Genomic DNA, 208,266 nt, shown 5'->3' on the forward strand with positions numbered 1-208,266 from the left:
AGTCCGCTCAGCCCTTCCGCTGGACCAAGACCGCCGACCAGATCCTCGACCGCATCTGCCGCTACTGCACGCGCATCTCAGAACCAGATCACTAGGCGTCGATGTCCGCCACCAACTGGCGGAACCGGCGCTGGAATTCGGCCGCCCGCTCCGGAAGGACCCGCCAGTCGCTGAACATGACGACGGGCCGCCGCGCGTCGTCCGCCGCGTCGATGTCGACCCGGCCGCTGCGCAGCGCGTTCTCGAACTCCTGCAGGAAGGTCTCCGCAGCAGCCCCCACCAGATTGACCGCCGCATCCAGCGCCACGGCCTCGACCTCGTCCTGGAACTCGCCTTCATCGGCTCCGGACAGGAGACCACGGCCGAGCTGGAGACGGCGCTGGGCCGCCACATAGCGCTGCTCGACGATGCCGGAGACCAGCCGGGTCTCGGCAACGGCGATCAGCCCGGCCTCCTCCAGGTGCTTGAGATGTCGGTAGAGCTTGGTCTGCGGCTCGCCCAGCTCCTTGGCCAGTTCCTTCGCCGTCCAGGCCCGCGGCTCGGCCCCGCTGTCCGTCATCAGCCAGAGCGGCATGGGTGGTGCACCGAGAGAGTGCCCCGAGGCCGCATCAGGCTCGCGGCCGGGCGGCCCTTGCCTATCCGCCCGCCCGCGTGGGTACTTCACCCGTAAAGGTCGAGCCGGGGCGGTGGGCGGATGATCGGCGATCTGTGGGTGCTGGTGACGCGGCTGGAGGACCCTCGCCGGCACGGCGTCCCTGTCACCGAGCCGCCACTGCTCACCCTGACCGCCCCCGTCAACATGGACACCGAGGCCGACACGACTGCGAGTGACCGAGCAGCCGGGAGTGATCCAGGGGCGCCCCAGGTCGACGGTCCGATCCCGATCGACCGGGTCGAATGGGACGCCTGGCGTGCCGCCGCAGACCGCTATCTCACCGCTGTGCACGAAGCCTCCGCCACGCTCGCCACGGCCGAGCGGCGGGCGGGTCGGGCAGCAGCCCGGCTGCTTCCGGGCGCGCGTCGCCGGGCCACCGTCGCCGCCGAGGCCGCCTGTGCACTCGCCGCAGCGGACTACGCGGCGAGGGTCCGGGCAGCCACGACCGCCTACTGGCCGATCCACTGCGAGATCGGCCGCCGGTTGGAGTCACAGACCGCAGCACGCCGCTGGCTGGCCATCCGCGGCCGGTTCGCCGGCGACGGCACCGAGCCGGTCTGGGGCTGGTCCCTGCGCGAGTTGGATCCCTCCGAGAGCCCGGGGCTGGTCGAGCTGACGGTGTTCCACTGGGACAGCCGTCCCGAAACCCCGTCCTCCGCCGCCGACTTCGTCTCCCCCGACCGGTTCGGCGCCCGGGACCTGGACCGGGAACTGCTGCGCCTGCGCGCCGCCTGGACCGTCCGGCGGATCGTGTGGGACGAGGCCGCACGCCGCCGGGTGGAGCAGGACACGGACGGCATCCCCTTCGCCCTGTGGTGGCGCGCGGTGACCACGCGGGTGGACGCCGACGAGAAGGTCGTTCCGCCGCGTTCAGCAGAGGCTTTCGCCGCGCCGCCCGCCCCCAGAACGGCCCGCCGCATCGAGGTGCTCCAGCTTCCGGAGCAGATTCCGGACCAACTTCCGGAGCAGGGCGACGAGTTGTGAACCGATTCCCGACCGCCCTGCTCTCTGCTCCCTGCTCCGTGGTCCCCTCCCCGCTCAGCGGACCACCGAGGCGCTCTCCTCCTCGCCGACGAAGGCGCGCCACAGGCGGGCGTAGGCGCCGTCCAGTTCGAGCAGTTCGGCATGGCTGCCGTCCTCCACGATCCGGCCGTGGTCCAGCACGATGACACGGTCCGCCCGAGCCGCCGTGCTGAGTCGGTGCGCGATCACCACCGTGGTGCGACGCTTGCCTCCGTGCCGGGCCAGCCGGTCGGCGGCACGGTTGACGGCGGCCTCGGTGGCCAGGTCAAGCGCGGCGGTCGCCTCGTCGAGCAGCAACAGGTCGGGGTCGACCAGCTCGGCCCGGGCCAGGGCGATCAGCTGTCGCTGACCGGCCGACAGGTTCCGGCCGCGCTCGGTCACCTGGTAGAGGTAGCCGCCCTGTAGGCGCGCGATCATCTCGTGCGCGCCCACCGCGCGGGCCGCCGCCTCGACCTCGGCGTCGGTCGCCTCCGGGCGGCCGTACGCGATGGCGTCCCGGATGGTCCCCGCGAACAGATAGGCCTCCTGCGGGACGACACCCAACCGATGCCGGTAGCCGGCCAGGTCGAGCTCCCGCACGTCCCGCCCGTCGACACGCACGGCACCACCGGTGACGTCGTAGAACCGGGCCAACAGCTTGACCAGCGTCGACTTGCCCGCTCCGGTCTCGCCGACCAGCGCCACCGTCTCCCCGGCCGGGATCCGCAGCTCCACGCCGGTGATCGCCTCGGGCTTGCGCGGACGCGCCGGCCCCGCCGATGACGCTGCCTGTGCCTGCGCCTGTCCTGGTGCCTGAGTGGTCGCCAGGGAGCCGGTGGCCCCCGGCTCCGGATCGGGCATCGGCGCGAGGGCGTTGTAGGCGAAGTGGACGTCGTCGAAGTGGATCTCCCCGCGCAGTCGCCCGGCCTCGGCCGGGTGCTCGGCCTGCGGCGTGGACGTCGGCGTGCGGAGCAGTTCACGGATGCGAGTCAGGCCGACGGCAGCCTGCTGGTAACCGTCGAAGACCTGCGAGAGCTGCTGGACCGGGGAGAAGAACAGGTCGATGTAGAGCAGATAGGCGACCAGTGCACCGGTCGTCAGCGTCCCCGCGGTGACCCGATGCGCGCCGACGATGAGCACCAGCGCCGCGGCGACGCTCGACAGCATCTGGACAAAGGGGAAGTAGATCGATATGTAGAGCTGCGCCCGGACTCGGGTGCGGCGGTAGGCATCGCTGCGCTCGGCGAACCGGTCCCGGTTGTGCTCCTCGCGCAGGTAGGCCTGGACGATACGCATCCCGGCCACGTTCTCCTGCAGGTCGGCGTTGACCGTACTGACCCGCTCACGGCTCAGCTGGTAGATCTTGGACGACTTGGCCCGAAACAGCACGGTCGCGGCTATCAGCACCGGCAGCACTGCGAAGACGTAGAGCGCCAGCCCCGCGTCGAGCACGAGCAGGACCACGAAGATGCCGAGGAAGGTCATCACGCTGACCACCGCGGTGACCACGCCGGTCTGCAGGAACGAGCTCAGGGCGTCCACATCGGTGGTCATCCGGGTCATGATCCGGCCACCGAGCTCGCGCTCGTAGTAGTCAAGACCGAGCCGCTGCAGATGCGCGAAGATCTTCACCCGCAGGCTGTAGAGCACCCGCTCACCGGTGCGCCCGCTGACCTGCATCTCGGCCATCTGCACCAGCCAGTCGCCGAGGACGATCAGCAGCGCGACCACCGAAGCGCCCATGACCGCGCCGGTAGCCGCCTTCGAGACGCCGTCGTCGATGCCGTGGCGGATCAGGATCGGCAGGGCCAGCGAGGCCAGGGCGTCCAGCCCGACCAGCAACAGCGCGAGCAGCAGCGGCCGCTTGAACGGCGCCAGCATGACACGCAGGTTGAAGCCCGGATCCGGGCGTCGGGCCTGGTCCAGCGGGATCGCCGGGCTCTCGTCCGCGGGCGGCAGCGCCGCGACCTTGGCGAGCAGCTCCGGTGTGGCCGGCAGGCTGCCCATCGCGGCCTGCATGCCGCCACCGCCGCGGCCTCCGCCGCCACCGCCTCCGCGCGGAGCCGCGTTCCCCGCGGCGTTCTGCCCCGCTGTGACGGGCGCGTCGGGGTCCTGCACCGGGTAACGCTCGCGGTCCCAGAGTTCCGGCGTGACGCCGCCGGCGGCGACCGGCGCCTCCGTGGCGTCGCCGAACTCAAGGTCATCGAGCTCGTCGAGTTCGTCCAGCTCGGCGGCGAGCTCGGAGTCGCTCATCAGCTCCGCCACCGGATCGGCCTCGCGCACGTCGCCGGCCATGGCGTCCGGGTCGGTCAGCAGTGCCCGGTAGAGCGGGCAGCGCTCCTCCAACTCCTCGTGCGTGCCGATGTCCACCAGCCTGCCGTGATCCAGCACGCCGATACGGTCGGCAAGTTGCAGGGTCGAACGCCGGTGGGCGATCAGCAGTGTGGTGCGCCCTGCCATCACGGCTCGCAGCGCCTCGTGGATCTCGGCCTCGACCCGGGCGTCGACGGCGGATGTCGCGTCGTCCAGCAGCAGGATGTGCGGATCCGCGAGGATCGCACGGGCCAGCGCCACCCGCTGGCGCTGGCCGCCGGAGAGCGTCAGTCCCTGCTCGCCGACGACGGTGTCGTAGCCGCCGGGCAGTTCCGCGATGAAGCCGTCCGCCTGTGCCGCGCGGGCTGCGGCGATCACCTCCTCCTCGGAGGCGTCGGGGCGGCCGTAGGCGATGTTGGTGCGCACGGACTCGGAGAAGAGGAAGCTGTCCTCGGGCACGATGCCGATGGCAGCCCGCAGTGACCGCAGGGTCAGATCCCGCACGTCGTGACCGTAGACCCGGACCGTGCCGGCGGTCGCATCGTAGAAGCGCGGGACCATCATGCCGACAGTGGACTTGCCGGAGCCGGAGGCGCCGACCAGGGCGACGGTCTCCCCCGCGCTGAGACTCAGGTTGAGCCCGCTCAGCACCGGCGGGCTGGACGTGCTGTAGGCGAAGTCGACGTTCTCGAAGGAGACGGCAGGCACGGCCTGCTTCCGGTCGGCGGATCCCCGAGCCACCGCGTCGTGGCCGTCCAGGGAGATCTGGTCACGGGTGGCCAGGTCATGGGAGGCCTGGACATGCGAGACGCGGCCGTCGGAAACCGCCACCGGGCCCTGGACCTCTTCGCCCTGGACCTCGTGGGCCATTACACCCTCTATACCCGTGCGGCCGTCCTCGTCCTCGTACTCGGACAGGCGCAGGTCGATCGCGGAGGCGTGCTCCTTGATCACCGGCCGTTCGTCGATCAGCTGGAGGACTCGCTCCACGCTGGCACGCGCCTGCTGCCCCACGGTGAGCAGGGTGGTGAGCATCCGGACCGGCCCGGTCATCTGCGCGAGGTAGGTCGAGAAGGCGACGAAGGTCCCCAGCGACACCTGGCCGCGAACCGCCAGCCAGCCGCCGAGGGCAAGGACAGCGACCTGACCCAGGGACGGTATCGCCTGCATGGCCGGGCTGTACCGGGCGCTGAGACGGACGCCGCGCAGGCGCTTGGCGTAGAGCCGTCGGCTCGTCGCCTCCAGCCGGCCGAGCTCCTGCTCCTCCTGGCCGAAGCCCTTGACCACGCGTACGCCGGATACCGCGCCGTCCACCACACCGGCCACCCGACCGGCCTCCTGCTGCGCCGACCAAGTCGCCGGGAACAGCCTCTTCCGGCTGAGCAGCGCGAACCACCACAGGGCCGGGGCCATCGCGACGGCGATCAGCGTCAGCATGGGCGACAGGAAGAACATCACCACGAGGGAGAGCAGGAACATCAGGACGTTGCCGGTCATCACCGGCAGCATCGAGAGCAGACCGACGATCATCTGCAGGTCGGAGGTGGCGCGGCCGACCACCTGGCCGGTGTCGAGACTGTCCTGCTTGGCACCGTCAAGACGGGTCAGCGAGTCGAAGAGGTCCTGTCGCATGTCGTGCTGAACGTCCATGGCCAGCTTGCCGCCCCAGAAGCGGCGGGCGAGCGTGAACACGAATACCAGCACGGCCGCCAGCACCAGGGCAATCGCCCACGGCGCCAACGGTCGCCGGTGCGTGGTGATGACGTCGTCGATGATCAGTCGCGGAATCAGCGGTACCAGTGCGGTGATCGTCATGCCGAGCAGGGACGCACCGAACGACAGCAACACATTGCGCCGGTAGCGCCAGGCGTAGCCGCTCAGCCGGCGCACCCACCTGGAGCTGCCTGCTGAGCCGCTCGCAGTGGAGGGGGCAACGGCTTCCCCCGGAGACTTATGAGCCAGAGACATATTTAGCGATACTAATCTTCTCGTCGGTCAGCTGTCCATGCCACTTTCGGCACTTACATCGGCACCCGCAGTGCACAGTGATGCACGCGCGAGCTCGGGGCCCGAACGGTCACCAGCCGGCGGCGCCGTAGTAGCGATCCACATCGATGCGCACCACCACCCGCCGCTCGGCCACCATCGCGGCCCGGTACTCGTCCCAGTTCGGATGTTCACCGGCGATCCGTCGGTAGACGTCGACCAGTTCCTCCACGGTCGCGTCGTCCGGCGCGGCGGACACCTCGCTCACCGCCGCCGTGCCTTCGGCCACCGCGTAGACGCGGAAGTCCGGGCCGGTGACATAGACGCTCACCCGCGGGTCGCGGCGCAGGTTGGCCACCTTTGCACTGCCCGCCTTCGTCGAGAACCGCAGCAGCCCCTGGCCACCCCGGTCGGGATCGAAGGCATAGACGACATTGGAGAGCTGCGGTCTGCCGTCACGCTTGAGGGCGACGATCGCACCTCTGCGGGAACTCGCGACAAGGTCCCGGAGATCCTGGTCCGCCATGGTGCGTCCTCCGTTCACCGGTTCCGATCGGCGCTACCGAACGGCGCCTCCGAACGACCGCGATCAACCGTCGGTCGGGCCGTCGGTCGGGCAATCTGGTCAGCACCAGAATCGCCCCACCTGTTCCCTCCGCGCACCGGGCGCTGGTCGCACGTCCGGTCACCCGTGGGTCGTAGGACCGAGGGCCGAGTCCTCCGGGCAATCGAGAGGCGGGCGGCAGGCAGCAAGCAGCAGGCAGCGAAAAGAGGTCAGGCCTCGGACGCTGCGGCGGCCGCCAGCGCTCCGAGCGCCAGGCGGTGCAGCAACGCCGCCATAGCCTCGCGGCCGTCGGGGTGGCCGAGCCCGGGCGCCGCACTGTGCGGAGTCGAGTTGAGCAGGCCGAACACCGCGTGGACCGCCGGGCGGGCCTCCTCCCCCAACCCGGGGAAGACCTGGCCGGCGACGCCGACCCAGAGCTCCACGTACTGGCGCTGCAGGCTGCGCACCCGGCGCCGATCAGGGTCAGGAAGGTTGAGCAGCTCCCGGTCGTGCAGGGTGATCAGCGCGCTCTCGTCCAGGGCGAAGGCGATGTGCCCCTGGAGCAGCGACTCCAACGCCCCCCGAGGGCCACCCGCCGCGTCCACCCGGCTGCGGCCCTGGTCCAGCAACCGCTCACTGATCCCGATCAGCAGGTCGGCCAGCATGGCGTCCTTGCCGGGGAAGTGCCGATAGAGGCCGGGGCCACTGATCCCCACCGCTCGGCCGATCTCGTCGACGCCCACCCCGAGGAAACCACGCTCGGCGAAGAGCCGGGCCGCCTCGCGGCGGATCTGGGCGCGGCGGGGGTTTTCGACCGGGGGGCTCGTCGGCTTTGCCATCTGGCCATCGTAGACAGACCTGTTAGGGAGCGTTAACCTGAGTCCCATAAGTTAACGCGCGTTCACAGGAGCAAAGGAGCTCGTGGCGATGGCAGCTGCGCCACCCCCCACCGGTTTTGCGCCGGGTCCGCAGGCCCTTGCTGCGGCGCCGCGTCTGGAGAGCACGGCCGATCCGAACTCGTCCGGCTTCCGGGCCAACGCGGAAGCGCACCGGACACTGGTCGACGAACTGCGCGGCAAGCTGGCCGCAGCCGCGCTCGGCGGCGGCCCGCGAGCGCGCGAGCGGCACACCGCGCGCGGAAAGCTGCTGCCACGCGACCGGGTGGACACCCTCCTGGACGCGGGCTCGCCGTTCCTCGAGATCTCGCCCCTGGCGGCGGACGGCCTCTACAACGGGGACGCGCCGGCCGCCGGCGTGATCGCGGGAATCGGCCGGGTGGCCGGTCGCGAGGTCGTGGTCGTCGCCAACGACGCGACGGTCAAGGGCGGCACCTACTACCCGCTCACCGTCAAGAAGCACCTGCGGGCCCAGGAGATCGCCCTGGACAACCGCCTGCCCTGCATCTATCTGGTCGACTCCGGCGGGGCGTTCCTGCCGATGCAGGACGAGGTCTTCCCGGACCGGGACCACTTCGGGCGGATCTTCTACAACCAGGCCCGCCTCTCCGCGGCCGGCATCCCGCAGTTGGCCGCTGTGATGGGCTCCTGCACCGCCGGTGGGGCCTACGTCCCGGCCATGAGCGACCAGGCTGTGATCGTCCGCAACCAGGGGACGATCTTCCTCGGCGGGCCGCCGCTGGTGAAGGCCGCCACCGGCGAGGTGGTCACCGCCGAGGAGCTCGGCGGTGGGGAGCTGCACTCCCGCACCTCCGGGGTCACCGACCACCTGGCCGAGAACGACACCCACGCCCTGGCCATTCTGCGTACTGCCGTGGCCGGCCTCGGCCCGCGCACGCCGATGCCGTGGAGCGTGGAGCCGGTCGAGGAGCCGACCGTCGACCCCGCCGGGCTCTACGGCGCGGTCCCGGTGGACCCGCGTACCCCCTACGACGTGCGCGAGGTGATCGCCCGGATCGTGGACGGCAGCCGGTTCGCCGAGTTCAAGGCCGAGTACGGCCCGACCCTGGTCACCGGCTTCGCCCGGATCCATGGACACCCGGTGGGGATCGTCGCCAACAACGGCATCCTCTTCGCGGAGTCCGCCCTCAAGGGCGCGCACTTCATCGAGCTCTGCGACCAGCGCGGCATTCCGCTGCTCTTCCTGCAGAACATCTCCGGCTTCATGGTCGGGCAGAAGTACGAGGCGGGCGGTATCGCCAAGCACGGCGCCAAGATGGTGACCGCCGTGGCGACCACCCGGGTGCCCAAGCTGACCGTGGTGGTCGGCGGCTCGTACGGCGCGGGCAACTACTCGATGTGCGGGCGGGCCTACTCCCCTCGGTTCCTGTGGATGTGGCCGGGCTCCAAGATCTCCGTGATGGGCGGCGAGCAGGCCGCCTCGGTGCTGGCGACCGTGCGTCGTGACCAGTACGACGCCCGTGGCGAGGAGTGGTCGACCGAGGCGGAGGAGGAGTTCCGCCGCCCGGTGCGCGAGCAGTACGAGCGCCAGGGCAACGCCTACTACGCCACGGCCCGCCTCTGGGACGACGGCGTGATCGACCCGATGGACACCCGCACCGTGCTCGGCCTGGCGCTGAGCGCGTGCGCGAACGCCCCCCTGCCCGAGCCGCGCCCGTACGGCGTCTTCCGCATGTGACATGACGAGAGGTCACCTCCTGTGCCTATGTTCGAAAGTGTTCTGGTGGCCAACCGCGGCGAGATCGCGGTCCGGGTCATCCGCACGCTGCGACGGCTGGGCGTGCGGTCCGTCGCCGTGCACAGCGCCGCCGACGCCGGGGCGCCGCACGTCCTGGCCGCCGACAGCGCGGTTCTGATCGACAGTTACCTCGACGGCGCCGAACTGGTCGCCGCCGCCCGCCGCGCCGGCTCCGAGGCCGTGCACCCCGGCTACGGGTTCCTCGCCGAGAACGCCGGGTTCGCCCGTGCCTGCGCCGAGGCGGGACTGGTCTTCATCGGCCCGCCCGCCGAGGCGATCGAGCTGATGGGCGACAAGATCCACGCCAAGGAGGCCGTCAAGGCCGCGGGCGTGCCGGTCGTCCCCGGCAGCGACGGCGACAAGCTGGACGACGAGGCCCTGATCGCCGCGGCGACCGGGATCGGGATGCCGGTGCTGCTCAAGCCCTCCGCCGGTGGCGGTGGCAAGGGCATGCGGCTGGTCCACGACGCCGACCGGCTGCCCGAGGAGATCGCCGCCGCGAGGCGTGAGGCCCGCGTCTCGTTCGGCGACGACACCCTGCTGGTGGAGCGGTGGATCGACCGCCCCCGTCATATCGAGATCCAGATCCTGGCCGACGCGCACGGCAACGTCGTCCACCTGGGCGAGCGCGAGTGCAGCCTCCAGCGGCGCCACCAGAAGCTGATCGAGGAAGCCCCTTCCGTGCTCCTCGACGAGGCGACGCGCGCCCAGATGGGTGCGGCGGCCGTGCGTGCGGCTCAGTCCTGCGGCTACACGGGCGCAGGCACCGTCGAGTTCATCGTCCCCAGCGGCGATCCCTCCTCCCACTACTTCATGGAGATGAACACCAGGCTCCAGGTGGAGCACCCGGTGACCGAACTCGTCACCGGCCTGGACCTGGTGGAGTGGCAGCTCCGCGTTGCCGCGGGCGAACTGCTCCCGTTCGCCCAGCACGACGTCACCCTCACCGGACACGCGATCGAGGCGCGCATCTGCGCCGAGGACCCCAGCCGCGGGTTCCTCCCCTCCGGGGGGAAGGTCCTGCTGCTTCAGGAGCCCGAGGGGGAAGGGGTCCGGGTGGATTCCGGACTGGCCCCCGGCCTCGTCGTCGGCAGCAGCTACGACCCGATGGTGTCCAAGGTCATCTCCTACGGCCCCGACCGGGCTACCGCGCTGCGCAGGCTGCGCGCCGCACTGGCGGACACGGTCGTCCTCGGGGTCGTCACCAACGCCGGCTACCTGCGCCGGCTGCTCTCTCATCCCGACGTCGTCGCGGGGCGCCTCGACACAGGACTGGTCGAGCGCCACCCGGAGCTGACGCTAGTCCCGTCCCCGGAGAGTGGGCAAGGAGACCCCACTCAGCCTGTGGATAACCTGCCGCTCCTCGCAGCCGCGCTGGTCAGGCAGGTGCTGCTGGATCCGGTCCGCCTTGCCGGTGGTTCGGACGGGACGGGCGCGGCCGGGTCCGGATGGGCCGATCCGTTCGCGCAGCCGAGCGGTTGGCGTATCGGCGGCGTCCCTGCCTGGACCCGTCATCAGCTGCGCCTCCCCGGAGGCGACCCGGTCCTCGTCGAGGTGCGTCCCGACCGCGGCGGATCCGCCAACGCCTTCGAGGCTCGCATCAGCGCCACGGCCGGCAGGGTCGGCACGGCCGAGGTGGCCGTTGTCGACGGCAGCGCAGGCGGCGGTAACACGAGCGGCAGCAGCGGCACTGGTGCCGTCCTCCGCGTCGAGGTACGGGCCGATCTGGTCAACGGCCAGGGACTGACCGGCGGAACCGGCCTGGTCGGCCGGGTCGCGGTGACCCTCGACGGGATCACCCGCCCGTTCGCGGCAGCGGTCGAGGAGTCCTCCGACGGCAGCGGCTCGGTCTGGTTGGGCCGCGACGGCGACAGCTGGCTCTGCCAGGTCCACGATCCGCTGGCGGAGCTGGCGTTCGGCGGCACGGGGGCGCACGGCGGCTCGCTGACCGCCCCCATGCCCGGCACGGTCACCCTCGTCAAGGCCTCGGTCGGAGACCGGGTGTCCAGGGGTCAGGCGGTGCTGGTGCTGGAGGCGATGAAGATGGAGCACGTCATCACCGCGCCCCACGACGGGATCGTGGAGCAGCTCAAGGTCGTGCCGGGCGCCACGGTCGCCATGGACGACCTGCTCGCCGTCATCGCCCCGGCGGAGACGTCCGACGGCGCCGCGCCCACCGGCGCATCCGACGGCACGGCGACCGCTGCCGCATCCACGACCGAGGAATCCTGAGGAGTGGTGATGACCAATCACGAACCCACGGTGCTCGAACTGGGACTCCCCGACCCGGTGCGCGCCGACGGACTGCCCGCGCGGGTCCGGATCCACGAGGTCGGCCCGCGTGACGGCCTGCAGAACGAGTCCACGGCGCTCCCGGTGGACGTCAAGGCCGAGTTCATCGCACGGCTCGCGACGGCGGGTCTGCGCACGGTCGAGGCCACCAGCTTCGTCCACCCCAAGTGGGTGCCCCAACTCGCCGACGCAGAGGAGTTGTTCCCCCGTGTCTCGGGTCTCCCCGCCGAGTATCCGGGACTGCGCCTGCCGGTGCTGGTGCCGAACGAGCGCGGACTCGACCGGGCGCTGACCCTGGGCGCCAAGGACATCGCGGTCTTCGCGAGCGCCACCGAGACCTTCGCCCAGCGGAACCTCAACCGCACGGTGGCGCAGTCACTGGAGATGTTCGCCCCGGTGGTGCAGCGCGCCACGTCGGCCGGTGTGGCCGTCCGCGGGTACCTGTCGATGTGCTTCGGCGACCCGTGGGAGGGCCCCGTCGCACTCGACCAGGTGGTCGCCGTCGGACGGGAGCTGTTGGCCTTCGGCTGCACGGAGTTGAGCCTCGGCGACACCATCGGCACCGGCACGCCGGGCCAGGTCGAGGCGCTTCTCGCAGCCTTCTCGGCGGCGGGTGTCGGCCCGGAGCGGCTGGCCGTGCACTTCCACGACACCTACGGCCAGGCGCTGGCCAACACGCTCGCCGCACTGCGCTGCGGCGTGAGCGTCGTGGACTCCTCGGCCGGTGGTCTGGGCGGCTGCCCCTACGCGAAGAGCGCCACAGGCAATCTGGCCACCGAGGACCTGGTCTGGATGCTGAACGGGCTCGGCATCGAGACCGGCGTGGATCTGGCCGCGCTCGCCTCCACCAGCGCCTGGCTGGCCGGGCACATGGGCCGCCCCAGTCCGTCCCGCGCGGTCCGAGCCCTGACCGGGGCCGGCTGACCGCCGGACTGCTCCCCTTCTGCCACCACCCTTCCCTCACCGCCACGTCTGTCACCCCGCGCTTCTGTCCTCCGCTCTTCTGTCACCACCGCACCACGCACCACCCGCTTCCGTGGGCCGTCGGCCGTCGGCGGCCCACAAGGCCCGTCGAGGCCCGCGGCCCTGGGGCCGGGCGGGGCGAGCGTCAATCCGGCGCTTCGACCCACCGGCTCCCGCCTCCGCGAACGCCTCCCATCCTCAGGAGACCGTCATCATGCTGGACCACCGCCTCGACCCCGAGCACGAGGAACTGCGGCGCACCGTCCGCGAGTTCGCACAGGACGTGGTCGCCCCCAAGATCGGCGACCACTACGAGCACAACGAGTTCCCTTACGAGATCGTCCGGGAGATGGGCCGGATGGGCCTGTTCGGGCTGCCCTTCCCCGAGGAGTACGGGGGCATGGGCGGCGACTACTTCGCCCTCTGCCTGGCCCTGGAGGAGCTGGCCCGGGTCGACTCCTCCGTGGCGATCACCCTGGAGGCAGCCGTCTCCCTGGGCGCCATGCCGATCTACCGCTTCGGCACGGAGGAGCAGAAGCGCGAGTGGCTGCCGAAGCTCTGCTCCGGCGAGATGCTGGGCGCCTTCGGCCTGACCGAGCCGGAGGGAGGCTCGGACGCCGGGGCGACCCGCACCACGGCCGTCTACGACAAGACCACCAACGAGTGGGTGATCAACGGCACCAAGTGCTTCATCACCAACGCGGGCACCGACATCACCGGTCTGGTGACCGTCGCTGCGCTCACTCGTTCGAGCGAAGATGCCGCGGAGACCTCGCCGAGCCGGTCGATCTCCACCATCATCGTGCCGACGGGAACTCCGGGGTTCACCGTCTCGAAGAAGTACTCGAAGGTGGGCTGGAACGCTTCCGATACCCGGGAGCTCTCCTTCTCCGACTGCCGGGTGCCTGCGGCCAACCTGGTGGGCGAGCTGGGGCGCGGTTACGCGCAGTTCCTGCGCATCCTCGACGAGGGCCGGATCGCCATCGCCGCGCTGGCCACCGGGCTCTCCCAGGGCTGCGTCGACGAGTCGGTGCGCTACGCGGGCGAGCGGAAGGCCTTCGGCCGCCCGATCGGGGCCAACCAGGCCATCCAGTTCAAGATCGCCGACATGGAGACCCGGGCGCTCACCTCGCGCCTTGCCTGGTACCACGCGGCCAGCCGGATGCTGGCGGGTGAGCCGTTCAAGAAGGAGGCGGCCATCGCAAAGCTGTACTCCTCGGAGGCGGCCGTGACCAACGCCCGCGAGGCCACCCAGGTCCACGGCGGCTACGGATTCATGAACGAGTTCCCGGTGGCGCGCTTCTGGCGCGACAGCAAGATCCTGGAGATCGGCGAGGGCACATCGGAGGTCCAGCGGATGCTCATCGCCCGCGAGCTGGGCATGCAGTACTGAGCCGACTCCAGGCCGGATGACAGGCCTGTCGAACGCAGGTGGTGGGCAGCCGAGCGGCTGCCCACCCCGCCGTTCCCGTCAGGGAATGACCACGACCGGGCGGTTGGCGCGCCGGGCCAGCCGGGCGGCCACCGAACCGAAGAGGCGGCCCAGCAGGCCGTGCGTACCACCGACGACGATGGCGTCCGCGGCGTACTCCCGCGCGACCTCTTCGAGTTCGTGACAGATGTCCCCGCCACGCTCGACGAGCACCCACGGCACGTCGCTGAGGAAGTCCGCACAGGCGAGCTCGAGACCGAGCACCTCGGTGCGGTGGTCCGGCACGTCCACGAAGACCGGCGGCTCACAACCGGCCCAGACGGTGGCCGGCAGCCGGTTGGCCACGTGCACGATCACCAGGCCCGATCCGGAACGTCTGGCCATCCCCACGGCGTACGCCAGCGCACGCTCGCTGGACACCGAACCGTCGAAGCCCACCACGACCCCGTGGAGGAACGCCGGGTCGCACGGGCGTACCTGTTGTGATTGGACTTCAAAACTTGGCATCGGCAGCTCGGGTCCCGTCGTCTGTTTGCGTTCGCGGGGCTCTGGATGCTCGTAACCGGCCATGGCTGTGAACGTTTCGCGAGGTGGGATACGAGGGCGTGGTGCGGGATGAACTCGGAGAACGTGATGCAGAGGGTTGTGCGAGGTCGGCTGGAAAGGCGGCCGGTTTTCCTCTTCCTCCCAGGGTACGGCGACAATCTGTTCACGCCCAGATGCGGAGCGCACAGGCGGCGCAGTTCCCGCTAAAGGGGGATGCGTGCGCCCGGGGCGTGGATGGAGCATGCCTGAGCTCCGGCGCATACGCAACGGTGCAGGCACGCACAGGCCTTCGTCGAGTCGCACTGATTTTCGGACAAAGCCCCCGATCAGCGGGGTGCATATGCCAGAAGGCTGGAACGATGCGGTTCATGCCGCCTCTGCTGCTCTTCGATCTGGACAACACCCTCGTGGATCGGAATCAGGCCTTCCGCGGGTGGGCACGTCGCTTCCTCGATTCCTGGGCACTTCCGGGCGAGGATCTTTACTGGCTCTCCACACTCGACTGCGGCGGCTATTTCCCGCGCGAGGCACTGATGCGGGCGACCGCCGCCCGTTACGGCCTCAGGGTGTCCCTGGAATTGCTCTTGCGCGACTACGCGGACACGATGACCGAGCTCATCCAGCTGCCGGAGACCCACCGGGAGGCCCTGCACCAGGCCCGTGCCGCCGGCTGGACGCTCGGGATCGTGAGCAACGGTGCGACCGAGCAGCAGCTGGCCAAGATCGAGAGAACCGGCTTGGCCCGACTGGTCGACGGCTGGGTGATCTCGGAGGAGGCCGCCTGCGAGAAGCCCGACCCGCGCATCTTCCACCTGGCCGCCGAGCGGTGCGGCCTGCGCCCGCGGCACGACGACGCGTCGTCGTGGACCTCCTCCACGTGGATGGTGGGTGACCACGCCCCTGCCGACATCGCGGGTGCACAGGTCGCGGGACTGCGCAGCGTCTGGCTGCACCACGGCCGCCCCTGGCCCGAACTCGGCTACCACCCGACACTGACCGCCAAGGGGCTCCCGGAGGCCGTCACGGGCGTGCTGAGCGCTCCCCGCTACGCTCCGGCCGCCTGACGCGTCAGGGCCACGGATCCTCGGCGTGGCGCTTGATCGGCGCCACGCGCCTCGGCGCCACGCGTCCTCCGCACCATGCACCGCTGACGCGACGCGACACCTGAGACACCTGATACAGCTGATTCAGCGGCGCAGTGCAGCCGGGGTCGACGGGTACCGCCACCAGCGGGCGACCGCGCGTTCCGTGAAGCCCAGTCGGCGATAGAGGGGTTCACCGAGCAGAGTGGCCGTCAAGGTCGCCGGACGGTCCGGGTGGGCAGCCAGAGCGGTGCGCAGTACGGCTCCTGCGGCCCCGCGCGAGCGGAGCTCGGGAAGCGTGGCCATCCAGTAGACGCCGACGGCTGCTCCGTCGTCCATGGTGATGCAGGCAGCCGCCGGTTCGCCGCCGACCCGGGCCAGCCAACTGCGACGGCCCGGCAGCTGCGCATACCCCGCGGGGAACTGGCCGCCGCGCCGCCAGGGCAGTAGATGGGGAACGGGGAACCCCTCGACCACGACCCGTTCGACGGCCGCGAGATCGGCCGCGTCGACCGCCTCCCATGCCTCCGGCGTCTCCGGCGTCCCTGCCGGCTCCGGCGCCTGCGAAGCCGCCGTCTCTCCCATTCCCGGGTGTGGCAAGCGGGTTGACGGTGCGACAGGTGCCGGGTTGCGGACCATCACGGGCATGGTCAGTGCGGACTCGCAGCCGTACGGGCCGAGGTCGAGCGCGAGATAGGGGTCCTCGAGGGTCAGCTGCCGGGTGTCCCAGTCGCGGAAGAGACCCAGCAGTTCACGGGTGAGCGCCTCGGGGTCGTCCGGGCGGGCGGTCACCAGCACCCGGTGGCCGTCGGTCGCACGGACCGCCGTCCAGCCGGGCCGGACCTCGGTCTCCCAGCCGCGCGCCTCAGCCATGGCCAGCCAATGAGCGACGGCGTTCGCCACCGCAAGATCAAGACCCATGCGCACCACCCTAGGGCCCGGAGGTGGCGTACCCAGGTGCGCCGTATGCGCCCCCACGCACTCCCAAGCGCCGCTTTTCGGTCAACTTGCGGACACGTGTGCCTCATTGACCGTACCCGCAGCCCAGGCGGGTGGGCCGAGCCGCTGTGGAGTCGCCAACTGCGCTGTGCCCGCCCCACAACCGGGTGTCCCCTGGTACGCCCCCTTCCCTGACGGGTCGATGGGTGCCAGTCTTCGAGATCGAATGCTTCACGCCAAATTGCCATGTCGATATAGCGTCTGATGGTGAACTGGTCGCACCGGACTCGCCGGAACCAGTAGATTCGATCTTGAGGAGAGCAAGCGAGCAGGGGGACTCGACAGGCGCCGACACACGCACATCTGGTGTTCATCGCACCGCGAGCACGGGACGGACCGGGACGACCATGACAGCGAGGGGGGCCGGAGCGCCTTGAGCAGGGTCAGCAGGAATACCGCCACCGGGGACGAGGTGGCTGTCGCCCCCCCGGTCGGCGCCGCGGGTTCCGCGGGCCCGGCCGCCCTTCCGCGCAAGCTGTCGGGACGTCGCCGTCCGGAGATCGTCGCCGTGCTGCTCTTCAGCGGCGGGCCGATCTTCGAGAGCTCGATCCCGCTCTCGGTCTTCGGCGTGGACCGTCAGGACACCAGCCTTCCCCACTACCGACTCCTGGTGTGCGCGGGCGAGCCCGGACCCCTGGCGACGACCGGCGGTCTGACCATGACCGCCCCGCACGGCATCGAGGGCCTGGCCCGGGCCGGCACGGTCGTCGTCCCCGCCTGGCGGGCCGCGGCGCAGACGCCTCCCCCCGAGGCCCTCGCCGCACTGCGCAAGGCGCACGCCGAGGGCGCCCGCATCATCGGGCTCTGCACCGGCGCGTTCGTCCTCGCCGCCGCCGGCCTGCTGGACGGTCGCCCGGCGACCACGCACTGGATGTACGCACCGACCCTCGCCAAGCGCTACCCGCAGATCCAGGTCGATCCCCGCGAGCTCTACATCGACGAGGGCGATGTCCTCACCAGCGCCGGGACGGCAGCCGGGATAGACCTCTGCCTCCACGTGGTGCGCACCGACCACGGCGCGGACGCGGCGGCGGCGCTGGCACGTCGTCTGGTCGTTCCGGTGCGGCGGACCGGAGGTCAGGCCCCGTACGTCGACCGGTCTTTACCCGAGGAGATCGGGAACGACCCGCTCGCCGAGGTCGTCACCTGGGCGCTGGAGAACCTCTCCAAGCAGTTCGACGTCGAGGTCCTCGCCGCCCGTGCCTACATGAGCCGGCGGACCTTCGACCGCCGCTTCCGGTCGCTGACCGGGAGCGCTCCCCTGCAGTGGCTCATCTCGCAACGCGTCCTGCAGGCCCAACGGCTGCTGGAGACCACCGAACTGTCCGTGGACGAGGTCGCCCGACGCTGCGGCTTCCGCTCGCCGGTGGCCCTGCGCGGCCACTTCCGGCGCCAACTCGGCGTCTCTCCCGCCGTCTACCGGAGCACGTTCCGTGCGCGGCGACCAGAGACGCCGACCGGAAGCACCTCCGGAGGGACGGGACTGGCCGTGGCCGGCATCACGCCGTCGACGTCCGCAGCGCACCTGGCGGGCCTTGCCGCGGGTCCGCTGGGCGGTCTGCCGAACGTCGACGGGGTCGGCTCCGGCGGGCCGACCGTGCCTCCGCAGGGCGGCCCTGGCGGGCACGCCACACGTTCGAACGGCCGGGCCCGGCAGGGAGCCCGTCCGGCACCGGATGACCACTCCTCCCCCGCGGAGGACGGCCGACCGGGCCCGTCCCAGGGACTGAGTCATCCGGACGGTGCGAACGCCGCACTGCGGCGCCGCGCTGCCGAACGTCCCTGAGTCCGATCGAGGTGCGTCGGATCGAGGTGTGGCTGTGGCCACGGCCCCTGCCGTGGCCGCAGCCACATCGGCGTTCCGACACAGTCTCGCGGCTGCGGTGCCTCGCGTGCCCGACGGGATTCGATCGCCGTGTCGACTTGCGCCCTTCCGGCGGAATGATCGACCATGACGGGTCGGCTGGTCGCCCACCCGGGTAGGGGAGTGGCTCCCGGTTGACGCCGAGCAGCGCACGCGTACGAGCCCCGGGACGGTGAGCCGGATGAACGACCGCATGGTCTGGATCGACTGCGAGATGACGGGCCTCGACCTGGAGAGGGACGCCCTGGTGGAGGTCGCCGCACTGGTGACCGACTCCGAGCTCAACATCCTCGGCGAAGGCGTCGACATCGTGGTGCGTCCGCCGGCTGAGGCGCTGGAGCACATGCCGGAGATCGTGCGGGAGATGCACACCTCCTCCGGACTGCTCGACGAGCTGGCCGACGGAACCACGCTGGCCGAGGCCGAGGCCCAGGTGCTGGCCTACGTCCGCGCGCACGTGCCCGAGGCGGGCAAGGCCCCGCTCTGCGGCAACTCCGTGGCGACCGACCGCGGCTTCCTCTCCCGGGACATGCCCGCCCTGGAATCGCACCTGCACTACCGCATCGTCGACGTCTCCTCGGTCAAGGAGTTGGCCCGGCGCTGGTACCCGCGGGCCTACTACAACAGCCCGAAGAAGCAGGGGAACCACCGGGCGTTGGCCGACATCCGGGAGAGCATCGCGGAGTTGAAGTACTACCGGGAGGCCGTGTTCGTACCCGCGCCGGGTCCGGACACCGACGCGGCCCGGACCATCGCCGCCCGCTACGAGCTGCCCCCGGCCTGACCTGCCGGAAACGTGGTCGTGAGCACCCCGCACGATCCTGTAGAGTTATCTCCGTCAGCGCGCGAGAGCGCAGCGGACAGATGGTGGGTGTAGCTCAGCTGGTAGAGCACTGGGTTGTGATCCCAGGTGTCGCGGGTTCGAGCCCCGTCACTCACCCCATCTGATCAGGGCCCAGCCGGTTTCAACGGCCGGGCCCTGATGTGTTTCTGAGACCAGGTCACGTCCCGGTCCGTGAGCAACCCCGTCAGGCAGCGCCCTCCGGCTTCTCCTGACCGCCCTCATCGGCGCGGTCGCCCTCGTTGTGGTCGCTCTCGTCCTCGAGGGTCAGGTGCGGCTCCTCCAGGCTCGGCAACTCCTCGATCTCGGGGAGGGTCAGACCGCTCGCCTCCAGCTCCGCGTCCGCCTCGGCCTCCAACTCCGCCACCTCGGGGACGCTCGCCACGGCCGGGGGCGGGGTCGGCTTGTCGGGCGCGGCCGGCGCCTGCGGCTTGGGCGTCATGCCGTCGAGAAAGCGCAACAACTCGACCGGGAACGGGAGGACCAGCGTCGAGTTCTTCTCGGCTGCCACCTCGACCACGGTCTGCAGCAATCGGAGCTGCAGCGCGGCCGGGGTGTCGCTCATGACCGTCGCAGCCTCGGACAGCTTGCGGGAGGCCTGGAACTCGCCGTCAGCGGTGATGATGCGCGCCCGGCGCTCTCGCTCCGCCTCGGCCTGCCGGGACATGGACCGCTTCATCGACTCCGGCAGGGCGACGTCCTTGATCTCCACCCGGTCGATGTGGATGCCCCAGCCGACCGCGGGGCTGTCCAGCATCAGCTCGAGGCCCTGGTTCAGCGGCTCGCGATTGGTGAGCAGGTCGTCCAGCTCGCTCTTGCCGATGATCGACCGCAGGGAGGTCTGGGCGACCTGGGACATCGCGAAGGTGTAGTTCTGCACGTTCACCGTGGCGAGGACCGGGTCCTCGACCCGGAAGTAGACGACCGCGTCGACGCGGACCGTCACGTTGTCCCGGGTGATGCCCTCCTGCGCGGGCACCGGCATGGTGATGATCTGTACGTTCACCTTGCGCAGGCGGTCGGCGACCGGCAGCAACAGGGTCAGCCCGGGTTCCTTGATCTCGCGGCGCACCCGGCCGAACCGGAACACGACACCGCGCTCGAACTGCTGAACGACGCGCACTCCCGTCGCCAGCCAGACCGCTCCGGCGCCGAGAACCCCCAGGACGACATCCACAACCAGCATCGTCATCACCCCGACTCTGCCCCGAGGACGCGAAATCGGCCCCGTGATTGTCCACGCTACTCGCGCCACCGGCTTGCGAGGAACGGTCGTGCGCGCGTCACGGATCATCGGTGCATGATCATGGCGCGCATAGGTGCTGTACCACGACCGGAGGAGTAACGCTGGGTAGAACCCGCTCGTTGTACAGAACGTGCACCTGTTCGTCACAGTGTTCACCGCTGCCGCCATCGCCGCACCCACACCGGTGCCCGCGTCGGTCCCGAACCAGGACGCACCTCACCATGTCGACACGATGGCCTGGCTGGTGCCCGTCCTGCTGGGGCTGCTGCTCACCGCCATCGCCTGCTACAAGCACCGGGGCCTCCCCAGCGGCCACTGACCCCCGCTCCCCCGCACGCCCAGGGGCGTCAGTCGCGGAAGGCCGTCTCCGGCGGCTGCGGGGAGGCCTCGGCGTCGACGTCACGCATCGCCAGGGCACCCGCCTGGAAGTCGACGAGGTCGGGTCCCTGCTCGATCCGGGCCATGACCGGGTCTCCGGCCATGGCGCTCCCCAGCTCCACCAAGGGGAGCGGTGTCAGGGCGGCCAGCAGGATCAGGTTTCCGAAGCGCTTGCCGCGCAGCACCGCCGGATCGGCAACCAGCGCCACCTCGGGGAAGACCGCCCGCAACGTCGCCACCTGCCGACGGGCGAACGGCAGTCGTCCCCCGTCGGCGATGTTCACGGCGTAGCGCCCTCCCGGGGCCAGCGCCCGGACCACGGACTCCGCAAACTCGACGGTCGCGCAGTGGGCGGGGACGCGCGCGCCGCTGAAGACGTCCGCGATGACCAGGTCGGCCCAGCCCTCGGGGGTCCGGCCCAGCACTTCGCGAGCGTCGGCGCCGCGCACGCGGATCTGCCAGGCGCGGTCCAACGGCAGCTCACGGCGGACCAGTTCGGTCAGGGCCGTGTCGATCTCCGCCACCTGCTGCCGTGACCGGGGCCGGGTCGCGGCGACGTAGCGCGGCAGCGTCAGCCCGCCACCACCGAGATGCAGAGCGTTGACAGGCCTTCCGGGCGGCCCGGCCAGGTCCGCGATCCGGCCGAGACGACGCTGGTACTCGAAGGTCAGCCGACGCGGATCGGCGAGGTCGACGTGCGACTGCGGAGCGCCGTCGAGCAGCAGGGTCCAGGCGTCGGCACGGTCCCGGTCTGGCACCAGCTCCGCCAGGCCTGAGCCGACCGGCTCGGCCAGGCGCTGGGACGCGGAGCCGCCGGCGGTTCCGGAGCCGGACCGTCCACGCGCGGTGCCCTCGTCGTCGCCCTGTCCCGTGCTCTGCTTCGCTCTGTGCTTCCTTGCCACCCGCCCAGTATCCGGCGTCGGCCGTCAGCACCACATCCGGGGTTCGACCAGGTCAGCAGAGCTCCCGGGCGGACACGCTCCGGACCGCACAGCGCGAGGACCGGAGAGCGCGAGGACCGGAGAGCGCGAGGACCGGAGAGCGGAGAGCTTTCAACTTCGGCACCCGTCGCAGACAGCGAGCGTGCGCGCGGCCTCGCCGAGGGCCTCGCTCAACTGGCCCGGATCGGTGAGCGCGGCACGGCCGAGGCCGTCGCCGGGCGGCAACAGCCAGTCGTACTCCGGACCGGGCACGCGGACGTGCCGACAGGAGCTTCCCGGCAGCTGCCAGGCCTCGGCCGTGCCGAACGGGACCAGGAACGAGAGCGTCGAGCCCGCAGCACCGGTGCCGATGCCCGCACCAGCACCGACGCCGACGCCGGTAGCGGCACCCGGCACCGCCCGCTCCCCACTCAGCAGCGGCAGTGGCAGCGCGGGGGTGTCGTGCAGCACCCCGCCGCAGCCGCCGCGCAGGCGCAGGATGTCGACCGCCTCCAGCCCCTGACGCTCAGGGACCGTCACCACGTCGACCATGCCACGCGCCCTGTCCTCCCATCCGTCGACCCGGTCAACCCGGTCGCACTGGTCGGCGGCCTCGACCAGCCTGCGCGCACGGCACTCGGCCGCCGCCTGACGTCCCGTATCCACCTGCACAGGTGCCTCCTTGGCCGTGCCGGGTCGCACCCGGGCCTCCCTGATCCGGCAGGATCACGCAATCACGCCTGGTCGAACGCGGTCCTGCCGCGCCGCGAACGACCCTGCGGTACCAGGTACAACGCGACAGCCGATCACGGGCCACGGGTGTAGGCAGGGCAGGCCGTGGCATTTCATAGCAGATCGAAGCGAGCACGTCCGATTTGTCACAGAACCCTGCGTGTTCGAATTTTTGCGGAGAGTAACCTCACCACTGCTGTTCCGTACCAGGGGGTGCCGCATGGCTCACGACTCTCTCCGTTCGCAACCCTCTCCCAACCTGCGGATGCGCGATCTCCGCGGGGATCTCTCGCCGCGCGAGTTCGCCGCCTCGGTGCGCCGCGCGGCGCGCGAGATCGGGGAGCACGTCTCCTGCGACGCGCGCTACGTCGGCCGGGTGGAGTCGGGCGAGATCCGGTGCCCCAACTACGCCTACGAGCGGGTGTTCCGGCACATGTTCCCGGGCGCCGGACTGGCCGAGCTGGGCTTCACACCCCGCGAGGAGGCCCGGTGCAGACCCGCCTCCGCGGCACCACTCGATGAGGAGAAAGACGACGTGCAGCGACGCACGTTCCTGACCGGCGGCCCACTGGCCGTGGCCACCGCTCTGAGCTGGGACGTCCCGACTCAGGCCGCGGCCGCCGGGGCGGCGGGAGGCACCGCCGCCCCGGCCGAGCCGGTCGTGGGCACCAAGGTCGGCGCCCGAGAAGTCCGCGAGGTCGAGTCGGCGGTCCGTCAGATCCGACTGCTGGACGACGTCCACGGCGCGGACACCCTGTTCGAGCGGGCCGGTGACACCCTGCGCTCGGCCTACCAACTGCTCAACTGTGGCTCCTACACGGCCAAGGTCGAGCAGCAACTCCAAGCCTGGGCGGGCGAGCTGGCGATCTCGGTCGGCTGGCTCGCCCACGACTCGGGCCGGCTCGGCGAGGCCCGCTCGCTCTACGCCGAGGCCCTCGCCACCGCGCGGATGGCCGGCGACCCCGCTCTGGAGGCGCACGCATTCTGCAACGCCGCCTTCCTCGCGCGTGATGCGGGACGCCCCCGCGAGTCGGTCCGGGCCGCGCAGGCCGCGCGCACGGCAGCGGCCGAGCTCGGTTCGCCGCGCCTGCTGGCACTGCTCTCGCTGCGCGAGGCGGGCGGCTGGGCACTGCTGCGCGATCGCGGAGCCTGCGCCCGCGCCCTGGGCGAGGCCCGAGGCCACTTCGAAGCCGGCACCTCGGAGGCGGATCCCGAGTGGATGTCCTTCTTCAACGAGGGCGAGTTGGCGGGGTTGACCGCCCAATGCTGGGCCGCCCTGGGCGAGTTCGACTCGGCCGCGCGCTGGGCCGAACAGGCCATAACGCTGCAGCCCACCCACTTCGTACGCAACCGCGCCTTGTACACCGCCGAGTTGGCGCACGACGAGCTCGGCCGCGGCTCGGTCGTCGAGGCAGCCTGCACCGGTTCCGACGCGGTCGCCCTGCTCACCTCGGTGCGCTCGACGCGGATCAGGGGCATGGTCTCCGCGACTGCGGAGCGGATGCGCAGCCGCGGGCTCAGCCGCGTCCCCGAGGTGGCTGAGTTCCTGGAGCGGTACCAGCTGGCGCTGGCAAGCTGAGCCGCCGACCGAGGGCGGGGCCCCGCGCCTCGGGCCTCTTGGCTGCGGTCCGACGCCTGAGGGCCGTCGGCTACGGCCCCGCGCCTGAGGGCCCTTGGCCGCGGCCCCGTCCGACTGGGCGTGCCTCAGCCGAACACGCGCGTCAGCACCAACCCGGCGGCGCCCAGGGCCACGGCATCCCGCCCAGCCGGGGCGACGGCGAGGGAGACACGCTGCCAGGACGGGTCGGGGAGCCTGGCGTCGAGGACCTCCCGCACCGCCGCGAGGTAGGCCTCGGGGGCGTCGGCCACCTCACGACCGCCGAGGACGACCTCGTCCAGGTCCAGCAGCCGGACCAGGTTGGCGACACCCTCGCCGAGAAGCCGTGCCGCCTGCTCCGGCGTGGCTGCCGCCTGCCAGAGCGCTTCCAGACAGCCGCGGTTGCCGCAACGGCAGCGCGGGCCCGCGGGGTCGAGGACCTGATGCCCGAACTCTCCGGCATTGGTGCGCGCTCCACGTTGGACCGCACCACCGAGGACGAGACCAGCGCCGAGACCGTGGTCGAGGTGGATGAACGCCCGGTTCGGGGAACCCAGGACGCTGAGCACTCCGGCCGTGCTGTCCTTCTCGATCTCGGTGGGCAGCCCGAGGCGGTCCGCGACGGCATCGCGCAGCGCCATTCGGTTCCAGGCAGGAGCTCCGGTGACCTCGTGCAGCACGCCGGCCTGCTGGTCCAGCGGCCCCGGCGAGGCAACGCCCACCCCGAGGACCCGTTCGCGCTCGACGGCGGTCAGTTGCCGGTCCACCTCCTCGGCCAGCAGGTCGAGCACCGGGCCGGGCCCCCACTCCGCCAGGTCGATGGGCAGGTGACGGGTGTCCGCGACCCGTCCGGCGAGGTCGGCCCGGAGGACCGTGAGGGCGTCGCGCCCCAACTGAACGCCGAGCGCCCAACGCGCCTCGGGAACAAGGGCCAGCAGGGTCCGAGGCTTCCCGCCGGTCGAGGCCCCGCGCCCGGACTCCCCGACGAGGCCGTCCTCCAGCAGCCTCTGGACGATCTTGCTGATCGCCTGGGCAGTCAGCCCAGAGCCCCGCGCCAGCTCGACGCGACTGACCCCGCCCGCCCCGGCGGCACGGACCAGGCTCAGCACGGCCGCCGCATTGTGGTCGCGCAGCGCGGTGAGATTCGCACCCGCCCGGGCGGTCGACGCGCTCGCGGCACCGGCGGAACCCGTGGAACCAGTGGAATCGGCGAGGTCAGCGGGTTCAGTGGAACGGGACGAGAGGGAGGCCACGAATTGATTATGCGGCTTGCTTGCCACTTAATCCACACTGTTGTTTAACTGGGGGGCATGGCTGCGAACCGCACAGAGAACAACGCCGCCCCGCTGCGCGTAGGCCTGATCGGCTACGGCGTCGCGGGTGCGGTCTTCCACGCACCGCTGATCGCGAACACCCCGGGACTGCACCTGGACGCGGTCGTCACCTCGAACCCGGAGCGCAGGGACCAGGCCGCCGCCCGGTACCCGGAAGCCCGACTCCTGGCCGACGCCGCCGAACTCTGGCCGCTCGGGCTGGACCTGGTCGTGGTGGCCTCCCCCAACCGGACCCACGTCGCGCTCGCGACCGCCGCACTGGAGGCCGGGGTCCCGGTCGTCGTCGACAAGCCCCTGGCCGCAACCGCCGCCGAGGGCCGGGCCCTCGCCGAGCTCGCGGAGGCGCGTGGCGTGTTGCTGAGTGTGTTTCAGAACCGGCGCTGGGACGGCGACTTCCGTACAGTGAGCGAGCTGATCCGCTCGGGTCGGCTCGGCACGGTGCACCACTTCGAGTCGCGCTTCGAACGCTGGCGCCCCAACCTCAAGGGCGGCTGGCGCGAGTTGGGCGACCCGGCCGAGGCCGGCGGCGTCCTGTACGACCTGGGCAGCCACCTGGTCGACCAGGCGCTCACCCTCTTCGGACCCGCCGTCCGCGTCTACGCGGAGCTGGATGTCCGTCGACGCGGCGCGCAGGCCGACGACGACTCCTTCGTGGCGCTGACCCACGCCGACGGCACCCGCTCCCACCTGTGGATGAGCGCGGTGGCCGCCGATCTCGGCCCGCGCTTCCGGGTGTTGGGCAGCGAGGCCTCCTACGTCGGCTACGGGCTGGACGGCCAGGAGGATGCGCTGCGCGCCGGACGCACCCCCGCCGACGAGGGCTGGGGCGAGACTCCCCCGGAGCGCTATGGACGGCTCGGCACCGTCGACGACTCGGTCGCCCACCCGACCCTCCCCGGCGCGTACCAGGACTTCTACGCCCGGCTCGTGGAGGCTCTCCACGGGCGCGCGCCCGCGCCGGTCGCCGCGCGCGACGCGATCAACACGCTGACCGTGCTGGAGGCCGCGCGTCTCTCCTCCGCCGAGGGCCGGACGGTGGCACTGTGACGACGACCGCCGAACTGGTCGAGCAGGAGCGGCGGTTGCAGTTCTCCCGCTTCACCAACGAGGACGCCTGGCGTCTGGGCTGTCTGCTCGCCGAGCTGGCCGGGGAGCGCGGGCTGCCGATCACCGTCGACATCCGCCGCGGCGAACAGCAGTTGTTCCACTACGCCCTCCCCGGTACCTGCGCGGACAACGACGCATGGATCGAGCGGAAGATCCGTGTGGTGCGACGCTACGGTGCCAGTTCCTACCTGGTCGGGCAGCGCTTCCGCGAGAAGGGCAGCAGCTTCGAGGAGAAGTCGCGGCTCTGCCCGGACCGCTATGCGGCGCACGGCGGCGCGTTCCCGGTGGCCGTCACCGATGTCGGCCTGGTCGGAACGGTCGCCGTGTCGGGGCTGGCGCAGGTGGACGACCACAAGCTGGTGGTCGAGGCGCTGGAGCGGTTCCTGGAGGGCTGATCCCAGCGTGATCCCGACCTGATCCGGAAGACAGCCCTACGCCAGATGCGCGGCGTCGTTCCAACGTTCGACGGCACGGGCGCCGTACTCCCAGGTCAGCACTGACAGCGTGGCCGGGCCGAGCTTGAAGCGCTGCGCCTGTTCCGGCGGCAGGCCCAGCCAGCGCGCGGTGAGGATGCGGAGCAGGTGCCCGTGGGCGAAGACCACGAGGTCGCGGTCGGCGCTGTGCATCACCGTGGTGTCCGGGTCCGGCACGCCCGCACGGGCGTCGATGTCGGCGAGGAACGCGTCCACCCGCGCACTGACCTCGCCGATCTTCTCGCCCGCGGGGACGCCGTCGCGCCAGATCAGCCAGCCCGGCTGCGCCCCGGCGCGGATCTCGGGGCCGGTCAGGCCCTCGTAGCTGCCGTAGTCCCATTCGAGCAGCCGGTCGTCGAGGGCCAGGCGCTCACCGAAGCCCGCCAGTTCGGCGGTCTCCCTGGCGCGGGAGAGCGGGCTGCTCAGGATCTCCGCGTCCACCAGGCCGTGCCATGGCGCGGCGGCGAACCGCTCACCCAGGCGACGGCCCATCGTGCGGCCCTCGTCGGTGAGGGGGATGTCCGTCCGCCCGGTGTGGCGACCGGTCGCCGACCAGTCGGTCTCACCGTGCCGAACCAGCAGCAGCCGCGCGGGCATGAACGTTCCTCCAGGGGCGTGCGGGGCGCGCAAGGCGCGCAGGACATCTCCCATGATCCCCCGACTGCCGACCCGAACGACGCCGACCCGGCCCGGCCTCACATCCCGCCCCGCCTCACCCCACCCGGATCGCGACCCGGATCCGGATCGCACCCCGCCCCGACCCGAGCCGGTCAGCCACGATCCCGGCTGGTCAGGCCTGCGACGCGGGTGCCTCGGCCGCCTGCCGGGCACGCTCGCGGATGCCGCAGAGGATCAGGTCCAGCCCGTAGGCGTACTGGCCCGCGCCGTCGCCCGCACAGGCGAGCATCTCGGGCGCGAGATCGGCCAGGTTCGGAAAGCGGTCCTGCGGAAGCGCTGCCAGGCGGCTGCGGAAGCGTTCGACTGCCTCCGGGCGGGCGCAGACACGGATCTCGCGGAGCGCGGAGCCGATGGTGAAGCGTGAGAGCGTGCCATAGGCGCGCGTCACGTCCTCGCGCCCCAGTCCCGCCTCGCGCAACAGCATGAGCATCCGCTCCATCGCCGACGTGGCCGCGTCGAGGAAGTCGTCGTGGCCGGTGGACTCGGCGAGCAGGCGCAGCACGGCCGGACGGCCGGTGAAGAGGTCGTGCACCGCGATGCAGGCGGCCCGCAGCTGCTGGTCCCAACTGCCCTCGGTGCTGGGCGGGACGTAGGTGTCGAGCACCCGGTCCCTGGCCGCACGGAACAGCTCGTCCTTGCCGCGGAAGTAGGTGTACAGGGCCATCGTGCCGACGCCCAGGTCCTCGGCCAGGGCGCGCATCGAGAAGGCGTCCAGGCCCTTGTCGTCCAGCAGGCGGAGGGCCCGCTCGATGATCAGCTCGGCGCTCAACGATCCCCGCGGCGCACGCGACCGCCGCGTCGGCCTGGGCCTGGCAACGGTGCCGGCGGACTGCTCGGAGGGCATGCCAGGAGCGTACACAGGTGAGGTAACGGCCGGTAAAAGGCACCACAACGGGTGTGTTCGACCGGGTTCGCGGGCCACTCGCACCGAGACCGGGGGCGGTTGCGACAATACCTGGCGTACGGCGTACGGTACTGCGTACGGTTTCCATGCCGAATCGTCCCGTCGCGCCCGGAGCCCGCCATGTCATCGACCGCCACCACACCGGGGCACAGGAACGTCGCACCACACGACGCACTCGGCGCATCGGTGCGGGAGCTGTTGCTCGTCGTGGTGATCTACCTCGCCTACGACGGGAGCAGCCTCCTGGTCCGCGGCGGCATCAACAGCACCCACCGCGGCGCGACCCGTCTGCTCGACCTCGGCATACCTGCCGACTTCGCCTACGCGACGCTGCACTACCTGGCCACCCCGGCCGTGCTGATCTGGCTGTGGCGACGGCACCGCCACGCCTACCGTCGCGCCCGGACCTGGCTCGGGATCACCACCGTGCTCGCTCTGACCGGCTTCGCCTGCCTCCCCGCTGCGCCACCCCGCGCGCTGCCCGCCATGCCGAGTCTCCATGTGGGCTGGGCGCTCTGGTGCGGCGTGATGCTGGTCCGGTTCGCGCGGGACCGGACGGTCCGGACGCTGGGGCTGCTCTACCCGGTGATCATCGCGTTGGTGGTGACGGGGACCGGCAGCCACTACCTGTTCGACATCCTGGCAGGCGCCGCCGTGGTCGTCCTCGGCGGCCTCCTGGCCGGCCCGGTCCAGCGAGCGAACCCGAGAGCCCTCAGCCGACGCCCGACGTCCATGTCTCCCCCGTGACGCACGTCTGACGCACGTCCCCGAAGGACATCCCGAATTGTCAGTGGAAGGTGCCACACTGGCGGGCACCATGAACCACTCGACGCACATGCGGGTCGACCCGCCGCTCACCCCGCTCGAATCGCGGCTCGCCGCGCTCCGCGGTCGTGCCGCCGCGCGGAGCATGGACGCGCGGACACTGGCCGCGCTCGCCGCCAATCCGGGGTGCGGACGACGGGCTGTGCTGGACGCCGCCGGGGTCGACAAGGCCGCGCTGGCCGAACGGCTCGGCGCTCCGGGGGCGATGGGCCAGTCACCGTTCGCGATAACGCGCGGCCTGGTCTTCGAGCGACGGCTGCGCGCCGATGGCTGCGCCGAGTTGGTCGCCCTGCTGCGTCGGACGCTGCTGCCCGAGGGCGACGAGCAGACTCCGGTCGAGGTGCCGGACCTGCTGGTCAAGGACGGTGCCGCGGTCCGGGCCGCGCGTACCCGGTCGGTGCTGGCCGAGGCTTCGGCGCGGCCCGGCGTGTGGACGGTGCTGGACCATCCGCTACTGCGGCTCGAGGTCGCCGGGTCCACGGTCTCGCTGGAGCCCGATGCCGTCGTCGTCCGGCCGGACGGGCGCTGGACGGTGCTGGAGATCAAGTCCTTCCCGATCCTGGACGGAGCCGCCGATCCGGCCAAGGTGGGCGCGGCAGCCCGCCAGGCCGCCGTCTACGTGCTGGCGCTGCGTGCGACCGCTGCTGCGCTGGAGGGCACGACGCTGCCCGCCTCCCCATACGCCGAGCCGGAGGGTCTGGCCGCGGCTCCGAGCACGACGGGCCTGCTGGTCTGCCCGCGCGACTTCAGCAACGCGCCTACCGCCGCGTCGGTGGACCTGCGCAAGCAGATCGCCGTGACCAGGCGTCAGCTCGCCCGGCTCACCCGGGTGGAACAGCTGCTCGACGTGCTCCCGCCCAGGGCAAGCCTGGAGGACGCGCCGCACTCCGTCGACGCGCTCCCCCATGCCTACGCACCTGACTGCCTGGCCGCCTGCGAGTTGGCGTTCCACTGCAGGTCACAGGCGCGCGCCGCCGGGTCGGTGGAGACGCTCGGTCGTGGCGTCCGTGGCGAACTCGGCAGCCTGACCACGGTCGACGAGGCCCTCGCCGCCACCACACCCGGCGGCGCACTGGCACGAGCGGCCGAGCTCCGCCGCGAGGCGCTGGCCACGGCCACTGCCACGCCCGCTGCGGCAGCGACAGCAACGGCGACAGCGACAGCGACAGCGACGATGTCCGCACGCGACATGGCGGTCGTGCGGTGAGCCTGCTGTCCACCCTGGCCCGACTGGAGGCGGTACGGTCGGGCCGAGCCCAACCGCTGGCCACGGTCCGCCACCGGCATCTGGCCGAACGGCCTTTCGTCCTGGTGCCGTTGACCGCTGCCGGCGAGACGGGCGCGCCACTCGCGGCCCTGCTCGGGTGCGACCGCGAGCGGCCGGTACTGCTCACCGTGCCACAGCCGCTCGACCGCGACCTGCGGTTCGCCTTCCTGGCCCGGTTGGCCGACGAGTTGCTGCCGTATCTGGAGGGTTTCGGCGAGTCCGTCGAACTCATCGAACGCACCGGCAAGGACGCCGACTCGGGCGAGCGCACCACAGAGGTCCGCGAACTCTGCACCGACGCACCACAGTTGATCGTTCCCAACCAGGGCGGCGTCGAGCTGCTCGGCTTGCTCGGCCGGTCGATGCGGTTCCGGCGCACGGCCGAGGACGCCGACCCGGGTCCGTTCCCGGCTCCGCCCCGGGTGCCGCTGTTGGGGCGCTGGCTCACCCACCTCGCCGAGCGCGCACAGGTGCCGGGCTCGTCCCTGCTGCTGCCGCTGACGGGGGTGCTGGCGCGCCACTGGGCGACGGGGCAGAGCTCACTGGAGGACGCGCATCTGGGCGCGTTGCTCGGCTGGATCGCCCCACCCGAGGGCGAACGCGGCGAGCGGGCGGCGCTGCGGGCCGAGAACGAACGGGACGTGCAGGGCCAACTCCTCTGCCCTCCGGCCGGTCCGGCCACCGACCCCGATTTCGACCGTGCCGTGCTTGGTCCCGCGATCACCCGCCACGACGCCGCTCGCGACGCCGCTCGGGATGCCGCCCGCGCCACCGCGGACCGAACCGTCACCGAAGCGGCAGACGGTGGAGTCGGCGACGACGAGCAGGCCGCGCACGTGGTCGCGGCACGCGCGGCCGAGATCGACGCGCTGCTGGAGGCAGTGCTGCTCCCGGTCTGGCAGCAGGTGTGGCAGGGCATCGACCTGCTGCGCACGCTGCCGCCCGGCGCGCATGTGGCCGAGCGGTGGGAGGGCGACCGCTGGTCGTACACCGGCCACCGCGACCGACTGGCCGCGGGCGAGCCGCCGCAGCCGGTGCGTGACGACGCCGTGACCGCCGCGCGCAAACTCGCCCAGCGCGAACGCGAACTGACCCGCCTCGACCTGCAGGAGGCGCTGGACGACCCGCTGGCCATGGCCGAGCACCGGCTTGCCGGACAGGCCTTCGCCGGCGAGGTCGTGTCCGTCGAACCCGCCTACGACACCAGCGGCCGCAGCCCGAAGCCGCGCCCGCTGGTGACCGTCCGCACCGCCGACCGCCCCCACGTCGAGGCCGGTTCGGAGCTGCACCGGGCCAACGGTCCGTCCGCCCAGAAGGCCGAGCTGACCGGGATCGACGAGGCGGCCGGGTTGCTGACGGTACGTCTGCTGAGCGGCATGGGCCGCAAGAAGGAGCCGGAGCAGGGCAGCGTCCCCGAGCCCGGCGAACAGGTCTGCTTCACCCTGTTCGAACTGTCGGCACGTCAGTCCGCGCCATTGCCGGAGCCCGAGGACACCCCCTGGACCCACGGAGGCCCGCCGCAGTGAGCAGCACCACCGACCCGTACGGGGCATCCGAGGCGTCGGGGACGTCCGCCGCCCCGCCGTCCCCGGGCGAGCAGGCCGACGCCGCGGTCGCGGCGATCCTGCGGGCCGCGGTGCACGGCAGCGAGCGCGGCACCGTCGTGGACTCGCCTCCGGGCGCAGGCAAGTCGACGCTCGTGGTCCGGGCCGCCCGCGAGCTCGCGGGTGCGGGCGAGCGGCTGATGATCGTCGCGCAGACCAACAGCCAGGTGGACGACCTGGTCGACCGGCTCGCCGAGAAGGACCCCGGGCTGGCCATCGGCCGTCTCCACGGCAGCGACGCGACCCCGGCCGGGCACGCCCTGCGCCACCCGGGTGTCGTAGCCTCGACCAAGGTCTCCGACCTGCGCGAACTGCCGGTCGTGGTGGCCACGGCGGCGAAGTGGCAGTGGGTGAAGGACGTCGATCCGTGGCGTCACGCGATCGTCGACGAGGCGTACCAGATGCGCTCGGACGCGCTGCTCGCCGTGGCGCGGCTGTTCGAGCGGGCGCTTTTCGTCGGCGATCCGGGCCAGTTGGACCCGTTCAGCATCGTCGATGCGGACGCCTGGGCGGGGCTCAGCTACGACCCCTCGCAGAGTGCGGTCGTCACGCTGCTCGCGCACAACCCCGGCATCGTTCCGCACCGGCTTCCCGTCTCCTGGCGCTTGCCGGCCTCCGCCGCGCCGCTGATCTCCGACGCGTTCTACCCGTTCACCCCGTTCCGCGCCGGGACCGGACCCGGCGACCGCCGACTGCTGCTGGGCGCACCCGCGCCCCTGACCACTCCCACGCTCCCGGGCACTCTCACACGGCGCCTGGCGGCCGCGGCGGACGAGGTCCTCGACGTGGCCGCGGCCTCCGGCTGGGGTCTGCTGGAGCTTCCGCCTCGGCACACCGTCCGCACCGATCCGGAGGCGGTCGCCGCGGTCGCGGCCGTGGTCGCCCGACTGCTGGCCCGCGGCGGGAGCACGCTCTCGGAGCGGGGCGAGGAGCAACTCACCGCCGACCGGGTCGCTGTCGGCACCGCCCATCGCGACCAGGCCTCGGCGGTTCGCGCGGCACTTGCGGCGCTCGGCGTCGGCGGTGTGACCGTCGACACGGCCAACCGCTTGCAGGGGCGCGAGTACGACGTCACCGTGGTGCTCCACCCGCTGTCCGGGCGTCCGGACGCCACCGCGTTCCATCTGGAGACCGGCCGCCTCTGCGTGCTGACGTCCCGTCACCGCCACGCGTGCGTCGTGGTCGCCAGGGCGGGGATCCCGGAGCTGCTCGACGAACACCCCTCGGCCGAACCGGTCCAGCTGGGCGTGACGTTGAAGTTCCCGGACGGTTGGGAGGCCAACCAGGCCGTGCTGGAGCACCTCGGCCCCCACCGGGTCCGCTGCCGGCCCTGAGCCGGCGCCTGTGGTTCCACTCGCGGCCCGCAGACCGCCCACAGACAGCCCGCAGGCGCGGTGAAGCGCGGGAAAACAGGCCGAATCCCGCTGCGCCGTCACGGGAATAACCAGGTGGAGAGGCCCTGTTCCTCACCCGGCAGCTTCGGACCGACAATGGACTGCCGGCAGCTCGTCCGCACGCATCAGGAGGTGTCCGATGTCCGACTCCACGCCCGATCGCTCGTCGCAGAGGAGGCTCCGCCCTGCCCCGCTGCTCTTCGAGCCCGGATTGGCGGAGCCGGAGACCGAGCACTTCTTCGACCTGGAGTCGATCGAGGACCCGCGCGAGCTGCTCGGCCGCGCAACCGAGCTGACGCTCGCGTTCCGCGCGGCTGCGGAGCGCGCCTCCGAGTTCCAGGCGATAGCGGCGGCCCAACTCGCCGACCCGCGCCGGTTCGACAACCTCACTCTCGAGGAGATCGCGGCCCGCGCCGACTGGACTCCGGACTATGCCGCCAAGATGGTCGAGCACGGGCGTGGCCTGATGAGAAGCCGGCCGCTTGCGTAGGGACCGGCCCCGCACCGCCGTTCCTACCCCCCTGGCATATGCCAAAGGCAGCAGATGTTACTCCGATTCACCCCTACGTGTCCGGCTTTCCCAGGTTCCGGTGCGGCCGTCTTCCGCGTCCCGATACAGCTTGGACCGTGGACATGTGGACCTACGACTCCGTCGAGTACGTGACCGTCGCCGGCGAGGCCTGGCTGGCCTCCGCGAGCGAGTACCCGCGCAGCATGCGTGCGCTCTGGGAGACGCGCCCGTGGGCCGCCACGGTCCTGCCCTGCGGCCGCGTCTTCGATGTGATCAACCTGCCCGGACTCTTCGGCCGCAGGGTGCTCGACGAGCTCTGGGCGAGCGGGCCGGGTTGCGGGCCGGTGGCCACCCTCCGCGGCCGGATCCTGATCTTCGCCGAGCCCGGCACCGCCGCGCGCCTCCGCCCGCTGCTGGTCTGGGAGGAGTGGGCACGCGACGTCCCGCCCCTGCTCTGCCACGGCCAGGGCGACGCGATCACCGTTCCGCCGCTGCAGCGACCCCTGGACGCGCCGGAGGCCCAGGGGCGCTGGATCGTCGCGCCCGACGGCCCCGAGCCCTGGCTCCCCGGCGCTTCCACCCTGTTGTGGGCCTGTGTCCGCGCCTCCCGCGACCTGCCCGGCGGTGCGGCCCGCGCGGAGGCCGCCAAGCTGGCGGCGGCTACGTCCGGTGCGCCCTCCCCCGCACCGGACGTGGCCCCGCCCGATTTCGTCCCGGCGGGCTGAGGTTCCGCGCCTGAGGGCTGCAAGGTCACGCCGAAGGACTGACGGGCTGACGGGCTGACGGCCGTGCCGAAACCGGAACGGCGCGGGACTCAGCCGATGGGCACCGCCGTGCCGGAGACCCGCACCCGCTCGTCGTCCGGCGAGGCGGCGACGACCAGGGTGCTCGGGCGGCCCATGTCCTCGCCCTGGCGGATGGTGAAGGCGCCCGACGCCGGGAGTGCGCCCAGGTCGCGCAGGTAACCTCCGAACGCCGCAGCAGCCGCGCCGGTGGCCGGGTCCTCGACCACGCCGCCGATCGGGAACGGGTCGCGCGCGTGGTAGAGCTCCGGGCTCTCGCGCCACACCAGCTGCAGCGTCGTCCAACCTTGACGGCCCATCAGTTCGGCCAGTCCGTCGAAGTCGTAGTCCAGCGCCGCCAGCCGCGCACGGGAGCGAACAGCGAGCACCAGGTGCTCCACCCCGCCGAACGCGACGCGCGGCGGCAGTTCGCCGTCCAGATCCTCCGGGGCCCAGCGCAGTGCAGTCAGCGCCTCGGCGAGCACCGCGGCGTCCACGGACCGCGAGTGGGTCGGCACGCTGGTCAGCGTGGCGCGGATCACACCGCCCTCGCCCTTGGCGGCCTCCAGGGCGATCTCGCCCGCCCCCGTGTCGAAGAGCAACGAGCCCTCCCCCAGCCGCTCGGCCAGGGCCACCGCGGTGGCGACCGTGGCGTGCCCGCAGAAGGCGACCTCGACCAGCGGGCTGAAGTAGCGCACCCGGAAGCGTCGGCGTTCCTCGTCGCGTTCGGTGACGAAGGCGCTCTCGGAGTACCCCACCTGAGCCGCTACCGCGAGCATGTCGGCGTCCGGGACGCCGCGGGCATCCAGCACGACGCCGGCGGGGTTGCCGCCCGCGGGATCGGTCGAGAACGCCGTGTAGCGCAGGACATCACTGGGGAGACGCACGGGTCCGGGCATGCGTCCAAGATCCCACGCGGGTCCGACAAGATCAACGAACGATTCGAGGAGGCAGAACGGCAGCAGGGCGATCCGGGGACGAGGCATTTGCCGGTCGGCGGCCAGGTGGTGGCCGGGCGGAACGGATTCGGCATTCGGTCGCCGTTCATGTAAAGTCTTCCACGTCAGCAGGCGCCGCTAGCTCAGTTGGTTAGAGCAGCTGACTCTTAATCAGCGGGTCCGGGGTTCGAGTCCCTGGCGGCGCACAGACAGCGAAGGGCCTCCTTGTTATCGCAAGGAGGCCCTTCGGCGTTGGCGCGGCAGACGTCCGGCCGAGGACAGGTGGAGCCATGAAGGCACAGGAGCTGGTCGACGCCGCCGCCGAGCTGGTCCCCGCGCCGGGCGGGCGCGCGCTCCTCGGGATCGCGGGCGCTCCGGGTGCGGGCAAGTCCACGCTGGCCCGCCGCCTGGTGACGGAGCTCTGCGACCGGCTCGGCCCGGACGCCGCGGCCTACGTCCCGATGGACGGCTTCCACCTCTCCAACATCCAGCTCGCCCGCCTCGGCCTGACCGACCGGAAGGGCTCGGCGCCCAGCTTCGACGTCTGGGGCTACCTCGCGCTGCTGCGGCGACTGCGCAGCCTCCCGGGGGCGGAGCCGGTGTACGTGCCGGACTACGACCGGACCCTGCACGAGCCGATCGCCGCCCGCCACCTGGTCCGGCCCGCGACCCGGCTGGTCGTTACCGAGGGCAACTACCTCGCCGCAGGTGACGCGGCCGGCCCCGGCTGGTCGGAGGTGCACGCGGCGCTTGACGTCGTCTGGTTCCTGGCCACCGCCGACGAGGTTCGCGACGCCCGGCTGATCGCCCGACAGCACGCAGGCGGCCGTGACGCCCACGCGGCCCGCGCCTGGGTCGACACCAACGACCGCCCCAACGGTGACCTGGTCGACGCCCACCGCGCCCCGGGCGTCCGGGTGATCACCGTCGAGCCGTGATCTTCATTCGGCAGTCGTAACCCTCCGTCACCTTCACCCTCGTCAGCTCCGTCACCGCGGCTCTCGCCCGCCGGGGCCGGACCGGCGCCCAGGCCAGTGCCCAGGCCGGCGCCCGCGCCCGTCGGACGCTCAAGATCAGCGTGCCGAAGGCCGTTTGAGCTCCGCTCCCGTGCCGTTCAGGGAGCCGACGCGGCCCGCGACCGCGCCACCTGCCGCGCCGTCGGGGCCGTAACCCGTCCTGCCTACTCGAACAGGCGGCTCCGGTTCCGCCTACCTAGCGTGAGAGACCTGGCGACCAGACATGACCGCCGTCATCACGGGGGCATCGACGGCACCGTCGTTCCCGTGCCCGATGCGCGCCATCGCGCGCGCCCCGGCAGGAGGTAGATCCGCGTGGGTATACCAGCGCCGCCCGAGTCCGTCTCCGAGAACCCCGCCGAGGAGCCTGAGAGCCCTGGCAGCCCGTCCTCGGCGCACAAGCACAAGCGGTTCCGACGAATACGCCGACTGCTCGGCCTGCGCACCACACGCGTCGTGCTCGCCCTGATCGCAGTGGTGTTCGTCTGGCTCTGCTGGTCCGTGGGCCAGGCGCTGACCGCGCCGGGCGACGACAGCGTGGCCGCCCGGATCGCCGAGTGGGGGCGCGACCACCACCTCGGCCCGCTGGTCACCTTCCTCGAGGACCAGCAGTACAAGGCGCATCCGCCCAAGGTCGGCGGCACGCCGACGATGGCACTCACGCCGGACGGAGCCCCGGTGCAGAACAGCGGCACCTCCTCGATGAAACCGATCGTCCCGACCCGGCTGGTCTCCCCCGCCGGACCGCCGCTCCCCGGCGAAGGGACCTGGCAGACGCTCGGCAGCGTCCACGGCACCCCTGCCGTTCTCGGCGCCTTCCTTCGGCCGGACAACCAGCACACCTCCTACGTCGCGGCGGTCGTGTCGATGGACCAGCGGTTGCTCCGCTTTCAGCTCCACCCCGGCGAGTCCGACCCGGGCACCGCCGACTGGGGTGTCCCGCCCTCCGTTCCGCCCGGTCAGCGCACCGGACTGCTGGCGACGTTCAACGGCGGCTTCAAGGTCAACGACTCCGAGGCCGGGGGCGGCTTCTTCCTCAACGGCATCACCCGCGGCACCCTGACCGACGGCTCCGCCTCCCTGGTCTTCACCAAGGACGGCAAGGTGACGGTCGCCCAGTGGGGCCGTGACGCGACGATGACGCCGAACGTCACCGGCGTCCGCCAGAACCTCAAGCTGATCGTCGATCACGGCGCGGTGCCGGCCAGCGTCGACCAGAACGTCGAGTACGGCTGGGGCCTCACCATCGCCGGCAAGTACTTCGTCTGGCGCTCCGGCCTGGGCGTCACCTCGGACGGACGGCTCGTCTTCGCCTACGGCCCGGCCCTGTCCGTGCGGACCCTGGCCGACCTGCTCGCGAGCGCGGGCTGCGTGCGGGCCATGCAGCTCGACATCAACCCGGCGTGGATGTCGTTCATGTACTACCAGCCGAAGTCGAACCCGGCCGACCCGACACCGGTCAAGCTGCTTCCCGACCAGGAGCGTCCCGCCGACCGCTACTACGAGTCGACGAGCCGTGACTTCACGGCGGTGTACGCGCGATGACCACCCCTCAGCCGGTGCGACCCGCGCAGCCGCCGACCCCGGCGACCCCCTTCGTCGACGGCCGCCGCGCCGGGTGGGCCCGCTGGCCCTCGGCCGTACTGCGCACCGCGCGTCCGCGGCAGTGGGTGAAGAACCTGCTGGTCTTCGCGGCGCCGCTGACCGGGTCCGAACTGACCGCGCGCCACTTCGAGGCGCGGGGCGGCAGCGCGCTGGGCGGTGCCGCGGTGGCCTTCGTGGTCTTCACCCTGGCGTCCTGCGCGGTCTACTTCGTCAACGACACGGTGGACGCGGAACGGGACCGGCAGCATCCGCGCAAGTGCCTGCGCCCGATCGCCTCCGGCGAGCTGAGCGAGGGCACGGCGATGGTCGTCGCCGGGCTGCTGCTGGCCGCCGCACTGTCGCTCAGCCTGACCGCGCCCGGCTACGGGCTGACCATGGCGGTCAGCGCGTACCTGGTGTCCTCGTTCCTCTACAGCCTCGGACTCAAGCATCTCGCGGTGCTTGAACTCACCCTGGTGGCTTCGGGGTTCGTGCTGCGCGCGCTGGGCGGCGCGGCCTCCTCGCAGGTGCCGCCGTCGGGCTGGTTCGTGCTGGTCTGCAGCCTCGGCGCGCTGCTCGTGGCAACCGCCAAACGGCACACCGAGCTGGCCGGTCTCGGCGCACCGGCGGCAGCGCACCGGCCGTCGCTGCGGCACTACACGACCGGCGGTCTCCGGGTCGCCCAGCGGGTGATCGCGTTGGCCATGGTGGCCGCCTACCTGGCCTGGGCGCTGATGGAGCCCGACCATGCGGTCCGCTCGTGGCATGTGGCGACGGTGGTGCCGCTGGTCGGCGCGCTGGTCAGGTTCGACCGGCTGACCTCGCGCGGGACGACCAGCCATATCGAGGACCTGCTCATCAAGGACACCTTGATGATCTTCATGGAGCTGAGCTGGCTGCTCCTCTTCGCCCTCGGATTCGCCGCTCCGGAGATGTGAGGCAGGGACCGCGCGTCCAGTGACGTCCGGCAAGTCCGGTGGGTCAGGTGAATCACGTGACGGCCCGGCAGGCAGCGGCCTGTCGGGCCGTCACCGTCCTCCGGGCGTCGCGTCAGGGTCGGGCCCGGCGGCTGCCTCCGCCTCGCTGTAGAGGTCGGGTTCGAGGTAGATGACCCGCGCGATGGGCTCCGCCGCCCGGATCCGGGCCTCCGCGGCGTTGATCGTCGCCGTGATCTCCGCCGCACCGGCGTCCGGGCGTACGGCGATCTTCGCGGCGACCAACAGCTCGTCCGGGCCGAGGTGGAGGGTGCGCATATGGATGACCCGCTCCACGTCGGGGCCGGCCAGCAGCGCGTCCCGGACGCGGGCCGCGGCCGCCGGGCTCGCACCCTCTCCGAGCAGCAGCGACTTCGTCTCCGCGGCCAGGACCAACGCGATCCCGACAAGCAGCGCACCGATGCACAGCGTGCCGACGCCGTCCCAGACACCGTCGCCGGTCAGCACCGCGAGCCCGACGCCGGCGAGCGCCAACGCGAGACCGATCAGCGCGCCGAAGTCCTCCAGCAGCACGACGGGTAGCTCAGGGGCCTTCGCCGTGCGGATGAACCGGGCCCAGGACTGCGCCCCCTTGAGCGGCCGGGCCTCCGCCACCGCGGTGCGGAAGGAGAAACCCTCGGCCACGATCGCGAAGAGCAGCACGCCCACCGGCCAGTACCAGTGGTCGACGGCGTGCGGGTGACGGACCTTCTCCCAGCCCTCGTAGAGCGCGAAGACGCCGCCGATGGTGAAGAGCACGACGGAGACCAGGAAGCCGTAGACGTACCGCTCCCGCCCGTAGCCGAACGGGTGCGACTCGTCCGCCGCGCGCCGGGCCTTGCGCCCGCCGATCAGCAGCAACACCTGGTTGCCGGAGTCGGCCATCGAGTGCACGCCCTCGGCGAGCATGGAGGACGAGCCGCTGAAGGCGAAGGCGACGAACTTGGCGGCGGCGATGGCAAGGTTGGCGCCCAGCGCCGCGACCACCGCCCGGGTACCCCCGGAGGCGCTCATGCCCGCTCACCCCGCACTCCGCACTCGCCTTCTCGCGTTCCCCGCCTGCTCGCGTTTCCCGTGGTTACGTTTCCCGTGGTTACGGAACGACCGTGACCGGCCAGCGGCCGGACTTCACCAGGCGGACGCCGACCGAGCCGACCAGCCGGTGCCCGGCCTTCTGCGACGCGCCGATGACCACCCCGTCCGCCTTGAGCTGGTCGGCGAGATCGACCAGGCCCTGGTACGGGTCGCCGGGCGAGGTGTAGAACTCCCAGCGCAGATGCTGTCGTTCGGGCATACGCTCGGCCGCCTGGCGGATCTCAGCCAGCAACGCGTCGGCGACCTCCTGCTCCGCCTGCATCACCGCCGCGCCGACGTCGGCGCCACCCATCGCGCTGATCGGCTGCACGTAGACGAGCGCCAGCTTGGCCCCCTGTCGCCGCGCCAGCCCCGCGGCGTAGGCGGCCGCCCGCATCGAGGAGTCGGATCCGTCGATACCGACCACCAGCACCGACGGACCGTCGGTGCCCAACTCGAAGGCGTGCGCGGAGTACGCGGCAGACTGCGGGGTGCCTGCGGCCTCCGCGTCACCAGCGTTGCGCGCGCGCTCGGCGTTGCCCGTGCTTCCCGGCTCGTCCTCGTTGGCCATCGTCCTCTTCCCCTCCGGTTCCCCGACGTTGTTGACGTCGTCCTGACCCTACGCCCCACCAGGCGTCCCTCCCGGGCGGCACAGCGGGAGGGTCAGGCGGCGGCGCCGAACTTCGCGTCGAGGAAGTCCAGCAGCAGGCGGGTGGTCTGGTCGGGGCGCTCCATGGTGGGCAGGTGCCCGGCCCAGGGCAGTCCGACCCGGCGTGCGTCGGGAAGCTCGGCGGCGAGCCGTGCGGCAGAGTCGCGGAAGTCCTGGAAGTCGTGCGCTCCCGAGACGACCAGGGTCGGCACCTCGATCTTCGACAGGTCCCGCTCGACCGGGGCGGCGGCGAAGTCCTCGGTCAATCCGGACTGCACCTCGAACGCGCGGCGCTGCATGGTCCGCAGGGACGCCTTCGCGGCGTCGTCGGCCTCGGGGCCGAGCCAGGTGACCACGTTGAGCTCCGTCGCCGCGTCCAGGTCGCCCGCGTCGAGCAGCGCGTCCTCGCGCTCGCCGAAAGCGAGCAGCTCGGGCTGCCACTGCTGGCCCGGGACGGGAGCGCAGAACAGCGCCAGCCCGCCGACCCGGTCCGGCCGGTCCAGGGCCACGTCCTGGGCGACCCTGCCGCCGTTCGACGAGCCGACCAGAACCGCACGCTCGATCCCGAGCCCGTCCATCAGGGCGAGGACGTCGTCAGCCTCCCGGTACGGGCCGTCCGCAGGCGGCGTCGTGCCGAAGCCGCGGAAGTCGCAGCGCACCACCCGGCGACCGGTGCGGACCAGCGCCGCCCACTGCGGATCCCACATCCGGCTGTCACCGACACCGGCGTGCAACAGCACCAACGGGAGCGCGTCACCACCGGCAGCGGCCCCACGCGTCCCGGCCTTCTGGACCGGCCCCGTCACCTCATGAGAGATCGTCATTCCCCCGACCCTGACCCGGTCTTCGTCAGGGGTCAAGCGGATTCCTCCGACACGGCGGTCAGGAACCGGCGATCTGCTCGTGGTGGCGGATGACCTCGGCGATGATGAAGTTGAGGAACTTCTCGGCGAACGCCGGGTCCAGACGGGCGTCGCTCGCGAGCTCGCGCAGCCGGGCGATCTGCTCACGCTCCCGGGACTGGTCGGCGGGCGGCAGCCGGTACTGCGCCTTGAGGCGGCCCACCTCCTGCGTGCACTTGAACCGCTCGGCCAACATGTGCACGATCGCGGCGTCGATGTTGTCGATGCTGCCGCGGAGGCGGTCCAGCTCCGCCTTCGCGTGCGGGTCGACTTCGGCGTGGCTCTCGGACATGCGCTCCCCTGGTGTCTGTGGCGTGGCTGCGGCGCACCGGCTGCCCGGTCGACGCCACGGCCCTCGTCGAGGGGCCAGGATACCGATTCGGCATTTGCTGCCCAGGTCATGTAATGTCTTCCCCGTCAGCAGGCGCCGCTAGCTCAGTTGGTTAGAGCAGCTGACTCTTAATCAGCGGGTCCGGGGTTCGAGTCCCTGGCGGCGCACAGACAGCGAAGGGCCTCCTTGTTACGGCAGGGAGGCCCTTCGGCATTCGCTGCGATAGGGTCGGGACGACCGTCGTCATGACCGGTCATGACCGGCGCCGACCGAGGAGGTGAGACCCATCAACGCTCGTGCCGCGTGGATGCTCCCCTCGAACGGCCGCCGCTGACGAGTCCGCCAAGGACCGTCACTGGGCCGAGCCGGACCGGGGAGTCCCGTTCAGCCTCCCGAAAGGCCCGTTGGACCAGATGTCTCCGACTCCTCCCCCTCTTTCTCCCGCCAGCTCCCCCGCTTCACCCGCTTCCCCCGCTTCCCCTGGCGCCCGCGACGCCGTCGTGGCCCGGCTGCGCGCCGCCGGATGCGTCTTCGCTGAGGACGAGGCCGACCTGCTGGTCGCCCAGGCGAGCAGTCCGGCGGAACTCGAGGCCATGACCACCCGACGCGTGGACGGCCTGCCGCTGGAGCACGTGCTCGGCTGGGCCGAGTTCTGCGGTCTGCGTGTTCACGTGGACCACGGTGTCTTCGTCCCCCGCCCTCGCACCGAGTTCCTGGTCCAGCAGGCCCTGCTGACCGAGGCGGCCACCCGCCAGGACCTGAAGGACCTGGTCGTGGTGGACCTCTGCTGCGGCTCGGGGGCGCTCGGGGCCGCCGTGTCCGACCGGTTGCGCACCTCGGGCCGCTCGGTCTCGCTGCACGCGGCCGACATCGACCCGGCTGCGGTCGAGTGCGCCCGGCGCAACATCGCTCCCTACGGCGGCCACGCCTACGCCGGCGACCTCTTCGACGCCCTGCCGGCTGCGTTGCGCGGCCGGATCGACGTGCTGCTGGCCAACGTCCCCTACGTACCGACCGAGGACGTGGCCCTGCTGCCGGCCGAGGCGCGTGACTACGAGGCCCTGGTCGCCCTGGACGGCGGCGCGGACGGCCTCGCCGTCCTGCGCAGGGCCGTCGCCGGGGCCGCGCACTGGCTGGCCCCGGGCGGCGTCGTGCTCGTCGAGACCAGCGAGCGGCAGGAGGACGCGGCCATGTCCGCTTTCGCGGCCTCCCGGCTCACCGCCCGGGTGGCGACCTCCGAGGAGTACTGGGCCACGGTCGTGATCGGCGAGCGTCCGGCGGCGTAGACCCTGCCCGTCCGGGCCTGGGCCCTGCCCGTCCGGGCCTGGGCCCTGCCCGTCGGGGTGTGGGCCCTGACCGTCGGAATGACCGTGCTGCTCAGGCGCGGACCGGCTCCGGCCGCCGGGAGCCGGTGATCTGGCGCGAGGCGGCAGGGGCCGCGGGGGTCAGCTGGTTACGCAGCGCGACCAGCGCGATCAGGCCGAGGCCCGCGCCGACGGCCGGGACCAGGAAACCCGCATGAGCGCCGTGGGAGTCGATCAACCGGCCCGCCGCAGTCGAGCCGAGAGCCAACCCGAGGCCGATCGCACCGGTCAGCCAGGTGAACGCCTCGGTCTTGGCGCCCGTCTCGACCAGGGTCTCGACCAGGGTGTAGGCGGAGATCAGTGTCGGCGCGATGGCCAGACCGCAGCAGAAGGCGGCGATGCCCAACGCGAACAGGTTGGGCATCGCCCACAGCGTCGAGCAGCCGATCACCAGCGCGGAGTAGGTCACCAGCAGGCGGAACCGTGGCGAACGCTTCCACTGGACCGCGCCGAACGCCGTACCGGCGATCACGCTGCCACCGGCGAAGAGTCCGTACACCAGGCCGCTCAGTCCGGCCTGGCCCGCCGCCTCGCTGGCAGCGGTGACGGAGACCTGCATCGCGCCGAAGACCGTGCCGACGCCCAGCAGGGCGACGACCAGCAGCCGGACGCCCGGCTTGCCCAGGGCGGAGCCGCCGGTCCGCCCCACCGTCGTGCGGACCGGCGGGGCGGTGCGGCGCTGCGCCGCGAAGGCCAGTCCGCCGACCACCGTCAGGGCCACCTCGGCGACCAGTCCGGCGGCCGGGGCCACCGTGGTGCAGAGGGTGGTCGCCAGGACCGGGCCGAGTACGAAGGTCAACTCGTCCGTCACGGACTCGAACGCGAACGCCGAGGACAGCGCCTCGGGACGCCCGTCCAGGGCGTGCAGCCAACGGGCCCGGACCAGCGCGCCGATCTGCGGCAACGACGCCCCGGCCAGCCCGGCGGCGAGGAACAGGCTCCAGATCGGCGCACCGGCCAGGGCCAGCACGACCAGGGCCACGACCGAGCCGGCATGCACGGTCAGGCAGGGCAGGAGCACCACGGCCTGACCGCGACGGTCGGCGAGTCGGCCGGTCAGGGGAGCGCCGACGACCTGGGTGATCGAGGCGACAGCCGCGACCGCGCCGGCGGTGGTGTAGGAGTGGGTGGTGTCGAACACCAGGAGTACGGTGCCCAGCCCGAGCATCGCGTAGGGCATGCGCGCGACGAATGCGGGGAGCAGGAAGGTCCAGGCGCCGGGGGTACGCAGCAGCGCACCGTAGCCGAACGAGCGGGCCATCGGGGAGGCTCTCTCTGCTGCCTGGTAGCGCTGGGAGCTATGGGTGTGCCCCGCGCGCCGAGGGTCGTCCTCTGTGCGTCGACCGGGGTAGATACCGCAGGTTCCGCCGGATAGGCGCGTCCTGCAGCCGCCGAGCGGTCTAGCCGACTCTGCATCAGGCAGATGTAGCTGGTCTCGGTAGATCTACGGTCATCTTATCCGGTGAGCGCTCACAGCCGGACCGTCCCGGACGTGAGTCCGCCCACCATTCGCCCGACCTTAACCTCGGTTCACTCCCGTTCATTCCGCCGCACCACTCGCGGGGCGCCCGTCACCGTACGGACGCGTGCGGTTGCGGTGCGTGCGGCACGGGGCAATCGTGGCTCTCGACCCGACCCACGCGGGCTCTCACCGACCCGTGTCACTCAGCCCCCGGAGGGCCAGATGCCCGACCGCAGCTCCTACCCCGACGGCGCGCCTTGCTGGGCCGACCTGAACGCTCCCGACCTGGAGTCCGCACGCCGCTTCTACGGCGCCGCCCTCGGCTGGGAATTCCAGGACGAAGGCCCCGAGTACGGCCACTACACGATGTGCCTGTGGAAGGGGAAGCCGGTCGCCGGACTGATGCCGCCTCCCCCGAGCGCGGACTCCCTGGCCCCGGCCTGGAACGTGTACCTCAGCACCGGCGACATCGAGCGGACCCTGGCCGCCGTCGAGGCCGGTGGCGGGAAGATCGCCATGGGGCCGCACGACATCCCGGACTCGGGACGGCTGGCGTTCGCCTTCGACCCGCAGGGTGCCTCCTTCGGGCTGTGGCAGCCGGGCGTCCACGCGGGCGCCGGCCTCTACGGCGAGCCCGGCGCGATGGCCTGGAACGAGATCTACACGACCGCCGGCGGCGCGGCGGACGCCTTCTACGCGGGGCTCTTCCCCTATCGGCAGCGCCAGATCGGCGACGAGGTCAACTTCGACTACACCACCTGGACCCCCGAGGGCGCCGACCGCGAGGTCTGCGGTCGGCTGCGCGTCACCGATCCGGCACACGACCTGGCCGCCGGTGGCGGCTCGCCGTTCTGGTCGGTCTACTTCGCCGTCGCCGACGTGGACGAGACGGCCAAGCAGGTGGCCGCGCTGGGCGGCTCCGTCCTGCAGAGCCCGTTCGACTCACCGTACGGTCGGCTCTGTGTGGTGAAGGACCCCTCCGGTGCGGCCTTCACCGTCATCACCCTGGCGTCCTGACCTGGCCAGGCCGCACTTCGGCCCACCCCTGACGTGACTCACCTCTGACCTGAGTGACGCCTGACCTGAGTGACGACGAGTCACTCCTTGTCCCCACTTTGGAGGCCCGACGTGGCAACCACCCGTATCGCGCGCACGAACTGGCAGGGCAGCCTGCTCGACGGCAAGGGCGTCGTCGCCATGGAGTCGTCCGGCATCGGCGAGTTCCCGGTGACCTGGGCCTCGCGGTCCGAGCAGCCCAACGGCAGGACCAGCCCCGAGGAGCTGATCGCCGCCGCGCACAGCAGCTGCTTCTCGATGGCGCTCTCGCACGGGCTGGCGGGTGCAGGCACGCCGCCCACCTCACTGGAGACCACCGCAGAGGTGACCTTCCAGCCGGGGACCGGCATCACCGGCATCCACCTGACCGTGGTGGGCACCGTTCCCGGCCTCGACGAACCCGGTTTCGTCAAGGCTGCGGAGGACGCCAAGGCGAACTGCCCAGTCAGCCAGGCACTGACCGGAACGACGATCACGCTGAGTGCCTCTCTGGCGTAAGGTACCGCCGCCTCGCGAGCGGTCCAGCGAATCCGGACTCACGTCACGGAAATGAGTGAACGGGGGCGCACGCTGCATGCGCGCGACCCCCACGACGGAGTGAATCAGCCCCGGAATGCTTGGCAGGCCTCCGGGGCCTGCACCTAGGATCCTTACCGTGCGTAGCGGCCCTCCCGGTCACCCCGGCTCCTCCGAGGACATCGACGTCCTCGGCGCTCTCCGCGAGCCCGGAGCGATGACCGTCACGGCCGACGCCGAGTCAATGAGCGCAGTGGATGCAGTGAGTGCCGTGAGTGCAGTGAGCACAGCGAGTGCGGTGAGTCCGGCGGATCGGCGCAGCCTTGAGGACGCGCTGCGGGCCAGCGAGAACCGTTTCCGGGCCGCGTTCGTCGATGCCGGCATCGGTATGGCGTTGATCGACCGGAGCGACCGGATCATCGAGGCGAATCCGGCGCTGGCCGAGATGCTGGGGCGAACCGTCCCGGAGTTGATGCGACTGCACATCCACGCGGTGATGGACATCGAGGAGAGTTCGCGGCAGGTCTACCGCGAGCTGGTCCGCGGTGAACGGGACCGGATCCGCCTGGAGAAACGGCTGAAACACCGTCAGGGACATGCGGTGTGGACCAACATCACCATCTCCCTGATCCGCGACTCCAACGGCGAGCCGCTCTACACGCTGGCGATGGTGGAGGACGTCTCCGAGGCGAGGCGACTCGGAGACCGGCTCCACTACCAGGCCATGCACGATCCGCTCACCCAGCTGCCGAACCGCTCCCTCTTCTTCGAGCGGCTGGCCGGCGCCTTCGCCGAGGCGGATCAGCGGATCGGCCTGTGCTACCTGGATCTGGACGGATTCCAGGCGGTCAACGACACACTCGGCCACCACATCGGCGACGAGCTGCTCGTCGCGGTTGCCCGCCGGCTGGAGCAGCGGTTCACGGCGCGGGGGCATCTGGTGGCCCGGATGGGCGGCGACGAGTTCGCCGTGCTGGTGCCGCGCAGCGCGGGCGCGGAGGAACTGACCGCGTTGGCAGCCGAGGTGGTGGAGGTGGTCGGCGCCCCCTACGACCTGAGCGGTCAGCGGGTCGCCGCCACCGCGAGCGTCGGCGTGGTCGAACGGCCCGTGCCCGGCACCACGCCGACCGAGCTGGTCCGAGACGCGGACGCGACGCTGTGCTGGGCGAAGACGGACGGGCGGTCCCGCTGGGCGCTCTACGACCCGGAGCGGATCGCGTACCAGACGACGCGTCAGGTGCTCGCCACGACCATGCGGCCCGCACTGGAGCGGGGCGAGTTCCTGCTCGAGTACCAGCCGCTGGTCGACCTCAGCGGCGGTCGGCTGTGCGGCGTGGAGGCGCTGGTCCGCTGGCGGCATCCGGACTTCGGCCGCCTCGCGCCGGATCGTTTCATTCAGATCGCCGAGGAGACCGGGGCGATCGTCCCGCTGGGCCACTGGGTGCTGGAGACCGCCTGCGCCCAGGCGCGCAGCTGGCTGGACCGCTTCCCCGAGGCGCAGCTCTTCGTCAGCGTCAATCTCGCAGCACGTCAGTTCTCTGACTCGGACATGGTTGCGGATGTGGCCGAGATCCTTGGTTCGACCAAGCTGCCCGCGCGGCTGCTCCAGTTGGAGCTGACCGAGAGCGCGGTGCTGGGCCCGGTCGGTCGACCGGTCGAGGCGCTGCACGCGCTGTCCGCGATGGGAGTGCGGATCGCCATCGACGACTTCGGCACGGGCTACTCGAACCTGTCCTACCTGAGTCGGCTGCCGGTCCACGTCCTCAAGCTGGACGGCTCGTTCGTCGAGGGCTTCCGGGAGCCCCGCGAGAACCGTGTGAACGGCGAGAGCGGCGAGAACGGCCAGAACCGCCCGCACGGCGCGAACGGCTCGGTCGCGCGGGGCGCGGCGGACGAGAAGATCGTCGCCGCCCTGGTCCGGCTCTCGCACGTGCTCGGGCTGACCGTCACGGCCGAGGGCGTCGAGAGCGCGACCCAGGCCGACCGGCTCCGGGCGACGGGCTGCGACACCGCCCAGGGCTGGCACTTCGGCCGGGCCGTGCCGGCTACGGAGATCGACCACCTGCTTGGCGCGCGCCGCCGTGCCGCCACTCGCTGAGCCGCCCCGCCGCAAGTCCCCCGAAGGGGTGAGGAGTGTCCACCCTGCCGCGCGCCCTGCATCCTGACGGTTCATCAGTCCATACGCTCGGCCGTATGCCACAGCGTCGCCTGCTCACAGTCCTGGCTCTCGCCGTGGGCGCGCTGCTGCTCGTCTTCGCGGCCGGGGCCGATCTGCTCGCGCCCAAGAACCCGCACCAGTTCGGCCCGCTCCAGGCGCAGAGCGGGGACGCCCTGCTCGCAGACGGGCAGCCGTGGCAGGACAACACCGTGCTGCCTGCCCACACGGTCCCGTTCGGGGCCTTCCTCGGGTCGGACTTCGCCGACTCGGCGCAGAGCCAGATGTCCGTCTGGCTGCACAACGCGGACCTGCAGGTCGGCCACACCTACCTCCCCGGCGAGAACTGGTCTGACATCGAAGGGAGCCCGGGGCTGCTGGCGCCCTGGGCGCAGTGGCGGCTGTCCCGTCCCGACCGGATCTTCGTCCTGGCAGTGCCGATGCAGGCGCAGAACGAGGACAACCTGAGCGACGACGAGGTCGCATCCCTGCTGCAGCAGGCGGCAACAGGCGCGAACGACGGTCACTTCCTGACACTGGCCCGACGGCTGGTCGCGCTGGGCATCCCGGACACGATGATCACGCTGGGCTGGGAGATGAACGGCATCACCTACACCAGCCGCTGCGGCCCGGACCCGACGGACTGGAAGACCTACTGGCGGCGCATCGTCCACGTCATGCGCAGCGTCCCCGGCCAGAGGTTCCGGTTCGACTTCACCCCGAACCGGGGGCCGGACGACCACCCGTGGACGGACTGCTACCCGGGCGACGACGTCACGGACGTCATCGGCATGGACAACTACGACCAGGGGCCCGGCGAGACCTTCGCCGACTACGTGACCGAGCAGTACGGGCTGCTGGACCAGGTGCGCTTCGCCGCTGCACACCACAAGCCGGTCTCCTACCCGGAGTGGGGCATGTTCCGCCACGGCGACGACCCGACCTTCATGCGGGACATGATCGACTGGATGGAGACCCACGACACGCTCTACCAGACCATCACCGACTACTGTCCGCACGGCGTGCTGAACTGCGACGAGAACCCCCAGTCGAGCGCGGTCTACCAGCAGATGATGTCCGATCAGCCACCGCCGCTCCCCAGCCCGTCGCCGACGCCGTCTCCCACGCCGACGCGGAGCACCGGGCCGAGCCCGACGTCCAGCGCGACGCCGACGCCCTCCGCGCAGCCGTCGCCGAGTCCGAGTCCGACGCCCACCGCCACGCCGACACCGACGATGCCGCCCACCACGGGCTCGACCACGCCGCCCGCGGTCCCGCTGCCGAGCCCGACCTGCCACCGCCGACGGGACTCCGGCCCCTGCCCGAGCCCGGCCGGACAGCCGCTCCCGTCCCCGGTGGCGTCGAGCCCGACGCCACTCCCGGACAGCACGCACATCAAGCTGCCCGGCCGCTCCTGAGGAGCACCACCCTTCTGCCGGGAACCTTCTGCGGAGCACCTTCTGAGCACCGCGCCTCAAAGCTCCACGCCTCAGAGTTCCACGCCTCCGAACAGCGGTAGGGCAGCGGCTTTCCGCAACCGGCCCTATCGGTTGCGGCATCGGTCCGGGCATCGGTCTCGGCATCGGCATTGACTTCTCCGGCGCGCGGTCCGACCCTCTCCCTCACCCGGACAGCACCCGGGCCACCGGTACGACTGTCATCCCGCCGAGCCCGCACCGCCGGCGAGGACCTCTGCGCGGGACCGCACCGCCCGACGCGTCTCCACCACCCTTCACCGCCGCGCGTCGGCGTTCGGCCGGACGGCCGCGACCTCACGTCGCCCCTGCCCGCACGCCCCGAAGCCGCGCACGGCCGCGCTCCCCACCCACCGAGCGACGTGCGAGCGACCGACCGGCACCCCCGCGCACAGGACGGCGGAGGCGCTGCGCTCGCGCGCCGCTCGCAGAGCCGACCGGAGGACAGTCATGGATCAGCACGACCGCGCACGCCTGTCGAGACGCGCCTTCCTGGGCGCGACCGCGGCCGGTGCCGCGCTCGGGGTAGCCCAGTGGACGCCCGCCTTCAGGGTGTCCGCAGCCGAGGCGGCCACCTCGGCACCGCCGAACTTCCCCAGCACCATCTCCGTCTACCAGCAGGCGTTCACCAACTGGTCCGGCGAGATCAAACTCAACCCGACCTGGACCTGCGCCCCGAGCAGCCCGAACGACGTGGTCACCCTCGCCAACTGGGCCTACGCCAACGGCTGGAAGCTGCGTCCGAAGGGCATGGGCCACGGCTGGTCGCCGTTCCTGGAGCCGAGCGGGGCCTCGGGCAACATCCTGTTGGTCGACACCACCGTCAACCTCACCGCCGTCACGGTCAACTCCGGCTCCCCCGCCTCGGTCACCGCGCAGACCGGGGTCACCATGCTCAACCTGCTGACCTCACTGGAGAACGCGGGCTACGGCCTCACCAACACCCCGGCTCCCGGCGACCTGACGCTCGGCGGCGTGCTGGCCATCGACGGCCACGGCACCTCCGTCCCGGCCGGCGGCGAGTCGCTCGTCGCCGGACACACCTACGGCTCCGTCAGCAACCTGGTCACCTCGCTGACCGCGGTGGTCTGGGACTCCGGCAGCAGCGCCTACGTGCTGAAGACCTTCCAGCGCAGCGACCCCGACATCGGCGCCTTCCTGGTGAACCTGGGCCGCGCCTTCGTCACCGAGGCGACCTTGCGCGTCGGGGCCAACCAGCGGCTGCGCTGCGAAAGCACCTACACGACCCAGGTCACCGACTTGTTCGCGCCGCCCGCGTCGGCCGGGTCCAGTTCGTTCGCGTCGCTGGTGAACAAGTACGGGCGGGTGGAGAGCATCTGGTTCCCGTTCACCACCGTGCCCTGGCTCAAGGTGTGGTCGGTGACGCCAAGCAAGCCGTGGCTGTCGAAGGAGGTGGACAGCCCGTTCAACTACTCGTTCTCGGACTCGATCACCACGCAGGAGTCCGGCTACGTCGCCGACATCCTCTCCGGCGACGTCGGGATCACACCGACCTTCGAGAACCTGGAGATGAGCATCGTCGGCTCCGGGCTGATCACCACCGGCACCTGGGACATCTGGGGCTGGGCCAAGAACCTCCTGCTCTACGTGCGCCCGACCACGCTGCAGGTGACCGCCAACGGCTACGCCATCCTCTGCGCACGCAGCGACATCCAGCAGGTGGTCAGCGACTTCTACACGTACCTGCAAGGGCAGTTGACCACCTACCAGAACGCGGGCCAGTACCCGATGAACGGCCCGTGGGAGGTCCGGGTCACCGGCCTGGACAACCCCGCCGACTGCGGCGTCCCCGGCGCGGTCCAGCCGTTGCTCAGCGCGGTCCGGCCCCGGCCCGACCAGCCGCAGTGGGACACCGCGGTCTGGATGGACCTGCTGACGGTCCCCGGCACTCAGCAGTCCGAGCAGCTCTACCGCCAGACCGAGCAGTGGGCGCTGTCCCACTACACGGGCAGCTACGCGGCGGTGCGGGCCGAGTGGTCCAAGGGCTGGGCCTACTCCGGCACCGCGGCCTGGGCGGACCCGACCGTGCTCGGCACCACCATCCCCAACTCCTTCCGCACCGGCCAACCGACGGACGCCAACTGGGACACCGCGCTGGCCACGCTCGACAAGTACGACCCCGGACGCATCTACTCCACCGCGTTCACGGATACGCTGCTGCCCTGACCTTGTCCTCTTGCTCGTCTTGTCACGGCAGTAGTGGTGGTGGCCCAGGTGACCGACGTACCCACAGCGCATGGCGTTCCTGCGGTGCGGATCGAACGCGACGGGCCGGTGTGGACGGTCGTCCTCGCTCGCCCCGGGCGCCGCAACTCCGTCGACGGACCCACGGCGAACGCGCTGTTCCGCGCGTTCGCCGAGTTCGACGCGGACGAGACGGCGTCGGTGGCCGTGCTGTGGGGCGAGGGCGGCACGTTCTGCGCCGGGGCCGATCTCAAGGAGGCCGACGGCCCCAACGGCAACGTGCTCACCACCGACGGTCCCGGGCCGATGGGCCCCAGCCGGATGCGCCTGTCCAAACCCGTCATCGCCGCCGTCGCAGGCCACGCGGTGGCGGGCGGGCTGGAGTTGGCGATCTGGTGCGACCTGCGCGTCGCTGCGGAGGACGCTGTCTTCGGCGTCTTCTGCCGCCGCTGGGGCGTTCCGCTGATCGACGGCGGAACGGTCCGCCTGCCGCGTCTGATCGGCGCGGGCCGCGCAATGGACCTGATCCTGACGGGTCGTGAGGTTCTTGCCCCCGAGGCGCTGGCCATCGGTCTCGCCGACCGCGTCGTCCCCGTCGGGACCGAGCGCACCGCCGCGGAGGCGCTGGCACGCCGGATCGCGGGCTTCCCACAGACCTGCATGCGCGAGGACCGCCTCTCGGCGCGGGAGGCGGAGGGCCTGACGGAGGAGGCCGCGCTGGCCAACGAGTTCCAGCACGGCCTCGCCACCCTCAAGGCCGAGGGCCTCGCGGGCGCGGAGAAGTTCCGCGCGCGGGAGCGGTAGTCGCGTCGCCTGCGGCCCGAGCAGGGCACTGCGCGGGCGGCAGACGCCGCAGGCCGACGCTCACGTCAGCGGCTTCGCCATGACCCGCTCGTGCCCGCTGCCGTCGGGGAGGGCGTCGCCCACCTCGCCCGTGTCGACGAAGCCGTGCCGGGCGTAGAGGGCGGTGGCGTTGGTGTTGTCCGGTCGGACGGAGAGACGCAGGGTACGGGCGCCTCGGACGACCGCCCAGCGGGCGATCGCGTCGATCAGGCCGTCCGCGACGCCGTGGCCCCGCGCAGCCGGACCGACCCACAGCGAGATCAACTCGACGGTCGAGGCGTCGCCCTCGACCGGGACACCACTGCCCATTCCGACCGGGCGGCCGTCCAGGACCGCGACCAGGTCGTGCGCGCCCGGGATGGACAGACGACCGCGCCAACGGTCCTCGCGGTCGCCGTCGCCCTGCCACTCGGCCAGGGTCGAGCCGAAGGCGTAGGGCGCCTCGGCCAGGGCCGCCAGGCGGAGTTCGCGCCAGAGCGGCCAGTCGTGCGAGGTGAGCGTGCGTAGTTCGAGCATGTCCCGACCCTGCCTTCGGCTCGCCACCGGAGGCAACCGAATTCCGTCGGCCGTGTCGGCACCGCACCCGCTACGCGGGCCGCAGCGCGGCGAGTTGCTCGGCGAACGGGACCACGTCGGCGAACGGGTCGCTGCGCCGTGCGGCCGCCGGGCGGCCCCGCAGGACGGACGCCAACTCGTCGGCGGCGCGGTCGATCCGCTGCCGCAGACCATTCTCGTCGGCGCTGCCCCAGTCCTCCGATGCGGCGAAGACCGCGGTCGGCTGCACCACCGCGCGCAGATAGGCGAAGAGGGGGCGCATGGCGTGGTCGAGGGCCAGCGAGTGGCGCGCGGTGCCGCCGGTCGCGCCCAGCAGGGTGGGCTTTCCGGCCAGCGCGCCCTGCTCCAGGACGTCGAAGAAGGACTTGAACAGGCCGCTGTAGGACGCGGAGAAGATCGGCGTCACCGCGATCAACGCGTCCGCCTCGGTGACGCTGTCGATCGCGTGACGCAGCGCCTCGCCCGGGAAGCCGGTCACCAGGTTGTCGGCGATCGGGTGGGCGAGCTCACGGAGTTCGACGTGGTCGACCACGACCTCGCGTCCGTCCGCGGCAAGCCGGCTGCGGACCGCCTCGGTCAGCCGGTCGGCCAGCAGCCGGGTCGAGGAGGGCTGGCTCAGCCCGGCCGAGACGACGGTCAGCGTGATGGGGTCCATCGGTGGGGTACTCCTTCTCTCCGTCAGTGGCTTCGGTTCCTGCAGTTCCTTCAGTTGCAGTCGCGTCAGTTGCGCCCTGCCGTCTCCGGCTGCGGCTCCGTCTGCTGTGCCTCCTCCGCCGCCGCGCGGAGCGAGGCGTGGGTCGGGGCGGCCGGGACCCCGGCCGAGCGGCGCTTGGCGAACTCCTCGCGCAGCACCGGGACGACCTCCTCACCGAGCAGGTCGATCTGCTCCAGCACCGTCTTCAGCGGCAGGCCCGCGTGGTCGACCAGGAACAGCTGGCGCTGGTAGTCGCCCGCGTAGTCGCGGAAGGACAGGGTCTTCTCGATGACCTGCTCCGGCGAGCCGACGGTCAGCGGCGTCTCGGTGCTGAAGTCCTCAAGCGACGGGCCGTGCCCGTAGACCGGAGCGTTGTCGAAGTACGGGCGGAACTCGCGCACCGCGTCCTGGGAGTTGCGGCGCATGAAGACCTGCCCGCCCAGACCGACGATCGCCTGCTCAGGCGTGCCGTGGCCGTAATGGGCGTAGCGCTCGCGGTAGAGCTCCACCATCCGCCGGGTGTGCTCCTTGGGCCAGAAGATGTTGTTGTGGAAGAACCCGTCGCCGTAGAAGGCAGCCTGCTCAGCGATCTCGGGCGAGCGGATCGAACCGTGCCAGACGAACGGCGCGACGCCGTCGAGCGGGCGCGGGGTCGAGGTGAAGGACTGCAGCGGGGTGCGGAAACGGCCCTCCCAGTCCACCGCTTCCTCGCGCCAGAGCTGGTGCAGCAGTGCGTAGTTCTCGATGGCGAGCTGGATGCCCTGGCGGATGTCCTTGCCGAACCAGGGGTAGACCGGGCCGGTGTTGCCGCGTCCCATCATCACGTCGACCCGGCCGTTGGCGATGTGCTGGAGCATCGCGAAGTCCTCGGCGATCTTCACCGGGTCGTTGGTGGTGATCAGCGTGGTCGAGGTCGAGAGGATGATCCGCTCGGTGCGCGCCGCGATCCAGCCGAGCATGGTCGTCGGCGAGGACGGGACGAACGGCGGGTTGTGGTGCTCACCGGTCGCGAAGACGTCGAGGCCGACCTCCTCGGTCTTCTCCGCGATGGCGAGCATGGCCTTGATCCGCTCGTGCTCGCTGGGGGTACGCCCGGTGGTCGGATCCGGAGTCACGTCGCCCACGCTGAAGATGCCGAACTGCATACCGGCGTCGGGCGCGGTCCCCGCGATGGAGTGCGCGGGGGTGACGGGGCGCGTCGCGGGCGTCGTCATGGGGCTCACCTGTCTCTCACTTCGAGATTTCGTTGAACATTCAACCATGTGTCCAACCACTCGGCCAGCCGGTGCATTCCTCGCGTCCTTTGTCAGTGGTGGCCGCTAACGTCGCGTGCATGGTGATGGGGGCACTGAACGTGGTGCGCGGAGATGCGACCGCGCCGCAGGGCAAGGGGCCTAAGGTGATCGCCCACGTCTGCAACGACATGGGCGGCTGGGGCAAGGGGTTCGTGGTCGCGCTCTCCAAGCGCTGGCCGGAGCCGGAGGCGGCCTACCAGCGCTGGCATCGCGAGCGGGCGAAGAACGACTTCGGCCTGGGCGCGGTGCAACTCGTCCGGGTCGGGCTGGGAGCAGATCGCGCGGCCGAACCGGAGCGTGATCAGGGACGAGAACGAGAGCAGGGCAGCGGCGGCCGTCCGGGCGTCGCGCCGGGGCTCTGGGTGGCGAACATGATCGGCCAGCACGGCACGCGCCGGGGTGGCCGCGGGCTACCGCCGGTTCGGTACGAGGCGATAGGGACCGCGCTGTCCGCCCTGGCCCCGCTGGTGCTGGAGCGGGGCGCGTCGGTCCATATGCCGCGGATCGGCTGCGGGCTCGCGGGCGGGCGCTGGGAGCGGGTCGAGCCGCTGGTCCGGGACGTGCTGGTGAGCCGGGGCGTATCGGTCACGGTCTACGACCACGGCTGACCGGACGAGGCCGGTCAGCCGAGGTCGTCGCCTCAGGGCCGCGGGCCGTCGCCCCCGGCATCGGCATCGGCATCGGCATCGGCAGACGGAGGAGACGCGGGCGACACGGCGGACAGGGCGCGGACGACTGCGAAGAGTCGGCCGCTCTTCCAGGCGGTGCCGATCGACCCCTCGCAGAACCGCTCACCGCGCACGATGGCGGTCGCCGCGCGGACGGCGTCGCCCGGCGTGAAGGTACCGCCCGGGGCCAGATCCGGCTCGGTGAAGGATGTCCAGGCGTAGGCGGGGGTCACCGCGCCCACCGCCACCAGCGCCTGGGTGAGGCCGTCGACCCGGGATCCGTAGGTCGCGCAGCCTCCGGTCCACTCGACGTCGCCGGGTTCGACGGCCCAGCCCGCGGCGTACTCGGCGAGCGCACGCCAGGCCTGGCGCGCCGGCTCCGACTCGCGGTCGAGGCCGGCCAGCAGGGTCGCGTCGTCCGGGTCGCCGTCCGCGCCCGTGCCGAGGGCGGGACGCCGGTCGGAGTCGGGGTGGATCAGGCGCCGGGTCAGGTCGTACTTGGCCGTGAGCCGGGCCCGGAGGGCCGCGTCGGGAAGCAGTGCCAGCCGATCGGGTGCCGAGTTGGACGACAGGTCCGCGTCCTTGACCGTCACCGCGCCCGGGGTGGCGAGGATGCGCGCCGCGTAGTCCTGGAGCGGCTCGCCGGTGCGCTTGGTCATCGCGACCACGATGTCCTTGGTCCGCTGCGGCAGGGCGGCGGAGGCCAGCCAGTTGAGCGTGAGCGCGTCGTCCTCGATGGCGTCGTGCAGCCAACCCGCTGCCACCTGTGCGTCATCACCGCCGTAGGACGCGGTGCGACTGGCCACGGCCTCCAGATGCTCGACGTACGGGCGGCCCGCCTTGTCCACCTGCTGAGCGTGCGCGTTCCGGGCGATCGCTTCCACCTCGGCCAGGGAGAGCCACGGCCCTGCCTCACCCGCCTCACCCGCCTCGTGCGGCTTCTCGGTCACCTGAGTCTCCCTCGTTCGTCGTCTTCGGACCGGTCCCGGACGCCGGTGCCTCGCCCACCGCCAGGACCGTGCCGCACCTCCATCATGCGCAGGCGGTCCCGGTGTGTCGCCAGGCTCCGCCGGGCCGACACGCCGTCCAGGGATATGGACCGGCGTCGCGCCCGACGGTCATTCCATCGCACAATCTGCATCCATGAGCTCTTCCGTCCCGCTCGGACCCGCTGATCCCCTGCCCCCTCACGCCTCCTCCACCTCTGCCGCACGGCTGTTCCCCGTGGCCGACGGCGTCCATGTCTGGCGTCCCACGCCGGGGCACGGCTGGGGGCTGGCCAACTGCGGTCTGGTGACCGGTTCCTCCGCCGCCGCCTGGATCGACTCCCCCTACGACCGCACGCTGGCCGACGAGTTCCGTGACCGGTGCGCACCGGTGCTCCCCGCCGGCGCCGAGTTGGAGTGGCTCTTCGTGACCCACGGCAACGGCGACCATCTCTGGGGCTGGGAGGCGGTCCCGCAAGCGCGCATCGTCTACACCCGGGAGACGGCCGGGCACATCGCGCACGAGCCCGACCCGTGCGACCTGCACGGCCTGGTCCACCACGGCGACCGGGAGACGCTCGTCGGCTGGTACCTGCACCGCCACTTCGGTCGCTACCTGTGGCCGCAGACAACGTTGCCCACACCGACGTTGACGTTCAGCGGCGTGCTGGAGGCGATGGTCGGCGACACGCCGGTCCGGATGATCCAGATCCCGTCGGCACACACCCGCGGCGACGCGATCGCCTACCTGCCGCGCCAGCAGGTCTGCTTCGCCGGTGACGTCCTCTTCACCGCGAGCGAGGACGAGCCAGGGGACCATCCGGTGCACTGGGCCGGACCGCTGGAGAACGTCATCGCCGGCTGCGACGAAGTGCTGGCCACCGGCGCGACCGTCGTCGTCCCGGGTCACGGCCCGGTGGTGGACCGCGCCGGGGTCCACACCCACCGGGACTACCTCTGCTGGCTGCGGGACGGCGTCCACCGGCTGCACGGGCTCGGAGTCCCCGCGGCGGAGGCCGCGCGGCGGCTGCTCCAGGAGAACCGCGACCCCGCGCTGCATCTCCCGGAGCGCCTGGCGATCACGGTCCCGATGCAGTACCGGCACCTCGACGGCACGCCCGAGGTGCCGATGCTGGAGCAGGTGCGCGGACTGGCCCAACTCGCCTGGGAGCTGGAGCATCCCGACACGCCGTTCCCCGGCCCGCGTACACCTGCGTCCGACGCCGCTCCGGCGTCCGACCTGGCCGAGGTCCGCTGACGGAGCGGGGGTCGGAACGGCAGTCGGAGCGGCGGTCGGTTCGCCGTGCAGAAACGGCGGACGATCCCGAGCGACAGAGCGACAGAGCGGCCCGAGCGACAGGTGGCGGTCAGGCGAGGCGCAGCGCGCCGAGCAGGTCGGCGCTCCGGAGGAGGGTGGGAACGCCCTCCACCCCGGCAGCCCAGTCCTGCGGCAGCGCGGACAGCCCGTGGGCCGCACCGAGCAGGTTGCCGCAGACCGCGCCGGTCGAGTCGCTGTCCCCGGAGTGGGTGACGGACAGCGTCAGCGCCCGGCGCGGATCGGCCGGGGCGGCGAGCACGCAGTGGACCGCGATGGCCAGGCACTCCTCGGCGATCCAGCCTAGGCCGACGCGCTCGACGGTGTCGAAACCGGCGTTGCCCTCGGCCGCCAGCCGAACGGCGCGCTCCAGCGCCTCGACGGTCTCCGTGCCCGCGCCGAGCGGCGCGGACGCCGCCTGCTGGATGGTCTCGGCCACCGCGGCCGACGGCTCCTCGCCACTCACCAGGCGGTCGACCAGGGCCGCGAAGGCCCCGGCCGCGACGTAACCGGTGGGGTGGCCGTGGGTGAGCTGCGCCGCCTCGGCGGAGAGGCGGAACGCCTCCTCCGGCCCCACCCCGACCAGCCCGAACGGCGCCGAACGCATCACCGTGCCACAGCCCTTGGAGTTCGAGTTGACCACCCCCACCCGCCCGAACGGAGCCACCTCCGGCAGCTCCGGATGGTCCCGCAGGCCGGACATGCAGGCGTTGCCCGGCGCCCGTGAGGCGTAGAGCCAGGGCTCGCCGAGGAGGCCGACGTTCTGCTCGCCCTCCGGGCCGGACAACCGCTGGGTTCGCAGCCATCGCTGGTAGGCGGCGTGCGCAGCGGCGCGGACCTCGCTGCGTCGGCCGCCGGTCCACAGCAACGCCTCCGCCGTGAAGAGGGTCATCTGGGTGTCGTCGGTGACCTCGGCGAGCCGGTCGCTGCCGGCCCTGCCGGCACGGCGGGGCAGTTCGGTCACGCCGTCCTGGCCGTGGGCGGCGAGGATCGCCTCGAGGCCCTGGAACTCCACCGGCCAGCCGAGCGCGTCCCCGGTCGCGCCGCCCACCAGGCAGCCACGAACCCGCTCCGACCTCGCCAGATAGGCTGCCATGGTGGTGTTCTGATCCATCTGATCAATCGTCATGCGCGTTCCCCTGTTGTTTCCGTTCCCCGGCCCCGGCCGACAGCGTCCCCTCCGCGAGCAGGTCGCCGAGCTCCGTGCGCCGGTACACGACGCGTCGGCCGACGCGTGTGCCCACCACCAGCTCTGCTTCGCGCAGCACGGCCAGGTGTCCGCCGATGGTACCCAGCGACTGATCCAGCTGAGCGGCGAGTTCGCTGCTGGTCGCGGGGTGCTCCAACTCCCGCAGGATCGCCGCGCGTCCGGCGCCGATCAGGCGCGCGAGCGCGCCAACCACCCGCCGGGACGCCGGAGTCGGGTCCGCTCCGCCCGCAGCCCCGCTGCCGCGTGCCGGATAGACGAGGGCGTACGGTGCGTCAGGTGCCTCACAGAGCCAGCTACTGCTCGGCTTCACGATCGGGACGAAGAGCATGCCGTCCGGCCCGACCACCCGGTCCGGTCCCGCACGGTCGCTGAAGCGGATGGCGTCGACGCCCACCCACGCGCTGCGCCTGCTCATCTGGTCCAGAGCGCTCGGCCACCCGTAGGCGGCGAGCAGCCCTGCCCGGTAGGTCACGTCACGCTCCAGCACCAGGCGTTGCCTCGGCCAGTCGGCGGCGAGCCGCTCGGCCCACACCTCGCGGACGAAGGCCGCCGTCCGGGCCGCCCAGGAGTGACCCGTGAGCCAGGACAGGTCGCGGTCCTCCCAGCTGTGCGCCAGCGTGCGCTCCAGGCTGCGGCGGACCTGGTCGTCGGGCACCTTGGCGACCTCCGCGAGCTCGGAGTCGAGCGTGGTGCCCATGCCGCCCCTCGGGGGCAGGGTGACGTGGTCCGGGAGGTACTTGGTCGAGCTGACCAGCATCACCAGCCCACGCGCGAACGGGTCGGCGTCGAGCCGGGCCCGGAAGGCGGTGTGATGGCGCCCGTGCCAGTCGGCGAGCCAAGGGTGCACGCACGGGCGGCACAGCAGCATCATCGACGCCAGCGCCTGCGCGAAGGGCGAGAGCGCGAAGCGGGAGCGGGACAGGGCCAGCGAGTCCAGCCGTAGCAGCACCATCGACGTCGCCCTCTCCTCGTCCCGCCGCTCCTCAGCCCCCGGCCCTCGGCCCACCGCCCGAAGTAAGGGCACAGCGGCGGATCCGAACTTTCGCCTGGTGCCGAAAGAATAGTGCCCGCCACCGACCGGTCGCAGACTCGACCGGTGCTCCCACCTCTCCTCCTGCGGCGATCAGGTTTCCGCTGGTTCTTCTCCGGCCAACTCGTCTCCCTTCTCGGCAGCTCGATGGCGCCGGTCGCCCTGGCCTTCGCCGTGCTGAACGCGTCCGGCCGCCCGGACGACCTCGGCGTCGTGCTGGCCGCGCACATGGTGCCGCTGCTCGCGTTCCTGCTGATCGGCGGCGCGACCGCGGACCGGCTCCCACGCCGGACCGTGCTCGTCGCGGCCAACCTCGGCTCCGGGCTGACCCAGGGCGCGGTGGCGGTGCTGCTGCTCACCGGCAACTACTCCCTGCCCGCCGTCGCCACACTGGAGTTCTTCAACGGCCTGCTCGCCGCGTTCACCACACCGGCGCTGCGCGGGCTGCTGCCGGAGCTGGTGGCCACCGAGGAGCTCCAGCGGGCCAACTCGCTGCTCTCGTCGGTCAAGAACGGCACCCGGGTGTTCGGGCCCAGCGTCTCGGGTCTGCTGGTCGTCGCGGTCGGCGGCGGACCCGCGATCGCCTGCGACGCGCTGAGCTACCTCGTCGCCGCCGCCTGCCTGACCCGGCTCCCCCCGCCCGCGACCCCGCCGACCTCGACCACGCGCGCCGCCACCGCGCGCGGAACGCTTCGTCGCGATCTGCGCGAGGGGTGGACCGTGTTCCGCGGGACGCCGTGGGTCTGGACGGTCACCACGGCGTTCTGCGTGACCAACCTGGTGCAGACCGGCACCTGGCAGATCCTCGGGCCCCAACTCACCAAGCAGCTCAGCTCCGAGGCGACCTGGGGGTTCCTGCTCAGTGCGCGCGCCGTCGGGATGCTGCTGATGAGCGCGCTGATGTACCGGCTCGTGCTGCGCCACCTGCTGCGGTTCGGCCAACTGGCCTGCTTGCTGGGTGCGTTGCCGCTGCTGGCCATCGGCGCGGAGCTGCGGACGCCGTGGCTGATCACGGCGGCGTTCGTCGGCGGCCTCGGCTCGTCGCTTGCCGGAACCGCCTGGGACACCTCGCTGCAGGAGCACATCCCGGCGCAGGTGCTGTCCCGCGTCGCCGCCTACGACGACCTGCTCTCCTACATCGCCATCCCGATCGGCCAACTCGCGGTCGGGCCGCTGGCGCAGCGATTCGGCGGCTTCCACGTGATGACGGCCGCCGGGCTCTGCTACGCCGCCGTGGTGCTGCTCCCGCTTGCCTCACCCGCCGTCCGCGCGCTGCCGCACGTCCCTGCCGGCCCGCCCGGTCAGTTGCTCGGCGGGGTCGAGCCGACCCAGCTGTACTCGTAGTGCGTCTGCCCCGGCGCGAACGACGTGTACGGCGCGGGGTTGACGTCCATGCAGTCGCTGGTGTCGCTCGCCGCGTTCTGGGAGACCGCCGTGGTCGGCAGCGCCCCGGCGGAGGGAAGCGGGTTGGCGGCAAGGTAGTCGGCGCCGGCGGTCCAGTCGGTCCCGATGACCAGCTTGAGGCCGGTTCCAGATCCGGAACCGGAACCGGAGGCCGAGCCGGACGCCGTCAGCGCCTTGGTCGGCAGGCCGAGCGCGGACGCGACCGCTTCCGCCTGGGCCTTCTCGGCGCTCGGGTAGGTGAGCGTGGTGGCCGATGCCTGACCCGAGTTGGTGTCCAGCGTGGCCTGGGAGAAGCCGTGGGCGGCGAGGTAGTCGGTCATCATCCGGCCCCGGCCCGTCTGCTGGCTGTCGTTCTGGACGGTCACCGACACCGTCGCCTTGTCGACGGGCTGGGTCGGCGCGGGGGTGGGGGTCGACTGGGTGCCGGTGGTCGACGGACCGTTCTTGTCCAACGGGATGTCGTTCACGAGCATGTTGAAGATGGTGAAGGCATCCTGAGTGGGTATCAGATGCGCGGTGGGATCCGCCGGGTCAGGCGCCCAGGGCATGGTCAGCGTGGTGATCCGGTTGGTGGCCACCTTGTTGAGCTCCAGCGCCAGGTCGGCCAGCGCGTTGACGCTGCCCAGACCGGTGTCCACGGAAAGCGACTTGGTGGCGGCGACCGCCAACTTGTTGACCGTGAGCGGGTCGAGCAGGGTGTTCAGCGACTTCATGGAGCGGACCATGGAGTTGAGGTAGAGGTGCTGCGCCTTGGTCCGGCCGATGTCGGAGCCGTCACCCCAGGCGTGCCGGGTGCGCAACCACTCCAACGCCTGGTCGCCGGTGATGACATGGGTGCCCGCGGACAGCTCCAGGTGGGAGCCGATGTCGTGCTGCACACCCGAGGAGTCGGTGTAGACCTCGGTGTCGCGGACGTTCTCCTTGGTGCAGACCGAGACCCCGCCGATGGCGTCCGCCATCTGCACCACACCCGAGAAGTCGATCATCATGTAGTGGTCGATGTGGATGTGGGTCAGGTCTTCCCAGGTGTCGACCGTGCAGCCGGGGCCGTAGTTGAGGCTGTCCGTGATGATGTCGCGGTGGGCGGGGTGCAGGACGCCGCTGGAGTCCGTGCAGGCGGAGATCTGCACAGCGGTGTCGCGCGGGATCGACAGCACGGACGCGTTGGTGCGGTCCGCGGACAGGTGGACCAGCATCTCCACGTCGGCATGCGGCAGGCTGTTGTCGCAGGCGCCGCCGAGACCGCAGTCCGAGGCGCTGTTCCGCCCGTCGGACCCGATCAGCAGGATGTTCAACGGTGTGCGCCCGAACCGGTCCGGCTTCGGAGGCGCAGCGTGGACCACGGCGCCGTTGTTCAGGGCGCCTTTCTGGATGTTGCCGTTGAGTTTCTGGACATAGAAGTACAGACCGCCCGCAGCCACCAGAATCAGGAACGCCAGAGTTCCGGACGTCCACAGGAGTATTCGCTTCCAGCGGCCCTTCTTTGAACGGGAAGCGCGACGCGCGGCACGGCGCGAGGCCCGGTGCGAGTGCGCCGCAACATGCTCCCCGGACGCCCCGGCCCCCTGGCCGTCACTCAACTCCCCGCCGGAGGACGGCTTCTGCTGCACCACGTGGACTCCCCTTCACGCGGTCGGCACGGTCAGCGGAAGACCGGGCGACGACACCCGCGCGCAACCTGCTCGCGACTGTCGCGCGACAATACCCTCACAAGACCCTCACGCGGAACCTTCCTCAGCTCTGAAGGATCGCTGACAAACCATCTGTAGCCGAGCCGCCACAATGCGCCACCGAACTGCGGCTTCCAAGCCTCCGAGCAGCGCAATTATGGGCGCGGACACGTCATATTCGTGTGGGGTGTCGCCCCCCTCAGCCGGCAGTCGCATAGGCGCCGAGCACGACCTGGTGGCCGATGACCGAGAGATCGATGCCGGTCGGCGTCGCAGTCGCGGCACTGAAGGTCGCATTGACCGGCAGTTGGACTCCCCAGACGTAGGTGCCGGGGCCGGTGGTCTCCGTACTGGAACTGGAGCCCGAGCTGGATCCGCCGCTCGATCCGACGCCGGGGACCGAGATGTCGATCTCCGCACCCTGCGCCAGCAGGCTTCCGATGGTGTCCACTTGCCGGCCGCCCCAGGTGCCCGTCACCCGGAACCGCGCCTGCTGCCCGTCGGAGCCGGGCGCGGGACCGACGGTGAGCTGACCGCCGTTGCTCATGAGACGGGTGATCACGCCCGAAAGGGCCTGGTAGGTGAGCGTCAGATCACCGGTGACCAGATCGACCTGGGCGCTCCGGGCGGTCAACGACGTCACCGTCACGCCGTGCAGGTCCAGGTCCAGCTTCTGCACGTCGAGGTAGTCGCCCTGCGCATTCGCACGGGAGTTGAGGACCAGGTTCCCGGCCGACAACGTGACGTCGTCCAGCCGCCCGGACAACACCTGCGTCAGGAAAGGGAAACCGTTGATCGAGACGTTCAGGTAGCCGTCGGTCGTGTCGGTCCCGTACCCGTACTTCTGCCGCGCCAGCGTGGCCGCCTCCTGGTTCGCGTAGTGCACGGCGACCCGGTCGGCCGTCACGCCCAGCACCGCCAGGACCACCACCACGATCGTCAGCACCTTGACCCAGCGCCGCTTCATCCTTGCCCCCCTGTCGCCACGCGTTCGCCGTCGGCCCTTCTCCCCCGCCGACGACCGTCGGCCCGTCGGCCGAAGTTCGTGAGCACACTAGTGCGTGTGCGTCGCGCGCGACAGGGGTGACAGGTGTGAGCGCTCACGGCGTGCGCGAGCTGCGCAGCCGTATCGTGCTGCGCGAGGTCGAGCTCGACCCGACACGCGCGCTGGCCTGAGCCTGCGTCTCCGGCGCCCCTGCGTCAGCCGGCGAAGCGCCAGCGGGTCGCACCGTAGGGCTCGACCAGGGCGACACCGAAGACTGCACTGATCCGCAGCCGGTACGGGTGCCACGGTGGCGGGCCGGCGCTCGGGGCGTTGAAGGGCGCGGTGAAGGCGTCGCCGAAGACCTCGGCAGGCCAGCCCGCGGCCTGGTAGACGGCCGCGAGCCTGCCGAGCGTTCCCCCGTCGGTCACGCGCTCCGCCTCGCCCTCGACCACGAGGTCGATGCCGTCGAGCCTGGTCGAGAGCGTACATGCGGGGTTTCCCGCGAGATTGCGGGCCTTACGCGCTTCGGGGCTGCTGGTGAAGTAGAGGTCACCGTCGAGCCAGGCCGCCCCGACGCCCGCCGCCGAGGGACGGCCGTCCGGGCGCACGGTGCCGAGGAAGGACGTGACGGCCGGGCCCGGGACACTACTGCTGAGCGCCTTGTCGGCCCGACTCCACTCCAGCGGGGGATTGCCGTAGCGGTCGAGGTTGGTCACCTCGACGGGGACCCTTCCAGTCATCGTCCATCACCCCTTCGCACGTCGCGGCGGCGGCCGTCCCCGGGCCGTGGTCGCCTCGTCTTCCAGACTCCCACCGAACCCCCGAAGGGGCTCCCCGACTCGCTCGGGTGCCGACCGTCGGCGCGATCCGACACATGTGCCCTGCTATGCCACCAACGGTATGGACTAGCCTCAACTGGTCACCGAAGGAGCATGAACGATGACCGAACCGGGGCTGGAACAGCACAGTCGTGACCATGTCGCCGAGCGTGGCCTGCGTCCTGTCGGCGCGCCGTCGCGCTCCTTCGTGGTCGACCCATGCCTCCGGACGGCGGCCACCGGCCACCCGGCGGCGCCCGGTGGCCACGGCTCTGCCACCGTGCGGGAGGGCGCACTGTGACGCAGATACAGCTCGAAACGGACATCAACACCGCCAGCAGTCTGGATAGTTCCGACATCCTGCTCAACTGGGCCGCCGGAACCAGCATCGGTACCGGGCCAGGAGCAGGGGCGGGCACAGAGGCACGCACAGGCGCCGACATCGACACCGGCGCTGGACCGGAGAGCCCACGGCTGCTGCGCCTGATCGGCGGTCCCGGCAGCGGGAAGAGCAGGCTGCTCGCGACGCTGCGTCGGCACTCCGACACCGGGCCGAACGGCCGGACCGCGCAGGCGCGAGTCGACGCCTCTGTCCCCGCCGCCGGGCAGACCGCCGCCACCGTGGCTTGGGAGTTGGGGCGCCAGCTGGGCTACGGCCCGCTGGATCCACGGGAGTTGGTCGCGCGTATCGCCGACGATGCGCATCCGGTCACGATCGTCGTCCCCGACCTCCACCGCGCGGGTGTCGGCCTCCTCGGAGGCGCGGACGTGCCGTCGGAACGCGTCTCCGCTGCTGCGGAGATCGCCGCGCAGGTCCTCGCTCCGCTGCTTGAGCTCCCGCACGTCAGGATCGCGGCGGAGACGGGCACGACGGGACTGCTGTCGGACATCGCGGACACCCTCGACATCGACCTCGGGTTCGATCCGGAAACCGGTCCGGAAGAGGCAACGCCGCCCGCCGACGAGGCAGCGGCGCCGCCGCTCGGCCCCGGAAGCGACTGGACCGCCGTCGACCTACACGAACGCGACCGCGCGCTGACCACGGCCGCTGTCGAGGAGCGCGGGCGCCTGCTCGCCGATCCCGGCTACCTGGTCCACGGCTCCCCCGTCGCCGTGACTGCCGCGCTGGCCGACCCGGAAACGCGGGCGCCCGGTCGCCTGCGTCGTGTCTGGGCGGCTGCCGCCCCGGCGGTCACCACCCCCGGCATCGACGCCGTCGAGCGCGCCGCGCTGCTCCACGCCGCTGCGCTCGGAGCGGACAAGGCCCTGGCCACCTACCTCCGCCCGCTCGCCGCCACCCACGCGTGGTGCGCCCGCTGGTCCCAACCCCTGGACGGCGCAGTCGCCCTGACGGCCATGGCGGGCGGGCTCGCCCTTGTCGACGCCGAGGGCCAGGTCCGCCTCTTCGACGCCGACACCGGCGAGCAGGACGACGTGATCCCCGCCGATCCCGACATCCGACCCGGGTCGCTCACCGCCGCAGCAGAACGGTTGCTGATCGGCACCGGCTCCGACGGCACCGTCCACATCCTCGGCCCCAACGCCCCGTCACCCGCCGCCGTCGCGGTCGCCGCACGCCACAACCTGCGGACGCTCGCGGACGAACAGGCGCGTCCCCTCGCACTCGACGGCGGCGCGGGCATCCCGGTCGCCGTGGCCTGCGCGGACGGCCGGGTGCACCTGTGGCCGCTCGACGGCGCCCCCATGCGCCCGACGACCTACCAGGCCCACGGCCTGCCGATCACCGGCGTGGCCGTGGTCCAGCCGAGCGACGGTCCGTTGCTCGTCGCGACCGGATCGCTCGACGGCACCGTCCGTCTGTGGGACGGGCATTCCGTGAGCGTGATGCAGGTCCCCTCCGCGCGCCGGGGCACCCTCCCGTCCGCCCTGGCCGCCACCGACAGCGCATCCGGGCCGATCCTGGCCGCCGCCTGGTCCGACCAGCGGATCTGCCTCTGGCACCTGGCGTCCGGCCGTGTGTCCGTCGTCCCCTGGCTGGGGCCGGTCAAGGCCCTCGCCTGCCACATGGACGGCGGCGTCCCGACCCTCTCCGTCGCGACGGAGGCCACGCTGACCGCGATCACCCTCCAGCCGCTGCCCTGGTGATCCACCCTTTGCCCGTCAGTTCACGGGCGGGGTCGGCCGGTTATCAGCGTTGTCGTCGTCCGTGTTGTGGCGGAGACCACTCCGGCCGCCGAACGCAACCCGGAGTGGCTGACCCGGTGACCCTGCGGATCGGCCGGAGTCCGACTCAGCCGAACTGAGGCTGCACGCCGATGGTCCGGGTCTCCTCGGTCAGTTCACCGAGCTGGGCCTTCGGCGCCTGTGCCCTCCAGGCGTGGCGACCGGCGGCGTCGAGCCCGAGCCGCGTCGCCTCCTCCGCGTTGCCGCTGGTGAGGACGAGTGTCGCCGTCTCCGCCCCGAGCGCCAACACCTCGAACGGTGCGCCGCGCCACGTGGTCAGCAGGCGGCGGTGGAACACCTGCTCGCACTGGCCGTCCGTCAGGCGACGAGCCGTCACCGAACCGTCGCCGGACGTGCGGTAGGCGGTGAGTTCACCGGCGTTCGGCCCGAAGTCGGCGGGCCAGGTGCCGCCCTCATCGACCACCCCCACGCCGCGCGCCACGCTGCCCGCCGAAGCCTCCGGGACGCCGCCCGGCGTCAGTCCTCGCTCCTCCGCGGCGGGGTAGGAGCGCCACCCGGAGTAGCGACCCGCAAATCTCGCCAGACCCTTCTCGTAGCCCTCCCCGCCGACTTCTGCCAGGTGCCAGATCTCCGCGCCGATCGGCGCCTCGGAGAGCTCCATCCAGAACTCGGGCACGGCAGCGGGCGCGTACGCGGTGTACCCGGTCCCGAGGAACGGCTCGGGCAGCACCAGGGACGAACCCAGCCGCGCGGCGTCCTCGGTGGTCCGTGCGCCGAACGACGCCCGGAACAGCCCCGGCCAGCTCGCCAGGAACCGGATCACGAACATCCCGTCGCCCTCCGGGAAGTCGTCGCCGGCCCCGGCCAGGCCGTGGACCGCGCGCGCCTCGGCCCCGGAGTCGACCCTGGCCACATCCACCATCCGCGAGCAGAGTCCCCACATCCGGAAGGGTTCGAACAGCCCAGGCACGACCCTGTTGCCGACGTACTGCTCCGCGAGTGCGCGGGTGATCGGCAACTGGATGATCGTCCGCGGGGAGAGGCCCGGGGTGGTGGTCATCGCTGGTGCTGTTCCTTCCATTCCGCCAGCAGGTCGGTGCGGTGCTCGGTGAGGTCGGTGACCTCGTCGAGGGGGAACGTCCCCAGGTAGGCGCTGGCTTCGATCCGTTGCAGGTGGTCGGCGACGCGTCCCAACCGCCGCCCGGCGTACCAGCCGGTGATCCTCCCACCCGAGGAACCCTCGGCGTCGAAGGCCTCGCCGTGCCAACGGAAGGTCCACCGGGTGCGGTACCAGGCCTCGAGCTGCCCGGGGTCGGCGAGGAAGACCCGGGTGGGGTCCTGCGCGTCCGGCTGGAGACCTGCGGGCATCGGGTCGTCCTCCTCGTCACGGACCAGCGAGACCTGGACGGAGGTGTTGTCGCCGAAAGCGCGGTAGACGTCGCCCCGGTACACCGCGAAGTTCCCGGCCCGATGCCGCATTCTCTCAGCCATCCACGTCATCCACCCTTACGCCGTCCGCCCCTGCTCCGTCGTCCGCTCTTGCCCCGCCGTCCGACCTCGGATCGTCCGCCCTCGGGTCGTCCACCCTGGTCCAGACTCCTTGGTTGTAGTAGCCCACCATGGTCTCCCGACCGTCCCGGGTCATCTTCCACATCTCGGCACGCCTCGGAAGCGGCGTGCCGCGCGGAAGCAGCCATTCGGGTACGCCGGCCGCGGTGTACCCGGTCCCGGTGAACGGATCCTCCATGACCGAACCTCGCGCTCCGCGCCGCCCGGTCGCGATCCTGGCGACGGAGTCCGCCCGGTCCTGGAGCGAGGGGTCGGCTTCCGCGTCACCGACCGCTCCGTAACTGGGCTCGGCGCTGGCACCCAGCCCCTTGGGTGCCGGGAAGCGGAGCTGGTACGCCTCCTCGGCGTCCTCCGCGACGGGGGTCCAGCCGTGGCCTCTGTCGTCCAGGGAGAGACCGTCACGCAACTGCGCGGGCGTGGCGAGATCGGCGATGTCGGTACCCCGGGCAATGGAGTTGCCGAAGGTGGTCGGGTCGAAGTTGCCGCCGAACAGCTCGTGGTCATTGGCCAGGTATCCGTCGGCCACCTCCCGGTCGACGACCTTGGTGACGATCTGACCGTCCTGGATCCCGATCGCGTTGCGGACCCCGGCGACCTGCTGGATCTGCTCCACCGTCAGTTCGTGGGTGGGGGTGAGCCGCAGTCCGTCGTACTCCTCGCGACTGAGGCCGGTTCCCTCCAGCGCCTGGTCGATCTGGTCGTCGAAGTTCGGCGAGTCGCGCAGCGCGGCGCTGCCGAACTGCGGCGTGGAGAGGTCCGCCGCGGCTGTTGCGTCGCCCGTTCCGCCACTGGTTACGCCGCCGGTTCCGCCGCCCGTCGGGTCACCTGTTGCGTAGCCTGTTCCGCCGCCCGCGGTGTCCCCGGTTCCGTCCCCCGTTGCATCGTCCTGCCCAAGGGCCCGCTCGATCCTGGTGCCGTGGATCGCGGACTCCGGCGTCATCGTGGACTCAGCCGTCCCGATGGGCGACGCCGACGCCGCCGCCGACGCCGTTTCCGATGCCGTTTCCGGCGCCGCGTCCGGCACTTCCGGCGTCGTGACGGCAGTCCCTCCGGGCGTCGTGAGCGCAGTCGTGAGGGTCTGGGGCTGTCGGAGGGCCCCGGGCTGCCCGGGGCCCTCCGGGCCGCTTACGCCCCCCAGGGTGCTCAGCGGTGTGCGCGGCTCGTCCGTGGGCATTCGGGAGCGGAAATCCTCGGCGATCTGCGCCTCGTTCGCCGCATGGTCGGCGAGGTTCCTGGAGCCCTTGTCCGCTGCGTCCTCGACCACGTGGGCGTGCTGCTCGGCGATCTTCGGCAGTGCCTGGTGAACGTCGTCCCTCAAGGCGGCGAAGAGCGCCTTCTCCTCACCGCCCGCTGCAGCGCCCGCCTCGCCGCCCATTTCGCCGCCTGAAGCCGGAGCCATCAGAACGCCAGCCCTTCCAGGCCACCTCGCAGTGTCTCCGCATGGCCCCGGAAGGTCTCCGCGTGGCCACGCAGGAGCTCCAGATGTGCGGCGGCCACCCCGTGGTCGATGGTGAACCCTGCGGCGTCGCTCCCCGCGGCACCCCCGTCACCGCCACCGGAGGTCTGGGACCAGTCGAGGCCGGACATGGCCTGCTCGATCCTCGCGAACAGCGGCTTGGCCGCCGCCTCGATGATCTCGTCGGTGACGTGACGCACGATCTGCTGCTGCAGCGCCGCGATCCGTGCCCTGCCCGCCTCGGCCTCGAACGTGGCCGCCAGGACGACCAGTTCGGCGATCGCCGCCACTTTCTGCGCGACGATGACATCCGCGCCGACGTCCAGCGCTTCGGCGAGGACCCGGCAGCCCTCCACCAACTCCTCCGCATGCCGCGCGGAGAGCTGCCCCCAACCCGACTGCATCCGCTGGGTGGCGGTACCCTGGTACGCCTGCGCGAACTTCGAGAGCACCACCGTCGCGTCCTGGTGGGTCTGCTCCACGGACTGGCCGAACACGCGCACCATCGCCGCGAATTGACGTATGTCGCCCTCGTTCAGATACGGCCAGGGAACGCCGATCGCATCCAGGAACGTCAGCACCGGCCCCGGAAGGTCGTCCACCGCCAAGACAGTCCCCCGTGGTCGGTCGTCGCCGTCGCGCCGCATCCTACCGAGCGAACGCGAGGGCGATTCCTCCGCTCCGCCGACTTCGGCCCACGGTCACCCGCTCGGGAGGGTGGTCCCCTGTACGGCCTGGATGTCGAGTTCCACGCGGAGTGTGGTGCCGATGGCCGCGATGCCCACCTGGACCACCTGGTTGTAGTTCATCGCGAAGTCCTCGCGGTGCAGTTCGGCCGTCGCCCGGAACGCCGCCCGGGTACCGCCCCACGGGTCGGGGCCCGTACCGAGGTAGGTCAGGTCCAGATCGACCGGCCGGGTCACCGCGTTCATCGTCAACTCGCCATGGACCGTCCAACGGTCCGGGCCCGCCGGGGAGACACCGCCGGTGCTGCGGTAGGTGATCTCCGGCTGGGCGTCCACGTTCAGGAAGTCCGGCGAACGCAGGTGGTCGTCACGCATCTTGTTGCCCGTGTCGATCGACGCCGCACCGATCACGGCGAACACCCGCGACTCCTCGACCCGCTCGGCGATCTCGACCTGCCCACGGAACTCACCGAAGTGACCGCGGATACTGGAGATCCCCAGATGCTGCGCGACCGCACCCACCGAGGAATGCGCCGGATCGACCGTCCACGGCCCCGGCGGCGGAAGCTCCACCCCACCCTGCCGGGCCAGCACCAGACTGCCCAGATCAGCCCGCCCCGACGACGCCACGATCGCCGTCGAAGCCGTCGGCTGATAACCGACCGCAGTCACGATCGCCGTGTACACACCCTGCGGCAGCGCCTGCGTGCACACCAACCCGTCGTCGTCCGCGGTCGCCCGCACCATCTGACTGCCCGTCATGTCCGTGACGGTCAGCACCGCGTGCCGCACCGCCCACCCATCCCTCGTCCGAACCCGGGCACGAAGCCCCGTGCCGCCCTCACCGATGTGAGTGGTCATTGCTGCTCCCGATCGATCAGTGACGGGTTCCGGCCGCCGCGGCCGTCCGCGTGCCAGCCGGAACCCGATCTCCCCGCTCTGTCACTCGTCCGAGTGGCCGAGCTCCACGTCGTGTCCGCTGTCGCCGCGTCCGTCCAGGGTCAGCGCAGAGGCGACCGGCGGGTAGCCGCTGGCGATGAGCGTGTACTCGCCCGCGTCCAGGTCGGTGAAGGCGTAGTCGCCCTCCGCGCCGGTGGTCGCGCTGCCCACGACGTTGCCGGCCGTGTCCACCAGGGTCACGCGGGCGTCGGCCAGCGGACGGCGGTCCGCGCCGGCGCGCACCGTGCCCTGCAGCTCCAGACCGGCGGCCAGCTCGATCTCGATCCGGGACGGACCCGCCGTGCCGACCTCGACCGGCAGCGCGGCCGGACGGAACCCGGTGGCGTTGACGGCGACCGTGAACGTGCCGGCGGTCAGCGCCTCGAAGGCGAAGGCACCGGTCTCGGCGGTCTTGCCCGTGGCCAGCACCTCGCCACGAAGGTCCGTGACCACGACCATCGCCTCGGCGACCGGCCGCTGGTCAGCCGCCGCGCGCACCAGGCCGGTCAGACCGCTGGTCCCGGAGAGCGCGATGTCGTAGCCGACCGGGCCGTCGCCGACGGCCACGGTGGACGCCTGCGGCCGGTGACCCTCGGCGGCGGCGATCAGCACATAGCTGCCCGCCCCCGGCGCGGCCAGCCGGTAGCCACCGTCCGCAGCGACCGTCGCACGGCCCAACTGCCGCCCCTGCAGCGAGATCAGGGTGACCGTGGCCGAACCGACCGGTCGGCCGTCTCCGCCACGCACGGAGCCGTGGACCATGCTGCCACTCATGGGAACCTCCTGGTCGACCGGGTCGAACCCCACTGACGTGAACGCTGCGGCCGGCTGCACGTCGGCAGCGGCGGCCAGGGAGGCCAACTCCAGCTCGGAGGCGGTCTCTTCCTCCATACCCGCGACGGCCGCAGTGCCCGCCGGGGCGTCGCCGACGACGCCCGCGCTCTGCTGCAGGCCGCTCGTCGTCTTCAACGACACCTCCTTGATGAAGAGGACCAGCAGGAAGGAGACGAAGGCGAACGGAGCGGCGTAGAGGAAGACGTCCCCGATGCCGTGCCCGTAGGCGTTCTCGGTGATCCCGCGGACCAGCGGGGGCAGCTTGGTCAGGTCGGGGATGGCGGCGTTGCCGCCGGACGAGGCGGGCATCGGCAGGCCGAGCGCGGCGAAGCCGTCCTTGCTGTAGTGGGTGATGCGGACGGTGAGCGCGGCCCCGAGGGCCACGACGCCGAGCGCGCCGCCGAGGGACCGGAAGAAGGTGACCAGCGAGCTGGCCGCGCCGAGGTCCTTGGGAGCGACCTGGTTCTGCACCGCGAGCACCAGGTTCTGCATCATCAGGCCGATACCGATGCCCAGCAGCGCCATGTAGACGGCGACCTGCCAGTACGGGGTGTCGACCCGGAGCAGGCCGAGCGTGGCCGCGCCGCCGGTCAGGAAGAGACCGCCGCCGACCAGGAACGCCTTCCAGCGGCCGGTGCGGGTGATGATCTGGCCGGAGCCCATCGAGGCGACGAAGAGGCCGGCCACCAGCGGGATGGTCATCACGCCCGACATGGTCGGGGTCTTGCCCCGGGAGAGCTGGAAGTACTGGCTCAGGAAGACGGTGCCCGCGAACATCGCGACGCCGACGAAGAGGCTGGCGACCGAGGTCAGGGTGATCGTCGCGTTGCGGAACAGCCGCAGCGGGATGAGCGGTTCGCTCGCCTTGGACTCGACCAGCAGGAAGATCAGGCCGAGCACCAGCGCGCCGGGGACCATCACATAGGTCTGCCACGACAGCCAGGCGTACTGGTCACCGGCCAAGGTGACCCAGACCATCAGCAGGCAGACCGCGGCGGTGACGAAGAAGGAGCCCAGCCAGTCGACCTTGACCTGGCGCTTGACCACCGGCAGATGGATGGTCTTCTGCAGCACGACCAGTGCGATCAGCGCGAACGGCACGACCACGTAGAAGCACCAGCGCCAGCCGAGCCAGCTGGTGTCGGTGATGACGCCACCGACCAGCGGACCGCCGACGGTCGCGACGGCGTAGGTCGCACCGAGGTAACCGCTGTAACGGCCGCGCTCACGCGGCGAGATCATGGCGGCCATGATCACCTGGGAGAGCGCGGACAGGCCGCCCGCGCCGACGCCCTGGACGACACGACAGGCGATCAGCATTCCCGGGTTCTGCGAGAAGCCGGCCACCACCGAGGCGACGATATAGAGCACCAGGGCTATCTGGACCAGGAGCTTCTTGCTCACCAGGTCCGACATCTTGCCCCACAGCGGGGTGGTCGCGGTGACCGCGAGCAGCGCGGCCGTGACGATCCACGTGTAGGCGCTCTGGCCGCCGCCGATGTCCCCGAGGATGGTCGGCAGTGCGGTCGAGACAATCGTCGAGGAGAGCACGGCGACGAACATCCCGAGCATCAGCCCGGACAGTGCCTCCATGATCTGCCGGTGCGACATGGGAGCCTGGTGATCCCCGGAGTGGGGCCCGGATTGAGACCCGCGCGCCGCATGGGATCCATGCTTCGGGGTGGCCTCACGCACACCGGTCAGTGTGGTCGTTGCCATCGTCTTCGTTCTCCAGTCCGCGTCAGCTGTGCATGCGGCGCTTCAGGTCGCGCGCATCCAGCTCAACTGGCCTGCGGCGCAGGGTGGTTCGTGGGTAAGGGACAGGTGGTTGGTTGGTGCGAGGCGGCACTAAGGGACGGTCTGGCCGGCGGGCGGCCGGGAGAACGTCCTGGGCAGGGAGAGCGGCCTGGGCCGGCAGTCGTCGAAGCTGTCGCGCAGTCGAGCCATGAGCGTGGCGAGTTGAGTCACTTCTTGGTCCGTCCAGTCCTGCAGGTAATCCGCGAGCGCCTCGGCGATGAGGCCCGACGCCTCACCCAGGACCGCCTCCCCGGCGGGCGTGAGGCTGAGCAGCCGCGATCGCTTGTCCTGCGGGTCGGGCCGGCGTTCGATCCATCCGCGTTCCGCGAGGCACGCGACATGGCGGCTGGTGACCGACACGTCGACGCCGAGCCGCTCGGACAGCTCACCCGTCCGCATCCGCCCGTACTGGCGCAGCATGCGCAGGGTCGCGACCGAGGCCGGAGCGCAGTCCTGCGGCAGAGCCCGGCCGAGCCCTCGGCTGACCGCACCCAGTGCGCTCAGGTGCCGCACCAGCTCCGCGCAGCCCTCCCGTGTCGCCATCCAGCACCCTCCCGCATTGGTTGCCTTAGGCAACCTTAGGCCAGTTGGTTGCAACAGGCAAATGAATAGCTGCATCTACCACTGATCTGCGCGGATCACCGGTGACCGCCAGGAGAGTCGCGTGAGTCACGAGGGTCCGCCGCCGGTCCGCGGGGAAGGACTACCGTCGGGCGCCATCTGCCCGGCGCTGGACGCATCGTGCCCTCGGGGTGCTGCGACCGGCTGTCATCCTGATCCGGACGTGGGGAACTTGGCATGCAGATACAGCAGGACGCGCAGGTCGTGGTCATCGGTGCGGGCCCGGCGGGCTCGGCCACGGCGTTGCACCTGGCGCGCGCGGGAGTGGACGTCCTGCTTCTGGAGAAGGACGCCCTGCCGCGGGACAAGGTGTGCGGGGACGGGCTCACTCCCCGGGGCGTCCACCAACTTCTGCGCATGGGTGTCGATATCAGCGGAGAGGGCTGGCGACGTTCACGCGGGGTCCGCGTGCACTGCGACGGCCGGGAGATCGACGTCGACTGGCCCGCCACGGGGCACTATCCCGACTTCGCGCTGACCCGGACCCGGCATGACTTCGACGAACTGCTCGCCCGCCACGCGCAGTCGGCCGGGGCGCGCCTGCTCACGCGCACCAAGGTGACCACCCCGCTGACCGACGCGGCCGGACGCGTCGTCGGCGTGACCGCTGTCGGGCAGGACGGGGAGCAGGTCGAACACCGCGCCGCCGTCGTGATAGCCGCCGACGGCGCACCCGCGCGGACCGCGCTGGCCACCGGGTGGGCGCGCAGTACACGTACCCCGATGGCGACCGCCGCGCGTCGCTACTACCGCACGGACGCGTTCACCGACGACGGCTACCTGCACCTGTGGGCGGACCTGCGCTGCGCGGACGCCGACGCCTGGCTGCCCGGCTACGGCTGGCTCTTCCCGCTCGCCGACGGCCGGGTCAACCTCGGACTCGGCGGACTTCCGCACCGCCGGCACTGCAACACCGACCTGCGTGCCACCTTCCGCGAGTGGGTCGCCCGGCTCCCCGCGGGCTGGAAGCTCGACGAGGCCACTGCGGACTCTCCGCTGCGCAGCGCGGCCCTGCCGATGGGGCTCAACCGGCGCCCCCAGTACCGCGACGGGCTGCTGGTGGTCGGGGACAGCGCCGGCATGGTCAGCCCCTGGAGCGGCGAGGGGATCGGCGAGGCGATGGAGGCGGGCGAGATCGCAGCGCACGCTGTCGCCCTGGCCCTGACCCGCCCGTCGGGCTCCCGCCGCGAACAGGCGCTGCACCACTACCCGACGGAGGTGCACCGCCGGTGGGCCCGGCACTACCTGCTCGGCAACGCGCTCGCCGAGCACGTCTTCGCCCGATTCGGCTACCGCCCGCTGTTCAACCGCGCCGTGATGTCCAGTCCCGCCACGACCCGCCTGCTGGCCCAGCTCTTCGGCCACCTGCGTTCGTGACGCCTACGGTCGTGACGCCCGCAGCCGTGACGGCGCCCGCGCAGGGACTGCACCCGTGAGGCGCGCCGTGCCGAACCGCGAACTCATAAGCTGTTCGCGTGCCTAATCGTCAGCGACGCATCACCTTGCGCGATATCGCGAAGGACACCGGCCTCTCCCCCGCGGCGGTGTCCTATGCCCTGCGCGGCCTGCATGTGCCGCCGGAGACCCAGCAGCGGGTGCGCGAGGCAGCGGACCGGCTCGGTTACCGGGTCGACCCGATCGCCAGAGCGCTGGCCTCCGGCCGCACCGACACCGTCGGCGTGCTGTGCGAATCGCTGACCGACGTATGGCAGCAAGGGCTGGCGGCCTCGCTCGGCCGCAGGCTGCTGGCGACCGGTCGGCATGCCCTGATCGTCGACTCCTCGAACGACCCGCAACTGGAAGCCCAGTTGGCCTCGCATCTGGCAGCCCAGCGGGTGGACGCGCTGATCGTGCTGCCCGTCGACCCGGCCGCCGCGCACTGGCAGCAGATCGCCCGGCAGACGGTGCTGATCGCCGTCGGCGACGGCCTCCCCGGAGCAACCACGGCGGCCGAGGTGGTCTTTGACAACGATCTCGGCGTCACCGATGCACTCGGTCGGCTCGCCGCAGCAGGCCACCGCGCGATCGCAGTTGTGACGCCGGGACTGCCGGGTACCCCGGACCGGCCGGCTGAGGGCGTGGTCCACCGGGTGGCGGGCGAGCTGGGTCTGGCCGTGACCGTGCACACCTCGCCGTACGACCTCGACGGCGCAACTGCTGTGGCGCGCACGGTGCTCACGAAACCGGACCGCCCCACCGCCTTCCTCTGCCTGGGCGATTCGATGGCCTACGGCGTCTACGCCGCCGCGCAGGACCTCGGCCTGGTCGTGCCGGACGACGTGTCCGTGCTGGGCTACGACGACCAGCCCCTGTCGCGGTTGCTGACCCCGCCACTGTCCAGCTACCGCTGGCCCGTGGAGGAGCTGCTGGACCTCATCGTCGAGCGCACCGTGAAGGCCATCGAGGAGGGCAAGCGCAGCCGGCGCAAAGTGCTGCCGCCGACGGTGCGGTTGCGCGGCTCGATCGGGAGGCCGCGCGACTCGGCCGTTTGACCTGGCCGAGCAGGCGTCCGGGCCGGGTTCACCGCGGCTCACCATGGTTCACCGTGGCTTGGTTCACCGTGGTTCACCGTGGTTCGACGGGTATCACGGACGGGGCGGCGATCGGCAGGTCCAGGTCCAGGGCCAGATCCGCCGAGCGGAGGAGCGCCGCCGCCGCGTGGACGTCCGCGGTCAGCTTGTGGTCGGCGAGGTCGGGGTCGAGGACGGCTGCGGCCGTGCGGTGGAAGTGGGACAGCTCACCGGTGCCGGGCGCAGTGCGGTCCCGCATCCGCAGGGCACGCACAGCCGCGACGAGTTCGCAGGCCAGGATGAGGCTGAAGTGGTCCACCGCTTCGGTCAGGCGGCGCGCGCCGGTGGCGGCGAAGCTGGCGTGTTCCTCGACGCCCCGTGAGATCACGGTATGACCGAGTGTCACCGGCTGTGCCGCGCCCCGCAGTTCGGCGAGGGCGCTGTGCGCGGCGCATTCGGTGATCATCAGGCCGCTGCTCCCGTTCTCCGCCTCCGCCAGGAAAGGAGGCAGGCCGGTGAAGGCCGGTTCGTTGAGCGCGCCCTGGCGGGCGGTGGTGAGCTGCGCGGTGCCGAGCAGGGCCAGCCGCATCTGGTCCATGGCCAGGGCCAGCGGGGCCTGGTGGAAACCTCCGTGGTGGTAGTAGTCGTCGCCGTCGAGGAGCGGATTCTCGGCGCTGGCGTTGAGCTCCACCGCAAGGACGCGGTCGAGCGCGTTCCAGGCGTCCATGGCGGCGCCGTGGACCTGGGGCAGGCAACGGAATCCGAACGGGTCCTGCACCAGCGACGGGCTCCAGTCGGCGCGGACCAGGAGCCGGGTCATGCGCGCGGCGACCTCCTGCGCGCCCGGGTGGGGCCGGCGCGCGTGGACAGCTGCGGCATACGGCTCCAGAGAGCCGTGCACGGCGGTGAGCGACAGGGCTGCGACGAGCGGAACGCGGTCCAGCAGGGTACGGAGATCGGTGGCGGCGAGCGCCGCCTGACCGATGGTGAGCGCGCTGCTGGACAGCAACGGCAGCGCGTCCCAGGAGCTCAGGGCGAGCGGGCGGGGCGGGGCGCCGAGGCCGGTGCCGGGATGCCATGGCTGCTCGCCGACGAGGGTGAGGCCGAGTTCGGCCAGCGCGGTCAGGTCCGCGGTGCCGAGCGAGCCGAGTGCGTGGATCTCGGGGACGTGGCCGTCTGTGAGGGCCTGTGCGAGAGCGTCGACGACGGCGCCGTCGATGGCGCAGCCCGCGCCCAGAAGCTGGTTGAGGCGCACCGCCAGCATGGCCCGGCTCTGCTCGACCGGCACGAGGGGGCCGATGCCGCCGGCGTGACTGCGCAGCAGGCGCAGGCCGAACTCGCGGGTGGCCTCCTCGTCGAGTGCGGTGGTGCGGTTGGCGCCGACGCCCGTGGAGTGACCGTAGACCGGGCGCCGCGTGCTGGCCTGGATCGCTGACGTCCGAGCTGCCGCAACTCGTGCTCGGGCCTGCGGATCCACGTGGATCGGCGGCAGCATACGGGCCAGGGTGGTCACCTGACCTGCGGTCAGGGAGGAGCCGTCGAAGCACACGGCGTCAGGATGTGGGGCCGCAGTCATCAGTGGTGCCAGCCTTCCGTCGTCACCAGGTTCTTGGTCTCGGGCGCCCACGCGATGCTGACCAGGGTTCCGAGCAGCAGCACTCCGGCCAACCAGGCCATCGACCAGCCGGCCCCGAGCTGGTCCAGGCTGATCGGCAGGATGAAGGTTCCGACCGCGGAGGCGACCCTGCTCGCGCCGTTGAGGAAGCCCACACCGGCGCCCCGCAGCGCGGTCGGGAAGAGCTCGGGCGGGTAGACCTGCGTGATGTTGGACGCGGCCGACATCACGAACGTGTAGACCACGAACGGCACCATCAGCACGAGGCCGGAGTCGTTGTTCAGCGCCGCCATCGCCGCGAGACAGACGGTCAGGACGGCGAAGGTCCAGATCGTGAAGGGCCGCCGTCCCATCCGCTGCACCGGCCACAGCCCGACCACGCCGCCGAGCAGGAGGAACATGTTGAGGACTGTGTTCTGCGTGTTCGCGTCCGAGACGTGGAGCGAGACGAGGATCGTCGACATGAAGGTGTAGATCGCGAAGTACGGCAGGACCTGCGCGCTGTAGAAGACCGCGCCGAACCAGGTGTTGCGTCGCTGGCCGCGCGCGAACAGTTCGGTGTAGCGCGGGGTGACCTGCGTCGCCGGGGGCTGATCCTGGGCGGGGCGGGGTCCCGGCTCCTCCCCGAGGTAGCGGCGCCGGATCTCGTCGGCTTCGGCGCTCCGGCCCCGGCTCGCCAGCCAGCTCGGCGACTCCGGGGTCCCGACCCGCAGGACCAGGACGAGCGCCGCCGGAAGCGCTCCGCTGGCCAACAGCAGGTGCGCGGAGGAGTCGTCGAGGGAGACGTAGGTGCCGAGGATGTTGGCCACCACGTAGCCGACGGTCCACAGGACGGTGAGGGACCCGAGCAGCAGTCCGCGTAGGCGTCGGGGGGAGAACTCGGCGAGCAGGGTGGGGCCCACGGCGTAGTCGGCCCCCAGTCCGAAGCCGATCAACAGGCGCAGAACGAACAGGCTCCATGGACCGTGCGCCCACAGCTGTCCGGCGGAGGCGAGCGTGATCAGGACGAAGTTGTACAGGTAGAGCTTCTGCCGCCCGATGGCATCGGCCACGCGCCCGAGGATCACGCTGCCGAAGAAGAGCCCGATCAGGGCGGAGGAGCCAAGCAGCCCTTGCCAGACACCGTTCAGATGCATCGAGGTGGACAGGACCGGCAGGACGGCCCCGATGACCCCGAGGGCGTAGCCGTCGGAGAAGTTCGCACCGAAGGTCGTGGCGGTCACTCTCAGGTGGAACCTGGTCAGTCGTTCCTTGGGTGTGCCGACTGCCACGCCTCTCCGGGCAGTTGCTTCGGTCGTCACTGGGAACCTCCGGCACAGGTGGGTGGGCACGACATCGCGAGCGCACCTGCACGGGCGGTTCATGAGTGATGCGCTTCACTGATGCGGTTCAGTGAAGCGATTAAACGATTGCCGGTCAACCCCCTGGGGACAGTCGGTACGGCGTGGACGGCGCCGTGGGGGCTGGGGGGGCAGCGATGCCGACTTCGCCGCTTGGTACGACGTGTGGACGACGTACTTCTCCTGGTGGCCGAGCTCCGAGCCCCGACGTCAAAAAGGCCCCTGCCTCGTGGCAGGGGCCCTCGGTCGTTCCGGGTCAGCGTGCGCCGGGTCCGTCCGTCCGGGCGTCAACCGGCCAAGCCCACCGCTTCGGGAAGCGGTGGGCTGGTGCTATTCGGTCGCCGCCGTCACCGTTGCGGGGTCCGGCCGGAGCGCCGCCAGCGCATCGCTATGAAGACCAGGTCGGCGACGAGCAGCACGGCTCCGATGACCAGCAGGAAGAGCAGCCCGTGGGCGACGGCGCCGATGATGCCCAGCGCGATCGCGACGATCACGATTAGCAGGAAGAGGATCATTGCCGGGCTCCTCAAAGGGGGTGTTCGGTGGCCTCGCCGGTGGGGTCAGCGGCGGGCGAGCTGCCGCTCACCGCCGGCGCCTGGCTCGTAGACCAGGCCGTAGTGCTGGAAGATCGCTTCCTCGTCCGTGGCGGGCAACACGTCGTCGGTGCCGATCGCCGGGCAGCCCTTGACCAGCGACTTCGCGTAGTTGACCTTGACGTACCCAGGTCCCACGACCGCATCGTCCAGGGGAACGAAGACGAGCCGGTGGCGGGTGGGCAGGCCGACCTGGACGGTGGCCATGGCCGGTTCGTCGGTGCTGGTGTCCACATACACCGCCTCCAGCACTCCGATCTTGCGCCCGCCGGGGTCGACGACGGCATGCGTGCGCCACTCGCGAATGTTCGCTGCCTCGATCACCGCGTCTCCCTTCCCGACGGCCGACCCCTGAGCCGGGTCAGCCGCTGCGACCCTGCACACTTCTAGCCTGCCCCCGCACTCCGGGCGGCGCCAGGTCACCCGCGGAACACCGGCTACACGGCGGTGCTCTTCAGCCGGAAGCGCCGCTTTCACCTCTCCGGGACTGCCGAACGGGTTCGGCGACCGGCGAAGGCGGGGTCAGGGTCTGGGTTGGGGTTGGGGTTGGGGCTGTGCCTGGTGCGGATGTGGATGCGATCGTGCGGTGAGATGGCCGACGGCGCCACGGGCCTGCCGGTCAGGAGCGCTTGGGCGCTCTGCAGGTTGCCGGGGTGTGCTGCGGCGGTCATGAGCTGCTTGGCCCGCCACGGGGCGCTCTCGGGTGGGACCACGAGCAGTTCCCATTCCCCGATGCGGTAGGAGAAGACCGTGATGGAGTGGGGATCGTGGGTGGAGTTGTACCAGTTCACCCGTACGTCGTGGGATCCGACCGGAACGCTGTGGCGCAGCTGCGTCCAGGCTGCCTCGTTGACGGCGGCGCGAGTGATGCGACCCCAGGCCTGTTCCAACTCTTCTATCAAGGCGGGGAGTTGATCGGCGAGGTTGCGCGAGTGCGGCCACCAGGCGCCGTCGAGTCGAGGTCGTGGACCGTCGGGGGTCAAGGCCAACCGCAGCGGCAGGCCAGCCTGCGGAACGGCGGTGAGCGCGGGGGTGGTGTCCGTGATCATGAGGTCGGCCTTTCTGGGTGGCGGCCTGACGTAGGCCGGTCCGTCCTCTGGTGTCCGGGAGAGGCTGCCGGCTGGGTCGGTCGTATCGACCTCGGGCGGGTCGACGCCATCGGGCGGGTCGACGTCGGAGGAGTCGACGTCGGAGGGGCCGACGGGGGTGCGCCGGTGTGCGTCGGAGGCCGGTCGTCAGGGACGGCCAACCGCGTGCCGGGCGGCAGCGCCACGGCGGTGGAGGCGCCACCGGTGCGGCTGGACCGTCGTCGGTAGCGCGGCGTGCCGCGCGTTGGCCAGCTGAATCAGCACCACGCAGCCGTAGATCAGGACGGCGAGCGCGAGGAGGGTGAAGAGCAGCGTCATTGTTCTCACCTTCCTGAGGACACCTGCATGCGGCCGATGGGCATGATCAGCGGGACGGACAGCGCCGCACCGCCTTCGGATTCCCATGCGGCTTCCTCGCCCGAGTCGCGAGGCACGACGCCGGCAGCCCCGGACACCCCGACGCGGCCGAGTTCGGCCGCGATCAGGGCGCTCGCGGTGGACGAGCCGGCAGGGTCACTGGCGGCGGCCATCAGCCGCCGGGCGGCCGCGTCGGCGGTCTGCGGTGGGATGACGAGCAGGTCCCAGCGGCCGGTGCGGTAGGAGAGGAGCAGGAGTTTGTGCGGGTCCTGCTCGGTGGTGAACCAGCCGACCTTGACCACGTGTCCCGGGGTCGGGATCTCACGGGGCAGGGGCTGCCAGAGGGTCGGGTTGACGTTGACCCTGGTGATGCGCCCCCACAGCCGGTCCAACGTCGGAACGAGGGACGGCAGTTCGCGAAGGAGGTCGTCGGAGTGCGGCCACCAGGCGCCGTCCAGGGCGCCGACGGGGACGCCGCCGCCACCGGCGGCGGGCCGCAGGGCGAGCCGCAGCGCGGACGGTTCCGTGCGAGGCGGGGGAAGGGCGACCGAGAGTGGTCGCAGCAATGACACGGACATGATGTGCGTCCTGTCCCCGGACCCGCGCGCAGGCCCGGCGTCGGCGTTCGCCGAGAACGACAGGGGCACTGCAGCCGGTGTGCGGAAGACCCTCGGTACCTCAAGACTACTCCGCGCCGGGGCACAAAGGACCGATGCAAGGCCGCGAACGCCGTGCGGATCAGACCTCGCCGGAGTGCGGATGGTCACCACCGGACGACCGCTCGGGGAGCGGATCAGGCGCGCCGAGGACGCGGGTGGTGTCGACGGTGAGGTGAAGTCTCGTGCCGGTCCCGTCCTGGCCCGTCGGGTAGCTGCGCTGCTCGGTGCCGGCGAAGGCGCTGCGCAGCAGGAGGGCGACCCGGCGCGCGGCTTCGGGGGTCGCGGCGATGATCCGGACATCGGCATATCCGAGGGGCGGCAGTTGCTGGTCTTCCACGGGTCCTCCCCTTTCCAGGGATGGGCGACATGGTTCGAACCGGTCGTGGCCTGGCCGGTCGGTGACGCCCCTGGGTCCGTCAGTCACATGGATGCCACGCCTCAGGGCGGCGGGGGCTGTCAAGGCGGCGGGGGCTGTCGAGGAGACGTGGCAGTGAGCCCATGTCTCCCACGCTACGCCCGCCCCACCGGAGTAACGCCGCGCTCCCGTGACCTCGCCGTGGAGCTGCCGACGCTGTGGAGCTGCCGGCGGTGATCACGGCGGTGATCACGGCGGTGACGCCGATCCGGTGTGTGTCACCCCGCGGCGAGCCCCTCGCCCTTCGCGCGGTCCGTGACCGGTTCGACCTGATTGTGGAGCGACCGCGCAGGGCGTTCCGGTCGGCGGTCACCGCGTAGGTGGTTGCGGTGTCGCCGGAGCACGCCGCGTCGAGGCCTGCGCGGGCGGCCGGCCATGAGCCCGTGGTCCTGATGCTGCGGCACGCCGCACGCAAAGCATCCCTGACCAGCAGTCAGAAACGACATATCGTCAGAGAGTGGACGCCGTCTCCCCGCGGGGGTTCGGCGGGCGTCCCTATCAGTTCGCCCTGGTCCCGGTCCGCCGACACCTCACTCGCGTCGCCGAGCATAGGGCGCCCTCCTTCCCCAGCAGATCCACGTGATCACTCCTCCAGGAGGTACCCCATGCGTGCACGCACCCGACGTCTCGGAACGGCCGTCGCCACGGTCCTGGCCACCATGACGGCGCTGGTCGCCACCGCCCCGGCCGCGCCCGCCGCAGCGGGCACCGCCACCACCAGGGACGCCGGCTTCCGCGCCGTGTTCGTCCAGACCAACAGCCTCTCGGGCAACGAGATCGTCGCCTACCACCGCGCCGGCGACGGGCACCTCACCCAGGCCGGCAGCTTCGCCACCGGTGGCAACGGCGGCAAGCTGACCGGCTCCGTCGCCGACCACCTCGCCTCCCAGGGCTCGCTGACCTACGACCCCGACCACGGGCTGCTCTACGCCGTCAACGCCGGAAGCAACACCGTCTCGGTCTTCTCCGTCCACGGCGACCGACTGAAACTGCGTCAGGTCATCGAATCCGGCGGCAGCTTCCCCGTCAGTGTCGCGGTCCACCACGACGTGGTCTACGTCCTCAACGCGCTCGACGGCGGGTCGATCCAGGGCTACACCGTCGACGGCGACCACCTGCGCAAGCACGCGGGCTGGCACCGCTGCCTCGGACTGGACCCGAAGGCCACCCCGCAGTTCACCAACACCCCCGGTCAGGTCGGCTTCACCCGCGACGGCTCCCACCTGGTCGTCACCACCAAGGCCAACGGCAACAACCTCGACGTCTTCGGCCTCGGCCTCTCCGGCGCCCCGTCCGCGACCCCGCAGGTCACGAATCTCCCAGGTGCGGTCCCGTTCGGGTTCGTCCCCAACGGACGCGACGGCATCTTCCTGACCGAGGCCGGGCCCAACGCCCTGGCCACCTTCGCCATCCACCACGACGGCACCGCCACGCAGACCGCGTTCGCCGCCACCGGACAGGCGGCCACCTGCTGGGTCGTCGCCATCGGCGACCTGCTCTACACCTCCAACGCCGGCAGCAACAGCATCAGCGGCTTCCACGCCACTGACCACGGGAACACACTGACGGCGCTCGGCTACGCGAGTACCGACCCGGGCACCATCGACGCGGCAGCATCCACGGGCGGCCGGTACCTCTACGTCCTGACCGGCGTCAACGGCATCGTCGACGAGTTCACCGTTGCCCACGACGGGGTGCTGACCCAGATCGGCACCGCCACCGTGCCCGGCGGCGCGGGAAGCGAAGGCATCGTCGCGTTCTGAGCGATGCCGGTCCCGGGAACCGGCGGCTCCGGCAAAGCCGCCGACCCCCCGCTGGGCGGATGTGCGCAGGGGTCGGGGCGGACGGTCGAGTGAGGCGTATCGGCCTGGTGCGGCGACCAGGCTGATCCGGACCGATCCCTGCGCCCCGCCGGTGACCTGGCCAGGAGCGCAGGTCGGTGGGGCTGCCGACGCCCGTGACGTCGTGGTGGAGACTCGTGCCGGAGCCACTGCCAACGGCTGACCATGCTGCCCGCCGTTCACGGCCCTGGGCGGCGGCCCCAAGCGGTGATCATGCCCGGAGAGAGGTCGGCGAGGGCGGGCGAGGACAGATAGTCCAGGGCCGCGTCGAGCTCGCCAGGCTCCAACGCGGAGCCGGATTCGAGCGTGTCGCGCATGCTGAGCCAGGTGCCCTTCCAGAAGGCGGTGACGGGCGCGTCGACCGTCAGCGGCGGCATCAGTACCTCCGCGCCGACCTCGAGCAGCCCCAGATCGCGCAGCAGCTGCGGATAGCGGGTGACCCAGCCGATGTCGGTTCCGATCCGGTCGCGCAGCACCTGCCACATGGCCGCCATGGTCCGCCGGTAGGCGGCCTGCGGTGAGCCCGACGTGGTCAGGTCGACGGCGTCGCCGACCACCAGCCAGCCTCCGGGCGCCACCCAGTCGGCCAGGCGGGCCAGCACCTCGGCGTGGCTGCGCAGGTGCATGAGCACGAACCGGCAGTGGACCAGGTCGAACCGGCCCGGAGACAGCGTCGGGTCGGTGATGTCGGCGGCCGTCGTGCGTAGCCGGCCGCCTGGGCGGGCGTCCACGAAGCGCGGATCGCGGTCGAGGGCCACGACCTCGTCGACTCCGGCCTCGTCAAGCAGCCAGCGGCTGATCGTCCCGGTCCCCGCGCCCACGTCGAGGCAGCGCCACCCGGGGCCGACGCCCAGGGCGGTCAGCCGGGCGCGGCTCCCCGCGTCATAGGCCAGCGCGCCGTAGTCGATACGCGCTCCCTCCCCGGTGTGCTCGGGGGAGAAGAGGTCTGCTCCGTAGCGCCCTTCGTCCGGCGCGTCCGGCGCGTCCGGCTCGTCCACTGGAACTCCTTCCCGAAGGCGAAAGCGGTGTGCCGCCTCAAGGCATGCCGTCGACGAAGGCGTCACCAGCCCGAGGACGGTCATCTTTGACCGTTCGGCTGTGTGAACCGACCCGGATGGCGGCTTCACGACCTGCCGGGCGACACCACACTCCTGACTTTGTGTCGGGAGACCTTTCCGAGGTCGCCCGGGGCTAGCGTGGCGAATGTGCAGCAACCCGCTTCCGCTTCCCCCGAGCCGGGCGATGCACCGCCGAGCCGACCCGCCGACATCACCGCTGGACAGGTTGTCCTCGCCTGGGTGACCCAGTTCCTGGTCGGTACGGACCTCTTCGTGGTCTCCCCGCTGCTGCCGGAGCTCTCGCGCAGCTTCCACGTCTCCTTGTCGCAGGTCGGCCTGACCATCACCAGCTTCTCGCTGGCCTACGTCATCGCCGCGCCCCTGCTCGGACGGGTCGCCGACCGCACCGACCGGCGTCTGGTCCTGGTGGCCGCCCTCGCCCTGTTCTCGGCGGCGAACGTCGGCACCGCCCTGGCCCCCGACTTCGCCACGCTGCTCATCATGCGCGTCATCGCCGGCATCGCCGGCGCCGCGACCGGTCCGACCGTCTACACCCTCACCAGTCTCCGAGCCAGGCCCGAGCACAGGGGACAGGTGCTGGCCATCGTCGGCTCCGGCCTGCTCACGTCCCTGTGGGTGGGCGCGCCGCTCGGGGCCCTGCTGGGCACGCACGTCGGCTGGCGTCAGGTCTTCGTCATTCTCGCCTGCTCCACAGCCGTGCTGACGGTTCCCCACCTGCGCGCCTGGCCGCCCATCGAAACGCCCGCGTCACCGGCGCAGGGGCAGCGGCAGACCGGTCCGGGTCCCGGTCCCGAAGGGGGGTCCGTCCGCGACACGCTTCTCGCCGTCGCCGTGACCACGTGCTGGGCCCTGGCCGTGTACGCCCTGTACACCTTCCTCGCCGTGGCCTGCGACGCGCACGGACACGGCGGCGACGTGCCGCTGCTGCTGGTGGCCTACGGCGTGGGAGCCGTCATCGGCGGCCTGACCGGCGGCCGCGCCGCGGACCGACTGGGCGCGCAACTCGTGGTGACCGGCACCCTGCTGGGCACCGCCGGCTTCGAGGTGCTGGTCGCGCTGGCATTCCCCAGAACCCTGGCGCTGGCCGCGACCCTGGCGCTGTTCGCCCTGGTCGCCTATGCCATGTTCCCCGCCCAGCAGCGCCGACTGGTGGACCGCTTTCCCGCCGCCGCGACCACCATGCTGTCCTGGAACAACAGCGCCCTGTTCATCGGCCTGTCCCTGGCCGGCTTCCTCGGCGGCCCCGTCCTGCACAGCTTCGGCTACCCGACGCTCCTGCTCTCCGCTGCCGGCTTCGCGGTCCTCGCCGCGGCACTCAGCCGCCTCGGCACACACCTGGGCATCTGAGAGCGCGGGATGGGGGTCTCTGCGCGATTCGCCTTCGGGCCGGGCCTTGAGACCGGGGTCAGGCCCGCCTGCTGATCAGCGGCTCGGGGCGCGGTCAGTGGTGGTGCAGGGCAAACTGGCCCGGCCCTGCTTCGGTGGCCATTCTCAGGTCAACACCACTGGCAGATCGACACCGGCAAAGTCGACCAGTACGGCAACCTCTCCCTCTGGTACCAGGTCACCACCAACCTCAGCTTCAGCGCCAGCTACAACGGCGACACCCGCTCCACCCCCACCACCGCGACCACCCCCACCGTCTGGGACCAGGCCGCCGTCACCGCCCGCCCTCCACGGCTACTACACCCCAATCCCGCACTGCAGCGCCCTGAACGCGCCGCACCGGAAGAGACCGTAGGACGGTCCCTCGCCCCTGAGTTCTCCTACTCAACGGCAGAGACGTGTACGCAGGAGCTGACGGGTCGCGCGCAACAGACAGTTGCTGAGCAGGTTGCGGTGCACGGGTCCGGGGCGCCAAGTCTTGATCACCGAAAGCACCGGTTTGCGTTGCTCAAGCCACTCGAGGTACTAGCTGTGGAACGTGTAGGGCCCCCTTCGAGTCGATGTAGGGCTCGAACTGCTGATCTGAGTGAGCGTCAGAAACGGGCCACCCCGGCCGCTGAGCCCGCCGCTCGGTCTCCTCCACGGCGATGACGCGGTCCCGGACTCCCGACCAGTGCGCGTGCGTGTTCACGGTGCTCCTGTCGGCGGCGCGCTCGGACTCTAGCCCCCGTGACCGACCCCCGGTCTCCGCCCGGGAAGTATCCGACGCCCCTCTTTCGTTCCTCGACCATCGGATGCGATCAAGGCGCTACCGGGTGGGCGGAGCGTGGGTAGTGTGCCTGCATGGCTCTGGTTCTCAGGTACGCGACAATTCCGGTCCGAGACGTCGTGATGATGGCGAAGTTCTGGTCCGCGGCCGTGGACGGGTCCGCGGTGGGGGCGGGCGTCGGCGCGCTGGTGCGGTTCGAAGAGGAGGACGTGGACGGGCCAGGACTTCTCCTGCCGGAATCGCCTGACGCCGCACCGTGCGATACGGGATTGGCATTCCGGCCGATGGCAGGGACCCTCAAGGCCGAGACTGTGCGTCTGATCGACCTGGGAGCCCAGATCGTCAGGAAGGTCCACCGGGGCTTTGGCCTCGGTGAAGTGATCCTGGCCGACCCGGAGGGGAACACGTTCACGCTTGTCTCCAGCGCGGGCGAGGTTCGAGCGTTCGAGGAGAGCGAGGACGGGCCGGGGGCGGACCAGGACCCGGGCTTCTGGGCCGATGCCGACCACACCCCCCACCGATCAACCGCGGGCTCGGTCTCAGTCGTCCTCGACGAGTCCGCTCGGGATTAGTCGCACCACTCGGTGCTGGTACCGCTGTTGGTCACGCTGGAACTCGAGCCGGCCTTGCCGTCGACGTTGTACGTGATACCGAGGGTGGTCTGGTTCCGGTACTCCTTCTTTTCGACGACGCCCTGGCAGGTGTATGACGGCTTGAGGATCTTCTTCGGGTTGCACGCTCCCCAGCCACCGTCGGCGGTCTTGCCCGCCGTCGCCCACTCCCACCCGAAGAGCCCGCGTGTATAGACCTCGATCGTCGCGGTCAGGTGGCAGTCCGTCGGTGCCGGGTCGGTCGTGCAGTTGGTGATGTTGGACGTGGCGTACAGCGGGCCACCCGAGGTCAGTCGTGCGGGCGCGTTGGAGCTGTAGTCGCAACCGACTTCGATCGGCACGTTGGGCCGGGCCTGTCCGCCCCCTCCCCGGACGGTCGCCGCGGTGGAGCCGTGGGCACTGCTTCCGGTGATGTCCTGGTGTACCGGCTGGGGCGCGGCTGTTGCTGCGGTGCTGGCGGCTACGGCCAAGGCAAGGACTGCCATGGAAGTGGCAGTGTTTCGAGCACGCATAGTTGACTCCCCGCGAATAGCGCCTCGTGTACGACTGACTTTGTCGCGTCCGCGACACTACGTGAGCGGAGAGCTGTCGCACTGGCATCTGAGGAGAACTTGAGGATTGCCCCCGGCGCCTGGCGGGCTCGATGGACAGGTCAGCCTCTCAATCTTGCGCACGCTTTCGTGAGCGAGGTCAGCGGGCAAACCCCTCCGGCGATGCTCCCGCCCTCGACGCTCCTCCCAGCGAGAAGCGTCGAACAGATCGCAGGCGAGAACCCATCGGTGATCGAGTCGGCTGTCAACGCGCGGAATCCGGCTCCGTTCCTCACGCCGCTGGTGCTGCTCCTCGCCGGCCAGCGCCTCGCGCCGGGCCCGCCTTTACGGCCTGTTGCTGCCGCTGCTCCTCCGTCAGCTTTGCCATGACGCCCGCCGCATGCGCGTCTCCTCGTTCAGGCCACTCGCAGCATCTTGGGCAGGCTTCCATCGGGACAGGCCGGAAATGCGCCAATTAGCCCAGGAGTGTCGGAATCCACCGATGAGGCGACTGAATTGGCAGAAGCGCGAAAGGAGATGAGAGTCCTGGAATCGCTCTGCCCCGCAAGACGATCCAGATCGATGACGCGCCCGACTCCGACCGGAGAACTACCCAGCGTAGGCCTGGTCCATGGGCTGGCAGGCCCCCATGGGAAACCTGACTGCGGGTCGATCGCTGCGTTCCCGCACACGAACACACACCTGTCCCCGACTTGCCTGCTCCCACCATGGCGCCCGAGAAATACAACCCGACCAGTGATCGTTTGCGCCCACTCCGCGCCCGTGCTCCCAGCACGCTCCCATCGCAGGCACAAAAAAGACCTGCGGCTTCATGATCAATCATGAAGCCGCAGGTCAGATACCACCTTGGTGGTGCGCCGCCAGGGACTCGAACCCCGGACCCGCTGATTAAGAGTCAGCTGCTCTAACCAACTGAGCTAGCGGCGCCGGTGTGCTCCGTTCGCGATCTCCCGCGCCTCGGCACGACGGAAATACTACCTGACCAGCGGGGGTGCTCACGACCATGTGGGGCGTCCGGCGGGGGCCGTCAGGAGCTGCTGCTCTTGGCGCGGCGGATGGAGAGGGAGACGGCGTGGGCGAGGGGGTCGGCGCGGGTGAGGTCGGTGAGGAGGTGGCGGGTGGCGCGGTCCGGGCGGGACGGGGTGAGGTGGGAGGTGAGGCCGGCGGCGTGGGCGAGGGTGGTCAGTGCGAGGTCGCGCGGAGACGCCGTGTCCGGAGAGGCGAGCACGCCGGCGATGCGGGCGGTACGGGCGGCGCGGGCGGAGGGGTCCGGGACGGTGTAGCGGGTGTGCGGCAGGACGCCGAGCAGACGGCCGGTGTGCCCCGCGAGAACGCCGGTCGCGACCATCCTGCCCAGGACCGGGCGGCTGACTCCGCGCCCCGGGCGCCGGAGACGGTTGAGGCAGACCGTGAGGCGCACTTCGCCGGACGGGAGGCGCCCGAGGAGCTCCGGCGGGAAGCCCGAGACCGAGTCGACGGAGACGGCCGTCGGATCCGGTACACGTAGGCGCAGACGCACGCCGTCGACCGTCGCGGCGCCGGCGAGGACCAACTCGGCCAGCACGCCACCCGCCAGGGCGTAGTCGAGGTGGGGCGGTCGGCGCAGGCGGCCGTCCGGGCCGGTGGCGCAGAGGATCAGCAGGTCCTCGGGGAGTGAGGGGACAGAGGGGAGAGAGGAGCTCGGAGTACCCGACGTGCCCGGCATGAAGCGGTCTCCTGTCGCTGTTGTCAGTGTTGTCGCTGGTCTCTCTGGTGTCGCTGGTGTCGCTGTTCCCGCCCATGCCGCCGTTGTCGCCGTGCGGCGGTCCGTATGAGAAGTGTCACGCGCCGCGACGGGGAACAGGGGCGGTCCACGCGAGGTTGCCCAGAGGGATCGCCCGAGAAAGGGCCACCAGGACCGCCGCACGGACCACAACGGACCACAGGAGCCGCACGATGAGCCAGAGCAGCGCAGGCGCCGAAGCAGGCACCGCCGGAATACCGGTCGACGCCCGCGACCAGGGTCCGGAGACGCCGCTGTCGATCCTCGACCTGGCCACCGTCGGCGACGGCTACACCCCGTCCCAGGCGCTGGCCGCGACCACCGTGCTCGCGCAGCGCGCCGAGGAGTGGGGCTACCACCGGTTCTGGGTCGCCGAGCACCACGGGATGCCCGGGGTGGCGAGCTCCTCCCCCGCCGTGCTGCTGGCGCACCTCGGCGCGCACACGAGCCACATCCGGCTCGGGTCGGGCGGGGTGATGCTGCCCAACCACGCACCGCTGGTCGTGGCGGAGCAGTTCGGGCTGCTGCACGCGCTCCACCCCGGCCGGGTCGACCTGGGGATCGGCCGCGCGCCCGGTACCGATCCGGCCACCGCGCGGGCGCTGCGGCGCGGGGCGGGGATGGATGCCGTCGACGAGTTCCCGCAGCAGCTCAGTGAACTGCTGCACTTCCTGGACGCGGACTTCCCCGCCGGGCACCCGTACGCGCGGCTGCGGGCGGTGCCGGGTGAGGCGAGCGCGCCCGGGAGCGGGCGTCCGCCCGTGTGGCTGTTGGGGTCGTCGGGGTTCAGTGCGCAGCTGGCCGGGAGGTTGGGGCTGCCGTTCGCGTTCGCGCACCACTTCAGCGGGCAGAACACGGTGCCCGCACTCGACCTCTACCGGGAGTCGTTCCGGCCGTCCGAGGCGCTGGCGGAGCCGTACGCGCTGATCGGCGTCGGCGTCGTGGCCGCCGACGACGACGTGCAGGCCCGGCGGCTCGCGGGGTCGGGCGCGTTGTCGATGCTGCGGCTGCGCAGCGGGCGTCCCGGCCAGGTGCCGACGCCGGAGGAGGCGGAGGCCTACCCGTACAGCGAGTTCGAGCGCGAGTTCGTCGACTCCTGGTTGGCCAACGTCGTCATCGGGGCTCCGGACCAGGTCCGCGAGGGTCTGCAGGAGCTGCGCAAGCGCACCGGCGCGGACGAGTTGATGGTGACCAGCAATATCCACGGGCACGACGCCCGTCATCGCTCGTACGAACTCGTGGCGCAGGCATGGGGGTTGGGTCAGATTGCGGGTCAGGATCCGAGCCAGGGCTCGGGCCGGGGAGCGGACCGGGCGTGAGTTCCCCGCTGCAGCAGATCGACGACCCGCGCGCCCGACGCGCGGGCGTTCGGCTGCTGCTGAAGCGGGACGACCTGCTGCATCCGCCGGTCTCGGGCACCAAGTGGCGCAAGCTGCGGCCGAATCTGGAACGTGCCCGCGCGGACGGCCACGACACCCTGCTGACCTTCGGCGGCGCGTACTCCAACCACCTGCGCGCCACGGCCGCCGCCGGACGGGAGGCGGGACTGCGCACCGTGGGCGTGGTCCGCGGGGACGAGCTGCGTGATCGCGAGCTCAACCCGGTGCTGCGCGCAGCCGTGGACGACGGGATGGAGCTGGATTTCATCAGCCGCAGCGCCTGGCGCTCGCGGATGGAGCCGGACTCGCTGCGGGAGTGGCAGCGCCGCCACGGCCCGGCGCTGGTGGTGCCCGAGGGCGGCAGCAATGCGGCGGGTGTGCTCGGATGCGTGTCCCTCGGTGAGGAGTTGGCGACGACCGACGTGCAGGTGGCCGTGTGCGCGGTCGGCACGGGCGGGATGCTGGCCGGCCTCGCGGCGGGCCTGTCGGACGACCAACGCACAGTCGGCTTCGCCGCGTTGACGCATGCGGATCTGGAGTCCGAGACGCTGGTGCTGCAGCACGCCGCTTTCGGCGGCCGTCGCGGCTCGTGGCGCGTCGACACCACGGCGACCTTCGGCGGATACGGCCGCCGCACCCCCGAACTCGACGCGTTTCGCGCGGAGTTCGCCGAACGGCACGGCATCGCACTGGACCCGACGTACGAGGCGAAAGTGCTGTACGCAGTGCTGGAACGGCTCGGTGGCGAGGAGTTCCCGGCGGGCTCGACAGTGGCCGTCGTCATCGCTGGTTGACCGGACCGGCGGTGAGGCCTAAAGGAAGCTCAAGTCGGCCTTAATCCCCAAGTGGTCTAGCCCAAGGTCTAGTCCAATCTATTGACGGACCATCGACACCTCGCCCACCCTGGACCAGGCAGGCGGCGCACACCCCCATGGCGCGCACGCCCCCGCTTCCGGAAAGCCCACTCCTCCCCACAAGGAGCGTCCAGGTGTTCCGCTTCACCCCCAACCGCGCGATCGCGACGGTCGGCGCCGCCGCGCTCGCCGCGGGCGGGCTGCTCGCGTCCATGGGCGCCAGCGCCCAGGCCAGCACGAGTAGCAGTACCAGCACTGGCAACAGCGCTGCTCTCAGCAGCAGTTGGTACGCCGCAGCCCCGTATCTGATGCCGCTCGACAACAACCCGCCCAACCCGACTGACGTGATGGCCGCGACCGGGCTCAAGGCCTTCCAGCTGGCGTTCATCCTTGCGCCCAACAGCGGTGGCTGCACGCCGACTTGGGGCGGCACTGCGCCCGTCTCCAGTGACACGGCCGTGGCGTCGACGATCCAGGCGATCCGCGCCGCGGGCGGCGACGTCTCGGTCTCGATCGGCGGCTACGGCGGCACCAAGCTGGGCCAGACCTGCGCCACCCCGGCCGCGACCGCCGCCGCGTACCAGCAGGTCATCGACAAGTACGGCCTGCACGCGATGGACTTCGACCTCGAAGAGCCGGAGTACGAGAACGCCACCGCGGTCGCCAACGAGGTCGGCGCGGCGCAGATCCTGCAGCAGAGCAACCCCGGCCTCTACATCTCGATCACCATGCCGGGAACCACCTCCGGGACCGGCTGGTTCGGGCAGCAGGTGCTGGACCAGGCGAAGTCGGACGGCTTCACGCCGAACAACTTCTCCATCATGCCGTTCGACGGCGGGTTCAACGGCGCGGCCAGCCAGATCTCCGCGCTGCAGCAGTTCAACACCCTGTTGGTGAACACCTTCGGCTGGGACAGCGCCACGGCCTATGCCCACGAGGGCATCTCGATGATGAACGGCCGCAGCGACAGCGGCGAGTTCTTCTACCAGTCCGACTTCCAGACGGTGTTGAACTTCGCCGAGACCAACCACATGGCCCGGTACACCTTCTGGTCGGTCAACCGCGACCGCGAGTGCACCCCGCCGGACAACAACGGCACGACGTCCGGTAGCTGCAGCAGCGTGACGCAGAACGACTGGGACTTCACCAAGTACGACGTGCAGTTCGCCGGGGCAACCCCGCCCACCGGCACGCCGACGCCGATGCCGACCTCGACGGTCACCACGCCGCCCAGCGCGAGCACCAGCGCCTCGGCGACGGCGACGGCGACGGCGACGAGTGGCGGCGGGACCTGCACGGCGACGCCGTGGAGCTCCGCAACCGCCTACAACGGCGGCGCAGTGGTGAGCTACGGCGGCCACCAGTGGACCGCCAAGTGGTGGACACAGAACGACACCCCGGGCGGCCCGGCCGGCGTCTGGACCGACGACGGGCAGTGCTGACCACTGACCGCTGACCGCTGACCGCTGACCGGATGACGTGACAGCACGAGGGTGGGGGCGGCCAACAGGCCTCCCCCACCGACACGTTCAGCACGGCTCGATCAGAAGTGCGTGCCACCGTCGATGCGGATCTCGGTGCCGGTGATGAAGGAACCGTCCACCGAGCCGAGCATGGCGACCACGCCGGCCACCGCCTCCGGACCCGCGAAGCCCGCGCCCAGCGCCGGGGCGAGCTTCATGAAGAGGGACATGTCGGCGTCCTCGGGGAGGCCAGGGCCGACGTTCTCCTTGCTGGAGCCGGTGCCGTCGGTCATGCCGCTGGAGATGGAGCCGGGCGCGACGGCGACGAAGCGGATGCCCTGCTTGCTGTACTCCGAGGCGAGGGCGTGGGTCATCGACTGGATGCCGCCCTTGCTCGCGGCGTAGGCCGCCATGTACGGGTGGGCGAAGCCGGCCGAGGTGGAGCTGAAGTTGACCACGACCGGGGCGTCGCCGTGCAGCAGCGCCGGGATCGCCTCACGGATCATCAGGAAGGTCCCCGTCAGGTTGACCGCGATGATCTTGTTGAAGAAGTCCAGGCTGGTCTCGTGGGTGTGCGACGAGCGCAGGATGCCCGCGGCGTTGACCAGCACGTCCAGACCGCCGAGCGCGGCGAGGGCGGCGGCGACGGCGTTGCGGACCGAGGCCTCGTCGGCGATGTCGACGGTCACAGCGTGGAGGCGTGCGTCCGTCCCGGCGGCGACGGCCTGTTCGCGGGTAGCGGCAAGACCGGCCTCGTTGACGTCGGCGGCGACGACGTGGCCGCCCTCTGCGAGTACGCGCAGCACGGTGGCCTGGCCGATGCCGGAGCCACCGCCGGTGATCAGGACTCGACGACCCTCGTAGCGGTTCATGAGGTTGCTCCGTTCACAGCTGAATGTCTTGACGTCGAGATTTCCGGCGTCACTGGACACCGTACGCCTTGGTGGCACGATTTGCCACACTTGCAGTGCGTGCAGTTGTGACACGCGCGAGCGCCGACGTCCTAAGGTGTGTCCTGTGACCAGCGCACCGCCTCCCCAGCTCCCCGGCTCCCCTCAGCTCCCCCACTCCCCCCAGCTCTCCCTGACCGAGCGCCGGAAGGCGGCGACGCAGCTCGACATCGCGCGCGCCGCGGCCGAGCTCTTCGCCGAGCGCGGGCCGGACGGGACCACCGCCGAGGAGATCGCCCAGCGGGCCGGGATCGCGCTGCGCACCTTCTACCGCTACTTCCGCAGCAAAGAGGACGCGGTGTCGCCGCTGCTCAGCGCGGGCGGCGCGCAGTGGCGGGCGCTGCTGGCCGAGAAGGCCGGAGGGTCCGGTCACGCCGGCGGGTCGGCACCGTCGGGGAGCGACCTGCGCGACGCCCTGGTCGCGGCGGCGCAGGCGTCGATGACCCCGGTCGACGCATCGGGGGCCGAGGCGCTGGAGGGCACCCGCGGGCTGCTCCGCGCCGCCGCTGCGGACGCCGCGCTGCGGGCGGTCTGGTACCGGGTCAACCAGGAGTCGGAGGAGCAGTTGGCCCCGGTCCTGGCGGCGCTGCCGAGCCTGGCCGGCCGCAGCGCGCTCGAGCTGCGGATGATCGCCGCGGGCGCGACGGACGCCATCCGGCTGTCGCTGGAGGCCTGGGCCGCGACCGACGCCGCGCCGGACGGCCCGGAGGGCCCGGTCGCCCTGGTGGACCGCTGCATGCGCACGCTGCTGCAGTGGCTCTGAGGAGCAGCCCTGACACACAGTCAAGAACAGCGGTCAAGAAAGGCAGCTGAGAACAGCAGTTGAGAACAGGAACGCCGGACGCCCGCACGTGCGGGCGTCCGGCGTCGACATGCCGGTGTGTGCGTCCTGCGCTCAGCGCCAGCTGACGGGGTTGCGGTAGCTGGTGACGCGCTCGAGGCGGCGCCAGCGGGCCTGCGGGTGGCGGCTGCCGTGGGCGAAGCGCGGCTGCGCCTCGCTCTCGGCGTTGGCCGCGGCAGCGGCGCGGGCCATCAGCACGGCGGTCAGCGCGGCCAGCTCGTCGTCCGCCAGTTCGCCCTTGACGATCTGGACCATCGGTGCGGTTGCGGAGGTCATCGGTGCCTTCCTGAAAGGATCAGCGGGGTTGGCTGGTCTCGACGGCGAGGCCGGCTGTGGACTGTGGGGGCCTACTGCGGGGGGTTGCCGTGCTTGCGGGCAGGCAGGTCGGCGTGCTTGGTGCGGAGCATCTGCAGGGAGCGGATGAGCACCTCACGGGTGGCGGCGGGGTCGATGACGTCGTCGACCAGGCCGCGCTCGGCCGCGTAGTAGGGGTGCATCAGCTCGTCCTTGTAGTGCTGCACCATCTCGACGCGCTTGGACTCGGGGTCATCGGCGGCCGCGATGTCGCGACGGAAGATCACGTTGGCCGCACCCTCCGCGCCCATCACCGCGATCTCGTTGGTCGGCCACGCGAAGGCCAGGTCCGCCCCGACGCTCCGCGAGTCCATGACGATGTAGGCGCCGCCGTACGCCTTCCGCAGGATCAGCGAGATCCGCGGCACCGTCGCGTTGCAGTACGCGTACAGCAGCTTCGCGCCGTGGCGGATGATCCCGCCGTGCTCCTGGTCCACACCGGGCAGGAAGCCCGGCACGTCCAGCAGCGTCACGATCGGGATGTTGAACGCGTCGCACAGCTGCACGAACCGCGCCGCCTTCTCGCTGGCGTGGATGTCCAGCACACCGGCCAGGGACTGCGGCTGGTTGGCGACGATGCCGACGACCTGGCCGTCCATCCGGGTCAGCGCGCAGATCACGTTCGTGGCCCAGCGCTCGTGGACCTCCATGAACTGGCCCTCGTCGGCGAGCTCCTCGATCACCTTGCGCATGTCGTACGGACGGTTGCCGTCCGCCGGGACCAGGTCCAGCAGCGACTCGCAGCGGCGGTCGGCCGGGTCCTCGGTCATCTCGACCGGCGGGGTCTCCCGGTTGTTCTGCGGCAACAGCGACAGCAGGAACCGGACCTCCTCCAGGCACGCACGCTCGTCGTCGTAGGCGAAGTGCGCGACACCGGAGATCTCGGCGTGCACGTCCGCGCCACCGAGCCCGTTCTGCGAGATCTGCTCGCCGGTGACGGCCTTGACCACATCCGGACCGGTGATGAACATCTGCGAGGTCTCACGGACCATGAAGACGAAGTCGGTCAGCGCCGGCGAGTACGCCGCACCACCCGCGCACGGGCCGAGCATCACGGAGATCTGCGGGATCACACCCGACGCGCGCGTGTTGCGCTGGAAGATGCCGCCGTAGCCGGCGAGCGCGGTGACGCCCTCCTGGATACGCGCCCCCGCACCGTCGTTGAGCGAGACCAGCGGCGCGCCCGCCGAGATGGCCATGTCCATGATCTTGTGGATCTTCTGCGCATGCGCCTCGCCCAAAGCGCCGCCGAAGATCCGGAAGTCGTGCGCGTACACGAAGACCGTGCGGCCGTGGACCGTGCCCCACCCGGTGATCACACCGTCGGTGTAGGGCTTCTTGTTCTCCAGCCCGAAACCGGACGCCCGGTGCCGCCGCAGCGACTCCACCTCGTTGAACGAGCCCTCGTCCAGCAGCAGCTCGATCCGCTCACGCGCGGTCAGCTTCCCCTTCGCGTGCTGCGCCTCGGTCGCCGCCTCACTCGGACCCGCCAGCACCTGCTCACGAATCGCGTGCAACTCGGCGACGCGACCCTTCGCATCGCTCACGGCGACAGGGGCTTCACGCAGGACGGTCATGAAGAACTCTCCAAGGTGTGTGCGGAACGGTCCGCCGCTGAAGAGGCGAACCAGCTCACCTCTACGACCCTACGAGGACGACCCAGTCAACAAGGGGTGCGACTCTGTACAAGACCTGGGCCCGGTTCCTGGTGAGGATGTACAGGAGTGCACAGCGGCCACCTGCGTAGCAGCGAGGATCGGTGGGACAGCTGATCCCATGAAGGGGTCAAGAATTCATCCGTTCCTCACAAAGAAGTCCTAGGGTGCCGCGCATGACGACTACCGGCCCCACTACGCCCAGCACCCCCAGCGGCCCTAGCGGCCCCAGCGGCATCTCCGGCATCGGCGGCGTCTCGGCCGCCGAGGCTGCCGCCGAACTCCCCACAGCGACCGCGACCCCAGTCGTATCCATGGCGGTCACCGAGAAGAAGAGCTGGTCACCCCGGCCCAACGAGGTGCTCAGCCCCGAGCAGAAGGACATGGACGAGCTCACCGACGAGGAGCTGGAGGCGCTCACCCAGGAGAGCATCTCCACGGGCGTCCTCGGCGGAGCGAGCGCGGTCGTCGCCGCCGCGCTCGGGCTGGTGTCGATCAGCGGGACCTGGCTGGGCACGCTGCTGCAGCAGCGCCAGCAGCTGATCGGCAACATCGCTTCCTCGAGCAAGGCCGCCGCCGACCAGATCAAGGCCGGCTACACCGACCCGTGGCACCTGCTGGCCGCGTGGAACGGCGCGTTCGCGCTGGTGGCCGTGCTGGTCGGCGGCTTCACCGTGTTCGGCGGGCGGTTCCTCTCCTCCAAGGAGCTGCCGAGTTGGGTGCGCGCGGTGGCGTGGGCCGGTGTCGTCCTCGGCGTCATCGGCCTCTTCATCTCCGCCGCGATCTACTTCGACTTCTTCACCGCCGCGATCAAGCCTCCGGCGACCTCGACGGCGCCGACGGGCTGACCGGCTGACTTACGTCAGTTCGGGCCATCCGCACCTCGCGGTCGATACCGATCTCGTCGAGGAAGCGCTGGTCGTGGCTGACCACGACCAGCGCACCGCGGTAGCCCGCCAGGGCCGTGGTGAGCTGACGGACCCCGGCCAGGTCCAGGTTGTTGGTCGGCTCGTCCAGCAGCAGCACCTGCGGGGCGGGCTCGGCCAGCATCAGCGCGGCCAGGGTCGCCCGGAACCGCTCGCCGCCGGAGAGCGTGCCGACCGGCTGGTCCGCCCGCGCTCCGCGGAAGAGGAACCGGGCCAGCCGGGCGCGCAGGTCGTTCTCGGTCGCCTGCGGCGCGAACCGGGCCGCGTTGGCGACCACGCTCAGCTCCTCGTCCAACAGGTCGAGGCGCTGCGGCAGATAGCGCACCGGCACCGGCCGGTGGACCTCGCCCGCCAGCGGCGCGAGCTCGCCGACGACGGTGCGCAGCAGCGTGGTCTTGCCGCTCCCGTTCGGACCGACCAGCGCGACCCGCTCGGGGCCGCGCAGTTCCAGGCCGATCCGCACGCCGTCGAGCGCGCGGTCGAGCGCGGGGTCGAGCACGCGGTCGAGCACGCCGTCGCCCTCGACAACCCCCGCGGGGGCCGCGCCGTGGGCGAGCAGGACGTCCATGAGCGCCAGCACGGTCCGGCCCGCCGGGACCTCGGTCGCCGGCAGGTCGACGCGGATCTCGTCGTCGTCCCGCACCGCGAGCTCGGCCGCGGACAGGCGTTCGCGGGCTGCGCTCACCTTCTCCTCGTGCTCGGTGCGGAGCCGACCCGCCGACTCCTGCGCGGTGCGCTTGCGGACCCGCATGACCGCCCTCGGCTCGCGCTTGATCTCGAACATCTTCTGGCCGTAGCGCTTGCGGCGGGCCAGTTTCACCTGGGTGTCCGCCAGTTCGCGGCGCTGGCGGCGCAGGTCCGCCTCGGCGACGCGGACGTCGCGTTCGGCCGCCTCCTGGGCCACCGTCAACGCCTGCTCGTACTCGGAGTAGTTGCCGCCGAACCAGGAGACCTCGTGGTCCCGCAGTTCGGCGACCCGGTCGACCAGGTCCAGCAGCGTCCGGTCGTGGCTGACCAGGACCAGCGTGCCGCGGAACTCGGTGACGGAGCGACAGAGCCTCTCCCTGGCACCGGCGTCCAGGTTGTTGGTCGGCTCGTCGAGCAGCAGCACGTCCGGCCGCCGCAGCAGTTGCCCGGCCAGGCCGAGCAGGACACCCTCGCCTCCGGAGAGCTCGCCGATCCGCCGGTCCAGGCCGAGGTGGCCGAGGCCGAGCCGGTCCAGCTCGGCCAGGGCGCGCTCCTCGACGTCCCAGTCGTCGCCGATGGCGGCGTAGTTCTCGTCGGTGGCCTCGCCGCGTTCGATCGCGTGGAGGGCGGCGCGCTTGGCGGCGATGCCGAGCGCGACGTCCACCGGCAGGTCGGCGGCGAGCGGGAGGTGCTGCGGCAGGTAGCCGAGGGTGCCGTCGATCCGGATGCGTCCGGCCTCCGGCGTGAGTTCCCCGGCGATCAGCCGGAGCAGGGTGGACTTACCGCTGCCGTTGCGGCCGATCAGCCCGGTACAGCCGGTGCCGACGACGAAGTCGAGGCCGGTGAGGACCGGTACGCCGTCGGGCCAGCTGTAGTCGAGGCCGGTGCAGACGACGGCGGGCAGGGGCAGGTTGTCGGTGCGATGCATGGGGCGACTCCCGGTGTCGTGGTGGTGGATCCAGCGGCACGGAGGGAGACTTAGGCGACCCGACGGGGGCTCAGGGAAAGGCGCTTGCGCGGCACAGGGGTGTGCTCAGAGCGCGGTGCGCGGAGGAATGGCGCAGCTGCTGCGCGCGGGCATGCAAAAGCCGCCCGGGCGAGAAGGCACGTCTGGCTGAGGTCGGGTGCGTGGTCTCCGAGCTCAGCAAAGCAACGGCCTACTCCTTCGGGGCGGCAACAAGGTCGTGTTCCACGGTACGGCGGGCATGCGGGCGGCGCAAAGGATTTTCCGTCACCGGTGCGGAACGCCGTCGCGCGTCCTTGTCCTTCGCCCAAGCGGGCGTCCCCGTTCGAGCGAATGCGCAGCTTCTGTCGCCGTGTCAGCCCACTTGGAGTCGACGGGACTTGTCATCGTGCCAGCATGCGCGTCCTTCTCCGCTTCGCCCTCGTCGCCGCCGCCTGCACCGCTCTGCTGGGTGCCGGCGCCCCCGCCACGCCCGACGCACCGCGTGAGGGTGCCGACTTCGTCCACCTCGCCCACCCGGTGAACACGTCGCCCCGGGAGGTCGTCGAGGTCTTCTGGTACAACTGCTCGCACTCCTACCAGTTGGAGCAGCCGCTGGACGAGTGGGCCGCGCAGCAGAACCCGCCGGTGGTGATCAAGCGCATCCCGGCCGCGTGGCCGGACAAGCCGGTGATGATGGCCTACGCCCGGCTCTACTACACGCTGGCCAAGCTGGGCGTCGCCGACCAGGAGGCGCTGCAGGTCTTCCAGGCCGTCCGCGACGAGCAGATGGACCTGACCCAGGAGCCCGCCGTGCTGGACTGGGCCGAGAGCCAGGGGCTGGACCCCAACGCGGTCAAGCAGGCCTACGAGTCGCCGCAGGTCTGGGACGAGACCCAGGCCGCCCCCGCGCTGCGCGACCGGTACCAGACCGACGAGATGCCCAGCGTGATCGTCGGCGGGACGTACCGGACCTCGCCGTTCATCGTTCCGGAGGGCGTGGACGGGGTGGTCCCGGTTGTCGACTGGCTCTACCAGCACGCCAGGCACTGACGCGCGGAGTACCGAAGCGCGGAGTACCGAACGGCCGAGCACTGAACAGCGCGCCCGCGGTCAGGCGTATTCGCGCAGCCGGGGTCTGACGCCCGTCAGCACCAGCAGCAGCGCCAGGCCGAGCAGCACCGCGGACGTGGCGGCCCAGCCGCTCAGGTCGCTGTCGGCGGCCACGGCGTGGGAGGTGAAGGCTGCGGCATGGGTCGCGGCCAGGTCGTCCAGGTGGACCGAGAAGTCGTAGTAGGCGAAGCCCACGTCGCTGCGGCCCACACCGGTGAGCTGGATGGCCGCCTGGTTGACGTCCCCGCCGTCGGCGACGGCGCGCAGGCCGGCGTCGGTGGCCAGGTAGGCCGAGAACCGCTGCCGGACGACGGACGCGGCGGCGCTGCCGTCGGTGCTGTCGGTGCTGTCGCCACCGCCGCCGTCACCGCTGCCGTCGGCTGCCAGCAGTGTCCGGACCTGCCCGGCGTCCGCCTGGAACTGGGCGGCCAGCGCGCCGCGGTATCCGGGGTCGACGACCCAGCGGCTCTCCCGCGCCTCCGCGTCCACGGCGACCACCGAGGCCTGGGCAAGACGCGCGTAGGGCGTGTAGCCCTGGTTCACCGCTGCGTCGACCTCACTCGCCGCGCCCAGCAGCGCCGAGGCCGAGCCGAGCACGAGGGCCAGTACGCAGGCGGTCGCGACCAGCAGCGGCACGTTCAGGACGCGCCGGTAGCGGCGGGCCAGGTCCCGCTGCCACCAGAGCAGGGCCAACAGCGCGAGCACGCCGAGCGCGACCAGCAGCCAGACGGAGACGAGGGCCGCGGTGTGGGCGGCGTCCCGGTCGGAGTCGACCTGCGCGTCCGCGGTGGCCATCACGGAGCGGACCTGCGGCAACAGGCTGCTCTGCAGCAGTGCGTCGGCCTGGGCGTAGGTGTCGAGCGCGACGGGCGACGGCTGGCCCACCACAGGGTCGGCCTGGGTGCCGACCGCGTACTCCTCGGTGCCGGTCCACGCGTCGTAGAGGGAGAGCTGGTCGAGCAGCGGCTGGACCTTGTCGGCCCCGGCGGAGACGGCCAGCGCGGCCAGTTGCTGCGACGCGTCGGTCTGGTCGGTCTGGGCGGTCAACGCGGCCAGCACGCCGTCGTCGACCAGCTCCGGCGTGGCCCCCGGCGCGGGCGGCACCGCGGAGTAGCCGACGACCAGCGACTTGGCCCGCTGCGCGTCGAGATCGGACAGCGCCCGGTACAACTGCCCGGCCGCGACCGCGCGCGGCTCGGAGACGTCGGTGAGCTGCCGCGTCCGCGCGGCGGTGTCGGCGAGGCCGAGCAGTGCGGCGACCAGCAGGGCCGCGGTGAGCAGCAGCGCGACACCGGCCTGGGTCCGCAGCCGGGCCACGGGTCCGGCGAGGCTTCGGCGCACCAGACCACCGCGTATGCCCGCGCGGGCGGGGAGAGAGGCCGACGAGAGAGTGGCGGTCACGGTGACGACGGTAGACAGGCGAGCCCGGCCTCATCTGACATCCAGTCAGCCATTTGGTGAACTCGTTGTCACGATGCGACAGCAGAGGGTCTATACGCGATATCTTTCCGTGTCGCCGGTTCCACTCTTCGTGTTCACAGCGTTTACCCAGGTAAGAACGGAGTGAGCAGGGTTACCAAGAGTCGGTTTCCGGTGTGATCATGTGAGCCGCTAGCGTTGGTCAGCGGTCTGTGTTGCTCGGGCATCCTGGGGCATCCGGGCCACCGGCGGATCAGCAGGCGGAAACACGACAGAGCAGGACAAGGGAGCTGGCAGCGTGAGCATGGTGCTGAGCTTCTTCGCGTCCTGGTGGTTCCTGATCGTCGCGTTGCTCGCCGTCTTCTCGGACGCCTTCGTTCCCTTCGTGCCGAGCGCCACCATCGTCGTCGCGGCGGCCCTGGAGTCCAACGAGAACCATCTCCCGCTGCCGTTCGTCGGCTGCGGTGTCGCGGCCGCGTCCTTCGCGGCCGACCTGGTGCTGCTGAACGTCGCCCGCCGTGGCGCGGGACGCGCGCGTCGCTGGATCGCGCGCCGCGCGGGCACGGCGGACGCTGCGGCGTCCGTGCTGGAGGCGCTGGAGCAGAAGCCCGGACGCACCGTCGTCGTCGCCCGCTTCGTGCCCGGCGGTCGCAGCGTGCTGGACCTGGCGGCCGGCACGGCGGAGCGGCCTCCGGCCCGGTTCGTGCAGTGGTCCGCCGTCTCGGCGGTGGTCTGGGCGACCTACATCATCGCGATGGGCTGGCTGAACGAGGACGCGTTCCGCACGGCCTGGCTGAGCGTCGCCGTCTCCTTCCTGGCGACCACCACGGTCAGCGCGTTCGTCGCCCGCCACGTCACCCGCCACCGCGCCCGGGCGCGCGCCGCCGGAGTCGCGGCCGCGGCGGAGGAAGACGCGGCGCTCGCAGAGGCGGCGTAGTTCCTTCTGCAGGCAGGGTAGTTGCACCACCTCAGGGGCGCGGGGAACTGCGCGAACAACCACCCTGTGCGGATGGCCCTGCTCGTTCGGTGTGTCACGTGCGTGGGTGGCTTGTCGCGCCCACGCGGCGGAGCCGCACATGAGCAGAGCCCCCCGCCCCTGAGGTGGTGCAACTCACGTCATTGTCAAAAGCTCCGCTATCCGCCCCGCAGGGCCGGCCTCGGTCAGGAGCGTGTAGTGGTTGGTGTCCGGCACGACCTCGACCGGCACGCGGTCGGTGTCCAAGCCCGCGGCAGCCAAGCGCTCAGCGTCCAGCAGGGCCTGGGGCTCGTCGAAGAGGCCGCGTTCCGCCAGGAGCAGACGCGTCGGTGGGGTGAGGGTGTGAACCGAGGCGAGGATCTCGGGGTCGAAGAGCCCCACACCGTCGGTGCGTATCGCGTCCAGGATGCAGGAAGAGCGGAACGTCGGCGCCTCGCCGACCAGATCGCGTTGGAGGTACGCGTCGATCTCCGGTGACCACGCCGCGCGCAGCGCAGGATGCGGTTGCCAGAAGGCCCGGTACGCGTCCCTGCTCTCGAAGGTCATGGAGAGCCGCTCCATCGCGGGCCCCAGGACCGCGGTGAGCAGTTCGTCGCCCGCCAGCCCCGCCGGAGGCGGGAAGCCGACGCCGCCGTCGACCAGCAGGACGCTGCGGAACAGCCTCGGGTACCGCGCAGCGGCCAGCGCCGCGACGAACGCGCCCATGGAGTGCCCCGTCAGGACCACCGGGCCGCCGCCCGCGAGGGACTCGACGACCGCGGCGACATCCGCCGCATGCGCGCCGATGCCCCACGGGCCGCTGACACCCGCGCTCGCCGCACGGCCGCGCAGGTCCGGGGCGAGCAGGGTGGCCCGCCCGGCCAGCGCGCGAGCCACCGCGCCCCAGGCCAGGCCGTTGGCGGTGATGCCGTGCAGGGCCACGACCACCGGCGCGTCGGGGACGCTCGCGGGCCAGCGCAGCACCGTCAACTCGCCGCCCTCGACCGGGAGGATGACCTCTTCGAACCCGTCGAACTCGCCGCACCCGTCGAGCTCCTCGAACCCGTCGAGCTCGCCGCACCCAGGAACCGTCATGCCTTCGACCTCCTCCTCGACCTGAGCCGGGCGGGCGGCCCGGCAACGCCGCCCGGCAAGGCGCAGACCACGATCAGAGCCCCGCGCCCCTGGGGTTGCAACTACCTGCGTCAGCGGACAACCGAGTCAGCGGCTACTCGCTGAGCTGCCACGTGATCGGGGCCTGGCCGAAGTCGGCCAGGGCCTTGTCGATCTGCGAGAAGGGCTTGCTGCCCAGGAAGTAGCGCGCGGAGAGCGGCGAGGGGTGGCCGCTCTGGACGACCACGTGGCGGGTGGTGTCGATCAGCGGGAGCTTCTTCTTGGCGTAACCGCCCCAGAGGACGAAGACCACCGGCTCCTGGCGGGCGTTGACCGCCTTGATGACGGCGTCGGTGAACTTCTCCCAGCCCCTGCCCGCGTGCGAGCCGGCCTCGTGGGCACGGACCGTCAGCACCGCGTTGAGCAGCAACACACCCTGGTCGGCCCACTCCTGGAGGTTGCCGTGGGCGGGCGCGGTGACGTCGATGTCGCTGGCCAGCTCCTTGTAGATGTTCCGCAGCGACGGCGGGACCTTGACGCCGCGTCGGACCGAGAAGCACATGCCGTGCGCCTGGTTGTCGTCGTGGTACGGGTCCTGGCCGAGGAGCAGGACCTTCACCTGGTCGAGCGGGGTCGACTCCAGCGCCGCGAAGACCTCGCCGCGCGGCGGGAAGACCTGGCCGGCGGCGCGCTCGGCCGCGACGAACCGCGTCAGCTCCTGGAAGTACGGCTGCTCGACCTCGTCTTGCAGCGCCGCCCGCCACGACTCGGGCAGCACGAACTCGCCGGCTTCGGCGGGGGTGACGGCGGGGTGGGACATGCGGGCCTCCAGGACTGGCTAATTCGTCCCGGACACGCTATCGCCCGCCACCGACAACCGGCCCAACTCCGCTGCCAGGCCGTCCAGGACGACGTCCAGCCCGAACGCGAACCCCTCCTCGACGTCGCGGTCGTCGTCCGCGTCGTGGACGAACCGGGCAAGCAGCGGGTGGTTCCCCTCGGCCAGGACCCGGCCCAGGTAGGGGCCGACGGAGCGGCGGTAGTCGTCCTCGGTCTGCCCGGTCCGGCGGATCGTCTCGGCCTCGGCGATCTCGCTCATCACGAAGCCGCGCACGAAGGCCATGACCGTCCAGCCGAAGCCCGCCATCGCGTCGATGTCCAGCCCGAGGCCGTCCATCGCGCCCAGCATCCGCTCGGTGTTGCCCATCATGTTGGGGCCGAGCGGCGGACGGCTCGCGGTGATCGCGAACACCCACGGATGACGCAGCACCATGGCCCGGTAGCCGAAGGCGATCGCGCGCAGTTGGGCGCGCCAGTCACCGGCCGGGGCGGACTCCGGCTCGGCCCGCCACTCCCCCACGACCTGGTCGATCATGAGATCGAGCAGGTCGTCCTTCGTCTCGACGTAGCGGTAGAGCGACATGGTGCCCACGCTCAGCTCCGAGGCGATTCTGCGCATCGACACCGCCTCCACCCCCTCGGCGTCGGCGAGCGCGACCGCCGCGTCGACGATGCTCTCCACGCTCAGGGACGGCTGGGGCCCCCGCCCGGCGCTACGCGGCCGGGCCCACACGGGGGTACGGGCTTCCGCCAAGGCGGCCTCCTCCACACACTGGGTGCGTACATTGTACGCACCCAGTGTCAGCGGGATCCGCTGAGATGGGCGAAGAGCACCACATTGCCGGTGTACTCATGCCGCACCCGGTCGAAACCACCCCCGCAGGTGATCACGCGCAACTGCGCGCCGGGGCCCGGGCCGTAGACCTGGGCGGCCGGGCAGGCGGGCTTGGGGGAGGACCGGACCTGGTCCACGGTGAAGACGGCCGTCCGGCCGTCGACGCGGTTGACGTCCACCTCCGCACCCGGCCGCACGGCCGACAGGTTCCAGAAGACGGCCGGGCCGGTGCTGGTGTCGACATGGCCGACGATCACCGCCATGCCCCGCTCCCCCGGCGCCGCCGAGTCGCGCAGCCAGCCCGCCGTGTGCGGCAGCGAGAAGGGCGGCAGCTCGGCCGCGCCCTTGCCGTCCGTCCCCAGCCCGAGCAGCGGCGCGCTGAGCCGGACCGAGGGGACGGCGATGGTCAGCGGCGTCGAGCGCGGCAGCATGGCAACGGCGGGCCGTAGCGAGGAGGCATGTGCCGGGCGCGCGACATGCACGGACGCGCCCCCTGGCCGGACCGCGTCCGACGCCGACTGGCGCCCCTGCACAGCAGCGACGACCGCCGCGCCCTGCCGGGCCACCTGGCTCCTCACGTGCTCCCCCACGCCGAGCGCCGCCCCCGCCAACGCGACGGCCAACAACCCGACGGACACCCCACCGAGCGGCCGCCGCAAAGGCCGCCAGGGCGGACGGGGTCGACGGGACGGACGGGACTCGGCACCCGCGGGGCGGCCGGCCTTGGCGGTCCGCTTCGAACGGACCTTGCTGCGTTCAGACATCCGCGCTCGTCACCCTTCGTCGGAGCACGACGACGCTGTACACGGCCCCCGAAACCAGCAGGATCCCGACCGCGCCGTCCCTGACCGCCCCCGCGCCGGACCCCGATGCGGACGCGGCGACGTCGGCGGAGGCCGAGGACGCCGCCGGCATCTGCCGCCAGCCACGACCGGCCGCGGGAGCAGGCGCGGACGCGCTGAGCTGAACTACCGTCACCTGACCGGCGGCGACCGGCCGTCCGGAGCAGACCTCGCGCACAAGGTGCGTACCTGGCGCGGCGTCGCCCGCGATCCTGGCCTGCGCGTAGAGCCCGCCGTCGGCGGCGAGTGCGAGCCCGACGGGCGCGGCGAAGGCCTCGGAGCTGACCTGACCTGTGGTGACCCCGCCGCAGTCGGCGAAGGTCCGCAGGTCCACGGTGGCACCGGGCCGGGTGTCGGCGGGGTCGACGGTGAGCGGCGCCAGCACGACGGGAGGCGCGATCCGCGGCCCACCGCCCGGCGTACTGTCGCCGACGGTGACCAGCGTCGTCCCGCCACCAGGCGCGGCGTCAGCCGCAGCCTGAGCCGCGCCCAGCAACAGCAGCGCGACACATGCGAACGCGGTCCGCAGGGTGGCTGCCATCGGGGTTCCTTTCGGCCCGTCAGAAATTCACTGACTGACCGTTAGAAATATGACGATCGCCCGACTGTTCAAACATCCCGACACCCGTTCGGGTCCCTCGGACCGGATGAGATCGACCAGCTCATCAGATCAGATCGATCAGCTCCGAAACCGACTTCACCACCCGCGACGGGCGGTACGGGAACCGCTCCACCTCGTCCAGCGAGGTCAGCCCGCTCAGGACCAGGAAGGTCTTCAGCCCCGCCTCCATACCCGACTTGATGTCGGTGTCCATCCGGTCGCCGATCATCGCCGTCGTCTCGGAGTGCGCGTTCACCGCGTTCAGCGCCTCACGCATCATCAGCGGGTTGGGCTTGCCCACAAAGTACGGCTCGACGCCCGTCGCCTTGGTGATCAGCGCCGCGACGGAGCCGGTCGCCGGGAGGACGCCCTCGGTCGAGGGGCCGGTCTCGTCCGGGTTGGTGCAGATGAAGCGCGCGCCCGCGTTGATCAGGCGGATGGCCTTGGTCAGCGCCTCGAAGCTGTAGGTGCGAGTCTCGCCGAGGACGACGTAGTCCGGGTTGGAGTCGGTGAGCACGTAGCCGACCTGGTGCAGCGCGGTGGTGAGGCCCGCCTCGCCGATGACGTACGCGGTGCCGCCGGGGCGCTGGCCCGCCAGGAACTTCGCGGTGGCCAGGGCGGAGGTCCAGATGCACTCCTCCGGGACGTCCAGGCCCATGCCTGCCAGGCGGGCGTGCAGGTCGCGCGGGGTGTAGATGGAGTTGTTGGTCAGCACCAGGAACGGCTTGCCGGACTCCCGCAGTCGGCGGATGAAGTCGTCCGCGCCGGGGATGATCGTTCCTTCGTGGACCAGAACGCCGTCCATGTCGGTCAGCCACGACTCGATCGGCTTGCGCTCGACGGGGTTCGCCTCGGCGGCGGAGTTGCTCTGAGCCACGACGGTCTCTCCACTCTGGGTGATCTGTGATCCGGTGAATCGTTGTCTGCCCTGACCACCACCCAGCCTAGTGCCGCACCAATCCGCGCAACAGCGCGTCCGCGCGCCGTCCCAGCAGGCAGGACGGTGCGCGGACGAGGGAAACAGCGCGACGCAGCGAACGCGCGGCGAACCGTCAGAGCACCAGCGCGGGCAGGTCGGCGACGCTCTGCAGCACCGCGGTCGCGCCGTCGGCGCGCAGGCGGTCCGCCGTGTGGGCGCCGGTGAGGACGCCCGCCACCAGGCTCGCACCGGAGCGGACGCCGCACTGCATGTCGTAGCCGGTGTCGCCGATGACGGCCATCTCCGCGACGCTGTCCGCGGCGGCGGTGCGCAGGAAGGCGGCGAGGGCCAGGTCCGGGTACGGGCGGCCACGGCCGGCGTCGGCCGGGCAGAGGGCCAGGTCGACCAGGTTCTCCCAGCCCAGGGCGGTGATGATGGCCTGCTGCGTCGGGCCGGAGAAGCCGGTGGTCAGCACAACCGTGACCCCGGCCGCGCGCAGCTGCTTGATGGCGTCCTCCGCGCCGGGGATCGGCACGACGTGACCCTCGCCGACCAGGCGCTCGTAGGCGGCCTCGAAGGCGACGTTGGCGCGCTGCGCCAGCTCCTCCTCGCCGAAGAGGCGGCGGAAGACGGTGATCTTGCTCTCGCCCATCGTGGCGCGGACGTCGGCGAGCATCGCCTCGTGGCGCTCGGTGCCCGGCTCGACGCCGAGCTCACGCGCCGCTGCCTCGAAGGCCACCTCGACCAGGCCGCCGTCGTGCACGGTGGTCCCGGCCATGTCCAGGACGACCAGTTTCACCTTGCGCTCGGCCTTCTCAGCGTTCTGCGTGTTCTGAGTGTTCTCAACCACGGTCCGTCACAGTCCAATCTCGTTCGCGGTGTCCTCGCCGATCGCGGGCGAGCAGGTCATGCCGCGGCCTCCGGGGCCGGTCACCAGCCAGACGCCCTCGCGGACGCGCTCCCGGTGCACCACGCGCGTGGTGTCCACGCACTGCGCGTACACGCCGGCCCAGCGGCGGCGGATCCGCGGCATCGAGCGGCCGAGCAGGTCCTCGACCACGCCCTGCAGGTAGGCGTAGGGGTCCTCGTCCACGTCGAAGCCGAAGGGCTGGTCGTACTCGTGGGTGTCGCCGACGGTCAGCGAGCCGTCACGGCGCTGGACCATCAGCAGCTGCATCCGGTGCTCGGCGGCGACCGGGTCCTGCGCCTGACGGGTATTCAGATCCATCAGGGCCGGGCCCTGGTAGGCGGGGTAGTAGCGGAAGGAGTCGCCGTCGGCGACGGAGGTGGTGAGCACCTCGTCCAGCGGGTCGGTCTGCATCATCTGCAGCCGGACCCGGCGCACCGGAAGCTCCGGGGCCAGCTCGCGGACCAGGCCGCCGAGCCAGGCGCCGGTGCAGAGCACCACGACGTCGCCGGTGTGCAGCTCGCCGCGGTCGTCGCGGACGGCGTTCTCGCCGACGACCTCGCGGACCTCGCGTCCACCGAGGAATGTGTAGCGGCCGGTGGCGCGTAGGTGGTCCTGGAGGGCGCGCTGGGTGACCCGCGGCTCGACCTGGGCGTCGGCGGGCGACCACAGCGCGCCGAGCAGCTTGCCGCCGAGAGCCGGGTTGAGGGCCCGGGTGGCGTCCGCGTCGAGCAGCTCCCAGCCGCGGAGGGCGGCGTCGGGACGGGCCACGACCTCCTCGGCGACGGCCAGTTCGGCGTCGGTGCGGACGACCGTGAGCGAGCCGGAGGCGCGGAAGCCCACGTCGGGCACCTCCGCGGCTATGGATTCCCACATCTCCCGCGCGCGGAGCGCGGTGTCCAGTTCCGCACCGACGGACCGACCGCTCACCCAGACCAGGCCGAAGTTGCGCACGGACGCGCCGCGCGCCTGCTCCTCCCGCTCGAGATGGACGACCTGATGACCGCGCTGGACCGCATGCCAGGCATGCATGGTTCCGAGCGCTCCTGCTCCCACAACGATGACCTTCACGTCGTCGACCCTCGATCTCCCCGGTTGCACGACGGGACCTTCCCGGTGAATCCAGCATGAACAGGAACGGCACGTTTGGACTAGACCCGTTATCTTCTCGTTATGGAATGATCCCGTTCTCCTCCTCTCACAACCCGGAGGCAGGTGCGCTCAGCGCTCGGCCGTGAGCTCCGTCCAGAAGCTGAACCGGTCGCCCCGGTACAGCGTGCGGACCCGCTCGAACGGGCGGCCGTCCGGGTCCCAACTGCGGCGGTGCAGCAGCAACATGGGCAACGCCGGGGGCGTGCCGATGAGCAGCGCCTCGCGCGGGGTGGCCAGCACGGTCTCGATCCGCTCCTCGCCCCCGCCGGAGACCAGACCGCCCGCCTCCTGCGCGTAGGCGTAGAACGAGCCGTTCGGATCGAAGTCCTGGTCCATCCGGGGCAGCAGCGCGGTCGGGGCGTAGGTCGACTCCAGGCCGACCCGCTCCTCGTCGACGAGCAGCACGCGCTCCAGGTGCCAGACGAAGTCCCCGCGCTCGACGCCGAGTTCGCGCGCCGCCTCGGCGTCGGCAGCGAACCGCTCCAGGCCGATCAGGGCACGCCCCGGCACGTGGCCGCGACGGCGGACGCCCTCGGTGTAGCTGCCGAGCGAGAGCGGCTGCTCGATCTTGGGACCGGCGACGACCGTGCCGCGCCCCTGGCGGCGGACCCGCCCTTCCAGCAGCAGCTCGCGCAGGGCGAGCCGGAGCGTCTCGCGGGCGACGCCGTAGCGCTCGGCCAGCTCGCGCTCGGCGGGCAGCGTCGCTCCTTCCCCCAACTCGGCCAAAAGCTCAGAGAGTTGGGCCTTGGCGAGGTAGTACTTGGGCATCCGCCCGTGCTCCGGGATGCCGGCGCGGACGGGCGCGCCCGGGGAGTGCGGCAGGCGCGGGGCCTGCGAGGGTGGTGGGCTCACCCTCCCACGGTAGCCGGACGAGGCTGCTGGCCGACGAGATGACCCCAGAGCACCATCCGGTAGAGCGAGGTGAACGCCGGGGTGCAGGTGGTCAGCGTGATGTAGTGGCCGGGCGTGCGGTAGCCGTACTGCGCGGAGGGGTGGACCGAGCTGTAGGGCTCGGGCAGGATCACCGTGCCGTCGGACGCTTCGGTCTGCGGCAGGACCGAGTCGATCCGGTAGACGTAGTCCCAGCCCTGGACCTCGACGATGACGACGTCGCCGACGTGCACCTGGTCCAGGTACCGGAACGGCTGCCCGTGGGTGTTGCGGTGCCCCGCCACCGCGAAGTTGCCGAGCTGGCCCGGCATGGCCGTGCCCGGGTAGTGGCCGATGTAGCCGTGGTTGAGCACCGCGTACTTGTCGACGCCCTGGGCGACCGGGAAGACCAAGCCGAGCACGGGGATCCGGATCACCGCGAACGCGGGCAGGTCGCGGACCATGCTGTCGATGCCGTAGCCGCTGCTCGGCCAGCCGCCCGCCGATCCGCCCGATCCTGACGCGCCCGACGAGCCGGAGCTGCCTCCGGCGAGGGTGGCCGAGGCGCTCGGCGAGGCGGACCCGGGGGCGGAGGGGCTCGGCGACGCGGGACCGGAAGCGGACGCCGAGGCGTGGGCGTTGGCCTCCGCGTCCCACTGCTGCTCCAGCGTGGCGACCGTCTGCGCGGCGTTGGCGTCGGCGGTGTGGTTGGTCCACCACAGCTCGTAGGTGGCCAGCAGCACCAGCACCAGCCCCAAGGTGACGGCCAGTTCGCCGAAGAGGATGAGACCGCGGCGCAGTCCCCACAACCACCGCGGTCCCATGCGCACCCCCTCAAGCGAACCCCTGGTGCGTTCCTGACGGTGCGTCAGGCTACGCCTGGGCGCGCCAGGCCGCCAGATGCGTGGCGATGTCGTCCAGCAACCGGGCCTTGCCCGCCTCGTCCTGGAACGAGGAGCGGACCGCCTGCCGGGCCAGCTCCGCGACCCCGGCCTCGTCCAGCTTGAGCAGGTCGGCGACCACCTCGTACTCGCGGTTGAGGTCGGTGCCGAACATCGGCGGGTCGTCGCTGTTGACGGTCACCACCAGCCCGGCCTCGACCATCTGCCGGATCGGGTGGTCCTCCATCCGTTCCACGACGCGGGTGGCGATGTTGGAGGTCGGGCAGACCTCCAGCGGAATCCGGTGCTCGCCCAGGTAGTCGACCAGGGCGGGGTCCTTGACGGACTGCGTGCCGTGACCGATGCGCTCGGCGCCCAGGTGGCGCAGGGCGTCCCAGACGGTCTCCGGACCGGTGCTCTCGCCCGCGTGCGGGACGCTGTGCAGGCCGGCCGCGCGGGCCCGGTCGAAGTACGGCTGGAACTGCGGACGCGGCACGCCGATCTCCGGCCCGCCCAGCCCGAAGCTGACCAGCCCGTCCGGGCGCAGTCCGAGCGCCAACTTCTCGGTCACCTCGGCGGACTCCAACCCCGCCTCGCCGGGGATGTCGAAGCACCAGCGCAGCACGATCCCGAGCTCCCGCTCGGCGGCGAGCCTGGCGTCCTCGATGGCCTCCATGAACGCCTCGCCCGGGATGCCGCGCTTGACCGAGCTGTAGGGGGTGACCGTCAGCTCGGCGTAGCGGATGTTCTGCCGGACCATGTCCTCGGCCACGCCGTAGGTCAGCGCCCGCACGTCCTCCGCGTCGCGGATCAGGTCCACCACGGACAGGTAGACCTCGATGAAGTGCGCGAAGTCGGTGAACTCGAAGTACTTGGCCAGTGCGGCCGGATCCGCGGGCACGTCGGTGCGCCCCTCGTACCGTGCGGCCAGCCCGGCCACGACGTGCGGGGACGCCGAGCCCACATGGTGCACGTGCAGCTCCGCCTTGGGCAGACCGGCGACGAACGCCCGCATCGACATGCTGCTTCCTCTCATTTCATCCCTCATCCGCACCGGGCGGACACACCGGTCACAGCCTCTCACGGTGTGGGATAGCGTGGCGCAGACACTGAAACGCTCCAGGCGAGGCCTGGATCGGGGGAACAGGGGAACAGTGGCGAACTACTACCGGGTGGATCTCGACACCCTGGGGCGGATGACCTCCGCACTGCAGCAGGCCGGGGACCAGATGGACGCCGCGCTGCGCATGATGACCGGCGGCGCGGACGGCGACCAGATCGGCACGGGCGAGCTCAACCAGGCCACCCAGGACTTCCAGAGCACCTGGCAGTACGGGCTGGGCCAGCTCAAGCAGAGCCTCTCGGACACCGACGACGGCCTCAAGCAGGCGAAGTCGGGCTACCAGCAGATGGAGGACGCGCTCAGCCAGGCGCTGAACCAGATCAGCACGACCGAGGTTCAGCCGCTCGGCACGCAGATCGACCAGTTGGACCCCAACTACGGCGTCATGCAGCCGGGCGCGGCAGGAGGTGCTGCGAAGTGACCGGCGTCATCGAATTGCTGCACCAGGACTACCCGCACCTGGGCTTCAACCCGGTCCCCGGCGTCCCGGAGGACGTCGCGTCGGTCACGGCCGCGCTGACCCAGGCGACGGGGTCGCTCAAGGAGTCGGCCTCACTGCTCAGCCAGGTCGAGCAGGCGGGCAGCGAACTGTGGCAGGGCGCGGCGGCGGACGCCTTCCGCGGGCACGTGGACAGCGAACTGACGAAGCGTCTGCAGACCGCGCAGACCTCCCTGGAGTCCGCGGTCTCCGTTCTGACGGACTGGCACGGCAACCTGGTCGGCTTCAAGGACACCGCCGCACAACTCGACGCTGAGGCGGCGTCGGTGCAGACGCGGCTGCAGCAGGCCAAGGCCGACCTGCAGCAGGCGGAGGCCAACCCGAACCTCTCCCTGGCGGGCCGCGAGTACGCCAACCGGCAGATGCTGGAAGAGGCCCAGGCCGAGTACGACGCGGCCCAACAGGCGCTCTCACAGGCGACCTCGACGGTCAACAACCTCGACGAGGAACTCCAGGCGATCCTCAAGCGCGCCCAGGAACTCGCCTCCGAGCACGAATCCGTGGCCCACCGCTACGCCCAGGACCTGGAACACGCGGCCCACGATCTGGCCCCGCACAAGCCGGGCCTGCTCAGCCAGATGTGGAACGGATTCACCAGTGGCCTGAGCGCGGTGGCCAAGTGGGTCTCGTCCCACCTGGACCTGATCCACACGATCCTGTCGGACATCTCCGCTGTCGCCGGTCTGATCGCCCTGTGCACGCCGCCGCCGATCGACATCGTGGCCGGCGCCATCGCGCTGACCGCGGGCGTGGGAGCGTTGGCGACGGACCTGGCCAACCCGAAGACCCGCGACGCGATCGGCGGTCTGCTGACCGGGCACTTCACCAAGCAGAACCTCGAAGCGGGGCTGAGTGTGGCCACCGACGTGATCAGCGTCATCCCGGGCATCGGTGCGGCGGCCAGGATCACCAAGGGCGCGAAGGGCCTGGAAGAAGGGGTCAAGCTCGCGTCGAAGTTCTCGGACATCGCCGACGACGCGATCAAGACCGCGAGCTTCACCGGCAAGCAGATGGCGAAGAGCCCGCTGGTGCAGAAGGTGGCCGCGAAGGTGACCACCGACAGCGCCGAACTCTTCGCGACGAAGGTGAACCAGGGCAAGAAGGCCGTCACCGCGATCTACAAGACCGTCACGGGCTCGGGCGACTCGTCGAGCAACAGCCAGGGAGCCACCGCGTGAGCCGCATCGACCAACTGCTGGGCGGCGCCCGCCCGGCCCCGGACGAGGCCCAGCAGATCTGGGTCAACCTCCCGGAGGGCTACACGGCCCTGCCGCTGACCGACATCAGCGGCACCCTGGAACGTGCGGCGGAAGTCGTCGCCGAATTCGCCCCGGAACCGCTACTGGAGCTCGTGGCGCCCACCGCGGACCTGCTGCAGGTCCTGCTGCTCGAACTCAGCGAACGAGGCGCCAGCTACTGCGGGTTGGGACAGCACGTCTCCCCGCTGGACGGCACCGTGGTCAGTTCGACGCTTGTCGTCACGCTTCACTCCACCAACGCGACCGGTGACCCGAAGCAGCTGCTCGGCGAGATGGCGAAGCGTGTCGACCCCAGCTCGGTGGAGGACGGCGACGCGGAGTTGGTCGACCTGCTCGGCACCCCGGTGCTCTTCCTCGAGGGCATCCGTCGACTGCCGACGCCTGAGGACGACGATCCCGCTGCCACCTCGCCCGTGTTCACGATCGAGGCGCTGATCCCGTCCCCCGAGGGAGACCTTCTCGCCGCGGTCGAGTTCGCCACACCGTTCCTCGACCAGGGCCCCGAATTCCGGGTGATGCTCGCCCAGTTCGCCGCCTCCGTCAGCTTCGACGCGCCCCCGCCCGAGCCGGAGACCAGCAGCATCCTCTCGGCGCTCGGCTAGAACCTGGAGTTCCTGCATGCAGCAGTTCGTATCCCCCAACACGCTCGACAACCCAGCGGTGCGCGCCGAGCTCGAAAAGCGCAAGGAATCGAAGCTCAAGGAGAAGCGACGCTACGCGGCGGCCTACGAACTGCTGCTGCAGCACTGCCCCTGGCGGGAGTTCGGCTACCGGCTGGGCCGCTGGGAGCGCGTCCAGACGTGGGAGTTCTGCGGGCTCCGACTCGTCGAATGGGAGAAGACGGATGTGCTGCAGCTGATCGACCTCGGCTCGGGGCGGGCGATCAACGAGATGTATCTGGATCCTCAGCAGCTCCCCTTCGGGAGTGGCGTGGAGCTGCCGCGGCCCACAGGGCGGGTCTGGCTGGCCGGGAGCCCGTTCTCCAAGGCGGTGCTGAGCCTGCACGGATCCGAGCTCGGCCTCTTCCAAGCTACGGCATCACACCTGCTGAGGGAGGACCCCGAGGAATTGGCACGCCAGCTCCTCTCCGGTCAGGAGCGCCTGCCGCGCGAGCCCTACCAGCAGGTAGACCGCTACGGGCGGTCCACCTGGCTGGCGGACTGCCCCGAGAAGCCGCGCAAGCAGGACGGGTTCACCTGGCGGTTCCGGGACATGGATCGGACGGACATCGGCAACATGCGGCAAGGAGGCTCCTGGCGCCGCGTGGGCCACTGACGCCCCGCCACGACAACGTCACACCAGCACCGAGACCGTATGGATCAGCAGCCCCGCGATCGCGCCGACCACCGTGCCGTTGATGCGGATGAACTGCAGGTCGCGCCCCACATTCGCCTCGATCTTGCGGGAGGCGTCGTTGGCGTCCCAGCCTGCGACCGTCTCCGAGATCAGCGAAGTGATCTCGGCGCGGTAGGTGTCGACGACGTACTCCGCCGCGTCCTCCAGCCAGCGGTCGACCTTGGCCTGCAACCGCTCGTCCGCGGCCAGACGGCCGCCGAAGCTCCGGATGCCGCTGCGCATGCGCACGCGCAGCTGGCTGTTCTCGTCCTCCGCCGCCTCCAGGACCATGCCGCGGACCGCGCTCCACGCCGAGGCGATCAGGTCCTGGACCTCGGGGCGGGCCAGCAGGTCGGCCTTGGCGCGCTCGATCCGGCCGATCGTCTCCGGGTCGTCGCGCAGTTCCTCCGCGAAGTCGGAGAGGAAACTGTCCACCGCGCCGCGCGCCGCGTGGCCGGGGTCGTCGCGGACCTCGGTGGCGAAGCGGAGCAGCTCCTTGTAGACGCGGACGCCGATCTGGTTGTCGATGAACTTGGGCGTCCAGCCCGGGGCCTCCTCGGAGATGGTCCGGACGACCTGCTCCCGGTGCTCGACCAGCCAGTCGTGGGCGCGGATCACGCACAGGTCGACCACCCCGCGGTGACCGCCCTCGTCCACGATGCGCGCCAGCATCCTCCCGAGCGGCTGGGCGATCGGCTGGGCGGAGGCGCGACGGGTGACCGCCTCACCGACCACCGCCTGGACGTCCTCGTCCCGCAGCACCGCCAGCGCGCCCCGCAGCGCGGCCGAGGCCTCGCGGGTGACCTTCTCCGCGCTGCCGGGCGCGGACAGCCAGAGCCCGACCCGCTTGCCGATGCCGAGCGCCGCGAGCCTGCCCCGGACCACCTCGACGGAGAGGAAGTTCTCCCCGACGAAGGTCCCGAGGCTGACGCCGAAGGCGTCCTTCTTGGTCGGGATGATCGCGGTGTGCGGGATCGGCAGGCCGAGCGGATGCTTGAACAGCGCCGTCACGGCGAACCAGTCCGCGAGCGCGCCGACCATGCCGGCCTCGGCGGCGGCCTGGACGTAGCCGGCCCACGAACCCGCCCCGGAGCGCAGCGCCCAGGTGGTCACGATGTAGATCACCGTCGCCACCACGAGGAACCCCGTGGCAATGGTCTTCATCCGCCGAACGCCACGCCGTTTCACCTCGTCGGAGGCGGTGTAGCGCACCGCACCGGCCCCGGCTGGCATACGGTCGGCTTGCGCGTCGGACGCGTCTTTCGGCTTCATCGGGAGCGTATCCACCCAGCAAGTGTCACCCGCCCGCCAGCAAAACGGTCGAACCGCCGGAGAGATCCACGATGTCGTCCAGCAGTTCCGTCACGCGACCCCACAGCGCGGCCCCTTCCACGGCCGGGCTCTCCGGCTACGGCGAGCGGTTCTCCGAGCCCACCGGCTACCTCGACTTCGGCCGCTTCGGACCGCCCTCAAAGGACGTGCTGGACATCACCCGGCGGCTGATGGAGCAGAGCGCCCGCGCCGGCTCGGACACCGTGGACGAGCTGATGCAGCAGGAACTGCGCGCCCGTCAGGCGGCGGCGCGGCTGCTGGGCGGCGTGCCGGTGGACGCGGTGGCGCTGCTGCCGAACGCGAGCACCGGGCTCTTCCACGCCGCGTTCGGGCTGCCGCACGGCACGGTGCTGGTGCCCGCCCGGGAGTTCCCGTCCAACGCCTACCCCTGGCTGCGGGCGGCCCGGCTGGGGCGGGTGCAGCCGGTCTCGCTGGAGCCGGACGCGTTCGGCCGGATCACGCCGGAGCTGATCCGGCAGGCGCTGACGCCCGAGACGGTGGCCGTCTCGGTCTCCGCGGTGGACTACCGCACCGGCTACCGCGCCGACCTGGCCGGCATCCGCGAGGTGATCGGCCCGGACCGACTGCTGATCGTCGACGCGATCCAGGGCATGGGCGTCGTCGACCTGCCGTGGTCGGCGGCGGACCTGCTGGTGACCGGCGGTCAGAAGTGGCTGCGCGCGGGCTGGTCGACGGGCTTCCTCTACGCCTCCGACCGTGCCCTGGAGCGGCTGGAGCCGACGCTGACCGGTTGGACGGGCGTGGTCGACGTCGGCGTCTTCGACAGCCAGGAGCACGCGGTGGCCCCGGGCGCCGGACGGTTCTCGCTCACCAACCTCAGCCCGGTCACGGCGGGCGCGCTGGCCGCCGCGGTGGAGCTGGTCGAGCATGCGGGCGTGGCGCGGATCCAGGCCCACATCGCCCAGCGCACCGCCGAGCTGATCGACACGGTCCGCAGCGCGGGCGGCGTCGTCCTCTCCCCCGAGGCGGAGCAGGAACGCGCGGGCATCGTCGCCTTCGCCATGCCGCGCACGCAGGCCCCGCTGGTCGGCGAACACCTGGCCAAGCACGGCGTGGTGGCCACCACCCGCCCCGACCAACTCCGGCTCTCCGCACACGCGTCCACGACCCTGCCCACCGTCGACCTGGTACACCGGGCGCTCACGTCCCTGCCGGTCTGAGGCGGCGGAGCGAAACGCCGGTGGGGCGCCGCACGTGATGTGCGACGCCCCACCGGTGACGCGACGGTCCGTCAGGAGTAAGTCTTCAGGCAGAGCACGAAGTTGTCACCGTACGACGTGTAGTTCTCCGTCGAGTCCGCCGGGCACGCGGTCGTGTCCGTCGTGTTGTTGAGACGCTGCTCGACCTGGTACAGGCCCGAGGCGCAGGTGACGATCTGCATGTCCGGGCTGGAGTTGGTGCCGTTGTTCTTCAGGCAGTCGCCCACCTGAGCGCTCTGGGCCGGGTCCGTGCCGACGCCCGTCGACGGGCTGTCGGTCGGGTTGTCGGTGGGACTGTCCGTCGGGGCGTCCGTCGGGTTGTCCGTGGCGGTCGCCGTCGGGGTGGTCACCGGCGGGACGTAGGTGGGGTCGCTGCTGCCGCTCGACAAGCCCACGATCACAGCGATCAGGAAGATGAGCACCACGAAGACCGGCATCAGGAAGCCCAGCGCCTGCGGGCGGTTCATCAGTGGCTTGCCCGGGTACATCGGCGGGCCGGGCGGGTTGGGCGCGGGCTCGGGCAGTGCCTTGATCTTGTTGTGAATCAGGAAGTTCCGGACCAGCGCAACTTGCGCGAAGATCCACGATCCGTAACCCCACCAGCCCTGCACCAACGTCTGGGCGGACATGTCGCGGATCGCCGCCGTACCGCAGGTCTTGCAGAACGGGCCGGGCAACCGCCGAAAGGACATGACGAAGAACATTCCGCGGTGCCCACGCACCGTGGCGTCGATCGCCGGGTAGCCGCCGCAGAACCGGCAGGTCAGCCCGTTCGGCGCGGGCGCGCCCATCGGCTGCGCGCCGTACATCCCGCCGGGGTCCATCCCCGGCTGCATGCCCGGCATCCCCGGCTGCATCCCGGGCTGTGCGCCCGGCTGCGGGTAGCCGTACGCGGGCGGGGCCGGGGGCATCGGCGCTCCGCCCTGCTGCGGGAAGGGCGGCGCCTGCTGCGGCGCGGCCGGCTGCGCGTAGGGGTTGGCCTGCGCCGGCACCTGCTCCCCGTACGGGTTGGGCTGGCCGCCGTACGGATTCGGCTGCGAGTACGGGCCGGGCGGCGGTGCGGACTGGTACGGGCCGGGCTGCCCGTACGGGTTGCCAGGGCCGGGCGGTTGCGGCGGAGTGGCCACGGGACTGTCCCCCATCGAACGGTCGGCATCGACGGAACGCGATGTCGGCTGACTCTCAAACATGCGGACTTTATCCGTTTCTTAGGGCCGCTGCAGGCCCCGCCCACCCGCTGTGGCTGAGTGCACAACATCTTCACTGCGCCGAGGGTTAGTTGTCCCGAAACGGGGGTGAGCCTGCCGTCAGGATCCGGCTACGACAGGCCCACCTCCTCAGTGCCTCACCCCGCGACCGGCTCCACCGCCCCCTCTCCCTCCCCCGCATACATCCGGGCGATCACGTCCTCGATCTCCGGCTCACGCACCGACAGGTCGCGCAGCTCGTAACGGCCCGCCAGGGCCGCGACCAGCGGAGCCGCGCTCGCCGCGGCCGGGAAGGCGAGCCACTGGCGGGCGCCCTCGACGCGCAGCACCCGCGTTCCCGGAAGCTCGATCGGCGGGACCTCCCGGTCCAGGTCGACGACGAGCGTGCGCTCGCTGCGGCCCTGGTCGTGGAGGCCGTCCAGGTCGCCGTCGTAGACGACCCGGCCGTGGTCGATCACCATCACGCGCGAGCACAACTGCTCGATGTCGGTGAGGTCGTGGGTGGTCAGCAGCACGGTCGTCCCCTGCTCCGCGTTGACCTGGGCGAGGAACTCGCGGACCCGGCGTTTGCTCACCACGTCCAGCCCGATGGTCGGTTCGTCGAGATAGAGCACCTCCGGCTGGTGCAGCAGCGCCGCCGCGATGTCGCCGCGCATCCGCTGGCCGAGCGAGAGCTGGCGCACGGGCACGTCCAACAGCTCGCCGAGTTCGAGCAGTTCGACGCAGCGGTCGAGATTGCGCCGGTAGACGGCGTCCGGGATCCGGTAGATGCGCCGGGCCAGCTCGTACGAGTCGCGCAGCGGCAGGTCCCACCACAGCGTGGTGCGCTGGCCGAAGACGACGCCCATCCGCTGGGCCAGGCGCACGCGTTCGCGCATCGGGTCGACGCCCGCGACCCGGAGTCGGCCGCCGCTGGGCAGCAGGATGCCGGTGAGCATCTTGATGGTGGTCGACTTCCCTGCGCCGTTCGGCCCGATGTAGCCGACCATCTCACCGCGCCGGACCTGGAAGTCCAGCCCGGCGACCGCGTCCACCCGGACCTTGGTGCGCCGGAACCGTCCGGTGCGGCGGCGCAGGGTGAAGCTCTTGGTCACGCCCTCGACCTCGATCAGCACCTCGTTCACGGCAATTCCCTTTCTGAATTAGTGAGATGACGAAGACTCAGACTCAACTTCCGGTGCTGCGATAGGCGCGAACCCCCGCCCGCCAGAGCAGCCCGGCGACGACGGCGCTGAGCAGTGCGGCGACCGGTGAGGCGAAGCGGAACCACCCGGGCAGTCCCAACGGATCGGGCCGGTCGAGCAGATAGAGCGCGGGCAGCCAGTTGACGAAGGCCAGCGGGACGCCGAAGACGGTGCAGCGGACCAGGTCCTTGGCGAAGACGGTCGGCGGATACTGAAGCATCGTCATACCGCCGTAGGTGAACGAGTTCTGGACCTCGGACGCGTCGGCCATGACGAATTGGAACGCCGCTCCGGCGACGAAGACCGAGCCGAAGATCACCGCCCCGCAGACCACCAGCGAGACGAAGACCAACACCTTGGCCGGCGTCCACTCCAGATCGAGGTGGCCGAGCGACCAGGTGAGGACGGTCCCCGCCTGCACGATCCGGCCGAGCCGCCGCAGCGCGAACCGGTCCGCGGCCTGCTGGGCCAGCGCGGGCACCGGCCGGACCAACGTGGTGTCCATGGAACCGTCGCGCACCCGCTCGCCGAGCTGGTCCATGCTGCCGACCAGCAGGTCGGCGAGGCCCAGCGTCAGCCCGGAGGTGCCGTAGAGGAAGGCGACCTGGGGCAGCGTCCAGCCGCCCAGCGCGCTGGTGTGCAGGAAGATCACGGCGATGACGACGAAGTCCATGCCGGACGCGGCCATGTTGCCGACCGTCGTCATCCAGAACGAGGCGGGGTAGGCGAGGGCCGCGCGGGTCCACATCGCGACGATCCAGCCGTAGCTGCGCAACGCGTGCCGGAGCTCCGTGGCGAACCCCGATGCCAGGCCCGAGGTCAGGCCCGATGCCTGGCCCGATGCCTGGCCTGATGTCAGGTCAGCCACCCTGGACCACCACCTTCCGCACGGCGCGGGCCTGGACCAGACGCCCGGCTCCGAGCAGCACGACCGCCCAGGCCGCCTGCACGCCGAGCGCCGCCGCCGTCCCAACGGCGTCGTAGCGCTGGAGGAAGACGTCGGCGGGGACCTGGAAGACGGAGACGAAGGGCAGCGCGCGGGCCAGCATCTCCAACGGAGCCGGGAAAAGGGTGATCGGCAGGAAGAAGCCGCCGAAGAAGTTGCAGGTCAGGTAGTAGATCATCTGCACTCCACGACCGTCGAGCAACCAGAAGGCGGTCAGCGCGACCAGGAAGCGCAACGCGTAACTGACCAGCAGCGCAAGGACGACGGAGACCGCGAAGGCCGCCCAGGTCGCCGCGGCCGGCAACGCGCCGCCCTGTGGCAGGCGCAGGTCGAAGCAGAGTCCGCCGATCAGCATCGGCGCCAGGCCGTTGGCGAGCAGCTGGTAGCCGCCCCGGCCCAGGTCGACGGCCAGCCACCAGGCCTGTTGGTCGACCGGGCGGAACAGGTCCACCGCGATGTCGCCCTTGGTGATCCGGGTCTGCAGGTCGTCCAACACTCCCATGCCGGCCATGCAGAGGAAGGCGAACAGGGCCTGGCCCAACCAGACGTAGGTGAGGGCGGCCGACAGGTCGTACCCGCCGAGGTGGGGGCGGACCCGCCAGAGGGCCAGGTAGGTGTAGGCGAGGATGAAGCCGAAGACGGTGTTGGTGATCACGCGCGCCCAGGTGGCGGCGCGGTAGGTGGAGTAGCGCCGGAAACCGCGTGCGCAGACTGCGGCGTACATCACACTCCTCTCTCAGCGGTCGAACAGATCAGTGGCGGTCAGGCCGGGGACCGGTGGCGGTCAGGCCAGGTGGGAGCGGCGGACTGTCGCGTGCATGCCCGTCAAAAGTCGACATGTCGGCGGCCATGGCGAGAGGTGGTCGCATTCGCGCGGGAACGCCGAAATGGCCCCGTTCGCCGACACCCGGGGGGTGCCACGAAGGGGCTCTCGCCAACGCTCTTCGGTTGTGGGTTCTGCTGCGGTGCAACCGACCCGCAGCGAGGGTTCGACGGACGGTCCGACGAGCGGACTTTCCTCGACCTCACTGTGACTCAGCTCTCACAGCGTAGCCGAGGCCCACGCAGGACTGTCACAGGCCCGCCACAAAACGCCCTCCGGCGTGATCTTTGTTCGCCACCGCACGATCGATCCGGCAGAGTAGTCAGGAATGCCACGATTCGGGCGTTTAATGATCAAGCGGGCGAGGCGGCGCGAGCGGCCTCGCCCCTGAGGTTCTGCAGGACAGCAGGTCCGGCAGGTCGAAGGCGAAGCGCAGGACGGCATGGGCAGGAGCGACAGAGGCATGGACCGCATGGACGATCCGGACAGCCTCGCCAACCCCATGGACCGCACCACGCTGGAGGCCGAGGACCGGGCTGAAGGAGGCGGCATGGGCGCCAGTGGGCGCGATCGACGGCGGGCGAAGAAGGCGGCTCGCAAGGCGCAGCGCAGGGCCATGCCCTGGTACCGCCGGGCGATCCCGACCTGGCGCATGTCCACCGTGGGCCTGCTCTGCCTGGTCGGCCTCGGCGTCGCCGCCTTCGTCGGCATCTACCTGCGGGTCGAGCCGCCGAACGCCAACGCCGCCGCCGTGGCGCAGGCCAACGTCTACTACTACGCCGACGGGAAGACGGAGATCGGGCAGACCGGTGACATGAACCGGATCATCGTCCCGCTCGACCAGATCTCGCCGGAGATGCAGCACGCCGCCGTCTCCGCGGAGGACCGCACCTTCTACACCAACCAGGGCGTCAGCCCCACCGGCATGCTCCGCGCCGCCTGGGACACCCTGAACGGCCGTGGCGTGCAGGGCGGTTCGACGATCACCCAGCAGTACGTGAAGAACTACTACCTGAACCAGCAGCAGACGGTCAGCCGCAAGCTCAAGGAGTTCTTCATCTCGCTCAAGGTCGACCAGACCGTAAGCAAGGGCGACATCCTCGCGGGCTACCTCAACACCTCCTACTTCGGCCGCAACGCCTACGGTGTCCAGGCCGCCGCGCAGGCCTACTACGGCATCAACGCCTCGCAGTTGAACGCCGAGCAGAGCGCCTACCTGGCCGCCCTGCTGCAGGCGCCCAGCGCGTACGACGTGGCCACCGCGACCCCGGCGGGCAAGCTGGCCGCGACGGACCGCTGGAACTACGTCCTCGACGGCATGGCCAAGCTCGGCTACCTGACGCCGCAGCAGCGCGCCCAGGCCGCGTTCCCGAAGGTCAAGCCGGTCGCCCCGGTCAAGGGCCTGTCGGGGCAGGCGGGTTACCTGATCGACACCGCCGACAACTACCTGGTCAGCAACAACGTCGTCACCAGGGACCAGCTGGCGCAGGGTGGTTGGAAGATCGTCACCACCTTCGACAAGAACGACCAGAAGAGCCTGGTCGGTTCGGTGCAGACCGAGCTCAGCAACTCGCTGCCGAACACCTCGAAGGCCAAGGACGTCCGCGCCGCGGCGGCCTCGGTCGACCCCGGCACGGGCAAGATCGTCGCTCTCTACGGCGGCCCGGACTACGCGTCCCAGCCGTACAACGACGCGCTGCGCACCGACATCCAGGTCGGCTCCACCTTCAAGGCCTTCGACCTGGCCGCGGCGCTGCAGAACCAGGCGGTCACCCAGTCCGGCCAGCCGATCACCCCGTACACCCTCTACGACGGCACCAGCGGCCGCCCGGTCCAGGGCCTGCCCTCGAACGTCGCCGCCTGGGCCCCGCCGAACGAGGACAATGTCAACTACGGTGAGATCAGCGTCCAGAACGCCATGGACAACTCGGTCAACTCGGTGTTCGCGCAGGTCGCGGCGGACGCGGGGTTGAACAACGTCCGCCAGGCCGCGATCGCCGCCGGCCTGCCGCCGGACACCCCGTCGATGAGCGCGAGCTCGGCGACGCTGGCGCTCGGCGTCGCCTCCCCCAACGCGATCCAGATGGCGGGCGCGTACGCGACCTTCGCCGCCCACGGCATGCAGATCACCCCGTGGGCGGTGCAGTCCATCTCCAACGCCAATCTCAACGAGAACCCGGGACTGCCGAGCCACACCGCGAAGCAGGCGTTCAGCCGCAACGTCGCCGACACGGTCACCCAGGTCCTCCAGGGTGTCATCCAGAACGGCACCGGCGCGAAGGCCCAGGCGCTGGGCCGCGACGCGGCGGGCAAGACGGGCACCACGGACAGCAACCTGTCCGCCTGGTTCGTCGGCTACACCCCGCAACTGTCCACGTCTGTCGGCCTGTTCGCCCAGGAGGGCGCGAGCAAGCGGATCTCGCTCGGCTCGGCGGCCGGCCTCAGCCGCGTCAACGGCGGCAGCTTCCCGACGGCGATCTGGACGGACTACATGACGGCGGCCCTGGCCAACCAGCCGGACCAGCCGTTCGACCTCCAGACCGGCACCTGGCTGACCCCGCCGACCCAGCAGCCGACGGCGACGCCGACCCCGACGACCACGGCCACCCCGGCCCCGACGGCCACGCCGTCCCCGGGCAACACCGGCACCCCCAACGGCGGCACGACGGGCGGCGGCACCACCCAGCCGAGCACCCCGTCCAACTCCCCGCCCTTCACCCCGCCGACGTCCATCCCCTCCACGGCCTCAACCCCTTCGGGCCCCCCGATCCCCACCCCGAGCGGCAGCCAGGGCGGCCGGGCCCAGGCACCGCTGGTGCCTTGAGGACTTCGTCGCAGCGGAGTCGCAGCACCTGCGGGGCGCGGGCCCCTGGCACGTGCATGGCTCATCACCTGCAAGAAGTTCAGCCCAGCGCCCGCTCGAAGAGCACGAGGCTCGTGCCCTCCCCGTTGTAGCCCTCCACCGGCCCCGCGGCCGTGAAGCCCAGCGCCTTGTGGAACGCGATCGACCCCTCGTTCCGCGGCGAGGTGACCGCGCGGACCACGCTGCGCCCTGCCTGCGTCGCGTACGCGAAGAACTCGCGGTAGAAGCGGCGCGCCAGGCCGGTCCCCCGCAGGGACGGGTCGACGCCGACGAAGTGGATGTACGCCTCCTCCGGCAGGGAGGGGGAGAGGAAAGCGACGAAGAACCCGGCCAGCCGGGCGTCGTCCGCTCCCTCCGCCACCTGGCTCGTGGCGTGGAAGTGGTCCAGGTAGAGCCGGGGCAGGGTGGCCTTGATCGGACGGCCCCACCACTCGTCCGCGACGGCGACGATCCGGTCGTAGTCCGCGGGTACTGCCTGACGCACAAAAACATCTGAGGGCATGGAGCCATCGTGCTCCATGCCCTCAGTACGATCAACGACGATCAGCCGAACTGTCGCCGCGTCCTGTCGCCTCCCGCCGCGGCGTGCTGTCGCCGCGTCAGAAGTTGATCATGTGTCCGGCCAGGCCGTGGATCGCTTCCTTGACCGCCTCGCCCAGCGTCGGGTGCGCGTGCACGTTGCGGGCGACCTCGGTGACCGTCAGGTCCCACTGCTGGGCCAGCGTCAGCTCCGGCAGGAGCTCGGTGACATCGGGGCCGATCAGGTGCGCGCCGAGCAGCTCGCCGTACTTGGCGTCAGCGATGATCTTGACGAAGCCGCCCGGCTCGCCGATGCCGTGCGCCTTGCCGTTGGCGGTGAACGGGAACTTGGCGACCTTCACGTCGTAGCCCTGCTCGCGCGCCTGCGCCTCGGTCCAGCCGAAGCTGGCGATCTGCGGCTGGCAGAAGGTGGCACGCGGGATCATCACGTACTCCAGCTCCATCGTCTCCTCGTCGGCGATGGTCTCCGCCGCGACGATGCCCATGGACTCCGCCGCGTGGGCCAGCATCAGCTTGGCCGTGACGTCGCCGATGGCGAAGATGTGCGGAACGCTGGTGCGGCAGCGCGCGTCGACGTCGATCGCGCCGCGCTCGGTCAGCTTCACGCCGGTGTTCTCCAGGCCGTAGCCGGTGACGCGCGGGGCGAAGCCGATCGCCTGGAGGACCTTGTCGGCCTCCAGCACCTTCTGCGAGCCGTCCTTGGTGGTGACCGTGACGCGGACCTTCTCGCCGCTGTCGTCGATCGAGTCGACCCGGGTCGAGGTCAGCACGTCGATGCCGAGCTTGCGGTAGCGCTTGGCCAGCTCCGCCGAGACGTCGGCGTCCTCGAGCGGGACCATCCGGTCCAGGAACTCGACGATGGTGACCTTGACGCCGTAGTTGTGCAGCACGTACGCGAACTCGACGCCGATCGCGCCGGCGCCCGCGATGATGATGCTCTCCGGCAGCGAGTCGCTGAGGATCTGCTCCTCGTAGGTGACCACGCGCGGGCTCAGCGAGGTGCCCGGCAGCAGCTTGGTGGTCGCGCCGGCGGCGATGATGCAGTGGTCGAAGGTGACCGTCTCGGTGCCGCCGTCGTTCAGGGCGACCTGCAGGGTGTTGGCGTCGACGAAGGTGCCGCGGCCCTGGAACTGCTTGATCTTGTTCTTCTTCATCAGGAAGTGGACGCCCTTGACCCGGCCGTCCGCGACCTGGCGGCTGCGCTCGAACGCCGCCTTGTAGTCGAAGCTGACCTTCCCCTCGACCCGGATGCCGAAGGTGTCCGCCTCCTGGGTGAACAGGTGCGCGAGTTCCGCGTTGCGCAGCAGCGCCTTGGAGGGGATGCAGCCCACGTTCAGGCAGACCCCGCCCCAGTACTTCTCCTCCACGATCGCCGTGGTCAGGCCCAGCTGCGCCGACCGGATCGCGGCCACGTAACCGCCGGGGCCTGCCCCCAGCACCACCACATCAAAGTGCTCACTCATGTCCCGGACTCTACGCCGTTCGCGGGGCCCTCACCTGGGCTGTGATCAGAGATACAGACCCGTGTTGCCGGTCCGTACCCCCACCGCCCCTCCGGCGGGCCGGCGCCCGCCGGAAAGGCAGTGGGGCGGCGTGTCGAATCAGGTCAGTCCTCGATCTCGATGCCCTGGCCGGACCCGTTGCTCGAGGTCACACCCTCGATGGTGCCCGCCGCCACGTTGGAGCACAGGAGAATGGAGCCGCCGGAGTACCTGACGTACCCCTCGGTGCACGCGCCCCAGTTCCCGTCGCCGTAGTAGAGCCAGCCCTCGTAGCTGACACCGACCTGGCCCGACCACAGGTTGAAGTCGTGGCAGGTGGTCGCGCTCGGCTTGGTGAACTCCGAGCCGCCGAAGAACTCGGGGAGACCGTGCTTGTTGGCACCCGACGTGCCCGTCGTGCCGTTCGCGAAGGCGCAGGCGGCCGCGGCCGGCTTGGCCACCGCCTCGGCCGGGGCGGCGGCCACGGCCGTCACTCCCGCGATCAGGCCGACGGCCGCTGAGCTGCGATTTCCCGGCGTCCCGTGACGAACTGACGGGACGGAGCCGAACCGCGAGGGGCTCTGGCTCGGCCGGAAGTTCGGCTGCAGGATCGGCGACAGCTTCGGCTAGAGGTACAGCCCGGTACTGCTGCCGTCCGCCTCGCTCACGCGCTCGGACGCGACCGCGTGGATGTCGCGCTCGCGGAGCAGCACGTAGAGCATGCCGCGCACCTCGACCTCGGCGCGGTCCTCCGGGTCGTAGAGGACCCGGTCGCCGGGCTCGATGCTGCGCACGTTCTGGCCCACGGCGACCGCCTCCGCCCAGGCGCATCGCTTGGAGAGCTCTGCGGTCGCCGGGATAAGGATGCCGCCGGTGGAACGACGATCCCCCTCCGGGCCCTCGGTGCGTACCAGGACCCGGTCGTGGAGCATCCGGATCGGCAGCTTCTCGCCGAAGGAGGAGTCGTGCTTCTTGCTCACAGTCCCGTCCGCCATCTCATCCGCGCTGATCTCTGCGTCGACTTCCGCGCTCACGCAGAGCTTCCGCGTTCACGCGGAAACCGTACAGGCAGCCGGAGGTTCCTTCGTTCGAAGGACTACTGCAGGACTACTTCTTCCGGCGCAGCAGCACCAGGCCGACCACGACCGCGGCACCGACCGCGGCCACCGGCACCACGCGCTCCTTGCGGAGCTGGCCCTTCTCGTCCACGAACTGCGCCTTCACCTGCTCGACGCCGCGGTTGAGCGTGACGAAGGCCTGGCCGACGGTGCGGTCCATGCTCGCCTTGACCGACTCCCGCGCCTGACCGATCAGCGTCGAGGGATGCACCGCGACGGCCAGCTCGTCGAGCGTCTCCGCCAGCTGGGCACGGGTGCGGACGATGTCCGCCTCGATCTGGGCAGCGCTGCGCCTGTCCCGGCTCTCGTCCCTGGTGCTGACCTCGCCCACGAGGACACCTCTCTCGCTCGCCTACCCGACTGTTACTCCTGACGGACAGTCTGTCAGGTCGCACCGCCTTGCGCGCAGCGGCACCCCGCTCCGGCTCAGGTATCGCCGGGGCCGGGCGGGCCGGGGCCGCGTCCCGGCCGGTCTCGACCGGTCCGCGTCGGTGCCAGGCGGTACCGTCGGCAGCATGAGTGCCCGACTTGAGCCCGGCGACACCGCCCCCGCCTTCACCCTGCCCGACGCCGACGGCAAGCCCGTCTCCCTCGCGGACCACCTCGGCCGCAAGGTCATCGTCTACTTCTACCCGGCCGCACTGACACCTGGGTGCACCAAGCAGGCCTGCGACTTCACCGACAACCTGGACGTGCTGGCCGAGGCCGGGTACGACGTCGTCGGCGTCTCCCCCGACAAGCCCGAGAAGCTGGCCAAGTTCCGCGAGAAGGAGCACCTCAAGGTCACCCTGGTGGCCGACCCCGAGAAGGAGGTGCTCCAGGCGTACGGGGCCTTCGGCGAGAAGACCATGTACGGCAAGACGGTGACCGGCGTGATCCGCTCCACCTTCGTCGTCGACGAGCAGGGCAAGATCGAGCACGCCTTCTACAACGTCCGGGCGACCGGCCACGTGGCCAAGCTGATCAAGGACCTGAAGGTCTGACAGCCCCCGTACGACATCAGCACGAAGCCCCCGCCGGACGCAGTGCGGCGGGGGCTTCGTGCTGATGTCGTACGGGCCGAGCGGTTACTGCATCGAGCTGGTCATCGCGTGGATCAGCGAGCCGGAGGAGTCGTCGCCCTCGAAGGAGAAGGCGAAGACGCCGCCCAGGCCGTTCGCGGTGGCGTAGGCGCCGCGTGCGGCGATGGCCTGCGGGGTGTCGCCGGTGTAGAAGTCACCGTTGCTGTAGATCCAGGAGCTCTGCGTGGTCGGGTCCCAGTGCACGGTGGCCCCTGTCGTCAGGCCCTGGGCCGCCAGCTCCTTCCAGTCGGCGATGCCCGCCTGCTGGGTGTAGGTCTGGACGGGGCTGGCCCCGGTCGCCGTCTGGTACAGGCCGTAGTTGCTGCCCGCCGGGACGCCGCTCCAGCCGCGGAAGTAGAACGGCACTCCGAGCACCAGCTTCGAGGCCGGGAACCCGCCGGTGATCCCGTAGGCCGGATCGCCGGTGGTGTACGCCTTGATCGTCTCGTCGATGTTGTACTTCTCCGTGCCCGGCGCGACCGGTGTGCTCGGGTCGTTCGGGCTGTCGTGCAGCGGGTCCTGGAAATTCGTCGGACCGGCGGTCTCCCAGGCACCGTGCATGTCGTAGGTCATCACGTCGCCGTAGTCCAGGTACTTCGAGATCGCGGCGGGCTGGATCAGCGCGATCTTGTCCTGGCCGGACGGCAGCGCCGCCGTCAGCAGGTAGTGCTTGCCCACCTGCGCGCCGTACGCGTCCAGCTCGCTGCGGAACTCGCCGAGCAGCGCGGTGTAGTTGGCGGTGTCGGCGGCCGAGTAGTGGTTGCCGGTGTGGCCGGCGGCCGACGCCGGGTACTCCCAGTCGATGTCGATGCCGTCGAACAGACCCGCCGCCGAGCCCGGACCGCCGGAGGCGTCCCCGGAGATGCCGGTCGGCAGGTTGCCCTTGATGAACATGTCGAGGCAGGACGAGACGAACTTCTTGCGCGACGCGTCCGTGGCGGCCACGTCGGAGAAGTACTTGGAGTACGTCCAGCCGCCGATGGAGAGGACGATCCGCAGGTTCGGGTACTTGGCCTTGAGCTCGCGCAGCTGGTTGAAGTTGCCCTTGATCGGCTGCGACCAGGCGTCGGACGAGCCGTCGACCGAGATGTCGCCGGTGTACGACTTCTGGTAGTCGGCGAAGGCGTCGCCCGCGCCGTCACCGGCGTTGGGGTCCGACTCGTTGGTCGAGTCCGAGGCCTTGACCGTCTCGAAGCAGGTCAGGTTGGTCGGGTCGATGTTCTCGAACGCGTAGGTCATGACCTTGAGGCCGGAGGCCGCGCCCGACGTGTCCACGTTCTTCGGGTAGTAGGCGTTGCCGTAGATCGACCACTGGTCGAAGTACGCCGACTTCATCGCACCCGTCGGCAGCGCACCCGTGGTCGCGGAGACCGCCGCGGACTGGGCGGAGGAGTGGCCGTCCTTGTCGTAGCCCTGGACGGTGAAGGTGTAGGCGGTGTTCGGCTGCAGCGAACTGACGGTGACCGAGCTGCCCATCGAGGTCGCGACCAGGTTGGCGCCGCTGTAGACGTAGTACGCCGGGGCGTCGCCGGTCTGCGAGTTGTCGGTGGAGGCGCTCCAGGAGAGCGTCACCGCGTTGCCGGTGACCTTGGCCGTGATCCCGCTCGGGGTGGTGACCAGCCCGTCCCCGCCGGGAGCGCCGCTGCCGGTGCTCGCAGAGGCCGACGCACTCGGGCTGGCCGAGGCGGACGCGCTGGCGCTCGGGCTCGCGCTCGCGCTCGCGGAGGACGACGGCGAGGCGCTGGCCGAAGGACTTGCCGACGCGGACGCACTCGCGGACGGGCTGGAGGTCCCGCCGCCGGAACCCGCCGGGCCGGTCAGCGTGAGGTCGTCGGCGTAGAACGTGCCCTCGCCGTACCAGCCGTGGGTGAAGACCTGCACCGAGGTGGTGGTCGCCCCGGTGGTGAACGAGGTCGACAGCTGACCGTAACTGCTGTTGGCCGGCGTCCAGGTGCTGGCGTTGACGCCGGTGCCGGTGGCGCCGAGGTAGACGTAGTCGCCCTGCACGAAGCCGGACAGCGTGTAGGTGGTGTTCGGCTGCACCGCGACGTTCTGAGTGCACTGCGCGTCGTCACCGGCCGAGGCCGCGCCCGCCAGCGCGTAACTACCGCTGTGGACAGGAGTGGTGACCACCGAGTCGAGCGTGGAACAGGTCCAGCCGCTCAGGCTGCCGGCCTCGAAGTCGCCGTTCGTCAGAAGACTGCTGGAGGCGGCGCTGGCGCCGGTGAATCCAGCAGCCACCGCAAAGGATCCGGCGACGAGCGCCGTCACCGTCGCCAGGGCGGTGCCGCGTTTCGTCCTCCGCTCCGGGGAGGACGGAACAGGCAGGGAACGCTGGTGCATGGAGCTACTCCGTGGGTCGTGGGGGTGAACCTGCGGTGCTTCTCGGTCATGCGGAGTGGTGCTTCCGCGACCACCCGTGCCGGGGTGTGGGGCCTCCCGGCACGGGTGGGATCTCGACGGCTGCTCTCCGGGCAGTTGAGCGCGGTCAGCCGTTGTACTGGGTGATGATCTTCGTGAAGTCGTACGGGTTCTGCGTCACGCTGGAGCACGCGCCGTCGGCCCAGTTGTGCACGACGCTCGGGTCGCAGGCACGGTCGCGGTTGATGTCCCAGTAGGAGAACGCCGCAGCGTGGTTGGCCTGCACGTAGCCGAGCAGGTCGGTGAAGGTCTGCTGGGTGTACAGCTCACTGGGCTGGTCGGTGTGACCGTTCATCAACTGCACGGACAGGTGCGCCCAGGCGGTCTGCGCGCTCCAGCCGTAGAGGGTCTCCAACTGGGCGGCCGTGTCCGAGGCGACGGTCTCGGCGGCAGCGGTCTGGGTACCGCCGTTCAGACCGAAGTCGAAGTCCATCAGGTTGACCCGGTCGATCCGCGCACCGTCGTTGATGGCCTGCTGGATCTCGTCCCTGCCGGTGTCGGGCAGGCCGACGGTGGTGGCCGGAATCGTCAGCGAGACGATCAGGTTGGGATCCTCGGACTCCAACTGCTTGATGGCGCCCCAGCGGACGGCCATGTTGGCGTCGAGCGCGGTGTTCTCCCAGTCCAGGTCGATCCGGGTCAGGTTGTACTTGCTGATCACGGACTGGTACGCGGCGGCGAGCGCGGACGCGCTGCCACAGCTGGAGCCCAGCTCCGTGCCGTTGTAGCCCCCGAACGAGACCGCGACGTCACCGCCCGCGGCCCGGATCGCGTTGACGTCCGCCAGCACGGCGGAGTCGGAGGAGACGGGGGTCGACGCGTTGCCGCCCCACGCCGGGGTGCAGCCGCCGGAGTCGAGGACGAAGGCCAGATTGAACTGGTTCTCCGAGGAGTTGGCGAGGATGTCGGAGATCGCCTGCGGCGAGTTGTCCAACGGCATGAAGTAGACGGGGTGGTGGAAACCCGTGTCCACGGGCGGCGGCGTCGCCGTGCTGCTCGGGGACGCACTGGCCGACGCGCTCGCGCTCGTAGACGCGGATGCGGATGCGGATGCGGACGCGGACGCGGACGCACTGGCGCTTGCACTCGGGGACGGACTCCCGGTCCCGCCGCCGGTCGGCGTCGGCCCGACCAGGGACATCGCGTCCGCGCCGAACGTCCCCTCGCCGTACCACCCGTGGACCCACACCGTCACCGACGTCGTGCTCGCGCCGGTGCTGAAGGTGGTCGACAGCGTCTGCCAACTCGGTGCGGAGGCCGTCCAGTTACTCGTATCTGTGGTACCGGTGCCGGTGTCGCCCAGGTAGACGTAGTCGCCCTCGACCTCACCGGAGAGGGTGTAGGTGGAGTTCGGCAGCACCGAGACGGTCTGCGAACACTGCGCGTCGTCCTGGCCGGTCGGTGTGCCCGACAGCGCGTAGGACCCTTGCGCGACAGGGGTGGTGACCACCTTGTCGTCGGCCGAGCAGGACCAGCCGGTCAGATCCCCGGTCTCGAACCCGCCGTTCACCAACAACTGCCCGGTCGCTGCGGCTTGAGCCGATCCCCCGGCCAACGCCAACCCGCCGACTGCCAGCAGCCCGGCGGTACATGTTGCAAGCAGTGCCTTCACTCGTGTGGGACGTCTGTCTTCCATACCTGCTGCCTCCGCGAGGGACGTCGTCTCGGGTCAACGGCTGCGCACGCAGATAAATTGGCCTGGACCATCGGCCAGCGTCAAGACCCCGTTTGGCAACGTGTCACTTAAGAGCGCTTAAGGTTCACCAAACAGGCAGCTCAGCGCCACCATGGCTCAAACTGGCCTAGTCCTATTGGTCTCAACCACATGGATGCCAAACGCCCCTTGGGCGTGTGACCCAGATCACTCACACGCAGCCGTGACGCGCACGTTCGATCCTCGTTTCTCCGTATGAGATCTGGATCCGATGCTGTGGGGGTGGACCATGTCGACGCGAGTGCTCTACACGCGCGAATGCCTGTCGGCGATCACTGCCGAGGGCGGCCAACTCGACGACATGCTGCGGCGCATGGGCAAGGACCCCAGCAGTCATGCACGGTGCTACCTACGCAAGCGGCTCGCCGAGTACGGTTTGCCCATCCCTTCGGACTCACGTTCCTGGACACACTCGCCGGAGCTGCTCACCGAGGCGGTGGCCGCCTCGCACAGCTATGCCGGGGTGCTACGTCATCTGAATCTGCGGCCGGCGGGAGGCACGCACGCGCATGTGGCCAGGCGAATCCGCGCCCTCGGGATCGACACAAGTCACTTCACGGGCATGGCTTACAACAAGGGTCGCTCCTGCCCGAAGAAGTTGTCCCCCGCCGAGGTCCTCGTCCGACGCCCTCCGAACTCCAGTCGCGTACGAGGCTGGAGGCTGCGGCAGGCACTGCACGAGCTGGGCCGCCCGGACCTCTGCGCTGCCTGCGGCATCGGCCCTGTCTGGCAAGGAAGGGCCCTCACCTTGGAGGTCGACCACATCAATGGCGACTGGGCCGACAACCGACCGGAGAACCTCCGCATCCTCTGCCCGAACTGCCACGCCACAACAGACACCTACTGCGGCCGGAACCACAGCCGGAACCGGCTCCCGATCCCCCGTGACGCCGCAGGGCGATAGGGTGGTCCTGCTGCGCCTGTATCCCAGTTGGCTAGAGGACGCCGGTTTAGGTCCGGTGTGTCGTGGGTTCGAGTCCCACCGGGCGCACGGAGAAGAGGGCTGCCACCGACACCAGTCGGCGGTAGCCCTCTCGTCATCGCCGGCGTCAGCCCAGCAGCTCCCGGACCACCGGGACCAGGGCGCGGAACGCCTCGCCGCGGTGGCTGATCGCGTTCTTCTGGTCCGGCGTCAACTCCGCGCAGGTGACCGTGTATCCGTCCGGCTGGAGGATCGGGTCGTAGCCGAAGCCGAACTCCCCCACGGGCGCGAAGCGCAGCGTGCCGCGGAGACGGCCGATGACCACGCGCTCCTCGCCGCCCGGCAGGGCCAGGGCCGCCGCGCAGGCGAAGTGGGCGGCGCGGTGGGGGGTGTCGATGTCGGAGAGCTGGGCGAGCAGCAGCTCCAGGTTGGCGGTGTCGTCGCCGTGCTTCCCCGCCCAGCGGGCCGAGAAGATGCCCGGCGCGCCGCCGAGGACGTCGACGCAGAGGCCGGAGTCGTCCGCGACCGCAGGCAGACCGGTGGCGCGCGCCAGCGCGTGCGCCTTGAGCAGGGCGTTCTCCGCGAAGGTCACGCCTGTCTCGCGGACGTCCGGCACCTCGGGGTACGCGTCCGCGCCGACCAGGTCGACGTCGAGTCCGGCCGCGCCGAGGATCGCGTGCAGCTCGCCGACCTTGTGGGCGTTGCGCGTGGCCAGGACCAGGCGCTGCCGTTCTACCGCCGCCATCTCAGCCCTCCAGTGCCTTGCGCTGGATCGCGTCCAGCTCCGAGCAGGCCAGCTGGCCGAGGTCGAGCAGCTGGTTGAGCAGGTCGCGGTCGAAGGGCGCGCCCTCGGCCGTCCCCTGGACCTCGACGAAGCGGCCGTCGCCGGTGCAGACGATGTTCATGTCGGTCTCGGCGCGGACGTCCTCCTCGTAGCAGAGGTCGGTCAGCGGCTTGCCGTCGACGATGCCGACGCTCACGGCGGAGACCGCGCCCACGATCGGCTCGGCCTTGGCCCGGGTGATCTTCTTCGCCTGGGCCCAGCGCACGGCGTCGACCAGCGCGACGTAGGCGCCGGTGATGGCGGCGGTCCGGGTGCCGCCGTCGGCCTGGAGGACGTCGCAGTCCAGGGCGATGGTGTTCTCCGACAGCGCGCGCAGGTCGATCACGCCGCGCAGCGAACGGCCGATCAGACGGCTGATCTCGTGGGTGCGACCGCCGATCTTGCCGCGCACGGACTCGCGGTCGCTGCGGGTGTTGGTGGACCGGGGCAGCATCGCGTACTCGGCGGTGACCCAGCCCTCGCCGCTGCCGCGCCGCCAGCGCGGGACGCCCTCGGTGACGCTGGCGGTGCAGAGCACCTTGGTGTCGCCGAAGGAGACGAGGACAGAACCCTCGGCGTGCTTGCTCCATCCGCGTTCGATGGTGATGGGACGGAGCTGTTCGGGGCTGCGGCCGTCGATGCGAGTCATGTCCCCGACCCTACCGAAACCGCGCGGAACGGACTCGACCGGACGGCCCGAGCGGCAGCCCCGAGCGGCAGGTCCGAGCGGCGGGTACGCCGACGGCCCGCGCAGGCGGGGCGCGGGCCGTCGGCGGCGGCCTGACGGGCGTTCCGTCAGTTCGTCACGCAGTCCGTCACATCATGTCCTCGATTTCGCCGGCGATCGGGTCGGCGTCAGTGCCGATGACGACCTGGATCGCGGTACCCATCTTGACCACCCCGTGGGCGCCTGCGGCCTTCAGCGCGGCCTCGTCGACCATGGAGGCGTCGTGAACCTCGGTGCGCAGGCGGGTGATGCAGCCCTCGACCTCTTCGATGTTGTCGATGCCGCCCAGTCCCGCAACGATCTTCTCAGCCTTGCTGGCCATGGTTTCTCCTGTTCTAGGCCGGGATATCCAGTTTTAGGGCAGGCGTCGTGAGATGTCACGTTAACGCACTAATGGCCCAACTTCGCAAGCAAAGATCGCCAAGCGCCCCGAGGATGTGCACAACGGGCACGCCTCACACCCAACTGGTCTACACCACTTGCGGGCACGGACCAAACGCGGACGGACCGTCAGCCGCGCACGACTCAGACCACCAGAGCGCCGGAACACGAGAGCACCACAGCACCACAGGACGGGACCGGGGGGACGAGGGGGACCCGACTCGACCCACGACGACGAGGGAGAAGAGTCGAGCATGAGCACGGCGCAGGCCACCGCAGGGTCGTCCGCCTTCCAGAGTCTTTACAGCGGCATGCAGAAGATGGGGCGCAGCCTCCAGCTGCCCGTCGCCGTCCTGCCCGCCGCCGGGATCCTGAACCGGCTGGGCCAGGACGACGTCTTCGGCAAGACCGGCCTGGGCTGGGACAACGTCGCGAAGGTCTGCGCCGCCGCCGGTGGTGGGCTGCTCAACGCCTACATCGGCCTGCCGCTGCTCTTCTGCATCGGTGTCGCGATCGGCATGGCCAAGAAGGCGGACGGTTCGACCGCGCTCGCCGCCGTCGCCGGGTTCCTCGTCTACCGGTTCGTCCTGGACGCCTTCCCGGCCAAGGACGCGCTCAGCCATCCGCAGTTTCCCGGCCAGAACCCGGGCGTGCTGGGTGGCATCATGGTCGGCCTGACTGCCGCGTATCTGTGGCAGCGCTTCCACCGCACCAAGCTGGTCGACTGGCTCGGCTTCTTCAACGGCCGCCGTCTCGTCCCGATCCTGATGTCCGGCGTCGGCACCCTGCTCGGCGTCGTCTTCGTCAACCTGTGGCCGCCGATCGGCTCCGGCCTCAACAGCTTCAGCAACTGGCTGACCCGCCTCGGCTGACTGGGCTCGGGCCTCTTCGGGTTCACCAACCGGCTGCTGCTGCCGATCGGCATGCACCAGCTGATCAACACCTACGTCTGGTTCCAGTACGGGACCTGGCGCTACCAGGGCCAGACCTACCAGGGTGACATCCCGCGCTTCCTGCACCACGACCCGAGCGCGGGCATCTTCATGACCGGCTTCTTCCCGATCATGATGTTCGCCCTCCCCGCCGCCGCCCTGGCGATGGCGCACTGCGCCAAGCCGAGTCGGCGCAAGGAGGTGATGGGCATGATGATCTCGGTCGGCCTGACCTCCCTCGTCACCGGCGTCACCGAGCCGATCGAGTTCTCCTTCTGCTACATCGCGCCGGCGCTCTACGTCCTCCACGCGCTGCTGACCGGTTGCTCGATGGCGATCACCTGGGCGCTCGGCGTCCACGACGGCTTCAGCTTCTCGGCGGGTCTGATCGACTACCTGATCAACTTCAACCTGGCCACCAAACCGCTGATCATCCTGCCCGTGGGTGGGGTCTTCGCTGTGGTCTACTACGCCGTCTTCCGGTTCGCGATCACCAAGTTCGACCTCAAGACCCCCGGGCGCGAGGACGACGCCGACGAGCTCGAGGACGCGATCACCAAGTAGCGGATCGTGAGGTTCCGGAACATCACAACTCCGAAACGGAGGATTCCGGGGCGGGGTAAAACCGTGTTAAGAATGGTCTACACCACAGAGGTCTACACCTCTATGGTGTAGACCATTCTTGTCACAAAGGGAACACCATGAGCGCAACCACCGACGCAGGCACGGTGGCCCCCGCAAAGAAGCGGGGCTCGGGCCTCTTCCAGGGCCTCCAGAAGCTGGGCCGAAGCCTTCAGCTGCCGATCGCCGTCCTTCCGGCCGCAGGTATCCTGCTGCGCCTGGGTCAGCCCGACGTGTTCGGCGCGCAGGGGCTGCACTGGGGCAAGGTCGCCACCGTCTTCGCCGCGGCGGGGCAGAGCGTCTTCGACAACATGCCGCTGCTCTTCTGCGTCGGCGTGGCGATCGGCTTCGCCAAGAAGGCCGACGGCTCGACCGCGCTCGCCGCGCTGGTGGGCTACCTCGTCTACCACAACGTGCTGACCGCGTTCCCCGCCGCCGGCACCGTCACCGCCGCGACCCCGACGGGCACCCCGCAGGATCCGGGCGTCCTCGGCGGCATCGTGATCGGCCTGCTGACCGGCGTGCTCTGGCAGCGTTACCACCGCACCAAGCTGGTCGACTGGCTCGGCTTCTTCAACGGCCGCCGTCTCGTCCCGATCCTGATGTCCGGCGTCGGCACCCTGCTCGGCGTCGTCTTCGGCCTCACCTGGGGCCCGGTCGGCGACGGCCTGAACCACTTCTCCAACTGGCTGATCGGCCTGGGCTGGCTGGGCGCCGGCATCTTCGGCGTGGTCAACCGTCTGCTGCTGCCGATCGGCATGCACCAGTTCGTGAACACCTTCTTCTGGCAGCAGGTCGGCACCTACCACGGTGTCCACGGCGACCTGAACCGCTTCTTCGCGGGCGACCCGACGGCCGGTCAGTTCATGGGCGGCTTCTACCCGATCATGATGTTCGGCCTTCCGGCTGCCGCGCTCGCCATCGTGCACACCGCGCGTCCGGAGCGCCGCAAGGTGGTCGCGGGCATGATGATGTCGGTGGCGCTGACCGCCTTCGTCACGGGCGTGACCGAGCCGATCGAGTTCTCGTTCATGTTCATCGCGCCGGTGCTCTTCGTGATCCACGCGCTGCTGACCGGCGCGTCGATGGCGATCACCTGGGCGCTCGGCGTCCACCACGGCTTCACCTTCTCGGCAGGCCTGCTGGACTACGTGCTCAACTGGCACTTCGCGACCAAGCCGTGGCTGATCATCCCGATCGGCCTCTGCTTCGCGGTGGTCTACTACGTGCTCTTCCGCTTCGCCATCGTGAAGTTCAACCTCACCACCCCGGGCCGCGAGCCCGAGGAGGAGATCGAGGACGTCACCAAGGCCTGACGGCCTCGGCCGGCGCCGGCTGAGAAACCGTCAGAACGTGTACACCGCGCCCGGTCGAGCCAGCTCGACCGGGCCGCTGTACTCCACGGCCGCGTCCGAGGCGTTGCGCTGCGGGTCCGTCCACACCGGGATGTGGGTCAGCACCAGGCGGCCGACGCCCGCGCTCCGGGCCAGCTCTCCGGCCTGACGGCCGTTCAGGTGGACGCCGCTGAACTCCTCCTTGCCGTACGTGTACGCGGCCTCGGAGAGGAGCAGGTCGACGCCCTGGGAGAGGGTGACCAGCTGCTCGCACGGACCGGTGTCGCCGGTGTAGACGAAGGACCGGCCCGCGTGCGTGAACCGGAAGGCGTAGGCCTCGACCGGGTGCGCGACCCGGGCCGCGGTGACGGTCAGCGGCCCGAGCTCGAAACTGCCGTCGCTGAGCGTGCGGAAGTCGAAGACCTCCTTCATGCCCGGCTGCTCGTCCATGTCGTAGGCGCGGGCCAGCCGCTCGGCCGTGCCGGTGGGTCCGTAGACCGGGACCGGGTCCGGGCAGCCCTCGAAGCGGTAGTTGCGGGCGACGTAGTACGCGCACATGTCCACGCAGTGGTCCGCGTGGAGGTGGCTGAGCAGGACCGCGTCGACGTCGTAGAGGCCGATGTACTTCTGCAGCGCGCCGAGCGCCCCGTTGCCCAGGTCGACGACCAGGGTGAAGCCCTCCGCCTGGATCAGGTAGCAGGAGCAGGGGGAATCAGCTGAGGGAAAGCTCCCGGCGCTCCCCACCACAGTCAGTTCCATGCCGTGCCCTCCGCGTGCTCACACCCGCCGCTCCATTGCGGTGGGGTCGTGGAGGTTCGAGAGTAGAGCGGCGGAACGTCACGGTCGCTGTCACCCGGGCCGGTTGTGTTCGGAATCACCAGGACGAGGCAGCGCGGCACGCCGGAGCGGGCGCGGCGCTCAACGGCGGTTGTGTGGTCGTCGTCGTACCCATGAACGAATCGTGTCCGCGTACCAGCGCGGCTGACCGAACGAGGTCACCACGTCCGGGGCGGGGAGGATGCCCTGCCGGCGGTACGACTTGACGGTCTCGGGCTGGACGCCGATGTGCGCGGCGATCTCCCGGTAGGACCACAGGTCAGCGGCGCTCATGGGGGCCTCCTCCGTCGGACGCGGAAAGCGCTGGATCTCCAGCGTTTTCCGGCCCAACGAGAAGAAGGTCACGGCATACGTGGCTGTGGGCGTTCTGTGACGGTTTCAGGGCAGGAAACGGACAAAGAAACCGAGTCCGGCGCGGTCTTACGAAGGGGGACGTCCAGGCCGTGTTTTAGAACCCCCGCCGGATCAGCCCGCGGCGTCTGGTGCCGTGCATCGCAAGGCCGAGGGTCGGCCTCGTACTGGGTGTACTTGGCCGAGCCCGACAACGCAGCGAGGTGCGGTACCAGACGTCGCGGGCCCGGCGGGGGTTCTAAAACACGGCCTACGCCCAGAGCTGGCCTTGGAGCGCCTCGACGGCCTCCTCGGTCGTCTCGGCGGTGTAGATCCCGGTGGACAGGTACTTCCAGCCGCCGTCCGCGACCACGAAGACCACGTCGGCCCGCTCCCCCGCCTTCGCGGCCTTGCGGGCGACGCCGATCGCCGCGTGCAGGATCGCGCCGGTGGAGACACCCGCGAAGATGCCCTCCAACTGCAGCAGCTCGCGGGTGCGCTGGACGGCGTCCGCCGAGCCGACGGAGAAGCGCGTGGTGAGCACCTCGGCGTCGTAGAGCTCGGGCACGAAACCCTCGTCGAGGTTGCGCAGGCCGTAGACCAGGTCGTCGTAGCGCGGCTCTGCGGCCACGATCTGAACGCCCGGCACCTTCTCGCGCAGGTACCGGCCGACGCCCATCAGGGTGCCGGTGGTGCCGAGGCCCGCGACGAAGTGGGTGACGGTCGGCAGATCGGCGAGGATCTCCGGGCCGGTGCCGGCGTAGTGGGCGCCCGCGTTGTCCGGGTTGCCGTACTGGTAGAGCATCACCCAGTCGGGGTGCTCGGCGGAGAGCTCCTTGGCGACGCGGACGGCGGTGTTGGAACCACCGGCGGCCGGGGAGGAGATGACCTCCGCGCCCCACATCCGCAGCAGCTCGCGCCGCTCCTCGCTGGTGTTCTCGGGCATCACGCAGACCATCCGGTAGCCCTTGAGCTTGGCGGCCATCGCCAGCGAGATGCCCGTGTTGCCGCTGGTGGGCTCCAGGATGGTGCAACCGGGCGTGAGCCGGCCGGACGCCTCGGCCCGCTCGATCATGTGCAGCGCGGGGCGGTCCTTGATCGAGCCGGTCGGATTGCGGTCCTCCAGCTTGGCCCAGAGGCGTACGACACCCGCCTCGTTGCCCGGCACGCTCGCGCTGATGCGCGGCAGACCGACGAGGGGGGTGTTGCCGACGGCTTCGAGGGGGGTGTCGTACTTCATCTCAGCGCGCGCCGCCCGCGACGGCGGGCAGGATCGTCACGTTGTCGCCCGCGGCGACCGCGGTGTTGATGCCGTCCAGGAAGCGGACGTCCTCGTCGTTCAGGTAGACGTTGACGAAACGCCGCAGCTCACCCGCGTCGACGAGACGCTCACGCAGGCCGGGGTGGCGGCCGTCGAGGTCGCTGAAGAGGGCGTCGAGGGTGGCGCCGCTGCCCTCGACGGCCTTGGCGCCGTCGGTGTAGGTGCGGAGGATGGTCGGGATGCGGACCTCGATGGCCATGGCTGCACTCCAGGGTGGTCGTCTCGGTGGGAGAGGCGGAAGGCTCGGCACGCTCGGCGACCGCGGCGAGGCGCGGACGGGCGTTTCGTTGGGACTGGCGTCCTGGCGGACGGCGGGCGTTCGGCAGGCTCAGGCGGCGACGCGACAGATGGCGCTGGCAAGGCGGCACAGGTCGACATGCAGCCGCGCCACAAGGCGGGTGTCGGGCGCGCAAAGGCTCATGTCGACGGAACGCATGCCGTCATCGTATAGATTCCCGACCCCTGAACGGGATCCCCGTCCCACTCCACGGACGGATCCGTCTTGCATACCGACATACGCAAGGGCCCGCCGGTGTTCGGCGGGCCCTTCGCGACGGTTCAGGCGTAGCTCCCGACGACCTCGACGTCTTCCTCTGTGATCACGCCGTCCACAATGCGGAACGAACGGAACTGGAAGGGGCCCTCCTCGGTGCCGCACTCGGCGGTGGAGACGAGCACGTAGTGGGCGTTGGGCTCGGACGCGTAGGACACGTCGGTCCGGGAGGGATAGGCCTCGGTGGCGGTGTGCGAGTGGTAGATCACGACGGGCTCCTCGTCGCGGTCGTCCATCTCGCGGTAGAGCTTCAGCAGGTCACCCGAGTCGAACTCGTAGAACGTGGGCGACCGGGCGGCGTTCAGCATCGGGATGTACCGCGCCGGTCGGCCGGAGCCGACAGGCCCGGCGATGACGCCACAGGCCTCGTCGGGATGATCGGCACGTGCGTGGGCGACGATCGCGTCGCGAAGCTCGCGGGTGATGGTCAACATGCCGCAAGGATAGGCAGACGGGTGAGTGGCAACTGCCCGGGGGCGCGGGGCTCTGCTGATATGCGGCCCCGCTTGCCACCTCCCCTTGAGGACAAAGGTCCCCTCTAGGACATCAGCACGTCCAGCAGGGACTCCTGCAGTCCCCCCAGCCACAGGTACGCCATGACCAGCGGCTTCCGCTCGTCCTCGTCCGGCAGGCGGTAGAGGGAGTCGTCGTCCTCGGAGACCTCCAGGCGGGAGCCCAGCGTGAGGCGCAGGTCGTTCAGCGTGCTCAGCGCGTGCCCACACGCGGCGGGGTCCAGCTTGAGGACCGGGCGCCCGCGGCGATCCTGCTCCGCCGCGTCCAGCGCACGGACCAGCGCCAGCGCGTCCTCGCGCTTCTTCGCGCGCAGGTCGTTCTCGGTGAACCTGCGGAACTCGGACGACGCCGACTCGGCCTCCGGGCCCTCCGCGTACGCGTCGGGGAAGAGCCGGGCCAGCGCCGGGTCGGTCGGCGGCACGCTCGGGCCCTCGGTGAACAGCGCCGCCAGCGGGTCGTACTCCTCCGTGGCGGAGTCGCCGCCGGGGCCGGGGCCGATCAGCTCCAGCATCTGCACCGTGAGGTTGCGCAGGATGGACGCCTCGATCGGGTCGAGGGTGAGCTGCGCGCCGCCGCCGTGGGCGCGCTTGAACAGACCAGTCATCTACTCGTGCCTATTGCCCGTCACTTGTCGTGCTGCAGCGTGGCCCACAGCCCGTAGCCGTGCATCGCCTGAACGTCCCGCTCCATCTCCTCGCGGGTCCCGCTGGAGACGGTGGCACGCCCCTTGTGATGCACGTCGAGCATCAGTTGACGGGCCTTCTCCTTGGGGTAGCCGAAGTACGTCTGGAAGACGTAGACGACGTAGGACATCAAGTTAACAGGGTCGTTGTGGACGATCGTGACCCATGGGATGTCGGGATCCGGCACCGCGAAGGGGGCCTGCTCGGACTCGGTGCGCTCGATCTCAACCGGAGCGACGCTCACGACTTGCACTCCCTCGGGCTCCTGTCGACTGCACTGTCCATGCTGCCATCCGGGCGATCCCAAAGCGATTCCGCCCCCGTACGGGTGACCGCATCCGAGTAATCGTCAAAGTGACGAGTATCTGCGGTACGATGATGTCCATGGATGCTGTGCAGGTATCTCCTGTCCAGGCGTCGACGCCCACCGCCGCGTCGACCGCCCTGCTGACCGACCGCTACGAGCTCACCATGCTCCAGGCCGCGCTGCGCAGTGGCGCGGCGCACCGCCACTCGGTGTTCGAGGTGTTCACCCGCCGCCTGCCCGAGGGCCGCCGCTACGGCGTGGCCGCCGGGACCGGGCGCGTGCTGGATGCGGTCGAGAACTTCCGCTTCACCACCCCGCAGCTGGACTGGCTCGCCGACCAGGGCGTCGTCGACGACGACACGCTGCGCTGGCTGGCGGACTACCGCTTCAACGGCAGCATCCGCGGCTACGGCGAGGGCGAGTGCTACTTCCCGGGCTCGCCGCTGCTCGTGGTCGAGGGCACCTTCGCCGAGGCGGTGATCCTGGAGACGGCGATCCTGTCGATCCTCAACCACGACTCCGCCATCGCCGCCGCGGCCTCCCGGATGGCCGCCGCCGCGGGCGACCGGCCGATGATCGAGATGGGCGCCCGGCGCACCCACGAGGCGTCCGCCGTCTCCGCCGCCCGCGCCGCCTACGTCGCCGGGTTCAACGCCACCTCCGACCTGCAGGCGGGCTTCCAGTACGGCATCCCGACCACCGGCACGGCCGCGCACGCGTTCACACTGCTCCACGACACCGAGCGCGGCGCGTTCACCGCCCAGATCGAGTCCATGGGTCGCGGCACCACGCTGCTGATCGACACCTACGACGTCAGCGAGGCCGTCCGCACCGCGATCGACGTGGCCGGGCCGGAGCTCGGCGCGGTCCGGATCGACTCCGGCGACCTGCTGATGCTGGCCCACCGCGTCCGCCGCCAGCTGGACGAACTGGGCGCGCACAAGACGAAGATCGTGGTCACCAGCGACCTCGACGAGTACGCCATCGCCGCGCTGGCCGCCGCCCCCGTCGACGCCTACGGCGTCGGCACCTCGCTGGTCACCGGCAGCGGCCAGCCGACCTGCGCCATGGTCTACAAGCTGGTCGCGCGCGGCGCCTCCGCCGACCCGGACGCCGCGCTGGTGCCGGTGGCCAAGCGCTCGGCGGGCGCCAAGGTCAGCCGCGGCGGCCGCAAATGGGCGGCCCGCCGCCTCGACGCCGAGGGCGTGGCCGAGTGCGAGGTGGTCGGCACCGGCCCGGTGCCGGAGCCGCTGCGGGACAGGCTGCTCCACCGCGAGCTGATCCGCGGCGGCGAGGTCGTCGGCCGCGAGCCGCTGGGCGACGCGCGCCGCCGCCACCTTCGGTCGCGCGGCCAACTGCCGCTGTCGGCCACCCAGTTGTCCAAGGGCGACCCGGTCATCCCGACCGAGTACGTCAAAGGCTGAACCTAGCACCGATCCGAAGGACGAACGGGGGACGTTCGATGAGCACGGAACGACCACACACAACACGATGGACAACTGGTCCAGTCCACCTCTCGCGCAACACCGCTTCCCTCCCTACGCTGCTTTCAACGGACCCTGCCTACTACAGGACGTGCCAAGGAGAGTCGGAGCCATGCGCCGCGCACTGATCATCGTCGACGTGCAGAACGACTTCTGCGAGGGCGGCAGCCTGCCGGTCACCGGGGGCGCGGAGGTGGCCGCGGCGATCACCGACCTGGTCGCCGAGAGCGCCTCCGGCTACGACCACGTGGTCGCCACCCGGGACCACCACATCGACCCCGGGGCCCACTTCTCGGCCGAGCCGGACTTCGTCCACACCTGGCCGGTCCACTGCGTCGCCGGGACCGAGGGCGTCGGCTTCCACCCGAACTTCGCCCCTGCCGTCACCTCGGGCGGGGTCGAGGCCGTCTTCGACAAGGGCGCCCACGCCGCCGCCTACAGCGGCTTCGAGGGCCGCAACGAGCACAGCGTCGGGCTCGGCGACTGGCTGCGCGAGCACCACGTCACCGAGGTGGACGTGGTCGGCATCGCCACCGACCACTGCGTGAGGGCGACCGCCCTGGACGCGGTCCGCGAGGGGTTCACCACGCGGGTGCTGCTGGACCTGACGGCGGGTGTGGCCAAGGCCACAACGGACGCCGCGCTCGACGAACTCCGGGCGGCGGGTGTGGAACTGACGGGTGATCCGGTCGTGGTCACCGACTGATCGCGCAGGTCCGGGAGGGCAGGGGAAGAGGCCGCCCGAGCCGGGGAAGGGGCAGGAGCGAGGCCGGGAGTGAGCCCGTGCGCCCCCCGTGCATCGGCCCGCTCGGTCACCTTGGGCTGATCGGCACATGCGCTGGGTATCTGCCGATCAACAGCACGTGTCCCCGCTCGAAACCGCCCCCGGCGGGCCCGCATGTTCCGTGGCGCGGCCCGCAGTTCCCGATGCGAAGGACGGAACGCCCCATGCCACGTCCGGCTCTCTCCCAGCTCGCCGTCGGCACCCTCGCCGTCGTTGCCACGACCGTCGCGCTCCTGGCGCTCTCCGGGACGCAGAGCGTCCTGGCGATCACGCTCCTGGCCCTGCTCTGCCTCACCCTCGGCACGGTGACCGCCGCCCGCCGCGGTCGGCACGGTCCGCGCGCCCGTCGTCCTGCGCCCGCCCCCGGGGCCTCGCGCCAGGGCGGGCGGACGCAGGTGGTGGCTCGCGGCGACGCCCCGGCCACCCCGCCCCTGCGGGTACCCGAACCGGAGCGTGTCGCGCACTGAACAGTCCGAACGAGTCGGCGAAGCAACGAACTGAGCAACCGTCAGAAGGCGTCGACCACGACCGTCTTGGCGGCCTTGTCATGCAGGCACTGCCGGTACGGCTGGTCCCAGGTGCACCAGGCGCCGTCCACGACCTGCCAGAGGCAGCAGAGCAGGGCCGGCAGGTCCCACACCGCGGCCCGGATCCAGCCCATCCTGCCGAACGGCGGGGACCCGTCGGCCAGGGCCGCGACCCGGATCCGCAGTGCCTTCATGCCCAGCGTCTGACCGCCGGCCTTGGTCAGCATCAGGCCCTCGTAGAGGAAGGCCGCGAAGACGGAGACCAGACTGGCCGTCAGACTGAGGCCGCCGCGGTCGTGGTTGTTGGCCGTGGTCGCGAGGAGCGACAGCGGAACGGCGATGATCGCCAGCACCAACCAGTCGATGATCTGTGCGAGCAGCCGCTTGGTCAGGGCCGCCAACGGCGGCATCCCGCTCTGCTGCATGCCCGGACCGGGCGGCGTGTAGGACGGCTGCCCGCCGCCGGGACCGCCGGGGGTGGCGTAGGGGTTGGCGTACGGGTCCGACTGCGGGGGCGGCGGAGGTGGCGGCGCGTCGTACGGCGAGCCGCCTGAACCGGGCCGGTCCTTGTCGAACGACGGCGGCTGCTCGGGCTCGCCGCGCTCCGGAGGCTCAGGTGTCGTCATACCAGGAGTGAATCACTCCAATTGGACATTTTGTCGGATCCTGGGGTGTTTCTCCCATCCCCTGGATTGACGCAGCGTCAGCCCGACCGCAGCGCCTCCTCACCGCTTCGCGACGAAGGTGCGCGCCAGCTTGTCGTGCCAGCTCTGGCGCAGCCTGCGGTCGGTGGCGCAGGGGATCAGCTCCAGAACGCCCAGCAGCACGAAGACCGACGTCTGGGCGACCGCCGTCCGCAGCAGGCAGCGTCCGAGGCCGGGCCGCTGCCGGGTCCGGGAGTCGAGGACGCGCAGCCCGAAGACCGCCTTGCCCAGCGTCCGGCCCCACGCGGCGGTCGGGATCGCCTCGTAGACGACGCCCACCGCCAGCAGTGCGGCCAGCAGGATGCCCGCGTTCGCCAGCACCGTCCCGTCGAGCAGCCACACCGTCTGCGGCGAGCCGCTCACCTGCGCGGCGTTGATCTTCGCTTGGAGATGCAGCACCACCCGCTGGACCAGCACCACGGCCAGCACCCCGACCAGCGCGTACGCCACGACGGTGTCCAACAGCCGGGCCCCGAGCCGCGGCCCGAGCAGCGCAGGCCGCGCCTTCGGCTGCGACGCGCGCACCCGCGTCGACGACGCGTCGGCGGACGGACGCGCCGTCCTGCGCGGAGCCTGCGGGACCGTCGGAGCGGTCGGGATGGTCGGCGTGGTCGAGAGGCTCGGGATGGTCGGAGCGGTCGAGGCGGTCGGGATGGTCGGAGCCGGTCGCCGCTCCGTCGCGGGCTTCACGGCAGGACCGCGCTCCGCGACCGGCAGGCCGCCCACACTGAGGGCCTGACTGTCCGTCACTGCGCCGTCCCGCTCGTCCCCCCGCGGCAGCGTCGGCGTGGCGAGCAGGGCGGACGGAGGAGCGGGCGGGGCGGCGGGCTCCGGCGGGAGCATGAGGTTGCCGAACGACGGGTGCCCGGTCCCCTCCCACCCCGACGGCTGCCGCGCACCCGCCTGTGCGGGCGGCAGTGGAGCGGCGGGCAGCGGAGCAGCCGGGAGGCCGACGCTCGGCGCCGTCCCTGCCACAGGCGCGGACGGCTGGGCGTGACCCTGGTGCGGATCGGCCCAGGCCTCAGCCTCGTAGTAGGACACGGGCGGCAGATGTGCCCGTCGGGTCTGACTCAGCGCCAGGCGCAGCGCGGAGGCGAGCTCGTCGTCCCCGTCGGCGTCGGCGTCGAGCGCGCCGGAGATGATCGAGTGGCCGCCCCCCGCCCGCGCAGGCACGGTCGGGACTGCGGGCTGCGCCTCCACTTCAGCCGAAGCGTCCGCCGAAGCCGTCAAGGCAGCCGAAACCGCCGAAGCCGCCGATACCGCCGGGGGCGCCTCGTCCGGCACGCCCCAGGACACCCAGCGCGGCACCTCCGGCTCCAGCAACCCGTGCTGTGCCTCCGGCGACGCGTTCCACACGGTCGCAGCGGCCCCGGCGCCGTACTCCGGGGCGGCCGGGACGGTCAGCGCCGCCGCGCCCGTCTCATCCAGGAAGACCGGGCCCGTCTCCTCCGCACGCGGCGGCGGAGGCGGGGCCACCCGCAGCGGTCCCCGGGAGCTCGCGCGCGGCGGAGGCGGCAGCGGCACGCCGTCCGTGGGCGCGGGACGCGCACTGCCGGGCGTCCAGCCGTCGCCGTCCCAGTAGCGCACGAAGCCAGGGATCGAAGGGTCGGGGTAGTAGCCGGGCGCGGGGCGATCCCCGGGGGGCTGAACCGTCATAGATGCATACCCGCCTTGTCGACTCCGGTGGCGGCGGCTCGGCCGTCGGCGGCCCGGCAGCAGAAGCCCGGGCACGTCCGATCGCGACACGACGAACACGTCGCGTCCCCACCGCGTCACCCAGCGTAGTACCGAGCCCGCGCGGCCCACGCGACTCGCGAGAAAAACTTCCCGAACCGCTGTAAGAACCGTCGCCGACCGCTCTCTCCCCCTGTGAACGGCGCCGGCACCGGCGACGTCACGCAACTCGGCACCAGCCGATCGGACCCGAAGGAGCGCGTCATGGCCGCCGCCAACCACAGCAACGAGCGGGACAACGAGCGGACGCACGCGTGCGTGCAGCAGGAGGTGACGGTTCAGCTGGTGCTCTCCCCCGAGCGCGGCATGCCCGTCCCGGCCCTGCTGATGTACTGCGCGAACGACCCCTACGCCGTCCACATGACCTTCCACCTCGGCCAGGACTGCCCGGTGACCTGGGTTTTCGCCCGCGAGCTGCTGGTCGAGGGCGTCTTCCGCGCCTGCGGTCAGGGTGACGTGCGGATCTGGCCGACCCGGGCCGACGGGCGCAACCTGATCTGCATGGCGCTCAGCTCCCCCGCGGGTGACGCACTGCTGGAGGCCCCCACCGCCCCGGTCGCGGCCTGGCTGGAGCGCACCTTGCGGCTGGTTCCGACCGGGACCGAGGAGGCGGCCCTCGACGTGGACGGCGCCCTCGCCGACCTGCTGGGGAGCGCGTGAACCGTCGATCCGCGCTGCGTGCAGCAGCCTTGCTGACCCGCTTATGCCCTGTCCGTCAGACCCTTGTGTCTCCGCCTAGCGCTCCACGGCCGACGTCGACGTGGAGCGCTCCAGCCTGTCCGCACCGTCTCCGCCGCCACTGCCGACCCGCGAGTCCGACGAGCCCCACAGCTCCCATACCGAGGCGAACCCGCCGCTGCGCCGCAGCGCGCGGCGGACGCGTTCTGCCATCAGCGCCAGGAAGGCCAGTCCGTAGAGCGGGTAGATCGACACCACCGGCCGTGCGTAGAACGGCAGGTGCAGCGTCGTCAGCTTTCCGTGCGGCACCAGCCACATCGAGTAGCAGCAGAAGACGAACCCGGTGATCCACGCCAGCACCCGCCACTGCCGTCCGGCGAATCCGGGTGCCGCGACGCCGCGACGCTGCCTGGCACGCTCCGCCGACACCTCCGCGCCGAGCACGACCATCAGCGGCAGGCACCAGACCCAGTGGTGCGTCCAGCTGATCGGCGAGATCAGCAGCATGGTGACGGCACAGGTGAGCACCGACCAGGCCCGGTTGCGGGGCAGCCGGCGGCACCGGCGGTCCAGCAGCACGGCCACGGCCAGTCCGCCCACGGCGACGACGGCGACCAGCACCAGCGTCAGGTTCCCACTGTGCATGGTGAGTTCGAGCCGGTCCATCAGGCCGCGCAGCGACTGGTTGTCGACGATCCATTCCTTGCCGACCCGGCTGGTGATGTAGAGGTCCTTGGTCCAGAAGGTCCAGGCCGCGTGCGGCAGCACCGCCGCCCCGAGCAGCACCGTCCCCGCGAAGGACGCGACCGCCGTCCCCGCCGCCCGGAAACGGCGCGTCAGCAGCAGGTAGACGATGAAGAGACCGGGCGTCACCTTGAGCCCGGCCGCGAGCCCGATCGCGATGCCCTTGTAGCGACGGCTGTCCGGCAGCGCCAGGTCGAACAGGATCAGGCCCAGGATCAGCAGGTTGATCTGCCCGTAGCGCAGCGTCGTCCACACCGGCTCCAGCCAGACCCCGAACCCGGTGATCAGCAGCACCGTCGCCGGGCGCAACGCCCGGCTCGGCCAGCCCGCGAAGCGGCAGCAGAGCACCGCGACCACCGCGAGCTGCCCGAGGTTGATCAGCGTGACGACGATCCGGAGCGCGGAAATCGACAGCCAGGACACCGGCGTGAACAGCATCGCCGCGAACGGCGGATAGGTCGCGGGCAGCGTGGCCGGCCCGACCCGCAGTTGGTAGAGGTCGCGCCCGTGCACGACCGCCGCGCCCTCGGCCTGGTAGACCCGTGAGTCGATCATCGAGACATGGGCGAGGTGCCGGATCACCACGTAGAGCAGCAGCGAGCCGAACGCGGCGAGGGCCGCGTTCCGCGTGGTGCGCCGAGGCGCCTCGCGCAGTGCCTCCCTGGCCGCCAGCACGGCCTCGCGGACACCACCGGTACCCCGTCTGACGCTCGTCACGCACTCACTCCTTGTCGCATACCCTGCGTGACAGTAGCCCATGAACACGCTGCGGGTACGACAGCGGCGGCGCCGGTCAGGTTTCCCCGACCGGCGCCGCCGCTCCGCCTGCCCGCCCACGGCCCGTGTACGACCGGCCCAGCGGGGCGAGGCTCAGCCCGCGTACGTTCCGAACGCCTTGGTGAAGCCGAGCGGCGACTGCACGATGCTGCTGCAGGTCGGCGAGGCGTAGCTCTGCGCGCCGCCGGAACACTCCGCGTCACGGGCCGCGGACCACATCGACAGCCAGCCGAGGTGCTCGGTGGCGGCGAACTTGGCCAGCTGCGTGGCGTCGGCGGTCGTGAAGACCTCGTCGCTGGTGTCGTTCACGCCGATCATCGGAGTGACCGCGACGTGCTGCCAGGCGGTCGCGTCGCTCCAGCCGAAGATCGACTTCAGCTGCGCCTCGGTCGCGGTGGCGGCGTCGATCGCGTACTGGCCCATCTTGCCGCTGGGGCTCGGGGCGGCGTAGTCGCCGTAGTCCATCGCCATGACGTTCACGGCCGAGACGTCGACCCCGGCGGTCTTGGCGTTGGTCAGCAGGTCCGTCCCGGACTGGACCAGTCCGGAGGGCAGCACCGGCAGGGTGAAGGAGACGTCGAGCGTCTTGCCCTTGGCCTTGGCGTTCGCCTGGAGCTGGGCGATGGCCTGGTCGCGGAGCGCGATACCGGCGGTGTCGCTCGCCGCCGCGCCTTCGACGTCGAAGTCGATCTTCGTCAGACCGTAGGCGTCGATCACCTTCTGGTACGCGGCGGTCAGCGCGCCGACGCTGCTGCAGGAGTCCGCCAGCTCGGTGCCGTTGGCCCCACCGAAGGAGACCCGCACGTCACCGCCCATCGCGCGGAGCGCGGCTATCTGCCCCGGCACGCCGTCGTTGGTCAGCGCGGTGACGCCGCCCCACATCGGCGTGCAGCTGCCGCCGTCGACGATGAACGCCAGGTTGAAGTTCTTCACCCCGGTCGCCTTGGCCGTGGCGACCATGTCGTAGGCCGGGTAGAGCGACGTGTCGATGTACGGCGAGAAGCCCGCCCCGGACGCGGACCCGGTGCTGGACGGCGTCGGCGTCGGGGTACCGCTGGCAGTAGCGCTTGCGCTGGGACTGGCGGTCGGGGACGGCGTGGAGCTGGGCTTCGAGGACGACTGACTCGGCGCGGGGGTGGGCTTGCCGGTGGTCGGCTGCCCGGACGGCGTCGGCGCGGAGCCGGTGGAGCAGTCGGCGCCGTTGATGGTGCAGTTGGTGGGCGCGCCCGAGCCGTTGACGACGAATCCGACGACGGCGTGCTGGTTGGACGCGAGGGTGCTGTCCCAGCTGTCGGGCTTGACGGTGACGTGGCCGCCGCTCGCGGTGTAGGTCGCGTTCCACAGCGAGCTGATGCTCGCGCCTGCGGGCAGGTCGAAGGTCAGCGACCAGTTGCTGATGGTGCTGCCGGTCGGGTTGCTGACGTCGTACTGGGCGCTGTAGCCGCTGCCCCAGTTGCTGGTCGTCGAGTAGACCGCACCGACGGTGGCCGCGTTGGCCCCCGAGGCCAGCGCGACCGCGCCTCCGGCCATCAGCGCGACGCCTACGGCGGACGCCCCGAGGACCGCGCTGCGGCGCGGACGACGACGGGATCGGCGGGCGTGGTTCGTCATGCGGGAGTACCTCCACGGTGCGCTCGGATTACCGACCGCGCGGCGCCCCTCCGGGGCAGAGCCGAAGGAACCCCCCAGGTCACCACCGCCGCGCGATCCAACGTCCGCGACGCTAGCCCCTTCCCGAGGACGGTTCGGGGTGTCTGAGGCGGCGGTAGTACGGGCTTAGGGCCCGCTTAAGGAAGTCACCGTTCCGCCAGTTGTTCGGGCAGGCGAGGTGGTTGCACCAGCCAGGGGCGCGGGGCTCTGCTCGATCAACTGCGCGCGCGAGACACCACCCTGTGCGGATGACCCTGCGCGTTCGGCCTGCCGGCTGCGTGGGTGGCTCGTCAGGTCCTGCGCGCGCGGATGCGCCTGCTCTGGCGCGGGGGCGGGACCGTGCCGCGCCGCAGCAGGCGGACCCGCACCTCCGCACCGCCGAGCACGCTGCGGCCGAGTGCCACGTCACCGCCCGTGCTCTCCGCGACCCGCCGAACGATGTCGAGGCCCAGGCCGGTCGAGCCGTCGCGTTCCGCGCCGCCGCCGCGACGCATCGCTGCGGCGGGATCGGGGATGCCGGGGCCCGCGTCGGAGACGAGGATGATGACGCCGTCGCCGGTGCCGTGCACGTCCACCGCGAAGGCCGTGCCCTCCGGCGTGTGCCGGAAGACGTTGCCCAGCATCACGTCCAACGCCGCGCCCAACTCCGAGGCCGCGACCGGGACCTGGACCCTTCCCTCCGCGCCCGCGAGCTGCCAGTCGCGGGCCTCGTCCTCCGCCAGCGCGGACCAGAACGCGACCCGTTCCCGGATCACCTCAGCGGCGTCGCAAGAAACGCCACTCTTCCCGACCGCCGGAACTCCGCCACCACCGCGACCCCCGCGGCCCCGCACCGCGCGGATGATCTGGTCGACCTCGCGTTCCAACTGCTCGACCGCGGCGCGCGTCTGGTCGGCCGGGTCGCCCTCGCCGAGGGACGCCGCGTTGAGCCGCAGCACCGTCAGCGGGGTGCGCAGCCGGTGCGACAGGTCCGCCGCCAACTCCCTTTCCGCAGCCATCAGGTGCACCACACGGTCGGCCATCGCGTTGAACGCCTCGGCCGCCTCGCGAAGTTCGGGCGGGCTGTCGTCGACCTGCGGGACCCGGACGGCGAGATCGCCCGTGCCCAGCGCCCGGGCCGCACCCGCCAGGCGTCGCGCGGAGCCGACGATCCGCATGCCGAGCCGGTCCGCGACCGCGACCGAGATCGCGACCAGCACCACCGCGACACCGCTGAGTACCAGCCACGCCGACGTCACGCCCCGGGTCAACTCCGCGTCCGGGATGAAGACCTCGATCACCGCGACCTTGCCGTCGCTCACCGCGACCGGCTCCAGATACGCGTAGCCGCCGTCGACACCCGTCGTGCCGCTGCGTCCGTCGGCCGCCGCCGCGTCGATCGCGCTCTCGCTCGCCCGTTCCCTGCCCACGAGGGTGAAGCCCGAGCCGGCTCGCGGCAGGTGGATCGCGATCAGTCCGGCCGCTCCGTCCTGCGTGCTGGCCAGGGCGCGTTGCAGCGCGTTCTCGTCCGTGGTGATGGCCAGCGCCGGGCCCACGGTCGCCGCCTGCCGCTCGGCCGCGGTGAAGGCGCGCTCGCGTGCGGTCTCACGGACCATCAGGCCGAGCGGGATCAGGAAGGCCAGCGCCACCATCGTGGTGACCGCGACGCAGACCTTGAACAGCGCCCATCTCATCGCGCGTCCGCCGCGCCGCCCGTACTGCCGGTACCGCCCGTGGTGTCCGGAGCGTCGACCGGCACGTCCAGGCGAACCCCGACGCCGCGCACGGTGTGGAGGTAGCGCGGGCGCGACGCCGTCTCCCCCAGCTTGCGGCGCAGCCAGGACAGGTGGACGTCGATGGTCTGGTCGGTCCCGTAGGGCTGGCGCCAGACCTCGGCGAGCAGCTCGCGCCGGGGGACGACCACGCCGACCCGGCCCGCCAGGTAGGCGAGCAGATCGAACTCGCGCCGGGTCAGGTCGAGCTCCCGGCCGTCGAGGACGGCCTCGCGTCGTTGCAGGTCGATACGGAGGCCGCCCGCCTGGAGGATCTTCCCGCCGCCGCCCGACGAGCCCGCGCGACGCAGCACGGCGGCCATCCGCGCGGTCAGGTGTTCCGCGGAGAAGGGCTTGACCAGGTAGTCGTCCGCGCCGTCGTTGAGCAGGCGGATGATCTCGGTCTCCTCGTCGCGCGCGGTGGAGATGATGACCGGGGTGTCGGTCAGGCCGCGGATCATCTTCAGTGCTTCGCCGCCGTCCAGGTCCGGCAGGCCGAGGTCGAGGATCACCAGGTCGCAGCCGACCTGGGCGACCTCGCGCAGCGCCTCCAACGCGGTGCCGACACTGCGAACGGCGTGACCGGCGTCGGAGAGGTGACGAATCAGGGCGGACCGAACAAATGGATCGTCCTCGACCACGAGCACTGTTGCCATGGCCGTGACGCTACGCCATGGGAGGTCCAGACCTGTACCCCCAAACCCGTACCCCCGGATACCCCCGCATACCTCCGGCCCCGCACCTCGGATGCCTCGGAGCCACGTCCGGCGCGGCATACTGACCCGGTGCGAAGAGAGCTGGTACAGGCAGGCGCCTGGGCAGTCGCCACCGGGGCAGCGGTGAGCGTCTCCTGGTTGGGCGTCCACAGCGTGCTGGCCGACGACGGTTACCAGCAGCCGTCGGCCCTGCCGCTCTCCGTCACGGGCTCCGGTTCCAGGACACCCGCGCCGCTGCCCACCTCCCCCGGAACGGCGGGGCACTCCCCCGCGTCGACGCCGAGTGCCCGGCGCTCCTCCCCACCCTCCGCCACGCCGTCGGGCCGCGGGCACTCCTCACCCCCGCCTTCGCCGGAGCCGACCACCACCGCCTCGGGGCAGGTGACGAGCTACACCCCGAACGGCGGCCGGATCGTGGTCGCGATGGGCACGACCTCCGCCAGCCTCGTCTCGGCGACGCCCGACAGCGGCTGGTCGATGCACGTCTACACCGGCGACCAGTGGCTCCGGGTGGACTTCGTCAGCAGCACCGTCGACTCGATCTTCTACGTCACCTGGAACGGCACCGCTCCGATGGTGCAGACCTGGCAGTCCCCCGCCCCGAGCTGACCTACCGAGCGCTTCATGATCGGCATCCGTCCTGCTCAGAACAGCTTGCCCGGGTTCATGATCCCCAACGGGTCGAAGACCCCCTTGAGCTGACGCTGCACCTCCAGGCCGACCGGGCCCAACTCCCGGGCCAGCCACTCCTTCTTGAGCAGGCCCACGCCGTGCTCGCCGGTGATCGTGCCGCCCAGGCTCAGACCCAGAGCCATGATCGCGTCGAAGGATCCGCGCGCCCGCGCCGTCTCCGCCTCGTCCTTCGCGTCGAAGACGACCACCGGATGGGTGTTGCCGTCGCCCGCGTGCGCGCAGACGCCGATCGTCAGGTCGAACTCGCGCCCGATCCGGTCCACGCCCTCCAGCATCTCGCCGAGGCGGGAGCGCGGCACCGCCACGTCGTCGATCATCGTCGTCCCGAGCCGGTCCAGCGCTGGCAGCGCCAACCGGCGTGCCTCCAGCAGCAGTTCGGACTCACCGCTGTCCACCGCCGGGACCACCTCGGTCGCGCCCGCCTCCCGGCACAGCTCGCCGACCGCCGCCAGGTCGGAGGCCGGGTCCAGGCTGTCGAAGCCGACCAGCAGCAGCGCGGCCGTCGAGTCCGGCAGGCCCATCTGCGCCATCGCGTTGACCGCGCGGACCGTCGTGGTGTCCATCAGCTCCATCAGCGACGGTGTGTGTCCGGCGGCCATCACCGCGCACACCGCCCGGCACGCCTCGTTCGTCGAGGCGAACTCCGCCGCCAGCACCAGCTGCGGCGGAGGCGCGGGCCGGAGCGCCAGCACCGCGCCGACCACCACGCCCAACGTGCCCTCCGCACCGACGAAGAGACGCGTCAGGTCGTACCCGGCGACGCCCTTGGCGGTGCGGCGACCGGTCCGCAGCAGCCGACCGTCCGCCAGCACCACGTCCAGGCCCAGCACGTACTCGGCCGTCACGCCGTACTTGACGCAGCAGAGGCCGCCCGCGCCGGTGCCGATGTTGCCGCCGACCGTGCACGACTCCCAGCTGGACGGGTCCGGTGGATAGCTGAGCCCGTGCCGGGCCGCCGCCCGCGACAGCTCGGCGTTGACCACGCCCGGCTCGACCACGGCGATCCGGTTGACCGGATCGAGCTCCAGGATCCGGTCCATCTTCACCAGCGACAGCGCGACGCAGCCCGCGACCGCGTTCGCTCCGCCCGACAACCCCGTCCGCGCACCCTGCGGCACGACGGGAACGTGCAGCTCGGACGCGGTCCGCATGACGTGCTGGACCTGCTCGACCGTCTCCGGGAACACCACGCACGCGGGCGGGGCGGACTCGCAGAAGCCCGCCATGTCCGTCCGGTAGGACGCCGTGACGTCCGGGTCCTCCACGACGGCGGCCTCGGGGAGACCCTTCCGCAGTCGGTCGATCAGATCTGTCACGCCCAGATCTGTCGTGCGCAGATCAGTCATGCGGCATGCGCCCCCAATCAGCTCTCCACGTCACATCTTCGCCGGTTTGCCCGACGCGTACAGCCATGTCGCGAAGAGAGAATCAAGGTTCTTGCCGGAGACGGACGCGCTGAGCGCCTCGAAGTCGGCGGTGGTTCCGTGGCCGTGGCGGTGTGCGGAGGTCCACCGCTTCAGGATCGTGAAGAACGCCGTGTCCCCGACCGCCTCCCGCAGCTCCTCCAGCGTCATCGCGCCCCGGGCGTAGCTGGGCTCGCCGAAGAGGTGCCGCAGGTCGCCCGGATTGCCGGCCGGGTAGGCCCAGAGCGGGTCGTTGGCCGGCAGCGCGTAGAGCGCGGCGAGGCGCGCCTTGGTGGACTTGCCGCCGTGGTCGGCGTCCCAGAGCCACTCGGTGTAGGTGGCGAACCCCTCGTTGAGCCAGATGTCCTTCCACTGGGTCAGCGTGACCGAGTCGCCGAACCACTGGTGCGCCGTCTCGTGGACCAGGGTGTCGATGTCCGGCGCCTCGTCGTAGACCGGACGGGTCTGCGACTCCAGCGCGTAGCCGATCTTGCTGTCGTGCGCGACGATCGCCCCGGCCGCGTCGAACGGGTACGGCCCGAACCGGGATGCCTCCCAGGAGATCACCTCGGGCAGCTTGTCGAGCACCGGGAAGGCGTCGTCGGCCTCCGCCGGGTCGACCGCGACGTAGACGGGCAGCTTCGAGTCGGTCCAGTACTGGTCCACGTCGAACCGCCCGACACTGGCTGTGGCCAGGTACGCGGCCATCGGCGCGGACTCGTGCCAGGCGAAGGTGCTTTTGCCGTTCGTCGTGCGCTGGGTGCGCAGCACCCCGTTGGAGACGGCCGTGTACCCCGCCGGGACGGTGACGGTGACGTCGTAGGTCGACTTGTCGATCGGATGCGAGTTGCAGGGGAACCAGGTCATCGCCCCCTGCGGCTCCCCCGCGACGAACGCGCCGTGATCCCCCGGCTCGGCGATCCACCCGTCGAGGGAACCGTCGGCGTCAGTGATCGGCGTCGGCTTGCCGCCGTAGTTCACCTCGATGGTGAAGTCCCCGCCCTTGGCGACGGTGCGCCCGAGGGTGACCTCCAGCTTCTGCCCGTCCCTGCTCCAGCTCACCGGCTGGCCGTCGACGACCACCCGGTGCACGTCCAGCCCGAGCAGATCCAGACCGAAGGCCCCCAGGTCCTGCGTGGCGGTCGCGGAGAGGACGGCGTCGCCGTCGAGGTGCTGGGCCTTGGGTGTGTACGCGAGCGACAGTGCGTAGTGGCGCACATGCAGCCCGCCGGTGCCGGCAAGCGGCAGATACGGATCCCCTGCGCCGACGAATGCGGCGGACGCAGCCGGCACGGCAGGCGCGGTAGGCGCGGTAGGCGCGGCAGGCCCGGTAGGCGCAGGCACGGTGGGCGCGGGCGCGGTCGGCGCGGCTGCGGCACCGAGCAGCCCACCGCAGGCGAGGATGGCAGCGGTAGCGAGAAGAAGACGGTTCGTCACCTGACTAACCGTAATTTCGACGGACCGTCAGCTACCTGGGGAGATAGCCCAAAAGGTGACTCAGATCACAAAGCGATGCCATGCACCTCTAGGGGCGCGGGGAACTGCGCGAGCAACCTCCCTGTGAGGATGGCCCTGCTCGTTCAGCGACTCACCACACTGGGTGGCTTGTCGCGCAGTTCCCCGCGCCCCTAGATGGTGCAACCACCTGCGGGAGCGCATGCTCGGCTTGTCGCGCCCACGGGGCGGAGCCGCACATCAGCAGAGCCCCGCGCCCCTGAGGAAAGTGCGACTACCTGCGGTAGCGAACTCTCACAGGTTTCCGCGCAGCTCCTGCTCGCGCTCGATCGCCTGGAAGAGGGCCTTGAAGTTGCCCTTGCCGAAGCCCATCGACCCGTGGCGCTCGATCATCTCGAAGAACACCGTCGGCCGGTCCTGGACCGGCTTGGTGAAGATCTGCAGCAGGTAGCCGTCCTCGTCGCGGTCCGCCAGGATCTTCAGCTCGCGCAGCTCGTCCAGCGGGACGCGCGTGTCGCCGACCCACTCGCCCAGCGTGTCGTAGTACGCGTCCGGGGTGTCCAGGAACTCGACGCCCGCCTCGCGCATCGCCCGCACCGACGCGACGATGTCGTTCGTCGCCAGCGCGATGTGCTGCACACCGGGGCCGCCGTAGAACTCCAGGTACTCGTCGATCTGCGACTTCTTCTTCGCGACCGCCGGCTCGTTCAGCGGGAACTTCACCTTGCGGGTGCCGTCGGCGACGACCTTGGACATCAGCGCCGAATACTCGGTCGCGATGTCGTCACCCACGAACTCCTTCATGTTCGTGAAGCCCATGACCTTGTTGTAGAACTCGACCCACTCGTTCATCCTGCCGAGCTCGACGTTGCCCACGCAGTGGTCGATCGCCTGGAAGAAACGCTTCTCCGGCGCGGCCACGAAGGGCTTGCGGGCCGTGAAGCCCGGCAGGTACGGGCCGGTGTAGCGGCTGCGGTCGACCAGCGTGTGCCGGGTCTCGCCGTAGGTGGCGATGGCCGCCAGCACCACCGTGCCGTGCTCGTCGGTGAGCTCGTGCGGCTCGACCAGGCCGGTCGCGCCGTGGGCGACCGCGTGCTCGTAGGCGTGGCGGGCGTCCGGGACCTCGATCGCGAGGTCGATCACGCCGTCGCCGTGCTCGGCGACATGGCGGTTCAGGAACTTGCCGCGCTCGGTGCTCTCCTTGATCACGGAGGTGAACACGAAACGGGCGCCGCCCGACTCCAGGACATAGCTCGCCGTCTCGCGCTCGCCGTTCTCCGGGCCGGCGTACGCGACCAGGCGCATTCCGAACGCCGTGGAGTAGTAGTGCGCGGCCTGCTTGGCGTTGCCTACGGCGAAGACGACGGCATCCATTCCCTTGACCGGGAAGACGTCGGTCTGACTGCTCATGGTGGTGCACCTCCGGTGGGTGAGGCCGATGCGCGTACCGTCCCGCCGATCCACGAGCTGCGCAACCATGGCCCTCAACGCTGCGCAAGCTGTACAGCTCACCCCACTACCGGGGGCACGAGCTGTGCAGAGTGCGCACCTGCCTCCATTCTGAAGCAGCACTCCCCACCAGGCAGCGCGTCACCACCCGCGCCGAGCGCCTCAGCAGTGCGGAACGGAGCCCGAGCCGGTCTCCAGCGCGTCCAGTGCCGTGATCGCCTGGTTCAGCGTGTTCACCGGAATCAGCTGCATGCCCTTGGGCGTGTTGACCTTGGCATCGCCGCACTCGCTCGTCGGCACCAGGAAGACGGTCGCCCCGTCGGCAGCCGCTGCGTGCGTCTTGAGCGCGACGCCGCCGACCGCGCCGACGGCGCCGCTGTCGGTGATCTCGCCGGTGCCGGCGATGTTCCGACCGCCGGTCAGGTCACCGGCCGCGCCGGGCTTGCCGCTGCCGTTGCCGTGCAGTTCGTCGATGATCCCGAGGGTGAACATCAGCCCGGCGCTGGGACCGCCGACGTCGGCCAGCTTGAGGGAGACCTTGACCTTGTCCGGTGAGAGGTCGAGGTAGTTCAGCGCCGCCGCGGTGGCCGACTGCTGGGACTGGTCCATCTGCTGCTGGTTGGTCGCGTTGACCTGCGAGACGGACTGTCCGGCCGCGTAGACCGCACCGCGCGGGACGACGGCCTTGGTCGGGTCGAACCACGCCTGGGTGATCTCGCTCAGGCTCGGACTGTAGTCGGGCAGGGTCGCGGAGATGGTGACCATCCGGAGCTGGCCGTCGGTCTGCCGGGTGGGGTGACCGGTGATCGTGATCACCTGGGCCCCCTGGTAGCCGGACAGGGTGTTCACCGAGATCCCGGGCTCCAGCACGGCATAGGGCAGGTGCACGGTCGTCGCGACGACGATCGGGGCGACGACGAAGGCACCGCAGAGCGCGAGCCGCGACCACCGCGGAGCGAGCCAGCTCAGATAAGGGGACACGCCGGAATTCTAGGCGGAGGTGACAAGCCCGGCCGTAAGGGGCACGTCGCTCGCACCGTTCGGAGTCACCACCGGGCTTCCGCCGGGCCCCCACAGGGCCTCCGCCGGGCCCCGGCAGGCCGGCTCGGCGTCACCTCAGGGCTTCCGCGACCTCCGTCGCCGCCTCGACGACCCGGACGCCCAGCCGCTCCGGCATGGTCTCGCCGAGGACGAGGACGCCGACGCTGCCCTCGATCCCGCTCAGCCCCAACAGTGGGGCCGCCGCACCCGCCGCAGCGCCGCCGCGGTCCTCGGGCACGGTGGTGACGAACTCCGGATCCGGTCGCGTGCCGTAACGCAGCCCGCGCGCGGAGACGATCGCGCGCCCCGCGGCGTTGTCGTCCAGCCCGTGGCGGACGCCGGTCCGGTAGGCCACGTGGAAGTCGGTCCAGCTGGGCTCGACGACGGCGACGACCAGCGCCTCGTTCCCGTCGACCAGGGTGAGGTGCGCGGTCGACCCCAGGTCCTCGGCCAGGCTCCGCAGCGCGGGCAGCGCGGCCTCGCGCAGCAGCGGATGGACGCGGTGCGACAGGCGGAGCACGCCGAGTCCGACGCGGGCGCGACCGCCGATGTCGCGGCGGACCAGCCCGTGCTGCTCCAAGGTGGCCAGCAGGCGGTAGACGACGGTGCGGTTGACCGTGAGTCGCGCGGCGAGCTCGGTGACGGTCAGGCCGCGCTCCGAATCCGCCAGCAGTTTGAGGACACGAACGCCGCGGTCGAGCGTCTGTGAGGTCTCTGCGGTCACGCTGCGTGCCTCCTTCCGGGGATTCGGTTCCACCGGACGTCCGTCGGCGGGTGCGAGGAACTTAATGACGATGCACCGCTGTGCGGAAGGCCCTGTCCAGATTTCGGTCACCATTCGTTATCCAAAAAGGGACGAGAATTGGGCAAAGCTCCCCAAACGGAGACCCGCCCGACGCCCGGGCTCCGGCCTGCGAGACCGCCCCGCCCGCGCACCTCCGCGGCACCCCTGCCACGCCGATCGCCCGTGCCACGTTGGGTACTTCACCCCCCAGGCGTCACTCCCGACGCCCGCGCCGCCGCCCGGCACCACGCGGCGCAACACGATCACCACATCGCGATCACCGCATTCGGAAAGGCCGCTCATCCGAGTCCCGACGAATTCCGCGGACGACCCCCCGGTAAGAACGGTGATGATTCGACGGAGAATCTCACTCCGTGGATCGGAAACAGGAGGGATGCGCCGACCCCTGACGGATCAGGCAATCGGGGATTCGGGGAATCGGCCGGGGGATCCCCACCCCGGCCCCTGGCTGTCGACCGACGGTCCAGCCATGCCGAGTACGAACTGACACAACGACAAAAACCGTGTATTGCTTGGCTGTTCTAGCCGAGGCGGAGCAGGCCTTCGCGTACGGCGGTGGCCACGGCCGCGCCCCGGGTATCCACGCCGAGCTTTGCGTAGATGCTCGCGAGATGGCCTTTCGCCGTGGCCTCGCTGATGTAGAGACGCGCGGCGATCTGACGGTTCGGCAGGCCCTCGCCGAGGAGATGCAGCACCTCCACCTCGCGGGAGGAGAGCGTCGGCGCGTTGCCGCGGACCCGTCTCAGTACGCGGCGGACCGCGGTCGCGCCGAGGACCGTCTCACCGCGCGCAGCGGCCCGGACACCGGCCAGCAGGGCCTCCGGGTCGGTCTCCTTGCCCAGGAAGCCGACCGCACCGGCGTCGATGGCCGCGAAGATGTCGGGGTCACCGCTGTGGGCACTGAAGACCAGCACAGCGGGGGGTTCGGGCAGCGCGTCCATCCGCCGGACCAAGTCGAGCCCGGTGGCGGTGCCCTGGCCGAGGTCGAGGTCGAGCAGCACGACGTCCACGCGGCCCTCGGGTGCGGCGGCACGCTCCACGAGGGCGAACGCCTCGGCGGCGATCCCCGTCTCGGCGACGAGGTGCATGTCGTACTGATCCTCGATCAACACCCGCAGACCGAGCCGAATGGCGGGGTGGTCGTCGACAACCAGGACGCGCACACGGGCGTCGGCGTCCGGACCGCGAACTGCCACTTCCGCATCAACTCCTCGCCCTGGTTTCGGGACCAGTGTAGGGGGCACGCACCTTCAGCCGGGCGGAATGGTTACTTTCGGCCACTTACCAGTTCTTCGCGCTCTCTGTCCAGGTTCGATCGGTTGGTTTTTCTGCACCCATTCAGATCGATTTGATGCCGATGGAACGGGGATGAACCGGTTGTGACCGATCAGTAATGATCGTGGTCATGTTCAAGCGCATTGGTTCATGCACACCACCGGGTTGCACGACGGGGGGAATCCGTCCGGCACCCACCGAAAGGTACGGACTCTCACTTATGAACAGCACGCTGCGCGGCCAGATCATCATGGAACTGGCGACCCGTTCAGACATCAGTTTCCAGGTCCCCGTCCGGCTGACCTTCGAGCGCTCCACCCCCTGGGCGGTGGGCCTGACGTTCCTCCTCCCGGGCGACGATCCGGTCTCCTGGACCATCTCGCGGGAACTGCTGCTGGACGGTCTGAGCGACGTCGCGGGAGACGGCGACATCCAGGTGCGGCCGGTCGAGTGGCTCGACCAGGATCTGGTCTCGATCGCCCTGCGCTCGCCGGACGGTGAGGCCGAACTCCTGGCCCCGCTGGCCGCGTTGCACGCCTTCCTGCTCCGGACCGACCTGATCGCGCCCTTCGGCGACGAGTTCCCGGAGGAGTGGCTGGACCAGGGCATCGCTCGCCTGCTCGGCTCCGGCGCCGAGTTGCACCAGTAGCCCGGCCTGCGCCCCTGCCTGAGCGCCTACGCCAGCAGCCGTGGCGCGAAGGCTCCTTGAGGCAGGCTAACCGACACCACGGTGCCGATGCCGACGCAGGAGGAGAGCGCCAACTCCCCTCCTGCCCGTCGGACCCGGTCCCGCATCGCGCCGAGTCCGACGCCCACGGCCTCCTCGAGGTCAACCCCCGCCGTCCTGGGGCACTTCGCGCCCGTCGCGCCCACCGCGTGGACCTCACCCGTCGCGTGGACCTCGCCCGCCGCGTGGACCTCACGCGAGGGCCGCGTGGCGCCGGCCACCAGGCCGGGCGGCAGGCCCACTCCGTTGTCGCGGACCTCCAGGGTCAGCTCTCCGTCCGCGTACCGGAGCGTCACGTCGACCCGCGTCGCCCAGGCGTGCCGGAGCGCGTTGTTGACCGCCTCCTGGGTCACCCGCAGCATCGCGCTCTCCCGCGTCGGTGACAGCCGGAACGGCGTGCCGAGCACCAGGCAGTCCACCCGCGGCGCGCGACTTCGGGCCGCGCTCCCCCAGGCCTGCTCCGAGGCGGCCAGGCTCCGCCGTACCAACGCGACGTAGCGCCCGACGGCGGCGGGCAGACCACCCTCGCCCAACTCGCTGTAGGCGATGCCGTGGACCATGTCGCGGGCCTGACCCAGCGCCACCGAGTTGATCGTCGCTGCCGCCCGCAGCCTGGTACGGGCCTTCTCGACCTGCTCGGCGGGCGGCAGCGACTCGTCCGCCGCCTTGAGCAGCATCGCCACGGCGGAGAGTTCCTGGGCCACGGTGTCGTGGATGTCCTGGGCCATCCGGCCGCGCTCCTCGACCCGGCCCTCCTCGCGGCCGTCGACACGGCCCTCGTCGTGACGCGCCTGACTGTCCCCGTGGACCCGGCGCAACTCCGCGACCAGGGCCCGGTCACGGAGCTTCAGCAGCCGGATCTGCATCAGGCTTCGGGCCAGCCCGAGCGCCATCCCGGCGCCGACCAGCAGCCCGAGCATGGGCAGGGAGCCGTTGGCGCCGTGGGCCAGCGTGCGCATCACGAAGGCCGCGGCCGTCAGCCCGCCGATGACGTAGACCGGGCGGGCCGGCAGGACCAGCAGGTAGACGAAGTAGAGCGGCGCGACCAGGGTCTCGTACTCCATCCGCACCACGGTCAGGGCGAGCCAGAGCGCGGTCAGGGCGATCAGCCAGAGCACCGCCTCCTGACAGACCTCCCGGGCCGGGATCCAGCGTCCGGCGTCCGCGCCGCTGCGCCGGCAGACCTCCGGCGCCAGGGCGTAGACGGCCGCGAAGACCAGACTGAGCAGGAGCCCGTGGGGGCAGGTCCCGTCCCGGAGCCGGACCTGCAGGGTGAGTGCCACCAGCAGGGAGAGCACGACCAGGTGCACCGGCGCCAGCAGCCCGCGTCCCGTCCGGAGGAGGCGACGACGGGCCCGGTCCCACACCATGGCTGCCTGCGACACCCTGTCCCCCCTTCGCCGGGTCGCGCCCGTCACACCTGACGCGTACTCACCTACAGCTGTGCGGAGTTCGGGCAGCGCAGCATGGGCCCGTGCGCCGGGTGCGACCGCGCGGACCTGCCTGTTCGGCATACCCCGACGGTTGTACAGCCTACTTCGACGTCAATCGATCTTCGTCGCCCATTCGCGGATCTTTCCGATCCGTGTCTGGAGTTGGTTCGCCGACGCCTGGGCGGTGAGCGGACCGCCGCAGATCCGGCGCAGCTCGTTGTGGATGGTGCCGTGCGGCTGGCCGGTGCGGTGGTGCCAGGCGCCGACCAGGCCGTTCAACTCCTTGCGCAGTTCCATCAACTGCTGGTGGGTGACCACCGGACGGTCCTCGGCCGGCATCTCCAGCAGGTCCGCCTCCTCGGCGGGCTTGGTCTTGCTGCGCTGGATCTGCCGGGTCTGCCGGCGCTGCAGCAACAGCCGCACCTGGTCCGGCTCCAGCAGGCCCGGGATGCCGAGGTACTCCGACTCGTCCTCGGAGCCTGCATGCGCCTGCATGCCGAACTCGGCGCCCTCGTACAGGACGCGGTCGAAGACGGCGTCGGACTCCAGCGCCTCCCAGGCCATCTCGTCGAGGCCGCCGTCGGCCTCGTCCTTGGTCTTCTCGGCCTCGGCGAGCAGCGCGTCCTCCTCGGAGAAGAGGCCGTCCTCGTTCTTCTTCTGCCGGTCGAGGATGTGGTCGCGCTGGACCTCCATCTCGTTGGCGAAGCTCATCAGCGTCGGCACGGTGGGCAGGAAGACCGACGCGGTCTCACCACGCTTGCGGGCACGCACGAATCGGCCGACGGCCTGGGCGAAGAAGAGCGGCGTGGAGATCGAGGTGGCGTAGACGCCCACGGCGAGCCGGGGCACGTCGACGCCCTCGGACACCATGCGGACCGCGACCATCCAGCGCGAGGTGCCCTGGGAGAAGTCGGTGATCCGCTGGGAGGCCTCCGCCTCGTCGGAGAGGACCAGGGTGGCGCCCTCACCGGTGATCTCGCGGATCATCTTGGCGTAGGCGCGGGCCGACTCCTGGTCGGAGGCGATCACCAGCGCGCCCGCGTCCGGGATGGACTTGCGCACCTCGGTCAGCCGGACGTCGGCGGCCTTCAGCACGTTGGGCATCCACTCGCCGAGCGGCGAGAGCGCCGTGCGCCAGGCCTGGGCGATGGCGTCCTTGGTCATCGGCTCACCGAGCCGGGCCGCGACCTCGTCACCGGCCTTGGTGCGCCAGCGCATGTTGCCGCTGTAGGAGAGGAAGATCACCGGACGGACGACGTGGTCCGCCAGCGCGTTGCCGTAGCCGTAGGTGTAGTCGGCGAGGCTGCGGCGGATGCCGTCGCCGCCGGCCGCGTACGTGACGAACGGGATCGGGTTGGTGTCGGACCGGAACGGCGTACCGGTCAGCGCGAGCCGCCGGGTGGCCGGCTCGAACGCCTCCAGGCAGGCCTCGCCCCAGGATTTGGAGTCGCCCGCGTGGTGGATCTCGTCGAGGATCACCAGCGTCTTGCGGTTCTCGGCCCGGTTCCGGTGCAGCATCGGGTTGACGCCGACACCCGCGTAGGTGATGACGACGCCGTCGTAGTCACGCGGCAGCGGACCGCTGCTGTAGGCCGGGTCCAGCCTGATCCCTATCCGGGCGGCTGCCTCGGCCCACTGCTTCTTCAGATGCTCGGTCGGCGCGACGACGGTCAGCTGCTGCACCACATGGTTGTGGAGCAGGTACGACGCGAGCGTCAGCGCGAACGTGGTCTTGCCTGCGCCGGGCGTGGCCACCGCGAGGAAGTCGCGCGGCTGCTGCTCGACGTACTTCTCCATCGCGGCCTGCTGCCAGGCACGCAGTTTGCCTGCCGTACCCCAGGGCGCACGGCCGGGGAAGGCGGGGGACAGATGGTGCGACGCATGGGAAGAGGCGGCGGTACTCACGGTCTCCGACGGGGTAGGCGGCTGGTCAGGACTGCCGGCACCCGCCCGATCCACCCCAGGCCCTCGGTCCGACAACCCGGCAAGCTTACCGGCGCGGCGGTTCGGACTCGTGGAGCTCGCGCAGTCGGCGTGCGATGTCGGCCACCTCTTCGGCAGAGGCGGAGGCCACCGCGGGTAGTTGCAACACCCAGGGGCGCGGGGCTGTGCCTCCTTGCCTCGATCACTCCGCCGCGCGACCGGCGAGCAGCGCGCCCGCCGTGGCGATGGCGGTCATCGCGACGAAGACCGCCGTGAAGGCCGGGGTGGAGCCCGTACCGAGCGCGGTGAAGAGGAGCCCGGCGAGGGCCGTGCAGAGGATGTTGCCCAGGGCGTCGCCGACCTGCAGTGCCGCCGAGTTGGCGCCGGTCTCCTCCGGCGCGGAGAGCTGGAACATCAGCACGCTGATCGTGGCGATCGCCAGCCCCATGCCGAGGCCGCCCAGCACCCAGGACCCGGCGACCAACAGCCCCGGCGCGGACGGCTGCGCCGCGACGGCGACGCCCGCGACGGCCACCGCCGCCGCGCCCAACCCGCACCGGACCAGGGTGACCCGGTGCCGCTCCGCCCAAGGCCGACCCTGCAGCCAGGACCCGAAGGCCCAGGCGATGCCGCCGCCCGCGAGCGAGAGCCCGGCCAGGGTCGGCGAGTAGTGGTGCTGGGTGACCAGCATCAGTGGGACGAACGCCTCCGCCGAGATGAACGCGCCCGCCGCGATCCCGCGCAGCAGGATCACCGTCGGCAGCCCGCGCCCGGCCCGGAAGGTCCCGCGCGGCAGCAGCCGCAGCGCGGACGGCACCAGCAACGCCGCACCCACCGCGGCGTACACCAACGACCACAGGGTCAGCCGCTGCCCGGCGTACTCCAGCACCCCCGCGCCCGCGGCCAGCGCGAAGGCCAGCCGAATCCGGCGCCGGTCCAGCGGCTGCCCCGCCTTGTCCCCCGACTCGAGGCCGCGCAGCTGCGGCAGCATCAGCACCAGCGGCGCGACGATCAGCACCGGGATGGACAGGAAGACCCAGCGCCAGCCCAGATGCTGCGTCACCGCCCCGGACACCAGCGGCCCGACCACCGACGGCAGCACCCAGGACGCGGCGAAGGCCGCCAGCACCTTGGGCTGCAGCCGCTCCGGATAGCGGCGTCCGACAACCACGTAGAGCGCGACGATCACCAGCCCGCCGCCGAGGCCCTGGATCACCCGGCCGCTGACGAAGGTCCACATGGACGTGGCGGTCCCGGCCACCACCAGCCCGGCCCCGAAGATCCCGATCCCCGCGCCGAGCGGCGTCAGCGGTCCGCGCTTGTCGCACCACTCCCCCGAGACCACCATCGCGAGCAGGCTCGCGGTGAAGAAGCCGGAGAAGGCGAAGGCGTAGAGCCCGACGCCGTGGAGTGCCCGGGCCGCGACCGGCATGGCCGTGTTGACGGCGGTCGCCTCGAAGGCGATCAGCAGGACGCAGGCGACGATGCCCACGGTGAGCATCCGGTACGGCCGCGTCAGGATCCCGACGGAGCCGTCGGCGTCGTCAGCACGGTTGGCGTCGGTGGCGCGGTCGAGGGTGGTCACCGATCGAGTGTAAGGGGTGGATCCCCAAAGCACCCCTGTCAAATGTTGCGCAGGATCACGGTCGCCCGTCCCCCTGTGAACACTGCGGCATAACCGTCGACCTCCGCTGGAGCAGCCCCGTAACGTCTTTCTCGCAAGCACAACTCGCCCGTGTGCCCGAGTGGTTGAGGGAACCGCCTGCAAAGCGGTTTACGCCGGTTCGATTCCGGTCATGGGCTCTGCGCCGTCAGCGAGACGGCTGTACCGACGCGCCGCAACGCCCTGCGGCATGCGCCTCGAACTCCTGCGGGAAGACCGCCAGCGCGCTGCGCAACAGCCGCGCCGCGTCGACGGCGTGACGGCAGTGGCCGCGCGCGTGCGACTGGGTCGACCAGCGCACCACCGCGTCGAACGCGGTCGGCCGGGTCAGGTCGGCGAGTGCGCCGACAATCCGGGTCAGGTCGACGCGGCAGCTCCGCTCCTGGAGCCGCAGCAGCCGCAGCGTCTCGTCCACCCCGCAGCGGCCCTGCGGGAACGCGGTCAGCACGCGCGGCTCACCCACCGGCACGCCGAGGCTTCCCGTCTCCCAGCGCGCGGCCAGGGCCCGCTCCGTGGCGACCCAGGTCCCGCGCGAGCCGCCCACCAGAACGGCCTGGGCGTTGCGCGCCGACGCCCCGAGGAGTGTCCGCACGGGCGTCCCGACCGCCGTCTCGACCACCTGCGGCAGGGTCTCCCCGGCGTGCACGGTGCAGAGCACGCTTCCCGGCGCGTCCGGCGTGCCGACCGCCCGGAACCAGGCCGCGCCGTACCGCGCCAGCAGCGCGATCTGCGCGAGCGCCTCGGCGGGGAGGGCGAGGACGGGCGCGGCGGCGGTCCGGTGCAGCGCGGCGGTGACGTGGTGCAGGCCCTCGTCGACCAGGAGCGGGGAGCGCCGCAGCAGCGTCTCGTTGTTGTGACAGGCCGGGTCGCCGTCCCGAGCGACCACGACGACACCGCGCGCGGGCCGCGTCACCGCGAGTCCGAGCCCGTCCAGTCCGGCCTCACCGAGCAGCCCCGGCAGGTCGTCCACGCAGGGCACGGGCCCGTCCACCGCGTCCACGGCGAGCAGCCGCGGCAGGGTCACCCGGTGCGGGAGGGTCGCGACGGTCATGTGGCTACTTCTTCCGCGCGGCCACGGCGACCACGACGGTCCCGCCGCTGGGCGCGAGCCGCCGCAGGGGTGCCTCACCCGGGCGCTTGGTTGCTGCTGTGAGGATCATGGTGGTGCTCCCGTCGTCCGTTGACTACAGAAACACCGTGCATGTCCGGCATGAGAGGGCGATGAGCACCGGATCACAAATGCGATAAGAGGTAGTTGCAGCTTCCTCCAGGGACCCGCGCCCCTGAGGACCCGCTACACCCAGACGTCCTCCGGGCGGATCGGCAGCCGCGTAACCGCCATCCCCGTCGCCGCCCGTACCGCCGAGGCCACCGCCGCCGGGGCGACGACCGCGCTCGCCGCGCCGACCGCCTTCGCGCCGAACGGGGCGACGACGTCGTGGTCCTCGATCAGCGCGGCCACGCGGATCTCCGGGGCGTCCAACGCGGTCGGCAGGCGGTAGCCGACGAAGGACGGGGCCAGCAGGCGGCCGTCGCCGACCGCCAGCTCCTCCATCAGGGCGAGTCCCAGGCCCTGCGTCACGCCCGCCTCGATGCGGGACTCGATCTGGCTCGGGTTCAGTGCCCGGCCGACGTCCTGGGCCGCGGTGACCTCGACGACCCGGACCGTGCCCAGCTCGATGTCGACGTCCACAACGGCCCGCATCGCGCAGAAGCCGATGCTGACGAACGCGTCGCCCTGGCCCGTCTCCGGGTTCAGCGGCTCGGTCGGGTGGGGGCGGCACTGGGCCGTCGCCCACAGGTCCTTGCCCTCCAGCGCCTCCAGGACCGACATGCCGAGGACGCCGTCGTAGGAGGTGATCCGGCCGTCCTTGATGCTGAGCAGCTCCGGCGACATGGCGAACCGCGCCGCCAACGGCTGGAGCAGTTGCTGACGCACCATCAGCGCCGCCCGCTCGACCGCGCCGCCAGCCACCCACGTCTGCCGCCCGCGCGCGGACGGCCCCGTCGCCGGCTGGTCGGTGTCGACCGGGGCGATGTAGACCTCCTCGACCCCCAGGATCTCCTGGACGATCTGCTTGGCCAGCGTCGCGAAGCCGGAGCCGGGGTCGACCGCCGCACAGATGACGGAGGCCTGCGAGCCGGTGACCCGGACCGACGCCGTGGCGACCTCGTCCGTGCCCTCGATGCCGAGCATGTGCACCATGCCGACCGCGTAGCCGATCCCGCGCCGCACGGCGGCCGGGTCGCCCGCGCCGCAGGGGCCTTCAGGGAGCAGCCACTCCGCGTCCGGCTGGTCCACCGGCAACGGCGGGAGCGGCTCGTCCGCGACGGCGTCGAGCAGCTCGCGCACCGGCGCGGGGCAGGTGACGGCCTGGCCGGTGGGCATCAGATCCCCGGTGGCCATGACGTTGCGGCGGCGGATCTCCAGCGGCGTCAGGTCGAGCGCCGCCGCGAGGCGGTCCAGCTGCGACTCGTAGGCGAAGCAGACCTGCAGCGCGCCCTCGCCGCGCATCCGCCCGGCGGGCGGGTTGTTGGTGCGCACCGCCCAGGCGTCGACGAAGACGTGCGGGACGACGTACGGCCCGGCCGCCATCGCCGCCGCAGCGGCCAGCACCTCGCTGGAGACGTCCGCGTAGGCGCCGCCGTCCAGCAGGATCTGCGCCTCGACCTTGACCAGGCGGCCCTCGGCGTCGGCGTGGTGGCGGTAGCGCAGCAGCGCCGGGTGGCGGTGCGGGTGGGTGAGGAAGGACTCCTCACGGGTCAGCGCCATCTTGACCGGATGACCGGTGCGGATCGCCAGCAGGGCCAGCATGGACTGGAAGCCGAGGTCGTCGCGGTCGGTGGTGGCACCCGGGATGCCGCTGACGACCAGGCGCACGCGATCCGGCTCGATGCCGAGGCAGGCGGCGGCGCGGTCCCGGTCGCCGTGCGGGTCGGTCGAGGCGACGTGCAGCTCGACCCCGCCGTCGGGGCGCGGCACCGCCAGCCCGGCCTCCGCTCCGATGGGCGCCGGGTCCTGACGGCCCACCTGGTACATGCCCTCGATGACGACCTCGCCGACGACGTCCGGGTCTCCGAAGCGGATCGGCAGCTGGCGGAAGATGTTGCCGTCCGGGTGCAGCGGCGGGGCCTGGAACGCCTGGTCCGGGTCGGTCAGCGCGGGCAGCGGCTCCCACTCGACCAGGATCGCGGCGGCGGCCAGCCGCGCGGTGTCCGGGTGGTCGGCGGCGACGGCGGCGTACGGCTCGCCGTGGTGCCGGACCACGTCGGCGGCGAGCACCGGTCGGTCGGCGACGACGGGACCGGTGGGCGCACCGTTGCGACTGCCGTCCGGACCGGCCGGGAGGTCGTCCGCGGTCAGCACCGCGTAGACGCCGGGGACGGCGAGAGCGGGGCCGGTGTCGATGCTCTTGATCCGCGCGTGCGCGTACGGCGAGCGCGCGAGCGCCCCCCAGAGCAGGCCCTCGGCCCAGAGGTCGGCGGCGAAGGGGAAGACGCCCATCGCCTTGGCGGCGGCGTCCTCGCGCACGGGCGACACCCCGATGCCCGTCGGTGGCTTGGGCGCCTCGGCGGCGTCCGGCTGGGCACCCGCCGCCACGGCCGCGGTGGCCGCCGGGGTGATCAGCAGGCTGCCGATCGCCCCGCCGGTCGCGCTGCCGGGCGCGCCCGCGGGGACGGTGGTGAGGTTGGTCAGCGTCTCCTCGCCGGTCCCGGCGGTGCCGCCGGTGCCGGACGGAGTGGAGGGGGTGGTCACGAACCGCTCTCCTGGCCGTGCTGGTGGGGCAGGACGTACATGCCGGCGGCCGGGTCGGGCGCGCCGGGCCCGTGCGCACCGAACTCGTCGGCCGGGAACTGGCCGGTGTCCAGGTGCCCGGTGCCGAGGTGACTCGTGTCGAGGTGACTCGTGTCGAACTGGCCCGTCTGGTACGCGGCCGCGTCGTACTGGCCTGTCTCGAACGTGCCCGCCTCGAAGTGACCGGTCGCGAACGAGCCGGTGTCGACGTGACCGGGCTCGAAGTGGCCCGCTTGGAACGCGCTCGCGTCGAACGTCCCCGTGTCGAACTGGCCGACGTGGAACTGTCCGGTGTCGAACTCCCCGGCCGGGTACTGCTCGTAGGCCTCGGTCCGGGTGGCCGCCGGTGCCGGGGGCGCGTCCACGGCGACCGCGCCGGCTGCACCGTCGGTCGGCTCGCCGCGCTGGACGTCGATCCGGAAGGCGCCCGTGCTGTCGGGGTTCAGGCCCGCGAACGCGCCGAACGCGCCGGTGTCCTCGGGGCCTTGAGCGTCGAGGCCGTGAGTGCCGAGGCCCTGACTGTCGGCACCCGCCGCGCGCTGGCGGTCGGCGATGCCCTTGGCCATCAGCCCGGCGCCGAGGACCGCGCCCACACGCCGTGCGCCACCCTCCGCCTCACCGGCCTGGAAGTTCTCCTCCGCCGGAGCGGAGGCCTGTCCGGGAGTGCGCAGTGCTCCGGCCGCGCCGCGTGCGTCCGGGCCGTCGGCCCGGCCGGGGAACGGAGCTGCGAACGGACCTCCCTGGTACGGGGCTTGGCCGACGTGCCCGTCGCCGCCGTACACGCCGTCGCCGTGACCACTGTGACCGCTGTGGCTGCCCTGTCCACCCTGGCCGACGTCCTGGTAGGTCTCGCCGTAGCCCTCGTAGCCGTAGCCGTCCTGGCCGGCCCCCTGGTACGTCGCCTGGTCGTAGCCGCCGTGCTGCGCCGGGACGTCCGCGTGCACTTCGGCGTGCACGTCGGCGTCGACGTAGACCGGGAGTTCCGCCTCGCCGTCCGCGTCGCCGTACGCCGGCTCCGCATACTCGGCGGCGGCGTACTCCGCGCCGGTGTACTCGGCCCCGGCGGCGTACTCGGCACCCGCCTCCCCATAGCCCGGGTACTCGGTGGCTGCGTACTCGCCGGCTCTGTACTCCGCGCCGGTGTACCCGGCAGCCGGATACCCGGCGCCCGCGTCCCCGTAGCCCGGGTACTCCGGCGCCGCGTACTCCGCCTCGGCGGTGGACGGCACGGGCGGTTCGGGCATCGACTCCGGGATCGGGAGCGGGACCAGCTCCTCGACCGGCGAGGCCGCGTCGACCACGCCCTCGACCGGTCCGTCGCCGAAGAAGCCGGAATCGCCGCCGGTCGTCGCCGTCTCCGGCGAATCCTCCTCCGCCGCCTCGGCCCGTGACTTCGCGCAGGTGCGGACGGCCGCCAACGCGCCCTGGTAGCCGGTGCAGCGGCAGAGGTTGCCGCACAGGGCCTGCCGGGACTCCAGCTCGCTCGGGTGGTGGTTGCGCTCCAGCAGGTCGTGCACGGCCATGGCCAGGCCGGGGGCGCAGAATCCGCACTGGACCGCGCCGCTCTCGGCCAGCGCCTGCTGCACGTCGGACGGGACGCCCTCCTCGGCCAGCCCCTCGACGGTACGGACCTCCACGCCCGCCGCCAGTGCCGCCGGGACCAGGCACGCGGCCGTCAACTGGCCGTCCACCTGCACCGAGCAGGCACCGCACTCGCCCTGGTCGCAACCGCTCTTGGCCCCGGCCAGACCGAGCCGCTCGCGCAGCACGTAGAGCAGGCTCTCGCCGATCCAGGCGTCCGCGACCGGGCGCTCGATCCCGTTGACCCGGAGTGTGTACGAGGCGCGCGGCGAGTCGTCGCCGGACCCCACCGGGGTTGTCAGATAGTCCGTCACGTCAGCGCCCTCCCGAGTGCGCGGCGGGCCAGTACGGACACAGTACGCCGCAGGCGCTGGGCCGCAGGGTCGGGGTTGGCCGGCAGGGCCGACTCGCCCTCGGCGTCCGGGACGCAGGCGGAGGCCACGTACTCGCCGAACGCGGCGGCCACCCCCGGGTCGACGGTGCGTTCGCCGTCCCAGTCGATGCAGCCGGCCACCCACTGCTCGGCCTCCAGCGGCCGCAGCGGGACCGGCGCGACCGCGCCGACCGCGCAGCGCACCGCGCGCCGGGCCGGGTCCAGCACGAGCGCGACGGACGCCGCCGCGCGAGCGGGACCCGTCCGGCCGGTGGACTTCAGGAAAACCTGGGGTGCATGGAGCAGCGGAACTCGGACAAAAGCCAGCAACTCGCCCGAACGCAACGGGTCCAGGCCGGTCAGCAGATGACTGACCGCCACCTCGCGCGCCCCGTCCGCGCCGATCAGGGTGAGGGTGGCCTCCAGTGCGGCCAGCACCGGCAGGGTGTCCCCGGCCGGATGGGCGCTGACGACGTTGCCGCCCAGCGTGCCGACGTTGCGCACCTGCGGCGGGCCGACGGTACCCGCCGCCTCGGCCAACGCCGGGATCAGCGCGGCGAAGTCGGGACGGGCCATGCGCGCGTGGGTCAGTCCGGCGCCGAGCAGCGCCGCGCCGTCCTGGTACTGCCAGCCTCTGAGCTCGGAGATCCGCCCCAGTCCGAGCAGCGCCATCGGGCGCAGCAGACCGGCGTTGACGGCGCCCATCAGGTCGGTCCCGCCCGCGACGGGAACCGCGCCGGGCGAGGCCGCCACCGCGCCGACGGCCTCGTCCAGCGAGGCCGGGAGCATGATCGTCTGGTTCACTCGTGTCCCACCGTGCTCGGGCTGCTCACACCGCCACCCTCCTGGCCGTACGGTACGTGCAAACGCACCTGCTGCGCACCCTCCTCGTGGCGGCGTGGGGCACCACTCTGGCACACGCGGGTCAACGTGAGGTGACGGGTCACCCCCGGTCCCGCCCGAGGGTGACCCATGGCGCGTCCCGGCCCGAAGCGGTCACCTGGGGTGCTAGGCCCTGTCGTCAAACTCCCGCCGGGCCCGTCCATCGAACTCCCGCCGGGCCCGGCCCGCCTGACACGGCCGCCGGGGGCTTGGAGCCAGGCCCAGGCCGGCGGGTCACCCCTCGGGCGTCGCGTCGTGGGGGCGTCCCAGCACGCCGGGGCGGCGCTGCCAGGGGCGCGGGCCGTCGGCGGGCCGGTACTCGACGCCGAGCGCGTCGAGGCGGGCCCGGTGGGTCTCCATCCGCGCGGCGAACCCGGCGTAGTCCCGCGCCGCGGGCTCACGCGGCAGATCGGACCAGGCGACCTCGGCGAAGGCGGCCAGCCTCGGGAAGGCGTGGTAGTCGACCTCGCGGACGTCGTCCATGAACTCGGTCCACAGGTTCGCCTGAGTGCCGATCACGTGCCGGGCGGCCTCCGCGTCCTGACGCAGCTGTGGCGGCAGCGGCTCGAACCGGTAGACGTCCTCCAGCGTGCGGACGTAGCCGACCGGGACTGGCTCGTCGGGGCTGCCGGACTCGCGATGGTCCAGGTAGACGTACTCCTCCGGACACATCACGACGTCATGTCCCGCCTGGGCGGCGGCGATTCCGCCGGTGTAGCCGCGCCAGGACGACACCGCCGCGCCCGGCGCCAGCCCGCCTTCGAGGATCTCGTCCCAGCCGATCAGCCGCCGACCGCGCTCGGCGAGCCAGCGGTCGAAGTGGCGGATGAACCAGCTCTGCAGCTCGTCCTCGTCGGCCAGGCCCTCCTGCTTGATCCGGGCCTGGGCGGACGCGCCGGCACGCCACTGCTCCTTGGGGCACTCGTCGCCGCCGAGGTGGACGAACGTGCTCGGGAAGATCTCCAGGACTTCGGTAAGAACGTTCTCGTAGAAGCGCAGCGTCGCGTCCTCGACGTTCAGCACGTTGGGGTTGACACCCCAGTCGGTCCAGGTGCTCAGCTGCGCGGTGTCGACGACGTCGTGGTTGCCCAGCTCGGGGTAGGCGGCGATGGCGGCCTGCGAGTGGCCGGGGATGTCGATCTCGGGCACCACGGTGATCTGCCGGGCCGCGGCGTAGGCGACGATCTCGCGCAGGTCGGCCTGGGTGTAGAAGCCGCCGTGCGGGCGGTCGTCGCGGCGGTTGCCGTCGCGGAAGCCGACCATCGAGCGTTCGCGCCAGGAGCCGACCTCGGTCAGCCGGGGGTAGCGGGTGATCTCGACGCGCCAGCCCTGGTCGTCGGTCAGGTGCAGGTGCAGCACGTTGAGCTTGTGCGCGGCGAGCAGGTCGACGTAGCGCAGCACGTCCGCCTTGGGCAGGAAGTGCCGGGCGACGTCCAGCAGCACCCCGCGCCAGCCGAAGCGCGGCGCGTCGTGGACCGTGACGTGCGGCAGGGCCCAGCCCGCCTCGTCCTTGCCCCGGACCGGCGAGCGGCGGTACGCGTCCGCGCCCAGCAGCTGGCGCAGCGTCTGGGCACCCCAGAACAGCCCCGCCGCGCTGCCGCCGTCCAGCCGGACTCCGTCGGCGTCGACGGTGAGGCGGTAGCCCTCGGCCTCCAGCTCGTCGTCGAGGGCGAGGCGGATGCCGGCGCCCTCGACCACGGTGGAGGCGGCGGAGGGCAGCAGCGGCAGGCCGGTGGCCGCGCCGAGCTCGGCACGCAGCCAGGCGGTCACCGCCTCGGCGCCGGGAGCGGCGTCCAGGGCGGTGCCGGGCGTCAGCGGAAACGCGCCCGTAGCGGCGGGCTGGGCAAGAGACAGCGGCGCGGGGAGTAGGTGCATGGCGCCCATCCTGCCGCGCCGCCGCCACCCGGAACAGGTGCCCGACGGCCGATTGTCAGGAGCCCTTACCGGCTTCCGCGGCAGCCCTTCACCGGCCTTCGCGGGTCGGACTCCACCCGGCCGGGCGGGGCCTACTTGCCCTTGCCGCCCTTACCGTCCTTGCCGCCCTTGTCGCCGCCACCGGCCTCCATACCCTCCCAGATCTCCTTGCAGAGCGGGCAGACCGGGTACTTCTTGGGGTCGCGGCTGGGCACCCAGACCTTGCCGCAGAGCGCGACGACCGGGGTGCCGGAGAGGGCGCTCTCCATGATCTTGTTCTTGTCGGCGTAGTGCGCGAAGCGCTCGTGGTCGCCGTCGCCGTGGGAGGTCTGCGGGACCTCCTCGATCAGAGTGCCGGTTCCGAGGCCGCGCTCGGGTTCAAGGGTGCTCATGCCGGTCAAGTCTAGGCGGTGTCCGACGACGCGGGAGCGGGCCGCCGGTGCCCGTGTCGGCTCAGTTCAGCGTCGGGTCGTCCGGGTAGGTCGCCACCAGGGCCAGCTCGCCCCGCTGCCGGCGCAGCACCGCGCGCCACAACCGCTCCGGATCCGGGAAGGAGACGTCGCCCGGCTCGGAGTCCACCAGGTACCAGGCGCCCTCCATCAGTTCGTCCTCCAGCTGGCCCGGGGCCCAGCCCGCGTAACCGGCGAAGACGCGGAGCCCGCCCAGCTCGGCGGCCAGCAGCTCCGGCGGGGCCTCCAGGTCGACCAGCCCGATCGCGCCGTGGACCCGCCGCCAGCCGAGCACTCCGTCGTCCCCCTGCTCCCCCGGCACCACCGCCAGGGCCAGCGCGGAGTCCAGCCCGACAGGACCGCCCTGGAACACCACCGCGGGCTCGCCCGCGAGGTCCGCCCAGACGTCGAGCACCGCGCCGACCTCCACCGGCGTCGGCCGGTTCAGCACCACCCCGAGACTGCCCTCGGCATCGTGGTCCAGCAGCAGCACCACGGCCCGGTCGAAGTTCGGGTCGGTCAGCGCGGGCGTCGCCACCAGGAGGCGGCCGGTGAGCAGGACGGGCTCCGTCATGGCAGACATGATCCCGCACCTGAGGCGCTCCGGGCATTCGAACACGTCCCTCGGAGGGCGCGTGAGGGCTCCTTCGAGGGGCGCGGGACCGTTCGCCTGAGACCTTGCCCACAGGGGCCCCGAGCCGATAGCACCGCCCACACGCACCCCGGCCAGCGACGCGGCGTCTTCACAGGGATTCCACGACAGCAAGGAACCACTCCGGTGACCACTACCATCTCTCAGAGTGCCTGCACCCTTGTGCACTTTCCTGTCCATATGAGCTCCACGACCACCCCAGGATCGCGAGAACATGACCGACGATGTCCTGATCGTCCACGGCGGTACACCGCTCGAGGGCGAGATCCGCGTCCGCGGCGCCAAAAACCTCGTGCCCAAGGCCATGGTGGCCGCGCTGCTGGGCCATGAGCCCAGTCGGCTCCGCAACGTGCCGGACATCCGCGACGTCAAGGTGGTCCGCGGCCTGCTCCAGCTGCACGGAGTCATCGTGCGCCCGGGCGAGGAGGACGGCGAGCTGGTCCTCGACCCCACGCATGTGGAGAGCGCCAACGTCGCCGACATCGACGCCCACGCGGGCTCGTCCCGGATCCCGATCCTCTTCTGCGGCCCGCTGCTGCACCGTCTCGGCCACGCCTTCATCCCGGGCCTGGGCGGCTGCGACATCGGCGGACGTCCGGTGGACTTCCACTTCGACGTGCTGCGGCAGTTCGGCGCGGTCATCGAGAAGCACCCGCAGGGCACCGTGCTCAACGCCCCGCAGCGGCTGCGCGGCTGCAAGATCGAGCTGCCCTACCCCTCGGTCGGCGCGACCGAGCAGGTGCTGCTCACGGCCGTCCTCGCGGAGGGCGTCACCGAGCTGGCCAACGCGGCGATCGAGCCGGAGATCGTGGACCTCATCTGCGTGCTGCAGAAGATGGGCGCGATCATCTCGATGGGCACCGACCGGACCATCCTGATCACCGGCGTCGACCGTCTGGGCGGCTACAACCACCGCGCCCTGCCGGACCGCCTGGAGGCGGCCTCCTGGGCCTGCGCGGCGCTGGCCACCGGCGGGGACATCTACGTCCACGGCGCGCGCCAGCTGGAGATGATGACCTTCCTCAACACCTTCCGGAAGGTCGGCGGCGCCTTCGCGGTGGACGACGGGGGCATCCGCTTCTGGCACCCGGGCGGCGAGCTCAAGGCCATCGCCCTGGAGACCGACGTGCACCCCGGCTTCCAGACCGACTGGCAGCAGCCGCTGGTCGTCGCGCTGACCCAGGCGTCGGGCCTCTCCATCGTCCACGAGACGGTCTACGAGTCGCGGCTCGGCTTCACCTCGGCGCTGAACCAGATGGGCGCGCACATCCAGCTCTACCGCGAGTGCCTGGGCGGCACGCCGTGCCGCTTCGGCCGCCGCAACTTCCTGCACTCGGCGGTCGTCTCCGGCCCCTCCAAGCTCCAGGGCGCCGAGCTGGTCATCCCCGACCTGCGCGGCGGCTTCTCCTACCTGATCGCCGCGCTGGCGGCGCAGGGCACCTCGCAGGTGCACGGGATCGACCTGATCAACCGGGGCTACGAGAACTTCATGGCCAAGCTCCGCGCGCTCGGCGCGGACATCGAGCTCCCGGGCGAGGCGGCCTGACGGCCGCTCCGCTCCCCCGCACGCACACGACGCGCCGCCCGGCTCCGGGCGGCGCGTCGTGCTTTCCCCTGACTTTCAGACGGCTTTCAGACGCGGTAGCGGGTGAACACGTGCACCCGGCCCACCGGGACGAAGCCGCGCCGGGCGTACCAGTGCCGCGGCCAGTCGTCGGGTTCGGCGAGCAGGAAGAACAGGTCCGCGGCAGAAGCCCGGTGCAGGGCGGTGGCGAGGACGGCGTCGGCGTACCCGCGCCGGGTGTACTCGTCGGCCGTGACCAGGTCCTCGAACTGCGCGACGTGGTCGTGCCCGAGGTCCCGGTAGAGGTCCGCCCAGGAGGCGACCTCCCCGCCCGGCTCGTCCCGGACGCCCAGGAGGACCACCTCGTCCGCGCCGCGCAGCCGCGCCGTCCGTCGGTCCACGAGGTGACGGACAGTCTCCTCGGCCTGGTGCGGCATCCAGACGCGCGTCTGCCGGGTCAGCGCCGGACGCACCTCGTCCAGCGTGAGCTCCTCGGCGGCCCGTACGGGCTCCGGACGCGGGCCCTGGTGGATCATCACCACCTCGGTCCCGTACGCGTATCCGGCGGCCGTCAGCGGCCCCGCACAGGCCTCCCCGTGGGCCTCGGAGAGGACGAGGATCCGACGGTGGCCCAGACCGTCCAGCAGCGCGTCCGCGTGCGCGGTCAGGTCGGCGGGGTCGGGGGTGCCGTCGACCACCAGCTGGTTGTGCTCGTGCGACCCCGCGTAGGCCGGGTCGCGCACCGCGAAGCCGCCCTCGAAGTCCTTGCAGACGGCCGCCTGCCGGCGTGCGAACCCGGCCAGGAAGGCGGTGGCCCGGTCGAACTGCTGCTCCGCTGACATCCGCTCAGTATGCACCGGGGTCTCCCCTGGGAACGCCGCGAGCCGGCCGCCCCGCTGACGCGGAGTGACCGGCTCGTGGTGTCTGACGCCCAGGGCTTACTTGCCCTTGGCGGCCTCCTTGAGCTTGGAGCCCGCCGACACCTTGACGCTGTAGCCGGCCGCGATCTGGATCGGGTCACCGGTCTGCGGGTTGCGGGCGGTACGGGCGGCACGGTGGGTGCGCTCGAAGGTCAGGAAGCCGGGGATGGTGACCTTCTCGTCGCCCTTGGCGACGACGTCGCCGACGACCTCGGCGAAGGCGGCCAGGACGGCGTCCGCGTCCTTGCGGGTCACCTCGGCGCGCTCCGAGAGCGCGGCCACCAGCTCACTGCGGTTCATGTGTACTCCATTGTGGTCTGTCGCGTTGCGATCCTCGGCTGCCCCGGAGGACCGCCACCTCGGCTGCCGAGCCGAGCGCCACCTAGGTGACGTCCCAGCAGGCGAGGGGTGTGCTGAGCACGAATCCTGCCCCCATTCCCGCCGGGAAAGCGAATCCGGCACCCTTGAGAGTCACACGAACAGCGCCAACGAACACGCCGCCCGGACTCTCGCCGGACACTCTAAGCGGACGATTCCACACCTTTCGGAACCGACGCGCCGGGGCCACCGTATCGGTTGCTGTGCGTAGTCCCCAAACGTGAAACGGCTCTGTCTCGCGGCCCTGCGCGTTCGGCCTGCCACCTGCGCGGATGGCTCGGCGCGTAGTACCCCGCGCTCCCTGAGCGGTGCACCTGCCTGTCAGCCGTTGACCACCGGGATCGCCCCGGTCTCCGTCACCGCCGGAGCCTGCGCCGAGCCCGCCTCGTGCGCAGCTTCCCGCACCGCCGCCGCGACCGTCTTCGCGACGTCCGGGTGGAAGACGCTCGGGATGATGTAGTTGGCGTTGACCTCGTCCGCGCCCACCGTCCCGGCGAGCGCACGCGACGCGGCCAGCATCATCTCGGTGTTGACCGTGCGGCTCTGCGCGTCCAGCAGGCCGCGGAAGACGCCTGGGAAGACCAGCACGTTGTTGATCTGGTTCGGGAAGTCGCTGCGCCCGGTGGCGACGACCGCGGCCGTCTGGCGGGCCACGGCCGGGTCGACCTCCGGGTCGGGGTTGGCCAGGGCGAAGACGATCGCGTCCTCCGCCATCGCCGCGATGTCGTCGCCGTCGAGGACGTTCGGCGCGGAGACACCGATGAAGACGTCCGCGCCGCGCACGGCCTCCCTCAGGGAGCCGGTGCGGTTGCTGCGGTTGGTGTTCTCGGCGATCCAGCGGAGCGAGTCGTTGAGGTCGTCGCGGCCCAGGTGGACCACGCCCTTCACGTCCGCGACCGTGGCGTGTTGCACGCCCGCCGCCATCAGCAGCTTCAGGATCGCCGTGCCGGCCGCGCCCGCGCCCGACATGACCACGCGCACGTCACCGATGTGCTTGCCGACCACCTGCAGCGCGTTCATCAGCGCGGCGAGGACGACGATCGCGGTGCCGTGCTGGTCGTCGTGGAAGACCGGGATGTCCAGCGCCTCGCGCAGCCGCGCCTCGATCTCGAAGCAGCGCGGGGCGGAGATGTCCTCCAGGTTGATGCCCGCGAAGCCGGGGGCGATCGCCTTGACGATGGCCACGATCTCGTCGCTGTCCTGGGTGTCCAGGCAGATCGGCCAGGCGTCGATCCCGGCGAACCGCTTGAACAGGGCCGCCTTGCCCTCCATGACCGGGAGCGCGGCCATCGGGCCGATGTTGCCGAGGCCCAGCACCGCGGAGCCGTCGGTGACCACGGCGACGCTGTTGCGCTTGATGGTGAGGCGGCGCGCGTCCTCGGGGTTCTCGGCGATGGCCATGCAGACGCGGGCGACGCCCGGCGTGTAGATCATGGACAGGTCGTCACGGTTGCGGATCGGCAGCTTGCTGGACATCTCGATCTTGCCGCCGAGGTGCATCAGGAAGGTGCGGTCGGAGACCTTGCCGATGGAGATGCCCTCGATGGTGCGGAGCTTCTCGACGATCTCGTCGGCGTGGGCGACCGAGACGGCCGCGATGGTGACGTCGATCCGGAGCGCCTCAAGGCCGGACGCCGTCACGTCGAGACCGGTCACGGTCCCGCCGGAGGACTCCACGGACGTGGTGATCTGGCTCACCGCGTTGCCGCGGGCCGGGACCTCCAGCCGCACCGTGATCGAGTTGGACACACTGGGGACCGCCGCCATCGACGTTGCCTTCTTCCTGTACCCGCTGCTTCAACCGTGCTGTGGATGAGTCGTCCCGATCGTCCCACCTACTTGCCGGTAGGCGGAAATATTGTTCCGCAGCGCGGACGAAGCCTGAGATACTCCGGCCGCCGCGCGCGGCTTCCACAGACCATCCTGCCTGCGCCGCTGCCGATCCCGGCCGTCCGGGGCGGCGCCCCGCCGAGAGTTCGCGCCGAGTTCGGAACGGAGGCACTTCAGGACAGATGTGGAAGAGGGGAATGCGTTCCGGGGGACCTTTGTTACTCTGGCTGTACGGCACCGGCTCGATCCAAGCCCCCGGGCCCAACCTTCGTCGCTTCGAGCGACCACTTGCCGCGAGGCGAGCATGGCGGGTCGGTGCCGTATCAGACGCTCAGTCAGTTCGGGCCCCCTACCGATTCGGTAGGGGGCCCGAACTGCGTCTTCCGCCGACCCCGGCGGCCCGCCGCCCGGCAGTCTGACGCAGCGTCAGCCGTGCAGCAGCGCCGGGACGCCGGCCGAGTTCGGCAGGTCGAGCGGGCCGCTCAGCACGGTCAGCCGCTGCGTCGCGCGGGTCAGGGCCACGTAGAGCACCCGCAGACCCGCCTCCGACTCCCCCGCGATGCCGGACGGGTCGGCGACCACGGTGGCGTCGTACTCCAGGCCCTTGGCCTCCAGGCTGCCCAGCGCGACTGCGCGCTCACCCAGGCCCGCGATCCACCCGCGCGCCTCCTCGCGGCGCTCCATCGGGACAACGATGCCGACGGTGCCCGCGACCTCGTCCAGCAGCCGCGCCACCTCCGTGCGCGCCGCCTCGCCCATCGCTTCCTCGTCCGCGACCGCCGCGAAGCGCGGGGCGACGCCGGTCGAGCGGACCGCGACGGGCGGCTCGATGCCGGGCGCGGCCTGGGCCAGGATCCGCGACGCGACCTCGGCGATCTCGGCCGGGTTGCGGTAGTTGGTGGTCAGCGTGAAGCGCCGCCGCGGCTTCGACCCGAGGGTCTCGTCCATCGCGGCCTGTGCCTCGGCCGGGTCGATCCAGGACGACTGGGCCGGGTCGCCGACGATGGTCCAGGTCGCGTTGCGGGCGCGGCGGCCGACCATCCGCCACTGCATCGGCGTCAGGTCCTGGGCCTCGTCGACGATGACGTGGGCGTAGTCGCGACGCTCGGCCGCGGCCACGGCGCGCTGCTCCTGCTCGCGGCGCTGGCGGTCGCCGTAGGTGGTGACCTCGTCCAGACCGGTGAGCAGTTCGGTCGGGTCGACCTCGCGCACCCGCGCCCGGTACGGCTCGCCGAGCTGCACCTGGAGCTCGTCCAGCAGCGCCACGTCGGCCACGCTGACGCCGCCGCGACCGCGCCGGTCCAGATGCCGCCAGGAGTCGACCAGCAGCCGTAGCTCCGCGCGGGTGAAGGCGCCACGGGCCAGGCCGCCGAGACGGCGCTGGTCGGCGAGGGCGGCCAGCACCGCACGCGGCGTCAGCGCGGGCCACCAGGCGTCCAGGAAGTCGAGGAAGGCGTCCTCGTCGGTGACGTACTCCTCGAAGCTCTCCCGCTGCCGCTGCGCCTCCTCGCGCTCGTAGCGGTCGACGGGGGTCGGCCGGCCGCGCCGCAGCTGGGTCCAGAGCGCGTCGAGCAGCGCCCGCCGGGCACGCGGCCGGAGCAGGTTGACGGGCGTGTTGCCGCCGAGCACGGTGCGGCGCAGTCCGTGCAGGGCGGCGGCGTCCAGCTTGAGCACCTCGCCCATGGCGACGACGCGCAGCTCGGTGGGGGTGTCCTGGCCGTCGAGCGCGGCGCGCGCGGCGCGGCGCAGCAGCGCGACCATCCGGGAGGAGCCCTTGAGCCGGGCGGTCTCCGGGATGTCGTAGCGGTCGGCCTGCTCGCCGTCGACGAGGCTGCCGATGGCGCGGATGGCGACCTGGCCCTCCTCGCCCAGCGCGGGCAGCACTCCCTCGGTGTAGGAGACGAGCAGCGGCGTCGGGCTGACCACCAGGATGCCGCCCGCGTACCGGCGGCGGTCGTGGTAGAGCAGGTAGGCGGCACGGTGCAGGGCGACGGCGGTCTTGCCGGTGCCCGGACCACCGGTGACCAGGGTGGCCCCGGCCGCCTGGGCGCGGATCACCTCGTCCTGCTCCTGCTGGATCGAGGAGACGATGTCGCGCATCGAGTGACCGCGGGCCCGGCCGAGCGTCGCCATCAGCGCGCCGTCGCCGACGACGGTGATCGGCCGCCCGGCAAGGCGCGGCTCCAGGTCGGGGCGGAGCAGGTCGTCCTCGACGCCGAGCACCTTGCGCCCGCGCGAGCGGATCACCCGGCGGCGCACCACCCGGCCGGGCCGACGCGGGGTGGCCTGGTAGAAGGGCGCGGCGGCGGGCGCACGCCAGTCGATCACCAGCGGACCGTACTCGGCGTCGAGTACGCCGAGACGGCCGATGTGCAGGGTCTCCGCGATGTCCGGGTCGGCCGGGTCGAGCGGGGTCTGCGAGGGGAAACCGTCCTCCTCGGGGCGGTCCGGCGCCTGGAGGTCGATCCGGCCGAAGAGGAAGTCCTCGAACTCGTTGGTGAGTCGCTGGAGATGACGTCCAGCCTGGTAGGCCTGGGCGTCACGCTCGGCGAGCGCGCCCGGCGTCCCGGCCAGGAACTTGCGGTTGGCGTCGTCCAGGATGAACTCGGCCTCGGCCAGCTTCTCGCCGAGCCGCTGGTAGACCGTGTCGAGGTGGGCCTGCTCGACCGCGATCTCGTGGTCGAGAACCCCCTCCTCGGACGCTGCGGGCGTCCCGGACAATGCGGGCGTCCCGAACCCCTCGGGCGTCTCCGCCGCCGTGGGGCCGCGGTCGTGGACGCGGTCGGGTCTGTGGTCGGCCGTGTGATCGGTCGTGTGCTGCGTGGGCGAGGCCAATGAGATCCCCTGTGGTCCAACGTGGGCGCTGCGCTCCCTGAAAAAGGGAACTGTTGATCCTACGCCCTCCGGGCGCTCGGGTGGAGGGCCACGGTCCGCTCGGTCGCGTCGGGTGCGAGGAAAGTCAGCAGCTCAGCGGCCTCGGCCTCGATCCGTTCACGCACGGCCGCCGACTGCCGGGCGAACAGTTCGATCTCCAGGGCGGCCGGTTCGCCCTTCCGCTTCGGCCTGGTGTACGACCACGCGCCGCCGAGCCGCCCGTCCACCAGCAGCGCGGGACGGTAGCCGTTGCCGCGGGCGAACAGCTCGGCCCGATCGCGCTCGGCAAGGACCCGGCTGCGGTCGGCATGCCCGATCAGCACGTTGTCGTAGTCCGGCAGGAAGCGCGGCGGCGCGGGGGTCTCCGGGTCGGGACGCGGCGCGTCGGGAAGGTCGAACAGCTCCCGGCCGGTCACCGCGTCGGCGAAGACCGCGAGCCGTGGCCGCAAGAGCTCGAAGACCTCGCCGAGCCGGGTCACCCCGCTCCAGCTCTGCGCGTCCTGGACGCTCGCGGGCCCGAAGGCGGCGAGGTAGCGCAGCACGATCGCCTCGACGTCGGGCCGCTGCTGGGGGCGGCCGAGCCAGGACTCGACGGTGGCGAGGGTGGCCGCCCGGCTGCGGCCCCACTCGCCGCGCGGGGTGACCTGGACCAGCGAGAACTTGTAGCGGACGGCCGTGCCGAGCGCGGCGGGTTCGCAGCCCGGGAACCGCTCGGCCAGCGCCGCGCCCAGCTTGGCGGGCGTCAGCGGTCCGGCGTCCAGCAGCTCACGGGCGGCGGCCCAGAGCGTCTCGGGCTCGACCCCGGCCAGCGGGCCGCGGAAGACCGCCCGCTCGCCGAACGGGGTGGCGTCGTGCACCGGCTGTGTGAAGGCGCGCAGGGTGAGCGCGTCGTCGACGTCGTGCAGGTGGATCGTCCCCCGCAGCGTCGAAAGCCGGACGGTGCGCCGCTCGGCCAGCAGCGCGGAGGCCTCGGCGGGGTCGAACCCGGCGATCCGGGACCAGAGCGCGGTGTAGGGGTTGAGCGGGATCTGCGACTGCAGGCCGACCAGCCTCCCGATCACGTCGAGCGGCGTCCTGTGCACGCGCGACAGCAGGAACTGACGCTCCATCAGAGCACGGTTCAGAGCCCGGCGGTCGAGTGCGCGGAGGGTCGCCATGGGACCCAGCCTAGGCAGCCACCCCCTCCCTCGGAGCGCACTACACCGATCTCCACGCCGCGCGCCGCCTCGATAGACCCAATCTGACTAGTTGACTCAAGACTAGTTGCAATGCAACTATCAACTCATGGACGAGACGACCACCACCCAGCACCCCACGGACACCGCTCCGCAGCAGCGGGTCCGCACCGCACTGGTCATCGGGGGCGGCATCGCCGGCCCCGTCGTCGCGACCGCCCTGCAGCAGGTCGGCATCCGCGCCACCGTCTGCGAGGCCTACGCCGGAACCGCCGACGGCGTCGGCGGCGGCATGGGCTTCGCCCCCAACGGCCTCCAGGCGCTGGACGCAGTCGGCATCGGCAACGCGGTCCGCGCCGTCAGCACGCCGATGGAGGGCATGGTCATCGAGAGCTGGAACGGCAGGCAGCTCGGCGAGTTCGGCAATCTGCCGGGCATCCCGCCGCAGCGGTTCGTGGAGCGCTCCGACCTCTACCGGGTGCTGAACGACGCGGCCGAGGCGGGCGGCGTCACCACGCTGACCGGCCGCCGCCTGGTCGACGCGGTCGACGACGGCACCCAGGTCACGGCACGTTTCGCGGACGGCACCACCGCCACGGCCGACCTGCTGATCGGCGCGGACGGCATCCACTCCACGGTCCGGCGGCTGATCGACCCCGCCGCCCCCGAGGCGCAGTACGCGGGCACGCACAGCTTCGGCGCCTGGGTCGAGGACAGCGGCCTGCCGGACACCGGCGGCAAGATGCGGATGTCGTTCGGCAAGCGGGCCTTCCTCGGCTGGCAGGTCTTCGAGGACGGCCGCTGCCTCTGGTTCGTCAACCTCCCCAGCCCGATGCCGGTCACCGTGGCCGAACAGCGCGCGAAGGGCGCGGAGTTCTGGCTCCGGACGATGGTCGAGCTCTTCCGCGAGGACGCCAGCCCGGCCGTCCGGCTGCTGGAGCGGACCGACCCGGAGGCGCTGATCTTCGCGGGCAGTATGGAGTTCATGCCGCCGGTCCCGAACTGGAGCCGCGGCCGGATCGTGCTGGTCGGCGACGCGGTGCACGCGCCGTCGTCCAGCTCGGGCCAGGGCGCGTCGCTGGCGATCGAGAGCGCGGTGCAGCTCGCCCGCTGCCTGCGCGACCTCCCGGTCGACCGGGCGCTGGTCGCCTACGAGCAGCTGCGCCGGCCCCGGGTGGAGCGGATCATGAAGGCGACCGCCCGCACCAACGCCCGCAAGGCCGCGGGCCCGGTCGGACGGGTGGTCAGGGACGCGCTGCTGCCGCTGATGTTCAGAGTGATGAAGCCGGAGAAGTCGGCCTGGCAGTACGTCCACCCGATCGACTTCGCCGCACCGGTGGCCTGAACAGGCAGTTCAGGACGGTTTGGGTACACCCTGGGGCCGAACGGTGAATCACTTGCAAGATCCACCGATCGCGATGTTGGGTGGAGCCATGACAGGAGACCCCACCCTCTATCTCCTCGGCACCGGTGCGCAACCCGTACTGAACATCGCTGTCGCCGTGGAGCGCGCCCAGGCCGACGGCTGGCAGGTCTGCCTCGGACTCACCCCGACCGCGGCCGGCTGGCTCCACCCCTACCTTCCCGGCCTGGAGGCGCTGACCGGGCACCCCGTGCGCGCCCACTACAAGCTGCCCGGCGAGCCCGACGTCTGGCCCACGGCGGACGTGGTGCTGCTCGCCCCGGCCACCTTCAACTCGATCAACCGCTGGGCCCTCGGCCTGACCGACTCCTTCGTCCTCGGCTACGCCGCCGAGGCGCTCGGCCGCGGCATCCCGACCGTCGCTCTCCCCTGCGTCAACGCGGCCCTCGCCGCGCATCCGCAGTACGCCCGCTCCCTGGACACCCTCCGCGCCGCCGGTGCCCGCATCCCCACCCCGGACCCGCTCTCGGTCACCGCCCCGGGCCAGGACGACACCCCGGGCTTCGACTGGCCGCTGGGCCTCGCCGAGGCCCACGCCGCCTACGCCGGACTCCAGGCAGCGCGTACCGGAACGGCATGAACGCCATAAACGCAGAGAGCCGCCCGGCGGACCGGGCGGCTCTCTGTTCACATGGGAATCGGTGGAGGTGGCGGGAATCGAACCCGCGTCCTGTGGTGCGGAACCAGGGCTTCTCCGAGCGCAGTCTGCTGTGCTTTTCTCGGCCCCGGGAGTCACGCAGACAAGCTCCCGACGGGCTCAGTCACTGTTTAGTGTTCCGTGCGCCCCCGCGACCGGGCCGAACGGTGGAGTCTCCTAGATTAAGCCAGGATCCGGGACGGAGACGCGCCCGGTCTGACTCCTTCGATGCTCGCTCAGGCGGCGAGGGCGAAGGTATCGCGCTTGGTGTTGGCGATTATGTTTTGCGACACGTGGTTTACGAGATCATTGCCGCGTTCCTCGGCTCGCTTCTCCTGGCTCGACATCCCCAGTCGAAACCGATCACCCCCATGCAAGGGTGCTGTTCAGTTGTCAAAGCACCGGCTTTCGCCGTTGCCGTCCCACCTGGTCCGGGGAGACCCTGCGGAACGCTGTCCATGCTACGGCGCAGCGACTGGCAAGGTCCAGTTCATTAACCCTGGGCCCGCTGACGGCGGCGTGCCGCGGCCACGGCGCGGTCCGTCTCCCTGCGGTCCTGCTTCTCGCGGAGCGTCTGCCGCTTGTCGTGCTGCTTCTTGCCCTGGGCGAGGGCGATGCTGACCTTGGCCCGGCCGTCCTTGAAGTAGATGGAGAGCGGCACCAGGGTGTAGCCGGTCTCCTTCAGCTTCTGGTCGAGCTTGTCGATCTCCCACTTGTGCAGCAGCAGCTTGCGCTTGCGCCGCGCGGCGTGGTTGGTCCAGGTGCCCTGGGCGTACTCCATGATGTGCACGTTGTGCAGCCACGCCTCGCCGCTGGTCACGTCGGCGAAGCCATCCACCAGGGAGGCGCGGCCGGCGCGGAGTGACTTGACCTCGGTGCCCGTCAGCACCATGCCGCACTCGTACTCGTCGATGATGTTGTAGTCGTGCCGCGCCTTCTTGTTGGAGGCGATGAGCTTGTTGCGCGGGTCGTCTTTCTTCTTCGCCATAGTGCGGGCCATTCTCGCACTTCGTACCCGCTCCGGGCACGGGCGTTTTCCGGAGCCCGTACAGGAGGCCCTACTGGCTGTCCATGTCGGAGAGGTCGTCCAGGACAGTCAGGGCAGTGCTCTCCGCAGCCTGCGGGGTGGCGTCGGTCGGGACCTCGACGTCGGGCTGGATGCCCTGGCCGTCCGGCGAGTGGCCGGAGGGGGTGAGGTAGTTGCCGACCGTGCGCTCCTGCACCACGCCGTCGGAGAGGGTCTGCGGCTGCTGCACCGCACCCTTGCCGAAGGTGGGCCTGCCGACCACGACCGCGCGACCGCGGTCCTGGAGCGCGCCGGTGACGAGTTCGGCGGCGCTCATCGTGCCGCTGTCGACCAGCACCACCAACGGCGTCGAGGTGTCGCCGCCGGACGCGGCCTGCAGCACCTGCTGCGGCGCGCCGCCGCCTGACTGGTAGCGGGCGACCGGTCCGCCGTCCAGGAATACGGACGCCGTGGCGACCGCCTCGCTGACCAGGCCACCGGAGTTGCCGCGCAGGTCGAGCAGGATGCCGCGCCCGTCCGTCGCCGGATGCAGCTCCAACTGCCGTACGGCGGCCTGGACCTGTTCGGAGACACCGAGGGTGAAGGCGTCCATGCTGATCCGGGTGACGCCGCGCGCCGGGTGGTCGACGTGGACGTCGTCCTCGTCCAACAGGGCCCGGTGCAGCGTCGCATCCACCGCCCTGGACGTACTCGTGGGGCCCTCCTGGAGCCGCAGCACGACCGGCGAGCCGACCGCGTCGGACGCACCGCCGCGCAGCAGGCCGACCACCTCGGTGACGGGCAGCCCGGTCACCGGGGTGCCGCCGACCGCGAGCAGCCGCTCGCCCGCGCGGACACCGCCGAGCGCGGCGGGGCCTCCCGGAAGCGTCCGGGTCACGCTCACCTCGCCCTGCGGCGAGCGGGCCACCCAGAGCCCGACGCCGACGTAGTGACCGTCCAACTCCTGGCTGTAGGCGGCGAACTGCTGCGCGGTGTAGTCGGCGGCCCACCGGTCCGCAGCTCCGGAGGCTCCCGAGCCGTCGGAGTTGTCGGAGCTGTCTGCTCTGTGTGACGACGGAGCGGCCGCGGCGACCGACGTCGTCGACCGTCCCTCGCTCCCCCACGCACCGGTCCCGACACCCACCGCGCACACCGTCACGAACACCAGCCCCAGCGTCAGCTGGAGCCGTAGTACGCGACGAGTTGGTGACATGGACGAAGAGTCTAGAGGTGCGGGCTCGGGCGACATGCCCGAAGACGACGAAAAGCCCCGGACGCAGTACGCGTTCCGGGGCTTTTCGTATGGGGTGATCAGCAGAGTTGTCGGTCCGTCAGACCTTCAGGTACTTCTGCAGCGTGAGGAAGGCCGCCAACGAGGACATGCCGACACCGATCACCAGCAGCAGTGGCATGACCTGGACCACCGGACCCCAACCGATGAAGCTGATCAGGGTGATCTGCTTCTTCAGCACCATGTCGATCAGCACGTACTTGCCGATCGCCAGCATGCCGGAGGCAAGGACCGCGCCCACCACGGCGGCGAAGGCCGCCTCCGCGATGAACGGCATCTGCACGTAGTAGTTGGAGGCGCCGACCAGTCGCATGATGCCGGTCTCGCGCTTACGGCTGAACGCCGACACACGAACGGTGTTGACGATCAGCAGCAGCGTCACGCCGAGCATGACGACCATCACCACGACCGCGACCCACTGGCCGGTGTCCATCAGGTTGAACAGCGGCTTGAGCACGGCGCTCTGGTCGTCGACGGAGGCCACGCCGGGCTGGCCCGCGACCAGACCGGCGATCTGGTCGTAGTCCTGAGGGTTGGTCAGCTTGACGCGCAGCGCGTTGTTGAACGCGTCAGCGTTGATGTACGGAGAGAGCGGCGAATCCGGGAACTGGGCCTTGAAGTTGACCAGCGCCTGCTGCTGCGTCTCCGTGTAGACCGTCTGCACCAGGGAGTTCTTGTCCAGGTTCGCGTGGACCTGGTTGATCTCCGCCTGGGTCGCCACGCCGGAGGCGCAGTTGGGCGTCTTCTGCAGGTTGGTCGTGTTGTCGTGGTTGCAGAAGTAGATCGAGACCTCGACCTTGTCGCCCCAGTACCCCTTCATCTGGCTGACCTGGGAGTTCAGCAGCATGGCCGCACCGGCGAGGGTGAGTGACAGGGCCACACTCACGATCACGGCGATGGTCATCGTCAGGTTGCGTCGGAGACCGATCCAGATCTCCGACATGACGAATTGGGCTCGCATGGACAGGTCCTCTAATCAGTGCTGGTAGCCGTAGACGCCACGGGACTGGTCGCGGACCAGGTGACCTTGGTCCAGCTCGATGACGCGCTTGCGCATCTGGTCGACGATCGCCTGGTCGTGGGTCGCCATCAGCACGGTGGTGCCGGTCCGGTTGATCCGGTCCAGCAGCTTCATGATGCCGACGGAGTTCTGCGGGTCGAGGTTTCCGGTCGGCTCGTCCGCGATCAGGAGCATCGGGCGGTTCACGAAGGCGCGGGCGATGGCCACACGCTGCTGCTCACCACCGGAGAGCTCACCGGGCATGCGGTCCTGCTTGCCGGCCAGGCCGACCAGTTCGAGGACCTCGGGGACGACCTTCTTGATGGTCCCGCGGGGCTTGCCGATGACTTCGAGGGCGAACGCGACGTTCTGGCCCACGGTCTTGTTGGGGAGAAGGCGGAAGTCCTGGAACACGGTGCCCAACTGGCGGCGCATGTGCGGCACCTTCCAGTTGGACAGCTTGGCCAGGTCCTTGCCGAGCACGTGCACACTTCCGGTGCTCGGACGCTCCTCGCGCAGAATCAGGCGCAGGAAGGTCGACTTTCCCGAGCCGGAGGAACCGACGAGGAAGACGAACTCACCCTTCTCGATCTCGAGCGAGACGTTGTCCAGCGCCGGACGGTTCTGCTTCGGATAGGTCTTGGATACGTTGTCGAATCGGATCACGGCTGCATCACGGTGGGCAGTGTAGGCGGACAGGGCTCGGCCGACCTTACGCGAAGCCGATGCGGACCCGCAGGTTCACACCGCGAAAGGTGGGGGAGTTCACGGACAGTAGCGGACATTCAAGGACAATCCGTCAGGCAAAATCCGCCTGCGTATGTGGTTGATCACGGACGGCCACCAGGGGAAAGACCGGAATCACGCTGGATCGCGAGTGACGTGGCACAGTGGAGGGAACCACCCGGACCAGGTGGTGCGTTGTGCACATCGGAGGAGGAGATCGCGATGACGCTCGACCGTCTGGTGTGCGCCAACTGCTCGGGTCCCGTGAGCGAGGGCCGTTGCCCGACCTGCCGGGCGAGCCGACAGCGCATGTTGCAGCAGCAGGGGCTCTTCGCCTCCCTGTCCCCCGCCGCCGTGATCGCGCTGGTGGCGGCGCTGGTGGCATGCGTGCTGATAGCGCGGCACGCCTTCGCCTGAGGGCGACCGATACACCCCTACACCGATACACAGCAGACCGAAACACAGCAAAGGGCCCGGGTTCCGACGGTCGGTCGGAAGCCCGGGCCCTTTGCATGCGTCGTGCCGGTACGTCGTGCCGGTGCCTCAGTGCTTGCGGGCGTTCGCCGCGCGCGGGCCGAAGCGGAAGACGAGGCCGCCCAGCACGAAGGTGAAACCGCCGACGAGGATCAGCGTGGTGTCCGAGCCGCCACCGGTCTCCGCGAGCTGGGTCCGCGCCGGAGCCTGGGTCGGCACGGCGTAGGTCGGCGCGGCGCTGCTGCTCGCACTGTCCGACGCCGAGGCCGACGCGGACGCCGAGCCCGACGGCGAGGCGGAGGCCGATCCCGTGGCGGACGCCGAGCCGGAGGGCGTCGCGCTCCCCGACGGCGTGGCGCTGGCGCTGCCGCCGAGGCCGCCGTCGTCACCACCGCTTCCGCTGCCGCCGCCGAGAAGCCCACCGAGGAGACCCCCGCTGCTTCCCGTGGACGGTGAGGCGCTCGGAGCGGGCTGCGTCGTCGTCGCGGCGTTTGCCGCCCCCGCTACCGTCAGCCCCGCCCCGGCAAGCGCGAGCGCAACGCCCGCGACACGTATACCGCCGCTCTTTCTCCGGTGTCCCCGCGCCACTTCCGCCCCTTCCGTACTTCGTGCGGCTTTCGCACAAAAGACTCACTTAAGGCTCTGCCGCGCGACAGCATGGTGTGACGAGGGCCCGGCGGTCAACTTGTGACCGCCGGGCCCCTACTGACTCTCCAGATGCTCGGTGGAGGCCCCGTCAGGGGCCCGTGGAGGCCCCGTGAAGGCGTGCGCCGGAACGTCCGTCGGCGCGCTTACGAAGCGGCCTTCTCCTGCTCCTTGCGCCACCGGATGCCCGCCTCGGTGCTGCGCCGATTGTTCATCTCGGCCGGCATCTACGAAGCGGCCTTCTCCTGCTCCTTGCGCCACCGGATGCCCGCCTCGATGAAGCCGTCCAGCTCACCGTCCAGCACCTGCTGCGGGTTACCCACCTCGAACTCGGTACGCAGGTCCTTGACCATCTGGTACGGGTGCAGCACGTACGAGCGCATCTGGTTGCCCCAGGAGCTGCCGCCGTCCTTGAGGGCGTCCATCGCGGCGCGCTCCTCCTGGCGGCGGCGCTCCAGCAGCTTGGCCTGGAGGACGTTCATCGCCGAGGCCTTGTTCTGGATCTGCGAGCGCTCGTTCTGGCAGGAGACGACGATGTTGGTCGGGAGGTGGGTGATGCGCACCGCCGAGTCGGTGGTGTTGACGCCCTGGCCGCCGGGGCCGGAGGAGCGGTAGACGTCGATCCGGAGTTCCTTCTCGTCGATGTCGACATGGTCGCTGGACTCGACGACCGGCAGCACCTCGACGCCGGCGAACGACGTCTGACGGCGGCCCTGGTTGTCGAACGGCGAGATCCGGACCAGGCGGTGGGTGCCCTGCTCGACGGAGAGGGTGCCGTAGGCGTAGGGGGCCTTGACCGCGAAGGTCGCGGACTTGATACCCGCCTCCTCCGCGTAGGAGGTGTCGTAGACCTCGGTCGGGTAGCCGTGGCGCTCGGCCCAGCGCAGGTACATGCGCATCAGCTGCTCGGCGAAGTCCGCCGCGTCGATGCCACCGGCCTCGGCGCGGATGTTGACCAGCGCCTCGCGGGCGTCGTACTCACCGGAGAGGAGGGTGCGGACCTCCATCTCCTGGACCGACTTGCGGACCGACTCCAGCTCGTTCTCGGCCTCGGCGCGCGCTTCGGCGTCGCCCTCGGCCTCGGCCAGCTCGAAGAGGACGCCGAGGTCCTCGATCCGGCTGCGCAGGGTCTGGATCTTGCGCAGCTCGCCCTGGAGGTAGGAGAGCTTGGAGGTGATCTTCTGCGCGTTGTCGACGTCGTCCCACAGGTCCGGTGCGGCGGCCTGCTCCTCGAAGACCGCGATGTCGGCCCGGAGCTTGTCCAGGTCGACGACTGCCTCGATCGACCCCATGGTCGATTCGAGGGACTTGAGCTCTTCGGAAGGATCAATGGCTGCCACAGGCCAAGCCTAATGCAGAGTGGCAAGCTGCCTACCGCGCCAGGGCCTAGGCCCTGTCGTCAAACTCCCGCCGGGCCCGGCTTGCCTGGCACGGCCTCCCCCGGCCTTCGGCTAGGGGGTGCCCCCACGCTGCGTTGTCGCATCGCCCAAGTACGGCCCAGTACGAGGGCGACCCTCCGCCTTGCAGCTGGCCGCACCAGACAACCCGGGCTGATCCGACGCGAGTTTGACGACAGGGCCTAGCGGCCGTGGGTGAACTGGAGGCTGCCCGAGGAGGTCACCCGGAAGAGGACGAGACCACCCGCGTCCGCGCAGGCCGCCGCGGCGTACGGGGAGTCCGGCGCGCTGGGCAGGGAGGCCCCGAGCCAGGACTGACCGGCGCCGTTGGACGCCGCGTAGTCGGTGCCGGTGGAGAAGACGAACAGCCCGCCCGAGGCGTCCTGAACCGCCTCCACGCGGTTGGCCGCCGTCACGCCGGTGACCGGGCGGGCGAGATGCCAGAGACCGCCGGCAAGCAGCGTGTGCTGGACCGTGCCCGAGGCGGTGGTGACGAAGGCGTCGACCCGGCCCCCGCTCTCGCCGATCAGCGTGGGCGTCCCGCCGATCGCACCGACCGTGGAGACCGCCGCCCAGGCGGTCCACGCGCCGTTGACGTAGGAGGTGGTGGCGAGCCCGCTGCCGACCCGGGCGACCAGGTCGATCCGGGAGCCGGTGGCGACCGCTGCCGGGGGCGCGTCGACGTGCATCTGACCGTCGAGCTGACTCCAGGGGGTCCAGCTGCCGTCAGGGGCGAGGTCGCGCAGGTAGATCAGGCCGTCGGTGCCGCGCGCGAACAGGCGCAGCGTTCCGTCGGGCAGCGCCACCGGTGCGGGCTCGCCGCTGACGTGTATGCCCGTCAACTTGCCCCAGGGGCCGAAGGCCTGGCCGTTGCGGGTGACGTAGCGGACGGCGCCGGTCGCGTCGGTGCCGAAGACGAAGACGGTGCCGGTGGTGCCGAGCCGCAGCGCGCGGACGCCGCTGACCAGCGGGGCCGGCGGCGTGGGCGCGTCGGACCAGGAGGCCCAGCTCGGCAGGTGGGCCGTGCCGCCGGCGTCGGTGGCGTCGCTCTGGCCTGCCACCGGGGCCTGCGGCAGCCCGGCCGACCGGCTCTGGTGGGCGGTGGGCGAGGCGGCGTCGCCGGGATTGTCCCGGTTCCCGTCACCGGAGCCGGACAGTGCGGCGTAGCCGCCGAGGAGGGTGACCGCACAGACGACCACGGCCGCCGCGGCCAGCAGCCGGCGACGACGCCGGACCGCCGCGCCTCCGGCGCCGCTGCGCTGGGATCCGCCGGGGATGCGCCCCCGGCCGGTGCCGAGACCGCCGAGCGCTCCACCCAGGCCGCCGAGACCACCGAGGCCGTTGCGCTGGGCGCGGGAGGCCTCGGCGAGCGCGGCCAGGTCCTCGGGACGCGGGCGGCGCAGGTTGGTGTGGGTCTCGCGGGTCGAGTCGGGCGCGCTGCTGGGCACCAGCGGCACGGCCGCGCCCCGGCGACGACGCTGCGCAGAGCCGGAACCACGGTGGGCGCCCTCGGCCGCGGACCGCGCGAAGGCGCCCCGGTCGTCCCTGTCGTCCCAGTCCCCGTCCCCGCCCTCGTCGTGGTCGTCCTCGTCCTCGTCGTAGTCGGCCGGGATGTCGGGGTCGTAGCCGGGCAGCGGGGGGACGTCCGGGGCGTCGGGGTGGGCGATGCGCAGCGCGGGCAGTCCGGCCAGGCCGGGCAGCAGGTCGCGCAGGGCGGACGCGAGCTCGGTGGCGCGCAGGCGCGAGGCCGGCGCCTTGGCGAGGCACTGGGCCAGCACCTTCCACAGCGGCTCCGGCAGACCGGGCAGCGGCGGCACGGTCTCGGTCACGTGGCGCCGCAGCACCGCACCGGTGTGGCCGCCGCCGAAGGGGGTGAACCCGGCGAGCAGCTCGTAGAGGACGGTGGCCAGCGCGTAGATGTCGACCGCGGCGCGAGGCTCCAGGCCCTCGATGATCTCCGGGGCCAGATAGTCGGGCGTGCCGATGATCCGGGTGTTCCTGGTGCGGCGGGGCGCGTCGACCAGGCGGGCGATGCCGAAGTCGGAGAGCTTGGCGCGGGGCACTCCGCCGGGGCCGGGGCTGGAGGCCTGGTCGAGCAGGATGTTCTCGGGCTTGACGTCGCGGTGGATGATCCCGGCCGCATGGGCGGCGGCCAGCCCCTCGGCGACGTCGGCGGCGACCGAGACGGCGGCCTGCGGGGTGAACGGACCCTCCCGTTCCAGCCGGGAGCGCAGGTCGCTGCCGTGGACGAGTTCCATCACCAGGGCCAGGTCGTCGCCGTCGACGACCAGGTCGTGCACGCCGACCACCCGGGGGTGGTCCAGGCTGGTGAGCGCGGTGCGCTCCTGCACGAACCGGCCGACCAGGACCTGGTCGGAGGCGAGGTCCTCGCGCAGGATCTTGATGGCGACCGGACCCTCCGGGCCATCGCCGAGCCAGACGGTGCCCGCCGAGCCACGGCCGATCACCGTGTGCGCGGTGTAACGGCTACCGATCTTGCGTGCCAAGGCTGCTCCGTGCGCGATCTGAGGCTGCTGGGACCGACGCACGCCGATAGGGACGACGGCTGCCGGTCGACCAGCGTCGGTGTCAGCGACCAAAGTACGCGGCTTGGAGCCGTTTGGGGGACAGCAGGGGGTGGACGGGCCGTCAGGTGTCGACAAATCGTCAAACCTGGGATCCGACCCCGTCCTGCAACCCCTCGCCGTGGCAACACGTCCGGGCCCAGGAGGGGCTTGGGCAGAGGCCGGCGACGGGGCGTCAGCCGCCGCTGCTCCCCGTGCCCGGGATCTGGTTGACCGTGTGCTTGACCTTGTTGGCCGTGTTGGTGATCTGCTGGAACCAGTTGGAGACCTGGTGCCACCAGCCCTCGACGGTGCCCACGATGTGGTCGATCCAGCCGTGCAGCGGCGAGAACTCCCAGATCAGGAACCCGGCGATGATCAGGACCAGCAGGAACTTCAGGCAGCCGCTGCCTGGGATGTGATGCCGCCTCCGGGGCGCACGCTCACGCCGGGGCGCGGGCTCCGGCTCGCGTTCCCGCTCGCGCTCGGGCGCACGCTCGGGCGCACGTTCCGCCGCGCGACGCGCGGGCTGCGGGGCGGGCTCCGGCTCGGGGCGGTACACCGGGGGCGCGACCTGCGGACGCCCACGCTGGGCCTGCGCCGCCTGCGCGCGGGCCTGCTGCGGCCGGTACGGCGCGGGCGCGACCTGCGGCGGCGCGGCGAACGGGTCCTCGACCCCGAACTCGCCCAGCTGACCGACCTGGGTCTGCTCGTTCCGGTGCCGTGCGGCGCGCAGCTGCGACTCCCAGGGATGGGGTCCGTCCGGCAGGGGCTGCTGCCCGCCGCCGAGCTGACCCTGCGGCAACACCGCGGTGGGATCGGCGGGTTGGCCGAAGCCACGGCCCTGGCCCGGACCCATGCCGTGGCCCTGCGCCTGACCTTGTCCTGGGCCTTGCCCCTGACTCTGCGGCAGCACCGCCGTCGGGTCCGCCGCCGAGGCAGCGAAGCCAGCCGCCGTCGCAGCACTCGCAGCACTCGCCGCCTGACCGTAACCGCCGTGCGGCAGCACCTCGGTCAGTGCGGAGGGCGGGTAACCGTCGGCCGAGGACGGGACGCCGCGCGGCAGCGTCGTATCCTCCGAGCCCGCCGGAGTGGGCTGGACCGGCGGCGTGAGCAGCATGCCCACCGCGTTGGCCGCCTCGATCTCGCTGACCGAGGCGTGGACGCCGATCCCCGCCGCCACCGTGCGCAGCGCGGTGGCCAGCGCGACCGCGGACGGGCGGCGCGCCGGGTCCTTCTCCAGGCAGCGCTCGATCACGGTCCACAGCGGCTCGGGCATCGACCGCGGCCGCTCCGGACGCTGCGACAGGTGCGCCTGCAGGATCTGCAGCGCGCCGTCGCCCCGGAACGGCGGCTGACCGGTGAGCAGCTCGTAGAGCATGATCCCCGCGCCGTAGATGTCGACCGCGGCCGTCTGCGGCCGGCCCTCGGCCGACTCGGGCGCGACGTACGCGGGCGTGCCGACGAACTCCGCCGTGCGGGTGATGCCGGGCGAATCGGCGAGCCGGGCGATGCCGAAGTCGGTGAGCAGCGGGTGCATGGTGCCGCCGTCCGGTCCGTCGACCGTGGCCAGCAGCACGTTGGCGGGCTTGAGGTCGCGGTGCACGACGCCGTCGGCGTGGCTGGCCGCCAGCGCGTCGGCGATCTGCGCCATCAGCAGCGCACCGGCCACCGGACTGAGCGGGCCGTGGGCGCGGAGATAGCGGTGCAGGTCGGGGCCGTCGACCAGGTCCATGACCAGGGCCAGCAGTTCACCCTCGACCACCAGGTCGCGGACCCGGACGACGTTCGGGTGGACCAGGCGCACCAGCACCGCGCGTTCGCGCAGGAACCGCATCACCACGTCCGGGTCGGTGGCCAGCTCCTCCTTGAGGACCTTGATCGCCACGGCCGCACCGGGGACCACGCCCAGGCTGTGACCGTCGCCACTCGCCGTGGCGTCGAGGTCCTCGCGGACCCGCGCACGCCAGACCGTCCCGGTGGCGCCGCGTCCCAGCGGCTCCTCCAGCAGGTACTTACTGCCAACCGGCCGCACCGTGCGCTCCTCGTCGTGCCATCTGTCCCGCGCCGTGAGTGGCCGGTCCCCCGGCCCCATGGGGGCTGCTCGCGTTTTCGGCAACTCTAACGGCGTTCGAAGCCGCCGTCGTGTCGTGCAGGCGGCAATCCGGCCGAGATCCTGACACGGACCTGGCAGAAGCGCCGACGGGGCCTCGCCGACACCTCGACAACACCCCGCCAGGACTGCGACAAGACTGCGACAAGACTGGGGGCAGAACTCGGCGGGGCGACGGCGACGGGGCGTTCCGCATGCCGGTGCCGCACCCTAGGACGCCCGGGGCGCACTGATACGTTCCGAAGATCATCCGATCGGGTGCTGTGCGCGAACTGTCGGTGGCGGATGGGAGGATGCATCCGACACCGTGGCGACGACCATCGCGTGCGGGCGGAAGGGGCAGGGCGCATGCAGATCCGGCTGACCGTGCTTGGGCCGCGCGAGAGCGGTTCGCCGTCGCAGACGGCACACACGTCGCTCCCGCATGTCGCAACGGCCCACCGTTCCGGTGGCGACGCCTCCGTCCCCGTGGCGGACGTGCTGGTCAGTGCGCCGGTGGGCACCACCCTCGGCGCGGTCGCGGGGGCGCTCGCGGGTGCGGTGGGGGCGCGTCCCGGCGGACGCGCCGGTCGCGCGGCCACGCACATCCATCTCTACGCCCAGGGCCGCCGCCTCGACGAGCACACCGTGCTCGGTCACCCGCCGCTGGTCGACGGCGCGGTGCTGCGCCTGGACGCGCCTGACCCGGACGACGCGGCCGAGCCCGGCGGCGCGACCACGGCGCTGCACGTGGTCGGCGGCCCCGACGCGGGCGGCATCCATCTGCTCCACCCGGGCCGGGTGGTGGTCGGCCGCTCCTCCGACGCCGACGTCCCGCTGGACGACCCGGACGTCTCCCGCTTCCATCTGGCGCTGGAGGTCGGTGCCGACGGGCGGGTCACGATCGCGGACACCGGCTCCACCAACGGCACCGAGCTCGACGGCCGGCCGGTCGGCGCGGAGCCGCGTCCGGTGCCGCCGGGCGCGCTGATCGCGCTGGGCGAGAGCGCGCTGCGGGTCGTCCCCGCCTCGCCGGACCGGGCCGATGTCGTGCCCGACGGCCACGGCACGGTCCAAGTCCCCACCCGCGCCGGGGCCTTCGCGCCGGGCGGCAGTCCTGGCTTCTCGGGTGGTCCGGGCGGCCTCAGCGCCGCTGGTGGTCCGGGCCGTCCTTCGGGGCGCACCGCCTCCGGCACGGGCATGCTGCCGTCGGCGCCCGAGGCCGCACCGGGCGCACCGCGCGCACCACGCGCCCGCAACCACGCTCCTCAACACCCGTCGGGAGCCTCGGCGGTGTCCGCGTCCGACGCCCCGGCCGGTGGCGCGTCCGATCCCGGCTCCGGCGGTCGGCCGCAGCTGACGCACGGGCGCGGCTTCCGGATCGGCCTCGGCCTGCGCCGTCCCGCCCAGCCCGCGGCCGTGGTCCCGGCGCAGGCCCCGCCGCGCGACTCAGGCCGCTGGCCCGACCCGGCGGAGGTGCTGCTCACCGCGATCGGCCCGGGCCCCCGGCTCTGGGAGCGCACGCTCGACCACCCCGACGCCCTGGTGCTCCGCCTCGGCACCCGCGCGCACACGCCGGTCACCCTGGACCTGCGCGCGGCGGGCAGCCTCGGTCTCACCGGCCCGCGTCCCCGGCTGACCGGCCTGGTCCGGGCGTTGCTGGCGCAGCTCGCGGTGCTGCACGCACCGTCCGCGCTGGAGCTGGTGCTGATCTCGGCCGACGAGTCCCGCCCGCTGGACGACCGCACCGACGCCTGGTCCTGGCTGCCCTGGCTGCCGCATCTGCGCCCTACCCACGGACAGCCGTGCCGCGCGCTGACCGCCTTCGACGCCCAGCAGGCCCTGGCCCGACTCGGCGAACTGGCCCCCGGCTGGGGCGAGGACGCCGCTCCGGTCGCCGCCTCCGGCGCGGCGTCGGTTCACGCGCATCCGGGCCCGCGCGGTCGGGCCACCGTGATCGTCATCGACGGTGACCCGGGCAGCGAGGAGGCCCGCGAGGCCATCGCCGAACTGCTGGCCCACGGCCCCGCCCGAGGCATCCATGTGCTCCACCTCGACGAGTACCCGGAGGCGCTGCCGCAGGGCTGCGGAGCCGTCGTGCAGATCTCCGGCGAGGTCGGCACCCTGCTCGACATGGAGCGCCCCGCCCCCTCGGCCGGTTCCGCCGCGCGAGGTGCGGCCGGACAGCACCGTGCCGCGCCCGAGCGGGAGTTGGTAGCCGGGGTCGCTCTGGACGCGGTCGGCGCCGCGTGGGCCGGCCGCTTGGCCCGCGCCCTCGCCCCGCTTCGCGAGCAGGACGCGGCCCGCCGTCCGGGCAGCACCCGTGCCGCCCTGCCCGAGGCCGCCCGCCTGCTCGACCTGCTCGATCTCGACCTGGTCACCCCGGCCAAGATCTCCGCCCGCTGGGCCGACCTACGGCTCAGCTCCGGCGATGTGCCGACCGCGACGGTCGGCGTCGCCCGCGACGGTGGCTGTTCCTTCGACCTGACGGACCATCTGCTGATCGGCGGCGCACCCCAGTCAGGCCGCACCGAACTGCTCCGGTCACTCCTGGCGTCACTCGCCGTCGCCGAACGCCCGGACCGGCTTGGCCTGCTGCTGATCGAGGGCCGCCCGCCGCAGGATCCGGCCCACGGCCTCGCCCCCGCCGTCGAACTCCCGCACGTCATCGGCCATGTGGCCACCACCGACGGCCCCGGTCTGCGCGACGCCGCGCAGGGGCTCAGCGCCGAACTGGACCGCCGCGCCTCGCTGTTGCAGGGCCGTTCGTTCGCCGCGTGGCACGCCGAGCGCGCGCTCGCGCGGCTGGCCCCGCCGCGCCGCGCCGCCGACGACTACCCGCAGCAGGCGACGCAGAGCGCCGTCGCGGTCGAGGCCGAGCCACTCCCCCACCTGGTCGTCGCCGTCGACGACTGGGACGAGCTGCTCGGCTCCCCGCTGGCCCATGTCCTGGAGGACGTCGCCCAGCGCGGCCCCCGGCTCGGCGTGCGCCTCGCCGTCACCACCTCCCACCCGGAACGCGGCGCGGGCACAGCGGTCGACGAGGCCGCACAACTGCGGGTCGCCCTGCGGACCGACTCCCCGGTCGCCTCGGCCCTGCTGATCCACGTCGAGGACGCCGCGGCCCTCGCCGACGACCAACCCGGCCGCGGCCTGGCCCGCCACCCGGACGGCGGGGTCAGCGCCTTCCAGTCCGCGCGCATCACCGGCCGCATTCCGCGTACCGCGACGCTGCGACCGACGGTCACCCCGCTGGACTGGACGAGCCTCGGCGAACCCCCGACCCAACGCCCGGTCCGCGAACTGGGCAACGGCCCCACCGACCTCGCGCTGCTCGCCAGCGCGTTGCAGCGGGCAGCGGAGTCGCTGGGCGCTCCGCCGATACCGAAGCTGCTCTAGCGTTTGCAGCCGGGTCGGTTGTACATACCTCAGGGGCGCGGGGGGGGGGGGGGGGGACCCCCGCCCCCCCCCCCCCCCCGGGGGGGGGGGGCCCCCCCGCCCCCCCCCCCCCCCCGGGGCAGGGCAGGGGTGCACCGGGGGGTGTGGCCCCCCCGCCCCCCCCCCGCCGGAAAGC

The 208,266-nt window shown here is 71.3% G+C and carries 183 protein-coding genes, 6 tRNA genes, 1 other RNA gene and 3 pseudogenes; 71 read left to right on the plus strand and 122 right to left on the minus strand.

Annotated elements, in window-relative coordinates; translation table 11 throughout:
* Nucleotides 1-91: 91 nt before the first annotated feature.
* A complete protein-coding gene (locus ABH928_RS18215; protein ID WP_370067602.1) occupies nucleotides 92-574 on the minus strand; it encodes a helix-turn-helix domain-containing protein in 483 nt (160 codons plus the stop codon).
* A 120-nt stretch (nucleotides 575-694) separates the two neighbouring features.
* Between ABH928_RS18215 and ABH928_RS18220 the strand changes: the two genes are divergently transcribed.
* Nucleotides 695-1,639: a hypothetical protein gene (locus tag ABH928_RS18220; protein WP_370067604.1), complete on the plus strand. Its 945-nt coding sequence runs from the start codon at nucleotides 695-697 to the stop codon at nucleotides 1,637-1,639.
* 54 nt (nucleotides 1,640-1,693) lie between these two features.
* On the opposite strand, the gene ABH928_RS18225 is transcribed toward ABH928_RS18220, so the two are convergent.
* The 3 genes from ABH928_RS18225 to ABH928_RS18235 form a co-directional block, all read right to left on the minus strand.
* Nucleotides 1,694-5,860, minus strand: a complete 4,167-nt coding sequence (locus tag ABH928_RS18225; protein ID WP_370067606.1) for an ABC transporter ATP-binding protein — start codon at nucleotides 5,858-5,860, stop codon at nucleotides 1,694-1,696.
* 187 nt (nucleotides 5,861-6,047) lie between these two features.
* A complete protein-coding gene (locus ABH928_RS18230; RefSeq protein WP_370067608.1) occupies nucleotides 6,048-6,482 on the minus strand; it encodes a PPOX class F420-dependent oxidoreductase in 435 nt (144 codons plus the stop codon).
* Nucleotides 6,483-6,730: 248 nt separating this feature from the next.
* Nucleotides 6,731-7,339 (minus strand): TetR/AcrR family transcriptional regulator, encoded by a 609-nt coding sequence (locus ABH928_RS18235; protein ID WP_370067610.1) that lies wholly within the window; start codon nucleotides 7,337-7,339, stop codon nucleotides 6,731-6,733.
* 88 nt (nucleotides 7,340-7,427) lie between these two features.
* On the opposite strand from ABH928_RS18235, the gene ABH928_RS18240 reads away from it, so the two are divergent.
* From ABH928_RS18240 to ABH928_RS18255, 4 genes are all read left to right on the plus strand, one after another.
* The gene (locus tag ABH928_RS18240; RefSeq protein ID WP_370067612.1) at nucleotides 7,428-9,095 is read left to right on the plus strand and encodes a carboxyl transferase domain-containing protein; all 1,668 of its coding nucleotides are present in this window, start codon (nucleotides 7,428-7,430) and stop codon (nucleotides 9,093-9,095) included.
* A 27-nt stretch (nucleotides 9,096-9,122) separates the two neighbouring features.
* The gene (locus ABH928_RS18245) at nucleotides 9,123-11,387 is read left to right on the plus strand and encodes a biotin carboxylase N-terminal domain-containing protein (protein WP_370067614.1); all 2,265 of its coding nucleotides are present in this window, start codon (nucleotides 9,123-9,125) and stop codon (nucleotides 11,385-11,387) included.
* Between the two features lie 9 nt (nucleotides 11,388-11,396).
* Nucleotides 11,397-12,371 (plus strand): hydroxymethylglutaryl-CoA lyase, encoded by a 975-nt coding sequence (locus ABH928_RS18250; RefSeq protein ID WP_370067616.1) that lies wholly within the window; start codon nucleotides 11,397-11,399, stop codon nucleotides 12,369-12,371.
* Between the two features lie 253 nt (nucleotides 12,372-12,624).
* Nucleotides 12,625-13,803: an acyl-CoA dehydrogenase family protein gene (locus tag ABH928_RS18255; protein WP_370067618.1), complete on the plus strand. Its 1,179-nt coding sequence runs from the start codon at nucleotides 12,625-12,627 to the stop codon at nucleotides 13,801-13,803.
* A 78-nt stretch (nucleotides 13,804-13,881) separates the two neighbouring features.
* Here ABH928_RS18255 and ABH928_RS18260 read toward each other — a convergent pair whose 3' ends face one another.
* Complete coding sequence (locus tag ABH928_RS18260) at nucleotides 13,882-14,412, minus strand: universal stress protein (RefSeq protein ID WP_370067620.1); 531 nt, start codon at nucleotides 14,410-14,412, stop codon at nucleotides 13,882-13,884.
* A 344-nt stretch (nucleotides 14,413-14,756) separates the two neighbouring features.
* Between ABH928_RS18260 and ABH928_RS18265 the strand changes: the two genes are divergently transcribed.
* Nucleotides 14,757-15,452 (plus strand): HAD family hydrolase, encoded by a 696-nt coding sequence (locus tag ABH928_RS18265; protein ID WP_370067622.1) that lies wholly within the window; start codon nucleotides 14,757-14,759, stop codon nucleotides 15,450-15,452.
* Between the two features lie 123 nt (nucleotides 15,453-15,575).
* Here ABH928_RS18265 and ABH928_RS18270 read toward each other — a convergent pair whose 3' ends face one another.
* Nucleotides 15,576-16,391, minus strand: coding sequence for a GNAT family N-acetyltransferase (locus ABH928_RS18270; RefSeq protein ID WP_370067624.1), 816 nt, complete (start codon nucleotides 16,389-16,391; stop codon nucleotides 15,576-15,578).
* Between the two features lie 490 nt (nucleotides 16,392-16,881).
* Between ABH928_RS18270 and ABH928_RS18275 the strand changes: the two genes are divergently transcribed.
* From ABH928_RS18275 to ABH928_RS18285, 3 genes are all read left to right on the plus strand, one after another.
* Nucleotides 16,882-18,255, plus strand: a complete 1,374-nt coding sequence (locus ABH928_RS18275; protein WP_370067626.1) for a GlxA family transcriptional regulator — start codon at nucleotides 16,882-16,884, stop codon at nucleotides 18,253-18,255.
* Between the two features lie 259 nt (nucleotides 18,256-18,514).
* Nucleotides 18,515-19,117 carry an oligoribonuclease gene (gene orn / locus ABH928_RS18280; RefSeq protein WP_370067628.1) on the plus strand — a complete coding sequence of 201 codons (603 nt, stop codon included), beginning with the start codon at nucleotides 18,515-18,517 and terminating at the stop codon, nucleotides 19,115-19,117.
* 83 nt (nucleotides 19,118-19,200) lie between these two features.
* A tRNA-His gene (locus ABH928_RS18285) sits at nucleotides 19,201-19,276 on the plus strand.
* A gap of 85 nt (nucleotides 19,277-19,361) precedes the next feature.
* Here the strand turns inward: ABH928_RS18285 and ABH928_RS18290 are convergent.
* Nucleotides 19,362-20,366 (minus strand): slipin family protein, encoded by a 1,005-nt coding sequence (locus tag ABH928_RS18290; RefSeq protein WP_370067630.1) that lies wholly within the window; start codon nucleotides 20,364-20,366, stop codon nucleotides 19,362-19,364.
* Between the two features lie 184 nt (nucleotides 20,367-20,550).
* Between ABH928_RS18290 and ABH928_RS18295 the strand changes: the two genes are divergently transcribed.
* On the plus strand, nucleotides 20,551-20,739 hold the full coding sequence (locus tag ABH928_RS18295; protein WP_370067632.1) for a hypothetical protein: 189 nt from the start codon (nucleotides 20,551-20,553) through the stop codon (nucleotides 20,737-20,739).
* A gap of 28 nt (nucleotides 20,740-20,767) precedes the next feature.
* Here ABH928_RS18295 and ABH928_RS18300 read toward each other — a convergent pair whose 3' ends face one another.
* Both ABH928_RS18300 and ABH928_RS18305 read right to left on the minus strand, forming a co-directional pair.
* Entirely contained in the window at nucleotides 20,768-21,592 is an 825-nt protein-coding gene (locus ABH928_RS18300) for a spermidine synthase (protein WP_370067942.1), read from the minus strand.
* Nucleotides 21,593-21,850: 258 nt separating this feature from the next.
* Nucleotides 21,851-22,390, minus strand: a complete 540-nt coding sequence (locus ABH928_RS18305) for a hypothetical protein (protein WP_370067634.1) — start codon at nucleotides 22,388-22,390, stop codon at nucleotides 21,851-21,853.
* A gap of 325 nt (nucleotides 22,391-22,715) precedes the next feature.
* On the opposite strand from ABH928_RS18305, the gene ABH928_RS18310 reads away from it, so the two are divergent.
* Nucleotides 22,716-24,029 (plus strand): tetratricopeptide repeat protein, encoded by a 1,314-nt coding sequence (locus ABH928_RS18310; protein ID WP_370067636.1) that lies wholly within the window; start codon nucleotides 22,716-22,718, stop codon nucleotides 24,027-24,029.
* Between the two features lie 125 nt (nucleotides 24,030-24,154).
* On the opposite strand, the gene ABH928_RS18315 is transcribed toward ABH928_RS18310, so the two are convergent.
* Complete coding sequence (locus ABH928_RS18315; protein WP_370067638.1) at nucleotides 24,155-25,300, minus strand: ROK family transcriptional regulator; 1,146 nt, start codon at nucleotides 25,298-25,300, stop codon at nucleotides 24,155-24,157.
* A gap of 57 nt (nucleotides 25,301-25,357) precedes the next feature.
* On the opposite strand from ABH928_RS18315, the gene ABH928_RS18320 reads away from it, so the two are divergent.
* Both ABH928_RS18320 and ABH928_RS18325 read left to right on the plus strand, forming a co-directional pair.
* On the plus strand, nucleotides 25,358-26,428 hold the full coding sequence (locus ABH928_RS18320; RefSeq protein ID WP_370067640.1) for a Gfo/Idh/MocA family oxidoreductase: 1,071 nt from the start codon (nucleotides 25,358-25,360) through the stop codon (nucleotides 26,426-26,428).
* On the plus strand, nucleotides 26,425-26,883 hold the full coding sequence (locus ABH928_RS18325) for a heme-degrading domain-containing protein (RefSeq protein ID WP_370067642.1): 459 nt from the start codon (nucleotides 26,425-26,427) through the stop codon (nucleotides 26,881-26,883). The genes ABH928_RS18320 and ABH928_RS18325 overlap by 4 nt, the downstream gene beginning before the upstream one ends.
* A gap of 36 nt (nucleotides 26,884-26,919) precedes the next feature.
* On the opposite strand, the gene ABH928_RS18330 is transcribed toward ABH928_RS18325, so the two are convergent.
* On the minus strand, nucleotides 26,920-27,558 hold the full coding sequence (locus tag ABH928_RS18330) for a histidine phosphatase family protein (protein WP_370067644.1): 639 nt from the start codon (nucleotides 27,556-27,558) through the stop codon (nucleotides 26,920-26,922).
* A 193-nt stretch (nucleotides 27,559-27,751) separates the two neighbouring features.
* Nucleotides 27,752-28,483, minus strand: a complete 732-nt coding sequence (locus tag ABH928_RS18335; protein ID WP_370067646.1) for a TetR/AcrR family transcriptional regulator — start codon at nucleotides 28,481-28,483, stop codon at nucleotides 27,752-27,754.
* A gap of 180 nt (nucleotides 28,484-28,663) precedes the next feature.
* On the opposite strand from ABH928_RS18335, the gene ABH928_RS18340 reads away from it, so the two are divergent.
* The 6 genes from ABH928_RS18340 (at nucleotide 28,664) to ABH928_RS18365 (ending at nucleotide 34,869) form a co-directional block, all read left to right on the plus strand.
* A complete protein-coding gene (locus tag ABH928_RS18340; RefSeq protein ID WP_370067648.1) occupies nucleotides 28,664-29,290 on the plus strand; it encodes a phosphatase PAP2 family protein in 627 nt (208 codons plus the stop codon).
* Between the two features lie 70 nt (nucleotides 29,291-29,360).
* The gene (locus ABH928_RS18345) at nucleotides 29,361-30,575 is read left to right on the plus strand and encodes a hypothetical protein (protein WP_370067650.1); all 1,215 of its coding nucleotides are present in this window, start codon (nucleotides 29,361-29,363) and stop codon (nucleotides 30,573-30,575) included.
* Entirely contained in the window at nucleotides 30,572-32,161 is a 1,590-nt protein-coding gene (locus ABH928_RS18350; RefSeq protein ID WP_370067652.1) for a hypothetical protein, read from the plus strand. The genes ABH928_RS18345 and ABH928_RS18350 overlap by 4 nt, the downstream gene beginning before the upstream one ends.
* Nucleotides 32,158-33,573: an AAA domain-containing protein gene (locus tag ABH928_RS18355; RefSeq protein WP_370067654.1), complete on the plus strand. Its 1,416-nt coding sequence runs from the start codon at nucleotides 32,158-32,160 to the stop codon at nucleotides 33,571-33,573. Before ABH928_RS18350 ends, ABH928_RS18355 begins: the two co-directional genes overlap by 4 nt.
* A gap of 199 nt (nucleotides 33,574-33,772) precedes the next feature.
* A complete protein-coding gene (locus ABH928_RS18360) occupies nucleotides 33,773-34,123 on the plus strand; it encodes a hypothetical protein (RefSeq protein WP_370067656.1) in 351 nt (116 codons plus the stop codon).
* Nucleotides 34,124-34,266: 143 nt separating this feature from the next.
* Entirely contained in the window at nucleotides 34,267-34,869 is a 603-nt protein-coding gene (locus tag ABH928_RS18365; protein ID WP_370067944.1) for a bifunctional DNA primase/polymerase, read from the plus strand.
* An 89-nt stretch (nucleotides 34,870-34,958) separates the two neighbouring features.
* Here the strand turns inward: ABH928_RS18365 and ABH928_RS18370 are convergent, their stop codons facing one another.
* Nucleotides 34,959-35,825 (minus strand): PhzF family phenazine biosynthesis isomerase, encoded by an 867-nt coding sequence (locus tag ABH928_RS18370; RefSeq protein WP_370067658.1) that lies wholly within the window; start codon nucleotides 35,823-35,825, stop codon nucleotides 34,959-34,961.
* A gap of 171 nt (nucleotides 35,826-35,996) precedes the next feature.
* Here ABH928_RS18370 and ABH928_RS18375 point away from each other — a divergent pair.
* From ABH928_RS18375 to ABH928_RS18390, 4 genes are all read left to right on the plus strand, one after another.
* Nucleotides 35,997-36,070 (plus strand) — tRNA-Lys (locus ABH928_RS18375).
* Between the two features lie 84 nt (nucleotides 36,071-36,154).
* Nucleotides 36,155-36,802: a nucleoside/nucleotide kinase family protein gene (locus ABH928_RS18380; protein ID WP_370067660.1), complete on the plus strand. Its 648-nt coding sequence runs from the start codon at nucleotides 36,155-36,157 to the stop codon at nucleotides 36,800-36,802.
* A gap of 393 nt (nucleotides 36,803-37,195) precedes the next feature.
* Nucleotides 37,196-38,425 (plus strand): phosphodiester glycosidase family protein, encoded by a 1,230-nt coding sequence (locus ABH928_RS18385; RefSeq protein WP_370067662.1) that lies wholly within the window; start codon nucleotides 37,196-37,198, stop codon nucleotides 38,423-38,425.
* On the plus strand, nucleotides 38,422-39,402 hold the full coding sequence (locus tag ABH928_RS18390; protein WP_370067664.1) for a decaprenyl-phosphate phosphoribosyltransferase: 981 nt from the start codon (nucleotides 38,422-38,424) through the stop codon (nucleotides 39,400-39,402). The genes ABH928_RS18385 and ABH928_RS18390 overlap by 4 nt, the downstream gene beginning before the upstream one ends.
* A gap of 90 nt (nucleotides 39,403-39,492) precedes the next feature.
* On the opposite strand, the gene ABH928_RS18395 is transcribed toward ABH928_RS18390, so the two are convergent.
* The 4 genes from ABH928_RS18395 to ABH928_RS18410 form a co-directional block, all read right to left on the minus strand.
* Nucleotides 39,493-40,452 carry a cation diffusion facilitator family transporter gene (locus tag ABH928_RS18395; RefSeq protein ID WP_370067666.1) on the minus strand — a complete coding sequence of 320 codons (960 nt, stop codon included), beginning with the start codon at nucleotides 40,450-40,452 and terminating at the stop codon, nucleotides 39,493-39,495.
* Between the two features lie 79 nt (nucleotides 40,453-40,531).
* The gene (locus tag ABH928_RS18400; RefSeq protein WP_370067668.1) at nucleotides 40,532-41,083 is read right to left on the minus strand and encodes a universal stress protein; all 552 of its coding nucleotides are present in this window, start codon (nucleotides 41,081-41,083) and stop codon (nucleotides 40,532-40,534) included.
* 92 nt (nucleotides 41,084-41,175) lie between these two features.
* Nucleotides 41,176-41,985: an alpha/beta fold hydrolase gene (locus tag ABH928_RS18405; protein WP_370067670.1), complete on the minus strand. Its 810-nt coding sequence runs from the start codon at nucleotides 41,983-41,985 to the stop codon at nucleotides 41,176-41,178.
* Between the two features lie 58 nt (nucleotides 41,986-42,043).
* Nucleotides 42,044-42,355, minus strand: a complete 312-nt coding sequence (locus ABH928_RS18410) for a chorismate mutase (RefSeq protein WP_370067672.1) — start codon at nucleotides 42,353-42,355, stop codon at nucleotides 42,044-42,046.
* Nucleotides 42,356-42,487: 132 nt separating this feature from the next.
* Between ABH928_RS18410 and ABH928_RS18415 the strand changes: the two genes are divergently transcribed.
* Both ABH928_RS18415 and ABH928_RS18420 read left to right on the plus strand, forming a co-directional pair.
* Nucleotides 42,488-42,561 (plus strand) — tRNA-Lys (locus tag ABH928_RS18415).
* Nucleotides 42,562-42,807: 246 nt separating this feature from the next.
* Nucleotides 42,808-43,680: a putative protein N(5)-glutamine methyltransferase gene (locus ABH928_RS18420; protein WP_370067674.1), complete on the plus strand. Its 873-nt coding sequence runs from the start codon at nucleotides 42,808-42,810 to the stop codon at nucleotides 43,678-43,680.
* Between the two features lie 91 nt (nucleotides 43,681-43,771).
* On the opposite strand, the gene ABH928_RS18425 is transcribed toward ABH928_RS18420, so the two are convergent.
* The gene (locus tag ABH928_RS18425; RefSeq protein ID WP_370067676.1) at nucleotides 43,772-45,019 is read right to left on the minus strand and encodes an MFS transporter; all 1,248 of its coding nucleotides are present in this window, start codon (nucleotides 45,017-45,019) and stop codon (nucleotides 43,772-43,774) included.
* Nucleotides 45,020-45,442: 423 nt separating this feature from the next.
* Between ABH928_RS18425 and ABH928_RS18430 the strand changes: the two genes are divergently transcribed.
* The 6 genes from ABH928_RS18430 (at nucleotide 45,443) to ABH928_RS18455 (ending at nucleotide 53,431) form a co-directional block, all read left to right on the plus strand.
* Entirely contained in the window at nucleotides 45,443-46,237 is a 795-nt protein-coding gene (locus tag ABH928_RS18430) for a VOC family protein (protein ID WP_370067678.1), read from the plus strand.
* 111 nt (nucleotides 46,238-46,348) lie between these two features.
* Complete coding sequence (locus tag ABH928_RS18435) at nucleotides 46,349-46,774, plus strand: OsmC family protein (RefSeq protein ID WP_370067680.1); 426 nt, start codon at nucleotides 46,349-46,351, stop codon at nucleotides 46,772-46,774.
* A 262-nt stretch (nucleotides 46,775-47,036) separates the two neighbouring features.
* Nucleotides 47,037-48,890 (plus strand): putative bifunctional diguanylate cyclase/phosphodiesterase, encoded by a 1,854-nt coding sequence (locus ABH928_RS18440; RefSeq protein WP_370067946.1) that lies wholly within the window; start codon nucleotides 47,037-47,039, stop codon nucleotides 48,888-48,890.
* A 95-nt stretch (nucleotides 48,891-48,985) separates the two neighbouring features.
* Nucleotides 48,986-50,365, plus strand: coding sequence for a glycoside hydrolase family 26 protein (locus ABH928_RS18445; protein WP_370067683.1), 1,380 nt, complete (start codon nucleotides 48,986-48,988; stop codon nucleotides 50,363-50,365).
* 507 nt (nucleotides 50,366-50,872) lie between these two features.
* A complete protein-coding gene (locus ABH928_RS18450) occupies nucleotides 50,873-52,609 on the plus strand; it encodes a cholesterol oxidase substrate-binding domain-containing protein (RefSeq protein WP_370067685.1) in 1,737 nt (578 codons plus the stop codon).
* Between the two features lie 48 nt (nucleotides 52,610-52,657).
* Nucleotides 52,658-53,431 (plus strand): crotonase/enoyl-CoA hydratase family protein, encoded by a 774-nt coding sequence (locus ABH928_RS18455; RefSeq protein WP_370067687.1) that lies wholly within the window; start codon nucleotides 52,658-52,660, stop codon nucleotides 53,429-53,431.
* A gap of 60 nt (nucleotides 53,432-53,491) precedes the next feature.
* Here the strand turns inward: ABH928_RS18455 and ABH928_RS18460 are convergent, their stop codons facing one another.
* The 3 genes from ABH928_RS18460 to ABH928_RS18470 all read right to left on the minus strand — a co-directional run bounded on the left by ABH928_RS18460 (nucleotide 53,492) and on the right by ABH928_RS18470 (nucleotide 55,864).
* A complete protein-coding gene (locus tag ABH928_RS18460) occupies nucleotides 53,492-53,986 on the minus strand; it encodes an N-acetyltransferase family protein (RefSeq protein WP_370067689.1) in 495 nt (164 codons plus the stop codon).
* A 70-nt stretch (nucleotides 53,987-54,056) separates the two neighbouring features.
* Nucleotides 54,057-54,680, minus strand: coding sequence for an FMN reductase (locus ABH928_RS18465; RefSeq protein WP_370067691.1), 624 nt, complete (start codon nucleotides 54,678-54,680; stop codon nucleotides 54,057-54,059).
* 65 nt (nucleotides 54,681-54,745) lie between these two features.
* Entirely contained in the window at nucleotides 54,746-55,864 is a 1,119-nt protein-coding gene (locus ABH928_RS18470) for an LLM class flavin-dependent oxidoreductase (protein WP_370067948.1), read from the minus strand.
* A gap of 194 nt (nucleotides 55,865-56,058) precedes the next feature.
* On the opposite strand from ABH928_RS18470, the gene ABH928_RS18475 reads away from it, so the two are divergent.
* Entirely contained in the window at nucleotides 56,059-56,622 is a 564-nt protein-coding gene (locus tag ABH928_RS18475; protein WP_370067950.1) for a macro domain-containing protein, read from the plus strand.
* A 32-nt stretch (nucleotides 56,623-56,654) separates the two neighbouring features.
* On the opposite strand, the gene ABH928_RS18480 is transcribed toward ABH928_RS18475, so the two are convergent.
* Together ABH928_RS18480 and ABH928_RS18485 are read right to left on the minus strand one after the other, a co-directional pair.
* Complete coding sequence (locus ABH928_RS18480) at nucleotides 56,655-57,161, minus strand: DUF6508 domain-containing protein (RefSeq protein ID WP_370067952.1); 507 nt, start codon at nucleotides 57,159-57,161, stop codon at nucleotides 56,655-56,657.
* A pseudogene (locus ABH928_RS18485) lies at nucleotides 57,144-57,632 on the minus strand (HD domain-containing protein); the annotation flags it as partial. The gene ABH928_RS18480 and the pseudogene ABH928_RS18485, both read right to left, overlap by 18 nt.
* A 193-nt stretch (nucleotides 57,633-57,825) precedes the next feature.
* Here ABH928_RS18485 and ABH928_RS18490 point away from each other — a divergent pair.
* The gene (locus tag ABH928_RS18490; RefSeq protein WP_370067693.1) at nucleotides 57,826-58,926 is read left to right on the plus strand and encodes an MBL fold metallo-hydrolase; all 1,101 of its coding nucleotides are present in this window, start codon (nucleotides 57,826-57,828) and stop codon (nucleotides 58,924-58,926) included.
* A 109-nt stretch (nucleotides 58,927-59,035) separates the two neighbouring features.
* Here ABH928_RS18490 and ABH928_RS18495 read toward each other — a convergent pair whose 3' ends face one another.
* Nucleotides 59,036-60,097: an ADP-ribosylglycohydrolase family protein gene (locus ABH928_RS18495; RefSeq protein WP_370067695.1), complete on the minus strand. Its 1,062-nt coding sequence runs from the start codon at nucleotides 60,095-60,097 to the stop codon at nucleotides 59,036-59,038.
* A gap of 4 nt (nucleotides 60,098-60,101) precedes the next feature.
* A complete protein-coding gene (locus ABH928_RS18500; protein WP_370067697.1) occupies nucleotides 60,102-61,145 on the minus strand; it encodes a winged helix-turn-helix domain-containing protein in 1,044 nt (347 codons plus the stop codon).
* Between the two features lie 144 nt (nucleotides 61,146-61,289).
* On the opposite strand from ABH928_RS18500, the gene ABH928_RS18505 reads away from it, so the two are divergent.
* Nucleotides 61,290-62,567, plus strand: coding sequence for an MFS transporter (locus ABH928_RS18505; RefSeq protein WP_370067699.1), 1,278 nt, complete (start codon nucleotides 61,290-61,292; stop codon nucleotides 62,565-62,567).
* Here ABH928_RS18505 and ABH928_RS18510 read toward each other — a convergent pair.
* From ABH928_RS18510 to ABH928_RS18520, 3 genes are all read right to left on the minus strand, one after another.
* Nucleotides 62,525-64,240: an LCP family protein gene (locus tag ABH928_RS18510; protein ID WP_370067701.1), complete on the minus strand. Its 1,716-nt coding sequence runs from the start codon at nucleotides 64,238-64,240 to the stop codon at nucleotides 62,525-62,527. The genes ABH928_RS18505 and ABH928_RS18510 overlap by 43 nt on opposite strands.
* 256 nt (nucleotides 64,241-64,496) lie before the next feature.
* Nucleotides 64,497-65,264 (minus strand): DUF2993 domain-containing protein, encoded by a 768-nt coding sequence (locus ABH928_RS18515; protein ID WP_370067703.1) that lies wholly within the window; start codon nucleotides 65,262-65,264, stop codon nucleotides 64,497-64,499.
* Nucleotides 65,265-65,497: 233 nt separating this feature from the next.
* The gene (locus ABH928_RS18520; protein ID WP_370067705.1) at nucleotides 65,498-66,022 is read right to left on the minus strand and encodes a pyridoxamine 5'-phosphate oxidase family protein; all 525 of its coding nucleotides are present in this window, start codon (nucleotides 66,020-66,022) and stop codon (nucleotides 65,498-65,500) included.
* 199 nt (nucleotides 66,023-66,221) lie between these two features.
* Here ABH928_RS18520 and ABH928_RS18525 point away from each other — a divergent pair, with 199 nt between their 5' ends.
* Entirely contained in the window at nucleotides 66,222-66,401 is a 180-nt protein-coding gene (locus tag ABH928_RS18525) for a hypothetical protein (protein ID WP_370067707.1), read from the plus strand.
* Nucleotides 66,398-68,206, plus strand: a complete 1,809-nt coding sequence (locus ABH928_RS18530) for a hypothetical protein (protein ID WP_370067709.1) — start codon at nucleotides 66,398-66,400, stop codon at nucleotides 68,204-68,206. The genes ABH928_RS18525 and ABH928_RS18530 overlap by 4 nt, the downstream gene beginning before the upstream one ends.
* 145 nt (nucleotides 68,207-68,351) lie before the next feature.
* Here the strand turns inward: ABH928_RS18530 and ABH928_RS18535 are convergent, their stop codons facing one another.
* The 7 genes from ABH928_RS18535 to ABH928_RS18565 all read right to left on the minus strand — a co-directional run bounded on the left by ABH928_RS18535 (nucleotide 68,352) and on the right by ABH928_RS18565 (nucleotide 76,069).
* A complete protein-coding gene (locus ABH928_RS18535) occupies nucleotides 68,352-69,305 on the minus strand; it encodes a hypothetical protein (RefSeq protein WP_370067710.1) in 954 nt (317 codons plus the stop codon).
* Complete coding sequence (locus tag ABH928_RS18540) at nucleotides 69,302-69,736, minus strand: hypothetical protein (protein ID WP_370067711.1); 435 nt, start codon at nucleotides 69,734-69,736, stop codon at nucleotides 69,302-69,304. Before ABH928_RS18540 ends, ABH928_RS18535 begins: the two co-directional genes overlap by 4 nt.
* Entirely contained in the window at nucleotides 69,729-71,213 is a 1,485-nt protein-coding gene (locus tag ABH928_RS18545; protein WP_370067713.1) for a hypothetical protein, read from the minus strand. The genes ABH928_RS18540 and ABH928_RS18545 overlap by 8 nt, the downstream gene beginning before the upstream one ends.
* Complete coding sequence (locus ABH928_RS18550; RefSeq protein WP_370067716.1) at nucleotides 71,213-71,872, minus strand: hypothetical protein; 660 nt, start codon at nucleotides 71,870-71,872, stop codon at nucleotides 71,213-71,215. Before ABH928_RS18550 ends, ABH928_RS18545 begins: the two co-directional genes overlap by 1 nt.
* Before the next feature lie 99 nt (nucleotides 71,873-71,971).
* Nucleotides 71,972-72,817, minus strand: a complete 846-nt coding sequence (locus tag ABH928_RS18555; RefSeq protein ID WP_370067718.1) for a YceI family protein — start codon at nucleotides 72,815-72,817, stop codon at nucleotides 71,972-71,974.
* Nucleotides 72,818-72,898: 81 nt separating this feature from the next.
* The gene (locus tag ABH928_RS18560) at nucleotides 72,899-75,448 is read right to left on the minus strand and encodes an MFS transporter (RefSeq protein ID WP_370067720.1); all 2,550 of its coding nucleotides are present in this window, start codon (nucleotides 75,446-75,448) and stop codon (nucleotides 72,899-72,901) included.
* Between the two features lie 129 nt (nucleotides 75,449-75,577).
* Nucleotides 75,578-76,069, minus strand: a complete 492-nt coding sequence (locus ABH928_RS18565; RefSeq protein ID WP_370067722.1) for a MarR family winged helix-turn-helix transcriptional regulator — start codon at nucleotides 76,067-76,069, stop codon at nucleotides 75,578-75,580.
* Nucleotides 76,070-76,324: 255 nt separating this feature from the next.
* Here ABH928_RS18565 and ABH928_RS18570 point away from each other — a divergent pair, with 255 nt between their 5' ends.
* Both ABH928_RS18570 and ABH928_RS18575 read left to right on the plus strand, forming a co-directional pair.
* On the plus strand, nucleotides 76,325-77,524 hold the full coding sequence (locus ABH928_RS18570) for a geranylgeranyl reductase family protein (RefSeq protein WP_370067724.1): 1,200 nt from the start codon (nucleotides 76,325-76,327) through the stop codon (nucleotides 77,522-77,524).
* Between the two features lie 98 nt (nucleotides 77,525-77,622).
* Nucleotides 77,623-78,639 (plus strand): LacI family DNA-binding transcriptional regulator, encoded by a 1,017-nt coding sequence (locus ABH928_RS18575; protein ID WP_370067726.1) that lies wholly within the window; start codon nucleotides 77,623-77,625, stop codon nucleotides 78,637-78,639.
* Nucleotides 78,640-78,712: 73 nt separating this feature from the next.
* Here ABH928_RS18575 and ABH928_RS18580 read toward each other — a convergent pair whose 3' ends face one another.
* The 8 genes from ABH928_RS18580 to ABH928_RS18615 all read right to left on the minus strand — a co-directional run bounded on the left by ABH928_RS18580 (nucleotide 78,713) and on the right by ABH928_RS18615 (nucleotide 84,646).
* Nucleotides 78,713-80,206, minus strand: coding sequence for an aromatic amino acid ammonia-lyase (locus ABH928_RS18580; protein ID WP_370067729.1), 1,494 nt, complete (start codon nucleotides 80,204-80,206; stop codon nucleotides 78,713-78,715).
* 26 nt (nucleotides 80,207-80,232) lie between these two features.
* Entirely contained in the window at nucleotides 80,233-81,495 is a 1,263-nt protein-coding gene (locus tag ABH928_RS18585) for an MFS transporter (RefSeq protein WP_370067731.1), read from the minus strand.
* Between the two features lie 464 nt (nucleotides 81,496-81,959).
* Nucleotides 81,960-82,127 carry a hypothetical protein gene (locus tag ABH928_RS18590; protein WP_370067733.1) on the minus strand — a complete coding sequence of 56 codons (168 nt, stop codon included), beginning with the start codon at nucleotides 82,125-82,127 and terminating at the stop codon, nucleotides 81,960-81,962.
* Nucleotides 82,128-82,172: 45 nt separating this feature from the next.
* Nucleotides 82,173-82,529, minus strand: a complete 357-nt coding sequence (locus ABH928_RS18595; protein ID WP_370067735.1) for a PRC-barrel domain-containing protein — start codon at nucleotides 82,527-82,529, stop codon at nucleotides 82,173-82,175.
* 149 nt (nucleotides 82,530-82,678) lie between these two features.
* The gene (locus ABH928_RS18600) at nucleotides 82,679-83,254 is read right to left on the minus strand and encodes a DUF5994 family protein (protein ID WP_370067737.1); all 576 of its coding nucleotides are present in this window, start codon (nucleotides 83,252-83,254) and stop codon (nucleotides 82,679-82,681) included.
* A gap of 186 nt (nucleotides 83,255-83,440) precedes the next feature.
* Nucleotides 83,441-83,611 carry a hypothetical protein gene (locus ABH928_RS18605; RefSeq protein WP_370067739.1) on the minus strand — a complete coding sequence of 57 codons (171 nt, stop codon included), beginning with the start codon at nucleotides 83,609-83,611 and terminating at the stop codon, nucleotides 83,441-83,443.
* Between the two features lie 5 nt (nucleotides 83,612-83,616).
* Entirely contained in the window at nucleotides 83,617-84,228 is a 612-nt protein-coding gene (locus tag ABH928_RS18610; RefSeq protein WP_370067741.1) for a DUF5994 family protein, read from the minus strand.
* Nucleotides 84,229-84,388: 160 nt separating this feature from the next.
* Nucleotides 84,389-84,646 carry a hypothetical protein gene (locus tag ABH928_RS18615; RefSeq protein ID WP_370067743.1) on the minus strand — a complete coding sequence of 86 codons (258 nt, stop codon included), beginning with the start codon at nucleotides 84,644-84,646 and terminating at the stop codon, nucleotides 84,389-84,391.
* A 683-nt stretch (nucleotides 84,647-85,329) separates the two neighbouring features.
* Between ABH928_RS18615 and ABH928_RS18620 the strand changes: the two genes are divergently transcribed.
* Entirely contained in the window at nucleotides 85,330-86,487 is a 1,158-nt protein-coding gene (locus tag ABH928_RS18620) for a lactonase family protein (protein ID WP_370067745.1), read from the plus strand.
* A 257-nt stretch (nucleotides 86,488-86,744) separates the two neighbouring features.
* On the opposite strand, the gene ABH928_RS18625 is transcribed toward ABH928_RS18620, so the two are convergent.
* Complete coding sequence (locus tag ABH928_RS18625) at nucleotides 86,745-87,563, minus strand: trans-aconitate 2-methyltransferase (protein WP_370067747.1); 819 nt, start codon at nucleotides 87,561-87,563, stop codon at nucleotides 86,745-86,747.
* Nucleotides 87,564-87,770: 207 nt separating this feature from the next.
* Between ABH928_RS18625 and ABH928_RS18630 the strand changes: the two genes are divergently transcribed.
* Nucleotides 87,771-88,991, plus strand: coding sequence for an MFS transporter (locus ABH928_RS18630; protein WP_370067749.1), 1,221 nt, complete (start codon nucleotides 87,771-87,773; stop codon nucleotides 88,989-88,991).
* Between the two features lie 882 nt (nucleotides 88,992-89,873).
* Entirely contained in the window at nucleotides 89,874-90,371 is a 498-nt protein-coding gene (locus ABH928_RS18635) for a VOC family protein (RefSeq protein ID WP_370067751.1), read from the plus strand.
* Here the strand turns inward: ABH928_RS18635 and ABH928_RS18640 are convergent.
* The 3 genes from ABH928_RS18640 to ABH928_RS18650 all read right to left on the minus strand — a co-directional run bounded on the left by ABH928_RS18640 (nucleotide 90,368) and on the right by ABH928_RS18650 (nucleotide 92,666).
* Entirely contained in the window at nucleotides 90,368-90,895 is a 528-nt protein-coding gene (locus tag ABH928_RS18640; RefSeq protein ID WP_370067753.1) for a hypothetical protein, read from the minus strand. The two genes, ABH928_RS18635 and ABH928_RS18640, sit on opposite strands and share 4 nt — an antisense overlap.
* Nucleotides 90,896-91,811: 916 nt before the next feature.
* Nucleotides 91,812-91,888, minus strand: a tRNA-Lys gene (locus ABH928_RS18645).
* Nucleotides 91,889-91,988: 100 nt separating this feature from the next.
* Nucleotides 91,989-92,666, minus strand: coding sequence for a GPP34 family phosphoprotein (locus ABH928_RS18650; protein ID WP_370067755.1), 678 nt, complete (start codon nucleotides 92,664-92,666; stop codon nucleotides 91,989-91,991).
* A 230-nt stretch (nucleotides 92,667-92,896) separates the two neighbouring features.
* Between ABH928_RS18650 and ABH928_RS18655 the strand changes: the two genes are divergently transcribed.
* The 3 genes from ABH928_RS18655 to ABH928_RS18665 all read left to right on the plus strand — a co-directional run bounded on the left by ABH928_RS18655 (nucleotide 92,897) and on the right by ABH928_RS18665 (nucleotide 96,398).
* Nucleotides 92,897-94,042, plus strand: coding sequence for an LLM class flavin-dependent oxidoreductase (locus tag ABH928_RS18655; RefSeq protein WP_370067757.1), 1,146 nt, complete (start codon nucleotides 92,897-92,899; stop codon nucleotides 94,040-94,042).
* On the plus strand, nucleotides 94,039-94,896 hold the full coding sequence (locus ABH928_RS18660; protein WP_370067759.1) for a 1-aminocyclopropane-1-carboxylate deaminase/D-cysteine desulfhydrase: 858 nt from the start codon (nucleotides 94,039-94,041) through the stop codon (nucleotides 94,894-94,896). The genes ABH928_RS18655 and ABH928_RS18660 overlap by 4 nt, the downstream gene beginning before the upstream one ends.
* Before the next feature lie 272 nt (nucleotides 94,897-95,168).
* Nucleotides 95,169-96,398 carry a chitinase gene (locus ABH928_RS18665; RefSeq protein WP_370067954.1) on the plus strand — a complete coding sequence of 410 codons (1,230 nt, stop codon included), beginning with the start codon at nucleotides 95,169-95,171 and terminating at the stop codon, nucleotides 96,396-96,398.
* A 101-nt stretch (nucleotides 96,399-96,499) separates the two neighbouring features.
* Here the strand turns inward: ABH928_RS18665 and ABH928_RS18670 are convergent, their stop codons facing one another.
* On the minus strand, nucleotides 96,500-97,291 hold the full coding sequence (locus tag ABH928_RS18670; RefSeq protein ID WP_370067761.1) for an SDR family NAD(P)-dependent oxidoreductase: 792 nt from the start codon (nucleotides 97,289-97,291) through the stop codon (nucleotides 96,500-96,502).
* 145 nt (nucleotides 97,292-97,436) lie between these two features.
* Between ABH928_RS18670 and ABH928_RS18675 the strand changes: the two genes are divergently transcribed.
* A complete protein-coding gene (locus ABH928_RS18675; protein WP_370067763.1) occupies nucleotides 97,437-98,132 on the plus strand; it encodes a TetR family transcriptional regulator in 696 nt (231 codons plus the stop codon).
* Nucleotides 98,133-98,264: 132 nt separating this feature from the next.
* Here the strand turns inward: ABH928_RS18675 and ABH928_RS18680 are convergent, their stop codons facing one another.
* Both ABH928_RS18680 and ABH928_RS18685 read right to left on the minus strand, forming a co-directional pair.
* Entirely contained in the window at nucleotides 98,265-98,486 is a 222-nt protein-coding gene (locus ABH928_RS18680) for an acyl-CoA carboxylase epsilon subunit (RefSeq protein ID WP_370067765.1), read from the minus strand.
* Between the two features lie 71 nt (nucleotides 98,487-98,557).
* Nucleotides 98,558-100,141, minus strand: coding sequence for an acyl-CoA carboxylase subunit beta (locus tag ABH928_RS18685; RefSeq protein WP_370067767.1), 1,584 nt, complete (start codon nucleotides 100,139-100,141; stop codon nucleotides 98,558-98,560).
* 254 nt (nucleotides 100,142-100,395) lie between these two features.
* On the opposite strand from ABH928_RS18685, the gene ABH928_RS18690 reads away from it, so the two are divergent.
* Nucleotides 100,396-101,067, plus strand: coding sequence for a hypothetical protein (locus tag ABH928_RS18690; protein ID WP_370067769.1), 672 nt, complete (start codon nucleotides 100,396-100,398; stop codon nucleotides 101,065-101,067).
* On the opposite strand, the gene ABH928_RS18695 is transcribed toward ABH928_RS18690, so the two are convergent.
* Nucleotides 101,030-102,760, minus strand: a complete 1,731-nt coding sequence (locus tag ABH928_RS18695; RefSeq protein WP_370067771.1) for an ABC-F family ATP-binding cassette domain-containing protein — start codon at nucleotides 102,758-102,760, stop codon at nucleotides 101,030-101,032. The genes ABH928_RS18690 and ABH928_RS18695 overlap by 38 nt on opposite strands.
* 432 nt (nucleotides 102,761-103,192) lie before the next feature.
* On the opposite strand from ABH928_RS18695, the gene ABH928_RS18700 reads away from it, so the two are divergent.
* Nucleotides 103,193-103,828 (plus strand): thiol:disulfide interchange protein DsbA/DsbL, encoded by a 636-nt coding sequence (locus tag ABH928_RS18700; RefSeq protein ID WP_370067773.1) that lies wholly within the window; start codon nucleotides 103,193-103,195, stop codon nucleotides 103,826-103,828.
* A gap of 60 nt (nucleotides 103,829-103,888) precedes the next feature.
* Here ABH928_RS18700 and ABH928_RS18705 read toward each other — a convergent pair whose 3' ends face one another.
* Nucleotides 103,889-105,289 (minus strand): hypothetical protein, encoded by a 1,401-nt coding sequence (locus tag ABH928_RS18705; protein ID WP_370067775.1) that lies wholly within the window; start codon nucleotides 105,287-105,289, stop codon nucleotides 103,889-103,891.
* A gap of 322 nt (nucleotides 105,290-105,611) precedes the next feature.
* Between ABH928_RS18705 and ABH928_RS18710 the strand changes: the two genes are divergently transcribed.
* On the plus strand, nucleotides 105,612-106,244 hold the full coding sequence (locus ABH928_RS18710) for a DedA family protein (RefSeq protein WP_370067956.1): 633 nt from the start codon (nucleotides 105,612-105,614) through the stop codon (nucleotides 106,242-106,244).
* A gap of 174 nt (nucleotides 106,245-106,418) precedes the next feature.
* On the opposite strand, the gene ABH928_RS18715 is transcribed toward ABH928_RS18710, so the two are convergent.
* The 11 genes from ABH928_RS18715 to ABH928_RS18765 form a co-directional block, all read right to left on the minus strand.
* Nucleotides 106,419-107,357: an alpha/beta hydrolase gene (locus ABH928_RS18715; protein WP_370067777.1), complete on the minus strand. Its 939-nt coding sequence runs from the start codon at nucleotides 107,355-107,357 to the stop codon at nucleotides 106,419-106,421.
* Between the two features lie 133 nt (nucleotides 107,358-107,490).
* Entirely contained in the window at nucleotides 107,491-108,195 is a 705-nt protein-coding gene (ung, locus tag ABH928_RS18720; protein ID WP_370067779.1) for a uracil-DNA glycosylase, read from the minus strand.
* Nucleotides 108,196-108,213: 18 nt separating this feature from the next.
* Nucleotides 108,214-108,969, minus strand: a complete 756-nt coding sequence (locus ABH928_RS18725) for a TetR/AcrR family transcriptional regulator (RefSeq protein ID WP_370067781.1) — start codon at nucleotides 108,967-108,969, stop codon at nucleotides 108,214-108,216.
* 47 nt (nucleotides 108,970-109,016) lie between these two features.
* Nucleotides 109,017-109,814, minus strand: a complete 798-nt coding sequence (locus ABH928_RS18730; protein ID WP_370067783.1) for a class F sortase — start codon at nucleotides 109,812-109,814, stop codon at nucleotides 109,017-109,019.
* Complete coding sequence (locus ABH928_RS18735) at nucleotides 109,807-110,433, minus strand: hypothetical protein (protein WP_370067785.1); 627 nt, start codon at nucleotides 110,431-110,433, stop codon at nucleotides 109,807-109,809. Before ABH928_RS18735 ends, ABH928_RS18730 begins: the two co-directional genes overlap by 8 nt.
* Nucleotides 110,434-110,557: 124 nt before the next feature.
* Nucleotides 110,558-111,298 carry an HAD-IIA family hydrolase gene (locus ABH928_RS18740; protein ID WP_370067958.1) on the minus strand — a complete coding sequence of 247 codons (741 nt, stop codon included), beginning with the start codon at nucleotides 111,296-111,298 and terminating at the stop codon, nucleotides 110,558-110,560.
* Between the two features lie 247 nt (nucleotides 111,299-111,545).
* Nucleotides 111,546-112,262: a phosphonatase-like hydrolase gene (locus ABH928_RS18745; protein ID WP_370067787.1), complete on the minus strand. Its 717-nt coding sequence runs from the start codon at nucleotides 112,260-112,262 to the stop codon at nucleotides 111,546-111,548.
* A 6-nt stretch (nucleotides 112,263-112,268) separates the two neighbouring features.
* Nucleotides 112,269-113,390, minus strand: coding sequence for a TIGR03364 family FAD-dependent oxidoreductase (locus ABH928_RS18750; protein WP_370067789.1), 1,122 nt, complete (start codon nucleotides 113,388-113,390; stop codon nucleotides 112,269-112,271).
* A gap of 150 nt (nucleotides 113,391-113,540) precedes the next feature.
* Complete coding sequence (locus ABH928_RS18755; RefSeq protein WP_370067791.1) at nucleotides 113,541-114,323, minus strand: GntR family transcriptional regulator; 783 nt, start codon at nucleotides 114,321-114,323, stop codon at nucleotides 113,541-113,543.
* Entirely contained in the window at nucleotides 114,320-115,165 is an 846-nt protein-coding gene (locus ABH928_RS18760; protein ID WP_370067793.1) for a sortase, read from the minus strand. Before ABH928_RS18760 ends, ABH928_RS18755 begins: the two co-directional genes overlap by 4 nt.
* Before the next feature lie 49 nt (nucleotides 115,166-115,214).
* On the minus strand, nucleotides 115,215-116,243 hold the full coding sequence (locus ABH928_RS18765; RefSeq protein WP_370067795.1) for an adenosine deaminase: 1,029 nt from the start codon (nucleotides 116,241-116,243) through the stop codon (nucleotides 115,215-115,217).
* Between the two features lie 133 nt (nucleotides 116,244-116,376).
* Between ABH928_RS18765 and ABH928_RS18770 the strand changes: the two genes are divergently transcribed.
* Genes ABH928_RS18770 through ABH928_RS18785 form a run of 4 tightly spaced genes read left to right on the plus strand, consistent with a single transcriptional unit; the run spans nucleotide 116,377 to nucleotide 119,378 of the window.
* On the plus strand, nucleotides 116,377-116,766 hold the full coding sequence (locus ABH928_RS18770) for a hypothetical protein (protein WP_370067797.1): 390 nt from the start codon (nucleotides 116,377-116,379) through the stop codon (nucleotides 116,764-116,766).
* Nucleotides 116,763-118,022 (plus strand): hypothetical protein, encoded by a 1,260-nt coding sequence (locus tag ABH928_RS18775; protein ID WP_370067799.1) that lies wholly within the window; start codon nucleotides 116,763-116,765, stop codon nucleotides 118,020-118,022. The genes ABH928_RS18770 and ABH928_RS18775 overlap by 4 nt, the downstream gene beginning before the upstream one ends.
* Nucleotides 118,019-118,705, plus strand: a complete 687-nt coding sequence (locus ABH928_RS18780; RefSeq protein WP_370067801.1) for a hypothetical protein — start codon at nucleotides 118,019-118,021, stop codon at nucleotides 118,703-118,705. Before ABH928_RS18775 ends, ABH928_RS18780 begins: the two co-directional genes overlap by 4 nt.
* 16 nt (nucleotides 118,706-118,721) lie before the next feature.
* Nucleotides 118,722-119,378, plus strand: coding sequence for a hypothetical protein (locus ABH928_RS18785; protein ID WP_370067803.1), 657 nt, complete (start codon nucleotides 118,722-118,724; stop codon nucleotides 119,376-119,378).
* An 18-nt stretch (nucleotides 119,379-119,396) separates the two neighbouring features.
* On the opposite strand, the gene ABH928_RS18790 is transcribed toward ABH928_RS18785, so the two are convergent.
* Nucleotides 119,397-120,710 carry a DUF445 domain-containing protein gene (locus tag ABH928_RS18790; protein WP_370067960.1) on the minus strand — a complete coding sequence of 438 codons (1,314 nt, stop codon included), beginning with the start codon at nucleotides 120,708-120,710 and terminating at the stop codon, nucleotides 119,397-119,399.
* 71 nt (nucleotides 120,711-120,781) lie between these two features.
* Here ABH928_RS18790 and ABH928_RS18795 point away from each other — a divergent pair, with 71 nt between their 5' ends.
* Nucleotides 120,782-121,951, plus strand: a complete 1,170-nt coding sequence (locus ABH928_RS18795) for an aminotransferase class V-fold PLP-dependent enzyme (protein WP_370067805.1) — start codon at nucleotides 120,782-120,784, stop codon at nucleotides 121,949-121,951.
* A 71-nt stretch (nucleotides 121,952-122,022) separates the two neighbouring features.
* On the opposite strand, the gene ABH928_RS18800 is transcribed toward ABH928_RS18795, so the two are convergent.
* From ABH928_RS18800 to ABH928_RS18815, 4 genes are all read right to left on the minus strand, one after another.
* Nucleotides 122,023-123,117, minus strand: coding sequence for a hypothetical protein (locus ABH928_RS18800; protein WP_370067807.1), 1,095 nt, complete (start codon nucleotides 123,115-123,117; stop codon nucleotides 122,023-122,025).
* A gap of 218 nt (nucleotides 123,118-123,335) precedes the next feature.
* Entirely contained in the window at nucleotides 123,336-124,328 is a 993-nt protein-coding gene (locus ABH928_RS18805) for an ATP-binding cassette domain-containing protein (RefSeq protein ID WP_370067962.1), read from the minus strand.
* Between the two features lie 37 nt (nucleotides 124,329-124,365).
* Entirely contained in the window at nucleotides 124,366-125,205 is an 840-nt protein-coding gene (locus ABH928_RS18810; protein WP_370067964.1) for an ABC transporter permease, read from the minus strand.
* Nucleotides 125,206-125,242: 37 nt separating this feature from the next.
* The gene (locus ABH928_RS18815; RefSeq protein ID WP_370067809.1) at nucleotides 125,243-126,052 is read right to left on the minus strand and encodes an ABC transporter permease; all 810 of its coding nucleotides are present in this window, start codon (nucleotides 126,050-126,052) and stop codon (nucleotides 125,243-125,245) included.
* Between the two features lie 562 nt (nucleotides 126,053-126,614).
* Here ABH928_RS18815 and ABH928_RS18820 point away from each other — a divergent pair.
* Nucleotides 126,615-128,975 carry a transglycosylase domain-containing protein gene (locus tag ABH928_RS18820; protein WP_370067811.1) on the plus strand — a complete coding sequence of 787 codons (2,361 nt, stop codon included), beginning with the start codon at nucleotides 126,615-126,617 and terminating at the stop codon, nucleotides 128,973-128,975.
* Between the two features lie 79 nt (nucleotides 128,976-129,054).
* On the opposite strand, the gene ABH928_RS18825 is transcribed toward ABH928_RS18820, so the two are convergent.
* The 5 genes from ABH928_RS18825 to ABH928_RS18845 form a co-directional block, all read right to left on the minus strand.
* Nucleotides 129,055-129,516 (minus strand): N-acetyltransferase family protein, encoded by a 462-nt coding sequence (locus ABH928_RS18825; protein ID WP_370067813.1) that lies wholly within the window; start codon nucleotides 129,514-129,516, stop codon nucleotides 129,055-129,057.
* Nucleotides 129,517-129,613: 97 nt separating this feature from the next.
* Nucleotides 129,614-131,017: a dihydrolipoyl dehydrogenase gene (lpdA, locus tag ABH928_RS18830; RefSeq protein WP_370067815.1), complete on the minus strand. Its 1,404-nt coding sequence runs from the start codon at nucleotides 131,015-131,017 to the stop codon at nucleotides 129,614-129,616.
* Between the two features lie 143 nt (nucleotides 131,018-131,160).
* Complete coding sequence (locus ABH928_RS18835; RefSeq protein ID WP_370067817.1) at nucleotides 131,161-131,520, minus strand: hypothetical protein; 360 nt, start codon at nucleotides 131,518-131,520, stop codon at nucleotides 131,161-131,163.
* A 141-nt stretch (nucleotides 131,521-131,661) separates the two neighbouring features.
* Entirely contained in the window at nucleotides 131,662-132,030 is a 369-nt protein-coding gene (locus ABH928_RS18840) for a co-chaperone GroES (protein ID WP_370067966.1), read from the minus strand.
* A 112-nt stretch (nucleotides 132,031-132,142) separates the two neighbouring features.
* On the minus strand, nucleotides 132,143-132,484 hold the full coding sequence (locus ABH928_RS18845; RefSeq protein WP_370067819.1) for a DUF3618 domain-containing protein: 342 nt from the start codon (nucleotides 132,482-132,484) through the stop codon (nucleotides 132,143-132,145).
* A gap of 184 nt (nucleotides 132,485-132,668) precedes the next feature.
* Between ABH928_RS18845 and bcp the strand changes: the two genes are divergently transcribed.
* The gene (gene bcp, locus ABH928_RS18850) at nucleotides 132,669-133,136 is read left to right on the plus strand and encodes a thioredoxin-dependent thiol peroxidase (protein WP_370067821.1); all 468 of its coding nucleotides are present in this window, start codon (nucleotides 132,669-132,671) and stop codon (nucleotides 133,134-133,136) included.
* An 84-nt stretch (nucleotides 133,137-133,220) separates the two neighbouring features.
* On the opposite strand, the gene ABH928_RS18855 is transcribed toward bcp, so the two are convergent.
* Together ABH928_RS18855 and ABH928_RS18860 are read right to left on the minus strand one after the other, a co-directional pair.
* Entirely contained in the window at nucleotides 133,221-135,557 is a 2,337-nt protein-coding gene (locus ABH928_RS18855; protein WP_370067824.1) for a glycosyl hydrolase family 18 protein, read from the minus strand.
* A 145-nt stretch (nucleotides 135,558-135,702) separates the two neighbouring features.
* Nucleotides 135,703-137,271: a carbohydrate binding domain-containing protein gene (locus ABH928_RS18860; RefSeq protein ID WP_370067826.1), complete on the minus strand. Its 1,569-nt coding sequence runs from the start codon at nucleotides 137,269-137,271 to the stop codon at nucleotides 135,703-135,705.
* A 319-nt stretch (nucleotides 137,272-137,590) separates the two neighbouring features.
* On the opposite strand from ABH928_RS18860, the gene ABH928_RS18865 reads away from it, so the two are divergent.
* Both ABH928_RS18865 and ABH928_RS18870 read left to right on the plus strand, forming a co-directional pair.
* The gene (locus ABH928_RS18865) at nucleotides 137,591-138,253 is read left to right on the plus strand and encodes an HNH endonuclease signature motif containing protein (protein WP_370067829.1); all 663 of its coding nucleotides are present in this window, start codon (nucleotides 137,591-137,593) and stop codon (nucleotides 138,251-138,253) included.
* Between the two features lie 12 nt (nucleotides 138,254-138,265).
* Nucleotides 138,266-138,340, plus strand: a tRNA-Leu gene (locus ABH928_RS18870).
* 58 nt (nucleotides 138,341-138,398) lie between these two features.
* Here ABH928_RS18870 and rdgB read toward each other — a convergent pair.
* The 3 genes from rdgB to ABH928_RS18885 form a co-directional block, all read right to left on the minus strand.
* Nucleotides 138,399-139,016 carry an RdgB/HAM1 family non-canonical purine NTP pyrophosphatase gene (gene rdgB / locus ABH928_RS18875; RefSeq protein ID WP_370067832.1) on the minus strand — a complete coding sequence of 206 codons (618 nt, stop codon included), beginning with the start codon at nucleotides 139,014-139,016 and terminating at the stop codon, nucleotides 138,399-138,401.
* 1 nt (nucleotide 139,017) lies between these two features.
* Entirely contained in the window at nucleotides 139,018-139,743 is a 726-nt protein-coding gene (gene rph, locus ABH928_RS18880; RefSeq protein WP_370067834.1) for a ribonuclease PH, read from the minus strand.
* A gap of 166 nt (nucleotides 139,744-139,909) precedes the next feature.
* A complete protein-coding gene (locus ABH928_RS18885; RefSeq protein ID WP_370067837.1) occupies nucleotides 139,910-140,143 on the minus strand; it encodes a glucose PTS transporter subunit EIIB in 234 nt (77 codons plus the stop codon).
* 313 nt (nucleotides 140,144-140,456) lie between these two features.
* Between ABH928_RS18885 and ABH928_RS18890 the strand changes: the two are divergent.
* Both ABH928_RS18890 and ABH928_RS18895 read left to right on the plus strand, forming a co-directional pair.
* A pseudogene (locus tag ABH928_RS18890) lies at nucleotides 140,457-141,698 on the plus strand (PTS transporter subunit EIIC).
* Between the two features lie 137 nt (nucleotides 141,699-141,835).
* A complete protein-coding gene (locus ABH928_RS18895; protein WP_370067839.1) occupies nucleotides 141,836-143,071 on the plus strand; it encodes a PTS transporter subunit EIIC in 1,236 nt (411 codons plus the stop codon).
* A gap of 30 nt (nucleotides 143,072-143,101) precedes the next feature.
* On the opposite strand, the gene ABH928_RS18900 is transcribed toward ABH928_RS18895, so the two are convergent.
* From ABH928_RS18900 to clpS, 8 genes are all read right to left on the minus strand, one after another.
* Nucleotides 143,102-143,848 carry an MBL fold metallo-hydrolase gene (locus ABH928_RS18900; RefSeq protein WP_370067841.1) on the minus strand — a complete coding sequence of 249 codons (747 nt, stop codon included), beginning with the start codon at nucleotides 143,846-143,848 and terminating at the stop codon, nucleotides 143,102-143,104.
* A 159-nt stretch (nucleotides 143,849-144,007) separates the two neighbouring features.
* Nucleotides 144,008-144,199 (minus strand): MarR family transcriptional regulator, encoded by a 192-nt coding sequence (locus ABH928_RS18905; protein WP_370067843.1) that lies wholly within the window; start codon nucleotides 144,197-144,199, stop codon nucleotides 144,008-144,010.
* A 328-nt stretch (nucleotides 144,200-144,527) separates the two neighbouring features.
* Entirely contained in the window at nucleotides 144,528-145,496 is a 969-nt protein-coding gene (locus ABH928_RS18910) for a PLP-dependent cysteine synthase family protein (protein ID WP_370067845.1), read from the minus strand.
* Nucleotide 145,497: 1 nt separating this feature from the next.
* Nucleotides 145,498-145,776 carry a MoaD/ThiS family protein gene (locus ABH928_RS18915; protein ID WP_370067847.1) on the minus strand — a complete coding sequence of 93 codons (279 nt, stop codon included), beginning with the start codon at nucleotides 145,774-145,776 and terminating at the stop codon, nucleotides 145,498-145,500.
* 129 nt (nucleotides 145,777-145,905) lie between these two features.
* Complete coding sequence (locus ABH928_RS18920; protein ID WP_370067850.1) at nucleotides 145,906-146,013, minus strand: putative leader peptide; 108 nt, start codon at nucleotides 146,011-146,013, stop codon at nucleotides 145,906-145,908.
* 122 nt (nucleotides 146,014-146,135) lie between these two features.
* A complete protein-coding gene (locus tag ABH928_RS18925; protein WP_370067853.1) occupies nucleotides 146,136-146,564 on the minus strand; it encodes a Mov34/MPN/PAD-1 family protein in 429 nt (142 codons plus the stop codon).
* 104 nt (nucleotides 146,565-146,668) lie between these two features.
* On the minus strand, nucleotides 146,669-147,247 hold the full coding sequence (locus tag ABH928_RS18930) for a DUF2017 domain-containing protein (protein WP_370067855.1): 579 nt from the start codon (nucleotides 147,245-147,247) through the stop codon (nucleotides 146,669-146,671).
* Nucleotides 147,248-147,267: 20 nt separating this feature from the next.
* Nucleotides 147,268-147,579, minus strand: coding sequence for an ATP-dependent Clp protease adapter ClpS (gene clpS, locus ABH928_RS18935; RefSeq protein ID WP_370067857.1), 312 nt, complete (start codon nucleotides 147,577-147,579; stop codon nucleotides 147,268-147,270).
* Between the two features lie 131 nt (nucleotides 147,580-147,710).
* Here clpS and ABH928_RS18940 point away from each other — a divergent pair, with 131 nt between their 5' ends.
* The 3 genes from ABH928_RS18940 (at nucleotide 147,711) to ABH928_RS18950 (ending at nucleotide 150,368) form a co-directional block, all read left to right on the plus strand.
* Nucleotides 147,711-149,057: a nicotinate phosphoribosyltransferase gene (locus ABH928_RS18940; protein WP_370067859.1), complete on the plus strand. Its 1,347-nt coding sequence runs from the start codon at nucleotides 147,711-147,713 to the stop codon at nucleotides 149,055-149,057.
* 172 nt (nucleotides 149,058-149,229) lie between these two features.
* Nucleotides 149,230-149,823 carry a nicotinamidase gene (locus tag ABH928_RS18945; protein WP_370067861.1) on the plus strand — a complete coding sequence of 198 codons (594 nt, stop codon included), beginning with the start codon at nucleotides 149,230-149,232 and terminating at the stop codon, nucleotides 149,821-149,823.
* A 242-nt stretch (nucleotides 149,824-150,065) separates the two neighbouring features.
* Nucleotides 150,066-150,368 (plus strand): hypothetical protein, encoded by a 303-nt coding sequence (locus ABH928_RS18950; protein WP_370067863.1) that lies wholly within the window; start codon nucleotides 150,066-150,068, stop codon nucleotides 150,366-150,368.
* 41 nt (nucleotides 150,369-150,409) lie between these two features.
* On the opposite strand, the gene ABH928_RS18955 is transcribed toward ABH928_RS18950, so the two are convergent.
* Both ABH928_RS18955 and ABH928_RS18960 read right to left on the minus strand, forming a co-directional pair.
* Nucleotides 150,410-151,054 (minus strand): RDD family protein, encoded by a 645-nt coding sequence (locus ABH928_RS18955; protein ID WP_370067865.1) that lies wholly within the window; start codon nucleotides 151,052-151,054, stop codon nucleotides 150,410-150,412.
* Between the two features lie 99 nt (nucleotides 151,055-151,153).
* Entirely contained in the window at nucleotides 151,154-152,788 is a 1,635-nt protein-coding gene (locus ABH928_RS18960; RefSeq protein ID WP_370067867.1) for an RDD family protein, read from the minus strand.
* A gap of 282 nt (nucleotides 152,789-153,070) precedes the next feature.
* Here ABH928_RS18960 and ABH928_RS18965 point away from each other — a divergent pair, with 282 nt between their 5' ends.
* A complete protein-coding gene (locus tag ABH928_RS18965; protein WP_370067869.1) occupies nucleotides 153,071-153,526 on the plus strand; it encodes an SsgA family sporulation/cell division regulator in 456 nt (151 codons plus the stop codon).
* Between the two features lie 75 nt (nucleotides 153,527-153,601).
* Here ABH928_RS18965 and ABH928_RS18970 read toward each other — a convergent pair whose 3' ends face one another.
* From ABH928_RS18970 to ABH928_RS18985, 4 genes are all read right to left on the minus strand, one after another.
* Entirely contained in the window at nucleotides 153,602-155,005 is a 1,404-nt protein-coding gene (locus ABH928_RS18970) for a glycosyltransferase 87 family protein (RefSeq protein ID WP_370067871.1), read from the minus strand.
* A gap of 153 nt (nucleotides 155,006-155,158) precedes the next feature.
* A complete protein-coding gene (locus tag ABH928_RS18975; RefSeq protein ID WP_370067873.1) occupies nucleotides 155,159-156,676 on the minus strand; it encodes a cellulose binding domain-containing protein in 1,518 nt (505 codons plus the stop codon).
* A gap of 329 nt (nucleotides 156,677-157,005) precedes the next feature.
* Nucleotides 157,006-158,388 carry a sensor histidine kinase gene (locus ABH928_RS18980; protein ID WP_370067875.1) on the minus strand — a complete coding sequence of 461 codons (1,383 nt, stop codon included), beginning with the start codon at nucleotides 158,386-158,388 and terminating at the stop codon, nucleotides 157,006-157,008.
* Nucleotides 158,385-159,122, minus strand: a complete 738-nt coding sequence (locus tag ABH928_RS18985; RefSeq protein WP_370067877.1) for a response regulator transcription factor — start codon at nucleotides 159,120-159,122, stop codon at nucleotides 158,385-158,387. The genes ABH928_RS18980 and ABH928_RS18985 overlap by 4 nt, the downstream gene beginning before the upstream one ends.
* 129 nt (nucleotides 159,123-159,251) lie before the next feature.
* Here ABH928_RS18985 and ABH928_RS18990 point away from each other — a divergent pair, with 129 nt between their 5' ends.
* Nucleotides 159,252-159,791 carry a hypothetical protein gene (locus tag ABH928_RS18990; RefSeq protein ID WP_370067879.1) on the plus strand — a complete coding sequence of 180 codons (540 nt, stop codon included), beginning with the start codon at nucleotides 159,252-159,254 and terminating at the stop codon, nucleotides 159,789-159,791.
* 35 nt (nucleotides 159,792-159,826) lie between these two features.
* Here ABH928_RS18990 and ABH928_RS18995 read toward each other — a convergent pair whose 3' ends face one another.
* The 6 genes from ABH928_RS18995 to ABH928_RS19020 all read right to left on the minus strand — a co-directional run bounded on the left by ABH928_RS18995 (nucleotide 159,827) and on the right by ABH928_RS19020 (nucleotide 167,224).
* Entirely contained in the window at nucleotides 159,827-161,221 is a 1,395-nt protein-coding gene (locus ABH928_RS18995; protein WP_370067881.1) for an FAD-binding oxidoreductase, read from the minus strand.
* 30 nt (nucleotides 161,222-161,251) lie between these two features.
* On the minus strand, nucleotides 161,252-162,715 hold the full coding sequence (locus tag ABH928_RS19000) for a M1 family metallopeptidase (RefSeq protein ID WP_370067883.1): 1,464 nt from the start codon (nucleotides 162,713-162,715) through the stop codon (nucleotides 161,252-161,254).
* A gap of 312 nt (nucleotides 162,716-163,027) precedes the next feature.
* Nucleotides 163,028-164,143, minus strand: a complete 1,116-nt coding sequence (gene hppD / locus ABH928_RS19005; protein ID WP_370067885.1) for a 4-hydroxyphenylpyruvate dioxygenase — start codon at nucleotides 164,141-164,143, stop codon at nucleotides 163,028-163,030.
* 201 nt (nucleotides 164,144-164,344) lie between these two features.
* Nucleotides 164,345-165,163: a S16 family serine protease gene (locus ABH928_RS19010; protein WP_370067887.1), complete on the minus strand. Its 819-nt coding sequence runs from the start codon at nucleotides 165,161-165,163 to the stop codon at nucleotides 164,345-164,347.
* A 130-nt stretch (nucleotides 165,164-165,293) separates the two neighbouring features.
* Nucleotides 165,294-165,947 (minus strand): IclR family transcriptional regulator, encoded by a 654-nt coding sequence (locus ABH928_RS19015; RefSeq protein ID WP_370067889.1) that lies wholly within the window; start codon nucleotides 165,945-165,947, stop codon nucleotides 165,294-165,296.
* A 602-nt stretch (nucleotides 165,948-166,549) separates the two neighbouring features.
* A complete protein-coding gene (locus ABH928_RS19020; RefSeq protein ID WP_370067891.1) occupies nucleotides 166,550-167,224 on the minus strand; it encodes a response regulator in 675 nt (224 codons plus the stop codon).
* A gap of 299 nt (nucleotides 167,225-167,523) precedes the next feature.
* Between ABH928_RS19020 and ABH928_RS19025 the strand changes: the two genes are divergently transcribed.
* Entirely contained in the window at nucleotides 167,524-167,952 is a 429-nt protein-coding gene (locus ABH928_RS19025) for an SsgA family sporulation/cell division regulator (protein ID WP_370067893.1), read from the plus strand.
* 26 nt (nucleotides 167,953-167,978) lie between these two features.
* Here the strand turns inward: ABH928_RS19025 and ABH928_RS19030 are convergent, their stop codons facing one another.
* The 3 genes from ABH928_RS19030 to ABH928_RS19040 all read right to left on the minus strand — a co-directional run bounded on the left by ABH928_RS19030 (nucleotide 167,979) and on the right by ABH928_RS19040 (nucleotide 172,971).
* Nucleotides 167,979-169,415, minus strand: a complete 1,437-nt coding sequence (locus tag ABH928_RS19030; RefSeq protein WP_370067895.1) for a sensor histidine kinase — start codon at nucleotides 169,413-169,415, stop codon at nucleotides 167,979-167,981.
* Nucleotides 169,416-169,574: 159 nt separating this feature from the next.
* Nucleotides 169,575-171,368 (minus strand): DEAD/DEAH box helicase, encoded by a 1,794-nt coding sequence (locus ABH928_RS19035; protein WP_370067897.1) that lies wholly within the window; start codon nucleotides 171,366-171,368, stop codon nucleotides 169,575-169,577.
* Between the two features lie 220 nt (nucleotides 171,369-171,588).
* Entirely contained in the window at nucleotides 171,589-172,971 is a 1,383-nt protein-coding gene (locus ABH928_RS19040) for an MFS transporter (RefSeq protein ID WP_370067899.1), read from the minus strand.
* Between the two features lie 146 nt (nucleotides 172,972-173,117).
* On the opposite strand from ABH928_RS19040, the gene ABH928_RS19045 reads away from it, so the two are divergent.
* Nucleotides 173,118-173,189 (plus strand) — tRNA-Cys (locus tag ABH928_RS19045).
* Nucleotides 173,190-173,197: 8 nt separating this feature from the next.
* On the opposite strand, the gene ABH928_RS19050 is transcribed toward ABH928_RS19045, so the two are convergent.
* From ABH928_RS19050 to ABH928_RS19080, 7 genes are all read right to left on the minus strand, one after another.
* On the minus strand, nucleotides 173,198-174,100 hold the full coding sequence (locus ABH928_RS19050; RefSeq protein WP_370067901.1) for a hypothetical protein: 903 nt from the start codon (nucleotides 174,098-174,100) through the stop codon (nucleotides 173,198-173,200).
* Nucleotides 174,101-174,343: 243 nt separating this feature from the next.
* The gene (locus tag ABH928_RS19055; RefSeq protein WP_370067968.1) at nucleotides 174,344-176,674 is read right to left on the minus strand and encodes a xanthine dehydrogenase family protein molybdopterin-binding subunit; all 2,331 of its coding nucleotides are present in this window, start codon (nucleotides 176,672-176,674) and stop codon (nucleotides 174,344-174,346) included.
* A 128-nt stretch (nucleotides 176,675-176,802) separates the two neighbouring features.
* The gene (locus tag ABH928_RS19060) at nucleotides 176,803-178,740 is read right to left on the minus strand and encodes a (2Fe-2S)-binding protein (RefSeq protein ID WP_370067903.1); all 1,938 of its coding nucleotides are present in this window, start codon (nucleotides 178,738-178,740) and stop codon (nucleotides 176,803-176,805) included.
* Nucleotides 178,737-179,588: a xanthine dehydrogenase family protein subunit M gene (locus ABH928_RS19065; protein ID WP_370067970.1), complete on the minus strand. Its 852-nt coding sequence runs from the start codon at nucleotides 179,586-179,588 to the stop codon at nucleotides 178,737-178,739. The genes ABH928_RS19060 and ABH928_RS19065 overlap by 4 nt, the downstream gene beginning before the upstream one ends.
* A gap of 327 nt (nucleotides 179,589-179,915) precedes the next feature.
* The gene (locus ABH928_RS19070) at nucleotides 179,916-181,556 is read right to left on the minus strand and encodes a beta-N-acetylhexosaminidase (RefSeq protein ID WP_370067905.1); all 1,641 of its coding nucleotides are present in this window, start codon (nucleotides 181,554-181,556) and stop codon (nucleotides 179,916-179,918) included.
* 131 nt (nucleotides 181,557-181,687) lie between these two features.
* Nucleotides 181,688-181,987 carry a DUF3039 domain-containing protein gene (locus ABH928_RS19075; RefSeq protein ID WP_370067907.1) on the minus strand — a complete coding sequence of 100 codons (300 nt, stop codon included), beginning with the start codon at nucleotides 181,985-181,987 and terminating at the stop codon, nucleotides 181,688-181,690.
* 61 nt (nucleotides 181,988-182,048) lie between these two features.
* Complete coding sequence (locus ABH928_RS19080; protein WP_370067909.1) at nucleotides 182,049-182,627, minus strand: YqgE/AlgH family protein; 579 nt, start codon at nucleotides 182,625-182,627, stop codon at nucleotides 182,049-182,051.
* A 283-nt stretch (nucleotides 182,628-182,910) separates the two neighbouring features.
* Here ABH928_RS19080 and murA point away from each other — a divergent pair, with 283 nt between their 5' ends.
* Nucleotides 182,911-184,242, plus strand: coding sequence for a UDP-N-acetylglucosamine 1-carboxyvinyltransferase (gene murA / locus ABH928_RS19085; RefSeq protein WP_370067911.1), 1,332 nt, complete (start codon nucleotides 182,911-182,913; stop codon nucleotides 184,240-184,242).
* 86 nt (nucleotides 184,243-184,328) lie between these two features.
* Here murA and ABH928_RS19090 read toward each other — a convergent pair whose 3' ends face one another.
* The 5 genes from ABH928_RS19090 to ABH928_RS19110 form a co-directional block, all read right to left on the minus strand.
* The gene (locus ABH928_RS19090; RefSeq protein WP_370067913.1) at nucleotides 184,329-185,102 is read right to left on the minus strand and encodes a GNAT family N-acetyltransferase; all 774 of its coding nucleotides are present in this window, start codon (nucleotides 185,100-185,102) and stop codon (nucleotides 184,329-184,331) included.
* A 96-nt stretch (nucleotides 185,103-185,198) separates the two neighbouring features.
* Nucleotides 185,199-185,480 (minus strand): HU family DNA-binding protein, encoded by a 282-nt coding sequence (locus tag ABH928_RS19095; protein WP_196197630.1) that lies wholly within the window; start codon nucleotides 185,478-185,480, stop codon nucleotides 185,199-185,201.
* 399 nt (nucleotides 185,481-185,879) lie between these two features.
* The gene (locus ABH928_RS19100) at nucleotides 185,880-187,325 is read right to left on the minus strand and encodes an NAD-dependent malic enzyme (RefSeq protein ID WP_370067916.1); all 1,446 of its coding nucleotides are present in this window, start codon (nucleotides 187,323-187,325) and stop codon (nucleotides 185,880-185,882) included.
* Between the two features lie 489 nt (nucleotides 187,326-187,814).
* Nucleotides 187,815-190,109 carry a UvrD-helicase domain-containing protein gene (locus ABH928_RS19105; protein ID WP_370067972.1) on the minus strand — a complete coding sequence of 765 codons (2,295 nt, stop codon included), beginning with the start codon at nucleotides 190,107-190,109 and terminating at the stop codon, nucleotides 187,815-187,817.
* A gap of 173 nt (nucleotides 190,110-190,282) precedes the next feature.
* Entirely contained in the window at nucleotides 190,283-191,419 is a 1,137-nt protein-coding gene (locus ABH928_RS19110) for a winged helix DNA-binding domain-containing protein (protein WP_370067918.1), read from the minus strand.
* A 127-nt stretch (nucleotides 191,420-191,546) separates the two neighbouring features.
* Here ABH928_RS19110 and ABH928_RS19115 point away from each other — a divergent pair, with 127 nt between their 5' ends.
* A complete protein-coding gene (locus ABH928_RS19115) occupies nucleotides 191,547-192,782 on the plus strand; it encodes an FAD-dependent oxidoreductase (RefSeq protein ID WP_370067920.1) in 1,236 nt (411 codons plus the stop codon).
* Between the two features lie 88 nt (nucleotides 192,783-192,870).
* On the plus strand, nucleotides 192,871-193,440 hold the full coding sequence (locus ABH928_RS19120) for a flavoprotein (protein ID WP_370067922.1): 570 nt from the start codon (nucleotides 192,871-192,873) through the stop codon (nucleotides 193,438-193,440).
* A 59-nt stretch (nucleotides 193,441-193,499) separates the two neighbouring features.
* Here the strand turns inward: ABH928_RS19120 and ssrA are convergent.
* The 5 genes from ssrA to ftsE all read right to left on the minus strand — a co-directional run bounded on the left by ssrA (nucleotide 193,500) and on the right by ftsE (nucleotide 197,460).
* Nucleotides 193,500-193,868: a transfer-messenger RNA gene (ssrA, locus tag ABH928_RS19125) on the minus strand.
* Between the two features lie 122 nt (nucleotides 193,869-193,990).
* A complete protein-coding gene (smpB, locus tag ABH928_RS19130; RefSeq protein WP_370067924.1) occupies nucleotides 193,991-194,485 on the minus strand; it encodes an SsrA-binding protein SmpB in 495 nt (164 codons plus the stop codon).
* 70 nt (nucleotides 194,486-194,555) lie between these two features.
* The gene (locus ABH928_RS19135; RefSeq protein WP_370067926.1) at nucleotides 194,556-195,716 is read right to left on the minus strand and encodes a S41 family peptidase; all 1,161 of its coding nucleotides are present in this window, start codon (nucleotides 195,714-195,716) and stop codon (nucleotides 194,556-194,558) included.
* A gap of 118 nt (nucleotides 195,717-195,834) precedes the next feature.
* Nucleotides 195,835-196,755, minus strand: a complete 921-nt coding sequence (ftsX, locus tag ABH928_RS19140) for a permease-like cell division protein FtsX (RefSeq protein ID WP_370067928.1) — start codon at nucleotides 196,753-196,755, stop codon at nucleotides 195,835-195,837.
* Nucleotides 196,756-196,770: 15 nt separating this feature from the next.
* The gene (gene ftsE, locus ABH928_RS19145) at nucleotides 196,771-197,460 is read right to left on the minus strand and encodes a cell division ATP-binding protein FtsE (RefSeq protein ID WP_370067930.1); all 690 of its coding nucleotides are present in this window, start codon (nucleotides 197,458-197,460) and stop codon (nucleotides 196,771-196,773) included.
* Between the two features lie 282 nt (nucleotides 197,461-197,742).
* Between ftsE and ABH928_RS19150 the strand changes: the two genes are divergently transcribed.
* Nucleotides 197,743-197,937 (plus strand): hypothetical protein, encoded by a 195-nt coding sequence (locus ABH928_RS19150; protein WP_370067932.1) that lies wholly within the window; start codon nucleotides 197,743-197,745, stop codon nucleotides 197,935-197,937.
* A gap of 126 nt (nucleotides 197,938-198,063) precedes the next feature.
* Here ABH928_RS19150 and ABH928_RS19155 read toward each other — a convergent pair whose 3' ends face one another.
* From ABH928_RS19155 to ABH928_RS19170, 4 genes and pseudogenes are all read right to left on the minus strand, one after another.
* On the minus strand, nucleotides 198,064-198,582 hold the full coding sequence (locus tag ABH928_RS19155) for a hypothetical protein (protein ID WP_370067934.1): 519 nt from the start codon (nucleotides 198,580-198,582) through the stop codon (nucleotides 198,064-198,066).
* 284 nt (nucleotides 198,583-198,866) lie between these two features.
* On the minus strand, nucleotides 198,867-199,979 hold the full coding sequence (prfB, locus tag ABH928_RS19160) for a peptide chain release factor 2 (RefSeq protein WP_370067936.1): 1,113 nt from the start codon (nucleotides 199,977-199,979) through the stop codon (nucleotides 198,867-198,869).
* 1,277 nt (nucleotides 199,980-201,256) lie between these two features.
* Nucleotides 201,257-202,543: pseudogene (locus ABH928_RS19165) on the minus strand (serine/threonine-protein kinase); the annotation flags it as partial.
* 253 nt (nucleotides 202,544-202,796) lie between these two features.
* A complete protein-coding gene (locus tag ABH928_RS19170; protein ID WP_370067938.1) occupies nucleotides 202,797-204,635 on the minus strand; it encodes a serine/threonine-protein kinase in 1,839 nt (612 codons plus the stop codon).
* A gap of 426 nt (nucleotides 204,636-205,061) precedes the next feature.
* Between ABH928_RS19170 and ABH928_RS19175 the strand changes: the two genes are divergently transcribed.
* Complete coding sequence (locus ABH928_RS19175; RefSeq protein WP_370067940.1) at nucleotides 205,062-208,091, plus strand: FHA domain-containing protein; 3,030 nt, start codon at nucleotides 205,062-205,064, stop codon at nucleotides 208,089-208,091.
* The last annotated feature ends 175 nt before the right edge of the window (nucleotides 208,092-208,266 follow it).

The organism is Streptacidiphilus sp. MAP5-3, assembly GCF_041262505.1.
Classification (GTDB): Bacteria; Actinomycetota; Actinomycetes; order Streptomycetales; family Streptomycetaceae; genus Streptacidiphilus.

What these genes read in the sequence shown, in the direction of transcription:
- ABH928_RS18605 (WP_370067739.1), bottom strand. Translation starts at nt 83,611, where the DNA reads ATGACGCTGCTCTTCACCCTCCTCGCGCTCGCCGTCCTGATCTACGGC.
- ABH928_RS18700 (WP_370067773.1), top strand. Translation starts at nt 103,193, where the DNA reads ATGCGCGTCCTTCTCCGCTTCGCCCTCGTCGCCGCCGCCTGCACCGCT.
- ABH928_RS18365 (WP_370067944.1), top strand. Translation starts at nt 34,267, where the DNA reads ATGTGGACCTACGACTCCGTCGAGTACGTGACCGTCGCCGGCGAGGCC.
- ABH928_RS18995 (WP_370067881.1), bottom strand. Translation starts at nt 161,221, where the DNA reads ATGACTGATCTGCGCACGACAGATCTGGGCGTGACAGATCTGATCGAC.
- rdgB (WP_370067832.1), bottom strand. Translation starts at nt 139,016, where the DNA reads ATGGCGGCGGTAGAACGGCAGCGCCTGGTCCTGGCCACGCGCAACGCC.
- ung (WP_370067779.1), bottom strand. Translation starts at nt 108,195, where the DNA reads ATGTCCCACCCCGCCGTCACCCCCGCCGAAGCCGGCGAGTTCGTGCTG.
- ABH928_RS18945 (WP_370067861.1), top strand. Translation starts at nt 149,230, where the DNA reads ATGCGCCGCGCACTGATCATCGTCGACGTGCAGAACGACTTCTGCGAG.
- murA (WP_370067911.1), top strand. Translation starts at nt 182,911, where the DNA reads ATGACCGACGATGTCCTGATCGTCCACGGCGGTACACCGCTCGAGGGC.
- ABH928_RS18440 (WP_370067946.1), top strand. Translation starts at nt 47,037, where the DNA reads ATGAGCGCAGTGGATGCAGTGAGTGCCGTGAGTGCAGTGAGCACAGCG.
- ABH928_RS18265 (WP_370067622.1), top strand. Translation starts at nt 14,757, where the DNA reads ATGCCGCCTCTGCTGCTCTTCGATCTGGACAACACCCTCGTGGATCGG.
- ABH928_RS18215 (WP_370067602.1), bottom strand. Translation starts at nt 574, where the DNA reads ATGCCGCTCTGGCTGATGACGGACAGCGGGGCCGAGCCGCGGGCCTGG.
- ABH928_RS19095 (WP_196197630.1), bottom strand. Translation starts at nt 185,480, where the DNA reads ATGAACCGCAGTGAGCTGGTGGCCGCGCTCTCGGAGCGCGCCGAGGTG.
- ABH928_RS18245 (WP_370067614.1), top strand. Translation starts at nt 9,123, where the DNA reads ATGTTCGAAAGTGTTCTGGTGGCCAACCGCGGCGAGATCGCGGTCCGG.
- ABH928_RS18430 (WP_370067678.1), top strand. Translation starts at nt 45,443, where the DNA reads ATGCCCGACCGCAGCTCCTACCCCGACGGCGCGCCTTGCTGGGCCGAC.
- ABH928_RS18665 (WP_370067954.1), top strand. Translation starts at nt 95,169, where the DNA reads ATGGGCGCCAGCGCCCAGGCCAGCACGAGTAGCAGTACCAGCACTGGC.
- ABH928_RS18340 (WP_370067648.1), top strand. Translation starts at nt 28,664, where the DNA reads ATGTCATCGACCGCCACCACACCGGGGCACAGGAACGTCGCACCACAC.
- ABH928_RS18600 (WP_370067737.1), bottom strand. Translation starts at nt 83,254, where the DNA reads ATGATCACGGACACCACCCCCGCGCTCACCGCCGTTCCGCAGGCTGGC.
- hppD (WP_370067885.1), bottom strand. Translation starts at nt 164,143, where the DNA reads ATGAGCAGTCAGACCGACGTCTTCCCGGTCAAGGGAATGGATGCCGTC.
- ABH928_RS18255 (WP_370067618.1), top strand. Translation starts at nt 12,625, where the DNA reads ATGCTGGACCACCGCCTCGACCCCGAGCACGAGGAACTGCGGCGCACC.
- ABH928_RS18380 (WP_370067660.1), top strand. Translation starts at nt 36,155, where the DNA reads ATGAAGGCACAGGAGCTGGTCGACGCCGCCGCCGAGCTGGTCCCCGCG.
- ABH928_RS18710 (WP_370067956.1), top strand. Translation starts at nt 105,612, where the DNA reads ATGGTGCTGAGCTTCTTCGCGTCCTGGTGGTTCCTGATCGTCGCGTTG.
- ABH928_RS19025 (WP_370067893.1), top strand. Translation starts at nt 167,524, where the DNA reads ATGAACAGCACGCTGCGCGGCCAGATCATCATGGAACTGGCGACCCGT.
- ABH928_RS18930 (WP_370067855.1), bottom strand. Translation starts at nt 147,247, where the DNA reads ATGACTGGTCTGTTCAAGCGCGCCCACGGCGGCGGCGCGCAGCTCACC.
- ABH928_RS18965 (WP_370067869.1), top strand. Translation starts at nt 153,071, where the DNA reads ATGGCCGCCGCCAACCACAGCAACGAGCGGGACAACGAGCGGACGCAC.
- ABH928_RS18570 (WP_370067724.1), top strand. Translation starts at nt 76,325, where the DNA reads ATGCAGATACAGCAGGACGCGCAGGTCGTGGTCATCGGTGCGGGCCCG.
- ABH928_RS18915 (WP_370067847.1), bottom strand. Translation starts at nt 145,776, where the DNA reads ATGGCCATCGAGGTCCGCATCCCGACCATCCTCCGCACCTACACCGAC.
- ABH928_RS19100 (WP_370067916.1), bottom strand. Translation starts at nt 187,325, where the DNA reads ATGGCGGCGGTCCCCAGTGTGTCCAACTCGATCACGGTGCGGCTGGAG.
- ABH928_RS18270 (WP_370067624.1), bottom strand. Translation starts at nt 16,391, where the DNA reads ATGGGTCTTGATCTTGCGGTGGCGAACGCCGTCGCTCATTGGCTGGCC.
- ABH928_RS19150 (WP_370067932.1), top strand. Translation starts at nt 197,743, where the DNA reads ATGACGCTCGACCGTCTGGTGTGCGCCAACTGCTCGGGTCCCGTGAGC.
- ABH928_RS18360 (WP_370067656.1), top strand. Translation starts at nt 33,773, where the DNA reads ATGTCCGACTCCACGCCCGATCGCTCGTCGCAGAGGAGGCTCCGCCCT.
- ABH928_RS18335 (WP_370067646.1), bottom strand. Translation starts at nt 28,483, where the DNA reads ATGCCCTCCGAGCAGTCCGCCGGCACCGTTGCCAGGCCCAGGCCGACG.
- ABH928_RS19110 (WP_370067918.1), bottom strand. Translation starts at nt 191,419, where the DNA reads ATGGCGACCCTCCGCGCACTCGACCGCCGGGCTCTGAACCGTGCTCTG.
- ABH928_RS19115 (WP_370067920.1), top strand. Translation starts at nt 191,547, where the DNA reads ATGGACGAGACGACCACCACCCAGCACCCCACGGACACCGCTCCGCAG.
- ABH928_RS18230 (WP_370067608.1), bottom strand. Translation starts at nt 6,482, where the DNA reads ATGGCGGACCAGGATCTCCGGGACCTTGTCGCGAGTTCCCGCAGAGGT.
- orn (WP_370067628.1), top strand. Translation starts at nt 18,515, where the DNA reads ATGAACGACCGCATGGTCTGGATCGACTGCGAGATGACGGGCCTCGAC.
- ABH928_RS18235 (WP_370067610.1), bottom strand. Translation starts at nt 7,339, where the DNA reads ATGGCAAAGCCGACGAGCCCCCCGGTCGAAAACCCCCGCCGCGCCCAG.
- ABH928_RS18760 (WP_370067793.1), bottom strand. Translation starts at nt 115,165, where the DNA reads ATGGGACCGCGGTGGTTGTGGGGACTGCGCCGCGGTCTCATCCTCTTC.
- ABH928_RS18735 (WP_370067785.1), bottom strand. Translation starts at nt 110,433, where the DNA reads ATGGCAGCCACCCTGCGGACCGCGTTCGCATGTGTCGCGCTGCTGTTG.
- ABH928_RS18840 (WP_370067966.1), bottom strand. Translation starts at nt 132,030, where the DNA reads ATGGCGGACGGGACTGTGAGCAAGAAGCACGACTCCTCCTTCGGCGAG.
- ABH928_RS18400 (WP_370067668.1), bottom strand. Translation starts at nt 41,083, where the DNA reads ATGGCCAACGAGGACGAGCCGGGAAGCACGGGCAACGCCGAGCGCGCG.
- ABH928_RS19050 (WP_370067901.1), bottom strand. Translation starts at nt 174,100, where the DNA reads ATGACCGTCGCGACCCTCCCGCACCGGGTGACCCTGCCGCGGCTGCTC.
- ABH928_RS18940 (WP_370067859.1), top strand. Translation starts at nt 147,711, where the DNA reads ATGGATGCTGTGCAGGTATCTCCTGTCCAGGCGTCGACGCCCACCGCC.
- ABH928_RS18260 (WP_370067620.1), bottom strand. Translation starts at nt 14,412, where the DNA reads ATGGCCGGTTACGAGCATCCAGAGCCCCGCGAACGCAAACAGACGACG.
- ABH928_RS19090 (WP_370067913.1), bottom strand. Translation starts at nt 185,102, where the DNA reads ATGTCAGCGGAGCAGCAGTTCGACCGGGCCACCGCCTTCCTGGCCGGG.
- ABH928_RS18650 (WP_370067755.1), bottom strand. Translation starts at nt 92,666, where the DNA reads ATGCCGGGCACGTCGGGTACTCCGAGCTCCTCTCTCCCCTCTGTCCCC.
- ABH928_RS18240 (WP_370067612.1), top strand. Translation starts at nt 7,428, where the DNA reads ATGGCAGCTGCGCCACCCCCCACCGGTTTTGCGCCGGGTCCGCAGGCC.
- ABH928_RS18730 (WP_370067783.1), bottom strand. Translation starts at nt 109,814, where the DNA reads ATGTCTGAACGCAGCAAGGTCCGTTCGAAGCGGACCGCCAAGGCCGGC.
- ABH928_RS18920 (WP_370067850.1), bottom strand. Translation starts at nt 146,013, where the DNA reads ATGCGTTCCGTCGACATGAGCCTTTGCGCGCCCGACACCCGCCTTGTG.
- ftsX (WP_370067928.1), bottom strand. Translation starts at nt 196,755, where the DNA reads ATGCGAGCCCAATTCGTCATGTCGGAGATCTGGATCGGTCTCCGACGC.
- ABH928_RS18370 (WP_370067658.1), bottom strand. Translation starts at nt 35,825, where the DNA reads ATGCCCGGACCCGTGCGTCTCCCCAGTGATGTCCTGCGCTACACGGCG.
- lpdA (WP_370067815.1), bottom strand. Translation starts at nt 131,017, where the DNA reads ATGAGTGAGCACTTTGATGTGGTGGTGCTGGGGGCAGGCCCCGGCGGT.
- ABH928_RS18815 (WP_370067809.1), bottom strand. Translation starts at nt 126,052, where the DNA reads ATGTACGCCGCAGTCTGCGCACGCGGTTTCCGGCGCTACTCCACCTAC.
- ABH928_RS18985 (WP_370067877.1), bottom strand. Translation starts at nt 159,122, where the DNA reads ATGGCAACAGTGCTCGTGGTCGAGGACGATCCATTTGTTCGGTCCGCC.
- smpB (WP_370067924.1), bottom strand. Translation starts at nt 194,485, where the DNA reads ATGGCGAAGAAGAAAGACGACCCGCGCAACAAGCTCATCGCCTCCAAC.
- ABH928_RS18690 (WP_370067769.1), top strand. Translation starts at nt 100,396, where the DNA reads ATGACGACTACCGGCCCCACTACGCCCAGCACCCCCAGCGGCCCTAGC.
- ABH928_RS18860 (WP_370067826.1), bottom strand. Translation starts at nt 137,271, where the DNA reads ATGGAAGACAGACGTCCCACACGAGTGAAGGCACTGCTTGCAACATGT.
- ABH928_RS18885 (WP_370067837.1), bottom strand. Translation starts at nt 140,143, where the DNA reads ATGGCCAGCAAGGCTGAGAAGATCGTTGCGGGACTGGGCGGCATCGAC.
- ABH928_RS19075 (WP_370067907.1), bottom strand. Translation starts at nt 181,987, where the DNA reads ATGAGCACCCTTGAACCCGAGCGCGGCCTCGGAACCGGCACTCTGATC.
- ABH928_RS18900 (WP_370067841.1), bottom strand. Translation starts at nt 143,848, where the DNA reads ATGGAACTGACTGTGGTGGGGAGCGCCGGGAGCTTTCCCTCAGCTGAT.
- rph (WP_370067834.1), bottom strand. Translation starts at nt 139,743, where the DNA reads ATGACTCGCATCGACGGCCGCAGCCCCGAACAGCTCCGTCCCATCACC.
- ABH928_RS18635 (WP_370067751.1), top strand. Translation starts at nt 89,874, where the DNA reads ATGGCTCTGGTTCTCAGGTACGCGACAATTCCGGTCCGAGACGTCGTG.
- ABH928_RS18895 (WP_370067839.1), top strand. Translation starts at nt 141,836, where the DNA reads ATGAGCGCAACCACCGACGCAGGCACGGTGGCCCCCGCAAAGAAGCGG.
- ABH928_RS19070 (WP_370067905.1), bottom strand. Translation starts at nt 181,556, where the DNA reads ATGCACCTACTCCCCGCGCCGCTGTCTCTTGCCCAGCCCGCCGCTACG.
- ABH928_RS18475 (WP_370067950.1), top strand. Translation starts at nt 56,059, where the DNA reads ATGGGGGCACTGAACGTGGTGCGCGGAGATGCGACCGCGCCGCAGGGC.
- ABH928_RS18560 (WP_370067720.1), bottom strand. Translation starts at nt 75,448, where the DNA reads ATGGCAACGACCACACTGACCGGTGTGCGTGAGGCCACCCCGAAGCAT.
- ABH928_RS19175 (WP_370067940.1), top strand. Translation starts at nt 205,062, where the DNA reads ATGCAGATCCGGCTGACCGTGCTTGGGCCGCGCGAGAGCGGTTCGCCG.
- ABH928_RS18590 (WP_370067733.1), bottom strand. Translation starts at nt 82,127, where the DNA reads ATGATCCTCTTCCTGCTAATCGTGATCGTCGCGATCGCGCTGGGCATC.
- ABH928_RS18685 (WP_370067767.1), bottom strand. Translation starts at nt 100,141, where the DNA reads ATGACCGTCCTGCGTGAAGCCCCTGTCGCCGTGAGCGATGCGAAGGGT.
- ABH928_RS19080 (WP_370067909.1), bottom strand. Translation starts at nt 182,627, where the DNA reads ATGTCTGCCATGACGGAGCCCGTCCTGCTCACCGGCCGCCTCCTGGTG.
- ABH928_RS18330 (WP_370067644.1), bottom strand. Translation starts at nt 27,558, where the DNA reads ATGCCCGCGCGGCTGCTGCTGGTTCGGCACGGTGAGACCGACTGGTCG.
- ABH928_RS18825 (WP_370067813.1), bottom strand. Translation starts at nt 129,516, where the DNA reads ATGCCCTCAGATGTTTTTGTGCGTCAGGCAGTACCCGCGGACTACGAC.
- ABH928_RS19135 (WP_370067926.1), bottom strand. Translation starts at nt 195,716, where the DNA reads ATGTCACCAACTCGTCGCGTACTACGGCTCCAGCTGACGCTGGGGCTG.
- ABH928_RS18565 (WP_370067722.1), bottom strand. Translation starts at nt 76,069, where the DNA reads ATGGCGACACGGGAGGGCTGCGCGGAGCTGGTGCGGCACCTGAGCGCA.
- ABH928_RS18290 (WP_370067630.1), bottom strand. Translation starts at nt 20,366, where the DNA reads ATGACGATGCTGGTTGTGGATGTCGTCCTGGGGGTTCTCGGCGCCGGA.
- ABH928_RS18500 (WP_370067697.1), bottom strand. Translation starts at nt 61,145, where the DNA reads ATGGTGCTGCTACGGCTGGACTCGCTGGCCCTGTCCCGCTCCCGCTTC.
- ABH928_RS18520 (WP_370067705.1), bottom strand. Translation starts at nt 66,022, where the DNA reads ATGACTGGAAGGGTCCCCGTCGAGGTGACCAACCTCGACCGCTACGGC.
- ABH928_RS18545 (WP_370067713.1), bottom strand. Translation starts at nt 71,213, where the DNA reads ATGGCTCCGGCTTCAGGCGGCGAAATGGGCGGCGAGGCGGGCGCTGCA.
- ABH928_RS18980 (WP_370067875.1), bottom strand. Translation starts at nt 158,388, where the DNA reads ATGAGATGGGCGCTGTTCAAGGTCTGCGTCGCGGTCACCACGATGGTG.
- ABH928_RS18465 (WP_370067691.1), bottom strand. Translation starts at nt 54,680, where the DNA reads ATGGACCCCATCACGCTGACCGTCGTCTCGGCCGGGCTGAGCCAGCCC.
- ABH928_RS18610 (WP_370067741.1), bottom strand. Translation starts at nt 84,228, where the DNA reads ATGTCCGTGTCATTGCTGCGACCACTCTCGGTCGCCCTTCCCCCGCCT.
- ABH928_RS18525 (WP_370067707.1), top strand. Translation starts at nt 66,222, where the DNA reads ATGACCGAACCGGGGCTGGAACAGCACAGTCGTGACCATGTCGCCGAG.
- ABH928_RS18395 (WP_370067666.1), bottom strand. Translation starts at nt 40,452, where the DNA reads ATGAGCGCCTCCGGGGGTACCCGGGCGGTGGTCGCGGCGCTGGGCGCC.
- ABH928_RS18905 (WP_370067843.1), bottom strand. Translation starts at nt 144,199, where the DNA reads ATGAGCGCCGCTGACCTGTGGTCCTACCGGGAGATCGCCGCGCACATC.
- ABH928_RS18640 (WP_370067753.1), bottom strand. Translation starts at nt 90,895, where the DNA reads ATGGCAGTCCTTGCCTTGGCCGTAGCCGCCAGCACCGCAGCAACAGCC.
- ABH928_RS18910 (WP_370067845.1), bottom strand. Translation starts at nt 145,496, where the DNA reads ATGAAGTACGACACCCCCCTCGAAGCCGTCGGCAACACCCCCCTCGTC.
- ABH928_RS18470 (WP_370067948.1), bottom strand. Translation starts at nt 55,864, where the DNA reads ATGCAGTTCGGCATCTTCAGCGTGGGCGACGTGACTCCGGATCCGACC.
- ABH928_RS18425 (WP_370067676.1), bottom strand. Translation starts at nt 45,019, where the DNA reads ATGGCCCGCTCGTTCGGCTACGGTGCGCTGCTGCGTACCCCCGGCGCC.
- ABH928_RS18310 (WP_370067636.1), top strand. Translation starts at nt 22,716, where the DNA reads ATGCGCGATCTCCGCGGGGATCTCTCGCCGCGCGAGTTCGCCGCCTCG.
- ABH928_RS18450 (WP_370067685.1), top strand. Translation starts at nt 50,873, where the DNA reads ATGGATCAGCACGACCGCGCACGCCTGTCGAGACGCGCCTTCCTGGGC.
- ABH928_RS18405 (WP_370067670.1), bottom strand. Translation starts at nt 41,985, where the DNA reads ATGACGATCTCTCATGAGGTGACGGGGCCGGTCCAGAAGGCCGGGACG.
- ABH928_RS18925 (WP_370067853.1), bottom strand. Translation starts at nt 146,564, where the DNA reads ATGTTGACCATCACCCGCGAGCTTCGCGACGCGATCGTCGCCCACGCA.
- ABH928_RS18620 (WP_370067745.1), top strand. Translation starts at nt 85,330, where the DNA reads ATGCGTGCACGCACCCGACGTCTCGGAACGGCCGTCGCCACGGTCCTG.
- ABH928_RS18765 (WP_370067795.1), bottom strand. Translation starts at nt 116,243, where the DNA reads ATGTCGATGCGGGCGTTCGTCGCCGGTCTGCCCAAGGCGGAGCTGCAC.
- ABH928_RS18975 (WP_370067873.1), bottom strand. Translation starts at nt 156,676, where the DNA reads ATGACGAACCACGCCCGCCGATCCCGTCGTCGTCCGCGCCGCAGCGCG.
- ABH928_RS18320 (WP_370067640.1), top strand. Translation starts at nt 25,358, where the DNA reads ATGGCTGCGAACCGCACAGAGAACAACGCCGCCCCGCTGCGCGTAGGC.
- ABH928_RS18220 (WP_370067604.1), top strand. Translation starts at nt 695, where the DNA reads ATGATCGGCGATCTGTGGGTGCTGGTGACGCGGCTGGAGGACCCTCGC.
- ABH928_RS18460 (WP_370067689.1), bottom strand. Translation starts at nt 53,986, where the DNA reads ATGCTCGAACTACGCACGCTCACCTCGCACGACTGGCCGCTCTGGCGC.
- ABH928_RS18420 (WP_370067674.1), top strand. Translation starts at nt 42,808, where the DNA reads ATGTCTCCGACTCCTCCCCCTCTTTCTCCCGCCAGCTCCCCCGCTTCA.
- ABH928_RS18250 (WP_370067616.1), top strand. Translation starts at nt 11,397, where the DNA reads ATGACCAATCACGAACCCACGGTGCTCGAACTGGGACTCCCCGACCCG.
- ABH928_RS18535 (WP_370067710.1), bottom strand. Translation starts at nt 69,305, where the DNA reads ATGACCACCACCCCGGGCCTCTCCCCGCGGACGATCATCCAGTTGCCG.
- bcp (WP_370067821.1), top strand. Translation starts at nt 132,669, where the DNA reads ATGAGTGCCCGACTTGAGCCCGGCGACACCGCCCCCGCCTTCACCCTG.
- ABH928_RS18790 (WP_370067960.1), bottom strand. Translation starts at nt 120,710, where the DNA reads ATGAAGCCGAAAGACGCGTCCGACGCGCAAGCCGACCGTATGCCAGCC.
- ABH928_RS18695 (WP_370067771.1), bottom strand. Translation starts at nt 102,760, where the DNA reads ATGCATCGCACCGACAACCTGCCCCTGCCCGCCGTCGTCTGCACCGGC.
- ABH928_RS18345 (WP_370067650.1), top strand. Translation starts at nt 29,361, where the DNA reads ATGAACCACTCGACGCACATGCGGGTCGACCCGCCGCTCACCCCGCTC.
- ABH928_RS18680 (WP_370067765.1), bottom strand. Translation starts at nt 98,486, where the DNA reads ATGACCTCCGCAACCGCACCGATGGTCCAGATCGTCAAGGGCGAACTG.
- ABH928_RS18410 (WP_370067672.1), bottom strand. Translation starts at nt 42,355, where the DNA reads ATGTCCGAGAGCCACGCCGAAGTCGACCCGCACGCGAAGGCGGAGCTG.
- ABH928_RS18950 (WP_370067863.1), top strand. Translation starts at nt 150,066, where the DNA reads ATGCCACGTCCGGCTCTCTCCCAGCTCGCCGTCGGCACCCTCGCCGTC.
- ABH928_RS18785 (WP_370067803.1), top strand. Translation starts at nt 118,722, where the DNA reads ATGCAGCAGTTCGTATCCCCCAACACGCTCGACAACCCAGCGGTGCGC.
- ABH928_RS18540 (WP_370067711.1), bottom strand. Translation starts at nt 69,736, where the DNA reads ATGGCTGAGAGAATGCGGCATCGGGCCGGGAACTTCGCGGTGTACCGG.
- ABH928_RS19065 (WP_370067970.1), bottom strand. Translation starts at nt 179,588, where the DNA reads ATGCTCCCGGCCTCGCTGGACGAGGCCGTCGGCGCGGTGGCGGCCTCG.
- ABH928_RS18960 (WP_370067867.1), bottom strand. Translation starts at nt 152,788, where the DNA reads ATGACGGTTCAGCCCCCCGGGGATCGCCCCGCGCCCGGCTACTACCCC.
- ABH928_RS18490 (WP_370067693.1), top strand. Translation starts at nt 57,826, where the DNA reads ATGAGCTCTTCCGTCCCGCTCGGACCCGCTGATCCCCTGCCCCCTCAC.
- ABH928_RS18515 (WP_370067703.1), bottom strand. Translation starts at nt 65,264, where the DNA reads ATGAAGCGGCGCTGGGTCAAGGTGCTGACGATCGTGGTGGTGGTCCTG.
- ABH928_RS18445 (WP_370067683.1), top strand. Translation starts at nt 48,986, where the DNA reads ATGCCACAGCGTCGCCTGCTCACAGTCCTGGCTCTCGCCGTGGGCGCG.
- ABH928_RS19120 (WP_370067922.1), top strand. Translation starts at nt 192,871, where the DNA reads ATGACAGGAGACCCCACCCTCTATCTCCTCGGCACCGGTGCGCAACCC.
- ABH928_RS18495 (WP_370067695.1), bottom strand. Translation starts at nt 60,097, where the DNA reads ATGGATCAGAACACCACCATGGCAGCCTATCTGGCGAGGTCGGAGCGG.
- ABH928_RS18390 (WP_370067664.1), top strand. Translation starts at nt 38,422, where the DNA reads ATGACCACCCCTCAGCCGGTGCGACCCGCGCAGCCGCCGACCCCGGCG.
- ABH928_RS18740 (WP_370067958.1), bottom strand. Translation starts at nt 111,298, where the DNA reads ATGGACGGCGTTCTGGTCCACGAAGGAACGATCATCCCCGGCGCGGAC.
- ABH928_RS18670 (WP_370067761.1), bottom strand. Translation starts at nt 97,291, where the DNA reads ATGAACCGCTACGAGGGTCGTCGAGTCCTGATCACCGGCGGTGGCTCC.
- ABH928_RS18795 (WP_370067805.1), top strand. Translation starts at nt 120,782, where the DNA reads ATGTCGTCCAGCAGTTCCGTCACGCGACCCCACAGCGCGGCCCCTTCC.
- ABH928_RS18820 (WP_370067811.1), top strand. Translation starts at nt 126,615, where the DNA reads ATGGACCGCATGGACGATCCGGACAGCCTCGCCAACCCCATGGACCGC.
- ABH928_RS18555 (WP_370067718.1), bottom strand. Translation starts at nt 72,817, where the DNA reads ATGACCACTCACATCGGTGAGGGCGGCACGGGGCTTCGTGCCCGGGTT.
- ABH928_RS18655 (WP_370067757.1), top strand. Translation starts at nt 92,897, where the DNA reads ATGAGCCAGAGCAGCGCAGGCGCCGAAGCAGGCACCGCCGGAATACCG.
- ABH928_RS18715 (WP_370067777.1), bottom strand. Translation starts at nt 107,357, where the DNA reads ATGACGGTTCCTGGGTGCGGCGAGCTCGACGGGTTCGAGGAGCTCGAC.
- ABH928_RS18955 (WP_370067865.1), bottom strand. Translation starts at nt 151,054, where the DNA reads ATGACGACACCTGAGCCTCCGGAGCGCGGCGAGCCCGAGCAGCCGCCG.
- ABH928_RS18855 (WP_370067824.1), bottom strand. Translation starts at nt 135,557, where the DNA reads ATGCACCAGCGTTCCCTGCCTGTTCCGTCCTCCCCGGAGCGGAGGACG.